The sequence below is a fragment of the Streptomyces sp. NPDC008079 genome (assembly GCF_042957385.1).
Taxonomy (GTDB): Bacteria; Actinomycetota; Actinomycetes; order Streptomycetales; family Streptomycetaceae; genus Actinacidiphila.
On the sequence record NZ_JBIBIC010000007.1, the window covers coordinates 57,672 to 288,357 of the forward strand.

Genomic DNA, 230,686 nt, shown 5'->3' on the forward strand with positions numbered 1-230,686 from the left:
GAGGCGGAGGCGAGGGCGGGCAACCGGCCGCGCAGGGAGTCCAGTACGCCGACGGCGGTGCGCTGGGCGGCGTGCTGGCGGGCGGCCGGGTCCTGGGCGCAGTGCGCGAGCCATTCCCGCAGCGCGGCCACCGCGGTCTGCGGCAACAGGCCGCCGCCGCCCGCGGATTCGGGCAGTTCGGGAACGGTGAAGCGGGGTACGTCGCCCAGGCCCGCCTTGCCGAGCAGCGCCGCGTAGTGCCTGCCGACGTCGTCCGCGATCTGGTGCGGGACGCGGTCGAGGACGGTGGCGAGCGTGACGTCGTACTCCTTGGCGGTGCGCAGCAGATGCCAGGGCAGGGCGTCGGCGTAGCGGGAGGCGGTGGTGACCAGGACCCAGATGTCGGCGGCGCAGATCAGCTCGGCGGCCAGTTCCCTGTTGCGGGTGACGAGGGAGTCGATGTCGGGGGCGTCCAGGAGCGCGAGGCCGCGGGGCAGACTGTCGTCGGTCTCCAGGCGCAGTTCGGCGCGTCCGGATTCGCCGCGGTCGGTGCGGTCGCCCCGGCCGCGCCGGTCGTCGTTCCGGTCGCCGTTCCGGTCGCCGCTGTCGCCCCGGCCCGGCCTGCCGCCCCCGGCCGCGCCGCCCGGACCCACCCGTTGGCGTACCGCCCAGGCCCTGTTGAGGCCCGGCAGGACGCGCGGGTCCGCGAACCAGGCGCGGTCCTCGGGGTGGCAGACCAGCACCGGGGTGCGGGTGGTCGGCCGGAGAACCCCGGATTCGCTGACGCGGCGGCCGACAAGGGAGTTGACGAGGGTCGACTTGCCCGCGCCCGTCGAACCGCCCACGACGGCCAGCAGAGGGGCCTCGGGCGCCTTCAGCCGGGGCACCAGGTAGTCGTCGAGCTGGGCGAGCAACTCCTGTCGGGTACGCCGGGCGCGGGCGGCTCCGCGCAGTGGGAAGGGGAAGCGTGCGGCGTCGACGCGGTCGCGCAGCGCGGACAGCGCGTCGAGCAGCTCGGGCCGTACGTCCAAGATCGCCACACCCGCAGAATGCCCCATATTGGAGCATTTTTGAAGCGTATTTCGGGTAAATCACCCCATTCGGCCCGCACTACATGAAATGGGGCGGCCCATGGTGTCGATGGGGCAGAATGAGCCATCGGCATAACGAGTGCACAACAGCAGCGATCCGAGGCGTCAAAAGCGATGCACGTTCTGCACATGCCTGCGATTATCGGACCACTTCACCGAACCTCCACAACGTGTCACGCGGGTGAAGCAACCGGCGGCAGGCATGTAGCGCCCTATCCTTGACCTCGGTACAAGGTCACGGAACCACCCAGGGGCGGAGACAGCCGCGGCCACTGTCCGGCCCCCGTAGCTCAGTGGATAGAGCAGGCGCCTTCTAAGCGCTTGGCCGCAGGTTCGAGTCCTGCCGGGGGCACTCCTATCCGAACGGACCCTTCGGCTCGTCCCAGGATATTTCCGCAGGTCGGCCCTTTCAGCGCTTCCGTCGAACCGGTGACGCGGCAGGCGGTGTGCCACCGCCCTCATGTCCGGGAAGTCCGGTTGATGCTGGCTGGATCCGGCCATCTACGGCCGGCCGTCCCGCATGCTTGCCCGCCTCGCCCTCGAACTCGCCCACCACGCCACGCGGCCGCCGACCGGCGAGGACACCGGGCTCAACTCCTCGTCCGAATCAGCGGGTCTGATCGGTCGGTCGGATCAGGATCTCGTTGACCGCGACGTGGTCGGGCTGGGTGAGCGCGTACAGGACGGCGTCGGCGATGTCCTCGGCGTTGAGCGTCCGCATCGATTCGGCATAGGTCTTGGCGTAGTCCCGCAGGGCGGGGTCGGTGATGTGGGTGAGCAGTTCGGTCGCGACCATTCCGGGTTCGACGACGATCACCCGTACGCCCTGGGCGGTGACTTCCTGCCGCAACGACTCGGCGAAGGCGGTGACGCCGAACTTGGTGGCGGCGTACACACCGCCGCCCGCCGACGCGGTGCGCCCGGAGGTCGAGGAGATCTGGACCACGGCGCCCCTGCTTTCCAGCAGGTGGGGCAGGGCGGCATGGGCGGTGTACATCGATCCGAGCAGGTTGGTGTCGACCATGCGGCGCCACTCGGCGGTGTCCGCGTTCAGGATCGGTCCGTTGAGCATGACGCCCGCGTTGTTCACGAGGGCGTCGAGGGCGCCGAAGCGGTCGACGGTGGCCGCGACCGCGTCCTGTACGGACTGACGGTCGGTGACGTCGAGCTCCAGGACCAGGAGTTCACCCGGCGCCTCCTGCGCGAGCGACGTCAGACGGTCCGCCCGGCGCGCTCCGACAGCCACCCGGGCGCCCGCCTTCGACAGGGCGAGCGCGGTGGCCCGGCCGATGCCCGAGGAGGCGCCGGTGACCAGTGCGGTCCTGCCGTCAAGGGTGCTGTTCATGTCTTCCTCCGGTGGTGCGCCGCGAAGACGGCGCGTGATGAAGCGGCGGTGATCCGCGAGGCGTCATGGCGACGGCGCGGCCAGCCCGACAGAAGGTGACCGCCGGGTCATATTGACCGTATACCTAAGCTGACCCGGCGGTCACCTTGCTGGTAGGCTGGACCTCCTGACCAGGGAGTACGCATGAGCGAGACGACAGAGACCGCAGGTCGGCGGGCGGACATGGTCCGCAACCGGCGTCTGCTGCTCCAGGCCGCGACGGAGGCGTTCGCCGAGCGGGGCACGGATGTGTCGATGGGCGAGATCGCCCAGCGTGCCGGCCTCGCCAAAGGCACCGTGTTCCGGCACTTCGCCTCGAAGGAGGACCTGCTCGCGGCCATCATGCTGCGACTTCTCGACCGGCTGACCGGCACGGCGGAGCGCCTCGCCGACGCGGACGACGCGGCGCGGGCACTGGCGGAGTTCATGGCCGACGGCGTCGGGGCGCTGGCCGCCGACCGCGCCTTCTGTGAAGTGATCGGACGGCCCTCGCTGGATCACGCCGGGGTGCGGGACGGGATCGGCCGCCTTCGCGACGCGGCCGACGTGCTCACGGCCAGGGCGCAGGAGCAGGGCACCGTCCGCGGGGACGTCACGGGAACGGACATCGTGCTGCTCCTCGCGGGCATCCATCAGACGGCGGCGCCCCTGCTGGCCGCACAGCCCCAGGCGTGGCGCCGCTACCTCGAACTCGCCCTCGACGGGCTCCGTACCACCGGCGCCCGTACGCTGCCGCATCGCCCGGACCACCTGGACCTCGGCGAGAACGCCGCCGCGCGGTCCTAGCTCGCGGACCCTGGCTTTCTGTCGCCCGGCCGGACGCCTACCCGGAGATCACCGAAGACGAGGTCGTCAAGGGTCTGGTCACCGTCCGTGGCTCCACACCGCGGGCCTACGCGCGCTCTGCCCCTTGACTGCCCGACTTGCCTCTGACACTGATGTCAGGTTTTAGCCTGGTCGATGTCAAGGCACACCAAGCCGTCGGGACGAACAAGGCAGGACATCATGCGCGCAGCCCGGTACCACGAGTACGGCGGTACGGAGACCCTCACGGTCGAGAAGGTCCAGGACCCGCTGCCGGGTCCCGGAGAGATCCGCGTCGCCGTCGTGGCGGCCAGCGTCAACCCCGTCGACTGGAAAGTGCGCAGCGGGGAGGTGCGCGACGTACTCCCAGTGGACCTGCCCGCGATACCTGGCCGCGACGCCGTGGGCCTGGTGGACATGATCGGGGAGGGCGTCACCGGAGTGAGCGTGGGCGACCGCGTCTTCGGGCTGGGCGGAGTCACGGGGGCGACGGCGGAGCTGGCCGTGCTCTCGGCGTGGGCGCCCGCGCCCGCCGCCTGGACCGACGAGCAGGCGGCCGGGGCGGGTCTGGTGTCCGTGACGGCGCTGAGCGGGCTCAAGGCGCTCGGCCCGCTCGCGGGGCGCACCCTGCTCGTCGAGGGCGCCGCCGGAGGCGTCGGCGGCGCGGCGGTCGAGATCGCGGTCGCCCTCGGAGCCACCGTGATTGGAACCGCCAGTGAGCGCAACCACGCCTTCCTCACCTCACTCGGAGCCCTTCCCACCACCTACGGTGCCGGCCTGTCGGAACGTCTCGCCGACCTGGCCCCGAACGGGGTCGACCTCGTGCTCGACGCCGCCGCCTCCGGCTCCCTCCCCGACCTCATCGAGATCGCCGGCGACCCCGCCCGCGTGCTGACGGTCGCCGACTACGCGAACGCGGAACGTCTGGGGGTCCGTATGGCCAACGCGGTGAACGATTCCACGCTTCTCGCCGAAGCGGCCGCGCTCGGCGAGCAGGGCCGGTACGCACCGCGCGTCGAACGGACCTTCCCGCTGGAGGAGATCGCGCGGGCCCATGCCCTCTCCGAGCGCGGACATGTGCGGGGAAAGATCGTGATCCTCATCTGACGTCGGCCGTACGCGGTCCGAGGGGGCGCGGCTCCCCGGCGCCGTCGACGGTCTCGAATCCCGCCGCCCCCTCGCGGGAAACCTCCGGACACCGACCGGACACCGCCGGTACGGGCGGACGGCTCAGCTCAGTCCCGGCCCGAGACGGTGTCGGCGCGCCGGACGAGCTCCCGGAACCGCTCGCCCAGCTCATCGGTGTCCCGCAGGGGTGCGTCCGGCCCCGCCGCGTCCTCCCACCACCGCGCTGACGCCAGGTCATCGAGGTCCGTGGCCACGGCCGCGGCCACGCCCGCCAGGCGCGCCCGGTACTCGTCCTGTTGGGGGCCCAGCTCGCTGGCGACGGCGAGCATCGAGGCCGCGTCGGTCAGGCGCCCTTCGCCGCGGGCCGCCTGCGCGCACTCCGCGAGGACCGCGGCCACCGAGAACTCGCTGCCCAGCTCCCGCGCCGTGGCCGCGGCGGCGCGCCAGTGCCGCGCCGCCGCGGACCGGTCACCGCGCAGCAGCGCGCCGTCCCCGCGGCCGATGAGCACGTGCACAGCCGCCCACACGTCGCGTTCGACGTCGAGGCGCGCTTTGACGTGGGCCTCCGCCCTGGCCAGCAAAGACACCGAAGCGTCGAAGTCCTCCAGACGCAGCGCCGCCGCCGCCGCGAAGATCGCCGCTTCGGCGGCCAGCGAGGTGTCGTCGATCCGCTCGGCCAGCCGCATCGCCCGCTCCGCGGTGGCGAACAGGTCCGCGGCGACGCGGTGGAACCCGGCACGCGCCACCAGCCAGCGGGCCCGGCCCCGCTCGCTCAGGTCGTGCTCACGCAAGCGGTCGGCCCAGTCGAGCCCCTCGTGGGTGTGCCCGGTCATCCACAGCGGCAGCCACACCGACCACAGCAGTTCGGCGGCGTCGTCGTGCCGACGGGAATCGACGAGGTGATCGAAGCCGAGCCGCAGCACATGGCGATCCGCCTCAACCTCTACGACGGCCGTCAAGTCGCCGCGGCCACGGATTCGCGCACCCTGTTCGCGCGCTGCCCGCAAGGCCCATTGGGCCACGCTCCGACGGATGTGGTAGCGGTCGTTCGGCCCGAGTGCCTCGAACACGTACCGGCGGACCGGTTCCAGCAGCCGGAACCGCGCGACCGGTCCCGCGTCGGCGCCGCGGGTGACCAGGGAGTGCTCGACCAACTCGGCGAGCGCGCCCACCGCGTCCGACGCATCCGGCGCGGCGACCGCCTCGACGATGTCGAGGGAGAAGCTGCCCGGGACCATGGCGAGCCGGGGAAGCAGTCGCCGGGCCGCGGGTCCGAGCATCCGGCAGCTCCACTCGACGGTGGCCGCCATGGTGCGTTGCCGCGCCGGCAGGTCCCGCGGGCCGGCCACGGGCAGATCCGCCAGCTGATCGACCCGCTTGAGCAGTTCCCGTGGTCCGAGTCGGGCGGCGGCGGCAGCCAGGAGCTCGATGGCCAGCGGCAGCCCGTCGGCCCGTCGGCACAGCAGCGCGACGGCGCCGTCGTCCCCGCTCCCGGTCGGCGGCGCGCCGGCGGCGGTGAGCCGCTCGCCGAAGAGCCGGACGGCTGCGGCCGGGCCGAGGGGAGCGATGCGCACCTCACGTTCCCGGCGTACCCGCAGCGGGACGCGGCTGGTGGCCAGGATCACCGCGTCGTGGGATGCCGTCAGCAGCTCGGCCAGCTGCGGGCCGCAGGCCGTGACGCGCTCCAGGTTGTCGAGGACGAGCAGAGCCGACGTGCCGGTGAGGTGCGCGGCGAGGCCGGTCACCGTGTCGCTGTGGGAGCCCGCGGAGCGGGACACGGCGGCGATGGCGTCGTCCGGGTCGGTGACGTCGGTCAGGTCCGCGAAGTACACGGCCCCCGGATGGTCCGCGGCCACCGCGTCCGCGGCCGCCAGCGCGACGGTGGTCTTGCCCACCCCGCCGGGGCCGGTGAGCGTCACCAGCCGGCCCGGCGCGGTGCGCAGGGCGGCGACGATCTCGGCGACCTCGCCGTCCCGCCCGATCACCGGGACGGCCGGGGGTGACGGCGGGCGGGGTGTCAACGTGCGGGCCGGCATTTCGGACGTCCCGTCCCCGGCCCGGCCCAGGATGGACAGCAGCGCCATGCGGTCCGCTTCGCGGAGCTGGAGCGCCGAGGCCAGCGACCGCACCGTGTGCGGCTGGGGCCGGGTCCGCCGCCCCCGTTCCAACGCGCTGACCGCCTCGACGGAGAGTCCCGCGGCGGAGGCCAGCTCCTGCTGGGTCAGCGACCGGGCTTCCCGCAGGCCGCGCAGCATGGCCGCGAAGCTGGTCGTCTTCGGCCCCGGCCAGTCGTTCATGACTTCGATTATGCCTGTCAGGGCCGGGACGCCGTCCGGGCAGTGTCCGGGCGGTGTCAGGTCGCCCGGCGGCACCCCGGACCTCCATGCTCGACGGTGACAGAGCGAACCAGAACTAGGAGATCGCCGCATGCTCCCCCAGGCCCTCCACGCACTACGCGAAGCGATCAACTCCCACGTGCCGGAGCGGATCGCCGACTGCTTCACCGACGACTACGTGGCCGAACGACCGCTGCGACCGGCCGAGGGGTTCGTCGGCTCCGACCAGGTCGCCGCGAACTGGACGAAGATCCTGGCCGGCTTGCCCGACATACGGGCCGAGGTCCTGCGCCATGCGCAGAACGGCGACGAATCGTGGTCGGAATGGGAGATGCGGGGCACCGCCCCGACCGGGGCGACGGTCGTACTGCGCGGCCCGGTAATCCTCACCGTCCGCGACGGACGGATCGCATGGGCCCGGTTCTACCCGGACCCGGTCACCACGGACGGCGGTCCGACCCACACCACCGTCTCCCGAGTGCTGCACGCCCCGGCCGAACAGATCTTCGCGGTGCTGCGCGACCCCCGGCGCCACGTCGAATTCGACGCCACCGGCCGCCTCAGGCACGCCGAAACCTCCCGCCCGCTGGACGCCGTCGGTGACACTTTCGTCATGGCCATGCACAGCGAGCTCGGTGACTACCGGACCGAGAACCACGTCGTGGCCTTCACCGAGGACCGTGTCATCGCCTGGGCGCCCGGCCACCCGGGGCAGCGCCCGCAAGGTCACCGCTTCACCTGGAAGCTCGCCCCGACCGGCGAGGGCCACACCGAGGTGACCCAGACCTACGACTGGGCAGCGGTCACCGACCCGGCAGTGGTGCCCCGCCTGCCGATGGTCTCCGCCGACGAGCTCGAGGGGTCGTTGACCCGCCTGGCCGCGGTCGTCCCACCCGCGCGCGACGTCGCGTCGTAGCCGTAATCCGAGACCCGCGACTCAGTCTCGACGGCGACGTCGTCACAGCGGACATCGGACCCGCGGATCACCCCGCCGACCTGCCGTTCCTCGGTGGTTCGTGATCCGCGGGGTCCGATGGCCAGGCGGCGGGATCTCACGTGCCCGAGAAGGCGCGATCGCCAGTCTCAGGACGGAAAGCGAAGGCCAAACATGACATCTCATCGGTTGGCCCTGCCGGTCTTGCTGACCGGAACCTTCATGGGATTCCTGGACTCTTTCATCGTGATCGTCGGTGTTCCGTCGATCGCCGAGGACCTGAAAGCCTCGACTGCCGACACGCAGCTCGTTCTCTCGATCTACGTCGTGACCTACGGAGCGGCGCTGGTGATCGGCGGGCGGCTGGGAGACCGGTTCGGCCGGCGCCTGATGTTCGGCATCGGGATGGCGGCCTTCACGCTCTTCTCCCTGGGCTGCGCACTCGCTCCCAGCCTCCTGGTGCTCGTCGCCATGCGCGCGTTTCAAGGCTTCGCGGCCGCGGTGATGCTGGCCCAGGTGCTCGCCACGATCCAGGCGGTGTACGAGGGCGAGCCGCGTCGCCGTGCGGTGCTGGCCTATACGACGGTGCTCGGCGCTGCCGCGACGCTCGGTCAGCTGATCGGCGGCGGGCTGCTGGCCGTCGACATCGCCGGCGTGGGCTGGCGTGCGCTCTTCGCGATCAATGTGCCGATCGGCCTTGCCGCGCTGCTTCTCGTCACCAGGGCGATCCCGGAGACGCGCGCGCCCGAGCCGGTGCCGGTCGACGTGCTCGGCGGCGGCGTACTGGCCGGCGCATTGATCCCGTTGCTGCTGGGCCTCGGCCTCGGGCCCGACCACGGCTGGCCCTGGATCGCGTGGGTGCTGCTCGGCGCGGGTGCCGTGATCGCGACGGCGATGCCCGGAGTTGAGCGCCGGGCCGCCGCTCCGCTGCTGTCGAGGCAGCTCCTGCGACAGAGGTCGATCCGGCTCGGGCTCGTCGCCACCGTGGCGTTCTACGTGGGCAACAGCGCGACTTTGCTGGGAATGACCTTGTACCTGCAGGAGGGGCTCGGGATCGGCGCGCTCGGAGCGGGGCTGGCGTACCTTCCGCTCGGCGTGGCGTACATGGCGACGACTCTCGCGGCCCGTCGGCCCGGTGCCCCCACCGGTCCCCCGGCGATGCTGTGGGGCTCACTGGTCATGTTCGCCAGCCTCGTCGCCGCGATCTGCGCCGCGCTTGCCGGAGCGGGAGCGGTCGTCATCGCGCTGATGACGGCGGGCTTCGGCGCGGGGATGGGCTTCGCCTACCCGGCGATCATCGCCTCCGTACTCGCCCGTGTACGGGAAGGGGACGAGGGCGCCGCGTCGGGTGTCCTGCTCACCACCACGCAGGTGGCCAACGCGGTGGGTTTCGCGCTCGTCAGCGCCGCCTGGAAGGCCACCGGCTCCCTGGCCGCGTCCCTGTCCATCGCTGCCGTTCTCCTGACCGGTGTCGCCGCGGTCGGGCTCCGGCTGCGCTCCGGGGACACCGGCAAGCAGCCTTCGTCCCGCCTTGAGCCGAGCGAGACGTCGTGACCCCGCGAGGAACCGCAACATCCATCAGAGAAGGAGCAACGATGCTTTTCCCTTCGAACGAGACGAACCTCCTTCACCACACGTTCGCCCACCTGATCGGCGGCGAGCTGGTGCCCGGAGCCGCCGCCTCGCAGATCATCGACCCCGGGAACGGGGAGGTGATCGCCACCGCCGCGGCCGCCGACGAGGACCAGCTCGAGCTCGCGGTCAAGGCCGCGAAGACCGCCTTCCCGGCCTGGCGCGCGACGCCGTTCGCCGAACGCGCCGAGGTCGTACGGAGGATCGCCGACGCGGTCGAGGAGCACTACGACGAATTCTTGCGCATCCTGGCGCTCGAACTGGGCAAGCCCCTGCCGATGCTGCGTGAGCTGGATCTGGACTGGACGCTCAGGTGGGTCCGTCACTTCGCCGAACTCGACCTCTCGCCCGACGTGGTGCACTCGGACGCGCAATGGAGGGTGGAGCGCCACTACCAGCCGATCGGTGTCGTCGCCGCGATCGTCCCGTGGAACATGCCGCTCTTCCAGAGCCTGTACAAGGTCGTGCCGGCCATCCTCGCGGGCAACACGGCCGTCCTCAAGACCGCGCCGACCTCGCCTCTGCACGCCCTGTACCTGGGCGAGTTGCTGCGGGAGATCGTGCCTGCGGGTGTCGTGAACATCCTCGGCGACAACAGCCCCGACAAGAGCGTCGGCCCCGCGCTGGCCAACCACCCGGACGTCGGCATGGTGTCGTTCACGGGCTCGACAGCGGCCGGGCGCAAGGTCCTGGAAGCCTCGGCCACGACGATCAAACGAGTGGTGCTGGAGCTCGGCGGAAACGACTCGGCGATCATCATGCCCGACTCCGACGTGGAGAAGGTGGCACCCGAGATCTTCACCTGGACGTTCTCCTACGCCGGGCAACTGTGCGTGGGCATCAAGCGGATCTTCGTCCCCGACGCGATGTACGAGCGGTTCGCCGAGATCTTCGCGGAGCTCGCGACGTCCAAGGAGCTGCGTCACAGCCTCGACCCCGAGGCCGATCCCGCGTTCGGTCCCGTGCAGAACGCCGCCCAGTTCGAGCGGGTCAAGGAATATCTCGAACTGGCCCACAAGGACGGCACGGTCATCGCCGGCGGGGCGGTGGACCCGCGTCCCGGCTACTTCGTCCCGCCGACCGTGGTCCGCGACATCAGCGATGACAGTCCCCTGGTGCGGGACGAGACCTTCGGCCCGGTGCGCGCGCTTCTGCGCTACGCCGATCTCGACGAGGCGGTGGCCCGGGCCAACGACACCGGCTACGGGCTCGGCAACTCCGTCTGGGGACCGGACATCGAGGCCGCGGCCGAGGTCGCCGCGAGGCTCGACAGCGGCACCGTGTGGATCAACACCCACGTCGGGGGCTTTCCCGACGTGCCCTTCGGCGGGATCAAGGAATCCGGTATCGGTGCGGAGTTCGGGATCGAGGGGCTGAAGGAGTTCGTCGAGAACAAGGTCGTCTACGTCCCCGTGTCGTGACGCGTGGGTCCGCCCAGCTGCCCCCGCGGCTGGGCGGACCGGCGTCGGCACGCCCGGCGACTGCGGCTGTTCGGTCGCGCACGTCACCCGCGACCGCGTCAGGCCCGTCGGGACGGCGGCGAACATCCGGTCCGGGACGCGTGTGACGACGAGGGCGGCGCGGTCGGTCAGCCGAAGCGGCCGTTGACGTAGTCGGCGGTGCGGGTGTCCTGGGGGTTGGCGAACATCGCCTCGGTGGGGCCGTGTTCGACGATGCCGCCGGGAGTGCCCTGTTCGGCGAGGAAGAAGGCGGTGTTCTGGGAGACGCGGGCGGCCTGCTGCATGTTGTGGGTGACGATGACGACGGTGACCTCGTCGGCCAGTTCCCTGATGGTCTCCTCGACGCGGCGCGTGGACGTCGGGTCGAGGGCGGAGCAGGGCTCGTCCATCAGGAGCACGCGGGGGCGGATCGCCAGCGAGCGGGCGATGCACAGCCGTTGCTGCTGGCCGCCGGACAGGGCGCCGCCGGGCTGCCGCAGCCGGTCCCTGACCTCCTTCCACAGGCCCGCGCGCGACAGGCACTCCTCGACCAGCAGGTCCTTGGTCTGCCGCGAGGCGCGGGTGCCGGTCAGCCGCAGTCCGGCCAGCACGTTGTCGTAGATGCTCATGGCGGGGAACGGGTTCGGCTTCTGGAAGACCATGCCGATGTGCCGCCGGGCCTCGGTGAGCGGGCGGCCCGCCGCGTAGATGTCGTCGCCGTCGAGCAGGACCTCGCCGCCCATGGCGGCGCCGGGGATCATCTCGTGCATCCGGTTCAGGGTCCGCAGGAAGGTGGACTTTCCGCAGCCGGACGGGCCGATCAGGGCGGTCACGCGGCCGGCGGGCATGGTCAGCGAGACCCGGTCGAGGACCTTGTGCGTGCCGAACCAGGCGGAGATGCCCCGCGCGTCCAGGGTGGCGGCGCCCGGTCCGCGCGGCACGGCGGTCTCGGGCGGGATGGTCGCGGGCAGGGCGACGGTGGTCTCTTCGGGGGTGGCGATGTCGGTCACGGCGGGCACCTCGGGCAGTACGGGGCGGACGGTGGGCGGGTCAGAGGAGGTTGGGGAGCAGGCCGGTGACCTGGTCGGCGACCTGGAAGCCGACGACGGCGGTCAGCGGCAGGAAGACGATCCACGTCTGGTGGCGGCCCCAGCGGTGCCAGGCCCACACGGCCGCGACGGACGCCGCGAGCAGCGCCTGGAGCCACATCACGAGCTTCCACAACTCGCTGGTGGAGGTGCCCATCGGCTGCTCGTCGGCCGGGACGGAGCCGGGCCGGATGACGGCGTCGGGGGTGTCGGCGGTCTTCGACACCAGGTCGGCGTCCACGCGCAGCGCGCCGCTGGGCAGATACGCGGGGCCGTCGGCGGTGACCAGCACCAGCCGGCCGCCTCCCGCGGCGGGCTGCGCCGGGGCCGGGTCGCCCGCGCGGCGGGCGTCGAGCACCCGGAACCGGTGGCGGCCCTGTCCTGTGGTGACGGTGAAGGTGTCGCCCGGCCGCAGCCGGTCGAGCGCGCCGAACGGTCCGCCGTACGCCGCCGCCCTGCCCATCAGCACGCTGCTGCCGGACTGGCCGGGCAGCGGGGTGTCGCGGCGGTGGCCGACGCCGCCGGTGAGCACGTCGGCCGAGGTTCCCTCCGCCACCACCTCGCGCAGGTGCAGCCGGGGGATCTCCAGCAGCGCGAGCGGTGTGCCGGGCGCGAGCAGCCGGCCCCGCTCGTCGGTCTGGCCGACCGGCACGGTGCCTTCGGCGAGGCTGGCGCGCAGCGCGTCGAACCGGTCCTGCTGCGCGGACCTGTGCTGCAACCCGCTGAGTACGACGAGGTTGGCGGCCAGGCCGAGCAGCAGCACGGCGAGCGCGAGCAGCGCGCCTGCGGCGAGCTGACGGGCGGCGGGCCGCCGGGGCCGGGGGGCCGGGGCGGCGACCGCGGCGGGCTCCTCGGCGGGCGCGCCGCCGGGCGTCTCGGCCCGCGTCACCTCCTCGGGCTGCTCGGCCGGTGCCTCGGCGGAACGCGCCGCCCGCGGCGGAGTCTGGTCGGTGACCGTCACGGCGGCCTGCCTCCTCGGGATGTCCAGGGCTGGATGGGGGTGTACGGGGCTGGATGGGGGCGTGCGCAGCGGATGGGAGCGTGCGGGGCTGGACGGTGGTGTGCGGGGCGAAAGGTCCATGGGGTCACGGCGGTTCACGCGACAGGGCGCACCCGGCGATACCGGAAGCGGGCGGCGGCCACCCGTGCGCGCGGCACCCGTGCGCGGGTCTCCCGCCCCGGCGGACGGGTGCCGTCCGCCGGGGCGGGAGCCGGGGTCACTTCGCGGTGACGGCGAACGACTTGCTGCCGGTGTTCACGGTGGCCGAACCCGAGTACCGCAGCGTCAGGACGTGCTTGCCCTTCTTGGTGAGCTTGGCCAGCGTGACGACGGCCTTGCCGTTCTTCAGGGTGGCGGTGCCGACGACCTTCTTGCCGTCGTAGATCCGGACGAAGCCGGTGGGGGTGACGCCGTTGGCGGTGACGGCGACGGTCACCTTGCCGCGGGCCGAGGTCTTGACGCCGGCCGGGGCCTTCGTCGCGATGCGCGGCGCGGCCTTGACGACCGTGACCTTGTAGGTGGCGGCGGCGGTGTTAAGCCTGCTGTCACCGCCGTAGGACAGGGACAGGGTGTGCGTGCCGACCTTCAGCGTCCTGGGCAGCGTCAGCCACGCGCGGCCGGTCTTGTCCAGGCCGACCGTGCCGAGCGTGGTCTTGCCGTCCTTGACGGTGACCTTGCCGGTGGCGGTGGCCGGGCCGGTCACGGCGACGGAGAGCCGGCCGGAGGTGCCGTAGGCCGGCTTCGCCGGGGAGACGCCGACGGCGACGCGGGCGGCGGCCTTGGTCACGGTGACCTTGGCGGTGGCGGCGGAGGCGTTGAGCCTGCTGTCACCGGCGTAGGACAGGGACAGGGTGTGGGCGCCGACCGCGAGGGTCTTGGGGAGCGTCAGCGACGCCTTCCCCGCCGCGTCCAGGGTCAGCGTGCCGAGGGTGGCCGCGCCGTCCTTGACGGTGACCTTGCCGGTGGCGGCGGACGGGCCGCTGACGGCGACGGCGAGCTTGGCGGCGGTGCCGTACGGGACGCTCGCCGGGGAGACGGCGGGGGTGATCTTCGAGGCACCCTTCGGGACCTCGCTGACCGTACCGGCCACCGTCACGCTCGGGCCGTCGCCGACCAGGTTGGAGGCGTAGACCTCGGCGGTGTACGCGCCGGGGGCCAGGGGCGCGGTCACCGAGGTGGCCGGGGCCTTGAGGTCGGTGCTGAAGGCGACGTCGCCCGCGCTGTCGGTGATCCGCACGCGGTAGTCGGTGACCGGCAGCGCCGGGTCGGCGGGCGCGGTCCAGCTCAGCGTGAGCTGGCGCGGGGCCGGGGCGGTGGCGGCCAGCGCGCCGACCGCGGCGGGCTTGATCAGCGAGGAGCTGTTGGTCTCCAGGCCGCCCGCCTTGGCGTGGCCGCGGACGGAGGTGTCGATGCTGCCGTTGTAGGGCTCGTTCTGGAAGCCGAACGCGGCGATGGTCTTCTCGGCCACGTCGGACGCGATGGCCGCCTTGTGCGCGCCGGCGCTCACAAAGGTGTCGTACAGGCCCTTGTCGAAGAAGGCGCTGGAGGTGTCGATGGCGCGGGTGGGCACCACGTTGTAGACGTCGCGGCCGAAGGTCGGGTCGTCGTAGTAGCCGCCGAACGGGGACAGCTTGTCGTCCGCGCCCTTGACCACGGGGCTGACCGGGGTGCCCGCGCCGAGGTCGAGGGCGCCGATGAAGGCGCCGTTCTGCGCGGCGGCGGTGCTGCGGTCGGGGGCGGTGTGGTTGTTCTGCGCGATCCAGCTCGCGGCGGAGAAGGGGACGAGGTCGCCGTCCTTGAGGATGACGCCGTTGGCCTGGTTCTCCTCGACCGTCTTGCCGTTGTCGTCGGTGCCCTTGACGTTGCTGCCGAGGTTGACGACGCCGATGGCGCTCAGGAAGAACTTCCGCGTGCCGGAGCTCGACTGCGGGATGAACGGCCGCACGGGGTGGCCCGCGACCGTGGTGACCGTGCCGGAGTAGATCTCGTTGAGCTGGGTGCGCGTCAGGTTCTTCAGGAAGTCGCCCTTGGCGACGTAACCGACCGCGTCCCGGCCGAACGGGATGTACGTGAGGGTGGTGCCCGCGGTGGAGGGGGCGCCGGAGGAGCGCGCGAAGTCCACCTGGCCCGCGATGTTCACGGTGCCGCCCGGGTCGGTGTCCCCGATCAGCGAGGCGCTGAGCGCCTTCTGTCCCGCGCCCGAGCCGTTCGGACGGGTGAAGGTCACGCCGTTCGCACGGGTCTTGATGGTGGCCGAGCCCGTGGCGTCGTACGACGCGACGTCCGGCAGCGCCGTGCTGGCCAGCGCGTTCAGCACGTCCTGCGTCGTGTCGGAGCCGACGCCCACGTACGTGCCGAAGGTGCCGGGCGCGGGGTCGGCGAAGGCCGGTGCGGCGACCGTGAGGGTACCGGCCGCGATGGCCGCGGTCATGACCGCCGCGATCGTGGCGATGGGGCGCTTGGTGCGCATATCTCTGTCTCCTGATCGGGGACTCGTACTGCGTGACGGGTGGGGACCCGCCGGAGCCGGATGGCCGGTCTGGCAGGGTGGAGCCCGTCGTTCGCCCCGACTGAGACTCGGGGCGAACGACGTGTCTGGTGGGTGGCCCGGCGCGCGGGCCGGATCAGCCGCCCGGTCGCCGACGTGGCGGGCGCGGGCCGGTTCAGCCGCCCGGTCGCCGACGTGGCGGGCGCAAGCCGCGCAGCCGGGCGGGGACGGTCGGCCGCGGGATGGTGAGGGAGCGTCCGCCGGGCAGGCTCAGGCGCAGCGGCAGCCGGGTACCGGCGGCGAAGGGCGCTCCCAGCGCGGCAAGCAGCCCGAGGCCGGCCCCGATCGGCACCGCGAAGCGCAGCGCGGAACCGGGGTCGGAGGGCGTGATGCCGCCCGCGACCGGCACGGTCGCCGGGGAACCGGTCGCGGCGGTGGGACTGGGCGACGCGCCGGGCTTGCCGCCGGGGGCGGTGTGGCCGCCGGTGCCGCCGTCCGCGCTCCCGCTCCCGCCGTCGGAGCCGCCGGCCGTACCGCTGCCGCCGCCGTCACCGCCCGTGCCGCCGCCGGAGCCGGTGCCGCCGTCCGCGGCGCCCGGTTCGGTCTGCGGGGCGCCGGAGCCGCCGGGGCCGGGGGCCGGCTTCCAGGTCTCCAGGGCGGTCGCGGCCGTGGCCGCCTCGGCCCGCAGCGCGGACGGCAGCGGCGCGTAGCCGACCGGCAGCGTGCCGGGGGCGGTGCCGGGCACCTGGCCGCCGCCCGAGGCGTACCGCAGCAGGTCCGCGTACTGCTTGCGGGCGGTGGGCGCCAGTTCGGCCGGGCGGGCTGCGCCGTAGACCAGCATGCTCAGCGGGTAGACGCCCTTGGCGTTCGCGGTCGGGTCGATCCGCCGTACGCCGTCGGCGGCCTTCGCCTTGTCGGCGGCGGCCACCAGGGCGGCCCTGGTCGGTGCGGTGAACTCGCCCGCGGGGTTGCGCAGCCGGGCGGTCTGGAGGCCGAAGCGGGCGGCGGAGGCCGCGTCGGTGATGGTCAGCATGAAGCGCTGCCCGGCGACCTGCGGGCCCGGCGTCTTCCAGACCGGCGGGGTGGCCAGCGGGTCCCAGTTGGACTTCCAGAGCTGGTCGCCGCGGCGGGTGCGCAGCGCGCCGGTGTAGAGGTCGTCCACGTACGGGTGGAAGTCCGTCATCTTCTGCTTCTGGCTGTCCGGGGCGCCGCTGCCGGGCGGGACGGTCTCCCAGTTGTCGTTCTTGGGGAAGTCGTCGCGGTCGGCGGAGAAGGCGTAACCGGTGGGGTTGAGGTCGCCGTTGGAGCTGAAGAAGGGGTTGACGCGCATCCCCCAGTCGTCCGGCACTCCCGCGAGGAACTGCCGGGCCTGCCGGTCGGCCAGCACCCACGTCCACACCTGCCTGGCCAGGTCGCTGTGGCCGAAGGCGGTGATCAGGTCGGTGTCGGTGCTCGGGTTGGAGGCGACCGACAGGTCCGCGAACTCCTTGTTGTACGCGAGGAATTCGGGGTCGGTGAGCAGTCCGCCCGGATTGTGCAGCGCCCAGTCGTAGCCCTTGGCCGCGGTCAGCCGGGGTCCGCCGTCGTCGTATGTCGTACGGACCGCGCCCCAGGGCGAGTTGCGGTACGACTCGGTGAGCAGTTTGGCGACCAGCCGCGGGGTGAGGTCGAGTGAGCCGACCCGGGTGCCCGCGCGTTTCCTGACGTCGGCGGGCGCGTCGGAGCGGGGCTGGCGCTCGATGCTGAAGCCGATCACGGCGGCGGACAGCGCGACCGGCGCGTAGGTGATGGTGTCGGCGGGCCGGGTCTCGCCGGTGACCGGCAGGGTGGTGAAGACCAGGCTGTCGCCGGAGTCGGTGAGCTGGCCGCGCGCCTCGGAGTCGCCGACGGTGGTGTAGCCGAAGACCGTGCCGGTGCCGCAGAGCTTGGCCTGCCAGCTCCCCATCGCGTCGGAGACCAACTCGCTGCCGGTGGTGTCGACTTCCCGCGCGCCCATCGCGCAGGTCGCGCCGACCGGCTGGAAGTCGAGCCGGACCGCGATGCGGTTGCGCCAGTTCGTGGAGGACACCGGGGAGCCCGCGTTGACCTGGGTGCGGTCCTGGTAGGGCTTGCCGTCCAGGTCCAGGTGGCCCTGCGGGACGATCACCAGCCAGCAGGACCGGCCGGTGACGCTGCCGTCGGGGTGCTTGACCGGGGCGCCGCAGCCCAGGTGCGGGGCCTCCTCCTTGGTCTGCGCCTCGACGTACTCCTGCCCGGTGCCGTCGGCCCCGGTGCGGCCGAAGTCGATCTCGTTGGTGGTGTTGTAGCTGTAGAAGCGGTTGTTCTGGGTGTCGCTGGTGACGACGGTGCCGTCGATGGACTTGAACGGCACCTCGCCGCGGCCGAACGGGCGGCCCGCGCCGTACTTGTCGTCCTCGCCGTAGCTGCCGGGGTCCGCGCTGTACGAGACCTGCCGGGTGTCGTCCGCCTGGTTGCCGGGCCAGGTGTTACGGCCGGTGGTGGGCGACGCGCCGAACTGGCACTGGGTGCGCGGCGGTCCGGGGTTGCCGGGGACGGCGCCGTCGTCCTCGCCCCAGCACTGCATGATCTGGACGAAGTCGGTGTTGAACTGGGTGCCGGCGAAGGTGGTGGGCACCCCGCCGGTCCAGGACACGCTGATCGCCTGGTTGGCGAGGTCGCGGGTCTGGCTGACGCGGAAGCGCATGTCGGCGAATTCGCCGCGGCCGGAGACGGTCACGGCGGACGACTGGGCGGAAGGGCTCGACTGGGCCGCCCGCACCGACGCGGCCGACTGCGCGGCGACCGGCCGCAGGTCGGTCAGCAGGGCGGGGGCCGCCTGGGCCGCCGCCGCGCCGAGGACGGCGCCGAGCAGGGCGCCGGTGAGCAGGCGCCGGACGAGCCGGCGGCCGAGGGACTGTCGCGGGGTCGTCACGGCGTGTCCTCCTTGCGGTCGGTCGAGGCGGTGCGGTCGGCCGGGGCCTTGCGGCCGTTCAGGGCGCGGGAGGTGGCTGCCGGTGCCAGGACCAGCCCGACGACGAGCAGCGCCGCGAGGAGCATCAGGGTCTGGGTGCCGCCCCAGCCGTTGTGGCCGCCGACGGCGACCGGCTGCGCGAGCACGACCTGATTGCCGTTGCCGCCGCCGTTCGCACCGCCGTCGCCTGAGCCGCCGCCGGACGAACCGCCGTCCGGGGAGCCGCCGTTGGACGCGTCGACGGGCAGGCCGGTGTCCGGGTCGACGGCGCCCGAGCTGTTGCCGCCGCCCCCACTGCCCGAGCCGCCGGTGCCGCCGTTCCCCGTACCGCCGGAGCCGCCGCCCGAACCGCCGCCGCCCGTACCGCCGTTGCCCGAACCGCCCGTGCCGCTGCCCGAACCGCCGCTCGTACCGCCGCCGTTGGAGCCGCCGGACGATCCGCCGGAGCCGCCGGTGGACGCGCCGCCGCTGCCGGTGGTGCAGGGCGCGGCGCCCTGCTTGTCGCAGTCCTGCGGGAAGGGCGCCGACTTGGCCAGGGTGTTGGTGCCGTCGGTGCTGAAGGTCGGGTTGTGGCAGCCCTTGACGTTGATCGTCTGGGTCTGCGCGCCCGGGATGCGGCGGATCTGGTCGAAGCCCGCCTGCACCAGGTTGATCGGCAGCGGCGAGTAGCCGAGCTTGGGCGCGTACTGCTGGCCCTGGCACATGAAGTAGTACGAGAAGGCCGCCAGCGTGGTGCCCTTGGCCTGGGTGAACTGCCCCTGCACCTTGAGCGGCAGGATCATGTACGAGTAGCTGGACAGCGGATAGTTGCGCTTGTCGGTGTCGGTGTAGACGCCGCTGAGGTCCTGGGTGAGGTAGTCGGGCGAGTTCTTCTCGGTGTTGATCCGCGCCTTGACCAGCGAGACCGCGACGTTGGCGGGCGTCGGCTCGGTGTAGTAGCCCGCGTGGTTGAGCACCTTCGCGACGGGGAAGTGCGCGTTCTTGGCGTAGGAGTAGTTGACGTAGCCGATCGCGCCGTCGCCGTAGTCCTGGGCGACGTAGCCCGCCACGCCGAGGTCGCCCGCCTGGGAGATCATGCCGGGCACCGGCGGGTAGTAGGACGTCGAGCCGCAGGCGCCCGCGCGGCCCACCTTGGCGCAGTAGGTGTTCCACAGCGCGGTGTGCTGCTTGGCCATCCACAGCGTGAACTGGGCGCTGGAGCCCGAGCCGTCGGAGCGGACCACCGGCACGATCTTCTTGGCGGGCAGTCGCAGGCCGGGGTTGTCGGCGGCGATGGCCGGGTCGGACCAGTTGGTGATGGCGCCGGTGAAGATCTTGGTGACGTTCTCGCCGGACAGCCGCAGATTGGTCAGCCGCTTCCCGTTGACCTTGAGGTTGTACATGAACACCGTGCCGCCGGCCACGATCGGCATGTACGCGTAACTGCCGTTGGTCGGGTGCTCGGGCGCGGAGCCGTCGGTGGGGTTGGTCTGGAAGGGGATGTCGGAGACCGCGAAGTCCACCGTCCCGTTGAGGAACTGGTGCCGGCCGTCGGAGGAGCCGGTCTGCGCGTACTGGATCTCCATGCCGTACTGCTTGACGTTGCGCCGCCACTGGTCGACGGCGTTGAACGCCCAGGTCGATCCGGCGCCGGACAGCGGGACGTAGCTGTCGGCCGCGGCGGCGCGCTGGACGCCGGGGCCGAACACCGAGGTGACCAGCAGGGCGAGCAGGGCCATGAGCAGGGCGGCCGGGGCTGAGGTGCGGCGGGGCATCAGGAGTTCTCTCCGGGAAGCGGGGATCCGGCCGGGTCTGCGGCGGGAGCGAACAGCGAGGGGCGGGGGGCGCGCAGGTCGTCGAAGCGCTCGACGTCGCGGCGGGAGGCGCGGGCGGCGCGGCGGCCCTGGCGCTTGGAGAGCTGGCCGGGGCCGCGCCCGCCGATCAGCCGGGCGATGGTGAAGAGCACCAGGACCAGCAGCATCAGCACGGCCGCCGCGCCGAATCCGCGGGCCACCATGGCCGGTTCCGGGGATTTGACGAAGGTGAACACGGCCAGCGGCAGCGACAGCATCGGGCCGTTGGTGGGGTCGGCGTTGACCGCGGTGGCGTATCCGGCGGTGAGCAGGACGGGCGAGGTCTCGCCGATGCCGCGCGCGGTGCCGAGGATGACGGCGGTGGCGAGCCCGGAGCGCGCGGTGGGCAGCACCACGTGCCAGACGGTGCGCCAGCGGGGGGCGCCGAGCGCTTCCGCGGCCTCGGTGAGATTGCCGGGGACCAGGCGCAGGACGACGTCCGAGGCCCGGATGATGATCGGCAGCATCATCACGCTGATCGCGAGTCCGGCCGCGAGACCGGACTTGGGGAAGTGCAGGATCAGGATCCAGGTGGCGTAGATGAACAGCCCGGCCACGATGGAGGGCAGGGCGGTCATCGCCTCGACGATGGTCCGCACGAAGCGCGCGAACCGGCCGCGGGTCTGGTTGAGGTAGACCGCGCAGGCGATGCCCAGCGGGATGGTGACGGCCAGGGCGATGGCGATCATGATCAGGCTGCCGAGCATCGCGTGGGTGATGCCGCCGACCGTGATCGGGTCGAGCGGGCCCGCGAGCTGCATGTCCTGCGTGAAGAAGTTGCCGTGCGGCAGCGCCTCGCGCCCCCGCCACAGCGTGAAGCCGACGACGAGGACCAGGGCCGAGAACAGCAGTCCCGCGGCGGACCAGAGCACGACGGTCATGAGCCGGTCGCGGACCGCGGGTCCGTCGTGCTCCAGCGAGCACAGCAGGGCGTACGCGGCGAGGAAGACCAGGTAGGTGACGGCCGCGAAGCCCAGCGGGCCGGAGAGCGGGGCCAGTCGGCCGAAGAGGAGGAGGGCGGTGCACAGGCCGGTGGCGGCGGCGCCGAGGACGTTGAGCACCGCGCCGCGGGCGACGCCGCCCAGGGCGCGCCGCCGCTGCGCGGCGTCCGGGGCGTCGGCCGGCTGCCGTACGACGACGGTGGTGGCGGGCGCGGCGGCGGCCGTTGTGGCGGCGGCTGCGGCGGCGTGCGTGGCGGCGGTGGCGGGCTCGGCCAGAAGGTCCGTCATGTCGTCACCCCTCGCTCAGCGAGCCGGAGCGGGACCGCGCGACGATCGTGGACGCGGTGAAGTTGACGACCAGGGTGAGCAGGAAGAGGGCCAGGCCCGCGGCCATCAGCGCCGACATGCCGAAGTCCGAGGAGTCGCCGTAGTGCAGGGCGATCAGCGAGGAGACGGAGTTCGAGCCGGTCTGGAGGATGTGGGGCTGGATCTGGAAGACCGGGGAGATGATCAGGTAGACCGCGATGGTCTCGCCCAGCGCCCGGCCGAGCCCCAGCATCGTGCCGCCGATCACGCCGCCCAGGCCGTACGGCAGCACCACCGAGCGGATCATGCCCCAGCGGGTGGAGCCGAGCGCGTAGGCGCCCTCCCGCTCACCGGCCGGGGCCTGCGCGAAGACCTCGCGCATGACCGAGCACATGATGGGGGCCACCATCATCGCGACGACGATTCCGGCGATGAAGGTGGAGGCGGTGTACACGCTGGCGGAGGAGAGGGGTTCGCCCGGCTCGACGCCGTCCACGCGCAGGAAGGGCACCCAGTGGAACCAGGTGGACAGCCAGCGGGACAGGCCGATCACATGGCCCTGGAAGAAGAACAGGCCCCACAGGCCGTAGACGACGGACGGCACGGCGGCCATCAGGTCGACCATCGCGACCAGGGTGCGGCGCACCCGGCGCGGCGCGATCTCCGAGATGAACAGCGCGGTGCCGACCGCGAGCGGCAGCGCGAAGCAGACGGCCACGGCGGCGATCAGCACGGTCCCGGTGAGGACGGCGGCGATGCCGAAGTTGTGGACGTCGGGCTGCCACTGCGCGGTGGTCAGGAACGCGAAGCCGCGTACCCGCAGCGCCTGGCTCGCCCGTAGCAGCAGGAACAGGCCGACCGCCGCCATGATCGCCAGTACGGCGACACCGGCGGCCGTGAGCTGCCCGCGGAATATCCGGTCCCCGATCCCCTTGGCCGCCCGCAGCCGCCGGGGGGCGTCGTCGCCCCCGACCGACTCGGGCGTGCGGGACACCACTTGTGTGGATGTCACGTGTCGTTCTCCCCCCAGCGCTCCCGCGCGCCGAATGGCGTCGCGTTGCGAGGAGTGAACGGGGCCTCCATGGCCGAATGACACTGTTCACCTGAGGAGAAAATGAACAACAGATAGTGAGAAGTTGTGAGTGGCCTGTGGAGGTTGTCCAATGTCCGACAAAACTACCCATCTCCCGCTCGGTTGCCTTATGCACCTAGCAACTTGCCTGCCCAGAAGGGGTGTTGAGAGGGCGCTCGGCGCGCGATACGGGCGGGACCGGTGGTGTTGGCGGGCGATGTGAGCACGGAGGGTGACGAGCGACAGGGGGCTCGATCCGGCCACATTGGGGCACGAGCCCACGGTTGCCGGGAGGCGCACGCCTGCTACCGGCAACGGGCACCGCGCGAGGCGCGGAGGATTCGGGGAGAGCCCTACGAGTTTGTAAAGGACCTGTGAGAGGGTGTCCGCCTGAACCCCGCCGATATTCGCCGCCCGACCGGGGCCGAAGGCTCCAGCGGTCGACCAGCGGACCGAATCGGGGGTTGGGGTAGTTTCATATCTCCGCGTGCTATCGATGCGAGGAACGTTGCGTATGGATTCCACACTGCCCGGAGCCGCGTCGACAATACGGCGGCGGAGGCGACTGAACACGAGGATCAAGGACGCGCTGCGCGATCTCTCCGTCCAAATGGCGTTGCTGAACCATCGGGTCGGCACTCATCTCGGCCTGCGCGACGCCGACTTGGAGTGCCTGGACCTGGTCAGCCGCTTCGGGCCGATCGGACCGACCGCGCTGTCGAAGCACGCGGGCCTGCACCCGGCCACGCTGACCGGCGTGCTCGACCGGCTGGAGCGCGGCGGCTGGGTGGTCCGTACGCCCAACCCCAGCGACCGGCGGGCGGTCCTCGTCCAGGTCATCAAGGAGCGCGAGACCGAGACGGCCGAGATGTTCGCCGGGCTCAACAAGTCGATGGACGTGATCTGCGCGGACTACGACGACGCCGAACTGGTGCTGATCGCCGACTTCCTGTCCCGCGCGGCGCGGGCGGGACGTGAGGCGACCGACGAACTCGCCGACCGCTGACGGGCCGACGGCCGGCCGCCGGTCGTCCTCACCTCACCCGACCTCACAGGCCGCCGGCCGTCCTCACCTCACCTGCCGCCGGCCGCGCGGCGCTCCGGGTGCCAGCGCGGCGCCGCGTCCAGGCAGCCGTCGTACGGGTCGCCGGGACCCGGCAGGTCCTGGCTGCCGCGCAGCGCCCGCAGCTTGCGCAGCACGCCGGGATCGTCGAGGCCGCCGGGCCTGCGACGGGCCGCCGCGGCGACCGCGCGCGGGCCTGAGCCCTCGGTGGGCGCCGCGCCCTCCCACCAGTGCTCGCCGCGCCCGCGCCACCACTCGGACGACGAGACGCCGACGGTCGTCGAGCCCAGCGAGATCAGGGCGCGCAGCAGCCGGTCCCCGCAGAACCGGGCGGCGGCCCGGCCGAAGGCGCGCCAATTCGGTGCGGGCATGCGCGATCACTCCTCCTCACGCGTCTTCACCGATCGTGCTCAGACGCGCTCGGCCGTGACCCCGGTCCCGGTCTGCGCCGTGGTCTCGACGATCTTCAGCGAGATGAACTCGTCGATGCGCAGCCGCTGGAGCGCCCAGCGCAGCACGGCGGGGATGTCGGGGTTGTCGTCGATGTACACCTGCGGCGCGACCACCGGGACGCGCTTGCCGCGGGTCTTGATCTCACAACCGCCCGCGGCCACCACGTTCTTGACCCAGTCGGACTCCGCGCCGTACGGGAGGGACAGGATGAAGTGGCCGTTCTTCTTGAAGACCTTGACCGGCGTGCGGTACTCCCGGCCGGACTTGCGGCCCTTGTGGTAGACCGCGCCGAACCCCGGCATGGCGGGGAGGATCCGGCCGACGATCCGATTGCCGAAATACTTGTTCACGCGCGCCAGCCGCCGCTTAACGGACATGACTGTGCTCCTTCTTTGAGGGACTCGCACGGGGAAAAAGAACGGAGAAAAGAGAGAAGAAAAACGACAGCGGTCGGTAATAGCGCAACATCTTTACCGGCCGATGTCACACTCGGACGGGGGCCCTTCATCTCAGGTGACAGGAGCGCGCGTCACACTGGGAGGCCCACCATGTCCGACAACCCGGCGGAGCTGCCCGACGACACCGCCACACGGGTGTTCGTGGGTCATCGGGAGTTACTGTTCTCGGTGGTCTACAACCTGCTCGGCAGCGTCTCGGACACCGAGGACGTCCTTCAGGAGACCTGGCTGGCCTGGGCGCGGAGAGTCCGCCAGCCGCACGCCGAGGAGATCGACAACCCGCGCGCGTACCTGGTGCGGATCGCGGTCAACCAGGCGCTCGCCCGGCAGGCCACGATCAGCCGCCGCCGCGAGACGTACATCGGGCCCTGGCTGCCCGAGCCGTTGATCACGCAGATTCCGGAAGCGCGGAACACCCCGCAGGCGGCGCAGGCGACGGACGCCGCGGAATCCGCGCTGCGCAACGAATCCGTGTCCATGGCACTGTTGGTCATTCTGGAGACGCTGACTCCGCTGGAACGCGCGGTGTTCGTGTTGCACGAGGTGTTCGGTTACGCGCATACCGAGATCTCCGAAATTCTCGGCCGCAGCCCGTCCGCGATTCGCCAACTCGCGCACCGGGCCCGCGAACACGTCCAGGCCAGGCGGCCCCGCTACCAGGCCGACCCGCACCTCCAGCAGCAGGTCACCGAGCGCTTCGTGGCCGCCGCGCTCGGCGGCGACATCGCCGACCTGATGAGCCTGCTCGCGCCGGACGTGACGATGTGGACCGACGGCGGCGGCAAGGTCCGCTCCGCGCTGCGCCCGGTCACCGGCCGCGACAAGGTCGCCCGGCTGCTGAACGGTTACGCCACCAGCCGGCTGCCGGAAGCCCTCGACATCCGCTACCGGCACGTCAACGGCGACCCGTCCGCCGTGGTCTTCTCCGGCGACTCCCCCTACGCGGTCATGGTCATGGACCTCAATCCGAGCAACGACCAGGTCACCGACATCTATCTGGTCACCAACCCGGACAAGCTCTCCCGCGTACGGCTGGACGGTCTGGACGACGGGGACGAGGACACGGCCGCCGGACAGATCGAGGCCGCCGAGCCGAGGAAGGCGATCGAGCCCGGCGACGACGGCCGCGACGGCCGCGACGAGTCCGGACCGCGGGCGGGCTGAGCCGAGCGGCTGTCCCGGCCCTCCCCACGTGGGGCATGTCACGTGGGGTGGACCGGGACGCCGCGTTCCTGGGTGACGGGGGTATCGGCGGCCGGATCGGATTCTCCGGCGTCCGCGAACCCGTCGGTCAGTCCGTCGGTCAGGCCGTCCGCGCGTGCGTCGGCGAGTTCGTCAGGCCGCCCGTCCGTACCCCCCTCGGGCACCCCTTGCAGGGCCAGTACCCGCTGCTCGCGCAGTTCCTCGTCCGCCGTGCTCTCGATCCGCTTCATCGCGACCCGCAGGATCGGCGGAGCCATCAGGGGGGTGAGGATCGCGATCAGCACGATGATGCTGTACATCGCGGTGGTCAGCAGGCCGAGCCGCACGCCGACCACGGCGATGACCACCTGGATCACCCCGCGCGCGTTGATCCCGGCGCCGAGCGCCAGGGCCTCCCAGCGGGTGAGGCGGCTGAAGGCGCTGCCAATGAAGGCGCCGAGGAATTTCCCGGCGACGGCGATCGCCAGCGCGGCCAGTCCCCACAGCGCGATCTTCGGACGCGTCAGCGACGTCAGGTCGATCCGCAGCCCGGCGAGCGCGAAGAATAGCGGGGACAGGAAGGACAGCACGGTGGCGTTCAGCGGCTCCAACTGCCGTGCCTGCGCGTCCGTGCCGCGCGAGCCGATCAGGATGCCGCACAGGAAGGCGCCGAACACCGCCTCGAAACCGAGCGCCTGGGCGCCCGCACCCGACAGGACGAGCAGGATGACGGTGGCGGAAATGGTCACGCCGCGCGAACCGGAGCGCTCGGCCCAGCGCAGCACCCAGCCGACCAGCCACCGGCCGCCGGTCAGCAGGACGACGATGACGACGGCGAGGTGCCACAGCGGGGTGGCGATCTCGCCCGCGCCGACCCCGGTGGTGGCCATCGCGGTGACGACGGAGACCAGCAGCCAGCCCACGGCGTCGTCGATGGTGCCGACGACCAGGATCATCTGGCCGACATTGCGGTGGATCAGCTTCATGTCGACCAGCACCCGGCCGATCACCGGGATCGAGCTGACGCACATGGCGACGCCGACGAACCAGGCGAAGACCGCCGGATCGGCGTCTCCCGGCCGCAGTTCACCCGGCAGCGCGTAACCGAGCCACACCCCGAGCGCCAGGGGCAGCAGCAGGGCGGCGGCGCTGACGCCCGCCGCCTTGCCGCCCTGTCTGCGGACCACCTTCAGGTCCAGGTGCATGCCGGTGAAGCCGACGAGCAGCAGCACGCCGAGCTGCCCGACGGCGTCCAGCAGGTGCATCTGGGTGGGGTCACGGGGGAAGAGCCAGCCGGACAGGCCCGGCGCCACGTGCAGCAGGAGCGAGGGCCCGAGTAAGACGCCCGAGGCCAGTTCTCCGACGACGGTCGGCATGCCGAGCCTGCTCGCCAGCCGCCCCAGCACGAGTGCCAGGACGAGCAAGGCGCCGATCTGGAGCAGGAACACCAGCAGTGTGTGCTGCGGAAGGGGATCGACGGTTTCCGCGGCGATGCTGATCGCACTCATCGAAGAGCTCCTCACTGATGCGCGGTGGCCGGGTCGGCGGACAGGCCCTAGGCCACGCAGATCCCCTGGACGGCGACCTTCTCCGCGATGAACGGCCGCGCGAGCAGACCGTCGGGGTAGGCGCCGGCCTTCTCCTGGAACTCGGCCGACATGAAGGCCGCGAGCAGCGAGGAGGTCGACTCCCAGATCGCGATGTTGACCAGGGTGTTGCTGCCCGCGGTGCCGCGGTGGAGCTGGGTGGAGATGCAGCCGTCACAGGACTTCATGTAGGCGGCGTCGAGCGCCCAGCTCTCCAGGGTCTTGTCCATCTGCCCCTCGGGCACGACAAGGGTGTTGATGAGTACGACGGTGCCCGAGTCCTCCTGCTGGAGCTGGGTCTCGAAGGAGACCTTCGGGTCGACGGCCTCGAATGCGAACGCCATGGTGTGTCCTCTCGTCGTCATGGGCGGTGCGTGACGTGACGTCACGTGGATGGCTGACGTGCGGGTCCGCTCAGCCGTCGAAGATCGGGTGCGCTCCCCGCGGCTCCTCCTCCAGCGCGCCCAGGGAGCCGCGGAAGAAGATGAGCGGTTCCTGGTACTCGCGGGGCACGCCGAGTTCGACGACGCGGCCGACGAAGATGGTGTGGTCGCCGCCGTCGAACTCCTTGTCCAGGCGGCAGGCCAGGAAGGCCAGTGCCTCGCTGAGCACCGGCATGCCCTCGGCCGAGTGGTGGTGGGGCACGTCCTTGACCGCCGAGGTGTCCTTGCCCGCGAAGGCGCGGGCCAGCGGCTCCTGCGGCCCCGACAGGAAATTCACCACGAAGGAGCCGGCCTCGTCGATGACCGCGCGCAGCCGCGACTCCTTGTGCAGGCAGAACAGCACGAGCGGCGGGTCGAGCGAGACGGAGGTGAACGAGTTGACCGTCGTTCCCTCCGAACGCCCTTCCGCGCCGCTGGTGATGACGGTGACGCCGGTGACGAACAGGCCGCACACATTGCGCAGCAGCCTGCCCTCCACCGGCTCCGGCTGGTGCAGCACCTGATCGGAGGGCGCGCTCACGAGCGCCCCTTCTCGCCCGCGGCCGCGGCCCCGGCGACGGCCCCCGCCTCGGCCTTGCCCGCCGCCTCCGCCTCGCCGACCTCGACGCCCACCGTCGAAGTGGCCATCAGCTCGCTGCTCTTGGGCAGCAGCGGACCTGCGAGCGCGGTCGTGACCAGCGCCATGATCACCATCATGGTGAACATCTGGCTGTCCAGGACGCCGAGTTGGACGGCGGTGTTGAGGATGATCAGCTCGGTCAGCCCTCGGGTGTTCATCAGCAGGCCGAGCGCCCTGGACTCCCGCCAGGACAGGCCGAACAGCCGGGCGGGCACCATCGCGCCGAGCAGCTTGCCCGCGCAGGCGACGACCAGGATCGCGGACAGTTCCAGGTACTGCCGGGCGTGCAGGCCGTTGATGTCGACGCCGAGGCCGGTGACGATGAAGAACACCGGCAGCAGGATCAGGCTGACGTGGTCGAGCGGCTTGCGCAGGTGCTCGGCGAGCTGGAGCGCGGGCTCGCGCGGCATGATGAAGCCGAAGAGGAAGGCGCCGAAGATGCCGTGGATGCCGATCCAGGTCGTCAGGTAGGACGACAGGAAGGTACCGGCCGCCATGACCACCAACAGGGCCCGCCACTGCTGGCGTTCGCTGAAGAACCTGACCACCGCGGCCAGCGCGGGCCGCACGAGGACGAACATGCCGAGCACGTAGGCCGCGCTCAGGCCGAGCACCTGGAAGAGGTCACCGGCGCCGCTGGAGGTGACCAGCGCGGAGACGTACGCCAGCATGCACCAGGCGAGGATGTCGTCCACGGCGGCGCTGGCCAGGGCGAGGGTGCCGACCCGCGAGTGGGTGAGCCGGTTGTCGGTGAGGATCCGGGCGAGTACGGGGAAGGCCGTCACCGACATGGCCGCGCCCATGAACGTGGAGAAGGTGACGAAGGAGATGTGGTGCCCGGCCACCGTGTTGTGGTGCGGGTAGAGCAGCGCGGCCACCGCGACGCCGAGTCCGAAGGCGCAGGCGACCGAGGAGAGCGAGACCGACGCGGCCAGACCGCGGTGCGGACGCAGCATCCGCTTCTCGAACTCCCAGCCCACCATGAACATGAAGAGCATCAGGCCGACGTTGGAGACCGCGGACAGCAGCGGCCGTACGTCGGCGGGGAACAGCTTGTGCGACAGGTCGCCGGGCAGCAGCCCGAGCAGGCTGGGGCCGAGCGCGATGCCGGCGAGGATCTCGCCGATCACCGCGGGCTGGCGGACCCGCTTGGCGAGAGTGCCGAGCAGCACGCCGACCAGCAGGACGAAGGCGATGCCCGCCAGCATGGTGGCGACCTGGAGGTCGTTGTGGGGCGCGAGGCTGTGCAGCGCGATGCTTGTCATCGCAGTCCTCCGGGGACGGGAGCGGCTGGGAGATGCGGACTCGAGCGGTACGCGTCCGGGCGGTGTCCGGACGCACGACAGCGGGGTGGCACGGAAGTCCGTGGCCACCCCGCTGTCGTGAGAGGGATGTCGCTGTGTCGCCGTCAGGCCCCTAGCGAATGCTCTGGGCGAACCTGAAGGCGCCGTGCGGGTCGTAGCGGTGCTTCACGGCGGACAGCCGCGGGTAGTTCTCGGCGTAGTACGCCTGCCGCCAGTCGGGCAGTTCCGGGTCGATGAAGTTCTGGTAGGTCTCACCGGAGGACTGCCGGTCGATGACGCGGAAGCCGCTGTCGACGAACGCCTGACCCGCCGCCCTGCCCGCGGAGTCGGCGGCGTCGGGGGACCCGATGTCGACGAGGAAGTTCACCGTGAACAGCGCGTCGCGGTGGACGAACGCGGTGTCGGTACGGCGTAAATCCCTCACCGCCCCGCCCAGCGGGAGCACTTCCATGAGGTGCGCCTGGCCGGGTACCCGCAGGGTCTCGAAGAGCGCCGCCGCGTTGTCCCACACGCTGCGCGACGGCAGCCGGTTGAAGAACCGGCTGCGCTGGAGGCCGAACGCCGACCGGGGAAGCGTGCCGCCGGGCGTGGTGTCGGCCCGGTGGCAGGCGGTCACATCGGCCGCGCACCGGAAGAAGCCCATCATCAGCGGCTGGTACGGCACGACGCTCGCGGGGGTCTGGCTGGCCGGTGCCCCGGTCAGCGCCACCAACCGGGCGACCTCGCTGGTGAGTTCGGCCGTGGTGCCGGTGGAGGCGACGAAGACCATGACGTTGACCGGCGCGCCCGGCGAGGCGTCGAAGAGCTGGAGGAAGGCGCCGCCGCTGAGCGTGCGGGGCGCGTTCACGGACCAGCGCGCGTACCCGTCCAGGACGTCGGCGGCCTTGTCGAAGGTCCAGTTCAGATTGACCACGGCGAGCTGCGAGACGTTGACGGTGGTGATGTCGTACGAGGTGACGACGCCGAAATTGCCGCCGCCACCGCCGCGTATGCCCCAGTAGAGGTCCCGGTTCTGGGTGGGTGAGGCGGTGACGACGTCGCCGTTGGCGAGCACCACCTTCGCCGAGGCGATCCGGTCGGAGCCGACGCCGTAGGAGCGGGTGAGCACGCCCAGGCCGCCGCCCTGGTAGAAGCCGCCGACGGCGACCGTCGGGCAGTAGCCGCCGATGATGGCCTTGCCGTGCGGCGCGAGCGCGTCGATGGCGTCGACGCCCTGGACGCCGGTGCCGACGGTCACCGTGTTCTGGCCGACGGATATGGAGTTGAGCCCGGAGACGTCGATCACCAGGCCGGTGCTCGTGGAGTACCCGCCGCCGCTGTGCCCTCCGCTGCGCACGGCGAAGGGTATGCAGTTGTCCTGCGCGAACTTCAGGGTCAGCGCCACATCGGCGGCGCTGACGCAGTAGGCGACGGCCTGCGGGTTGATCACGTCGAACTGTTGCAGGTCGAGTTGCTTCGCCGTCGTGTAACCGGAGTCGGTCGGCAGGACGAGCCGGCCCTGGAGGTGCGCGCGCAACTGACTCCAGGGTGCCCCGCTGCCGGCGAATCCGGCGGTGGCCCCAAGTCCTGACAGAGCCACCGCGGTCGCGCCCGCACCGAGGACTTTTCTGCGACTGATCATGGTGCTGTTCAACTTTCGGTCAGATGGAAATTGCCGGGCGGGGTCAGACGAACTTCTGCCCACGCAGACCGGACCGCACAATTCCGCTTACCATGTCGCGACCCAGTTCGCGCATCTCGCCCGGAGCCTTGAAGTTGGCCCAGTACATGAACTTAGCCATCATCGCGGTGGTCGGGTACACGAATTTGATTTCTGGGTCCTCCCATCCGAAAACGGGGTTGAGTTCATCCGAAGCACGGAGACTGTCCATGATCAGCTTGGCCGCCGCGTCGCCGTCGATGTCACCGGCCTCGTACTTCTCGCAGGCCTCCGCCATGATTTCGACGGTTTGCTTGAAATCCGGGCTGTTCGGCCACCAAAGACCCGGATTGGGGGTCTTCTCCAAATCGTCCAGCCATTTCACGTCGCCGCTCTCCTCATACCGCGCCCGCGCCCGGATCAACCGCAGCGCGCCGGGCGTGAGATAGGAGCCCCAGACACGGAACACCGCGTTCCACAGCGGGAAGTGGCTGAAGGAGATGTAGGAGCTGTTCACCAGTTCGTCGTTGAAGTGCAGCAGGCCGCGCTCGACGTCCTCGACGTACTGGAATCGCTCGTTGGCGAAGTCGTCGTCGTCCAGGGCGGGCAGCAGCCGGGAGCACAGGGCGTAGACGACCTCGAAGGTGTTGGACAGACCGCGCGAGAACAGCGGGTCGAGGAAGCCCGCCGCGTGCGACATCAGGCACCAGCGGTAGCCGATCGACTTGCTGGAGCTGTACTGGAGCCGGTCGGTGGAGACCCACTCGCGGACCCGCGTCGCGCCCTCGAACTGCCGCTTCACCGCCGGGTACTGGTCGAGGAAGCCCTGGAACTCCTCCTCGGGGGTGCGGTCCTTCGGCTTGGGATACGTCCGCTCGTCCATGGTGAGCCCGATGCTGGTGATCGGGTTCTTGGAGTCCTTGTGGTTGTTGAACGGGATGATCCAGAACCAGCCGCGCTCGATCATGTGGTGCAGCGTGCCGCCGTGCCAGGGCGCGCTGGCCGGCGGGCGCAGGCTCTCCGGGTGGTGGCTGACCTCGTCGAACGGCTTGATGCCGATGTAGTGGGTGAACATCGACCGGGAGTGGTGCTTGAAGCGCGCGGGCTTCTCGCGCAGGTCGAACTTCTCGGCCAGCAGGGAGCGGAAGCCGCTCGCGTCGATCAGGTAACGGGCCCGGAAGACCTCGCCGTTCTGCCCCGTGACCGTCACTCCGAAGTCGTCGAAGTCAAGGTCGGCGACCCGCCAGTTCTGCCGCGTCGTGGTGCCGTACTTGGCCGCCACGTTGAAGAAGTACATATCGGTGTCCTGCCGGAACAGGTGACCGGCCTCGGTGAGCGCTTTGGGAATGACGAACATCGTGGCGTCGCGCGGGTCGGGCTCCTGGCCCTTCTCGTGCTTGATGAAACCGAAGCTCTGCTTCTTGCCGTGGGTCGGGCCGATGTTCTTGGTGACGGCCTTGACGTCCAGCAGGTGCTTGATCTCCGGTACGTCGAAGCGCACCGCCAGGATGTGCAGCCACTCGATGAGTTGCGGGGTCATCGACTCGCCGATCGCCATCCGGGGATGGGTCGCGGCATCCACCATGACCACGTTCTTGCCCTGCCGGGCGAGGATCGCCGCGCTCACCGAACCCGCGAGGCCCGACCCGATGATCAGGACGTCGCAGTTCTGCGTCTTGGAGGCGCTGTTCACCGGAACGGATTCCTTGGCTTTGCTGGGCACGGAGCGCCCCTCTCTCTCCGGCGCGGACGGCGCGGAGAATCAACGACGGGTGTGTGGCCGAATTCCCAGGGCACACGCGGGCATCTGAAAAAGGGCGTGCAAAACAATCGCCGGGCCGACCCCGATGGGTCGGCCCGGCGATCGAGAAGAGGTGACCAAGATGTGAGACGTGGCGGCGTCGCAGCGGTGGTCCGCCGGCGTCAAACCGCAATTGGGCATACTTCTACTGCCCAATAAAGCGTGACACGCGGCGACACTCGGTGTCAACCCCGGTAATGGTGTACCGGAAGTGACGCGAGTGCCGCCGGTGTTATTGTCCGGACTCTCCCGACCCCTCCCTAAAGGGCAACTCACCCCTCCCTAAAGGGCTACTCGGAGAACCGCGGGAGCTTGCCGATGGAGGGCTTTCCCGAGGGGTGGCCTACCGGTGGGCGGCTCCGGAATCGGCCGCCGAATCCGCCGCGGGAGACCCCGCGCCGTCCGTCTGACCGGGAACGGCCGCACCCGACTCCGGCGTGGCCGACTTCTTCGGCCCGACGATGATCAGGCAGGCGATCACACCGACGAACAGCACGGCCATCGGCACGTACATGGTCGGCTTCATGGCGTCGACGAAGCCGTGCCCGAAGACCGCCGCGGCGGTGTCCTGGATGCGGTGGGCGATGTCGGCGGGCACGTTCGACGGGAACTTCATGGCGCTGCTCGACTGGCCGCCGACCTCGAGGTGCTTGCCCGCGTTGTCGAAGTTCTTCAGGAAACCGGCGCGGTAGTCGGACGGCACGGCGCCCGCGCGCTGCGCCGCCTGGTCCTTGAGGGAGGAGGCGAGCTGGTTCTGGAGCACCGCGCCGATGACGGCGCCCGCCATGACCGAACCGACCTGCCGCAGCGCGTTGTTGACGCCGGACGCGGCGCCGGTGAGCTTGGGCGGCACATTGCGCATGACCTCGGTGGCCATCGGCGTGAAGGTGCAGCCCATACCGGCGCCGACGATCACGACCGGCGCGATCAGCCCGGTCCAGCTCTGGCCGACCTCGACGGTCCGCACGATCCAGAAGACACCGCCGATGTACGCGAGCAGACCGCCCATCAGGATGTACTTGCCGCCGAACTTCTCGGCCAGCACACCGGAGGGCCCGGCGGTGAGCATCGAGCCGACCGCCATCGGCACCAGCACGCCACCGGCCTTCAGCGCGCTGAAGCCGAGCACCGACTGGAGGTAGATGGTCAGCGGCAGCAGCAGGCCGACGACGCCGAACGAGACGGCGATACCGACGAAGTTGACCACCGAGAAGTTACGGTCCTTGAACAGCACGAACGGCACCAGCGGCTCGTTGTCCTGCTGACCGCGCTGGTAGACCAGGAAGATCGCCAGCACCACGACACCGGCCGCGATCGTGCCCCAGATCGCGCCGTTCCAACTGTACTTCTGGCCCTCGATCAGACCGAAGGCGAGCAGGAACAGGGCGATGGTGGTCAGGACGACGCCGGGGATGTCGAAGCGGTGCCGCACCGTACGCGCCGCGGACGGCATGAACATGAACGAGGCGATGATCGCCAGCACACCGATCGGCACGTTGACGTAGAAGATCCAGCGCCAGTTGAGCTTGGTGACCAGCAGGCCGCCCAGGCTCGGTCCCGCGACCGACGCCAGGCCCGCGACCGTGCCCCAGATGCCGAGCGCGACACCGCGCTTCTCGTCGGGGAACACGTCCGCGATCATGGACAGGGTCTGCGGCAGCAGCAGTGCCGCGCCGATGCCCTGGATCGCCCGGAAGATGATGAGCTGGGTCGGGGACTGGGAGAGTCCGCAGGCGAGACTCGCCAGGGTGAACAGCGCCACACCCGCGATGAACAGGTTCTTCTTGCCGACGAGGTCACCGAGCCGGCCGGCGGTGATCAGCAGGACGGCGAGCCCGAGGGTGTACGCGTTGACGACCCACAGGATCTGGTCGAGGGACGCGTCGAGGCTGTCCACCATGTCGGGGATCGCGATGTTCACGATCGTCAGGTCGAGCAGGGTCATGAAGAATCCGAAGGACAGGATCGCCAGAATGACCCACGGATTACCACGCCATTTGTTCACGGTTCCTCCTTGCCGCGCGCGTCGGGCCGCACGGCGTTGCACGACCCACAGCCCCTTGCCCCCCAAGAGGTGAGCGGGGGCCGTGGGTGTGACATCGGTGGGACGGTCGAGACGCAACCGTCACCGAGGAGGTCCGCGAGTCCCGGCCGCGGGGGCCGGTCCGCCGGACGGGCCCTAGAGAGCCGCGGGCGCCAGACGCTCCCGCAGGAAGCTCACGACCCGCTCCCGCGCGGCGTACGCCGGGTGTCCGGGGATCTCGCGCATCTCCTCGGTCAGTACGGGGTGGGCTCCCTTGGGGAAGCCGCCCTCGTTGCCCTTCGAGGAGTCCAGTTCGATCACCTCGAAGGCGTCGCCGAGACTGCGCCGCAGGGTGTCGAACCTGGCCCGCGGGGACGCGCTGTCCCCGCTGAAGCGCATGCCCAGCACGCACAGTCCGCTGTTCTTGGTACGGCTCACCACCGTGTCCAGCTCGCCCCGCGAGAGGCCGGGGTCCGCGGACCGCTTGGCGCTGACCGGGAACGGCACCGCGGGCTGGGCGACGACCGGCGCGAGCACCACGTCCTCCACCGCGGCGGCCAGCGCGAACCCGCCGGTGAAGCACATGCCGACGATGCCGACACCGGGCCCGGGGGTTCGCGCGGCCAGATCCCGTACCAGCGCCCTGAGGTAGTCCGCGACCGGCCGCCGCGCGTCGACGGCGAAGGCCCGGAATTCGGCGGACACGCAGAGCTTGGCGACGGTGGACAGCGTGTAGGGCGTGGAGTTCTTACGGCCGGGCCGTCCGAACAGCGACGGCATCGCCACGGTGAAGCCCTGGTCCACCAGGTGGTCGGCCAGGCCCAGCACCTCGGGCGTCATGCCCGGAATCTCCGGGACGAGCACCACTCCCGGCCCCGCGCCCTTCTCGTACACGTCGTGGGTGAGCCCGGCTCCCGTGAACGGGGCCGCGCGCCAGCCGGTGAGATCAGAGGTCGGTGCGGTACCGGTCACGAGGGGTTCTCCTTCAGACGGTTCTTCGGCCCGGGCGGGCGGACGGGCGGTCAGCCGCCCCCGGACTCCCGTCCCTGCCGCGCCCGGACGGCGAGGACGACGAAGGTGGTGATGCTCGCGATCAGGTCGATGTGGTCGATGGCGTGCGGCGACCCGTTCGCCCTGCGGATCTTCTTGGTGACGGCGAGGAAGTTGGCGGCCAGCGTACCGACCGTGACCGCCGTCCGCAGCGGGCTCGCTCCCCGCGCGGCGGGCGGCCCGGACCGACCCGCCCGCGGCCCGGCGGCGCTCACCGTACGGCGTCCGTCTCGCCGTCCGACGGCGCCACCGCCGCCAGCATGTCCTTCGGGGTGAACTTCACCACCGGGAGCAGGCGGCTGGCCCGGTTCTGGAACTCGTTGATGAACGGCAGGACTTCGGAGTACTTCGCCCAGATCCGGTCCCGCTCGGGGCCCGACAGGGTCTCGGCGAGGGCGACGATCTGCTCGCGGCCGATGTTGATGGTCACCTCGGGCGTGGCCTTCAAGTTGAGGTACCAGGCCGGGTGCAGGCCCTTGGGGCCGCCGGGGATGTCGAAGTGGCCGGGCACGGCGACCGCGTAGAAGAAGCCGCGCTCGTAGATGTAACCGACCGGCACGACACGCTCCTTGCCGGTCTTGCGGCCCAGCGTGTGCAGCAGCAGCGCGTCGAGGTTGCCCATCTTGCCGCCGATGCGGCCGTTGGACCGCTCGTACAGCCAGATGTGCACATTGAGCGCGCCCTTGCTGAGCGACTTCTGCACCTTCTTCGGCGGCTTGGAGTAGATGTAGACGTTGACGCGCATGAAGGCCCGCGTGATCGGGCCCGCGTCCAGACCCTGGTCAGGACGCGTCGTCCTGAAGGACGACAGCGCCTCGGTGTCCTGGATCACCGAGGTGTCACCCATCGGCTCGGCCATCGAGTCCTCCATGGGCTTCGGGGTGGTCTGCATGTGTGGTGCCCTTTCGCGAGATCCGGTGTTCTCAGGACTTCTGTGTCGGAACGCGTCGCTTCGTCGCAAGGCCGTCTGCTCAGAGGACCTTCTTGCCCTTGACACCCGCGCGGACCGTGCCGGACAGCAGGGCGGAGCCGAGGTCCCGCATCTGCGGCGGGGCCTTGCGCACGGCCCAGTACATGAACTTCGCCATCGTCGCCGTGGTCGGGGTGATCAGCCGGGTGTCCTCGGGGTCGCGCCAGCCGAAGGCCGGGTTCAGCAGCTCGCAGCGGCGGAGCCGGTCGAAGATGATGTCCGCGGCGCGGTCGCCGTCGATCTGCCCGGCCTCGTACTTCTCGCAGGTCTCCGCGGTGAGGTCGACGATCTCCCGGACGGCGGGCTCCGGCCACCACAGGCCCGGATACGGCGCGTCCTCCAGCGCGTCCAGGTGCGCGGGGTCGCCGGTGAGCGTGAAGTTGATCCGCGCGCGGGCCAGCCGCATCACGCCGGGAGTGGCGAAGCCGCCCCAGACCCGGAACACCGCGTTCCACAGCCGGAAGTGGCCGAAGGAGATGTACGCGCTGTTCACCAGCTCGTCGTTGTAGTGCAGCAGGCCGCGCTCCAACCGGTCGACGTAACCGAAGCGTTCGACCGCGAAGTCGTCGTCGTCCAGGGCGGGCAGCAGCCGGGTCATGAGCGAGTGGACGACCTCGAAGGTGTTGGACAGGCCGCGCGAGAACAGCGGATCGAGGAAGCCGGCCGCGTGCGACATCAGGCACCAGCGGTAGCCGATCGACTCCTTCGAGCTGTACTGGAGCCGGTCGGTGGAGACCCACTCGCGCACCCGCGTGGCGCCCTCGAACTGCCGCTTCACCGCCGGGTACTGGTCGAGGAAGCGGGTGAACTCCTGCTCGGGGCTGATGTCACGGGGCCGCGGGTAGACCCGCTCGTCCATGGTGAGGCCGACGCTGGTGACCGGATTGGCCGCGCCCTTGTGGTTGTTGAACGGGATGATCCAGAACCAGCCGCGTTCGATCAGGTGGTGGAGCGTACCGCCGCTCCAGGGCGCGTTCTTGGGCGGTCGCAGGCTCTCCGGGTGGTGGCTGACGTCGTCGAACGGCTTAACGCCGATGTAGTGCGTGAACAGCGACCGCGAGTGGTGCTTGAAGCGCGCGGGCTGCTCCCGCAGGCCGAACTTCTCGGCGAGCAGCGACCGGTGGCCGCTGGCGTCGATGAGGTAGCGGGCCCTGAAGACCTCGCCGTTCTGCCCGGTGACGGTGACGCCGTCGTCGTCGAAGTCCAGGTCGGACAGCCGCCAGTGCTGCCGCGTCGTGGCGCCGTACTTGGCCGCGACGTGGAAGTAGTACGCGTCGGTGTCCTGCCGGAACAGGTGGCTGGCCTGGGTGAGCGCCTTGGGGATGACGAACATCGTCGTCTCCCGAGGGTCCGGCTCCTGGCCCTTGTCGTGCTTGACGAAGCCGAAGCTCTGCTTCTTGCCGTGGGTCGGGCCGATGTGCTCGGTGACCGACCGGTGGTCCAGCAGATGCAGCAGTTCGGGCAGGTCGAACCGTACGGCGAGGATGTGCAGCCACTCGATGAGCTGCGGGGTCATCGACTCGCCGATGGCCATCCGCGGATGCGTCTGGGAGTCGACCAGCACGACGCTCTTGCCCTGCCGGGCGAGGATCGCCGCGCTCACCGAACCGGCCAGACCCGCGCCGACGATCAGGACGTCGCAGGTGCGGACGGGCGGCTTCGGTGCGGCCGGTCTCGGTGCGGCCGGTCTCGGTGCGGCTGCCTTTACGGCGCTCGCCTGGGGCGCGGTTGCCTGAGGGGCAGTTGCCTGAGGGGCGGTTGCCTGGGGCGCCGCCGTCTCCGCGACGGCCGTCCGTGGAGCCGCGATCGGCGTGACGGGGACCTGGGGGACGTCCTCGGCGCCGAACCAGCGCCGCAGCGCCGGAGCCGGGTCGGCCGCGCGCGGCGCCGACCAGGCGATGTGTCCGTCGGGCCGCAGCAGTACGGTCTTCTGCCCGTCGAGGAGCGTGCCGGGCACCGGGCGCGCCGACACCACGTCGACCCGGCCCGCCCAGCCCTCGGCGGCCCTGCCCAGCGTGGCCCGGCGCCTGGTGTCGCCCGACAGGTCGAGCAGCACGCCGCGGCCGGGCCGCAGCAGCTCGGTGGTGCCGGTCGGCCCGTCCGCGGTCGTCAGCGCGATGTGGGGCACGCGGCGGCCGGTCAACTCACCGGCCGTGTCGGGGTGAGTGTCGGCGTCGGGATCGCCGTAGCGGATGTCGAGGCCGCTGATCATGCCGGCGAGGTGGCCGCGGACGACCGAGGTGCGGGTGAGGAGTTCGGCGGCGGTGCCGCGGACCGCCCCGGTCTCGGGACCGCCGAAGAGGATGACGGTCTGCGCCTCGATGTTGGCCAGCACCCGTCGCCCGACCGCGTGCCGCTCGGTGTGGTACGTGTCCAGCAGCCCGTCGGGCGCGCGCCCGGTGACCCGCGCGGCCAGCTTCCAGCCGAGGTTGGCCGCGTCCTGGAGCCCGAGGTTGAGCGCCTGGCCGCCGACCGGCATCTGCCGGTGGGCGGCGTCCCCGGCGAGCAGCACCCGGCCCCGGCGGTACGAGGCCGCCTGGCGGCTGGTGTTGCCGAAGGCGTTCAGCCAGGTCGGGGTGCCGTGGGTGATGTCCTCACCGGTGACCCTGGCCCACACGGCCGCGATCTCGGCGTACTCGGGTTCCGCGGTCCTCGGCCGCACCTCGCGGCCGAACTCGTGCACCATGACGCGGGTGACGCCGTCGCGGGTGGCCGCGATGGCCACCCCGTTCGGGAGCCGCTGGAAGCGGCGGTTGGGGATGTCGAGCCCCAGCACGTCGCAGCGCAGCAGCTCCTTGGTGGCGTCGGAGCCGGGGAAGTCGAAGCCCGCCAGTCGCCGTACGGTGCTCTCCTCGCCGTCACAGCCGACCAGATAGCCGGCGGTGAGACGGGTGACACCGTCCGGGGTGGCGACCTCGACCTCCACGCCTTCCGCGCCCACGTCACCTTCGTCGCCGCCGTCGCCCGTGGTCAGGCCGAGCAGTTCGTGCTCGCGCCTGACCTCCGCGCCCAGCCCCGTGGCCCACTCCGCGAGCAGCTCCTCGACCCGGGCCTGCGGGACCTTCCACTGGCCGGGGTAGCGGGTGGTCGGCTCGCTCAGGTCGAGCGGCAGACCGCCGAAGTGGCCCATCGGCTCGTTGGGCGGCGTGCCCAGCGTCTCCAACAGGCCGCGCTGGTCGAGGAGTTCCATGGTGCGGGCGTGCAGGGTCGACGCCCGGGACTCGGTGGTGGGGGCGGCGAGCCGCTCCAGAACCGCCACCCGGGCTCCGCCGAGCCGGAGTTCACCGGCCAGCATCAGGCCGACAGGCCCCGCGCCGACGATGATGACGTCGGTGTCCATCTCAGCGCCGGCCCTCGGCGTAGTCCTTGGCGTGGCCCAGGGTGGCCCGGCTGTTGGTGCTCAGCGCGTTCTGCACGAAGGCGCGCGCCTCGGCGACCCCGGCGTCCGGGCCGAGGATCTTGGTGATGTTCGCGGTGTTGATCACCACGGTGTGCTGGGAGGTGGCGGCGACGCCGTCGCCCTCCTCCTCGAACAGCCAGTAGCCGGTGTGCAGCGTCATCAGCGCGGGCAGGGTGATCTGCTTGTAGACGATCCTGCTGTGCGGGAAGGTCACGCGCACCGACTTGGTGGTGTGCGAGGAGCCGTCCTTGGTGAGGGTGTCCATCTCCAGGATCTGCAGTCCCGGCGTCTCCTCCTCCAGCGAGACCCGCGCCACGTGCGGCAGCCGCTCCTTCCAGAGCTGCGCCTCGTTGATGAAGTCGTAGACGTCCTTGGCCGATCCGTCGATGTGGACGGTGTCGGCGAAGGACAGCAGGAGTTCGTCCGCGGAGCCGACGACCAGTTCGACGTTGGTCTTGAGCGCGGCCAGTTCGGAGCGGCTGTTGCGGTCCACGGCCTCGTCGATCCAGGCGAGATCGTCCGGCTTGTCGTCGATGGCGCGGTAGTCGTGCAGCAGCCGCACCCGCGACTCGGTGTCGGACACGGGCTCGATCACCCAGGTGCCGCCCATCGCCGCGACCGGCGGCGCCGAGACCTCCTGGCGGAATTCGATCCGCAGCGCCCGCGGGTCCAGGACGCGGCGCGACGTCCAGTTCTTGGCCGCGCCGTTGGCGGTGGCCCAGATGCGGATGCGCTCCTCGTTCTCCGAGCGCTCCACATGGTCGACGAAAACGGTCGGCGGGAAGATCCGCGGCCAGTTCTCCACCTCGGCGATCAGCCGGTACACCGCGGCGGCCGGGGCGTTCACCGTGATCTCGTGCTCCACCTCGCGGTGGCCAGTCTGCGTCATTCTCGTTCCCCTCACGCGAGTCGGACGTCGTAGGACGGGGTCGGTGGCGGCGGATCAGAAGTTGCCGAGGCCGCCGCACACGTTGATGGCCTGCGCGGTGATCGACGCCGCGGTGTCGGTGGCCAGGTAGCCGACCAGGCCCGCGACCTCCTCGGGCGTGGAGTAGCGGCCGAGCGGGATCTTGGACTGGAACTTCTGGAGGATCTCGCCCTCGGTGGTCGAGTAGGCCGCCGCGTAGCCCTGCCGGACCCGCGCGGCCATCGGCGTCTCGACGTAGCCGGGGCAGACCGCGTTGACCGTGATCCCGGTCGGGGCCAGCTCGTTGCCCAGGGCCTTGGTGAAGCCGACGACGCCGTGCTTGGAGGCGGAGTACGGGGCGCCGAGCACCACGCCCTGCTTGCCCGCGGTGGAGGCGATGTTGATGATCCGGCCGCGGTCGCGGTACCGCATGCCGCCGGTGTTGAGCACCTCGCGCGTCATCAGGAAGACGCTGTTGAGGTTGGTGTTGACGACGTCGAACCACAGCTCGTCGTCGATGTCGGCGGTGACGCCGCCGCCGCTGCGGCCCGCGTTGTTGACCAGGACGTCGACCGGCCCGTACCGCTCCACGGCGGCGAGCACGAACGCCTTGATGTCGTCGCCCGACTTGACGTCGCAGGCGGTGCCGTCGACGTCCAGGCCCTCGTCCCGTAGTTCCTTGACGGTCACTTCCACGCTCTCGGGCGTCCGCGCGCAGATGAACACCTGGTGTCCCTGTGCGGCCAGCGCCCTGGTGACGGCGAGCCCGATTCCGCTGGTGGCCCCGGTGACGAGAGCGACCCGCTGTCCCTCTGCCGACATGACTGCTCCTCCGACTCGGTACCGCTCGGCTGCGTACATGTGCTGCGTTCACGTGCGCTCTTCAAGTGCTGCGTTCATGTGCGCTGTACGTGTGGTCTGGGCGTGTGGGCTGGACGGGTGCGCTGTACGTGGGGGCTGGGTGTGTGGGCTGGACGGGTGCGCTGTACGTGGGGGCTGGGCGTGTGGGCTGGCCGGTGCCGCCGCCGCGCCTTTGGAGCACGGCGGCGGCACCGGGTGGGGGGAGCGTCAGGCCGCGTGTTCCGCGGCGAGTTGCTCGTTGACGACGGCGAGCAGCGCCCGCGGCGTCTCGACGACGGTGATGGAGGTGTCCTCCAGCTCGATCCCGTGCTCGCGCTCGATCCGGCTGCCGGTCTCCAGCAGCGCCAGCGAGTCGTAGCCGAGGTCCTCGAAGGTCTGGTCGAGGATGTCGCCGTCCAGGTCGATGCCCTCGCTCTCGCCCGCGGCTTCCCGGAGGATGCGCTTGAGGTCTTCGATCGTGAGTTCCGGTCCGGCCATCTCGGTCCCTTCCTGAGGTGTGGCGACGGCGGTGCGCGGGCCCGTCACCGGGCTGCTCCGCGCACGACCATCGCCGAGTTGAAGCCGCCGTAGCCCCTGGCCAGCACCAGCGCGGCGTTCACCGGCGCGGTCCTGGGCCGGTCGACCACCAGGTCGAGGTCGTACTCGGGGGCGGGGGCGACATGGGTGGTGGGCGGGATGACCCCGTCCCTGATCGACAGCAGCGCGGCGGCCGTGTCGAGCGACGCGGCTCCTGAGTAGAGCCGTCCGGTCATCGTCTTGGGCGCGGTGACCGGCACGCCGCGCGGTCCGAAGACCGCGGTGATCGCGTCGGCCTCCGCGCGGTCCAGTTCGGGGACGGCCGCCGCGTCGGCGAAGACGACGTCGATGTCGCCCGCCGTCAGGCCCGCGTCGGCCAGCGCCGCCTCGACGGCCCGCCGCAGACCGGGCTCCCGGCCGCTGCCGGGCCTGGGGTCGAAGGTCGAGGCGTATCCGGCGATCTCCCCGTAGACCTTGGCGCCGCGCTCCCGCGCGGACCCGGCGTCCTCCAGGATCAGCAGCGCGCCGCCCTCGCCGGGCACATAGCCGTCGGCGTCCGCGGCGAAGGGCCGGTACGCCTTGTCCGGGTCGTCGCTGTCGGTGAGCCGTCCCGCGGCGACCTGCGCGATCCAGCCCCAGGGGCAGATCGAGCCGTCGACGCCGCCGGAGACGATCAGCCGGGTGCCCTTGCGGATCTGCCGCCTGGCCTGCGCGAGCGCGTCGAGGCCGCCCGCCTGGTCGGAGACGACGACCCCGCTGGGGCCCTGCATGCCGTTGCGGATGGAGATCTGGCCGGTGTTGACCGCGTAGAACCAGGCGAAGGACTGGTACGCGCTGACGTGCTGGCCGCCCTTGGACCACAGCTTCTGGAGTTCGTTCTGGCCGAATTCGAAACCGCCGGAGGAGCTGGCGGTGATGACGCCCATGTCGAACTGTTTCCACTCGTCGAGCTTCACGCCCGCGTCGGCCAGCGCCCAGTCGGCCGCGACGAGGGCGAGCCTGGTCATGTGGTCGGTCTGCGGGATCAGCCGGCTCGGCAGGTAGTCCGTGGCGACGAAGCCCGGTACCTCACCGGCGAGTTTGGCGGGGTAGCCGGTGGCGTCGAACCGCTGGACGGGTCCGATGCCGCTCTTCCCCGCGAGCGTCGCGGCCCAGAACTCCTCGGTGCCCAGGCCGTTGGGCGCGGTGACGCCGATACCGGTGACGACGACGGAACTGGCGGCGCCAGAGGAGGCGGCCGTGCTTTCGGAAGCGGCCGGGCCCGTGGAAGCGGTCGTGTCCGCGGAAGCGGCCGTGCCTTCGGAAGTGGTCATGCCGCCCTCCGCAGCACCATCGCGCTCTGGAAGCCGCCGAAGCCGCTGCCGACGCTGAGCACGGCGTCGGTGGTCCACTCCCTGGCCTTGAGCGGTACGTAGTCCAGGTCGCACTGCGGGTCCGGCTCGTGCAGATTGGCCGTCGGCGGGACCAGGTTGTTCTCGATGGCCAGCGCGGACGCGGCGATCTCGATCGAGCCGATCGCGCCGAGCGAGTGCCCGACCATCGACTTGATGGAGCTCATCGGCGTCCGGTACGCGTGGTCGCCCAGCGTGCGCTTGACGGCGGCGGTCTCGTGGCGGTCGTTCTGCTTGGTGCCCGAGCCGTGCGCGTTGACGTAGTCGATCTCGTCGGGGTTCATCCGCGCCTCGTCCAGGGCCGTCCTGATGGCCTCGGCCATCTCCAGGCCCTCGGGCCGCAGACCCGTCATGTGGAAGGCGTTGGAGCGGGTGGCGTACCCGGCGATCTCGCAGTAGATGTGCGCGCCGCGCGCCTTGGCGGCCTCGTACTCCTCCAGCACGAACATCGCGGAACCCTCGCCGAGGACGAAGCCGTTGCGGGAGTTGTCGAACGGCCGCGAGGCGTGCTCGGGGTCGTCGTTGCGCGAGGTGGTGGCCTTGATGGCGTCGAAGCAGGCCACGGTGATCGGGGAGATCGGGGCGTCGGTGGCGCCCGCGATCATCACGTCGACGCTGCCCTCGCGGATCAGCTCGGTCGCGTAGCCCACCGAGTCCAGGCCGGAGGTGCAGCCGGTGGAGACCACCGTCGCCGGGCCCTCGGCCCCGGTGGACCAGGCCACTTCGCTCGCGAAGGAGCTGGGCACGAAGAAGTCGTACAGATGCGGTACCGCGTACCGGTGGTCGTTGAGGTCGAGACGCCCGCCGTCACTGGTGACGCGGTACTCCTGGTCCAGGCCCATCGTCGCGCCGACGGCGCTGCCGACGGTCACCCCGGTCCGGTACGGGTCCAGGTCGGACATCTCCAGTCCGCTGCCCGCGAGCGCCTCCGCGGCCGTGACCACCGCGAACTGCGCGGCGCGGTCCATGCGGCGGATCTCCTGCGGGCTCAGTCCCAGTGCCTCCGGGTCGAAATCGACCTCGGCCGCGACGCGGGAACGGAACGGGGCGGGATCGAAAAACGTGATGCCTCTGGTCGCGGTTCGGCCGTCGCTCAGCAGACTCCAGAAGTCCTTCACGCCGACACCCCCCGGCGCCACGACCCCAATGCCGGTTATCACCACTCGCCGTCCCATGTGGACGCCGCTCCCTTCGGAATTTCGTGAATTCTTGAGGACAGGCTTGAGATCAGGTCCGTCACTCGGACTTGGCCCAGTGATAGAAACGCGTGGCCATCGCGTCCTTCGGCGACCGCCAGGTCGCCGGGTTGTAGGCCTCGATGTGCGGCTTCAGGTCGGCGCTGACCTGCACAAAGAGCGGGTGGTCCTTGGTCTGTTCGATGGTCGTGTTACCGGCCTCCGTGTCGAAGTCCTGGAGGTGGAAGTAGAGGCCGTTGTAGGAGAAGAGCTCCCGTCGACGGGTGCCCATCAGGTCGGGCATCCCGGTCTGGTCGAATTCCCCGAAGATCCGGGCCACGTCCTCCGCGGACTGCGGCAGCATGCGCGCGACTATCAACGTGCTGTGCATCGTTCGCTCCTGGTGATGGGAGTGATGGAGGGGTCGTCCGCTGGTCGTCGAAACAGGCCGTCCTAGCGGGATCGTTCGGCAGATCGCTCGGCGCGGCGGCTGAAGCACGCGTGTGCGTCGGCCTCCGAGTAGTAGGTGCGGCCCGAGCCGTGCCTGCGGCGCCAGCTCTGCTCGCTGGCCAGCCGGTAGACCGTGCCGACCGGGGTGCTCCACAGCCGCGAGATGTCGGCGGCGGTGAGCCAGCGCTCGGCGACGGCGGGGGTGACGGCGGCGGGACCGGCGGAGGTGTCGGCCGCTGTGCCCTGGGCCGTGTCCTCGGCGGGCATCAGGCGGCGCAGATGGGTGAGTTGGTGCCCGGCCCAGGTGTGCCCGGCCTGGGCGTCGCACTGCACGGCCGGGTGCGCGGCCGTCGCCCCGACGCGTACGACGGCGGACAGCCGCCCCTCGCAGCCGGGTTCGACGCAGTCGCCGAGCGCGATCCGGCGGATCTGCTCGGGGTGGGCGACGCGGCGGGCCCTGCTGACCAGCCGGGCCACCTCGCGGGTTGCCTCGGCGACGGCCGGGTGCCCGGCCAGCCAGTCGGCGTGCCGCAGCAGGAACACCGACAGGGTGCCGACGGACCGCTCGGGCGGTACGAGCCCGCGCTGCTGGGCGATCAGGCCGCTCCAGGAGCCGAGCACCCCGAGGATCGCGGCGCGTGTCTCGGCCGCCGCCGGGTTGAACGGCATGCCGGGCAGCGGGCCGCCGCTGGTGCGTTCGCGCAGCCCCTTGGCCGCGGCGCCGCCCAGCACCCGCTCGCAGTCCCGGTACAGCTCGGGGAGCATGCCGATGCCGGTGGTCAGCCGACGGTGGCAGGCGGCGCACAGCCGGTTCCCGCCGACCGGACGGCCGGGGTGCCGGCCCCCTTCGCGGGGCTCGGCCTGCCGCGTACCGCATTCGTGTCCTTCGCACCGCACGGCCGCGCGGCTCATGCGGAGGACCCGGACCGTTCGAGCCCCAGACCGAGCCGGAATCCGACACCGCGGACGGTGACGATCCACTCCTTGGCGCCCAGCTTCGTCCGGAGGCTGCTGACATGGGTGTCGACGGTCCGCCGGGACCACGAGTCACCCCACACCTGCTGCATGAGCCGCTTCCGGGTGATGACGATGTCCGGGTGCGAGGCCAGCAGGTAGAGCACGTCGAATTCCTTACGGGTCACATCTATATGCCGTCCGCCGAGCCGCACTTCGCGCGATCCGGCGTCGATCCGCAGCGGTCCGCAGGAGATGACCCGCGCGGAGGCGGGTTCCGGGCGGGCGCGGCGCATGACCGCGTCCATCCGGGCCATCAACTCGCGGAAGCCGTACGGCTTGACGAGGTAGTCGTCGGCGCCTGCCTGGAGGCCGAGCACCCGGTCGAGTTCGGTGCCGCGCGCGGTGACGGCGATGACCGCCACGTCGCAGACCGACCGGATGCTCCGGCAGACCTCGAGTCCGTCCAGGTCGGGCAGGTCGAGGTCGAGCAGGACCAGGTCCGCGTCCTCGTACGTCTGGAGTGCCGCGCCGCCCGTGCCGACCGACGCGACCTCGTGTCCGTGCCGCCGTAACCCCCTGACCAGGGATTCGGCGTCGTCTGCATGAGGTTCCACCACAAGTACCCGCCAGCTCACGGACGGCCCCGGCACTCCCCGTACCGGCGATGCGGTACGTATCTCGGTGCGATTGACGTTTGCGGACGCACGTGGGGCTGGTATATGAGGCTTCAGAAGGTCTATCCGGCTCATGGGTCCGCCCTTTGTGACGCTCAGGTCCGACTGCGACCTGGGCCTGATCGGTTCCTTGGACTGCTTGCGAGTCTCCGGTCAACCTCCGGCCGCGAATGCGAGCGCATCGAGAGTCGAGGCACACTGCCGTGAATCGAATGTCGCGAACACCCGTGCTGCCGGGGCGATCCGGCGGCACAGGCCGCCGAGTACCTTTCCGGGTCCGATCTCGATGAAGCGGTCCACGCCCGCGTCCGACATTCCGGCCACGGTTTCGGTCCAGCGGACCCGGCCGGTGAGCTGGCGTTTGAGCGCGGTACGCGCCTCGGCGGCGGTGGTGACCGGCGCCGCGGTGACGGACGAGATCGTCTCGACCACCGGATCGCGGAATTCCACCGCGTCCAGGGCCGCCGCGAATTCGTCCTCGATCTCGCTCATGAGACTGCAATGGAAAGGCGCGCCGACTTCGAGGGGGACCGCCCGGCGCGCGCCGGCGTCCTTGGCGGCGGCCATCACCCATTGGACGGCTTCGGCCTGGCCCGAGACGACCGCCTGCGCCGGTTCGTTGTCGTTGGCGATCTCGACGATCTGGCCGGTGCCGGTGGCGGCCTGTGCGCAGATGGCCTCGACGTCCTCGAGCGGCAGGCCGAGTACGGCCGCCATGGCGCCGGGCACGCGTGCGTTGACCGCGGCCATCAACTGGCCGCGCAGCCGTACGAGTCGGAGGGCGTCGGTCCATTCGAGGACGCCCGCGGCGACCAGCGCGGTGTATTCGCCGAGGCTGTGGCCCGCGACGATGTCGGGGGCGAGACCGCGCGGACGCAGGCTCTGCCAGGTGCACAGGCTGGTCAGGAAGATCGCGGGCTGGGTGATCGAGGTGTCCCGGAGGACCTCGGCGGGTCCCTCCCAGCACAGCCGGGACAGTGGAAGGCCGAGAATCTCGTCCGCGGTGCGGTAGTAGGGGCCGACCAGATCCGGATGCTCTCCGGCGAGGTCGAGCCCCATTCCCACCTTCTGCGAACCCTGGCCGGGGAAGACAAAACCGATCCTGTCCATGCGCCGCAGGCTCCTTTCCGCCTTTCGCGGTGCCGGTGGCGGGCGGTCGGTGACGGCGTGGCCGCCCATGACGAAGCCCCGCGGCTGCACAGCGCACGCGGGGCTCGGTGATCTGAGTGTGATTGCGGCGTCCGGGGTCTCACTGCTGCCCGGATCCGGGCATACCTCGGCCGCCGGAAGTATCGTGACAGTCTCTTGCCGCCGATGTCAACTTCACTTGGTCAGCGGGCTGTTTGCGCAGTTCATCGACGGGTCGGGACTATGCGGTCGGGAAAGATGGTTGCAGTGCCCCTCGAATTTGCGTGACACCGATGAAGTCCGATGATCCTCATAGCATCGCCTCAACATCGAGCATTTCGGAACACTCCGGACCCGAATGACCATGGAGCCTGACGCGCTGTCAGATGGTGATTGTTCGCGGGTTCACGACGGCGTCACGCTAGCGTGTAGTCACATTTTACGAGGCGGCATTCTCGTCAATGAGCCGCCGGTCAGGGCCGCGTGGAGCGTGATCGTCGCAGGTAGATCAGGTGTGGACGGCTCCTGCGTTTGCCTGTATCGTCGCCTGCCAAACGCGAACATCCGTATGCTGTAAGCCGTACATGACTCGGGAGCGGGGGTTCCGGATCGTTATGAACACGGATTTAACGCGACAGGCCCAACTGGACTCATCACGGCCACCACGGCGTTTCCGATCGCCGGTAACCTCGGTCTCGTGCCGGGGTGCTTCAGGCACGGTGGATGAGCCGGTCACCTCATGGCGCCACGGGAGCGTTTCTCCAGGTCACCCTCGGGCGACCGGCGGGGATCCAGCTTTACGAACGGTCCCGGGCGCGGCCCAGGGCACCGTCATCCGTCTCCGCCCGAGCCACTGCTCGGACGCGGAGGCCGGCCAGGTCCGCGCACGCTCCGGCGACTCGACGGTCGATTCGGCCGTTGATTCGGCGGCGCGGCGGGCCCCGTCCCGCGTGGCACGGACGATGACGTCCCGCTTAGGCGACGCCACGGCACACGCGCGCCCCACATCATCCCGTACCGGTGCGATCCACTCACGACGCACACCTCCATGATCCGGCGTGCCCCATGGGCCCCACTGGTCTGTGGAGCCCGCGAGCACCGCTGCTCGCGGTATATCCGGTCGGCCCGGCCCTCGCCGACCGTTCTGCACTGCGTTCAGCACTGCGTTGAGATGGTCCAGGCGTTCCACTGAGTAGTTCCCTCGCGCCTGGAGTACGTCGACAGGTTCCGGATCCAGCGGTCGCCGCTGACGGTGCGCCATTCCGTCGGAGGCAGCCGATGCACGGCCATGTTCCGACGGGACGTCGCTCACCTGCACCGACGACGACTTTCGGCATGTCCTGAACAGGGCGCACTCCCCTCGGTCATCGAGTCGATCGACGAGTTCGCACTGCGACAGCCACCTTCCGACATCATGACCAACGGGTGACCAAATGAATTCATCTCCATGTGTGGGCCAAAAATGCGGCAACGTGCCGCACGGGTCGCGACCGCGCCGCACAGCGGCCCCGGGGCTGCGTCTGTGCACCTCGTGCTACCACGATCTCAAGGCGAATCTGATGGAGCTGCCGGAGATCTACGACGACTGCGAGTCGGTGCTCCATCCGCGCCGCAACCCGACTCTCCAACGGGTCAGCGGCAGCAGGCAGTCGACCGGAATACGGCTGGACGAGGCGGCGATCACCGCCCGGTCCGGCATCGTCGGGTTCCTGGCCTCGTGGGCGGCGATGGTCGCCGAGGAGCGCGCCGTCCGCAAGCCGGTCCGCAGGCAGCCGGAGGAGATGGCCGACTTCCTCGTCGTCCACCTCAACTGGCTGCTCGCGCACCCGACCGCCGCGGACTTCGCGGAGGAGATCTCCGAGATAACGCACCGCGCGCGCCGGTCCGCCTACACGCAGCCCGCGTTGCGCATGGATCTCGGCCAATGCATCCATTCCGGTTGCAGCGCGGCGATGACCACGGCGCCGTCGTCGCCCGACGGCCGGCGCACCCGAGAAGTGAGCTGTACCGCAGGACACAGTTGGCAGCCCCACCAATGGCTTCTGCTATCCCGGCAGATTCAGCAGACGCGGCAGTTCGCGCGCGGCACTGCGGGAGCGGCAGCACAATCCCAGCGCCCGGAGGACGCCGCATGAATCCGCCACCGCGCAATAGAAGTCGGCTTGTTCCGACTCAACTCGCCGCACTCGCCGCCGGAGTCTCCGAGGCGACGATCAGGAAATGGGCCAGCCGCGGCAAGATCACCCGCTACGGCAGTCCCGGACGCGCGCAATACGATCTCGACGAGCTACTCGAACGTGTGGCCGCGAAAACGGAAGCGGCGGCTCTGAAGGAATCCACGTGAGCGCTTCGGGCCTCGCGTAAAGCAATTGACAGAGGACGAAGAGCCCTGCCTGTCGTGCGGAGCTTTCTCTCGGGCAGGGTTTCCTCCTCGTTCTTCTCGTTCTCACCGTTCGGCCTTCGTCAAGTCCGGCCGCCGTTCACGCCCTCGTACCAGAGAGCCGGACCGCGCGACGGGATGTGACATCCGGTGCGGGAAGTGTGACGCGCGCCTCATTCGGCCGCCGGACAGGGGGCGCGCCGCCCGCGTGCGCCCTTAGCGCAGTCCGGGACCTTCCGCCAGCCCTCTCCTCTGTGTACATTTATGCTCGATAGCTGCTCGTTTCGAGCAGGATCGCGCATCCGCACCGCGCGTCGCATCTCGCACGCCGTATCTCGCACACCGCACGAGGAGCCCCGATGTCCGCGTCCCTCACCACCACCGAGACCGCCTCCCAGCCCGAGTGCTGGCAGCGGGCGGCCGATCTCGCTCCCGCCGAGGCCGGAAAGCTGCCGCGCGACGGCGAGCGGGTGGCGGTGATCGGCTGCGGCACCTCCTGGTTCATGGCCCAGTCCTACGCGGCGCTGCGCGAACAGGGCGGCCACGGCGAGACCGACGCCTTCGCGGCCTCGGAGTTCCCGTTCGGCCGCGGCTACGACCGTGTAGTGACGATCACCCGCTCCGGCACCACCACCGAGGTGCTGCGGGCGAGCGAGCGACTGCGTACGGCGGGCGTCGCGGTCACGGCGATCACCGCCGACCCGCACACCCCGGTGATGGAGGCCGCCGACGAGGTCGTGGTGCTGGACTTCGCCGACGAACAGTCGGTGGTGCAGACCCGGTTCGCCACCACCGCGCTCGCGCTGCTGCGCGCCCACCTCGGCCACGACCTGACGGCGGCCGTCGCCGACGCGCGGCTGGCGCTCGCCCAGGAACTGCCCACCACCGTCACGGCCGCCGAGCAGTTCACCTTCCTCGGCACCGGCTGGACCTACGGCCTGGCGCAGGAGGCCGCGCTGAAGATGCGCGAGGCCGCGGGCGCCTGGACCGAGAGCTACCCGGCGATGGAGTACCGGCACGGCCCGATCAGCATCACCGGCCCCGGCCGCGTGGTGTGGGCCTTCGGCGCCCTGCCCGAGGGCCTGGCGGACAACGTCGCGGGCGTGGGCGGCCTTCTCGAGGCCGGTTCCGCCGCGCCCGCCGACGGCGGTACGAGCGCGGTCGGCGGTACGGGCGCGCCCGTGCTCGACCCGCTGGCCGACCTGGTGCGGGTCCAGCGGCTCGCGGTGGCCATCGCGGAGAACAAGGGGTACGACCCGGACCGGCCGCGCAACCTGACGCGTTCCGTCGTCCTGGCCTGACGCCAACCCCCGCGCGGCGCTCCGCTGTTCGGCGGACCGCCGCCCGTACCCCCGCCCGCACCCGTGAAACCGGCACCGCCGTACGTACCCCGAGGAATCCCATGCCTGCCGTCTCCACCGCAGAACTCGTCACCGCAGCCCGGGCCGCGGGCCACGGGGTCGCCGCGTTCAATGTGATCACGCTGGAGCACGCGGAGGCGATCACCTCCGCCGCGCAGGCCGCCGGGCTGCCGGTGATCCTCCAGATCAGCGAGAACGCGGTGGCCTTCCACGGCGGCCGGGTCGAGCCGGTGCTGGCGGGGGCGGCGGCGGTCGCGCGGGGCGCGGCGGTGCCGGTCGCCCTGCACCTGGACCACGTGGAGAGCGAGGAGTTGCTGCGGGCGGGCGTGGCGGCCGGGGCGTCCTCGGTGATGTTCGACGCGTCGAAGCTGCCGTACGAGGAGAATCTGCGGGCCACCGCGCGGATGGTGGAGTGGGCGCACGGCCAGGGCGCCTGGGTCGAGGCCGAGCTGGGCGAGGTCGGGGGCAAGGACGGCGCGCACGCGCCCGGCGTGCGGACCGACCCCGCCGAGGCCGCCGCCTTCACCGCCGCGACCGGGGTGGACGCGCTCGCCGTCGCGGTCGGCAGCTCGCACGCGATGACCGACCGCTCCGCGCGCCTCGACCACGAACTCATAGCCGCGCTGCGCACGGCCGTACCCGTACCGCTGGTGCTGCACGGCTCGTCCGGTGTGCCGGACGACGAGCTGCGGCGGGCCGTCGCCGCCGGGATGGTGAAGGTCAACATCGGTACGGCGCTGAACATCGCCTTCACCGGGGCGGTACGGGAGCACCTGGCGGCGGACCCGGCCGTCGTCGACCCGCGGCGCTATCTGCGGCCGGCCCGCGACGCGATGTCCGCCGTGGCGGAACACCTGCTGCGCGTCGTCGCGGGCCGTCCGGAGTGATCCGTAACGCCTGGTCCCCAACGGCTACTTGGGCATCAGCACCGTGTCGATGATCTGCACGGTGGCGTTGGCGGTGGTGACGTTGCCGCAGACCACGTTCGCGGTGTCGTTGACCTTGTACGCCTCGCCGGAGCCCGAGGTCGTCAGGGTGCCCTTCTCCAGCGTGGTGTAGGTGCCCTTGGACAGGCCCTCGGGCGCCTTCACCGGCTCGCCGACCACGTGGTAGGTGAGGATCTTGGTGAGCATCGCCTTGTCGGCGAGGACCTTGTCGAGGTCGGCCTTCGGGATCTTCGCGAAGGCGTCGTTGGTCGGCGCGAAGACGGTGATGTTCTGGGCGTTGTTCAGGGTGTCGACGAGACCGGCCTTCTGGACGGCGGCGACCAGCGTCGACAGCGCCGGGTTGTGCGAGGCGGCGGTCGCCACCGGGTCCTTGGACATGCCGTCGAAGCTGCCCGCGCCGTTCTTGGGCACGGTGGCGCAGCCGGGGCCGAAGGGCGCGTCCTTCGTCGAGGCGTCACTCGGCGCGTCGCTGGTGGGCGCCATCGCCGGATCGCTCGCCGAGGTGGACGGGCTCGCCGCCGCCGAGTCGTCCTTCTTGTTGTCGTCGCTCGAACAGGCGCTGAGGGCCAGCGGCAGGACGGCGGCGGCCGTCACGGCGACGGCGATGCGGCGGGCGCGGAGGTTGAACATGGTTTTTCTCCTCTATATGTGCGGTCTATGCGACATGTGCGTGCGGAAAAGTCGTCTGTGGCGGGGAGTTGGGGAGGCGGATGGTCAGGGGGGCGGATAGCCCGGGGGGGCGGATAGCCCGGGGGGGGGCGGCGGGCCGCTCGAAGGCGAACAGGTCGTCGGATGGTCGGCGCGCCGACGGGTCAGTCGACGCTGACCACCACCGAGTGCCAGCCGGTCGCGCCGTTCGGGACGGTGCCGACGCGGTGGTCGGTCTGCGTGTAGCCGTCACGGTCCGTCGCGCGGACCTCCAGCGTGTGACTGCCGGGCGTGGCGTCCCACTCCCACAGCCACTGCCGCCAGGTGTCGGTGCTGTCCTCGTCCGCGAGCCGGGCGGTCTGCCACCGGCCGCCGTCGACCCGTACCTGCACCCGGTCGATGCCCCGGTGCTGCGCCCACGCCACCCCGGCCACCGGCACCCGGCCCGCCTTGGGACTGGCGAACGGCTTCGGGGTGTCGATCCGCGACTCGGTCTTGATCGGCGCCTCGCGCGACCAGCTGCGTTTGACCCAGTAGGCGTCGTAGGAGTCGAAGGTGGTCAGTTCGAGTTCGCGCAGCCACTTGCAGGCCGACACATAGCCGTACAGGCCGGGCACCAGCATGCGGACGGGGAAACCGTGCGCGAAGGGCAGCGGCTCGCCGTTCATGCCGAGCGCGAGCATCGCGTCACGGCCGTCGAGCACGGTCTCCACCGGTGAGCCAATGGCCATGCCGTCCACCGAGTGCGCCACCAGCTGGTCCGCCCTGCCACCGCGCGACGGGGGCCGTACCCCCGCCTCGCGCAGCAGATCGGCCAGCCGGACGCCGATCCAGCGGGCGTTGCCGACGTACGGGCCGCCGACCTGGTTGGACACGCAGGTCAGCGTGATGTCCCGCTCGATCAGGTCACGGCGCAGCAGGTCGTCGTAGGAGAGCGTCAACTCCTTGCCCACGCCCATGCCGTGGATGCGCAGCCGCCAGGTGGTGGCGTCGATCTTCGGCACGACCAGGGCGGTGTCGACGCGGTAGAACTTCGCGTTCGGCGTGGTGAACGCGCTCAGGCCGGGGATTCCCAGGTCCGCCCCGCGCGGGACGGCCGCGGCGCGGGAGGCGGGGGCGGGCAGCGCGATGGCCTTCCGTGAGGCCACCGCGACGGCGCCGCGGCGGTTGTTGAGGGTACGGCCCAGGGCTCCCGCACCCGCGGACGCGGCAGCCGTGGCGGCAGCGGCCAGCACGAAGCCACGGCGGTCGAACGCGGGGCGGGAGGTGGGCCCGGCCTCCGGGGCGGGCGTTTCCGTCCGTGGCAGAGGGATCTCGGCGGTGTCCTCGTCGTCCTCCGCGGCGCGCTCCACGGCGGACGGAGCGGTCGGTGTCTCCGGCGCGGCGGCCTGTTCCGGCACGCGCGCGGCCGGTGCGGCGCGGAGCGTGAGCCGCCGCGTCAGCAGCCACAGCGCCGCCGCTCCGAGCAGCGCGCCGACGATCGACGGCAGCGCGTCCAGCCGGTGGTAGTCGGGTCGGCTCCAGGCGGCGACCGCCCCGATGACGCCGAAGGCCAGCACGCCCGCGCAGCCCGTGCGCCGGAAACGCAGCGCGAACACGCCGAGCACGAAGGCGAAGAGGGCCAGGATCGCGACGATGCCCAGTTGCAGCACCAGCTTGTCGTTGGTGCCGAAGTTCCGTACCGCGTAGTCCTTCAGGGACACCGGTGTGCGGTCGATGACCGCGCCGCCGACCGCCGTCACCGGACTGGCCTCGGGACGGGCGGCCACGGCGACGAGTTCGGCGAAACCGAGCGACGCGGCAGCGGCCAACAGGCCGCTCAGCGCGCCGAGTACGACCCTCAGCAGCCGGCCGGCGGCGCTCGGGCCATGTGGCTGATGAGGCTCCAGCGCACTGCCGGGGCTGATGGTCTCCTGGTCGGTCACATCCCGCATTCGTGGCCACTCGCCCGGCGGATTGGTACGGGATTCCGCGTCCCCCGGACCGACGGGTTCCGCCGCAGGTGGGGACCGTGAAGATCACCGCCGGAACGTTCCGCTCCCGCACCAATCCGCGGCGGCGGCGGCCACGAATGATCAGTGAGGGCGCACCGGTGCCGGTCGCCGTTCCGGCCGCGCCGGACACCGACCGGGCACGGGGCGCCACCGGGCACCACGGGGTGTCACCGGACATCGAGCACTGACCGAGGGGATCGCATGACGGCCGAACGACGTCGGATCGCGGTGATAGGCAGCGGAGTGGCGGGCCTTACCGCCGCCCATGTGCTGCACCGCGCGAGTGACGTGTCCCTGTACGAGGCGGACGACCGGCTCGGCGGGCACGCGGACACCCACGACGTGGCCGACCCCGACGGCCGGTCCCTGAGCGTCGACACCGGCTTCATCGTGCACAACGCCCGCACCTATCCGCATCTGCTGCGGCTGCTGCGCGAGCTGGACGTCGCCACGCAGGAGTCCGAGATGAGCATGTCGGTGCGGTGCGAGGGCTGCGGCCTGGAGTACGCCGGGGCCCGCGGGCCGCGCGGGCTCTTCGCGCAGCCGCGCAACGCGCTGCGGGGCCGCTATCTGCGGATGCTGACCGAGGTCACGGCCTTCCACCGCGGGGCGCGGCGGCTGCTCGCGGAGAGCGGTGAAGCGGGTTCGGGTTCTTCCGCGGATACGGGCTCGGATACGGACACGGGTGCGCGCGCTGCCGCCACCGACCGCACGCTGCGGGAATTCCTCGCCGACGGCCGCTACTCCCCCTACTTCGTCCAGCACTTCATGACCCCGCTGGTCTCCGCCGTCTGGTCCTGCTCCCCCGCGACCGCGCTGGACTTCCCGGCCCGCTACCTCTTCCGCTTCCTCGACCACCACGGCCTGCTCAGCGTCGGCGACTCCCCCACCTGGCGCACGATCACCGGCGGCTCCCGTACGTACGTCGAGCGGGTGGGCAAGGAGGTGTCCGCCGTGCACACCTCCAGCCCGGTGACCGCGCTGCGCCGCGTCCCCGGCGGCGCCGAGGTCACCGTCGAGGACGGCACCACCGAGCGCTACGACGCGGTGGTCGTCGCCGTCCACCCGCACCAGGCGCTGAGCCTGCTCGCCGAGCCCACCGCGGCCGAGCGCGAGGTGCTGGGCGCGATCCCGTACACCGTCAATCCCGCGCTGCTGCACACCGACACCGGCGTGCTGCCGCGCGCGTCCGGCGCCCGCGCGTCGTGGAACTACCTGATGCCGTCCTGCGCCTCGGACGCCGGCGCCGTCCTGGTCAGCTACGACATGAACCGGCTCCAGCGGCTGGACGGCGCCGACACATATGTGGTGACGCTCAACGGCGCCGACCGGGTCGACCCCTCCGCCGTACGGGACCGGATGGCGTACGAACACCCGCAGTACACGCCGGAGTCGGTGGCCGCGCAGCGACGGCTGCCCGAACTGAACGGGCCGGTGGTCGCCTACGCGGGCGCCTACCACGGCTGGGGTTTCCACGAGGACGGCTGCGCCTCCGGGGTGGCGGCGGCGCGCGCGCTGGGGGTGGAGTGGTCATGACGGCTCCGGTGGTGGCGGAGGCGGAGGTGGTGACGGTGGCGCCTTCGCTGTACGACTGTCGGATCGCCCACGCCCGTAACCGCCCCGTGCGGCACTCCTTCCGTATGCGCACCTATATGTGGCTGGTCGACGTGGACCGCATGCCCCGACTGCCGCTGCCGCTGCGCCCGCTGGCCGGTTTCCGGGCGCGGGACCACTTCGGCGGTACGGCGCCCACGGTCAGGGCGGGGCTCGACCGGTTCCTCGCCGCGCAGGGGGCGGTCCCCGCGGACGGCCGCGTGCTGATGCTCACGCACGCCCGTGTCCTCGGCCATGTCTTCAACCCGCTGACCCTGTACTGGTGCCACGCGCGTGACGGCACGCCCCGCCATGTGGTCGCGGAGGTCCACAACACCTATGGCGAGCGGCACTGCTATCTGCTGGCGCCTGACGCCGAGGGCCGTGCCTCGACCGCCAAGGAGCTGTACGTCTCCCCGTTCTTCCCGGTGGAGGGCGACTACCGCATGCGGGTGCCGGAGCCGGGAAACCGCCTTTCCGTGACGGTCCATCTGGAACTGGACGGAAAACGCCCCTTCACCGCGACCGTGAGCGGCGACCGCCGCCCGGCCACCGCGGCCGGACTGCTCCGGGCCGCTGTACGCCATCCGTGGTCGACGCTCCTCGTCTCCGCGGGGATCAGATTCCACGGTGTTCTGCTGTATCTGCGCGGCCTGCCCGTACGGCCGCGGCCAAGCCATCACGTTCAGGAGGGAATGCGGTGACCGTGTCATCCACTCCGGCCGCCCCGGTGACTGCCGGGGCCGCCGTCTCGCCCGTGTCGACGTCCAGGGTGCGCGCGGCGGTCGACGCCGAGCGCTGGCCGGACGTCGCGGCGGCGCCCCGCTGTTCGGCCGCGCGCGCGGCCGTCGCGGCCTTCCTCGTCCGCAGGGCGCTGGAACGGCTGCCGCTGCGGGTGCGGCTGGCGGGCCCGGACGGCGACGACGCGGGCGAGGGCGCCCGCACGCTGGGGCTCGGCGGCCCGCTGATGCGGGTGCACGACCCGCGGTCCTTCTTCCGCCGGATCGGCGCCGAGGGCCTGATCGGCTTCGGCGAGTCGTACATGGCCGGGGAGTGGGACGCGGACGACCTGACCGGTGTGCTCACGGTCTTCGCCGACAACGTCGCCACCCTCGTACCGCCGTCCCTGCAACGGCTGCGCGGCGCGTGGGCCAGGCGGCGGCCGGAGGCGCAGCGCAACACCCGCGAGGGCGCGCGCGACAACATCCACCGGCACTACGACCTGTCCAACGACCTCTTCTCGCTCTTCCTCGACGAGACGATGACGTACTCCTCCGCGGTCTTCCGCGGCTTCCCTGCCGACGAGCACCTGCTGCCCGCCGCCCAGCACCGCAAGATCGACCTGCTGCTGGACGCGGCCGGGGTCGGCCCCGGCACCCGGCTGCTGGAGATCGGCACCGGCTGGGGCGAGCTGGCGGTGCGCGCGGCATCGCGCGGCGCCCGCGTGGTGAGCGTGACGCTCTCGCGCGAGCAGCGTGAACTGGCGCTGGAACGGGTCCGCGCCGCCGGGCTCCAGGACCGTGTCGAGGTGCTGCTGCGCGACTACCGCGAGGTCGAGGGCGAGTACGACGCGGTGGTCAGCGTCGAGATGATCGAGGCGGTCGGCCACGAGTTCTGGCCGGAGTATTTCCGCACCCTGGAACGGCGGCTCGCGCCCGGCGGCCGGATCGCGCTCCAGGCGATCACCATGCCGCACGACCGGATGCTGGTGAGCCTTCCCACCTTCACCTGGATCCACAAGTACGTCTTCCCCGGCGGCATGATCCCCTCCGCCGAGGCCATCTCCGAGGTGAGCGGCGAGGCCACCGGGCTGCGGATCGTCAGCGCCGAGGCGTTCGGACCGCACTACGCGGAGACGCTGCGGCTGTGGCGCGAGCGGTTCGCGCGGTGCGCGGACGAGGTGGCGGCGCTCGGCTTCGACGCGGTCTTCCGGCGGCTGTGGACGTTCTATCTGGCCTACTCGGAGGCCGGTTTCCGGTCCGGGTACCTGGATGTGCGGCAGTTCGTGCTGGAGGGGGCGGCGGGGGCCACCGGGGAATCGGGGCCGACTGGTGCCGTGCACGCGGAAGACTCGGCGGCAGGCCGGTGAACGGCTTTCCGTGGGGCGCATTCTGCGTGAATCTCGCGGCGGCGGCGGGCGCGGCGCTCGCCGTGATGCTGGTGACCTTCGCGGTCGCGGTGGCCAAGGGCATGCACCGGGTGGTCGACGTGGCGTGGGGCGCCGCCTTCGCGGCGGTCGCCGTCGTGTCGTACGGGATGTCGTCGGGGCACGGTGACGACGGGCGGCGGCTGCTGGTCCTCGTCCTGACCGTGGTGTGGGGGCTGCGGCTGGCCGGACACATCGCCTGGCGCGGCCGTGGCCACGGCGAGGATCCGCGCTACGAGAAGATGCTGTCCAAGGTCCCGGCCGACCGCCGCAACGGGTACGCCTTCCGGATCGTCTACCTCCTCCAGGGTCTGCTGGTGTGCGTGGTGTCGCTGCCGGTGCAGGTCGCCTGCTATCTGCCGGGGTCCGTCGGCCCGGCGGCGGCGGTCGGCGCGGCGCTGTGCCTGGTCGGGCTGGTCTTCGAGGCGGTCGGCGACCACCAGCTCGCCCGCTTCAAGGCCGATCCCGCGCACCGCGGTCAGGTGATGGACCGCGGCCTGTGGGGCTGGACCCGGCACCCCAACTACTTCGGCGACTTCTGCGTCTGGTGGGGGCTGTACGTGCTGGCGTGCGACGGCGCCCGCTGGTCGTCGGCGGCGGGCGCCGTCGTGCTGGCCGTGCTCGGCCCGCTGACCATCAGCTTCCTGCTCCTGCGGGGCAGCGGGAAGCCGCTGCTGGAACGGCACATGGCACAGCGGCCCGGCTACGCCGAATACGTCGCCCGGACGAGTGGTTTCTTCCCGTGGCCGCCGCGAAAGGGCGGTGTTGACGGGCGGGCGTAGTCGGCGGCAGCCGGGCCGCTGGGGGCACCGGTCGTGGTGAGTGGGTCGGCTCCGCTCGGTCGGCGGTTTCGGTGGGTTCGGTCGGTTCGCGGGTTCGCGGTCAGTCGTCCAGGCCGCGGGCCCGCGAGAAGCGGGCGTGCCCCTCACTCAGGGCCACGATCGGATCCGGGTAGTCGAACCGCTCCCGTTCCGGACCCGACAGCTTCCACGGCTGGTGCACCGCCGCCCCCTCCAACTCGGCCAGTTCCGGAACCCAGCGCCGCACATAGTCGCCGTCCGGGTCGAAACGGGCCGCCTGGAGCAGCGGGTTGAGCACCCGGTTGGGCCGGGTGTCGGTGCCGGTGCCCGCCGACCACTGCCAGTTGAGCTGGTTGTTGGGGATGTCGCCGTCGACCAGCAGGTCCAGGAAGTGCCGGGCGCCGATCCGCCAGTCCACGTACAGCGTCTTGGTCAGGAAGCTCGCCACGAGCAGCCTGCCCCTGTTGTGCATCCAGCCCTGGTGCAGCAGTTGGCGCATCGCGGCGTCCACGATGGGGTAGCCGGTGCGGCCCTCGCGCCAGGCGGTGACCTCCTCGGGGGCGGTGCGCCAACGGTCGTGCCGGGAACGGTAGTCGCGGTGCGCCGCGTCCGGCCGCGCGGCGAGCACCTGATGGTGGAAGTCGCGCCAGGCGAGCTGCCGGATGAACGCCTCCGCGCCCCGGCCGCTCACCGACCGCGCCCGGTGGACGAGTTCGGTCGCGGACACGCACCCGAAGTGCAGATACGGCGAGAGCCGGGAGGTCGCGTCACCCGCCAGGTCGTCGTGCTGGTCCGCGTAACCCTCCAGGCCCGAACGCCACCAACTGCCCGCCAGCTTGCGACCCGCCGTCTCCCCGCCGGGCGGCAGGCCCGGCGACGGCTGCCCGCCGCCCGGCCCGGTCAGCTCGGCGGCGGAGGGCAGCGCGGCGGACTTCACGTCCTCGGGCACGGTGACCTTGCGCGGCGCGTCCAGCACGCGGCGCTGGGGCTCGGCGCCCCAGCGCCGGAAGTACGGTGTGAAGACGGCGAAGTGGTCGCGGCCCACGGGGGTGACGGCGCCGGGCGGGGCCGCGGTGACCACGGCCTCGTGCACCACCACCTCGCAGCCCGCCTCCGCCAGGGCCTTGCGCAGCCGGTCCTCACGGCGCAGGGCGTAACCGCTCACCCCGGCCGCGATGTGCACCTGCCGCGCCCCGCTGTCGCCGGCGGCCCGGACGACCTCCTCGACGACGTCGCCGCGCCGCACGACCAGCCGCCCGCCGCGGGCCCGCAGGCCCGCGTCCAGGTCGGCCAGGCAGTCGGCGAGGAACGCCGCCCTGTTCGGCACCGCGAATCCGGCTCGCGCGATGCCCTCGTCCACCACGAACAGCGGGACCACGCTCCCGGCCGCCGCCACCGCCGCGGCCAGCACGGGGTTGTCGTGCAACCGCAGGTCCGCGGTGAACAGCGCGATGGACGACCCGGTCCGCGACGTCTCAGGCACGGGCCGCCGCCGGGAACGTCACCAGCGCCAGCGGGGCACTCGTCGGCTGCTGCGAGCCGCCGGCCGGTTCGACCGTCACGCCCACCCCGGAGGCGTTGTCGATCCGCCCCTCCAGCACCACGGCCTGGTCGGTGGCTGACGGGTCCATCAGACCCGCCGGCCGCATCTTCCCGCCGTCGTCGAACCACAGCTCGTACGTCTTCCCGGCCGCCGGCGTCGGCATACCGGCGGCCAGGAAAGCGGCCTTGCCCAGGCTCCGGGAGACCACCACGGTCGCGGTCGTGCCGGTGCTGAGCTTCCGTGTGGTGCTCGCCGCGTCGGGCGCCGAGAGCACCTGGGAGAGCTCGCCCGCCCGCTGCTCGGCCTGATTCGCCCGCTGCCTCGCGTCGTCGGCGGCCTGGTGCTGCCAGACGGCCACCCCGCCGAGCCCTACCACTCCCGCCATGCACGCGGCCAGCGCGTAACGCGGCAGCCGCCGCGCCCCGGCCACCCATCCGGCGAGACCGCGCCGCTCCTGCCGCGTGACGACCGGCGGCTCCTGCCGCACGGCGGCGACCCGGCGCAGCACCTGCTCACGCATGTGCGGCGGCGGCACGACCGAGGCGGCCAGCGCCAGCCGGGTGGCCGTCGCGGACAGCTCGCGGACCTCCTGCGCACAGGCCGAGCAGTCGGCGATGTGCCGTTCGAATTCCTCCCGCTCACCGTCGGGCAGCGCGTGCACCGCGTACGCACCGGTGAGGGTATGCAGATCGGCGGTCGTCATGCGCTCACTCCCAAGCAGTCGCGCAGGCGGATGAGTCCGTCCCGCAGTCGGGTCTTGACGGTCCCCAGCGGAGCCGCGAGCAACTCGGCGACCTCCCGGTAGGTGAATCCCTGGTAGTAGGCGAGCGTCACCGACTGGCGCTGCAATTCGGTGAGCGTCCGCATACAGCGTCGCACCTGCTCGCGCTCCAGCCGTGACTCGACCTGTTCCGCGACCTCGTCGAAGGCGGGGGTGTGCTCAAGCAGCGCGGCCTTGTGCTCCCGGTCGGAGGACGCCTGCGCGGAACGCACCCGGTCCACCGCACGACGGTGGGCCAGCGTCATCACCCAGGTCATGGCGCTGCCACGGGATGCCTGGAAGCGGGTCGCGGTCTGCCAGACCTCGACCAGCACCTCCTGGGCGACCTCCTCCGACTGCGCGGGGTCGCGCAGCACCGAGCGCACCAGCCCCAGCACGGGCCCGGCCACCGCGTCGTAGACCCTGGCGAACGCCGCCTCGTCGCCGCGGGCGACCGCGACCAGCAGCTCCTGGAGGTCGGGGCCGGCGCCTGCGACGCCGTCCAGCCGTACGGCTTCCCTCATCTGCGATCCATCCCGTCCCGACTCACCCGCGCAAGTCTCCGACCGGTATTCGGAGCCGAGGGGTGGGCGGATTGCCCGCTCGCGGATTTCCTCCGGTCTCAGCCCGCCATCGTGCCCCCTTTCACCGCCACGGTCCGGACGACCTGCGCGGTCGTTACCCGTTCGCCACATTTGTCACCGTTACGCGGGTTCCGTGTCACAGAAGATCAACAAGCCCATGCGGTGACGCTCACCTGTCGTTGGCCGGACGAAGGTGCTGATCAACAGCAGCCCCGCCGTACGGAGGTACCTGGGATGACCGACCGGACCCTGTGGTCGTACGCCGAGATCGCCGCGCACATCCGCGTACAGGTCGACACCGTCCGCTCCTACCGGAAGCACGGGCATCTCCCGCCGCCCGATGTCGTCGAGGGCGGCAAGCCCTTCTGGTACGCCGATACCGTCAGGGCCTGGAGTGCCCGGCGGCCGGGAAACCGCGGCCGCCGGGATCCGGACTGAGCCTCAGTTCCGCGTGGCCGGCTCGGGGTCCCGCCGCTCCCGCGAGGAGCGCGGGGCCTTCGTGCCCTCCGGCGCCTCCTGGCCGCCGCCCTCCGATATGCCGAACCGGTCGTGGAAGCGGCGCAGCACCGGCGGCGCCCACCAGGTGGCCCGCCCGGTCAGCCGCATCACCGCGGGCACCAGCAGGGTGCGGACCACCATCGCGTCCATGAGCACCGCGAGCGCGATGCCGAGCCCCAGCATCTTGGTGTTGGCCACCCGCGAGGTGCCGATCGCGACCATCACCACGGCCAGGATCACCGCCGCCGCCGTGATCAGTCCGCCGGTCCGCTTGAGCCCGAACTCAATGGACGCCTGGTGGTCGCCACTGCGGTCGTACTCCTCCTTGATCCGTGAGAGCAGGAACACCCCGTAGTCCATGGAGAGTCCGAAGGCCACGCAGAACATCAGCACCGGCAGGGTCGTCTCGATGCTGCCGGTGGCTGTGAAGCCCAGCAGTCCGGACAGATGACCGTCCTGGAAGACCCACACCACCGCGCCGAACATCGCGGTGAGGCTCAGCGCGTTGAGCAGCACCGCCTGGAGCGGGATGATCACGCTGCCGGTGAGCAGGAAGACCAGCAGCAAGGTGACCAGGGCGATGATCCCGGCCGCCCATGGCAGCCGTTGGCCGATGGTGTCCTTGGTGTCCACCAGGACGGCGGCCTGGCCGGTCACCGAGGCTTTGAAGTCCGTGGGCACGGCGCGGATCGCGCCGACCAGGTGCTGGGTGCCGGCGTCCACAGCCTCGCTCGTGGACAGCACCGTCATATAGGCGGCGCCTGAGTCCTGGGCGACGACCGGCCCCTCAACCCGGACCACGCCGGGCAGGGCGGCCACCCGCTTCTCGTATCCGGCCAGTTGGGACCGGTCGGCGCCTTCGGCCAGCACCGTGATGGCGCCGTCGGGACTGCCGGGGAACTCCTGGCGGATGTGCTGCTGCACCACATGGGACTCGGCCGCCGAGGGCAACTGCCGGTCGTCCGCGGCGCCGAAGCGCACCTGGAGGAAGGGCAGTCCGAGCAGCAGCAGGCCCGCGACCGCGCCGATCGCGAAGAGCGGCGCCCTGCGCATCACCAGCCGGGCGAAGGCGGCGTATCCCGCACCGGGGTCGCTCGCGGGCCTGCGGCGCAGTACCTTGCGCAGATCCAGCGCGTTGACCCGGTCTCCGAGCAGGACCAGGCAGGCGGGCAGCGCGATCAGCGCCGCGGCGGCGGCCAGCAGCACCACGGCGATCCCCGCGTAGGCGAAGGAGCGCAGGAAGTACTGCGGGAAGACGAGCATCGCGGCGAGCGAGGCGGCGACGGTCAGGGCCGAGAAGAGGACGGTGCGGCCCGCGGTGCGCAGGGTCACTCCGACCGCCGCGCGCGGGGTGAGTCCGGTCGCCAGCTCTTCGCGGAATCTGCGGACGATGAACAGGGCGTAGTCGATCGCGAGGCCGAGGCCGAGCGCGGTGGTGAGATTCTGCGCGAAGACCGAGACGTCGGTGAACGAGGTGATGGCGCGCAGCACCGCGTTGGTGCCGAGGATCGCGATGATGCCGACGCCCAGGGGCAGCAGTGCGGCGATGGCGCTGCCGAAGACCATGACGAGCAGTATCAGGGTGACGGGCAGGGCGATCATCTCGGCCTTGACCAGGTCGTCCTGGATGGTGCTCTGCAATTCGTGCCGGACGGCGGCAGAGCCGCCGACGCTCACGTCGACCGGTCCGTGCTCCCCGCGGTAGGCGGGGGCGATCCGTTTGACGGCGGTGGCCACCGCGTCGTCGTCGCCCTTGAGCCGGGCGGTGATCATCGCCGAGCCGTCGTCCTTGGCGCGCAGCACCGGCGCGTGGGTGCCCCAGTAGGAGGTGACGCCGGTGACGGCCGGATCGGCGGCGAGCTTGCGGGCCAGCTCCTGCCCCTGCGCGGCAACGGAGGGGCTGTCGACTCCCGCGCCCTTGGCGTCGACCAGCAGGACCAGATTGGGCTGGGAGGCGGGGAAGTGGTCGGCGAGCGCCGCGGTCGCGTACGAGGACTCGGAGTCGGGCGCTTCCCAGCCGCCGCTGGCCAGCCGGTCGGCCACGCCTCGCCCGGCGACGACCGCGAGCGCGGTGAAGAGGAGGGCGAGCAGCAGCGTCAGCCTGGGCCGGGCCGTGACGGCCCGCGTCCAGCCCCCGACCTCGGAGTCGTGGTTGACATCAGCCATGACAAAAGGTGTCCTCTCCCCGTAGTGCGACGTAGAATCGCAAATGCGAACTGTCGCTCGCGTTTCAAGAATGCGAGTGACCGCTCGTGTTTGTCAATACCCCTGGGGAGTCACCGTGTCCGAGGCGGAAGAGCGGCAGCCGCGCCGTCGGCAGGCCCGCGGCGAGCGGCGTGTCACACAGCTCCTCCAGGCCGCCGCCAGCGTGTTCTGCGCGCTGGGCTACACGGCGTCCAGCACCAACGCGATCGCCCGCGAGGCAGGGGTGTCGCCGGGCACGCTCTACCAGTTCTTCCCGAACAAGGAGGCCATCGCCGTCGAGCTGGGCAGCCAGCTCGCCAAGGAGATGGAAGCCACCCACGGCCGGGTCTTCACCGTCGAGAACGCCCTGCTGCCGCTGGACGAGATGATCGACGCCGTCGCCGGCCCCTTCATCGAGTTCAACTGCGCCAACCCGGCCTTCCTCGCCCTGATCAAGGGCCCGGACACTCCCGGCAAGGTCGCCGAGGGCCACGACGAGCTGCACGCGTCACTGCTCGCGCGCCTCACCGAACTGCTCGGCGTCCGTCAGCCGTCGCTGTCCACAGCGGAACGCACGCTTGTGGCGCAGATGTCCTTCGCGATGTTCAAGGCAGGACTCGACCTCGTCGTCCAGCACGAGGGCGAGGAACGGGACGCGTACGCGCGGGAGATGAAGGGGATGCTCTACCGCTATCTGGCGCCCTACCTGGGCACCGGGGCGGTCACCGCCCCGGACACGGCCGCCGCCCCCGCCGCAGCCGCCGCCCCGGACAAGGGCGCCGCCCCGGACAGGAGCCCAGAAGACAGCACGGACACCGCCGCCGCGCGCTGACTCCGGGTCCGGGGACGCGGCCGACGGCTACTTGCCGCGGCCGGCCGAGAAACAGGGAAATCCGCCCCGGTCCTTGCCCGGTGGCGGACTTGTGCGCGCGACAGTGGCGCCTGTGACGGATGTCGACGTGGTGGTGGCCGCTGCCCCTGGTCCCGCGGGCAGGCCACCGGCCGGTCCCGTACCACCACCGCCGGAGGGTCCCGGTACGGCCACCGCGTCACCCGCGAAGGACGCCCGTACCACCATCGAGGGAGGCCGGGGCGCCTCGCGCTCCCCCACCATGCGTGGATCGCGGCGCTCACGCGCCCGCGAGACCCACTGCACCAATGTGCCGATACCGGCGACGAGCATCGATATACCGAGCCCCAGGCAGAGGGCGAAGAAGGAGTTGGAAGCGGCTTTGCCGCTGAAATAACCGGCTCCGACGGAATAGCTGGCCCAGACGGCCTCCGCGACACCCGCGCCCACCGCGTAACGCCGGGCGGGATAGCGCACGACACCCGCCGCGAGACCGCCTATCACTCGGCCGCTGGGCAGAAAGCGCACGCCGATCACAAAGGGCACACCGTGCCGCTGTATCCGCAGGGCGGCCCATCTGAGCAGCGCCGCCCGGCGTTCGTTGCGCTCCATGCGGGCCAGGACACGGCCGCTGAGCGCCCGGCCGGTGCGGTGGATCAGCATGTCGCCGAGGACCGCGCTGCCCGCCACCACCAGCAGCACGAGGGCGATGTCCAGCCGTCCCTCGGCCGCCATCACTCCGCCGGTCACGAGCAGCACGGAGTTGGGCACGAGCGGCGGGGCCGTGGTGAGGGCCAGTACCGCGTATGCCCAGAAGACGTGTCCACCTCGCAGGTACTCAGCGAGACCTGAGGTGAAGTCCAGTGACGACACGTTCAGTGCAACGTCCATTCCACCGCCCCTCTTCCCGCCCCCGGGCTTCAAAACTGACAGCGGCCGGTGGGACGGGGCAAGGGGGTTTCCCCTGGATCAGGGGATTCCTCGGGGGCTCCCAGGAGAATTCATCCTGAGGGTCCAGTCGGGCTACTCCTCAGGGAGTACGGGCGCGCCTGTCACGGAACGCGGAATGCTCCCGGCGCACTGGACCTCCGGAGCACAGGGCCTCCGGAGCGCAGGACCTCCGGGTCACCGGGTCACCGGGTCACCGGCCGAGCAGTTCGCCGCCGTTGCACTGAAGGATCTCGCCGGTGATGAAGCCGGCCTCGGGGGACGCGAGGAAGAGCACGGCCGCCGCCACGTCGGCGGGGTGGCCGACGCGGCCCACGAGCGTGCGCCCGGCCCGCCGGGTCAGCTCGGCGTCGTTGAGCCGCGAGCCGAAGAATTCGGTGCCCGCCACGGTGCCGGGCGCCACGATGTTGCACGTGACGCCCTGCGGGCCGAGCTGGGCGGCCAGCGAGTGGTTCCAGGCGTGCAGGGCGGCTTTGGAGGCCCCGTAGGAGCCGCCGCCGCGCAGCGCGGCCACCGAGGTGACCGTGACCACCCGGCCGCTGTCGGTGAAGCGGTCCCGCAGCGATTCGGTCAGCAGCACCGCGGTCAGCACATTGCGCTCGAAGTCGCCGCGCCAGCGGGCGAGCACCCCGTGCGGGCCCGCGCCGATCGCCAGCTCCCGGCTGCCCGCGTTGTTCACCAGGACGTCGACCTGCTCGGGCAGGTGCCGGAGCGCCGCCTCGACGTCGTCGGGGTCGGCCAGGTCGCAGGCGACCGGGGTGACGTCCAGCCCGCGTTCCCGGCGCAGCTCCTCCGCGGTGGCATGCAGGACCTCACGGCGACGGCCGACGATCGTGACGTGGTGGCCCTCCTCGGCGAAGCGGATCGAGATCGCCCGACCGATGCCCGTACCCCCGCCGGTCACGACGACGCTGCGGCCCGCTGTCCCATTCTGTGCCATGTACTCCGCCCCTCATGAGGAGACAGCACGCTACGGGATCGCCCCATACCGCCCGCGAGCGGGGTAGCCTGCGAAAACGCCCCCATTCGAAGAGACGTAGATCACAGGGCTTGGAACGTAACCATTACGGTGGTTCGTGGGTCTTATGTCTTGAGCACCGCGCTCCCGGCGGAGCCGGTGGGGGGCTGCGGAACGGGCTGTCTTGGGGGACGGCCCGGGAATGCGTCGCCGGGGCGATGTCCGGGGAGCTTTGAGCGGCCCTCCCGGGCCGCAGTCGTCCCGGCACGGCGCAGCCGCCGAAAGACGCCCGGTCGGACCCGTGGGGGGATCCGTTCCGGGAACGGGAGCGCCCCGTGCCGGACCCGTGGGGGGATCCAGCGCGGGGCGCTTCTTCATGCGTGGTGGGGCCAGGCTCAGCCCGTGGTTCAGCGGCCCTCGACGGGCACGTAGTCGCGGATCTCGACGCCCGTGTAGATCTGCCGCGGACGGCCGATGCGGGAGCCGGGCTCCTTGATCATCTCGTGCCACTGGGCGATCCAGCCGGGCAGCCGCCCGATGGCGAACAGCACGGTGAACATGCTGGTCGGGAAGCCCATGGCCCGGTAGATCAGGCCGGTGTAGAAGTCCACGTTCGGGTACAGCTTGCGCGAGACGAAGTAGTCGTCGCCGAGCGCGTGCTCTTCGAGCTTGAGCGCGATGTCCAGAAGCTCGTCGGACTTGCCGAGCGCCGACAGGACGTCGTGCGCGGCCGACTTGATGATCTTCGCCCGGGGGTCGAAGTTCTTGTAGACGCGGTGTCCGAAGCCCATGAGCTTCACACCGTCTTCCTTGTTCTTCACCTTGCGGATGAAGGCGTCCACGTCGCCGCCGTCGGCCTGGATGCCTTCCAGCATCTCCAGCACCGACTGGTTGGCGCCACCGTGCAGGGGGCCCCACAGCGCGCTGATACCGGCCGAGATCGAGGCGAACTGGTTCGCCTGCGAGGAGCCGACCAGCCGGACCGTCGACGTCGAACAGTTCTGCTCGTGGTCGGCGTGCAGGATGAAGAGCTTGTCGAGGGCGCTGACCACGACCGGGTCGAGCTCGTACTCCTCGGCCGGCACGGAGAACGTCATGCGCAGGAAGTTCTCGACATAGCCGAGGTCGTTGCGCGGGTAGACCACCGGCTGACCGACGGACTTCTTGTACGCGTACGCCGCGATGGTCGGCAGCTTGGCGAGCAGCCGGATCGTGGAGAGGTGGCGCTGCTCGGGATCGAACGGGTTGTGGCTGTCCTGGTAGAAGGTCGACAGCGCGCTCACCACGGACGACAGCATCGCCATCGGGTGGGCGTCACGGGGGAAGCCGTCGTAGAACCGTTTGACGTCCTCGTGCAAAAGGGTGTGCTGGGTGATCTCGCCCTTGAACTCGGCCAGCTCGTCGACCGTCGGCAGTTCGCCGTTGATCAGCAGGTAGGCGGTCTCCAGGAAGCTTCCGCGCTCGGCGAGCTGCTCGATCGGGTAACCGCGGTAGCGCAGGATGCCTTCCTCACCATCGAGGAAGGTGATCGCGGACTTGTAGGCCGCAGTGTTGCCGTAACCGCTGTCCAGGGTGACCAGCCCGGTGTCGGCGCGCAGCTTGCCGATGTCGAAGCCGTTGTCACCGACGGTGCTGTCAACCACCGGGTAGCTGTACTCGCCGTCCCCATACCGCAGTACTACAGACTTGTCGCTCACGTCATTCCCTCACCGACGGTGTTGCCTCTTCTTCGAGGTGCCCTGACGAGGTCCACTGTCCCCCATTTGGCACTGGCGTGTGCACTCGGGGTCGGCCATCGGGCCGAAAGGTGGCACTCAGTGCCTATTTTGCGCCCCTGGACAGCCGGTGGTCGAGAGCCGTGAAGCGCTTTCCCGCCGACACCGTCCGCACCGCCTGACCGATGGCGCGACGCGATCCGACCAGCACGACGAGCCGCTTCGCCCTGGTCACAGCGGTGTAGAGCAGATTGCGCTGCAGCATCATCCAGGCACTGGTGGTGACAGGGATCACCACCGCCGGATACTCGCTGCCCTGCGAGCGGTGGATCGTCACCGCATACGCGTGGGCCAGCTCGTCCAGCTCGTCGAAGTCGTACGGGATCTCCTCGTCCTCGTCGGTGTGCACGGTGAGGCGCTGCTCGACGGTGTCCAGCCCGGTGACCACACCGACCGTGCCGTTGAAGACGCCGTTCGCGCCCTTGTCGTAGTTGTTCCTGATCTGCGTGACCTTGTCGCCGACCCGGAAGGTCCGGCCGCCGAACCGGCGCTCGGGCAGGTCGGGCCGCGCCGGGGTGACGGCCTGCTGGAGCAGTCCGTTGAGCACGCCCGCGCCCGCGGGACCCCGGTGCATCGGCGCGAGCACCTGGACGTCCCGGCGCGGGTCGAGCCCGAACCGGGCCGGGATGCGGCGGGCCACCACGTCCACGGTCAGCCTGGCCACCTCCTCCGAGTCCTCCTCGGCGAAGAGGAAGAAGTCGGGCAGGCCCTGAGTGAGCGGCGGGACACCGGAGTTGATCCGGTGCGCGTTGGTCACCACCCCGGACTGCTGGGCCTGCCGGAAGATACGTGTGAGCCGCACGGCGGGCACGGGGCCGTCCGCCGCGAGCAGGTCACGCAGCACCTCACCCGCGCCGACGCTCGGCAACTGGTCCACATCGCCGACGAACAGCAGGTGCGCGCCCGGCGGCACCGCCTTCACCAGCTTGTTCGCCAACAGCAGGTCGAGCATCGACGCCTCGTCGACCACCACCAGATCCGCGTCCAGCGGCCGGTCCTTGTCGTACGCCGCGTCGCCGCCCGGCTTCAGCTCCAGCAGTCGGTGCACGGTCGAGGCCTCGGCGCCGGTCAGCTCGGCCAGCCGCTTGGCGGCGCGGCCGGTCGGGGCGGCCAGCACCACCTTGGCCTTCTTCGCGCGCGCCAGCTCCACCACCGAGCGCACGGTGAACGACTTGCCGCAGCCGGGGCCGCCGGTGAGCACGGCGACCTTCTCGGTCAGCGCCAGCCGTACCGCCTCCTGCTGTTCCGGTGCGAGATCGGCCCCCGTCCTGGTCGCCAGCCAGGCCAGCGCCTTGTCCCACTCCACGTCCCGGAAGGCGGGCAGCCGGTCCTCCGGTCCGCGCAGCAGCCGCAGCAACTGGGCGGCGAGCGATATCTCGGCCCGGTGGAAGGGGACCAGGTAGACGGCCTTCACCTGTTCCTCGTGCCCGTCCGGCGAGGGCACGCTCTCCCGGACGACGCCCTCCTCCTCGGCCAGCTCGCCCAGGCAGTCGATCACCAGCCCCGTGTCGACCTGGAGCAGCTTCACCGAGTCCGCGATCAGCCGTTCCTCGGGCAGATAGCAGTTGCCGCCGTCAGTGGCCTGCGACAGGGCGTACTGCAATCCCGCCTTGACCCGCTCCGGGCTGTCGTGGGGTATCCCGACCGCCTGCGCGATCCGGTCCGCGGTCAGGAAGCCGATCCCCCAGACCTCGGCGGCCAGCCGGTACGGCTGGTTCTTCACCACGGAGATCGACGCGTCCCCGTAGCCCTTGTAGATCCGCACGGCGATGGAAGTGGACACCCCCACTCCCTGGAGGAAGACCATCACCTCCTTGATCGCCTTCTGCTCCTCCCACGCGGCGGCGATCAGCTTGGTGCGCTTGGGGCCAAGCCCCGGCACCTCGATCAGCCGCTTCGGCTCGCCCTCGATGATCTCCAGCGTGCCGGTGCCGAAGTGGTCGACGATCCGCTCCGCGATCCTCGGCCCGATGCCCTTGATCAGCCCCGATCCCAGGTAGCGGCGTATCCCCTGGATCGTGGCCGGCAGCACCGTCGTGTAGTTCTCGACGCTGAACTGCTTGCCGTACTGCGGATGCGAGCCCCAGCGGCCGTGCATCCGCAGCGACTCCCCCGGCTGCGCCCCCAGCAGCGCGCCGACGACCGTCAGCAGATCCCCCGAGCCACGGCCGGTGTCCACCCGCGCGACCGTGTACCCGGTGTCCTCGTTGGCGTACGTGATCCGTTCCAGGACGCCGTCCAGCACGGCCAGCCCCGACTCGCCCATGCCCGGCCTCCTTTCCCGGCCCTCCCGTTGGTGATCTGTTCCGAAGGTACCGGTTGGCTCGGACACCCCGTTGCCGCCCTGTGGATAACTCTCCGGCGGCAACTCCCCCTGTGGACAACGCCGCTCGGGCCACCCGGCTGCGGCCCTTCACGCGTTCGGCCGAACTCCGGGGGCCGCCGCTCGCGCGCCCGCGTAGCGTCCGGCACATGAGCGACCGACCGCTGCAGGACGAAGTGCTGACCGAGCTGGGTGACGAGCGGCTTCAGGAACTGGCCGATCGGCTCGGCACGGACACGGACGCGGCTCGGCAGGTCGTGGGCGCCTCGGTCGGTTCGCTGACCGGTGTGGTCACGGACGAGGCGGTGACACCGGGCGGGACCGCGGAGTTGAGCCAGGCGCTGGAGCAGGCCGCCTCGGAACCGGAGCCGCTCACCGGGGTCGCCGGTTTCGCGGGGCTCGGCACGGGCGTGGGCGGCGGTCTGCTCACCACGGTGCTGCGCAAGGCGACCGCGCCGACGGCCCGCGCGGTGTCGAAGCGGACGGGTCTTCCGGTGGCGGCGGTCACGATGGCGCTGGAGACGCTCATTCCCGTGGTGGCGACGGTGCTGGCCAAGCGGGCCCGCCGGGCGAAGTGAGGCGGACGCGGCGAGCCGCCCCGGCGGTCACAGCGTCCGCACAGAGATACGAAAGAGGTCCGGCACAAGGCCGGACCTCTTTCGTTTCCCCCCTGCTACCCCCGAAGCCCCCCTCGGGCGCATTTCCCTCTCGGCTCCGTGAAACCCCTCCCAGGAGCCTTGATGCCCAGTAAGACCACCGACCCCCCGGAAGGGTTGTACGACGGATGCGTAATCTCTCAAGTTTTTTTCAGAGAACGTGCCGGAGGTACCGATCGGCGATCTCGGCGACCAGTTCAGCGCCGTCCCTGGCCCACAGCGCGGGGTTGAAGATCTCCACCTCGACCGGCCCGCGAAAGCCCGTCGCGTCCACCTGCTCACGCAGTCCCCGCAGGTCGACGCAGCCGTCACCGAGCTGTCCCCGCCCCAGCAGCACCCCCTCCGGCAGCGGCGTCACCCAGTCGGCGACCTGGAAGGAGGCGATCCTGCCGCCCGCTCCGGCCCGGACGATCTGCGTAGGCACCATGTCGTCCCACCACAGGTGATAGGTGTCGACCACGACACCCACCTGGTCCGCGGGGAAGCGCTCGGCGATGTCCAGCGCCTGGCCGAGCGTGGAGACCACACACCGGTCGGAGGCGTACATCGGGTGCAGGGGCTCGATCGCGAGCCGTACCCCGCGCTCCCCCGCGTAGGGCGCCAGCTCGCCGATCGCGTCGGCGACCCGCTCCCTGGCGGCGGCGATGTCGCGGTCGCCCGCGGGCAGGCCGCCGGAAACCAGCACCAAGGTGGCCGTTCCCAGCGTCGCCGCCTCGTCGATCGCCGCGCGGTTGTCGTCCAGCGCGGTCGCCCGCTCCGCCGGGTCGGTCGCGGTGAAGAATCCGCCGCGGCACAGCGATGTCACGGTGAGCCCGCTGTCCCGCATCAGGTCCGCTGCACGCTCGACGCCGTACTCCCGCACCGGCGCCCGCCACAGCCCCACCGAGCCGATCCCGGCCGCCACGCACCCCTTGGCCAGCTCGGGCAGCGACCACTGCTTGACGGTCTCCTGGTTGATGCTCAGCCGCGAGAGGTCGCAGGTCACGTCGCTGTGCACGTCGTCGTGAGAGGCGGATGCGGAGGACTCGGGGTCGGGCGACGTCGGTACGGTCATGCGTCCACTCCGTATACGGCGAGCAGGCCGCGCATCCGAGCCTCGGCGAGTCCGGGGTCGGGGAACAGGCCGATCCGGTCGGCCAGTTCGTAGGCGCGGGCGAGATGCGGCAGGGAACGGGCCGACTGGAGACCGCCGACCATGCTGAAGTGCGACTGGTGCCCGGCCAGCCAGGCGAGCAGGACGACACCGGTCTTGTAGAAGCGTGTCGGTGTCTGGAACAGGTGCCGGGACAACTCGACGGTGGGGTCGAGAACGCGGCGGAAACCGGCGGCGTCCCCGGTGTCGAGGGCGCTGACGGCAGCCGACGCCAGGGCCGCGAGCGGGTCGAAGATGCCGAGCAGCGCGTGGCTGAAGCCCTGTTCGTCGCCCTCGATCAGCTCGGGGTAGTTGAAGTCGTCGCCGGTGTAGCAGCGCACGCCCTGCGGCAGGCGGCGGCGCAGTTCGACCTCGCGCCGCGCGTCGAGCAGCGAGATCTTCACGCCGTCGATCTTGTCCGGGTGGGCCTTGATGACGTCGAGGAAGGTGTCGGTCGCCGCGTCCAGATCGTCGCTGCCCCAGTACCCGGCGAGCGCCGAGTCGAACATCGGGCCGAGCCAGTGCAGGATCACCGGGTCGCCGGCCTGACGCAGCAGCCGCCCGTACACCTCCAGATAGCCCTCAGGGCCCTTCGCGACCGCGGCGAGGGCGCGGGACGCCATGAGGACGGCCTGCGAACCGGTCGCCTCGACGAGCGCCAACTGCTCCTCGTAGGCGGCGGCGACCTCGTCCAGTGTGGCGGCGGGACCGGTGAGCTGGTCGGTGCCGACACCGCAGGCGATCCGGCCGCCGACGGCGCGCGCCTCGGCCGCCGACCTGCGGATCAGCTCCGCCGCGCCCGCCCAGTCGAGCCCCATGCCGCGCTGCGCGGTGTCCATGGCCTCGGCCACGCCCAGCCCGTGCGACCACAGATGGCGGCGGAAGGCGAGAGTGGCGTCCCAGTCGACGGCCGCGGGCTCGTCCGCCGCCGTCCGCAGCGGGTCGGCCACGACATGGGCGGCGGAGTACACGACACGGCTGCGCAGCGGAAGATCCGCGCTATAGGTGACGGATTCCGAACGCGGCACATAGGTGCGCGTTTCACCGGCCGCGTCCGGCAGCAGGATGCTCACAGCGCGAGCTCCGGAACCTCGAAGCGGCGACCCTGCGCGGAGGAGGCCAGGCCGAGTTCGGCGAGCTGGACGCCCCGGGCACCGGCCAACAGGTCCCACTGCCAGGGCTCGTCGAGCGCGACGTGCCGCAGGAACAGCTCCCACTGGACCTTGAATCCGTTGTCGAAGTCGCCGTTGTCCGGGACCTCCTGCCACTGGTCCCTGAAGGACTCGGTGGCGGGCAGGTCCGGATTCCACACCGGCTTCGGCGTGGCGGAACGGTGCTGGACGCGGCAGTTGCGCAGCCCGGCGACCGCGGAGCCGTGCGTGCCGTCGACCTGGAACTCCACCAATTCATCGCGGTTGACGCGCACCGCCCAGGAGGAGTTGATCTGTGCGACGGCGCCGCCCTCGAGTTCGAAGACACCGTAGGCGGCGTCGTCCGCGGTGGCGTCGTACGGCTTGTCCTTCTCGTCCCAGCGCTGCGGGATGTGGGTGGTGGCCAGCGCCTGGACGGTACGGACCCGGCCGAACAGCTCGTGCAGCAGGTACTCCCAGTGCGGGAACATGTCGGCCACGATGCCGCCGCCGTCCTCCGAGCGGTAGTTCCAGGAGGGGCGTTGGGCGCTCTGCCAGTCGCCTTCGAAGACCCAGTAGCCGAATTCGCCGCGGATGGACAGAATCCGGCCGAAGAAGCCGCCGTCGATGAGCCGCTTGAGCTTCAGCAGGCCCGGCAGGAAGAGCTTGTCCTGCACGACGCCGTGCTTGACGCCCGCGGATGTGGCGAGCCGGGCGAGTTCCAGCGCTCCGTCGAGTGAGGTGGCGGTGGGTTTCTCGCAGTAGATGTGCTTGCCCGCGGCGATGGCCGCCTTCAGCGCGGTCTCGCGTGCCGCGGTCACCTGCGAGTCGAAGTAGATGTCGACGGAGGGGTCGGCGAGGACGGCGTCGAGGTCGGTCGACCAGTGCTCGATGCCATGCCGCTCGGCCATGGCCCGCAGCGCGTGCTCGCGCCGGCCCAGCAGGATCGGCTCGGGCCACAGCGTGGTGCCGTCGCCGAGGTCGAGTCCGCCCTGCTCACGCAGGCTCAGGATGGAGCGGACCAGGTGCTGCCGGTATCCCATCCGCCCGGTGACGCCGTTCATGGCGATCCGCACTGTCCTGCGTGTCACGTGACAAGTCCTCTCATCGCTGCCGGATGCAGGGAACGCGCCCACGGTCACCAGCAAGGCGATAGCAAGCGCTTTCTTCTAGTTCACGCTAGCCGCCACGGCCTGCGTTCGACAAGAGTCCCCTAGCGGTGAATGGAAGCGCTTTCTCTCACACGCGCCACCACTCCCCCTCGCGTCCACGAAGTGAGACCATGTGCCCCTGCGAGCGGGAACGCGCACCTCACGGCACCCCTCTCGCCCACCGCCCCCTGCAGAAGGACCGGACCGAGATGGCAGTGACTCTGGCCGATGTGGCGGCGCGCGCCGGAGTGTCGTCGGCGACCGTGTCCCGTGTTCTGAACGGCAACTACCCGGTCGCGGGAAGCACTCGGGAGCGGGTCAGGCGCGCCGTCGCCGAACTGGACTATGTCGTCAACGGCCAGGCGCGGGCCCTCGCCGCCGCCACCTCCGACCTGGTCGGCGTCCTCGTCAACGATGTCGCCGACCCCTTCTTCGGGCTCATCGCGAGCGCCGTCCAGGCCGAGATCAGCGCGGGCGCGGCGCCGGGCGGCGGCAAGCTCGCCGTCGTGTGCAACACCGGTGGATCCCCCGAGGCCGAACTCACCTATCTCACGCTGCTCGAACGCCAGCGCGCGGCGGGCGTGGTCCTCACCGGGGGCGCCGTGGAGAGCGCGGAGCACACGGCGGCGGTCACCGCACGGCTCACCCGGCTCGCCGCGTCCGGCGCCAATGTCGTGCTGTGCGGCCGTCCCCCGCTGACCCTGCCGGACAGCGGGCTCGTCGCGGCCACCGTCGCCTTCGACAACCGCGGCGGCGCGCGGCGGCTGACCGAGCACCTGCTGTCCCTGGGGCACCGCCGAATCGGTTACGTGACGGGGCCGGTCGAGCGCAGCACCTCCCGGCACCGGCTGGAGGGCCACCGTGCGGCCCTGGCCGCGAGCGGCACCCGGATCACCTCGGATCCGGACGCGTACGCGGAGCGGCTGACGGTGCACGGGACGTACGACCGGGCGTCGGGCTACGACGCCGCGCTCGAACTGCTGCGGCGGGACGCGGGTCTGACCGCGATCGTGGCCGCGAACGACACGGTCGCGCTCGGCGTGTGCGCGGCGCTGCGGGACCAGGGGCTGAGCATTCCCGGTGACGTGTCGGTCGCCGGATTCGACGATCTGCCGTTCAGCGCCGATGTCTCCCCGGCCCTGACGACGGTCCGCATTCCCTTGCAGGAGGCGGGCGCGCGAGCCGGGCGGTTGGTGATGGGGCGGCTGTCCCCGCCGCCGGGCGGGGTCGCCACGATCCGTACGGAACTCATGGTCCGCGGGTCGACCGCGCCGCCGTCGGGCCGGTCCGACTGAAGTTATCCACAGGTTTCGGAGGGGTCTTCCGCCCGGCCCCGCATCCGCCTACTTTTGACTCAGGCAAAGGAAATGGGGGATTGATCATGGCCGTCCGGGAGATCCGCGAATTCAACCGCTTCTACACCAACCTGATCGGCGCGCTCGACTACAGCCGCCACCTGCACACACCGTTCACCCTCACCGAGGCGCGCGTGCTGTACGAGCTGGCGCACGCCCCGCGGACCGACGCGGCCGACCTGCGGGTGGAGTTGTCGCTGGACGCGGGCCATCTCAGCCGGATGCTGGCCAAATTCGAGGAGCGGCAACTGGTCACCCGCGGCCCGTCAGAACAGGACGCCAGGCGGCAGCGGATAGAGCTGACCACGCACGGGAGGCAGGCCGCGTCGCTGCTGGAGGAGCGGTCGGAGGAAGCCGTCGGCTCGCTGGTGGACCGCATACGTCCGCAGGACCGGCCGCGGCTGTCCGAGGCGATGCGGACGGTTCGGGAAATACTGCGCGACAACACCGTCAGCGGCGACAGCGGTGGCGACGGCCGTGCCCCGGCCACCGGCGGCGAGCCGTCCGCGTCGCGGGTCGTGCTGCGCGGCGCGCGCCCCGGCGATCTGGGGTGGTCCATCGAGCGCAACGCGGAGGTCTACGCGACGGAGTTCGGGTGGAACGAGGAGTACGAGGCGCTGGTCGCCCAGATCGTCGCGGACTTCGCCGCCCATCGCGATCCGGAGCGCGACGCGGTGTGGATCGCCGAACTCGACGGACGGCGGGCGGGCTGCGTCTTCTGTGTACGCGACAAGGAGCCGGGCACCGCGCGGCTACGGCTGCTGCTGGTCGATCCGGCCGCCCGGGGGCACGGCATAGGCAAGTTGTTGGTGGACGAATGCATCGCCTTCGCCCGCTCCGCCGGCTACACCGATCTGGTCCTGTGGACCAATGGCATACTGGCCGGCGCCCGAACGATCTATCAGCGCGCGGGATTCGAACTCGTCGCGGAGCAGCGGCATCACAGCTTCGGCCGCGAACTCATGGGGCAGGACTGGCACTTGGCGCTGTAGGGGACAGCGCCGCAGGGCCGACACGACATCGCAGACACGGTACAGGGGGATTCCATGGCGATTTCGATGCAGAAGGTGGAGCAGACCGCGCCCGGTCTGGTCAGCCTCTACAAGCAGGCGGCCGTCAGCCTGGACAAGCACCGGCTGTCGGGCGAAAGCGCCGCGGTCTATCTGGTGCTCGACCGCTCGGGCAGCATGCGGGAGTTCTACAACGACGGCACCGTCCAGCATCTCGCCGAGCAGACACTCGGCCTGGCCGCGCATTTCGACGACGACGGCATCGTCCCCGTCGTGTTCTTCTCCACCGAGGTCGACGGTGTGGACGAGGTGTCGCTGACGCGGTACGGCGGCCGGATCAACAAGCTCAATGAGGCGTACGGCCATATGGGTCGCACCAATTACGCGGCTGCCATGGAAGCGGTCATCGAGCACTATCAGCGGTCGGGGTCGACGGCGCCCGCGTTCGTGGTGTTCCAGACCGACGGCGGGCCGATCAACAAGGGCGCGACCATCGAGGTGCTGTGCAAGGCGGCGAAGCTGCCGATCTTCTGGCAGTTCGTGGGATTCGGGGGCGACGAATTCCGCTTCCTGCGGCGGCTGGACGAACTGCCGGTACCCGCCAAACGGGTGGTGGACAACGCGGGGTTCTTCCCCGCGGGCAAGGACCCGCGATCGATATCGGACGCGGTGCTGTACGACCACCTCATGGCGGAGTTCCCCGACTGGCTGGCGGCGGCCCGCGCGCAGGGCATCGTTCGCGGCTGAACAGGTGCCGAGCAGGGGCTGAACACGGGTCGGGCGGGGCCGAACGCGGTTGACCCGGCAGGAAGCGGTGCCTAGTGTCCGGCGAATGAAACTCGCCTTCTCCACTCTCGGCGTCCCGGCCCTGCCCATCGAGCAGGTGGTGCGGCTCGCGACGGAAAACGGCTTCCACGGCGTCGAATTGCGTGCCAACGACGAGGAACCGGTCCACCCCGGTCTCTCGGCCGGTGAACGCGCCGACGTGGTCGAGCAGTTCGGCAAGGCCGGGGTCGAGATCCTCACCGTGGCCGCCTACGCCAAGGTGGCCGCGCCCGGGGACGACCAGCCGGTGCTCGACGAGATCGGCGCGGCGATGACCCTCGCGGCCGATCTGGGGGCCTCCTACGTGCGGGTGTTCCCCGGCGGAGGCGACACCGAGTCGCAGGAGGCGGACGCGGTCGCCGCGCGCCGGCTCGCAGCGGTGGCGCCGGTCGCCGCCGACCTCGGGGTGCGGGTGCTGCTGGAGACCCATGACTCGCACCGCGGCGGCGCCGATGTCGCGCGGATCCTGGGCCTGGTCGGACATCAGGGGGTCGGCACGATCTGGGACGTGATGCACACCTGGCTGGCGGGAGAGCAGCCGTCCACGACCTATCCGGCACTGGCCCCGTACCTGGGCTATGTCCAGGTCAAGGACATCGCTTCGGCGGCGGACACCACGCCGCTGGCGCTGGGGGCCGGGGTGCTGCCGCTGGCGGAGACCGTCGAGGTGCTGAGCCGGGCGGACTGGGACGGCTGGCTGTGCTGGGAGTACGAGAAGCGCTGGTATCCGCAGGTGCCGGAGTTGGCGGGGCTGCTCGGCCCGGCGCGCGAGCACCTGTCCCGGTTGCTGGCCGACTCGGCCTGAACGGCATGCTCGATCTGGCGCGGCTGAGGGCGCTGCACGCGGTGCACGTCCACGGGTCGGTGGGCGCGGCGGCCGAAGCGCTCGGCTACACGCCGTCGGCGGTCTCGCAGCAGATCTCCAAGCTGGAGCGGGAGACCAGGTCCGTGCTGCTGGAGCGGCACGGGCGCGGGGTGGCGCTCACGGACGCGGCGCATCTGCTGGTGGAGACCGCGCAACGGCTGATGTCGATCGTGGAGGCGGCCGAGGTCACGCTGGAGGAGCAGCGCGGACGGCCCACGGGACGACTGACGCTGGCGGCGTTCCCGACGGCGGCCTGCGGGCTGCTGCCCGGAGTGCTGGCGGAACTGACCGCGGCGCACCCCGCGTTGGAGCTCCGGCTGCTGGAGGTGGACGCGCATCTGTCGGTGGACCTGGTGGCGCGCGGGGCGGTGGACCTGGCCGTGGCGCACGACTGGGACATCGCGCCGCTGCCCGCGCCGCCTGGCTTGGAGCGGGCGGTCATCGGGGACGACCGGTGCGACGTGCTGGTCCCTGCCGGGCACCGGTTGGCCGAGCGGGCGTCGCTGACGCGGGCGGATGTGGCGCACGAGCGGTGGATCTGCCAGCCGCCGGGGTCGGTGTGCCACGACTGGCTGGTGCGGACGTTGCGGGAGGCCGGGACGGAGCCGGACATGGCCTTCCAGGTCGGCGAGTACGGGACGCAGTTGGCGCTGGTGGGGGCGGGGCTCGGTATCGCGTTGGTGCCGAGGCTGGGGCGGGGACCGGTGCCCGAGGGCGTCGCGGTCGTACCGCTGGAGCCCGCTCCGGTGCGGCGGCTGTACGCGCTGTGGCGGACGGGGGCCGCGCGCAGGCCCTCGATCGTCGCGGCGGTCGACACGTTGAGGTCGCATTGGGCGGCTGGGCCCGGATCGGCCGCCGAGGACGGATGATCGGGGCATGCGCCCACGATTTCCGCACCGTCCGCCGCGCCCGCAGCCGGGCGGTGACCATGCCCCTGAGACCATCGCGGAACCGGGCGGGGTCGGGGACCGTCACACCGGCATGCTGACCGTGAAGGTGAATCAGCGCGGAGCGGCCTGGGCCGTGGCACTGGCCGTTTCGCTGACCTTGGGTGCCGTCGCCTGCGGGAGCGGCACCTCGGACGCGGCGGACGGCGCGCCGTCCAGCACTACCGGGCCCGTGACGCCGAGCGGCGACACGACCACCGCCCCGCCGACGACCACCGAGCCGACGACCGCGACGCCGACGACCGGTGGCCCCACCACGGGCAGGGCGACGCCGGGGACGGGGTCGATCGCCAGTCGCGTCGTGTACTTCTCGTCGTCGGTGCGGGCCGTCGCGGGGACGCACGAGGTGCTGCGCGACCGGGGCGAGTTGGACCGTTTCGCCACCACCGTGGCGCACAACGACGGGAAGACGGCGGCGGAGATCTCGGCGGGCGGGGCGGCGACGGACTTCGGGCGGTACGTGCTGGTCGGCTGGACCGAGTCGACCGGGTGCAGCGCGGCCACGTCGGCGACGCTCGGCGTGGCGGGCAACTCGCTGAAGCTGCGCGTCGAGCAGCCGACGCCGACGGCGGAGTGCCTGACGGACTTCCGCGTGACGGTGGTGTTCGAGGTGCCGAAGGACCGGATCCCGGCGCGACCCGCCTTCGGCTGACCGAAGGCGGGACGCCAGGAGCCCAGAAGGCCAGAAGGGCAGAAGGGCGGCAGGCCAGGAAGGCGGGACCCGCCGGTTCCGTCGCACGGGCGACGGGTCCTCCCGTCACGCCACCGCGCGCACCTCGCCCGTGAAGGTGCGCCACAGCTCGGCGTAGCGGCCGTCGCGGGCCAGCAGCGCCGCGTGGGTGCCGTCCTCGATGACCCGCCCGTGGTCGAGGACGACGACCCGGTCCGCACGGGCCGCCGTGCTCAGCCGGTGCGCGACGACCAGCGTCGTACGCCGGGTGGCGAGCCGGTCGGCGGCCTGGTTGACGAGGGCTTCGGTGGCCAGGTCGAGGGCCGCGGTCGCCTCGTCGAGAAGCAGGACGGCGGGGTCGACCAGTTCGGCGCGGGCCAGGGCGATCAACTGCCGCTGTCCGGCCGACAGATTGCGGCCCCGCTCGGCGACCTGGTGGAGATAGCCGCCCTCCAGCGTCGCGATCATCGCGTGCGCGCCGACGGCCCGCGCCGCCGCCTCGACCTCCGCGTCGGTCGCGCCCATCCGCCCGTACGCGATGGCGTCGCGCACCGTGCCCGCGAAGAGGTACGGCTCCTGGGGGACGACGCCGAGGCGCTGCCGGTAGGCGGTGAGGTCGAGTTCGCGGATGTCGGTGCCGTCGACCAGCACCGCGCCGTCGGTCGGGTCGTAGAACCGCGCGACCATCTTGACCAGGGTGGACTTGCCCGCGCCGGTCTCGCCGACGAAGGCGACGGTCTGTCCGGCGGGGATGCGCAGATTCACGCCGCTGAGCGCCTCCGCGCCCTCGGCCCCCTCGCCGCCGTACCTGAAGTGCAGGTCGCGGAAGGCGATCTCGCCGCGCAGCCTTCCGACCTCACGCGGCCGGGCGGCGGCCGGGGTGGCGGTCGGCTCGTGCAGCAGCTCACGGATCCGGCCGAGCGACACCGACGCCTGCTGGTAGCCGTCGAAGACCTGCGAGAGCTGCTGCACGGGCGAGAAGAACAGGTCGATGTAGAGCAGATACGCCACCAGCGCGCCCGCCGTGAGCGTCCCCGCGCTGATCCGGTGCGCGCCCACGATCAGGACGAGCGCCGCCGCCACGCTGGACAGCAGCTGAACGAAGGGGAAGTAGACGGAGATCAGGAACTGGCCGCGCACCCGCGCCGTCCGGTAGTCGTCACCGCGTTCGGCGAATCGTTCCGCCCCGCGCCGCTCCCCCCGGAACGCCTGCACGATCCGCAGACCCGCGACGTGCTCTTGGAGGTCGGCGTTGACGACGGCGATCCGCTCGCGCGCCAGCTCGTACGCCTTCACCGACTTACGGCGGAAGACCCAGGTGGCGACGATCAGGATCGGCAGCGTGGCGAAGACCATCAGGGCGAGCTGGACGTCGATGGCGAGCAGCGCCACCAGGATGCCGAGGAAGGTGAGGACGCTGACCAGCGCCGTGACCAGCCCGGTCTGGAGGAACGTCGACAGCGCGTCCACGTCCGTGGTCATCCGCGTCATGATGCGGCCGGTCAGCTCGCGCTCGTAGTAGTCGAGGCCGAGCCGGTGCAGGTGCGCGAAGATCTTCACGCGCAGGGTGTAGAGGACGCGTTCGCCGGTGCGGCCGGTCAGCCGGGTCGAGCCCCACTCCGCCGCCCACTGCGCGATCACCAGGACCAGGCCGAGCAGCGACGCGACCCAGACCGCGCCGAGCGCCGCCTGCCGGACTCCCGCGTCGATGCCGTGCCGGATCAGCACCGGCAGCAGCAGTCCCGCGATGGCGTCCACGGCCACCAGCGCCAGGCTGAGCAGCAGCGGGGTGCGGAACCCGCGCAGCAGGCTGCCGAGGCCGAACTTCTCCTCGGCGGTCCGCGCCCGGTCCTCGTCGACCTCCGGGGTGTCCAGGGCGGGCGGCAGCGCGGCGACCTTGGCGAGCAGGTCGGGAGTGGCGGGCATGCCCGCCAGCGCGCCCGCCATGCCGCCCTGGGCGGGGGCGACCCGCGGCGGCCCGGAGGCGCCCGCGCCGGCGCTCCGCCGGTCGTCGTCCTCGGCCGCGGCGCGCCGGTCGGCAGGCCACAGCTCCGGAGTCACCGCCCCCGGAGCCACAGCCTCGGGACAAGCGCCGTCGCCCCGCGCCGGGCCGTCCTCGTCGAGCGGCCACTCGAAACCGTCGAGGCCGTCCGTACAGCCCTCGGTCCGCGCACCCGCCAGTTCGGCCTGCGCCGCGGCCATGTCCGTCTGCGCCGCCTCCCACTCGATCCGCCCCGCCGGGTCGAGGTCGACCACGTCGGCGCCGAGCGCGTCCGGGTCGGTGAGCAGCGCGCGGTAGAGCGGGCAGCGCTCCTGCAACTCCTCGTGCGTGCCGACGTCCGCCAGGCGTCCCGCGTCCAGTACGGCGATCCGGTCGGCGAGCGCCAGCGTGGAGCGGCGGTGGGCGATCAGCAGCGTCGTACGGCCGCGCATCACCTCGCGCAGCGCGTCGAAGATCTCCGCCTCCACCCGGGCGTCGACCGCCGAGGTGGCGTCGTCGAGCAGCAGCAGCCGGGGGTCGGTGAGGATCGCGCGGGCCAGGGCGACGCGCTGGCGCTGGCCGCCGGACAGGGTCAGGCCCTGCTCGCCGACGACCGTGTCGTAGCCGTCGGGCAGGTCGGAGATGAAGCCGTCCGCCTGCGCGGCGCGGGTGGCGGCGAGCATCTCCTCCTCGGTGGCGTCCGGGTGGCCGTAGAGGATGTTCGCCCGCACGCTGTCGGAGAACAGGAAGCTGTCCTCGGGCACCATGCCGATCGCGGACCGCAGCGATTCGAAGGTCAGCTCCCGTACGTCCACGCCGCCGACGCGTACGGCGCCGCCGGTCACGTCGTACAGCCGCGGCAGCAGCAGCGAGACCGTGGACTTGCCGGAGCCCGAGGAGCCGACGACGGCGACGGTCTCGCCGGGCTCGACGCGCAGGTCGAAGCCGTCGAGGACGGGCCGGTCCTCGGTGTAGCCGAAGGTGACGTGGTCGAAGTCGACGGTGGCGGGGGCGTCCGCGGGCAGCGTCCTGGTGCCGTCGGTCAGCGTGGGCTCGGTGTCGATCAGTTCGTAGACCCGCTCGACCCCGGCCCGCGCCTGCTGGCCGACGGTGAGCATCATCGTCAGCATCCGGACCGGGCCGGTGAGCTGCGCCAGGTAGGTGGAGAAGGCCACGAAGGTGCCGAGGGTGATCTGGCCGCGAGTCGCCATCCAGCCGCCGAGCGCCAGCATGCCGATCTGGCCGAGGGAGGGCACCGCCTGGAGCGCGGGGCTGTAGCGGGCGGTGAGACGGATGGTACGGAGGCGGCCGGCGAACAGCTTGCGGCTGACCGTCTCCAGCTTGTCCATCTCCTGCTGCTCCTGGCCGAAGCCCTTCACCACGCGCACACCGGTGACCGAGCCGTCGACGATGCCCGCGACGGCCGCCGCCTGACCTTGCGCGTACCAGGTCGCGGGAAACAGCCGCTTACGCGACCGGTCGGCGATAAACCACAGGGCAGGGGCGACCGCGAGCGCGACCAGGGTGAGCAGCGGCGACAGCGTGAGCATCACCACGAGCGAGAGCACGAACAGCAGCAGATTGCCGATCATCATCGGCAGCATGAAGAGCAGACCCTGGATGAGCTGGAGGTCGCTGGTGGCGCGGCCGACGACCTGGCCGGTGCTCAACTCGTCCTGGCGGCGGCCGTCCAGGCGCATGATCGAGCGGAACATCTCATTGCGCAGGTCGTACTGGACGTCCAGGGCGAGCCGTCCGCCGTAGTAGCGCCGCACATAGGTGAGCACATAGACGACGACGGCCGCCGCGATCAAGGTGAACGCCCAGGGCGCGAGCGGCTTGTCGTGTTTGACGATCACGTCGTCGATGATCAGCTTCGGCACCAGCGGGACCAGCGCGGTCACCGCCATGCCGCCGAGTGACGCGCCCATCGCGAGCAGCACATTGCGGCGGTAGCGCCAGCAGTACGTGGTCAGCCGCCACAGCCAGCCCCGCTCCTTCGGCGTCCGCGCCGCCGCCCCCTCACCGGGGACAGGACCTTCCTTCGTCGTCCTCGCCCTGGTCAACGACCTTGCCACCCGCGTCCTCCAGCCCGTCCGTCCACCCGTTGCCGCCGGAGGCTGCAACGCTCCGGCGTGCGCGTTTCATCCTCCCGCAACAATTGGGAGACCAAGGTCGTGGGGCGGTGCGACCTTGGTCGTAGTCCCCGGGGCGACGCCGGCCAGGCCGCCGAGGGGCCGCGGACAGGCCCGCGGGGCGGCCCTGGAGGGGCCGTCAGCGGGCCGCGGCGACCTGCCGGGACATGATCGTCGTCAGCTCGTAGGCGGTGTGCGAGGCCCCGACCGAGGTGATCTCGGCGTGGTCGTAGGCCGGGGCGACCTCGACGACATCGGCCGACACCAGGTGGCAGTCGGCCAGGCCCCGCAGGATCTCCAGCAGCTCGCGGGAGGTGAGCCCGCCGGCCTCCGGGGTGCCGGTGCCGGGCGCGTGCGCCGGGTCGAGCACGTCGATGTCGACCGAGATGTACAGCGGACGGTTCCCGACACGCTCTCTGAGCTGCTGCGCGACCTCGTCGACACCGCGCCGCATGACGTCGGCGGACGTCACGATCCCGAAGCCCATCTTCTCGTCGTCGTCCAGGTCCTTCCTGCCGTACAGCGGGCCGCGCGTGCCGACGTGCGACAGCGCCGACGTGTCGAGAATGCCCTCCTCGACCGCGCGCCGGAAGGGCGTGCCGTGGGTGTACTCGGCGCCGAAGTAGGTGTCCCAGGTGTCCAGGTGCGCGTCGAAGTGCAGCAGCGCCACCGGGCCGTGCTTGCGCGCGACGGCGCGCAGCAGGGGCAGCGCGATGGTGTGGTCGCCGCCGAGCGTCATCAGCCGGGCACCGGTGTCCAGCAGGTCGTCCGCCGCGGCCTGGACGGTCTCCACGGCCTCGTTGATGTCGAACGGGTTGGCGGCGATGTCGCCCGCGTCCGCGACCTGGGCGAGCGCGAAGGGCGACGCGTCCTGCGCCGGGTTGTACGGGCGCAGCAGCCGTGACGCCTCGCGGATCGCGTTGCCGCCGAACCTCGCGCCGGGCCGGTAGGAGACGCCGGAGTCGAAGGGCACGCCGACGACCGCGACGTCGGCGGCGCCGACCTCGTCCAGGCGCGGCAGGCGCGCGAAGGTGGCCGGTCCCGCGTAGCGCGGGATACGCGAGGAATCGACGGGGCCGCGCGGCGCTGCGCTGCTCATGGGTGGCTGCCTCTTTCGTTGGGGATCGCCCGCCTGAGGGGCGAGGCCGACCCTACGTGGCCGCCGGAAGCCACCGGAATGTACGTTTCCTCCAATCGGGGGTCCCGATTACGCCTCGGCGTCGATCCCCGGCCGGACGCACGTCCGAGCGGCGGAGCGGGACAATGTGCGCATGCCCATGGATCCAGCTGCCGCAGCACCCACCCGCCAGGCCCTCGTCGCCCATCTGACCAGCACCCGGATAGCCGGCGACGTGGCGACCAGCCGCGAGAACAACCTCGACCACTTCCGGGCGCTGGCCGAGGGAAATCGCTACTACTGGTTCGGCCTGGAGCTGGGTGACCGCTGGGACGACCAGGCGGCGGTGCTGGAGCTGATGGCCGAGCGGTGCGGTGTCGTCGCCGATCCCGGGCACCGGCACGGGCAGGACACCATCGATCCCGAGCTGACGATCGACGCGCTCGACCGGATGGCCGATGTGCTGCACAAGGCGGCGGAAAACGGCTCCAGGGTGCTGGTGGCGACCGGTCACCCGGCGGGTCTGTTCGCCGTCCACTGGGAGCTGGCCGCCGCGCTGCGCGAGGCGGGCTGCACGCTGATCACCCCGTCGGAGCGCCTGTACGCGGACGGCGGTGAGATCCGGCACCTGGCGTCCGTTTCCATGGTCCACCGGGCGGGCGGTCTGGTGCACACCCACTCGCCCGACCCGATGCGGGAGATCCTGGACGCGCTGGAGCGCGACGGCGAGCCGCTGCCTGATCTGGTGATCGCCGACCACGGCTGGGCGGGATACGCGGGCGAGCGCGGCATCGACACGGTCGGCTTCGCGGACTGCAACGACCCGGCGCTTTTCGTCGGCGAGGCGGAGGGCAGCCTGCTGGTGACCGTCCCGCTGGACGACAACGTGCCGCCGCAGCACTACGCGCCGCTGACCGCGTATCTGCTGGCGACCGCCGATCTGACCGCCGCAGGTCAGGCCGCGCGGAACTGACGCGGTCCCGGTCCGTCGCTACGCTCGCTACCATCGTTGGGGGAACAAAAGGAACATCAGGGTCAAGAGGGGGCGAGGAAGGCAGGCGCAGTGGTCCAGGTCGTGATCGTCGATGACGAAGCACTGGTCAGGGCCGCCCTGCGAAGCATCCTCGAATCCTCCGGCGACATCCGGGTGGTCGCGGACTGCGACGGGCACGACGCCGTCGGGACGGTGACCGCGACGCGTCCCGGCCTCGTCCTGCTGGACGCGGTGATGCCGCCGCCCGACGACGGACTGACCGTCCTGCGCGCCCTGCGGGCACTGCCCTCGCCGCCCGCCGTCGCCATGCTGACCGCCTTCGACACCAGCGCCCATCTGCGCGCGGCGATGGCGGCGGGCGCCACCGGTTTCCTGCTCAAGGACACCGCGGTCGGCACCCTGATCGACGCGGTACGCGTCATGGCGCGCGGCGGCACCGTCTTCACCCCCACCGTGGGCCGCGCGGTCGTCGACGGCTTCCTGGGCGGTCCGCCCGGCTCCGACGGCGCGAAGGGGCCCGGTACGCCCGAGGCGTCCGCCCACGCCGCGGCCCTGGCGCCGCTGACCGACCGCGAGACCGAGGTGCTGCGGCTGCTGGCGGCCGGGCTGCCGAACGCCCGGATAGCGGCCGAGCTGGGGATCTCGGTCGGCACCGTCAAGGACCATGTGCGCGCGGTGCTGCGGAAGCTGGCCGCGCCCAACCGGGTGGCCGCCGCCCTCGTCGCGCACCAGGCCGGGCTGGTACGGGTGCCGAAGTGATCGTGAAGCCACGTGTCGCCCTGCCGGACGCCGCGCTGTTCGCCCTCTCCGCGACCGAGGTGTGGGCGACGCGCTCCTTCGGCGGCCCGGTCTCGTTCGCCTTCGCGGCCCTGGGCACGCTGGCGCTGCTGTTCCGGCACCGCTTCCCGCTGATCGCCTTCGCCGCGACCCTGCCCGCGCTCTCGCTCGGCTACATCTGGTTCTCGCCGATGGGCGCGCTCTACGAGATCGCCGCGGGCGGCCCCGACCGTCATCGCGCACAAGGGTGGCCGTTTTCTCCGGCCCGGCCCTCGAAGAGCGCGCCCTCCGGTACGCCGCCCGCCACGTCCTTCGCCTCGGCGGCTCTCCTACCACCCGGGACGACGGCCGCTACCTCATCGGCCACCCTCACCCGTTCGGGTGAGCGCGTGATATCTCGCCGCGCCCTGCTGATCGGTGGCTGCGCGCTGCTCGCGGCGACGGTCTCCTGCGTGCCCTGGCCATTCCGCGCCCCGGCGCCCTGGGGGCTGTCGGACACGATCCTCGCGGTGATGCTGTCCTCGCTGCTGGCCCTGGCGCCGACCGCGCTGGGCCTGTTCGCCGCCTCGCGGCGCGAGCTGGCCGGGCGGCTGGAGGAGCTGGCGGCCAGCAGGGAACGGGAGCGAGAGCTGGCCGCGGAACAGGCGGTGGTACGGGAGCGGGCCCGGCTCGCCCGCGAGATGCACGACACCGTGGCGCACCACATCAGCCTGATCGCCGTGCAGTCCGGCGCCCTGGAGGCGACCGCGCGGGGACCGCAGGCGCGGGCGGCGGCCGGGGCGGTGCGCGAGCTGAGCCGGGACGCACTGGACGAGCTGCGCCGGATGGTGGGGCTGCTGCGGCTGCCGGTGACGTCGGGGCAGCCGCTGGACGCGGGCCCCGGCCTCGCGGGCATCCCCGCGCTGGTCGCCGCCGCGGGACCCGGCACGCACGGCGAACTGCCCGGCGCCATGGCCCCGGCCGACGCCGCCCGCCTGCCCTCGGACGTCCAGCACGCCGCGTACCGCATCGTGCAGGAAGCGCTCACCAACATCCGCAAGCACGCGCCCGGCGCGGAAACCCGCGTCCTGGTGCGGCACAGCGGCGACGTGCTGGTGGTGGAGGTGCGCAACGGACCCGCGTCGGCGGCGCCGGGACCGGCCCTGCCCTCGGGCGGCCACGGTCTCGCCGGGCTGCGCGAGCGGGCGGTGCAGCTCGGCGGCGAATTCATCGCGTCGCCCGCGGCGACCGGGGGCTTTCTCGTACGGGCGACGCTGCCGGTCGGACCGGCGGTCGAGGCGGCGTAGGCGGAGCCGCCCGATCAGAGCCGGGGCGCGCCTCGGGAGCCACCGCGCCGGAATGCCGCGCGTGTCTGGTATCCGGGAGCGGAGATCCGCGCTCACCCGAAAGGGTGAGCGTCAGTCGCGCGGCACCCGCACCAGGCCCTCCTGGATCACCGAGACGGCGAGCTGCCCGTCGCGGGTGTAGATCCGGGCGGTGCCGAGGCCGCGACCGCCGGAGGCGGACGGGCTCTGCTGGTCGTAGAGCAGCCATTCGTCGGCCCGGAAGGGCCGGTGGAACCACATGGCGTGGTCCAGGCTCGCGCCGACCACGTCGCCGACGGTCCAGCCGCCGCGGCCGTGGGCGAGCAGGACCGAGTCGAGCAGCGTCATGTCCGACACATAGGTGGCGAGGCAGACGTGGAGCAGCGGGTCGTCGGCCAGTTTGCCGCGGGCGCGGAACCAGACCTGGGAGCGCGGTTCGCGAATGACACCCGCGGTGAGGAACGGCGGGTCCTCGACGTAACGCAGGTCGACGGCCGCGCGGGTCTCGAGTATCCGGTCGACCACGGTGGGGTCGGGGAACCGCGCGGCGTGTACGGGCAGCATCTCCTCGGCCGTCGGCAGCGTCTCCGGGTCGGGCGCGTGCGGCATCGGCTCCTGGTGTTCCAGGCCCTCCTCGTGGACCTGGAAGGACGCCGAGAGGTGGAAGATCGGCTGGCCGTGCTGGATCGCGACGACCCGCCGGGTGGTGAAGGAGCGGCCGTCGCGGATCCGGTCGACCTGGTAGACGATCGGCGCGCCGGGGTCGCCGGGCCGCAGGAAATAGGCGTGCAGCGAGTGCGCGCCGCGGTCCTCGGGCGCCGTGCGGCCCGCGGCGACCAGGGCCTGTGCGGCGACCTGGCCGCCGAAGACCCGGGGCACCACGGCCGACCGGCTGACACCGCGGAAGATGTCCCGCTCGATCCGCTCCAGGTCGAGCAGATCGAGCAGGGACTGGAGCGGATCCCGGGAGTCGTTCACGGGTCTTTCGGCATTCACGCGTCCGCCGGCTTTCTCACGGATGGGTCTACGGTCACAGGCCCATCGACTTGGCGATGATGGACTTCATGACCTCGCTCGTGCCGCCGTAGATCCGGTTGACGCGGTTGTCGGCGTACAGGCGGGCGATCGGGTACTCGTTCATGTAGCCGTAGCCGCCGTGGAGCTGGAGGCAGCGGTCGATGACGCGGGCGGCGACCTCGGTGCAGAAGAGCTTGGCGGAGGCGGCGTCCGCGGCCGACAGCTCCTTCTTGTCGTGCGCTTCGAGGGCGCGGTCGACGACGGCCTGCGCGGCGTCCACCTCGGCCTTGCAGGCGGCGAGTTCGAACTTGGTGTTCTGGAAGGACGCGACGGTCTGGCCGAAGACGGTCCGGTCCTGGACGTACGCCTGTGCGAAGCGGATCGCGGCGGCGGCCTGGGCGTACGCGCCGACGGCGATGCCCAGCCGCTCCTGCGGGAGATTCTGTCCGAGGTAGGAGAAGCCCTTGCCCTCCTCGCCGAGCAGGTCCTCGAGCGGGACCTTGACGTCGGAGAAGGAGAGTTCCGCGGTGTCGGAGGTGCGCAGGCCGAGCTTGTCGAGCTTGCGGCCGACCGCGTATCCGTCGGCCTTGGTGTCCACGACGAACAGGGAGATGCCCGCGCGGCGGTCCTCGGGCGTGGCGGGGGCGGTGCGGGCGCAGACGATGACGCGGTCGGCGTGGACGCCGCCGGTGATGAAGGTCTTGGCGCCGTTGAGCACGTAATGCGTGCCGTCGGCGGAGAGCTTGGCCGTCGTCTTCATGCCCGCGAGGTCGGAGCCGGTGCCGGGTTCTGTCATGGCGATGGCGAACATCGTCTCGCCGCTGACGAAGCCGGGCAGCCAGCGCTTCTTCTGCTCGTCGGTGGCGTAGGCCATCACGTAGGGCAGGCAGAGGCCGACGTGGACCCCGCTGCCGCCGAAGCTGACGCCCGCGCGGGCGCACTCCTCGCTGATGACGGCCTGGAATTTGAAGCTGTGCTCGCCCGCGCCGCCGAACTCCTCGGGCACCTCGATGCCGAAGACGCCCAGCTCGCCGAGCTTGTAGTAGAAGTCGCGCGGGACCAGGCCAGCCGCCAGCCACTCGTCGTGGACGGGGACGACCTCGGCCTCGATGAAGGCACGTATCGTCTCGCGGAACGCTTCGTGGTCCTCGTTGAACACCGTACGACGCACAGCGCGCCTCCCATCCGCGACCGGGTCCGCTGCCGGGGCGGTCGACAATCGAGCATTAAGCAAGCGCTCAGTAAGTTACCCGCCAGTCGGCCGTGCTGTCCAGACCGTCCAGCGCGTCCAGCGCACCGAGGGCGAGCCGGTGCAGCAGGGCCGCCATCGCGGTCCTGCCGGGCAGTCCGCCGCGCTCGCCGAGGTGCGGAGTGGAGTTGAGCAGACCGAAGACGGCGTGCACGGCCGCGCGCACCTCCAGCTCGGTGGCGCCCGGATGCACCAGCCGCACGACCGCGACCCACTCCTCGACGTACTGCCGCTGGAGCTGGCGGACCAGCTTGCGGTCGGAGTCGCGCAGCCGGTCCAGCTCGCGGTCGTGCAGCGTGATCAGCGGCCGGTCGTCGATCGCGAAGTCGATATGACCGCGGACCAGCGCGTCCAGCGCCTCGACGGGCCCGGTCGCCTCGGCGACCCGCATCTTGCCCGCGGTCAGCAGCCGGCCGCTGATGCCCACCAGCAGCTCGGCGAGCATGGCGTCCTTGCCCGCGAAATGCCGGTAGAGACCCGGGCCGCTGATGCCGACCGCGGCGCCTATCTCGTCGACACCGACCCCGTGGAAGCCGCGCTCGGCGAAGAGCCGGGCGGCCTCTCGGAGAATCTGCTCGCGACGGTTCTCCGCCGTCTTCGTCGGGTTCATGAGATCGAGTCTAGACAACCGAGTTAGCGAGCGTTAACGTGGAGTCATCACGTTAACGCTCGCTAACATCCGGGGGGCCGAACCATGGCAGCACCCGCCCTGTCCAGCGCCGCAGATCCGGCGTCAGAGGCGTATCAGGCCAATGCGCAGGCTCATGCCGCATTGACCGCGGACCTGCGCGACAAGCTGGCCGCCGCGCGGCTCGGCGGCGGCGAGAGAGCCCGCGCCCGCCACACCGCGCGCGGAAAGCTGCTGCCCAGAGACCGGGTGGACGGACTGCTCGACCCCGGCTCGCCCTTCCTGGAGCTGGCGCCGCTGGCCGCGGACGGGATGTACGACGGGCAGGCACCGGCCGCCGGGGTGATCGCCGGGATCGGCCGGGTCGCGGGGCGTGAGGTCGTGGTCGTCGCCAATGACGCCACGGTCAAGGGCGGCACCTATTACCCGATGACGGTCAAGAAGCATCTGCGCGCCCAGGAGATCGCCCTGGACAACCGGCTGCCGTGCGTCTACCTGGTCGACTCCGGCGGCGCCTTCCTCCCCCGGCAGGACGAGGTCTTCCCCGACCGCGACCACTTCGGCCGGATCTTCTACAACCAGGCCACCATGTCCGCGCGCGGCATCCCGCAGATCGCCGCCGTCATGGGCTCGTGCACCGCGGGCGGCGCCTACGTCCCGGCGATGAGCGACGAGGCGGTGATCGTACGGAATCAGGGCACGATCTTCCTCGGCGGTCCGCCGCTGGTGAAGGCGGCCACCGGCGAGGTCGTCACCGCGGAGGAACTGGGCGGCGGCGAGGTGCACTCCCGGGTCTCCGGCGTCACCGACCACCTCGCCGAGGACGACGCCCACGCGCTGGACATCGTCCGCGACATCGTCGCCACCCTGCCCGCGCGCGGCGCCCCGCCGTGGACGGTACGGCCCGCGGAGCCGCCCGCCGTGGACCCGGCCGGGCTGACCGGCGCGGTACCGGTCGACTCCCGCACCCCGTACGACGTCCGCGAGGTCATCGCGCGGCTGGTGGACGGCAGCCACTTCGCCGAGTTCAAGGCGGAGTACGGCACCACGCTGGTCACCGGCTTCGCCCACATCCAGGGCCATCCGGTCGGCATCGTGGCCAACAACGGCATCTTGTTCGCCGAATCCGCCCTCAAGGGCGCGCACTTCATCGAGCTGTGCGACCAGCGCGGCATCCCGCTGCTGTTCCTCCAGAACATCTCCGGCTTCATGGTCGGCCGCCAGTACGAGGCGGGCGGCATCGCCAAGCACGGCGCGAAGATGGTCACGGCGGTCGCCTGCGCGCGCGTGCCCAAGCTGACCGTGGTGATCGGCGGCTCCTACGGCGCGGGCAACTACTCGATGTGCGGCCGGGCCTACAGCCCGCGCTTCCTGTGGATGTGGCCCAACGCCAAGATCTCGGTGATGGGCGGCGAGCAGGCCGCGTCCGTGCTGGCCACCGTCAAGCGCGACCAGCTCGCCGCCGCGGGCGAGAAGTGGAGCGAGGAGGCGGAGGAGGCGTTCAAGGCCCCGGTCCGCGAGCAGTACGAGACGCAGGGCAACGCCTACTACGCCACCGCCAGGCTCTGGGACGACGGTGTGATCGACCCGCTGGAGACCCGTACCGTCCTCGGCCTGGCCCTCACCGCCTGCGCCAACGCCCCCCTTCCGACCGCCGATCCGGGTGCGCCCGGCTACGGCGTCTTCCGGATGTGAGGGGCGTGCCGACCATGAACACCGCAACCGCCGGGAGCGCGAGCCCCATGTTCGACACCGTCCTGGTCGCCAACCGCGGCGAGATCGCCGTCCGCGTGCTGCGGACCCTGCGGGAGCTGGGCGTCCGCTCGGCCGCCGTCTTCACCGACGCCGACGCCGACGCCCGGCACGTACGCGAGGCGGACACCGCGGTACGGATCGAGAACTATCTGTCGGCCGCCGAGCAGGTACGGGCGGCCGTGGAGGCGGGTGCCCAGGCGGTCCACCCCGGCTACGGCTTCCTGGCGGAGAACGCGGCCTTCGCCCGCGCCTGCGCCGAGGCGGGCCTGGTCTTCATCGGACCGCCCGCCGAGGCCATCGAGCTGATGGGCGACAAGATCCGCGCCAAGGAGACGGTCCGGGCCGCGGGCGTCCCGGTCGTGCCCGGCAGCACGGGCAGCGGGCTCACCGACGACCAACTGGCCGACGCGGCACGGGAGATCGGCCTGCCGGTGCTGCTCAAGCCCTCGGCGGGCGGCGGCGGCAAGGGCATGCGGCTGGTGCGCGACGAGGCACTGCTGGCCGAGGAGATCGCGGCGGCCCGGCGCGAGGCGCGCGGCTCCTTCGGCGACGACACGCTGCTGGTGGAGCGGTGGATCGACCGCCCGCGGCACATCGAGATCCAGGTCCTGGCCGACGGCCACGGCTCGGTGGTGCACCTCGGCGAGCGCGAGTGCTCGCTGCAACGACGGCACCAGAAGGTGATCGAGGAGGCCCCCTCGGTCCTGCTCGACGAGGCGACCCGGCAGGCGATGGGCGAGGCCGCGGTGCAGGCCGCCCGCTCCTGCGGCTACACGGGCGCGGGCACGGTGGAGTTCATCGTCCCCGGCGCCGACCCCGGCGCGTACTTCTTCATGGAGATGAACACCCGCCTCCAGGTGGAGCACCCGGTGACGGAGCTGGTCACCGGGCTCGACCTGGTCGAGTGGCAGCTCCGGGTGGCGTGCGGCGAGCGGCTGGGCTTCGGACAGCGGGCCATCGCCATGACCGGCCACGCCATGGAGGCGCGGATCTGCGCGGAGACCGCCAGAGCGGGCGACGGGCGGGTGGACTTCCTGCCGTCCGCGGGCACCGTCGTGGCGCTGGCCGAACCGACCGGCCCCGGAGTGCGCGTCGATTCGGGTCTCGCGGTCGGCACGGAGGTGGGCACGGCCTACGACCCGATGCTGGCCAAGGTGATCGCCTACGGCCCCGACCGGGCCACGGCGCTGCGGCGGCTGCGGGCCGCGCTGGCGGACACCGTCGTGCTGGGCCTGGACACCAACACCGGTTTCCTGCGCAGGCTGCTGGCCCACCCGGCGGTGGTCGCGGGCGAGCTGGACACCGGGCTGATCGACCGGGACGCCGCCGAACTGCTGCCGCCCGGCGTGCCGGACGAGGTGTACGCGGCGGCGGCGCTGCTGCGGCAGGCCGCGCTGGCCCCGGCCCCGGACGCGGGCGGCTGGACCGACCCGTTCTCGGTGCCGAGCGGCTGGCGGCTGGGCGGCGAGCCGGCCTGGACGGCGCACCACCTGCGGGTTCCCGGCCGGGAGCCGGTGACGGTACGGGTCCGCGACGGCCTGGTGCGGATCGGCGAAGGACCGGCCACGGCGGCCCGGTTGACGCTGGACGGACCCCGCGCGCTGCTCCACCGCGAGGGCACGGTGACCGCTTTCCGGCACGCGGGCGAGTGGCTGGGCCGGGACGGCGACGGCTGGTGGGTACGGGCGTACGACCCGGTGGCCGCGGCCCTGCGCGGCGCCGCGGGCGGGGGCGGGGGCGGCGCGCTGACCGCGCCGATGCCCGGCACGGTCACGGTGGTGAAGGTCGGCAAGGGGGACGAGGTCGTGGCGGGCCAGAGCCTGCTGGTGGTGGAGGCCATGAAGATGGAGCACGTGATCACCGCCCCGCACGACGGGACGGTGTCCGAGATCGACGTCACCGCGGGCAGCACCGTGGCGATGGACCAGGTGCTTGCGGTGGTCACCCCGTCGGCCCCGCAGGACCCGGCCGAGGCGGCAACACCCGCGGCAGCCGCCGGAACAGCACCCGAGCCGCCCGCCGGACCGACCGCCGCGCGGACCACCGCATCCGACGCCGCGCGGACCACCGCACCCGCTGCCGGTCAGACCACCGCGCCGGCTGCCGCACCAACTGCCGGGGAGGCGTCATGAGCACCGCCGACCGGAGCCCGGCCGCGTCCGGGACTCCCACCGGCGCCGCCGCGGGTACGATGACGGACGCGACCGGCGGCGCGCTGCCCGCCGGACTGCCGATGGCCGTACCCGCGGCCGGGCTGCCGACGGCCGTGCGGATCCACGAGGTCGGCGCGCGGGACGGATTGCAGAACGAGAAGGCGACCGTGCCGACCGCCGTGAAGGCGGAGTTCGTGCACCGGCTCGCCGCGGCCGGGCTCGGCACGATCGAGGCGACCAGCTTCGTCCACCCCAAGTGGGTGCCCCAACTGGCCGACGCGGCCGAGCTGATGCCGCTGCTCGCGGACCTGGACCCGGCGGTGCGGCTGCCGGTGCTGGTGCCGAACGAGCGGGGTCTGGAGCGGGCGCTGGAGCTGGGCGTCCGGGAGATCGCGGTCTTCGGCAGCGCCACCGAGTCCTTCGCCCGCGCCAACCTCAACCGGACGGTGGAGGAGTCGCTGGCGATGTTCGCCCCGGTGGTGACCAGGGCCAGGGACGCGGGCGCCACCGTCCGCGGCTATCTGTCGATGTGCTTCGGCGACCCCTGGGAGGGCCCGGTCCCGATCGGGCAGGTCGCCGCCGCGGCCCGGCGGCTGTACGAGCTGGGCTGCACCGAGCTGAGCCTCGGCGACACGATCGGAGTGGCGACGCCCGGCCATGTCACGGCGCTGCTGGACGAACTGACCGGCGGCTCCGGCGGCACCGGCGTCCCGGTCGACAAGCTCGCCGTGCACTTCCACGACACCTACGGCCAGGCGCTGTCCAACACGCTGGCCGCGCTCCAGCGGGGCGTCACCGTCGTGGACGCCTCCGCGGGCGGCCTCGGCGGCTGCCCGTACGCCAAGAGCGCCACCGGAAACCTCGCCACCGAAGACCTCGTCTGGATGCTGCACGGCCTCGGCATCCGCACCGGGGTCGATCTGGACCGCCTCAGCGCCACAAGCGTGTGGATGGCGGAGCACCTGGGACGGCCGAGCCCGTCCCGTACCGTCCGCGCCCTGACCCACCAGGAGCAGTAGCCATGTCGATCGACCACCGTCTGTCCGCCGAGTACGAGGAACTGCGCGCCACGGTCGCGGAGTTCGCCAAGGACGTGATCGCGCCGAAGATCGGCGAGTTCTACGAGCAGCAGGAGTTCCCGTACGAGATCGTGCGGGAGATGGGGCGGATGGGCCTGTTCGGGCTGCCGTTCCCCGAGGAGTACGGCGGGATGGGCGGTGACTACTTCGCGCTGTGCATCGCGCTGGAGGAGCTGGCCCGCGTGGACTCCTCGGTGGCGATCACCCTGGAGGCCGGGGTGTCGCTGGGCGCGATGCCGGTGTTCAGGTTCGGCACCGAGGAGCAGAAGCGCACTTGGCTGCCGAAGCTCTGCTCGGGCGAGATGCTGGGCGCGTTCGGGCTGACGGAGCCGGAGTGCGGTTCCGACGCGGGCGGCACCCGTACCACCGCGCGGCTGGACGAGGCGACCGACGAGTGGGTGATCAACGGCACCAAGTGCTTCATCACCAACTCGGGCACCGACATCACCGGGCTGGTCACGGTGACGGCGGTGACCGGCCGCAAGGACGACGGCAGGCCGCGGATCTCCTCGATCATCGTGCCGTCGGGGACGCCCGGCTTCACGGTGTCGAAGAAGTACAGCAAGGTCGGGTGGAACGCGTCGGACACCCGCGAGCTGTCGTTCGCCGACTGCCGGGTGCCCGCGGCGAATCTGCTGGGCGAGGAGGGCCGGGGCTACGCGCAGTTCCTGCGCATCCTGGACGAGGGGCGGATCGCGATCTCGGCCCTGTCCACCGGTCTGGCGCAGGGCTGTGTGGACGAGTCGCTGTCGTACGCCAAGACCCGGCACGCCTTCGGGCGTCCGATCGGTGACAACCAGGCGATCCAGTTCAAGATCGCGGACATGGAGATGCGGGCCCACACGGCGCGGCTGGCGTGGCGGGACGCGGCGTCGCGGCTGGTGCACGGCGACGAGTTCAAGAAGGAGGCGGCGCTGGCCAAGCTCTACTCCTCCGAGATCGCGGTCACCAACGCCCGTGAGGCCACGCAGATCCACGGCGGCTACGGCTTCATGAACGAATATCCGGTGGCCCGTATGTGGCGGGACTCCAAAATCCTGGAGATCGGCGAAGGCACCAGCGAGGTGCAGCGCATGCTGATCGCACGGGAGTTGGGGCTGGTGGGCTAGAACACCCGCCTGCGGGGAAGAGTGATCCCTGAGACAACTGGGGCGCAGGACCGTTGAAGCGGTGAGTTAGGTTAGGCTAACCTAACTCAGCCGCTCAACGAGAGGTCTGCCCATGCGCTCACACCTGCTCAACGACGCCACGACGGAGCACTATCTGCGCTCCGTCTCCCAGGGAGTCGAGCGGGTGGCGGCCACCCTCGCCGCGACCGACCGGCCTTTCACCGGCATCACCCCGGAAGCCCTCGCGCCCCGGATCGACGCGATCGACCTCGCCCAGCCGCTCGGCGACACCGCCGCCGCGCTGGACGAACTCGAAGCGGTCTATCTGCGCGACGCCGTCTACTTCCACCACCCCCGCTACCTCGCGCACCTCAACTGCCCGGTCGTCATACCGGCCGTCGCCGCCGAGGCCGTGCTCAGCGCCGTCAACTCCTCCCTCGACACCTGGGACCAGAGCGCCGGCGCCACCCTCATCGAGCGCCGCATGATCGACTGGACGGCCGAGCGCGCGGGCCTCGGCCCGGCGGCCGACGGCGTCTTCACCAGCGGCGGCACCCAGTCCAACCTCCAGGCGCTGCTGCTCGCCCGCGAGGAAGCCGTCACCCGCGGCGCCGCCTCCTCGCGGCTGCGCATCCTCGCCTCCGAGTGCGGCCACTTCAGCGTCCAGAAGTCCGCGAAGCTGCTCGGCCTCGGCGCCGACGCCGTCATCGCCGTCCCCTGCGACCAGAACAAGCGGATGCAGAGCCTCGCGCTCGCCCGCGAGTTGGACCGCTGCGCCCGCGAGGGCCTGACCCCGATGGCCGTCGTCGCCACCGCGGGCACCACCGACTTCGGCTCCATCGACCCGCTGCCCGCCATCGCCGACCTGTGCGAGCGCCACGGCGTGTGGCTGCACGTGGACGCCGCGTACGGCTGCGGCCTGCTGGTCTCCCCCACCCGCCGCCACCTGCTCGACGGCATCGAGCGCGCCGACTCGGTGACCGTCGACTACCACAAGTCCTTCTTCCAGCCCGTCAGTTCGAGCGCCCTCCTGGTCCGCGACCGCACCACGCTGCGGCACGCCACGTACTACGCGGACTACCTCAACCCGCGCCGCACTACCACCGAGCGCATCCCCAACCAGGTGGACAAGTCGCTCCAGACCACACGGCGGTTCGACGCCCTCAAGCTGTGGATGACGCTGCGCGTGATGGGCGCCGACGGCGTCGGCCAGCTCTTCGACGAGGTCGTGGACCTGGCCGCCGAGGGCTGGAAGCTGCTCGACGCCGACCCGCGCTTCGAAGTGGTCGCCCCGCCGACCCTGTCCACGCTGGTCTTCCGCTGGATCCCGGCCGCCGTCACCAGCCCGGCGCTGATCGACCGCGCCAACCTGCACGCCCGCAAGGCGCTGTTCGCCTCGGGCGAGGCCGTCGTGGCGGGCACGAAGGTACGCGGCAGCCACTACCTGAAGTTCACCCTGCTCAACCCGCGCACCACCCCCGCCGACATCGCCACCGTCCTCGACCTGCTCGCCGAGCACGCGGACCAGTACCTGGGAGACGCACTTGTCCACGCCTCGTGACCCGGACTCGGCATCCGAACCCGCCGCGCCGGAACCGGAGTTCGACTTCATCGCGATCGGCCTCGGCCCGTTCAATCTCGGCCTGGCCTGCCTGACCGAGCCGATCGACGACCTCAACGGCCTCTTCCTGGAGGCCAAACCGGACTTCGACTGGCACTCCGGCATGTTCCTGGAGGGCAGCACCCTCCAGACGCCGTTCATGTCGGACCTGGTGACCCTCGCCGACCCCACCTCGCCCTTCAGCTTCCTCAACTACCTCAAGGAATCGGGGCGGTTGTACTCCTTCTACATACGCGAGAGCTTCTATCCGCTGCGCGAGGAGTACAACGACTACTGCCGCTGGGCCGCGGCCCGCATCCCGTCGATCCGCTTCGGACAGACGGTCACCGAGGTGACCTACGAGGACGGCGCAACGCACGACGGCACGCACGAGGGCACGCACGGCGGGACCTACGTCGTACGGACCGCGAGCGGCGCGGCGCACCGTACGCGCCGACTGGTCCTCGGCACCGGCACACCGCCGTACGTCCCCGCCGCCTGCGAAGGGCTCGGCGGCGACCTCATCCACAACTCCCGCTATCTGGCGGCCAAGAGCGACCTCCAGCGCAAGCGCAGCATCACGATCGTCGGCAGCGGACAGAGCGCCGCCGAGATCTACCACGACCTGCTCCAGGACATCGACGCGCACGGTTACGCGCTGAACTGGGTAACCCGCTCGCCGCGCTTCTTCCCGCTCGAATACACCAAGCTCACGCTGGAAATGACGTCGCCCGAATACGTCGACTACTTCCATTCCCTGCCGTCCCCGGTCCGCGACTCGCTCAACGTCTCGCAGAAGAACCTCTACAAGGGGATCAATTCGGAGCTGATCAATGACATCTTCGACCTGCTCTATCTGAAGAACCGGCGCGGCAAGGTCCCGACCCGGCTGCTCACCAACACCTCGCTCGACAGCGCGCGGTACGACGCCGACAGCGGCACGTACACCCTCGGGCTGTGCCAACGCGAGCAGGGCGGGGAGTTCACGATCGACACCGAGGGCCTGGTCCTCGCCACCGGCTACCGCTACCAGGTGCCGGAATTCCTCGCCCCCGTCCGGGACCGCATCCGCTGGGACGAACAGGGCCGCTACGACGTCACCCGCGACTACGCCATCGACGTCACCGAGCGCGCGATCTACGTGCAGAACGCCGAACTGCACACGCACGGCTTCGTCTCCCCCGACCTCGGCATGGCGGCCTACCGCAACTCCCGCATCATCCGGGAGCTGCTCGGCCGCGAGCACTACCGCGTGGAAAAGGCCATCGCCTTCCAGGAGTTCACCGCATGAGCAGCACGAACAGCATGAGCGGCGCAAGCACCGCGAGGACCGCAACCACCGCGAACAGCGCGGGCAGCACCAGCACAGACCTCGACTTCACCTTCCGCCCGGTCGACCCCCTCGCCGACGCCGACCTGCTGCACACCTGGGTGACGCACCCGAAAGCCGGTTTCTGGCTGATGGGCGACGCGAGCCGTTACGACGTCGAGCGCGCGTACACCGAGATCGCGCAGGCCCCGTACGAGGCGGCGTTCCTCGGCCTCCAGGACGGACGGCCCGTCTTCCTGATGGAACGGTACGACCCCGCGCGGGTCGAACTCGTCGGGCTCTACCCGGCGCAGCCCGGTGACGTCGGCATGCACTTCCTGGTCGCGCCCTGCGACACCCCCGTGCACGGCTTCACCCGCGCGGTGATCAGGGCGGTGATGGCCGAACTCTTCGCCGATCCCGCGACCCGCAGGGTGATCGTGGAGCCCGACGTCCGCAACACGGCGGTGCACGTACTCAACGAGACGGTCGGCTTCGAGATCATCGAGCGGATCAAGAAGCCGGAGAAGGACGCCTTCTTGAGCATCTGCACCCGCGAGCGCTTCGAGGCCACCCGATGACCGACGTCGACCACCTCACCCCGGAGCTGTGGGAGCGGGCCACCCGCCACCTGGTGGCCAAGGCCCTCGCCGAATTCACCCACGAACGGCTGCTCACCCCGGAGCCCTCGAGCCAGGACGGCCAGCACGGCCAGGACCGTCGGCACGCCCAGCACGCCCCGGACGCCCAGGACGCCCCGGACGCCCGGCACGGTCAGAAGGACCACGACAGCTACCTCGTCCGCAGCGACGACGGCGCCACGACGTACCGTTTCGCCGCCCGCCGCCTGGCCCTCGACCACTGGCGGATCGACCCGGCGAGCGTCACCCGCCACCGGCAGGAGGCCGAACTCCCCCTCGACGCGCTCGACTTCATCACCGAGCTGCGCACCACCCTCGCCATCAGCGACAGCGTCCTGCCGGTCTACCTGGAGGAGATCAGCGCGACCCTCTCCGCCGCCGCCTTCAGGCTCGCCGCCCGCGACCGCGCGCCGGTGAGCGCGGCGGAGCTGACCCGCGCCGGATTCCAGGCCATCGAGACCGGGATGACCGAGGGCCACCCCTGCTTCGTCGCCAACAGCGGCCGGCTCGGCTTCGGCGCGGACGACCACCCGCGGTACGCGCCCGAGGCCGCCTCCCCCGTCCGGCTGATCTGGCTGGCCGCGCGCCGCGACCGCACCACCTTCAGCGCGGGCGCGGGCATCGACTACGAGGACTTCCTCACCGCCGAACTGGGCCGGGAACAGCTCCGGCGCTTCGCCGCCGCGCTGACCGGCCGGGGCCTCGACCCGGCCGCGTATCTGCTGATCCCGGTCCACCCCTGGCAGTGGTGGAACAAGCTCTCGGTCACCTTCGCGGGCGAGGTCGCCCGGCAGCACCTGGTCTGCCTCGGCCCCGGCGACGACGCGTATCTGGCGCAGCAGTCGGTCCGTACGTTCTTCAACACCACCGTCCCGACCAGGCACTATGTGAAGACGGCGCTGTCCGTCCTCAACATGGGCTTCATGCGCGGCCTGTCCGCCGCGTACATGGCGGCCACCCCGGCGATCAACGACTGGCTCGCCGAGCTGATCGCCGCCGACCCCACCTTCACCGCCGCCCGCTTCTCGATCATCCGCGAGCGGGCGGCGATCGGTTACCACCACCGGCAGTACGAGGCGGCCACGGCGTACGGCTCCCCGTACCGGAAGATGCTGGCCGCGCTGTGGCGGGAGAGCCCGGTCGCGGACCTGGAGCCGGGCCACCACCTGGCCACGATGGCGTCGCTGCTGCACACCGACGCCGACACGAGCACGGGTACGGACACAGGCACGGGTACGGGTACAGGTACGGACACAGGCACCGGCACCGGCACGGACGCGGGCACCTCCTTCGCGGGCGCCCTCATCGCCCGTTCCGGCCTCCCCGCCGAGACCTGGCTGCGGCGCTACCTGGACGCGTATCTCGTCCCGGTGCTGCACAGCCTCTACGCCTACGGGCTGGCCTTCATGCCGCACGGCGAGAACGTGATCCTGGTGCTGGACGAGACCGGGACGGTGCGGCGGGCGGTGTTCAAGGACATCGCGGAGGAGATCGTGATCATGGACCCGGAGACGCCGCTGCCGCCCGAGGTGGAGCGGATCAGGGCCGAGGTCCCGGAGGACGAGCGGGTGCTCGCCGTCTTCACCGATGTCTTCGACTGCTTCTTCCGCTTCCTCAGCGCGATCCTCCACACCGGGAAGATCCTGGACGAAACGGTGTTCTGGCGGACGGTCGCCGAGTGCGTCGCCGACTACCAGGCCGCCCACCCCGACCTCGCCGACCGGTTCAAGCGGTACGACCTCTTCGCGCCGGAATTCACCCTGTCCTGCCTCAACCGGCTCCAGCTCCGTGACAACCAGCAGATGATCGACCTCGCCGACCCGTCGGCCGCCCTCCAGTTCGCGGGCACCCTCCCCAACCCCCTGGCGGCCCACCGGCCGCACCCGTAACCGGGCCAACCGGGCCGACCGGGCCGACCGGGCCGTCCGCGCCCGCAGCAGTGCCGTCTTCGTCCGTAACGGCCGAATTTTCACCCCCTTGGCCGCTTTCCCTGCCCGAAATCGGGCAGGATTCTTGCAAAGCGCAGATGATCACATCAGTATCGACGGGTGCTCGAACGCCGGACGTCCTACGAGGACCTGATCGACCACCTGGTGCGCTCCACGCCGCTGCACCGCGGCGAGGCGAGCCGGGTGGTGCTGGACGTGCTGGCGTACTTCGACGAGACGACGGAGGAGTTCGTCCGCAGGAGACACCGCGAACTCCAGGCCAAGGGCCTGGTCAACGCGGACATCTTCGAGCGGATCGCCGAGGAGCTGCCGCACCGCGCGGTGGCCCCCTCGGCCCTCTCGCAGCGCCAGCTCCGCCGCATCGTCTACGGCTGAGCGACCGAGCGACCGAGCCGACAATGCGGTCGAGCGGCTGAGCCGACAATGCGGCTGAGCAGCCGAGCGGCCGAGCACCGTCGGCCACCGGGACAGGGCACCCGGGGGCCGAAACGAACAGAACAGAACACGGACAGACACAGGGACGAGGGACGACCATATGTGCGGAATCGTCGGATACATCGGCAGGCGTGACGTGGCACCGCTGCTCCTCGAAGGGTTGCAGCGGCTGGAGTACCGGGGTTACGACTCCGCGGGCGTCGTGATCACCGGAAAGTCCGGCGAGCTGAGGACCGTGAAGGCCAAGGGCCGGGTGCGCGAGCTGGAAGCCCGCATCCCCAAGCGCTTCGCGGGCACCACCGGCATCGCGCACACCCGCTGGGCCACCCACGGCGCCCCGAGCGACCACAACGCGCACCCGCACCTCGACGGGGACAACAAGGTCGCGATCGTCCACAACGGGATCATCGACAACGCGTCCGAGCTGCGCGCCAAGCTCTCCGCCGACGGCGTCACCTTCGCCTCGGAGACCGACACCGAGGTGCTGGCCCACCTGATCGGCCGCGCCCAGGCGGAGACCCTGGAGGAGAAGGTCCGCGAGGCACTGCGCTCGGTCGAGGGCACCTACGGCCTCGCCGTCCTGCACCGCGACTTCGCCGACCGTATCGTCGTGGCCCGCAACGGCTCCCCCGTCGTCCTCGGCATCGGCGAGAAGGAGATGTTCGTCGCCTCCGACGTCGCCGCGCTCGTCGCCCACACCCGCCAGGTCGTCACCTTGCAGGACGGCGAGATGGCCACCCTCAAGGCCGACGACTTCCGCACGTACACCACCGAGGGCTCGCTGACCACGGCGACGCCGACCACCGTGGAGTGGGAGGCCGAGTCGTACGACATGGGCGGCCACGACACGTACATGCACAAGGAGATCTCCGAGCAGGCGGAGGCGGTCGACCGCGTGCTGCGCGGCCGGATCGACGACCGGTTCTCCACCGTGCACCTGGGCGGCCTGAACCTGGAGCCGGGCGAGGCCCGCCGGGTGCGCCGGATCAAGATCCTCGGCTGCGGTACCAGCTACCACGCGGGGCAGATCGGCGCCGGGCTGATCGAGGAGCTGGCCCGTATCCCCGCGGACGCCGAGCCCGCCTCGGAATTCCGCTACCGCAACCCGGTGGTCGACCCCGACACCCTCTATGTCGCGGTCTCCCAGTCCGGCGAGACGTACGACGTGCTGGCCGCCGTCCAGGAGCTCAAGCGCAAGGGCGCGCGGGTGCTGGGCGTGGTCAACGTGGTCGGTTCGGCCATCGCCCGCGAGGCGGACGGCGGCACCTATGTGCACGCCGGGCCCGAGGTCTGCGTGGTGTCCACCAAGTGCTTCACCAACACCGTGGTCGCCTTCGCGCTGCTCGCCCTGCACCTGGGCCGGATCCGCGACCTGTCGGTGGCCGACGGCAAGCGGATCATCGAGGGCCTGCGCCGGCTGCCCGGCCAGATCGACGAGATCCTGAAGACCGAGCCGGAGATCAAGGCGCTGGCCAGGCGGTACGCGGACGCCAAGTCGATGCTGTTCATCGGGCGGGTACGCGGCTACCCGGTGGCCCGCGAGGCGTCGCTGAAGCTCAAGGAGGTCTCGTACATCCACGCGGAGGCGTACCCGGCCTCGGAGCTGAAGCACGGGCCGCTGGCCCTGATCGACCCGTCCATGCCGACGGTCGCGATCGTGCCGGACGACGACCTGCTGGAGAAGAACCGGGCGGCCCTGGAGGAGATCAAGGCCCGCAGCGGGCGCATCCTCGCGGTGGCGCACCAGCCGCAGGAGAAGGCCGACGACACCATCGTCGTACCGAAGAACGAGAACGAGCTGGACCCGATCCTGATGGGCATCCCGCTCCAGCTCTTCGCGTACCATACGGCCCTCGCACTGGGCCGGGACATCGACAAGCCGCGTAACCTGGCGAAGTCCGTGACCGTCGAGTAGCCGAGCGATCGGCTCGTCGCCGGTCGCGCATACGGCGAAGGCCCCCGCCAGCCCGGCGGGGGCCTTCGTAAACGTCCGTACGGGACGATCCCGCACGGAACGTGCGACCGCCCGCCGCGAGCCACCGCGACCCTCCGTGACCCGTCGCGACCCTCCGCGAGCCGCCGCGACCCTCCGCGCCCTACGGAATGACCACCACGGGCCGCTGCGCCCGCCGCGCGAGCCGCCCGGCGACCGAGCCGAAGATCCTGCCGACCAGGCCGTGCGTACCGCCCACCACGATGGCGTCGGCCTCGTACTCCCGGCCGACCTCCTCCAACTCGTGGCAGATGTCGCCGCCGCGCTCCACCAACACCCAGGAGATCTCGGCGAGGTGGTCCGCGCAGGCCAGTTCGAGGCCGAGGACTTCGGTGCGGTGGTCGGGCACGTCCACGAAGACCGGCGGTTCGCAGCCCGCCCACACGGTGGCCGGAAGCCGGTTGGCGACGTGCACGATGATCAGCGCGGAGTGCGTCCTGCGGGCCATGCCGATGGCGTAGGACAGGGCGCGCTCGCTGGAGAGGGAACCGTCGAAGCCCACCACGACCCCGTGCCGGAAGGCAGGATCGCAGGCGTGCCGCAGCGCTGGAGCCTGCTCGGGCAGCGCCGCCGACTCGGCGAGCGGCCTGCCGTCGGCGGGCTCGGGAAACTCATGACCGGCCATGATGCGGATTCTCGGCGAGGGCGGCGCTGACGCGCCGAGCAGCGGACAAGGACGGTGCGCGCGGGGCGGGCCGCCGGAACCAGCCGGTTTCGGCCAGTTCGCCACTTCCCGTCCCACTGACTCCAGAGTACGGCCGCGGAGACCGCCTGCACAGGCTTGCCGGGGCTCCACAGCCCTGTCGTACCCGGCAGGTACCCGGAGTTTCCGGAAGAATGCCGGAGCCGGGCCCAGAGTGCAACGCCATCACGCCAACCGGCGGCACGGTTCAGCGCACCGGCGCACCGTGGGGGCGCATCGGGATCACCCGTCCGTGGCTCTTCCGGAACGCCTCGGAACTCCGCCGGAGGGACCTCGGACCGGTGCGCAGGACACCTCCGGCGCACGTGAACGACGTGTTCGGGCTCCGGCAGGCGCGCGGGCCGGCCGCGCGCCGCGCACCGCTCCCCGCACGCGGCGGGCGCACCACCCGGCGCCCTTTACGCACACCGGCCCGCCGAACGACGTTTTTCGGCCAACTTCTCTTCCCTGCGCGCCGATTGGGCTTCCGGATCATTAACACCCCCACCACCTGCGGTTCTACGATGCCCAAAGACGCGGAGGGGGCGTTTGGTGGCCCGTGTGGCGGGAGGCGTACTTCCCAGCGGGCTCAGCGAGTGAAACGCTTCGTGATCGAATGCTTTACGCCACGTTGTCTTGTCGACTTAGCGTCAGATGGTGAACTAGTCACTAACGCCCCACCTGACACAGTAGATTTGATCATGGGTGGCCTCATGGGGGAAAACATGCAGGACCGAGGGGACGACGCGTCGATTCGAGGGGGGCTTGAGCTCCATGAGCCAGGAGTCCAGTTCCGTTACGGCGGCGGACAGTCCGTCGCAAGCACCATCGGCATCGCCTCGCGCCATTCGTAAACTTTCCGCGCGACGCCGACCGGAAGTCGTCGCCGTGCTGCTCTTCAGCGGCGGACCGATCTTCGAGAGCTCCATACCGCTCTCGGTCTTCGGCATAGACCGGCAGGACGCGGGCGTGCCCCGCTACCGACTGCTGGTCTGCGCCGGGGAGGACGGCCCGCTGCGGACCACCGGCGGACTCGAACTGACCGCGCCCTACGGCCTGGAGGCACTCTCCAGGGCCGGCACGGTCGTCGTGCCCACCTGGCGCTCGATCTCCCAGGCGCCGCCGCCCGAGGCGCTGGACGCGATCCGCCGCGCCCACGAGGAGGGTGCCCGGATCATCGGACTGTGCACCGGCGCCTTCGTGCTGGCCGCCGCCGGGCTGCTGGACGGCCGCCCGGCCACCACACACTGGATGTACGCGCCCACGCTCGCCAAACGGTATCCCTCGGTGCACGTGGACCCCAGGGAACTGTTCGTGGACGACGGCGACGTCCTCACCTCCGCGGGGACCGCCGCCGGGATCGACCTGTGCCTGCACGTGGTGCGCACCGACCACGGCGGCGAGGCCGCGGCGGCGCTGGCCAGACGCCTGGTCGTACCGCCCCGCCGGGCGGACTGGCAGACCGGTCAGCGACACCTCGACCGGTCTTTACCCGAGGAGATCGGCGCCGACCCGCTGGCCGAGGTCGTCGCCTGGGCGCTGGAGCATCTTCACGAGCAGTTCGACGTCGAGGCGCTGGCCGCGCGCGCGTACATGAGCCGTCGGACGTTCGACCGGCGGTTCCGCTCGCTCACCGGCAGCGCGCCGTTGCAGTGGCTGATCACCCAACGGGTGCTCCAGGCGCAGCGGCTGCTGGAGACGTCGGACTACTCGGTCGACGAGGTGGCGGGCCGCTGCGGCTTCCGCTCGCCTGTCGCGCTGCGCGGGCACTTCCGGCGGCAGCTCGGCTCCTCCCCCGCGTCCTACCGGGCGGCCTACCGCGCCCGCAGGCCGCAGGACGAGCCGGACCGCACGCCGCCCGCACCCGACCTGCCGCCGCCCCGGCGCGGCCCGGTCTCCCAGATCCTGGCCGCCCCCGGCAAGACGGACAGTGACGCCTACGTCGCCGCCCGTGTGCCCGAGCAGCCCGGCAGCAGGGCCGAGGCGGCCGAGAGCGCGTCCCGGGGGCGGCTGCGCGCCCCACGCAGCCTGGGCGCCGCACTGCCCGGCTCACGGGATCGCCCCGTAGGGTGAGGCGTATGAACGACCGGATGGTGTGGATCGACTGTGAGATGACCGGGCTGTCGCTGGCCCACGACGCGCTGATCGAGGTGGCCGCGCTCGTCACGGACTCCGAGCTGAATGTGCTCGGGGACGGGGTGGACGTGGTCATCCGGCCGCCCGACGAGGCGCTCGTGACCATGCCGGACATCGTGCGGGAGATGCACACCTCCTCCGGTCTGCTGGAGGAGCTGCCCGGCGGGATCACGCTCGAAGAGGCCGAGAAGATCGTGCTGGGGTACGTGCGCGAGCACGTGGCCGAGCCGCGCAAGGCGCCGCTGTGCGGGAATTCGGTCTCCACCGACCGCGGCTTCCTCGCGCGCGACATGGGGACCCTGGAGCAGCACCTGCACTACCGGATCGTGGACGTCTCCTCGATCAAGGAGCTGGCCCGCCGCTGGTACCCGCGCGCGTACTTCAACAGCCCGGAGAAGAACGGCAACCACCGGGCGCTGGCCGACATCCGCGAGTCGATCGCGGAGCTGCGCTACTACCGCGAGGCGGTCTTCGTCCCCCAGCCGGGGCCGGACACCGACACCGTGCGGGCCATCGCGGCCAAGCACGTCCTGCCGGCGGAGTAGCGCGGCCGGAAGGCCCTGCTGAGCGGCCAGGAAAGGCCGCGGGAAGCGGCCGCGAAAGCTCGCCAAAAGGGATGCGCGAGCACGCCCCCGCACCCTGTACACTTCTTCAGGTCGGCGCCTGAAAGCGCCGGACATGGTGGGTGTAGCTCAGTTGGTAGAGCACCTGGTTGTGGTCCAGGTGGCCGCGGGTTCAAGTCCCGTCACTCACCCCATACGAGAGGCCCGGCCCGCGGAAGCGGACCGGGCCTCTCGCGTGACTCACGTCACATCAGGGGTGGTCGTACGCCGCCTCACTCGTTGAAGAGCAGCGCGTACGAGCCCATCGCCAGCGCGATGTCCGCCTGGGCCCAGAAGCGGTGGTAGGTGAAGGTCGGGGCGGCTCCTCCGCCGAGGTAGGTGGCGATCTTGGACCAGTTGGGGTCGTTCTTGTAGAAGGAACGCAGCTCCAGGAAGGTCGAGCTGGAGTTGATCTTGTCGCCGTTCGGCATGGCGCCGGAGAAGGTGGACGGGACGTAGACCGGGTCGTTGAAGCGGGAGAAGTCCGTACGGGTCTCCGGCACCGCGATGCCCAGGGCGTCCTGGTTGTTGCTCCACATGCCGTCCAGCAGCGCCTTGGCCGTGGTCTTGGCGGCGGCGTTCCCGGACTTGGCGCCGTAGTACGACAGGGTCTTGGCCAGGGCGGCGGCGACACCGAGGTCGTTGCCGTAGGACGTGACCGTGACGTGCAGGTTGGCGTTGGCGCCCGGCGAGGCGGCGTTCCAGGTGTCGGGAGCGCCGGTCCAGGCCAGGTCGGACGGGATCTTGAAGGTGCCGTCGGGGTTGATGGTGGTCTGGGAGATCGCCCAGGTCACCCACTTGTCGAGCACCGCCTTGGCCTTGGCGTCACCGGTCTGCTGGTAGTACTCGGCGACGCGCTCCATCGACCACGCCTGCATGCCGAACCACTGGTTCGACGGCGGGTCGTGGTAGACGGGCTCCCAGTCGTACGCCATCCCGTAGAAGGTCGGCGTGCCGGCCGGGGGCTGGGCGTAGGCGCCGTCCCAGCTATTGGTGGCACCGCCCGCGATGCCGCCCTCCTTGGACTGGAGCCAGGTGTAGAACTCCAACTGCCGGGTGAGGCTGGTCGACCAGTCCTGCTTGCCGGTGGCCGACTTGGGGGCCATCGCCGGGTCGGTGGTCAACGCGTAGGCCGCCAGCGGGTTCTGGTAGCCGAAGTGCGAGGCGCCGTCACCGATCCGCCAGGACCAGCCGCCGCCCGTACCGCTGGAACCGCCCCAGGCGTAGTACCAGGACAGCAGGTAGTGCTCGCTGTCCTTGCCGGTGCCCGCCGGGCAGGACGGACTCGTGCAGTTGCCGATCTTCTTGAAGTACTTGTCGAAGAACGAGTACCGCAGGTAGTCGCCCATCTTTCCGGCCTTGGCGACCGTGGTCGCCACATCGGCGCCCTTGCCCTGCGCCTTGGCCCAGGTGTCCGCCCAGTAGGCGGCCTGGATCGCGCGCGCGTCGGCGTCCGGGGCGTCGGTGTACTTCCACTGCTTGGCGTACGACGAGTCGCCGGTGAACAGGTCCAGATAGCCGTTGGTGCCGCCGTACTTGAAGGCGTCGCAGGTCGGCTGCGGCACCGTCTCCCACACCGACTCCTGCGCGCCGCGCTGGAAGGTGTTGATGTACGAGGGACCGGCCGCCGTCGGGCCCAGCTCGCAGCCGCCGCCGGGCGTGTCACCGAACCCGTAGGTGTTGTCCACGTCCTGGAGCCAGTGCATGCCGTAGATGTCGGACGTGCCGTACGCCGACTTCAGCTCGTTCGCGATCGGGTCCTGACCGACCGGGACGCTCGTGTCGAGCTTGGACGGGTAGTCCGAGGGCAGCGGGTGCTCCGGCGCGTACGTGGCGGGCTTGCTCGGGTCGTAGAAGCTGTTCGTGGGCTGGTCGGCGGAGGTGGGGATCATGTACTTCTCCATCAGCGCCCAGGCCCCGTTGAACTTGCTCCAGTCCTGGGTGATCCGGCCGTACATCGCCTGGAGCCAGATCAGGTACGAGTACGCCTCCGACGTCGTCTCGTGCCCGTAGTCCGGCGCCTCCACGATCAGGGTCTCCACCGAGTGGTAGGGGATGCCCTGCGGGGAGAAGTAGCCGTTGGCCGGGTCGGTGATCTTGCTGTAGAGGTTCAGGAAGCGGGAGTCGTACGTGCCGCTGGTGCCCGTCACCTCCGTCACCGTGACGTCGGCCTTGGCGAAGCCGGTGGCGGTCGCGGAGAAGGTCGCCGCTCCGCTGCCGGTGGCCGCGGCGGCGACGGTGACCGTCTGCGCCGTGCTCCAGTTGGCGGGGGTGAAGGTCAGGCTGGCGCCGGACTTCACGGTCAGCGAGGTGTTCCCCGAGGTGCGCGCGACGGCGACCGTGACATTGGCCGACGGCGCGCCGGACAGCTTGACACCGAAGGTGCCGGTGCCGCCCTGCGTGACCGAGACCTGCGTGGGCGAGGCGACGATCGAGGGCCCGGCGGCCACGTGCACGCCCACCGGGGTCGATTCGCCGGACGCGCCCAGGCTGTCGTACGCCTTGGCGTAGACCGAGTAGTCACCGGCCGCGACCGCGGGCCAGGTGAAGGTGTAGGGCGAGGTGGTGTCGGTGCCCAGCAGCGTGGTGTCGCTCCAGAACTCCACCTTGCTGACGGTCGCCGAGTCCGCCGCGACCGCGGTGGCCGCCAGCGGGATGCTGGCGCCGGCGGTGTACGTGGCCCCGGCCGACGGGCTGGTGAGCACGGTGAGCGGTGGCTGGTGAGCGCCCCCGCATACAGTGCCGTTGACGGCGAAAGCGGTCGGCGCCGCGTTCGTGCCGCTGTAGTTGAAGTTGGCGCTCGTGGTCACACCGGCGTTCGGCGCGATCGTCTTGTTCCAGTCGAGCGATTTGACGGTGACGTTCTTCCCGGTCTGCGACCAGGTGCCGTTCCAGCCGCTCTGGAGCGTCTGGTTGCCGGCGTAGGCGTACGTCAGTGTCCAGCCGTCGATCGCGGCCGAACCGCGGTTGGTGATGGTGGCGTTGGCGGTGAAGCCCGAACCCCAGTCGTTGGCCGAGTAGTCGACGCTGCACTGGAGAGTGGCCGCGTGGGCGACGGTTCCGCCGCCTGCCACGGTCAGGGCGAGCGGCAGGGACAGCGCGACGGCGAAAGCCGTCACCAGCCTGCGGATCCGCTTGCTGAACGGTCTTCCTCTGGGCATGCGAGAAGCCCTCCTCGCGGTTCTGTGGGGGGATGGAAACATCTGAACCAGTGGGAGCGCTCCCACAATCAAGGCGCTGTGAGCGCACTGTCAAGAGGTGAAGCAGAACGGCATGTTCATGCCGCTATCACCGGGGAGTCGCTACAGAAGTCGACACGGTCGTCACCGAACCCCTACCGCCCTCGCCGACTTGCCGCTATGGTCTGCGGCGGACCAGTGGGAGCGCGTCCACTTCTCGATCCCCCCACTTACGAGGAGTCGCACATGCGACGACCCACGCGCACCGCGGCATTCGGGATCGCGGCCGTCACGACGGCCGCGACCGCCGCCGCGCTACTACCCGCCGCGCTCGGCGCGACCGCGTCGGGTGCCGCCCCCGCCTGTTCGGTGGCCTACTCGGTGACCAGCCAGTGGGACGCCGGATTCCAGGGCGACGTGGTGATCACCAACAACGCCGCCGCCACGACCAGTTGGAATCTGAGCTTCGACTTCCCCGGCAGCCAGAAGGTCACCCAGGGCTGGAACGGCACCTGGACCCAGTCCGGCAAGACCGTCAGCGTCGCCTCGATGTCGTACAACGGGACGATCGCCACGGGCGGTTCGGTGAGCGCCGGATTCCTGGCCAACTGGTCGGGCTCCAACCCGGCGCCGACGGTCTTCAAACTCAACGGGACCACGTGCAATGTGAACGGCACGACGCCGCCCACCACGCCCCCGACGACCCCGCCCACGACACCCCCGACCACTCCCCCGACGACACCACCGACAACGCCACCGACAACGCCGCCGACGACTCCGCCCGGTGGTGACACCGCGCCGCCCAAGCTGCACGTCTCCGGCAACCAGCTCGTCGACTCCACCGGCAAGAACGTCGTGCTCCACGGCGTCAACCGCTCCGGCACCGAGTTCATGTGCGCGCAGGGCTACGGCGTCTTCGACGGCCCGGTGGACGACGCGGCGATCGACGCGATCAAGAGCTGGCACGTCACGGCGGTCCGCGTCCCGCTCAACGAGGACTGCTGGCAGGGCCTTTCGTACGTGCCCGCCGCGTACGGCGGCGCCAACTACGTCTCGGCGATCACCGGCTGGGTCAACCGGCTGGTCGCGCACGGCATCACGCCGATCGTGGAACTGCACTGGAGCCACGGCACGTACACCGGCAACTCGGCGGGCTGCTCGGACGTCAACGCGACCTGCCAGAAGCCGATGCCGGACGCGCAGTACGCGATCCCGTTCTGGACCGGCGTGGCCAACGCGTTCAAGAACAACACCTCGGTGGTCTTCGACCTGTTCAACGAGCCCTACCCGGACCGCGCCACCTCCACCACCGAGCAGGCGTGGACCTGCTGGCGGGACGGCGGCACCTGCCCGGGGATCGGCTACCAGGTGGCCGGCATGCAGTCGATGATCAACGCCGTACGCGGCACCGGCGCGCAGAACGTGATCCTGGCGGGCGGTCTGGCGTACTCCAACGACCTGACCGGCTGGCTGGCGCACAAGCCCACGGACCCGACGGGCAATCTGGGCGCCTCGCTCCACGTCTACAACTTCAACACCTGCTCCTCGGCGGCCTGCTGGGACTCGCAGGTCGCGCCGGTCGCGGCGCAGGTCCCGCTGGTGGCCGGTGAGATCGGCGAGAACACCTGCTCGCACGGCTTCATCGACCAGTTCATGAGCTGGCTGGACGCGCACAAGCTGTCGTACCTGGGGTGGACCTGGAACACCTGGGACTGCTCCTCGGGACCGTCGCTGATCTCGGCGTACGACGGGACGCCGACGGCGTACGGGATCGGGCTGCGCGATCACCTGGCGTCGCTGGGGTAGCCCGGTGACGTGACGAGCCGGAGCGGTCCCGCGCATGGATGGCGTGTGCGGGGCCGCTCCTTCACGCCGCGCGGGAGTGCGAGGCGCGAACGACGGCGCGCGGGGTGTGAGCTGCGGGTTCGGCGTCCGCTCGCGTTCGGTTCTCGAAATCGGGCACGGGGCCAACTGACCATTATTGAACAACTCATTGACGCGGCTGTTCGGCGCTTGTAAACATCACCTCGCCGGGAGAGCGCTCTCAATGCACTCCGGCTCCCTCCGGCCTCCATCACGGACCCCCACCCGGTTGAGGAGAACACATGTCAGGCAGCACTACCCTGTCGGTGCGCCAACGGCCATGGCGCGGCGGGCGCCGGCCGGTTCTGATCTTCACCGTCCTCGCGGCCCTGCTGGCGAGCCTGGCGCTCGTCTGGACCCAGTCCCCGGCCCGCGCGGCGGACACCCTGCTCTCCCAGGGCAAGCCGGCCACCGCGTCCTCGACGGAGAACGCGGGCACGCCCGCGTCGGCCGCCGTGGACGGCAACACCGGCACCCGCTGGTCGAGCGCCGCCGCCGATCCGCAGTGGCTCCAGGTCGACCTCGGCTCCTCGCAGACGATCACCTCCGTCGCCCTCAACTGGGAGGCGGCGTACGCGAAATCCTTCAAGATCCAGACGTCGGCCAACGGCACGACCTGGACCGACATCTACTCCACCACGACCGGAACGGGCGGCAACCAGACGCTGACCGTAAACGGTTCCGGGCGCTATGTCCGGGTGTACGGCACGGTCCGCGCCACTCAGTACGGCTACTCCCTGTGGGAGTTCCAGGTGTACGGCAACGGCGGTACGACGCCGCCCGCCGCCTGCGGCACGGCCAACGCCGCGCTGAACCACCCGGCCACCGCGTCCTCCACCGAGAACGCGACCACCCCCGCCTCGGCGGCGGTCGACGGCAACACCGGCACCCGCTGGTCCAGCGCCTTCGGCGACCCGCAGTGGCTCCAGGTCGACCTCGGCTCCTCGCAGACCATCTGCAAGGTCGGCCTCAACTGGGAGGCGGCGTACGCCACCGGCTTCCAGATCCAGGTGTCCGACAGCGGTACCGGCGGCTGGACGAACATCTACTCCACCACCACCGGGACCGGCGGCGTCCAGGCGCTCAACGTCACCGGCACCGGCCGCTACCTGCGGGTCAACGGCACCGCCCGCGCCACCGCGTACGGCTACTCGCTGTGGGAGCTGACCGTCAACACCACCGGCGGCGGCACCACGACTCCCCCCACCACACCGCCCAGTGACAGCTTCTGGGGCACGACGGACGACATTCCGGCCGCGCACAATGTGATGGAACTGAAGATCCTCAACCGGACCAACGGCCAGTACCCGGACAGCCAGGTGTACTGGAGCTTCAACGGCACGGTCCACTCGATCGCCGAGCAGCCGTACTTCGACATGCCGGCGAACTCCTCGGGCCGGATGTACTTCTACCTCGGCTCGCCGAACAGCCAGTACTACGACTTCATCGAGTTCACCATCGGCGCCAACGTCTTCAACGGGAACACCACCCGGGTCGACGCCTGGGGCCTGCCGCTGGCCATCCGGCTGCACACGCACGACGGCCAGGACGTCCAGCTCGGTGACAGCCAGGACCTGTTCAACCAGAGCCGGGAGGCGACCTTCGCGCAGTTCCAGGCCGCCGTACCGCAGCAGTTCAAGGTGCTGGCCCAGACCCAGGCCCCGTACCGGATCATCGCGCCGGGCAGCGACCCGAGCTTCCGCGCGGGCGGCGCGAACGCCAACTACTTCACGGCGTACGCCAATTCGGTCGGTGTCAACGAGCCCACATCCAACATCTTCGGCTGCGCGGGCTCGCTGGCGGGCAACCCCGGCATGTGCGCCGCGCTCAACCGGCACACCGCCAACCTCCCGTCCAGCCAGTGGGAGGACCCGACCAAGTTCTACACGGGCGGCGACCCGGCCAACTGGTACGCCAAGTTCTGGCACGACCACGCGATCAACCACCTCGCCTACGGGTTCCCGTACGACGACGTGGCCGGGCAGGCCGCGTACGCCTCGCTCCAGAACCCGCAGTGGATGGAGATCGCGGTGGGCTGGTAGCACCCGCTGCCGCTCCTTCCTTCTCACCGTTCTTTTCTCCTCCCCCCACAAGCCGGGGGCGGGCGGCGGCCGTTCATGGCCGCCGGCCGCCCCCGGCGGCATGTCCGGGTCCGGCGGCATGTCCGGGTCCGGCGGCATGTCCGAGGCCCGTGGCGGGTCCGGATCCGGACGCGCGTCCGGGTCCGGGTCCGGCGGCGCGCGGGTCCGGCTTCTTTGCGACTCGGATATCTCGCCATGGCGGACGTTTTACCTCCGGATATCCATGGACGAAACGGGTGTTACGCGTGAGGCGGTGTTGACATGTGCTCGACATCGTTTGATGGTGGGGGACGGCCGGTGGTGAGAGCGCTCTCGTGCGGTGGAGGCGCGCTGGACTGCCGGGCGCTGTTCGAGTGTGTTGTCCCCCCACGATTTCTCGCTCGCGAGAAGGTGCAAAGGAGCGCGTCGATGCGACGTATGACTCGTACGGGCTGGTGTCTGTCCGCCGTAGTGGCTTTGGGAGTAGGGGCGTTGGGGCTGGCGCCGGTGACCTCGGCGTCGGCCTCCGAGCCGTTGTCGCCGGGGCTGGTGAGCGCCATGCAGCGGGACCTGGGGCTGACCCAGACGCAGGCGACCGCGCGGCTGAAGGCCGAGGCGACGGCGACCACGCTGGCGCCCACCGCCCGGCGCGCGGCCGGAAAGGCGTTCGGCGGCGAGTGGTTCGACGCCGCCTCCGGCAAGCTGGTGGTGGGGGTGACCGACAGCGCCGCGACCGAGGCCGTACGCGCGACCGGCGCTTCGACGGTGAAGGTCGCGCACACCGCGGCCGCGCTGGACTCGGCCAAGGCCGGGCTCGACACCGCGGCCAAGTCGTCGGCCGGTGCGCCCGCCGCGGTGCGGAGCTGGCGCGTCGACGTCACGACCAACCGCGTCGTCGCCGACGTACAGGCGGGGGCGGAGAACCGCGCGGACGTGGCGGCCTTCCTCGCGCCCGCCCGCGCCGCCGGGCTGCTGACCGTCAAGGCCGACAACTCCCCCGCGCCCCGCACCTTCTCGGCCGGGACCGTCGGCGGTGACCCGTACTACATCAACGGCAACACCCGCTGCTCCATAGGCTTCTCGGTGGTCGGCGGCTTCGTCAGCGCCGGGCACTGCGGCACGCCGGGCAGCTCCGTGGCCGGCTGGGACGGCTCGGCGATGGGCACCTTCGTCGGCTCCACCTTCCCCGGCAACGACTACTCCTACATCTCCATCGGCAACGGCTGGTGGACCGTCCCGGTCGTCCTCGGCTGGGGCACCGTCAGCGACGTCCTGGTGCGCGGCTCCAACGTCGCCCCGGTCGGCTCCTCCATCTGCCGCTCCGGCTCCACCACCCACTGGCACTGCGGCACCGTCCTGTCCCAGGGCGACACCGTCAACTACGCCCAGGGCGCGGTCTACAGCCTGACCGGCACCAACGTCTGCGCCGAACCGGGCGACTCCGGCGGCTCGTTCATCACCGGCGACCAGGCCCAGGGCGTCACCTCCGGCGGCTGGGGCAACTGCGCCAGCGGCGGCCAGACCTGGTTCCAGCCGGTCAACCCGATCCTGAGCCGCTACGGGCTGACCCTGGTCACCGCTTGACCGGATACGGGACCCGTCGCGGTCCCGGTGATGCGTGACAGGTGATGCGTGACAGCTGCGCCTGGTGCGAAGTCGGCGAGGACTTCGGCCGGGTCGGCGGAGTCGGTCGCATGTCGTGTGTCCATGCCTCTAGGGGCGTGTGAGGCGCCGGATTCTTGAAGCCCAGCCCCTTCGGGGGCGGTGGAAAGAATCCGGCGCCTCGCGCGTCCTACTCCATGTCCGGCAACGCGGGGCGACCCGCAGATCGAATGGAGCGGAGGACATGGGACAAGGCTCGGGGGCCATGACGACGAGCGCCGTACCGCCGCCGAAACGGCTGTCGGAGGAGCTGGAAGGGCTCATCGAGGCAGAACTGAAGGAGGTACATCCCCGCCTGCTCAGGGCGGTCAGGCGACTGACCCGGGACGCGGTCCTCGCCGAGGACATCACGCAGGAGGCGTGCATCGCCGTCATCCTGGAGTACCGCAAGGGCACCGTCTTCGAGAAGCCGGTGATCGTCTTCGCGACGGTGGTCGCCCGCAACAAGCTCAAGTCGCACTACAACCGGCTCGGTACGCGCTACGAGGACCCGACCGGGGAACTCCCCGAAGGCGTCCCGTGGCCCGGCGTTCCCGGCCGCCCCGCCGCGGACCATCTCACGGCCTCACTGGAGTTCATCGAACTCCTCGCCGCCGTACGAGCCGCGATCGGCCACGAACGCCCGTACACCATATGGGAATTGACCCATGTATGGGGCCTTAGCGGGGTCGAGATCGCCGCCCACCTGGGCGTCTCGCCCGCGACCGTCAGCAAGGACCTGAAGAAGGCCACCTGTTTGGCCTTAGGCATCGGCCCGGAGGAGGAATGGCGCGCGGAATAGGTCTGCTTCTCGGGACCACGGATCACTTTCACCGTGGTCCCGAGTCGGGATCTAATCCCGACACGAAGAACAGGGGGAGACAGGGAGGATGCACGTGTCGAAACCGAATCGAGGGGATTCACCGCACGAAAGGATGCTGGCATACCTGAACGAGAGTGACCGCACGATGAACGACCCGCCCGAGCCCGAGGGGGGCAAGGGCGTTGGGGGCACGACCGGTTGGCATGAGGTGTACGGGGGACTCATGGCGACCGCGGAGGCAGTCCGGATCGTGGCGGGGGCCACGGCGGACGCGCCGACGACCGGGGAGGACGTCGCCGGCGCACCACGGGAACACCCGGGGGAACACCAGGGGGAATGGGTACCGGTCGGCGGCACGCGGGGGCGCTGATCCGTATCCCGAACGTGCCCGTTGCCCGACGCGAGGGGGTCGTCGGGCAACGGGCACATCGACGGGTGGCAGAGCTCACGTCAGACGTGACGACATGAAGTGTCCGCACGGGCCAAATGTGCTTCAGGCCCGTTGACGGGGAATCCAATGGGCGGCTCCAATCACCGCTGTCCCCACCTATCGGCAACCTCATAGCGACTCACGCCATGTCGAACGGCCAACTCGCCGGCACCGGCCTCCTCGGCCACGCCCCCCGCAACCCCGCCGAGCAGCAGTTCCACGCTACAGATTCCCGTGAGAGTGAAATCCGGTGAGCCGTTCACAGGGAAATTCTATTCAATTGCGCACCGCGCTTGATCCCGAACCCGCACGGACAACACCTCAGAGTTTCCCATCTCACGGAGAATCCCTCGAAAGACGTCTTGATCGAAATCCTCTCGGCGAGACATTTCAATGACCCACGGAGCAGCCAGTTGCATCCAATACGAACGGCCAGACCTCCACGCCGACTCGACCGTCAACTCAATTAGCCTCTCGGGAGTCGATACGCCGCCCCGACTGAGCTGCTCCCACGAGCGGGCATATTCAGCCAAGGATTCGGGCAGATCACGCTCCAGGTAGGGCCACATGGGAACGAAACCGGAGCTCACAAGCGCAGCTCGCCCTTCCGATTCCACCCCGACCCCAATACGGCCGTCAGGCATGATCCCAATCCATGCCCCGTCCCCTCGGTACACCACCGGAGTCCAATTACTCATCTGAACACCGGGAAGCGGGTGCCCGCGTCGGTCGCGGCGTCCTCGGTGAGGGCCGAAGCGGCCTTTCCCTGCGGGGACTTCTCCGCTGTCTGCGAAGGAGGAGCGGCGAACGCCTGCCCGCCCGCACCCAAGGGCGCGAGGCCGCCCGTCACCATTACCGCCGCCACGGCAGCAATCAACGACCTGCGCGCATGTCTGCTCACCACAGAGCTCTCCCCCGCCCCAGCCCCAAAGTCCCCACCCGGAGCCACAGAATTCCCACAAGTTCGCAGATCTTACATGTGATGTACATGCTCAGGTCAAGGGTGCATAAAGGGGTCTTCTGGCGGGTGGGCGGACGATGGAGACCACGGACATATCCGGAGGGAGTCCTTCCATGCGGAGGGGGCGATCGCTCGTGGGCATAATCTGCTTTACTCCACGCCGTGGATGACAGAGGGGCGTCTCAGCCTGGCGGTGGAAGTAGCGGCGGAACGGGCGTGGACGGGGTGCTTGCGCCGCAACAACCGGGCTCGGGAAATGAGTTGCCGGAATATCCCCGTGGGGGGCCTACGGATCAGGCTGTGTACGGGCAGGTGCCGGTGGGCGGGATGCCGCCACTGGCGTCGTGGGGCCGACGGGTAGCGGCGGCACTGATCGACGGCATCATCGTGTACGTGCCCGAACGCATCGTCTGGTACGCGCTGGGCAGCACGCCGGCAGCCGCCCAGTGGGGCGCGCTTCTCGTCCTCCTGATTGCCATCGGCCTGAGCTACGTGGCGGGCACCACCGGGCAGACCCCCGGAAAGAAGGTGGTCGGCATCCACCTCCTACGCGAGGCCGACGGGCAAGTCCTCGGCGTCGGGAGGGCCTTCGGCCGCTGGCTCCTGCACATCCTCGACGCCGTCTGCTGCGGGCTCGGCTATCTGTGGCCGCTGTGGGACGAAAAGCGGCAGACCTTCGCCGACAAGATCGTGCGCTCCGTCGTCATCAAGCCCTGACAGCCGCAGGCGCGACAGCGGGGGCCACGGCGATGCCGCCGTGGGCGCGACGCCGGGCCTGAGTGACGAGCCGGGGCCGGAATCGAGCCGTGGCGACGACCTTGGTCGCGATGACGAGTCTCCGCTTCACGACGCCGAAGGCGGCCTGGGGGCGGGGCGGTTGGTCCGGTAGCGGCCGGGGGTGGTGCCGAGGACGGCGGTGAAGGCGGCGATGAAGCCACTGGGGTTGGCCCATCCGCAGGCGGCGGCGGTGCGGAGGGTGTCGTGGCCGTCGGCGAGGAGTACGAGGGCGTGGTGGATGCGCAGTTGGGTGCGCCACTCGTAGAAGGTCATGGCGAGTTCGTCGTGGAAGAGCCGGCTGAGGGTGCGGGGGCTGGCGCCGATCGTCCTGCCGAGTTCGGCCAGCGTGGAGTTGTCCGCCGGGTTCTCGTAGAGGATCCGGGCGACGGCTCGCAGCCGGTCGTCCGCGGGCTCCGGCAGGTGCAGAGGCTGTTCGTGCGCCTCCTGGAGGTCGTCGACGAGGACGCGCAGGAGGCGGGCGCGCGCGGCGGGGCTGTGCGCGGGCACGTCGGCGTCGTGCGCGCGGGGTCCGGTCAGGGCGAGCAGGACCTCGCGGGCGAGGCCGGAAGCCAGGAACACGGCGGGGTGGCCGGGCAGGAGCCGGGCGAGGGACGGCGTGAGGAAGACGATCCGCATGTCGGTGACGCCGTGGGCGCGGTGGTGGTGCGTGAACCCCGCCGGGGTCCAGGCGACTCGGTCGGCGGGCACGATCGAGGTGCCGCGCTCGGTGTGGACCGCCAGGACGCCGCTGGCCGCGTACACCAGGTGCCCGCGTGGGTGCGACCGCGCCTCGCTCGCCTCGCCGGACGGCCAGAGGTGGCGCCCGCCGGACGGCCACACATGGGACGTCACACCGGCGGCCGGGCGAGGTTGGCGGCGAACGGGCATGACTTGGCATCGTAGCGGTACCACGCCACCGCCTGCCCCCGTGAGACTGGCTCTGTACGCAGTGGTCCCGCGGCGCGCCGAGCGCCTGACCGGGCCGCGTGTCACCCGGAGAAGGAGAAGCACATGACGACGTTCGTCCTCGTACCCGGCGCGTGGAAGGGCTCCTGGTCGTTCGAGGAGGTGGTCCCGCTGCTGGAGCGCGCCGGGCACACCGTGCACGCCCTGACCCTGACCGGTCTGCGGCCGGACGACGACAGCGCGACGGTCGCGACCGCCGGTCTCGACACGCACGCCGACGACGTGCTGCGGTGCCTGGACCGCCACAGCGTCACCGGCGCGACGCTGGTCGGCCACAGCTACGCCGGGATGGTGGTCGCCGCCGCGGCCGACCGCGCGGAGGGCCGGATCTCCCGGCTGGTGCACCTCGACGCCTACGTACCGCGCGACGGTGATTCGTGCTGGTCGTCGACGAACGACCACTTCCGGGAGGTGTTCGCCGCCGGCGCCGCGGCCACCGGCTACTCCGTCCGGCCGCCGGACGGCGGCGATCCCCGCCGCCGCCCCCATCCCCTCGCCGCGTTCCTTCAGACGGTCCGGCTGACCGGCGCGGTCGCCCGCGTCCCCCGCCGCGAGTTCGTCTACTGCTCGGGCTGGGAGAACCGGACACCCTTCGCCGGCCTCCGCGCCCGCCTCCAGGCCGACCCCGCCTGGCGGGTGCACGACCTCCCGACCGGCCACGACGCCATGCACGAGGCCCCGGACGCCGTCGCCGCGATCCTCCTCGCCGACGCAGACGCCGACGCCGACGCCGACGCGCACACCGCCGCCGACACCACTGCCACCGCCCACCCGAGCGCCTGAGCCCGGCGCGTGTCGCATCCCGCAGCCGAGCTCACGGCGTTCATGGCGCGGTATGAGCAGGCCAACAACAGCCACGACATCGCACGCGTGGTGCCGTTGATCGTCCCGGACGCCGTCTACTGGTTCTCCGACGGTTCGTACCGGGGCCTGGAGGAGATCGCGGGGGCGGTCGAGCGGACCTTTGAGGCGATCCGGGACGAGGTGTACGCGATCAGGGATCTTGAGTGGGTCGTGCTGGGCGCCGACCACGCCGTGTGCCGGTACCGCTTCTGCTGGACGGGGGTGGTGGACGGTCAGCCCCGGTCAGGGGAGGGGCGGGGCACGAACGTGATCGTGAAGCGGGACGGGGCGTGGAAGATGCTGCACGAGCACCTGAGTTCCTGACCCGCCGGTGGGCCGGTGGGCCGGTGGGCCGGTGGGGGTCCTTGGGGCCGGGATCCGGCGTCGCCGCCCGGGGCGGAAACCCGGGTGCGGGGGCCGGACGGGCGTGTCTAGGGTGCGGCTCGGACGTCGAGGGATCGGAGAGGTACAGGGTATGAGCAGTGAACTGTTCGCGATCTGCTTCAACGCGACGCGGCCGACGGGGCTGGCGAGGTTCTGGTCCGGGGTGCTGGGCTGGGAGGTGCCCCCCGGTGAGGACGAGGACGCGCAGGGCGGTGTCGCGATCGTGCCGCCCGCCGCGGACGGGGCGACCGGCGGCTTCCGTATCCGCTTCCTGCCGAGCCAGGAGCCCAAGTCCCGCCAGAATCAAGCGCACTTCGACCTGACGAGCGCCTCCGCCGAGGACCAGCGGCAGACGGTGGCCAGGGCGCTGGAACTGGGCGGACAGCACATCGACATCGGCCAACTCCCCGAAGAGGGACATGTCGTGCTCGCCGATCCTGACGGCAACGAATTCTGCATCATCGAGCCCGGCAACACATTCCTCGCCGACACCGGCGCCATCGGCGCCCTGGCCTGCGACGGCACCCGCGAGGTCGGCTACTTCTGGAGCGAGGCCCTGCGGTGGCCCCTGGTCTGGGACCAGGACGAGGAGACCGCGATCCAGTCCCCCGAGGGCGGTACGAAGATCACCTGGGGCGGCCCGCCCGTCGTCCCCAAGACCGGCACCAACCGCCTCTTCTTCGAACTGGCCCTCCCCGCCGGCGCCGACCGCTCCGCCGAGGTCGACCGCCTCCTCGCCCTGGGCGCCACGCGCCCCGAGGCCGCGGAGACCGACGGCGGAGCCCATGTCCTGCTCCTCGACCCCGACGGCAACGAGTTCTCCGTCCGGAGGCCCGGATAGGCCGTCCTGCCCGGATGAAGCCGTCCTGCCCGAGCCTGCCCCGGCCCGGCCCCCGCCCCGCCCCGCCGCGGCTTGCCGCGGTCAGTCCGCCGTGACGCCCCAGTAGCCGATCGAGACCGGCCTGCCGTCGGCGTCGTAGAGGACGGTGCAGTTGCCCGCCGCGCGGTCGGGGTAGAGGTCGCCGCGGTCCGACACCGCGGCGGTCCACTCGGCCTCGGTGGGACGGCCGCCGGGGCACCAGGCGCGGACCTCCGCGTCGGCCAAGGGGCCCGTGAACGGCCCCTCTTCGTCATCGTCCCGAACCCGTGGTCGTCCTCGGAGAGTTCGCGCTCCTGCTCTGCCCGGAACGCCGCCGCCGGATCCGGGCGGTGCGGAACCCCGTGGCCGAGGCGGAGGGGGAGCGTCGGCCACGGGGCGCGGGGGTCAGATTCCGCAGGAGGAGGCGCTCCAGTAGCGGGAGCTCTGGTCGCCTAGGTGGGCGTGGGTGCTGTGGCCCGGGTAGCCGGGGCCGAGGATCTCGTTGAAGCCGTGGTAGCGGGCCTCCTGCACGATGCGGCAGTAGCTCGGCGAGCCGATCAGGTCGACGGCCCGGCCGTACATGTGGTTGCTGTTCGAGGCCCCGCCGACGGCGCTGTTGCACGAGGCTGAGCGGAAGCCGCTGCTCGTGTTGAGCGGCTGGTCGCCCAGCGCGTGGCGCAGCGCCTCCAGCTTCCACATGAGCCGCAGGGCGTTGTCACGGGCGGTGGCCGCACTGACCGCGCCGCCCGCCCAGGTGGTGTTGCAGCGGTTCATCTCGCCGAAGGTGAAGTGGATCGGGGTGCAGTCGGTGTCCTGGAGCGCGCCGATCTTCGCGAAGGTCTGCGGCCCGGCGATGCCGTCCGCCGTGAGGCCGTACGCCTGCTGGAAACGCACGACGGCGGACTTGGTCGCCGGCCCGAACTGGCCGTCGGTCGCCAGCACCGCGCCGTAGCCAGGGTATCCGGCGATCCGGATCTGGAGCTGGCGGACGTCCTCACCGCTCGCGCCCTGGCTGAGGGTGCGGCCCCAGGAGTAGCAGCCGGCCGCATGGGCGCTGCCCGCCGTCACGGCGGTTCCGACGAGGATAGCTGACGCAAACATGACAATAGCGAGTAATGCACGGACGTACCGTCTCAACATCACGCCTCCCATGGGGGGTTCACAGACTCATGAGACTGCCCGACGTTGTCTATGCGCGTCAACCACTCCTTGACCTGGCATATTCGCCTGGCGCACCTCGCCCGCGAACGCCGGCGGGGCCGCGCGGACACGGTGTCCGGGCGGCCCCGCCGAAGCAGGCACAGCCGAAGCAGGCACAGCCGAAGCAGGCACGCGGGCCGAGGGTCAGGACCCCTGGGTGAACGTGTAGCGCGGGGAGTCGTACTGGGGGCCGTTCTTCTCGTACGTGAACCAGTACGTGAGAACGCTGCCGGTGGAGAGGCCGTTGACGGTCTGGGTCCAGGTGCCGGAGGAGTTGGTCATGCGGAAATTCTGCTGACCCGCGCCGTTGACGAGGTAGTGGGCGTCGACGTAGGCGGCCGGGGTGGTCGGGGTGAAGGAGATGCGGGCCTGCGTGGAACTGGTGGACGTGACACCGGCGGTGTAGTCGGGCGTGGTGGTGCTGCCGCCCGTGCTGCCCGCGCTCGAACCGGAGCTGGTGCCGGAACTCGCACCGGAACTCGTACCGGAGCTGGTGCCGGAACTCGTACCGGAACTCGTACCCGTGCTCGTACCGGACGACGTACCGCCGTTGTTCGTGCCGCCGACCGTGCCGCTGCTGCCGCCGGTCGTCTGGTACACGGCGAACCAGTCGACGCTCATGCCCGCGCCGGAGCTGATGTCGGCGGACGGGGAGGTGCAGCCGCAGACCTTGTTGGGGTACGAGCCGCCGATGGCGACGTCGAAGATGGCGAAGAAGCCGTGGTCGACGGCGGCCTGCCAGGTGGCGACGGAGACCTGGTTCTCGTTGACGGTGTAGGTCAGATTGCCGTCGAGGTAGAAGCGGAGCTGCTCGGCTGAGGTGTTGGTGCGGTCGATGACGGCCGAGTACTTGTGGAAGCCGGTCTGGCAACCGGCGCACGGCTGGAGGTCGCTGGTGATGCCGTCGGGGTCGTGGCACTCGCCCGCCCACTGCCCGCAGTGGAAGGTGGTGGAGTGCTTACTGAGGGCGTTGACGTCCTCCATGATGTCGATCTCGCCGATGCTGGGCCAGTTGGTGGCGCTGACCGGGCGGGCGGCGGCGCCCATCGCCCAGAAGGCGGGCCAATAGCCGAGCCCGCTCTGGGGGTTGGGCTGCTGGATCGAGGCGCTGATTTCGAGCTGACCGCCCGCGGGGGCCGCGAAGTCCGTGCGCTGGGTCTCCACGCGGCCCGAAGTCCAGTGCCCCGAGGCGTCCTTGACCGGCTTGATCACCATGTGGCCGGAGCCGTCCTGGTAGACGTTCTGCGTCGAGTCGGTGGAGGTCTCGATCTCGCCGGTGCCCCAGTTGCCCGCGCCGCCGGGGTAGCTCGTGCCGATGTCGTAGAGCCAGTTGGACCGGTTGAGGCCGCTGCCCGCCGCCCCGTTGAAGTCGTCGCTGAACACGGTCGTCCAGCCCGCCGCGGGTCCGGGAACGGCCGCCGACGCCGAACCGCCGGACAGCACAAGGCCGGTGATGCCGGTCACGAGGAGGAGCAGGGCGCTGAGCACGGCCGTGGGACGTCCGCTGACGAAGCGGCGGGCGGCCGATGGAGGGGATGTCGTCATGGGCAGGTGCTGCCTTTCGGTCGTGGGGGGACAGCTGCTGTGGGGGCGGGACGCTGAGCGTGAGCCGTGGTGCGGGTTACGTAGTCCGTGGTCCGTCCTGCTCGTGCGCGACCCGCCGCCCGTGATGCCGTACTCGATATGCGTGATGCGGGCATGACATGTCGGGAATCCTGAGAGCGCTCTCAGAGCTGCGTGCGAATGGAGTGTCGGGCGGAACGGCGGGGGCGTCAAGGCATCGCACACAGATCCGCCGGGTGGGGGGCGGCGGCGGACGGGGCCGGGCACGCGTCACGGCCCCCGCCCGGGAAAGGGCGGAGGCCGTCACAGGCATCGGGGCCGCGGGGCCCGCTCGATCACCTCTGCGAGGCGACCGGCTCGCGGTCCAGGTCGGGACCGGAGGCCGGCTCGCCCTCGCTGAGCCCGAACCGGTCGTGGAATCTGCGCAGGAAGCCCGGCGCGTACCAGGCCGATCCGCCGAGCAGGCGCATCGCGGCGGGGACGAGGACACCGCGGATGGCGACGGCGTCGATGAGGATGGCCAGTCCGCTGCCGAGGCCGAACATCTGCATGAAGCTGAGCTTGGCCGTGCCGAAGGCGAAGAAGCTCACGGCCAGCAGGCAGGCCGCCGCGGTGACGATGCGCCCGGTGTGCCCGAGGCCGTTGACGACGGCCGACTCGGTGTCCTCGCCCTGGTCGTGGAGTTCCTTGATCCGGCTGGTGACGAAGACCTCGTAGTCCATCGAGAGTCCGAAGACGATGCAGAACATCAGCACGGTCATCGACATCTCCATCGGCTGCGCGGTGAAGCCGAGCAGGGAGGAGAGATGGCCGTCCTGGAAGATCCACGTCATGACGCCGAGGGTCGCCACCAGGGTGATCGCGTTGAGCAGCAGGGCGCGCAGCGGCTGCACGACGCTGCCGGTGAACAGGAAGAGCAGGATGAAGGTGGTGAGGACGACCAGGCCGATGGCGAGCGGGAGTTGGCCGCCGATGGAGTGCCTGGTGTCGACCAGTTCGGCGTCGGTGCCGCCGACCAGCGGGTGCGTTCCGGCGGGCGGCGCGAGGTCCCGTACCGCGCCGACCAGGTCTTGGGCCGCGTCCGACCTCGGCGTCAGGGAGCTGGTCACGCTGATCCGCTGCCCGTCGGGGCGGCCGAGGTTGGCGCTGCCCGGCCCGGCTGCGGAAGCCTGCCCGTCGGCGTAGGTCCCGGTGCTGGTCTCGACCCGTACGACGCCCTTGAGCTGCGACAGCCGCTGCGCGTACGACCCCAGGGGGTTCTTGTCCACGGCCTGGCCGAAGACGATCTGGAGGGCGGAGTCGTCGCTGCCGGTGAAGTCGCTCCTGAGCGTCGCGGAGACCTGGCGGCTCTCGGCGTCCTTGGGCAGCACGCGCTCGTCCGGGGTGCCGAAGACGATGCCCAGCAGGGGGCTCGCCGCCGCCAGCAGGACCACGAGCACGGGCAGCGCGGTGAGCGCGGGCCGCCGCATGGAGGTACGGGCCAGCCGCGCCCACACGGAGACGCGGGCGGTGGAGTCGGCGGAATCCGTGGAGCTGGCGGAAGTCGTGGCGCTCGCGGCGCTCGCGGAATTGACGGCCTTCGTGTCGTTCGCGGCGCTCGCGGCCTTCATCCAGGGCATCCGCCCGCTGTTGACCCGGTGGCCCAGGACGACGAGCAGCGGCGGCATGACGAACAGCGCGCTGACGGCCGCGATGGCGACGACCCCGACGCCCGCGAAGCCGAACGAGCGCAGGAAGTACTGCGGGAAGACCAGGAGCGCGGCGAGCGCGGCGGCCACGGTCGCCGCGGAGAACGCGACGGTGCGGCCCGCGGTGTGGACGGTCCGGCGGACGGCGTCGTCCACGCTCGCGCCCGTCGCGAGCTGCTCCCTGAACCGGCTGATCATCAACAGGCCGTAGTCGATGCCCAGTCCGAGGCCGAGGGCCGTGGTGAGATTGGTCGCCGTGTTCGAGACGCTGGTGACGTCCGCGAGCAGGGACAGCTCGGCGAACGAGCCGAGGATGGCGATGACCGCGATGGCCAGCGGCAGCAGGGCGGCCACCGCGCTGCCGAAGACGAACAGCAGCAGGACGAGGGTCAGCGGGATCGCGATCAGCTCGGCCAGTTCGAGGTCCTTGACGACCTGCGTCGCCATGTCGTTGCCGACGGCGGCCACACCGCCGGCCCGGACCGTGAGCGCGTCCTTGTACGTACCGCCGAAGTGGTCGAGAAGCTTCTCGGCGTTCTTCTGCTGCTGCGTCGGGTCGCCCTTGACGTGGGCGAGCACCATGGCCTCGCGGCCGTCCTTGGACCGCAGTTCGGTGCTCCGCGTGTCCCAGTACGAGACGACGTTCGCCAGCGTCTTCTCGCTCTTCAGCTCGGCGACCAGGGCCCGCCCGTTCCGCTCGGCCGCCGGGGCGTCCACGCGGCCGTCGGCGATACGGCCGTCCGCGGTGCGGACGAGCAGGACCAGATTCGTCTCGCCGCCGAATCTCTTGTCGATGAGGTCGCGTGCCCGGGTGGACTGGGAAGCTGGATCGTCGAAGCCGCCGCCCAGTAGCTTGGTGAAAGCGCCAGCACCCACGGCACCCATGACGGCCGTCGCCACGATGGCGACGATGAGTACCAGCCGGGACCGGCGGATCGCCAGTTCGGCTATGCGTTCGAACACGCGAGATCTCCTCTGCGGATTTGCGGGCCTTCTGGACGCGCGTAACGGCGCAGTCGCGGGTGTGCGGGGCCCGCGGAGTCGCGCCGTGCGGCGGATGCGACGGGAGTGACGTCGCCGTGACGAACGTAGACAGCACACAACAGACTTTGGCAGTGCGAGATTTACCTGACAGTGTTCAAATTCCGGATACACGCCAAGGAAGCCGTCGTAGGGTGGGCGCATGCCCGCCGAGGAACACCCGCCAGCGCCACCGGACGTCTCCACGCCGACACCACGGACGACACCGCAGGCACCGCCGGCACCGCCGGCACCGCCGACACCAGCAACGCCGCCGCCACCGCCCTCCGCGCCCTCTCTGCGTGAACGGCGGCGCGCGGCGGCGACGCAGGAGATCCTGGACGCCGCCGAACACCTGATCGGGGAGAACGGCCCCGAGGGCCTGTCGATGCGCGCGATAGCCCGCGGCCTGGGCATGACCGTCCAGGCGCTCTACCACTACTTCCCGAGCCGGGACGCCCTCGTCACCGTGCTCGTCACCAAGGCGTACGACGACCTGACCGCCGCCGTACGTTCCGCGCTCGACCGAGCGGCGGCGGACTGGCCGGATCTGCCGCGCCTGGTGGTCGCGGCCGAGGGCTACCGCCACTGGGCCATCGCCCACCCCGAGCGGTACCAACTCCTCTACGGGACACCGCTGCGGGGGTACGCGGCCCCGCACGACGGCATCACCACCCAGGCCAACCGCCGGATGAGCGTGCTCTTCCAGCGCGAACTGTTCGACGGCTTCAGCACCGCGCAGCTCGCGGCGGCCGACGTCCCCGCGCTCTCGCCCCGGCTCCTGGCGCACCTGGACCGGCTGCCGCCGGAGGGCCCGGGAGAGCTGCCCCCGCCGGCGGTCGCTCTCCTCATGGAGGCGTGGGGCCGCCTGCACGGGCAGGTGGTCCTGGAGGTCTTCGGGCACACCTCGTTCCTCGGCGAGCACCAGGCCGAGGTCTTCCGCATGGCGATGCGGAATCTGCTCGCGGACGTCCGCCGCCGTATCCCGGCGGACGTGATGGTGCCGCAGGCGTAGGACGGACCCGCAGCGAGTGGGCCCGACACCCGCGCGGGCCCGGGGCCCACGCGCGCCCGGCAGGGATCAGGGGGCGGTCTCGGCCCCCAGGATCGCGGCGAGCTGGCACGGCTCGGAGAACATCGGCCAGTGCCCGGTGTTCATCTCCACCAGCCGCCACCGCTTGCCGTCCAGGAGCGCGGCCACGTCGCTGTTCGGCTCCGGGCCGTCCAGAAGGCACTTGATGTACGTCGTCGGGAGGTCGGCGAGCGGGCGGGACAGCGCGGCGGGCTCGGTGAGCGAGGCAGCCGGATGCGGGGTCGCGCCCGCGACGAGCCGGGCGATCTGCTCGTCGGTCAGGCCCTGGCCCTCGAACTCCCCGGCGGCGGGCGGCGGCCAGAAGCCGTCCCCCTCGGCCAGGACCGCCTCGAATCTGGCCTGCCCCTCCCACCAGCCGGACGCGAACGACCCGCCCTCGACCGGCACTTCGGAGTCGACCAGGACCATACGGGCCAGCCGGTCGCCGATCCGCCCGGCGGCCTGGCCGACCGGAATCCCCGAGTAGCTGTGTCCGACCAGGACCACGTCCCGCAAATCGAGCCGCTCCACCTCGGCCACGATGTCCTCGACATGCGTCCGCTGCCCGGCGTCCGGCGCGGCGCCCCGCTTCTCGGCGAGCCCCGACAGCGTCAGCGGATGGACGCCGTGCCCGGCCGCCCGCAGCTCGGGCACCACCTCGTCCCACGCCCACGCGCCGAGCCACGCCCCCGCGACCAGTACGAATTCAGCCATGGCGGCAACGTATCCGAGGGGAACGACAATCCCGCCGAGGCCCGCACGCCGCCGCGCGACATCCGTGCGACAGCCGTGCGACAGCCCCCGGCAGACGGGCGGCACCCGCGCCAATCCGTACGCCGTACCGCGCCGAATACAGGGTGAGAGCCCCGACCGGAACAGCCCGGCACAGCCCGGAACAGCACAGCGGAGCCGCCGCCTCACCGGGCGGCACCGCGGAAAGCGAGCGCGTCCATGCCCTCCGTGACACCCACCGCGGCCGACCGGCTGCGCCCCCACCTGGACCAGGCGCTCGGCGGGGAACCGCCGCTGCGGGTGCGGCTGTGGGACGGGAGCGAGCTGGGCTCGGGCGACGGACCGCTGGTGGTCGTACGGCGGCGGCGGGCGCTGCGGCGGCTGGTCTGGCAGCCCGGCGAGCTGGGCCTCGCGGAGGCGTACGTGGCCGGGGAGATCGACGTCGAGGGCCATGTCGGGGAGGCGCTGCGCACGGTGTGGGCGGCCATCCGGCAGCAGAAGCTGCGGCCCGCCCGGCTGTCGGCGGCCGACCGGGCCCGCGCGCTGGCGGCGGCGGTACGGATCGGCGCGATCGGGCCGCGCCCCGCGCCGCCGGGGGCTCCGGCGCGGCTGAGCGGACGCCTGCACAGCAAGGACCGCGACCGGGCGGCGATCCACCACCACTACGACCTGTCGAACGACTTCTACGCGCTGCTGCTCGACGAGACGATGGCGTACTCCTGCGGTTGGTGGACCAGCGACGCCCCCGACTACACGTCCGCCGACGCGCAGCGCGACAAAATCGACCTGATCTGCACGCGGTTGGGGCTCGGGCCCGAGGCCCGGCTGCTCGACATCGGCTGCGGCTGGGGCTCGTTGACCCTGCACGCCGCCGAGCGGTACGGCGCCCGCGTCACCGCCGTCACCCTCGCGGCCGAGCAAGCGGCGTACGTACGACAGGAGGTGAAGGCGCGCGGGCTCAGCGACCTGGTCGACGTGGAGTGCCGCGACTACCGCGACATCCGGGGCGGCGGCTACGACGCCGTGGCCACCATCGAGATGGGCGAGCACGTCGGCGACGCCGAGTATCCGGCCTTCGCCGCGGCCCTGCACGACCGGCTCAGGCCGGGCGGCCGGGTGATGGTCCAGCAGATGTCACGCGGCCGGAACGCGCCGGGCGGCGGCGCCTTCATCGAGACCTACATCGCCGCCGACATGCACATGCGCCCGCTCGGCGAGACCGTCGGCCTGCTCGAACAGGCCGGTCTCGAAGTGCGGTCCGTCACCGCGATGCGGGAGCACTACGTCCGCACCATCCTGGCCTGGCACCGCACGCTGGAGGACCGCTGGGCCGAATTCGTCGCCCTCGTCGGCGAGGAGACCGCCCGCGTGTGGCGGCTCTACCTCATCGGCAGCGCCCTGTCCTTCGGAGAGAACCGCATGGGCGTCGACCAGATCCTCGCCTGCCGCCCGCCCGCGCCCGAGGACGCGGCCTGAACCGATCCCGGCGAACGCGGTCCCGAAACGTCTCCGGGAGCGTGTTCCTGAACGTATTCGGTGCACGGCGGGCCTCACCCATGCACTGGCGCACGGCCTGCGGACGGGCGAGGCGGACGGCGACCGCGACGGGAGTGCCGGTGTGGCGCCGCCTGTGGCGGCGGTGAACGGCGTCGGCAGCGCGTTCTGAGAGCGCGTACGAGGGCCCGCGTTCAAGAAACGTACGCGCCTCGGCGGCCCGAGGTCGTAGCCTCCGTTCATGGCCGAGATCTGGGATGAACAGGAGCTGATCGGCGAGGGATTCGAGCGGGTCTTTGCCGAATTGGACCGATACGACGCCCCGATTTTCGGCCTCGCCGAGGTCGAAGGGGAGCCGCACTACTTCCGGCTCGTGTACGAGGACACCTACGCCGTGTGGCCCGTCGGCGCCGCCCAACTCGCCCTGGAGCGCGAGCGGTGGGCCCTCTTCGCGGCCTGGCACGCCCGCTACGAGGCCGGTACGGCCGAGCCCGACACCCACCCCGGCACGGGCGGCGTCGACGCCCGTTACGACGAACTCACCGTGCTGCTCCTCCCCCACCGCGACACCCCCGCCGAGCCGCGCGTCCTGACCGCCCAGTGGCGCTCCACCCCCGGCCCCCGCTACCGCCCCGACGGCGTCGACTACCGCGTCAGATGGCGGCCCGCCGACTGAACCGGATACGGCGTCTCCCTGCTCTCCGTCCGCAACGCCCTGTGCCACTCCCCCATCTCCTCGGCCAACTGCCCGTGCCGGGCCAGCACCGGAGCCGGGACCTTCCCCGTATTGCGCTCCAGCCAGCGCACCAAGTGCGTACGGATGTAATCGCGGTCGTACGTGCGGTGCCGCTCGTAGAACTCGGCCTCCGCCGACGACAGTTCGAACCTGGTCGACACCGCCAGGCCGTAATCCGCGAAGTACAGGCGGTGGCCGTCGGTCAGGATATTCTCGAAGTGCGCGTCGAAATGCAGCAGTTCGCGGTCGTTCATGAAATCCGCGCCGTCCAGCAGCTCGCGCTCGATCCACTCGCAGACGCGTTCCGTCGTCGCCTCGTCGGCCTCCGCGAGACGGTTCCGCAGCCAATTCTGCAAATTCTGCGGGATGTACTCCATGAAGACCACCGCGCTCGCCGTCGCGTCCCGCACACCCTCGATGCGGCGCCTCATTCCGGGGCTGCCGCCCCAGTACGCCACCGCCGCCTCCACATCGGCCAGCTCCTTCGGCAGGGGCCTTCTCGTGCTCGGCAGCACCCGCCAGTAATACGTCATGGGGAAGCCGTCGTGCTCTCCCGCCAGGACCCAGTTCGTCGTCATGGCATGGACGGCCAGTTCGCGCCAGGCGCCGAAGCCGGGGGTGGCGATGCCGTAGTGGCAGAACGCCGGGAGGTCGAAGACGTTCGCCGTCGAGTGGGTGTTCTCCGGGCGCCTTTCGAGGTCGGTGAGGCGGATCTCCTTCACGAAGACGGGGGTTCCCGCGAGGAGCACCTTTGAGGTGTGTCCGCCGATGCCTTCTCCGAGGGGTTCACCCCTTTCCACGAGCTCGCGCAGTTCTGCGTCACTTCTCAGCGCCAGCTCTGTCGCCACTTGCCCGTAAACAGCCGTCCGCTTCTTCACGTCCTGTCCTTCCTCCGTCCTGTCTTTCCCACCCGCCCACCCGTGCGGGTGCTTTCTTCGTCTGCGGGTGCCGCTTGTGCCTGGTCGGTCCCGGCCCGGGGCACCTCCTCGGGCGACGAACGTGCACCCACTTCGAAAACGTCCAGCCCCTTTCCGTTCGTCCCCCTGCGGGGGCACCCCGCACCGACCCCTCCTCGCCCGTCGGCGTCCGCCTGTCCGCTGTGGCTGAGGAGGGAAGGGGTGGGAGGGCGTGCGGGACCTGCGCCACCCAACCCTCCGGCGGGGCGGACGAAAGGCGGTAAGTGTGAGCCCGGGACCCGAGTCACCTGACGTCCAGCCGGGGTGGGCGGATGGGGTAGGTGGGGGTGCGGGTGCTGGGGGGGTTGGCAGGGGCTTCGTTGGGCGCCTGGGGAAGGGCCCGGTCTTTCCGGAGCGGCCGGGAGGGGGCACCGGCGCAAGGCGGCCCGCCGAAAGAACCCCCTACCCTCCCCGGCAACCCCCACCAGGCAGGCGGACGCCGACGTACCGGGAGGGGACGGGCCGGGGTGCCCCCGCAGAAATGCGGTGACAAGAAGGGTGCCGAATAAGCAAAGGCCAGGTAGCCGCATTTCGAGGAGGTGCCCCGGACCGGCACCGACCAGGCACAAGCGGCACCCGCAGACGACAAAGCACCCGCACGGGTGGGCGGGCGGGAAAGACAAGACAACGAGCCCTAAACAGAGTCGCGTTGAATGAGCTCAGTGGCCAGAACGACATGGCGTCGCACCGAATCCCGCTCAGCGATCTCCTCAAGAAGCACCCGCGCCATCGTGCGCCCCATCTCCTCCGTCGGCTGCCGAACACTGGTGAGCGCCGGATCCATGTGGCGCGCGATGGCCGAGTCCTCGAAACCGACGAGCGCGACATCGGTCGGCACAATCCGCCCCGACTCGCGCAGCACCTGCCGCGCGCCGGCCGCCATGAGGTCGGAGGCGGCGAAAACGGCGTCGATGTCCGGCCGCCGCGCGAGCAGCTCGCGCATGGCCCGCCGCCCGCCCTCCTCGGTGAAGTCGCCCCGGGCGACGAGCTCCGAGTCCGAGGAGCCCCCCGAGGAACCCCCGGCGGAAACCCCCGCCGCCTCCACGGCCTGCCGATACCCGTCGAGGCGACAGCGGGCCACGTACATGTCCGGCGGCCCGGTGATCGTCGCGACGGCCCGCCGCCCGCGGGCGAAGAGGTGGGCGACGGCGGCACGCGCGCCGCCGACGTTGTCGGCGTCCACGTACGAGACGGATTCCAGGTCACTGCGCCGCCCGTTCAGAACGGCGGGCATGTCGAGCTGTTCGAGAAGGTCGGGCAGCGGATCGTCCTCGTGGACGGAGACCAGCAGGACGCCGTCCACGCGGTGCGCGGCCAGGTACTGGCCGAAACGGGCCCGCTCCTTGGGCGTACGGATCAGCGTGAGCAGGAGCTGCATGTCGGTGTCGGCCAGCTCCGCCCCGATCCCCCGGATGATGTCGGAGAAGTACGGCTCGGCGAAGAGCCGCGTCTCCGGCTCGGGGATGACCAGAGCGATCGCGTCGGTGCGATTTCCGGCCAGCGCGCGGGCCGCGCGGTTGGGCACGTACCCCAGTTCGGCGATGGCGGCCTCGACCGCGGCCTTCGCGCGGTCGCTGACCCGCGGCGACCCGTTGATGACGCGCGAGACCGTGCCGCGTCCCACCCCGGCGCGTACAGCCACCTCTTCCAGGGTGGGCCGTCCGCTGTGCCGCCCGTTCATGGCCACTTCCGCCTCCTGTGCTCCACTGTCGCGCCACCTTAGCGCCCGGCCCGCTCTGGACAGCAGGATCTCTTGAGAGCGCTCCCACGCTGTGTTCACCGTACCCGCCCCGCGGCGTCCGATCCGTTCAAGAAGTGACCATCGGTCCGGTCCGGACACGTTCCGGCAACGAAATCGACTTCACATCTTGACACTGACCCCTCCGAGGCCGGATTGTTCCGGCAAGCTTAGTGGGAGCGCTCCCACACCCTCACTCGCACCACCGCACGCCAGACCCACCCTGACAAGGAGAGTGGAATGCGCACTTCCGGCAGAACCCGCAAGGCCGCAGTCATCGCGGTCGCGGGTCTCGCGACCTGCGCGACCCTGATCACCGGATGCAGCAGCGACAGCAAGAGCAAGGACTCGGGCAACGGGAGCACCGCCTCCTCGACCGAGAAGATCACGCTGCACGTCGGTGACTTCGGATCGTTCGGCTACGACGACAAGACGGGCGCGGCCCTCTTCTCCGAGTACCACAAGCTGCACCCCAACATCACGATCGTCGAGGACAACGTCGCCGACGGGCAGCAGTACTGGGACGCCCTGAAGCTCCACCTCTCCCAGGGCAGCGGCCTCTCCGACATCCAGGCCATCGAGATCGGCTACATCGCCGAGGCCACCGGCCCGACGCTGGCGTCGAAGTTCGTGGACCTGGGCAAGGCCAAGGGCGTCAACGTCGGCGACTGGCTGGACTACAAGGAGAAGCAGGCCACCACCACCGACGGTTCGGTGATCGGCCTGGGCACCGACATCGGCCCGATGGCGGTCTGCTACCGCAAGGACCTCTTCAAGGCCGCGGGTCTGCCCGACAACCGCGAGGCGGTCGCGGCCAAGTGGGCCGGTGACTGGTCGAAGTTCCTGGCCGTCGGCAAGGAGTTCAAGGCGAATGCGCCCTCGGGTGTGGCCTTCACCGACTCCGGCAGCGGCCTGTTCAACGCGGTGGTCTCCAGCCAGACCACGCAGTACTCCGACGCGTCCGGCAAGCTGATCTACGACACCAGCCCCGGTGTGAAGACGGCGTGGGACCTGGCGACCGAGGCCGTCAAGGACGGACTGACCGACAAGCTGCGGCAGTTCGACGCCAACACCTGGAACGCGGCGTTCAAGAACTCCAAGTTCGCGACCGTGGCCTGCCCGAGCTGGATGATCGGCATCATCAAGGACTCGGCCGGCCCCGCCAACCAGGGCAAGTGGGACATCGCCGCGCCGCCGCAGGCCGGTAACTGGGGCGGTTCCTTCCTGTCGGTGCCCAAGGCCGGCAAGCACATAGCGGAGGCGACCGCGCTGGCCGCCTGGCTGACCGCGCCCGCCCAGCAGGCGAAGGTCTTCGCGAAGAACGGCAACATCCCGTCGACCAAGGCGGGTCTCGCCGACCCGGCCGTGCAGAACGCGACGAACCCGTACTTCGGTGACACCCCCGTCGGCAAGATCTACTCGGCCACCGCGGAGAGCATCCAGCCCGCGCCCATCGGCCAGTACGACGGTCAGGTGAAGACCTTCATCACCGACAACGGAATCCTCGACATGGAGCAGCACGGCACCTCGGCCGAAAAGGCGTGGTCGAACGTGAAGGCGCTGGTCAAGGACAAGATCGACCAGTAGCGCGGACGGGGCCGCCCGGCAGTGTCTCCCACCTGCCGGGCGGCCCGCACCTCGTCTCCCCGCACCTCGTACCGCCCCCGCAGCCGCGGCCAGACCACCCCGGACGACCGCGGCCCTCCTCCAGTCACCGCACAACCCTCGCCCGAACCCCTACGGGAAGGACGCCACTCGTGGCCACCTCCGTCAGGGCGACGTCCGACGGCAGTCCTCCGTCGTCCCGGCCCGCCGCCCCCCGCTCGCCCGGCAAGGGCGCCCACCGCCCCCCGGGCTGGCGTTCCAGGCTGTACCGGCTGGACACCAAGGCGTCGCCGTACGCGTACATCGCCCCGTTCTTCATCTGCTTCGCGGCCTTCGGCCTCTTTCCGCTGATCTACACCGGCTACCTTTCCTTCAACCAGGTGCAGCTCGGCGGCGACGCCAGTTGGGTCGGTTTCCGGAACTACACCCGCCTGTGGGACAGCGAGTTCTTCTGGAACGCGCTGCGCAACACCTTCTCGCTCGCGGTGATCTCGACCGTGCCGCAGCTCCTGATGGCGCTCGGCCTCGCGCACCTGCTGAACTTCAAGCTCAGGGCGCGCGGCTTCTTCCGGGTCGCGGTGCTCGCGCCGTACGCCACCTCGATCGCGGCGGCGTCGCTGGTCTTCGTCCAGCTCTTCAATCCCGACTACGGGATGGTCAACCAGATCCTCGCCCACTTCGGGGTGCACAACCTCGACTGGCAGTCGTCCAAGTGGCCCGCGCAGATCGCCATTTCGGCGATCGTCACCTGGCGCTGGACCGGCTACAACGCGCTGATCTACCTGGCCGCGATGCAGGCCGTGCCGTCCGACCTGTACGAGGCGGCGGCGCTCGACGGGGCCTCGCGCTGGCGGCAGTTCATCAGCGTCACGATCCCCTCGATCCGGCCGACGATTCTCTTCACCATCGTGGTCTCGACGATCGGCGCCACACAGCTCTTCGGTGAGCCGCTGATCTACGGCGGCGGAGTCGGCGTCAGCGGCGGCTCCGCGCATCAGTACCAGACGCTGAGCCTCTACATGTACGAGAAGGGCTGGGCGACCGGCGCGCTGGGCCAGGCCTCCGCCGTGGCCTGGGTGATGCTGCTGATCCTGCTGCTCATCGGCGCCGTCCAACTGTTGATCGTGCGGGCCAACCGCCGGAAGCTCGGGGGCTGACCTCATGGCACAGACAACCGAAACGCAAGCGTTCGGGGCCGCGCCGTCGCGGCGGTCGACCGCCGTACCGCCGCCCAAGCCCCCGCGTCGCCGGTTCCTGCGCAGGAGCGGGGCGGGCAAGCAGGAGCACGCGGGCCCGGTCGCGTACGTCATCCTCGTCGTCGCGGCGCTGATCTCGCTGTTCCCGCTGTACTGGACGGTGGTGGCGGCGTCGCGCACGGACGCCGAGATCGTCACGCCGCCGATGCCACTGCTGCCCGGCAGCCATCTGATCGACAACCTGCACATCGTGTGGGACCAGGTCGACATGGGCAAGGCCCTGATCAACTCCACGATCGTGGCGGGCTTCGTGTCGTTCAGCACGGTGATGTTCGCGACGCTCGCCGGATTCGCCTTCGCCAAGCTCCAGTTCCGCGGCCGTAACGCGCTGCTGATGCTGGTGGTCGCGACGATGACGATCCCGCCGCAGCTCAGCGTGATCCCGCTCTACCAGATCATCACCAACCTGGGCTGGGTCGGGCACATCCAGTCCGTCATCCTGCCGTCGCTGGTGGCCGCCTTCGGCGTGTTCTTCATGCGGCAGTTCCTGTCCGAGGCGCTGCCGATCGAACTGGTCGAGGCGGCGCGGGTGGACGGCGCGCACAGCCTGCGGATCATCTGGCACGTGGTGTTCCCGGTGGCGCGGCCCGCGATGGCCGTGCTGGGAATGCTGGTGTTCGTGCAGTCGTGGAACGACTTCTTCTGGCCGTTCATCGCGCTCAACCAGCAGAACCCGACGGTTCAGGTCGCGCTGGCCGGTCTGGGTTCCGGTGACCACACCATCGACCACTCGATCGTGGTGACGGGCGCGCTGGTCGCCACGCTGCCGCTGCTGCTGGTCTTCGCGGTCCTCGGCAAGCACATCGTCGGCGGCATCACGGCAGGTGCCGTCAAGAGCTGAACCCTTCGTGAACTCCCCCGTGCCTCCCCTGAACTCCCCCTGAGCAGCGTCCTGTTGGCCCCCTCCCCCGCTTACCCCTGATTCCCCTGGAGTCCCCCGTTATGACCGCTGTCCGCTCCGAGAGCGCCGAGAGCGCCAATGTCTCGGCCTCGCTCCGCTTTCCCCCCGGCTTCGTCTGGGGGGCGGCCACCGCCGCCTACCAGATCGAGGGCGCCGCGGCCGAGGACGGCCGCACCCCTTCGATCTGGGACACCTTCAGCCACACGCCCGGCCGCGTCCACAACGGGGACACGGGTGACATCGCGGCCGACCACTACCACCGCTTCCGCGACGACGTCGCGCTCATGTCCGACCTGGGCCTGGGCGCGTACCGGTTCTCCGTCTCCTGGTCGCGCGTGCAGCCGACCGGGCGCGGCCCGGCCGTCCAGCGCGGCCTCGACTTCTACCGCTCGCTCACCGACGAGCTGCTCGACCGCGGCATCACTCCGGTGGCCACCCTCTACCACTGGGACCTGCCGCAGGATCTGGAGGACGTCGGCGGCTGGACGGTACGCGACACCGCCGAGCGGTTCGCCGACTACGCGGCGCTGGTGGCCGGCGCGATCGGCGACCGGGTGCCGTACTGGACGACCCTCAACGAGCCCTGGTGCTCGGCCTTCCTCGGCTACGGCTCCGGCGTGCACGCGCCGGGCCGCACCGAGCCGGAGTCGGCGCTGCGGGCCGTCCACCACCTCAACCTCGCGCACGGCAAGGCGATCGGGGCCCTGCGCTCCGCGCTGCCCGCCGCCGCGCAGACCTCGATCACCCTCAATCTGCACCAGATCCGCCCGCTGACCACCTCGCCGGGCGACCTCGACGCGGCCCGCCGGATCGACGCGGTCGGCAACCGGGTCTTCCTCGGCCCGATCCTCGGCGGCGACTACCCGGCCGATCTCCTCGCGGACACCGCCCACTTGGTGGACTGGGAGTCGCTGGTACGGGAGGGCGACCTCGCGGAGATCTCCCGGCCGATCGACCTGCTGGGCATCAACTACTACACGCCGACGCTGGTTTCGGACGGCAAGCAGCGCGCCGACGGACCCGACGTGCCCCGCAACGACGGGCACGGCGCCAGCGACCACTCGCCGTGGCCCGGCTCCGAGCACGTCGCCTTCCACCTGCCGCCCGGCGAGACCACCGCGATGCGCTGGGCGGTGGACGCCACCGGTCTGTACGACCTGATCCACCGGGTGGCGCGCGAGCACCCGGGGCTGCCGATGATGGTCACCGAGAACGGCGCCGCCTACGACGACTACATCTCGCCCGAGGGCACGGTCAACGACCCGGAGCGGATCGCGTATCTGCGCAGCCACCTGGCGGCGATCCACCGCACGATCGCCGACGGCGTGGACGTACGCGGCTACTTCCTGTGGTCGCTGATGGACAACTTCGAGTGGGCGTACGGCTACAGCAAGCGTTTCGGCGCGGTCTACGTCGACTTCGGCACACAGCGCCGCATCCCCAAGCAGAGCGCCCACTGGTACGCGGCCGTCGCCCGCGAGAACGTCCTTCAGGGAGTCGCGGAGGAGGACGGGGCTTCCTGAGGGAACGGAAAAGGAGCGGTACGGACAGCTCGAGGGTGCTGTCCGTACCGCTCCGCGCTCCTCTCCCGTGGGGGTGGGAGAGGCACGGTTCAGGGGGCGTTCACAGGTGACGTGCCGTCAGCCGGTGTACGCGGCGAACGCCTTGGAGAAGGCGCCCGCGCTCTGCACGATCGAGCTGCACGAGGCGTCGGCCCAGCTCTGCGCGCCGCCCGCGCACTGCTTGTCGCGGGTCGCGGACCACATCGACAGCCACGCCAGGCCCTTGGACTTGGCGAAGGTCACCAACTGCGTGGTGTCCTCGACGGTGAAGATCTCGGTGGCGACGTCGTTGACGCCGATCATCGGCGTCACCGCGATCTTCTTCCACGCGGCGGCGTCGGAGATCCCGAGCACGCTCTTGACCTGCGCCTGCGTGGCGGTCGCGCCGTCGATCGCGTACTGGCCCATGTCGCCGCTGAACGAGGAACCGTAGTCCATCGCCATGATGTTGACGGCGTGGATGTCCACCCCGTTGCTCTTGGCGTTGCTCAGCAGATTGATGCCGTCCTGCGTGAGCCCGGTCGGCATCGCGGGCAGCGTGTACGAGACCTCAAGTCCGCTGTGGCTCTTCTGGAGTTGGGCGATGGCCTGCGCGCGGCGGGTGTTGGCCGCGGTGTCCGGCAGCGCGCCGCCCTCCACGTCGAAGTCGACCTTCGTGAGCTTGAACTGGTCGATGGCCTTGCCGTACGCCGCCGCCAGGTCCGACGCCGAGGAGCACGCCGAGGCCAGCTCCGTACCGTTGGCGCCGCCGAACGATACGCGGACGTCGCCGCCGGCCGCCCGCAGCGCGCCGATCTGCGCGGCCACCGCGTCACCGCCCAGGTCGGTGACGCCGCCCCACTTGGGGACGCAGCCGCCGCCGGACACGAGGAAGGCGAGGTTGAACTCCTTGACGCCGTTGGCCTTCGACGCGGCGACGAGGTCGTACGCCGGGTAGAGGGAGGTGTCGACGTAGGGGGCGAAGCCGCTGGACGCGGTGGTGCCGCCGCCGCCCGAGGTCGGGGTCGGGGTGGCGGTGGGCGTCGGGCTCTGGGTGGGGGTCTGCGTGGGCTTCTGCGTCGGGGTCGCCGTGGGGGTCGCGGTCTGCGTCGGGTGGCCCGTCGGGGTCTGCGTGGGGCCGTCGGAGACCGAGCACTTCGCGTTGTTGATCAGGCAGTTGACGGGGTCGCCCGCCGCGCCGGACGCGCTCGTCACGAAGCCGACGTCGACTTTGCCGCCGGGGGCGATCGTGCCGTTCCAGCTCTCCGCGGTGACGGTGACCGTCTGGCCCGACACCTGGTAACTGCCGTTCCACAGCGAGCTGATCTTCGTTCCCGCAGGCAGGTCGAACTTCAGCGTCCAGCCGGTGAGGGCGCTGCTCGCGGAGTTCGTGATCTCGTACTGGCCGGTGTAACCGCCGTCCCACCCGCTGGTCTTGGAGTACACCGCCCCGACCGACGCGGCACTCGCCGATCCCGCCAGTGCGAAGGCGCCTCCGGCTACGGCGGCGACGGCGGTGAGGCCGCCTATCAGTTGGACCTTCCGGCTGGGGCGACGGCGGTGCGTTGTTGCCATGTTCGAGCCTGCCTCTTGGGGGTTGGGGGGAGGGGGACGCGTTGGCACGCTAGCGCGCGGAGAGGGGACAAATTGGCTGGTCCGGGCTGCGGACGGGGTTCTTATGGCGCGCTTAAGGCGGCGCAAGGGAGCCGTTAAAGGTGGGGCCTCATCGCCGGCGGGGCTCGTCGCCCCCAGCCAGCGCGGGGAGGTGCCCCCACAGACGCCGGACGGGCTGAATCCTGGCTTCCGGCACACGCGCCGGGCGCGCTGCGCGCTCAGCGGTGGCGGTTGAGGGGGGTGCGGCGGTGGGTGGGGTGGGGGGTGGAGGTGTGGGGGGAGAGGGCGAGCCAGAGGCGGATCTCGGCGCCGCCGAGGACGCTGCGGCCGACGGCGAGGTCGCCGCCGGTGGATTCGGCGACGCGGCGGACGATGTCGAGACCGAGGCCGGTGGAACCCTGGCCGCCCGCGCCGTGGCCGCGGCGCAGGGCGGCGGCCGGGTCGGCGACGCCGGGTCCGGCGTCGGAGACGAGGACGATGACGGCGTCGTCGCCGCGGTGGACGTCGACGGCGAAGGCGGTGCCCTCCGGGGTGTGGCGGAAGACGTTGCCGAGCATGGCGTCGAGGGCGGCGGCCAGTTCGGCGCGGGCGACGGGGACCCGTACCGGCCGCTCGGCCCCCGCGGAGCGGACCTCGCGGCCCTCGTCCTCGGCGAGCGCGGACCAGAAGGCCATCCGTTCGCGGATGACCTCGGCGGCGTCGCACCCGGCGGCGCCGGTCGCGGTGTGGGCGCCGCGCTGTTCGCGGGCGGCGCGGATGATCTGGTCGACCTCGCGTTCGAGCTGGGCGACGGCCGCGCGGGTCTGGTCGGCGGCCGGACCCTCGCCGAGGGACGCGGTGTTGAGCCGCAGCACGGTGAGCGGGGTGCGCAGCCGGTGCGACAGGTCGGCCGCCAACTCCCTCTCGCTGGCCAGGAGTTCGACCACCTGGTCGGCCATGGCGTTGAACGCGGCGGCGGCGGACCGCAGTTCGCTGGGACCGGCCTCGGGAACCCGTACCGCCAGGTCGCCTTCGCCGAGGCGCTGCGCGGCGCCCGCGAGCCGGGCGGCGGGGCGGACCATGCGGGTGCCGAGCCGGTCGGCGATGGCGACCGAGCCGACGATCAGGCCGATTCCGACGGCGGCCAGCACCAGCCAGGCGGTGGGGACACCGCGGTTGATGTCGTCGTCGGGCACGAACACCTCAACGACCGCGACCGTCCCCGAGCTGACGGCGGTCGGCTGGAGCAGCGCGTATCCGCCGGGGACGCGTACGGTCGCGGCCTCGCCGTACGCCGAGGCGGTGTGCAGCGCGGCGTCGGTGGCGTGCGGGGTGCCGATGCCGACGGCCGGGGACTGCGCGGTGGCCGGTATGCGCAGCGCGATCCGGGACTCGGCGCCCGCCTGGGTGCTGGCGATGGCGCGTTCCAGCTCACCCCGGTCGGTGGTGATGGCCAGGGCGGGGCCGATCGCGGCGGCCTGGCGTTCGGCGTTGGTGAGCGCGCGGTCGCGGGCCAGTTCCTTGACGACCAGGCCGAGCGGTACGGCGAAGGCGATGACGACCATCGCCGTCACCGCCAGGCTCACCTTGATCAGCGCCCATCTCATGACGGCGGCACCGCGGGGGCGGCCGGTATCGCGGTGGGCGGCAGGGCGGCGGGCGGTTCGAGTTTGACGCCGACGCCGCGCAGGGTGTGCAGATAGCGCGGACTGGCCGCGGTCTCGCCGAGCTTGCGGCGCAGCCACGACAGGTGGACGTCGATGGTCTGGTCGTCGCCGTACGACTGCTGCCAGACCTCGGCGAGCAGTTCGCGGCGGGCGACGACGACGCCGGGCCGGGCGGCGAGGAAGGCCAGCAGGTCGAATTCGCGGCGGGTCAGGTCGAGGACGGCGCCGTCCAGGACCGCTTGGCGGCGGCGTACGTCGATGTGCAGGCCGCCGACGTGGATCAGGGCGTCCGCGGTGGGCGCGGCGGACCGGCTGCGGGCGCGCCGCAGGACGGCGGAGAGCCGCGCCGACAGGTGCTCGACGGAGAACGGCTTGATCAGGTAGTCGTCGGCCCCGGCGTTGAGCAGCCGTACGACCTCGGCCTCGTCGTCCCGCGCGGTCGCGATGATCACCGGTACGTCGCTGAGGCCGCGCAGCATCTTCAGCGCCTCGGACCCGTCGAGGTCGGGCAGGCCGAGGTCGAGGATGACCACGTCGAAGCCGACCTGCGCGACCTCCCGCAACGCCTCAAGAGCCGTCCCCACGCTGCGTACCGTGTGGGACGCCTCGGTGAGGTGCCGAATGAGGGCGGACCGCACGAACTGGTCGTCCTCGACCACGAGCACACTTGCCATGCGCCGCAACCTAGCCCATCCGGGGGACCGGGCACCGGCCCGCCCGACGATCCGAGGTGCGTACGGGGCGCGGACGGGGGTGCGTAAAGGGGCGCATCGGACGCGCGGCGGGGCGGGCGGTCTCGCGGACGGCGGCGCTTCGGCCAGCCGCTGGGCACGGTGCCGAATCCGGTGTTGAGCCGGGCGTTGAGCCGGACGCTGAGCCGGGCGTTCCGGTACGTGTTCCGGGCGGCGGGCGGGTGCGGCAGTATGGCGCGCGTGCACAGAGGACTGTTCCATGTCGGCGCCTGGGCGCTGGCGACCGCGGCGGCCGTGACCTTGTCGTGGTTCGGCGTGCACTCGGTGCTGCGTACGGCGTACGACCCGCCGCGCGCCCTGCCGATCTCGGACGGGGACCCGCCGGTCGTGTCCTCCACGCACCGCCCGAAGCCGACGCCGCCCGCGACGCCGACCGCCACGCACACCAGGGCGACGGCCCCGCCCCCGGTCACCGGCAAGGCCAAGGTGCCGCCGAAGACGCCGCCGGGCACGCCGAAGGCGACCGCCACGGCGAGCGGCGACACCGGCCATGTGCACAGCTACACCGTGGAGGGCGGCCGGGTCGCCCTCGACCTGGGCCCCGACTCGGCGTCGCTGGTCTCCGCGACGCCCAATCCGGGCTGGCAGATGCAGGTCTGGACGCAGGACGGCTGGCTGCGGGTGACCTTCACCGAGACCTCCGGCAGCGGCTCGTCCTCCGTCTTCTGCACCTGGAACGGCCACGCGCCGACGGTCCAGGCCTTCGAGGACTGATGCCCGGCCCGCCGCTACGGGGCAGGCCGCGGGCTTACGTGAAGACGCCGGGCGGTGGCGCCGGGGAGTCGGCGGCCGTGGCGTCCGTGACGACGGGCGCGCCGCCCGCGAAGTCCGCCAGCTCGCGGCCGTGTTCGACCCGGCCGGGGTGCGGGTCGGTGGCAACCCTGCGGGTCAGTTCGGCGACCGGCAGCGGGTGGTCGGCGGCGTAGAGGATGAGATTGCCGAATCTCTTGCCGCGCAGCACGGCGGGGTCCGCGGCCAGGCAGACCTCGGCGAAGGCGGCCCGTACGGTGGCGATCTGCGCGCGCAGGAAGTCCAGCCGCCCGCCGTCTGCGAGGTTGGCGGCGTAGTGCCCGTCGGGGCGCAGCACCCGGCGGACCTCGGTGAGGAATTCGGCGCTGGTGAGGTGGGCGGGGGTGCGGGCGCCGCCGAAGACGTCGGCGATGACCAGGTCGGCCCAGCCGTCGGGCAGTTTGGCCAGGCCCGCGCGGGCGTCGCCGCCGCGTACCTTGATCCGCCAGCCGCGGTCCCAGGGCAGTTCGGCCCGGACCAACTCGACCAGCGCGGTGTCCAGTTCCACGACCTGCTGGGTGGAGCGCGGGCGGGTGTGCGCGGTGTAGCGGGCCAGCGTCAGGGCACCCCCGCCCAGGTGCAGGACCTGCAACGGGCGGCCGGGCGGCGCGGCCAGGTCGATCAGGTGGCCGAGCCTGCGCTGGTAGGAGAAGTCCAGGTGCGCGGGGTCCGCGAGGTCCACATGCGACTGCGGGGCGCCGTCGATCAGCAGCGTCCAGCCGCCGAGGCGCGCCCGGTCGGGCACGAGCGCGGCGAGTCCGCCGCCCACCTGCGCCTCGACCGTGTCCGGGGTACGCGCCCTGCCGCCGCTCTGCCGCTTGCCTGCCATCCCCCGATTATCGGGGACGGCCGGCGGCCGGGCGGGTCAGGGGCGGGGAGGCCGGAGGGGCCGTGCGTGATCCGCTGGACAGGCCCTAGCGGTACCCCGGGGTCGCGTCCGCGGTCCGCAGGGCCGACTCGGCCGGGCGGTGGTAATCCGCGGAGGGGCAGAAGCCGTCGGCCAGCTCGATGGTGCGGGCCGCCATGCCGAGGGCCGCGCGCAGTACGGCCGGGTCGGTGACGACCGTGTCGGTGTGCGGCGGCACCAGCCAGCCGGTGTCCTCGACGGGCGGCTCGTCACCGATGACCAGACCGCGGCCGTCGGTGCTGGTACACGAGCTGCCGGGGACGTCCCAGCAGTCCGCGGTGCCGGGCGGGACGAGGAAGCCGAGGCTGTGCCCGGAGTTGTCGTGCAGTACGGGACCGACTCCGCTGCTCAGCCGCAGGATGTCGACCGCTTCCAGACCCTGCCTGGTCGGCACGGTGACCAGGTCGCACGGCGGCGGCAGTTGGCTGCTCTCCGTGCTCGGACCCGACGTGTGTGACCCGCTGGTGTCCAACAAGGCAACTCTCCTCACGCTCACGATGGGATCGGCACCACACCCGTATCAACGCGCCCCGGCGTCAACGGCTACGCGTGAATGACGCCGTAAGGGGTGGCGTTTCATGGCGGATAGCGCGTGAGATATCCGTTTTGTAGGCAAATTGAGTATTTCGCGGGCCCGATTCCCCGGTACGGTCGTCCCCGCCGCCGAGCGGCACCGTCCGTCCGGGAGTCCGTCATGACGTCGTTCCCCCTGCCCCCTCTCCCACGCACCACCGGGTCGTCCGCCGCCGCGTCCGCTTCCCCGTACACGCCCAACACCGCCTTCCGTCAGTTGCGCGGCGACCGGTCGCCGGGCGAATTCGCGGCGGCGGTACGGCGCGCCGCCCGCGAGATCGGCGAGCACGTGAGCTGCGACGCGCGGTACATCGGGCGGCTGGAGAGCGGGGAGATCCGCTGCCCCAACTACGCCTACCAGCGGGTCTTCCGCCATCTGTTCCCCGGCCTGACCTCGGCGGACATGGGCTTCGCACCCCGCCGGGCGGTACGGGGCCGCGCCCGCCGCTCCCCCGAGTCCGGCGCCGCCGCCGGTCCGCCCGCCCTCTCCGTCCTGCCCTCCCCCACCGGCCCTTCCGGCCCTTCCGGCCCTGCCGGCCCTTCCGGCCCCACGGCTTCCGCCGGCCTTCCCGATCCGACGTACGAGGAGAGCGACGTGCTGCGTCGCGCATTCATGACCGGCGGCTCCGCCGCCCTCGCCAGCACGCTGGTGCCCGCGCAGGGCGGCCGGGACCGAGGCCGTACGACCGGCCGCGCCGGTTCCTCCGAGGTACGCGCCGTCCACGAGTCCGTCCGGCAGATCCGGCTGCACGACGACCGGCACGGCGCCGACGGCCTCTACGACGACGCCGGGGACGCCCTGCGCACGGCCTACCGGCTCCTGGACGAGAGCAGCCACGGGCCCGCCGTCGCCGCCGGGCTCGCCTCCGGCGCCGGTGAACTGGCCATCTCCGTCGGCTGGTTGGCCCACGACTCCGGGCGGCTCACCGAGGCCCGCTCGTACTACGCCGAGGCGCTGGCCACCGCCCGGATGGCTGGGGACTCCGCCCTGGAGGCCCACGCCTTCTGCAACACCGCCTTCCTCGCCCGCGACGCCGGGCGCCCCCGCGAGGCCGTCCGCGCCGCCCAGGCCGCCCAGCTCCTCGCCCGCTTCTTCGGCTCCCCCCGGCTGCTCTCCCTGCTCGCCCTGCGCGAGGCCGGGGGGCGCGCCGGGCTCGGCGACCGGCGCGGCTGCGAACTCGCCCTCTCCCGCGCCCACTCCCTCTTCGCCTCCGGCCCGCGCGACGCCGACCCCGCCTGGATGACGTTCTTCGGCGAAGCCGAACTCTCCGGCCTCGCCGCCCAGGCATGGTCCGCCCTCGGCGCCCACTCCCGCGCCGCTGCCGCCGCCCGCGAGGCCGTGCGCCTCCAGGACCCGCACTTCACCCGGAACATCGCCCTGTACGAGGCCGAACTCGCCCTCAATCTGGCCGCGTCCGGCCAACCCGAGGAGGCCCAGGCGGCGCGCTCGCGCGCGCTGCGCCTCCTCGGACAGGTCCGCTCCTCCCGCATCCGCGCGATGCTGGTGGCGTAGCACGCGGCACCTCAGCGGACCCGGTCGTAGACGAGGGACAGCGTCCCGTGCTCGCCTGCCGCCCGCCTGGCCGCTAGCCCTCTTGCCCTTTGTCTTTGCCCGCCCGCCCACCCGTGCGGGTGCTTTGTCGTCTGCGGGTGCCGCTTGTGCCTGGTCGGTGCCGGTCCGGGGCACCTCCTCGAAATGCGGCTACCTGGTCTCCTGTATCCGGTGCCCTTCTTGTCACCGCATTTCTGCGGGGGCACCCCGGCCCGTCCCCTCCCGGTACGTCGGCGTCCGACGGTCCGGTGGGGGTTTCCGGGGAGGGGGATTCTCTCGGCGGGCCGCCCTGCGCCGGTGCCCCCTCCCAGCAAGCCGCAAGACCTCGGCCCTCCCCCAAGCACCCAACACCACCCCTGCCCACCCCGCCAGACCGTCGCCTCCCCCAGGCCCCGCCCCCCTCGCCCACCCCGCCGGACAGTCGGGCGCGCAGGACCCGGGCTCCCACCCACCCCCCTTCGCCCACCCCGCCGGAAGGTCGGGGCGCGCAGGGGCCGGGCTCCCACCCACCCCCTCCACCACCACCACAGCGGACCGTCAGCCGCCGACGTACCGGGAGGGGACGGGCCGGGGTGCCCCCGCAGAAATACGTTGACGGCCGGGTGCCGGATTCGCGAAGGCCAGGTGATACGGATTTCGAGGAGGTACCCCGGACCGGCACCGACCAGGCACAAGCGGCACCCGCAGACGAAGAAAACACCCGCACGGGTGGGCGGGCGGGAAAAGGAAGCAAGACACGAAGGGCGGAGGCGGGTTCGTTAGGGTGCGGGGAGGGGGTGAGGGGCGGTGGACGGTGGAACCGTCGCAGGAGTCGCCGCGTCAACCGCGGCGCTGCTGACGCTGCACCTGCTCGCCAGCCACCGCACCGCCGGCCTCGCCGCCGCCGCCGCGGCCGGCGCCGTCGCGATGGCCACCGCCACCGCCGCCGCGGCCGGCCTGAGGCCGTGGAACGTCGCGGGCACCGCCCTCGTGGCGGCGGGCGCCGCGGCCGTCGCGTGGGCCCTGGGCCGCTCGCGGAAACGCAGGCGCGCCGAGCGCTCGGCCCTGGCCGCGTACCGTACCGGCGCACCCCAGATCCCCCGCTTCGCGGCCCTCGCGGAACGCGACCGGCTCGCGGTCGAGTTGCACGACGTCGCCGCCCAGCGCCTGACGGCGATCGTGGTCTCCGCCGCGGCGGCGCAGCGCCTCGCCGACCCCGAGCGCACGGCGGCCGCGCTGCGCCACGCGGGCACCGCCGCCCGCCTGGCGATCGCGGAACTCGACGTCCTCACCGACCACGAGGACGAAAGAACGGCGGACCTCGACGCCGTCGCGGCCCTCGCCGCCGAGGCCGGCGCCCATTACGAGTGCACCGCCGCGGCGGTCCCCGCGCCGACCGCCGCCCTCGCGTACCGCGTCGTGCGCGAGGCCCTGACCAACGCGGCGCGCTACGCCCGCGGTTCGGCGATCCGTATCGCCGTCGAGGCCGCCCCCGGCGTGGTCACGGTCACGGTCGGCGACAGCGGCGGCACGGCGCTCGAACCCCGCCTCGGCACGGGCCACGGCCTGGCCGGTCTGCGGACGACCGTGGCCGCCGCCGGGGGCACGCTCCGTTACGGCCCGGACGGCCCCGGCTGGAGGGTGCGGGCCGAACTCCCGGTCGCACAAGCCGCGTCCGGCCGGACACCCGGCGGGACACCCGACCGCCGCCGCCCCCTGTGGCGGGGACCCACCGCGCTCGACTGGGCGCTGGTCGTCCTGGCCGTCGCGCTGTCGCTCGGCGCGAGCCTGCTCTCGGACGACGTGCCCGACTCGTTTCGCGGGCTGCTGCCGAGCGTGTCGGTGGTGGTCCTGTCCGGGCTGCACGCGGTGCCGTTGGGGTGGCGGTCGCGGGCGCCGGGGGCGGGGCTGGTGGCGGTGCTGTCGGCGCTGGTGCTGTGGTGGGGGTGCGACAGGGCCGGGTGGACCCGGCCGCCGGTCAGTGACATTTTCCTGGTCTATTGGTGGGTCGAGCTGACGTTCGTCTTCAGCGCGGGCGCGTATCTGGCGGTGCGGCGCGGGCTGATGGCGCCGGTGGCGGTGGCCGTGACCGGCGGTCTCGCGCTGGCCAGCGCGGACGGCATCACCGGCAGCAGGACGGCGGCCTGGGCGGCGCTGACCGGGCTGCTGGCGGTGCCGTCGTTCGCGCTGTGGTGGCTGGGTCTGGCCACCGCCAGGCGGCGGGAGCGGCGCGGGGCGGTGGCGGCGCGGGGGCGGGAACGGCTCGAACGGGACGCCGACGCCGCCGTACGCGACCAGCGCCGCCTGATCGCGGCGGGCCTGCTGCGTACCGCCCGGCAATACGCGGCGAATGTGGCGGACGCGGCCGACGCGGGACGGCTCGACACCGTTCTCGACGAGGCGCGCGCGGCCCTGGGCGCGCTCCGCGAACTCCTGCGTGACCTGCGCGGCCGGGACGGCGTGAGCACTCCGCCGCCCACGGTGGCGGGGATCGCCGCGCTGGCGGGCCGGTACGGCGCGACCGTCCGCTACCGGGGGCCGCACCGGGCGGTGACCGTCGTCGTGGGGGTGGCCGCGTACCGGGTCGCGGCGCTGCTGCTCGCCGAGGGCGTCACCCTCACCGTGCTGCGCCTGGACGCGGGTGTCGAACTCACCGCGCCGCCGCCCGGCGGCCCCGGCGCCCTGCGCCGGGTACGGGCGGTGGCCGACGCGGTGGGCGGTACGCTCACCAGGACCGACGACGACGCGGTGCGCGTGTGGCTGCCGGAGGTGTTCCCATCACGATCAGGGTGACGGTCGCCGACGACCAGGCGGTCGTACGCGCGGGCATCGCGGCGATCGTCGACGCGGAGCCCGGCCTGTCGGTCGTCGGCCAGGCCGACGACGGGGAGTCGGCGGTGGCGCTCGCCCTCGAACTGCGCCCGGACGTCGCGCTGATGGACATCAGGATGCCCGGCACCGGCGGTCTGGCCGCCACGGCCCGGATCGTCGCGGGCGCCCCCGCCACCCGTGTCATCGTGCTCACCAGCTTCGACCTCGACGAGTACGTGTTCGCCGCGCTGCGCGCCGGGGCTGTGGGCTTCCTGCTCAAGGACGCCGAGCCGGAACGGGTCGTGGACGCCGTACGGGTGGTGGCCGGCGGGGCCGCCCTGCTCGACCCCGCGGTGACCGGACGGCTGATCGAGCGGTACGCCGCCGGGCCCGTCCCCGCCGACCCGGCGCGGCTGGCGCGCCTCACCCCGCGCGAGACCGAGGTCCTGCGGCACGTGGCGCGCGGCCTGGCCAACGCCGAGATCGCCGCCGTCCTGGGCATCAGCCCGGCCACCGTCAAGGACCATGTCGCCGTGGTCCTCGGCAAGCTGGGCGTACGCGACCGGGTCCAGGCGACGATCGCCGCGTACGAGACGGGTCTGGTCCGCCCCGGAGCCGGCTGAGCCCGCAGCCCCCGTACGAGACAGGTCTGATCCGCCCAGCAGCCGGCTGAATCCGCCGCCCCGACCCCGTACGAGACAGATCTGACCCGCCCCGGAGCCGGCTGAATCCGCCGCCCCGACCCCGTACGAGACAGATCTGAGCCGCCGCGGCCGGTCGGGCCCCCCGCCGCGCGGCGGGGGTCGGGACCCCGCCGACCAGCGGATTTCGCCGGACGCCGGTCGTCCGGGCGCACGACGACCGGGTGACCCGCGCGTACCTAGCCTCGGCGGCATGGCACTGAGACTTCCCCCGCTTCCCCCGCTCGCCCGCCGCATATTCGGCGGCGTCCTCCTCGTCGTCACCGTGGCGCTGACGCCCGTCACCGCGACGGCCGGTTTCTTCGCGGCGGCGTTCGCGACCGCGAACGTCCCGCTGCTCGCCCTGTGCGGCCTGGTGGTCGCCGCGGGGACGGCCGCGGCGCTCGGCCGAGGGGCGTTCGCCCTGCTCGGCAAGGGCGGCCTGCGGGTGACCTGCGTCCTCACTGGCGTCCTGCTCCTCGGCGTCTGCGCGCTCGCCGCCGGTACGGTCTTCCGCCCGATGCCGACCTCCGCCTCGGCCCCGGTCCCGGCGGACGTCAGATTCTGGAATCTGCCGACCGGCTCACGGATCGCCTATGTGCACGCACCCGCCGTCGGCACTCCGAGGCCGACCCCGGTCGTGTTCCTGCACGGCGGCCCCGGCACCCCGTCGGAGGGCATCCCCACCGGCGGCCGGGAGTTGGCCGCGGACGGCTTCGATGTCTACGCGTACGACCAGGTGGGCGCCGGACGCTCCACCCGGCTCTCCGACGTCACCGGGTACACGGTGGCGCGCCAGGTCGCGGACCTCGACGCGATCCGCCGCACGATCGGGGCGGACCGGATCATCGTCGTCGGCCAGTCGTGGGGCGGTTCGCTGGCCGCCCAGTACCTGCTGGCGCACGGCACGCACGTCGCCAAGGCCGTGTTCACCTCGCCCGGCGCGCTGTGGGGCCACGAATTCCCCGGCTCCGCGGCGGGAGACCCCTGGGACCACCTGACACCGGCCCAGCGGGCGGCCCGTGACCGGCTGGACAGCAAGCCGCGGCTGATCGCCGCCAGTGTGCTGCTCCAGATCAACGCGCGCGCCGCGCACGCCCTGGTGGGCGACGGCGAACTCGACCACTGGATGCACGAGGTGGCCCTGCTCGGCAAGGACACCACCTCCTGCGCGGACGCCGCGGCCTCGGAGGCGCACGCCAACCCCCAGGGCTTCTACAGCAACCAGATGACCGTCAAGGACTTCGAGCAGCTCCCCGACCCGCGCCCGAGGCTGCGCGCGATCCACGTTCCGTCCCTGGTCATGCGGGGAAGCTGCGACTTCATCAAGCCCGCCGTGACCGAGGAGTACCGGCAGACCCTCCCGGACTCCCGCCTCGTGCGCGTCAAGGACGCGGGCCACGCCATCTCCCACGACCAGCCCGCCCTCTACACCGCCCTCCTGCGGTCCTTCCTCCTGGACCGCCCCCTGCCGACGCCCGCCTCCTGAGCCGAGGACGCGGAGGGGACGGTGCGGGGACGGCGCGGGGACGGTGCGGGGCGCGGTCAGGGCGCGGTCAGGGCCTCACGCCAAGTGACCGGTGTCGTTCCAGCGTTCGATCGCCGGGGCGCCGTAGGCCCACCCGAGGATGGACAGGGAGGCGGGGTCGAGGCGGAGGGCGCCGGCGAAGGACGGGGCGAGGTCGAGCCAGCGGGCCCCGAGGACGCGCAGGAAGTGCCCGTGGGCGAAGACGAGGACGTCGCGCTCGGCGGACCGCGCCCAGGAGACGACCTGGTCGGCGCGCGCGGCGACCTCGGCCAGCGCCTCGCCGCCCGGCACGCCGTCGCGCCAGATGGTGAAGCCGGGCCGCAGGTCCTGGAGCTGGGCGGGCGTCAGGCCCTCGTAGTCGCCGTAGTCCCACTCGACCAGCGCGTCCCACTCCTTGGCGGCGCCGCCGAAACCGGTGAGGTCACAGGTCTCGGCGGCCCGCAGCAGCGGACTCGTGCGGACCTCGACGTCGGGAAGTCCGTTCCAGGGCCCGCGCGCGAGCCGCTCCCCGAGGATCCGGGCGGTGCGCCGCCCCTCCTCGGTGAGGGGGATGTCGGTACGGCCGGTGTGCCGCCCGGACAGGGACCATTCCGTCTGGCCGTGTCTGACCAGAAGAATGCGCGGAGCCATGCGGCGGTGCCTTTCCTAGGAAACGGGCCCCCATCATCGCTCACGGCCCCGCCGTCCCCGCCCCCACGGCCCCGCCGTCGCCGCCCTCAGAGCCCCTGGCCGCCGCCGAGCAGACCCTCCAGCAGCCCTTCGAGGCCGAATTCGTACTGCGCGGACCCCTGGTCCTGGGCGCAGAGGAGTTCGGGCGCGAGGCTGACGAGGGCGGGGTAGACGTCGGGCGGCAGGGCGTCGATCTTGGCGCGGACCCGGTCGCGTACCCCGTCCTCGCACAGGGCGCGGGCCCGCCGGGTGTTCCACAGGGCGGAGCCGACGGTGTACTGCATCAGGGCCACGTGCGCGTGGGCCGCGTCGGCGCGGCCGAGCCCGGCGCGCCTGAGCAGGTCGAGCATGCGGTCGATGACGGCTATGGCGTCGTCGCCGCGCAGCGGCCTGATGGTGAGGAGCTGGAGCGCGGAGGGGTGCTCGGTGAAGAGCCCGTAGACGCCGCGGCAGACCTCCCGCAGCTCACCTCGCGGATCGCCCGTGCCGGTGGGCGGAAGCTCTATCGTGTCCATCAGACGCTGTGCCACGGCGTCGCTGATCTCGTCCTTGCCCCGGAAGTGGGAGTAGACCGCCATGGTGCCGACGCCGAGTTCCTGGGCGAGCGCGCGCATGGTGAACGCCTCGGCGCCCTCGCGGTCGAGGAGGGTGATCGCGGCGTCGAGGATACGGTCGGGGTTGAGCGAGTTGCGGGGAGCGCGGCGCCGTGGGGAGCGGACCGGCTGGGTGACGGACATCCGATTCTCTTGTTTCTCGTACTCAGTCGTACTTCAGTCGTACAACAGTCACGCTGGGGTGCCTCGTGCGACGGGGTACGCCGAGGCCGGAACGTCGCCAACACGTCGAGGAATACGCCGAGGAAGGCAACCCGGAGAGCGGACCGGGCGTCCTCGACTGCACATACCCCTGCTACGGAACGTTGAACACCGTACGATGTCGGAGTTTCTTCCGTAGTTCTGGGCCGGTGTACGTGGCGTTTAGCGTACGTCGTACGGTAGAGGGTACGCGCCAAGACCATGACCGCCCGCCCGCGGCCTTCGGAGAACCTGGAGAGACGCCCGCATGACGATCACCGCCACCGCGCCGCGCGCCGCCGCCTACCGGGGGAAGCTGCGCTGGTGGACCGAGCTGCCGCTCATCGCGGTGATTTACGCGCTCTACTCCGGCGCCCGCCTGCTGGTCAGGGGGGATGTGGACGACGCCGTCGAACACGGCGCGGACATCCTGCACTTCGAGCAGCTCCTGCACATCGATCCGGAGCGCTGGTTCAACAAGCTCTTCACGCAGCACGCCTTCCTGGGCGTGCCCGCGGACTTCGCGTACGCGTCGCTGCACTATGTGGTGACGCCGAGCATCCTGATCTGGTTGTGGCGCCGCCGCCCGACGCACTACCGGGTGGCGCGCACGTGGCTGATGATCTCGACGCTGATCGGTCTGGTCGGCTTCACCGTGGCGCCCACCGCGCCGCCGCGGCTGATCGGCGGCGGGCACGGCTTCATCGACACGATGGCGCAGTACGGCTCCTACGGCTGGTGGGGCACCGACGCGAGCGCGCCGCGCGGTATGGGACATCTCACCAACCAGTACGCGGCGATGCCCAGCCTCCACGTGGGCTGGTCGCTGTGGTGCGGGATCATCCTGTGGCGCTACGGGCGGAACAGGGTGGTGCGCACCCTGGGCGTGCTCTACCCGGTGACGACGGCGTGTGTCGTGATGGGCACCGCCAACCACTATCTGCTGGACGCGGTGGCCGGTGTCGCCGTGATGGGCCTGGGCTATCTGCTGGCGAAGCCCGCGCTGCGGGTCGCCGACCGGCTGCTGGCGCGCGTGAAGGAAGCCCTGGGCAGGCAGACGGCCGAGGAGACGGAGCCGGTGTCCGGTGCGTCGTCCGCGGTGGTCACCGCGCACGTCGCCAATACGGCGCAGGTCTCCAATACCGCGCAGGTCTCCAACGGCACGCAGGTGTCCAACGGCACGCACGTGTCCAACGGCACGCATGCCACGGGTGTCAGCGGTGTCGCCGCGAGCATTCCGGCGCCCGGTGGCGGCGCCTCCGTACCGAAGCCGCGGACCGTGTCCGTACCGCCCGGCGCGGACGGGCCGGACGACGCCGACGACCCGCGTGCGGCGGGCGAACACGCCGGACAGAGCCGGATGTCGTAGCCGAGTGCCACACTTTCGCGGGTGAGCACTACGCACCACCACCACTCGCTGCGGGAACGGCTGGCCGCGCTGCGCGGCCCCGACACCGCGCCACGGCCGCTCGACGCACGGGCGCTGGCCGCGCTGGCCGCCAACCCCGGCTGCCGCCGCCGCGCGCTGCTGGACGCCGCCGGGGTCGACAAGGGCGCGGTCGCCGAAGTGCTGGGCGCGCCCGCCCGGTTCGGCCAGTCCCGCTTCGCCTTCTCGCGCGGCCATGCCTTCGAGGCCCGCGTCAAACGGGACGGCTGCGCCGAGTTGCTGCGGCTGCTGGGCGCGGCGGAGACGGCCGCGGGGATTCCGGAGTCCGCCGAGGTCCCCGATCTGTCGGCGGCGGGGCCCGAGGGCCGGGCGGCCCGTACGCGGCTGGCGCTCGCCGAGGCACCGGCCGGTTCCTGGACGCTGCTCGACCATCCGCTGCTGGCCCTCGAGGTCGCGGGGTCGCTGGCGTATCTGGAGCCGGACGCGGTGGCGGTGCGGCCCGACGGGTCCTGGACGGTGGTGGAGATCAAGTCCTTCCCGATCCTGGACGGCGGCGCGGACGCGCTGAAGGTCGGCGCGGCGGCCCGGCAGTCCGCGGTGTACGTGCTCGCGCTCGACGAGGTGGCGGCCGGCCGGACCCGGCCCGACGTCCTGCTGGTCTGCCCGAAGGACTTCTCGAATCTGCCGACCGCCGAGTGGGTCGACGTCCGCAAGCAGCTCTCGGTCACCCGGCGGCAGTTGGCCCGGCTGACCCGGATCGAGGAGATCGCGGCGGCCCTCCCCGAGGGCACCACCTTCGACCTGCGGTACGGCGCGGACGGCAGTACGCCGACCCGGCCGCGGATCGACCTGACCGCCGCCGTGGACGCGGTGCCCGCCGCGTACGCGCCCGAGTGCCTGTCGACCTGCGAGCTGGCGTACCACTGCCGTGACCGGTCGCGGGCGGACGGCTGCGTGGAGTCGCTCGGCCGCAGTCTGCGCGGCGAGCTGGGCACCCTGACGACGGTGGAGGCGGTGCTGTCGGCCGCGCACGGTGAGGCCGGTGACCCGGCCGACCCGGCGGTGGCGGCGCTGCGCAGGGCGGCGGCCCTGCGGGCCGAGTCGCTGTCCGCCCGGGAAGAGGCACCCGCGCTGCCGGCCCAGGCGGCCGTACGGGACCGGGCACCGGACGACGCCGGCGTACGGGACGGTGCCGCATGTCGTTGATGAACACGCTCGCGCGGGCCGAGGCCGTCGCGACGGGCCGGGCCGTGCCCGCGGCGACCGTACGCCACCGGCACCTGGCCGAACGGCCGCTGGTGCTGGTGCCGTTGACGACGGCCGGTGAGGCGGGCGCGCCGCTGGGCGCGATGGTGGGCACGGACCGGGCGGCGCCCGAGCTGCTGGTGGTGCCGCAGCCGCTGGACCGGGAGCTGCGCTTCGGCTTCTTCGCCGGACTCGCGGGCGCCGTACTGCCGTTGATGGACGCGTACGCGGACGACGTCGAGGTGGAGCCCGCGACCCGCAACCACGTGGGGGCACCTCCCAGCCGCCGGGCTGGGGGAGAGTCGGAGGTCTGCGCGGACGCGCCGCAGATCGTGGTGCCGAACAGCGCGGCGCTGGAGTACGTCCGCCTGCTCGGCCGGTCCACGCGCTTCCTGCGGACGGTCGAGGACCCGGACGCGCCGCACCCCGTCCCGGTGCCGGTGCCGCTGCTCGGCCGCTGGCTGACGCATTACGGGGAGCGGGCGCGTACGCCGGGCAGCGCGCTGCTGGTGGCCATGACGGAGCTGCTGACCCGGCACTGGGCGACCGGGCAGAGCTCGATGGAGGACCAGCACCTGGGCGGCCTGCTCGGCTGGATCGACCCGCCGGACGGGCTGGACGGGGCGGTCGCCGCCGAGCGCGCGCAGACCGACCGCGCCGCCGACGGGCTGCTGCTGAGCCCGCCCGCGGGTCCCGCGACCGACCCGGTCTTCGACAACCGTGTGCTGGCCCCCGCGATGGCCCGCTACGACGCGGCGCGTACGGCGGCGGAGGCGGACCCGGCCGGGGCCGCCGCGGAGCTGGCCGCGGCCGAGGCGGAGGTACGGCGGCTGGTCGGCTCCCAGCTCCGGCCGACCTGGGACGACGTGTGGCGCGGCCTCGACCTGCTGCGGGCGCTGCCCGAGGGCGCGCATGTGGCCGACCGGTGGAAGCGCGACCGCTGGTCGTTCACCGGGCACCGCGACCGGCTGCGCGCGGGTGAGCCGCCGCAGCCCAAGCGGGACGGCGCCATCGCCGCCGCGCAGAAGCTCGCGGGCCGCGAGACGGCCCAGGCGCGGGTCTCCGCGCAGGAGGCGCTGGACGACCCCCTGACGATGGCGGCCAGGCGGCTGGCGGGCGAGGCGTTCGCGGGCGAGGTGATCGGCGTCGAGATGACGTACTCCGAGGGCAAGCGGCCCATGCCCCGCCCCCTCCTGACCATCCGCACCCACGACCTCCCCCAGGCCGAGCCCGGCACCAAGGCGTACCGCTCCGTGCCGGGCGCCAAGTCCGCGCAGAGCGCCGAAGTGGTCTCGGTGGCCCCGGACGGCAGCGGCGCCACCGCGCCGGACGGCGGTCCTGCGACCGGGCCGGAAGGCCGGTTCGTGGTGGTGGTGCGGCTCACCGGGGGGATGGGGAGCGGGCGGACGCCGAAGGAGGGGTCGGTGCCGGGGGCCGGTGACCGGGTGGACTTCACCTTCTTCGAGCACGATCCGCGCGGCGGCCCCGGGCTGCCGGAGCCGGAGCAGACACCGTGGACGCACGGCGGCCCGCCCGACGCCGGGACGCCGCCCGGCACACCGCCGACCGCTGACCCGCCCGACCCCGTGACCGCGGAGGACTACCTGTGACGCAGCCCGTGCGAGCCGACGGCCCGGACACGGACGGACACGTACCGGAGAGGTGGGACAGAAAGGACGGGTTCGACGCGGGCAGGGCCGCCGCCGAGGCGACGGCCGCGATCCTGGAGAGCACGCTGCACGGCACCGCCCGCGGGGTCGTGGTCGACTCGCCGCCCGGCGCGGGCAAGTCGACGCTCGTGGTGCGCGCGGCACGCGAACTGGCGGCGGCGGGCGAGTCGTTGATGATCGTCGCGCAGACCAACGCGCAGGTCGACGACCTCGCGGACCGGCTCGCCACCGCCGAGCCCGACCTGCCGGTGGGCCGGTTGCACGGCGCCGAGTCGCCGCCCGACAAGGCGCTCGACCGGCACCCGGCGCTGATGAAGTCCAGTTCGGTGGCGGATCTGCGGGCCTGCGAGGTGGTGATCGCGACCGCGGCGAAGTGGGCGTACGTGAAGGACACCGAGCCGTGGCGGCACGCCATCGTGGACGAGGCGTACCAGATGCGGTCGGACGCGCTGCTGCAAGTGGCGGGGCTCTTCGAGCGGGCGCTGTTCGTGGGCGACCCGGGGCAGTTGGACCCGTTCAGCGTGGTCGGCGCGGAGCAGTGGGCGGGGCTGAGTTACGACCCGTCGGCGAGCGCGGTGGTGACGCTGCTCGCGCACAATCCGGGGCTGCCGCAGCACCGGCTGCCGGTGTCCTGGCGGCTGCCCGCGTCGGCGGCGCCCCTGGTGTCGCGCGCCTTCTACCCGTACACCCCGTTCAGGAGCGGTACGGACCACGGCGACCGGCGGCTGGTGTTCGGGGTGCCGGGCGACGGCGGCGGGCCCGACCGCGTCCTGGACGAGGCGGCGGCCAGCGGCTGGGGGCTGCTGGAGCTGCCCGCCCGGCACACCCCGCGCACCGACCCTGAGGCGGTACGCGCGGTGGCCGCGGTGGTGCGGCGGCTGCTGGACCGCGGGGGTCTGACGTACTCCGCGCCCGATCCCGGCCCGGCGGCGCTGACCGCGGACCGGATCGCGGTCGGCACCGCGCACCGGGACCAGGCGGCGGCGGTGCGCGCCGCCCTGGCCGACGTCGGCGTCGCCGGGGTCACGGTGGACACCGCGAACCGTCTCCAGGGCCGCGAGTTCGACGTGACCGTGGTGCTGCACCCGCTGTCCGGCCGCCCCGACGCCACGGCGTTCCACCTGGAGACCGGGCGGCTGTGCGTGCTGGCCTCCCGGCACCGGCACGCGTGCATCGTGGTGTGCCGCGCGGGCGTGGCCGAACTCCTCGACGAGCACCCGTCCTCCGAACCGGTCCAGCTCGGTGTCACGGTCAAGTTCCCCGACGGCTGGGAGGCCAACCACGCGGTCCTGGCGCACCTCGCGGAACACCGGGTGAGCTGGCGGCCGTGAGCGCGGTCGCTCACCCGAATGGAGGGGGTCTTGCGTGGGCGCGGGACAATGGTGTGCGTGATCGATTCCGGAGGTAGCCGTATGTCAGAGCCGCAGTCGGCTCAGAACGCGCAGGGCGGTGGGTCGCGGGAGGCGGCGCCGCGGCCCAGGCGGCCCGCGTCGCTGAGCTTCGAGCCTGCCGCGACGGTGGAGGATCCGGAGCACTTCTTCGACCTGGAGTCGATGGACGATCCGGGGCGGATGCTGGCGCGGGCGACGGAGCTGGCGACGGCTTTCCGTACGGCCGCCGACCGGGCCACGGACTTCCAGGCGATAGCCGCCGCGCAGCTCACCGATCCGCGCCGCTTCGACCGGCTGACGTACGCGGGCCTGGCCGAGCGCGCGGGGTGGACCGAGGACTACGCGAAGCGGATGGTCGAGTACGGCGAGGGCCTGATCGCGGGCGGCGGCGCCCCCTAGCGCCTGATCGCGGGCGGCGGCGCCCCCTAGGACGTGTCCGCGGGCGCTTCCGGCTCCCCTGGCGGCTGCCGTGACTGTCACGCCGCCGGGGGCCGCCGCAACCGTGCCCCGCATATGCGTCGCGGCAAGGTACCCCCTCTCCCACCCTCCTGTCCCGAATTCGTCCGATTGCGCCGACCGCGCCGGAAGCGGCCGGTACCTGTAGATGCCATGGACGAATGGCAAGGGACCGGAAGCATCGCGGCCGTGACGCATGCCGTCACCGAGGTCGTCACCGAAGCCCAGCGGCGTCGGCACACGTCGTACGTCACCCCGGAGGGCGCCGAGTGGCTGGCCTCGGCCAGCGCCTTCCCGCGCAGCGTGCGGGCGCTGTGGTCGGCCCGTCCGACGGCGCCGAGCGTGCTGCCGTGCGGTACGGCGTTCGACGTGGTGAACCTGTCGGCGCTGTTCGGCCGCAGACTCCTGGAGCAGTTATGGGCGTCGGGCCCCGGCAGCGGCCCGGTGGCCGTGCACCGCGGCCGGCTGCTGCTGCTCGTCGCGCCCGGTACGGCGCAGCGGCTCCCGTACCTGCTGGACTGGGAGGAGTGGGGCCAGGCGGTGCCGCCGATGCTCTGTCACGGCAGCGGCGACGCGGTGACCGTACCGCCGCTGTACGCGCCGCAGGACGGCGCCGAGGCCGGCCAGGACTCCGGTTGCGATCCGGGGGCAGGGCTGTCCCGCTGGCTGGTGGCGCCCGACACCCGGCACCCCTGGCTGCCGGGCGCGGACGTGGTCCTCTGGGCGTGCGTGCGGGCGGCCAGGTCGGCGCCCGCGAAGACCGTTCCCGCCCTGGTCAGCACCCCTGGAACGGCCTGAGTCATATCGATTTCCGCTCCCCGTGGCCGGATGCTAAGGTCTACGACGTCAGCAGGCGCCGCTAGCTCAGTTGGTTAGAGCAGCTGACTCTTAATCAGCGGGTCCGGGGTTCGAGTCCCTGGCGGCGCACAGACGGTCGAAGGCCCCTCGCGGAAGCGGGGGGCCTTCTTCGTATGAACGTCCAGGCATGCGGACGCGCCGTCCGGGTGGCCGACGGCCCGCACCACGACGACCCTGGAGCCATGGTGGACTGGCTGGCCGACGCGTACCGGACGCGGATCGCGGACACCGGCCGTGAGCCGCTCTTCCTGCTGCTGGTCGGACTGATCGGCTCCTTCCTGTTCATCCGGTTCAGCGTGCGGATGATCCGGCGCGGGGTGAAGTGGTGGCCGGGCAATGTGCAGCCCGGCGGCCTGCACATCCACCATGTGGTGTTCGGCCAGGCGATGATGCTGATCGGCGGCATCGGGTCGTTCGCCGTACGCGGCGGCCCGGCGGTGCACGACGTGCTCGCGCTGGTCTTCGGGATCGGCTGCGGCCTGGTGCTGGACGAGTTCGCGCTGGTGCTGCACCTGAAGGACGTCTACTGGAGCGAGCAGGGCCGCCAGTCGGTCGACGCGGTGATCCTCGCGGTGTCGGTGATCGGGCTGCTGCTGATCGGCCAGGCCCCGCTGGGCGGATTCGCCGTCGGGGAGTCGTACCAGCAGTATCTGAGCGCCGGGGTGCTGATCGGCTTCGTGGTGGTGTGCCTGTCCAAGGGCAAGGTCTGGACGGGGCTGCTCGGGGTGATGGTGCCGGTGCTGGCGATCGTCGGCGCGCTGCGGCTGGCCCGCCCGGCCAGTCCGTGGGCGCGCTGGCGGTACACCTCCCGGCCGCGCCGGATGGCCAGGGCCGAGCGGCGCGAGGACCGGATCCACCGGCGGATGGTCGCGATGAAGACGGCCATGATGGACGCGGTGGCGGGCGCGCCGCTGCCGTCGACGACGCCCGCGCGCAAGCCCGCGCGGCGGCCGACGATCGTGGAGCTGCCGCCGTCCAGGATCGAGACGCTGCTGGCCCGCGTGCTGCGGCCGTTGCGGCAGCCGGGTGCGGCCTTCACCGTCTGGTATCTGCGGGTGGTGTGCGCGGTCAACGCGGTGACCGGGGTGATCGCGCCGTTCCGCGACCGGGTGCGGGCCGCCTCGAACGGCGAGTTCTTCACCGCCTTCCTGGTCAGCCCCGGTTTCACCGGCGCGGTGCTCGCGCTGGTGCTGTCGGTGAGCCTGCGCCGCCGCAAGCGGGCCGCCTGGATCGTCACGACCGTGCTGACCGGCGGATACACACTGCTGTGCCTGGCGGGTGTGGCGGCGCTGCCGGTGACGCGCGGGCATCCGTTCAACTGGGTGTCGCTGGGGGTGACCGGGCTGGTGCTGTTCGCGCTGCTGGTGTCCAGGACGGTGTTCAACGTGCGCGGCGAGCGGGGCAATGTGGCGCTGGGGCTGACGACCTTCGTCGTCGGCGGCGCGGTGGCGATCGGCCTCGGCACACTGCTGGTGCACGCGACGGACGAGCTGCCGCCGCGCCAGTGGGGGGCCAGTACGCGGTACACGCTGGTGCGGGTGCTGACGGTGTCCGGTCTCTTCGACCTGCCCGAGATCCGGGTGCCCGGCTGGACGGACCTGGCGATCAACGTCCTGAGCGTCGCGCTGATGCTGCTCATCCTGCTCGCCTTCTTCCGCTCGCCGCGCGGCCGGGACCGGCTGCTGCCCGCAGACGAGCGGCGGCTGCGGGCGCTGCTGCGGGTGTACGGGCGGCGCGACTCGCTCGGCTACTTCGCGCTGCGCCGCGACAAGGCGGTGTCCTGGACCCCGGAGCGGGACGCGGCCGTCCTCTACCGCGTGGTGAACGGGGTCGCGCTCGCCTCCGGTGACCTCGTCGGCGACCGGGCGGCCTGGCCGCGGGCCGTCGACCACTGGCTGGACACGGCGCGGCGGCACGCCTGGGTCCCGGCCGTCACCAGCGCGGGGCCCGCGGCGGCCGTGGTGTACGAGGCGGCCGGTTTCCGCGCGCTGCCGTCCGGTGACGAGGCGGTGGTGGAGGCGGCCTCCTTCGCCGCCGTCTTCGCCGATACGGGCTCCGCCGAGCTGAGCGCGCTGCGGCAGGCGCACGGGGTGCTCGGCGGCGCGGGCTACTCGGTGGTGCTGCGCAGGCACCGGGAGATCGCCCCGGACGAACTGCGGCGGCTGGCGCATCTGGCCGACAGGTGGCGGCGGCACCCCGCCGAGCGCGGCTTCTCCGTGGCGCTCGGGCGGCTCGGTGACGCGGCCGACGGGGACTGTCTCCTGGCGGAGTGCCTCGATCCGCACGGGCGGACCTGCGCGATGGTCACGTTCGTGCCCTGGGGGCCCGACGGGCTCACCCTCGACCTCATCCGGCGCGACCGGGAGTCCGGGCGGGCCCCGGTGGATTTCCTCCTCACCGAGGTGCTGCTGCGCGCCGCCGCCGGTAGGGCTCCGCTGGGCGCGGTCACCCGCGTGTCCCTCAACTTCACCGCCTTCCGCGGCGCCCTGTCCTCGCGGCTGCGCCGCGCCCCGCTGCGGCTTCTCGCCCGCCTCGGGCAGGTCGCCGCCCGCGAGCGGGGCTACGCGGCGTTCGCGCCGCGCTGGCAGGCCCGCTATGTGCTCTTCGAGCGGAGAGCCGACCTTCCGCGGGTGGCTGCCGCCAATGCCATCGCCGAGGGGTTCCTGACCGGACCCCGTCTCCGCCACCGCGGCACCCTCCTCACCCCTGAGGACGGTGCTCCCTAGCCCGGAGCCGTACGCCTGGGGAGGCGCGTCACGCCGGGTTGGGGAAAGCTGAAGGCGCCAGGTGCGTGGGAGGAGAGGCGGAGCCGATGCCCGGGAAGGTGGCGTGGGGGCGGGTGGCGCCCAGAATTCCGGGCTGGTTCGGAGAATTCTTCGGGATTCTGGCCCTGTTCTGCGCCACCCTGGCCGTCGTCTCCCCGTTGCGGCCCCTGCTGGACCCGGTGCGCCGGTGGGTGGAGATCCTGACGGTGCCGGCGTCGCCGAATCTGGCGTACGCGGCGTTCCTGGTGCTGCTGGGCGGCGCGATGGCGGCCCGCAAACGGGTGGCGTACTGGATCGTGGCGGTCTTCCTCGGTCTGACCGTGGTGGCGAATCTGGTGCTGATCGCGGTGCGCGACTGGAGCGCGATCCCGGCGCTGCTGATCACGGGCACGGTGCTGGGCGCGGTGATCGCCGCGCGGGGCGAGTTCTCGGCGCGGGTGCGCAAGGGGGCGTTCTGGCGGGCGCTGCTGGTGCTGGTGTGCGGGCTGGCGATCGGGGTGCTGCTGGGGTGGGGGCTGCTGACGCTGTTCCCGGGGACGCTGGAGGGCGGGAACCGGCTGCGGTGGGCGGTCAACAAGGTGGTCGGCGGGGTGAACGACCTGCCGGACATCGGCAGGCCGCCGTACTGGACGAATTTCTGGCTCGGCCTGTTCGGCGCGGCGGCCCTGCTGTGCGCGGCGGCGGCGCTGTTCAGGTCGCAGCGGATGGAGGCGGCGCTGCGGGGGGACGACGAGGACCGTATCCGCGCGCTGCTGGCGCGGTACGGGGACAAGGACTCGTTGGGCTACTTCGCGACGCGGCGCGACAAGTCGGTGGTGTTCTCGCCGAGCGGCAAGTCCGCGGTGACGTTCCGGGTGGAGGTGGGGGTCTGTCTGGCCAGCGGTGACCCGCTGGGCGACCCGGAGGCGTGGGGTCCGGCGATCGACGCGTGGCTGGCGCACGCGGGGGCGTACGGCTGGGTGCCGGCGGTGATGGGCGCGGGCGAGGAGGGCGCGAAGGCGTACGCGCGGGCGGGGCTCGGCGCGCTGGAGCTGGGCGACGAGGCGATTCTCGACGTGACGGACTTCGACCTGGCGGGCCGCGAGATGCGCGGTATCCGGCAGGCGGTGCACCGGGTGCGGCGGACCGGGGCGACCACCCGCATCCGGCGGCACCACGACCTGTCGCCCGAGGAGCTGCGGGAGGTCGAACGGCTGGCGGACGCCTGGCGGGACACCGACACCGAGCGCGGCTTCTCGATGGCGCTGGGGCGGCTCGGCGACCCGGCGGACGGCGAGTGCCTGCTGGTGGAGGCGCTGGACGACAAGGGGCGGGTGACCGCGCTGCTGTCGTTCGTGCCGTGGGGGCACGACGGGGTGTCGCTCGACGTGATGCGGCGGGACCGTACGGCGCCCAACGGGATCATGGAGTTCATGGTCACCGAGCTGGCCGCGGGCGCGGGCGCGCTGGGTGTCCGGCGGGTCTCGCTGAACTTCGCGGTGTTCAGGTCCGCTTTCGAGGAGGGCGCCCGGATCGGCGCGGGGCCCGTCCTGCGGATGTGGCGGCGGCTGTTGCTGTTCTTCTCCCGCTGGTGGCAGCTTGAGGCGATGTACCGCTCGAACGTGAAGTACCAGCCGCACTGGTACCCGCGGTACCTGTGTTACGCCGACGGCAAGGACATGGCCAGGATCGGCCTGGCCTCGGGCATCGCCGAGGGTTTCGTGGAACTCCCGAGCCTGCGCTTCCGGCGCCGCCGCCGGTCCGCGGCGGGCGGTACGGGAGCGGGGGCGGTGGGCGGTACGGCGGTGGCCGGTGCGACGGCGGCCGTGGTGGGCGGTACGGCGGCGGGGATGACGACGGCGAGCGTGACGGCCGCCGCGGCCGAGCGCGGCCGTCACGCCCCCGCGGACCCGCACGGCCCCGCCGAGCAGGTCCGTGTGCGCCTGGCCAAGGTCGAGGGAATGCGGCGCGACGGCGTCGACCCGTATCCGGTGAGCGCGGGGCCGACGCACACGCTGGCGGTGGCGCGTACGGCGGGGGCGGGCAGCGCGGTGGCGCTCGCGGGCCGGGTGCTGCGGGTGCGCGACCACGGCGGGGTCGTCTTCGTGACGCTGCGGGACTGGTCGGGCGACCTCCAGATCATGCTGACCAGGGATCGTCTCGGACGGGACGGTCTGCGGGAGTTCGAGTCGGGCGTGGACCTCGGCGACCTGCTCCGGGTCGAGGGGGCGATGACGGTCAGCCGCGGCGGTGAGCCGACCGCGGAGGCGTACTCCTGGACGCTGACCGGCAAGTGCCTGCACCCGCTGCCGGACAAGCGGCGCGGCCTGACCGACCCGGAGGCGCGGGTGCGGCAGCGCTATCTGGCGCTGGTGGTCTCCCCCGAGGCGCGTTCCCTGCTCACCGCCCGCAGCGCGGCCGTCGGCGCGGTCCGTACGACGCTGGCCGACCGCGGCTTCCTGGAGGTCGAGACGCCGATGCTCCAGCCGGTGCACGGCGGCGCGAACGCCCGCCCGTTCACCACGCACATCAACGCCTACGACCTCGACCTGTATCTGCGGATCGCGCCCGAGCTGTATCTGAAGCGGCTGTGCGTCGGCGGGGTGGAGCGGGTCTTCGAGCTGGGCAGGACCTTCCGCAACGAGGGTGTGTCGTACAAGCACAACCCCGAGTTCACGATGCTGGAGGCGTATCAGGCGTTCGCGGACTACGACGTGATGCTCGATCTGGCGCGGGAGCTGATCCAGGCGGCGGCCGTCGCGGCGAACGGCGGGCAGACGGCCCGGCGGCCGGACGGCGCGGAGGTCGACCTGTCGGGGCGGTGGCCGGTGCGGACGGTGTTCGGGGCGATCTCGCTGGCGCTGGGCGAGGAGGTCGACGCGGGGACGCCGCTGGCGCGGCTGCGCGCGCTGTGCGACCGGGCGGGGGTGCCGTACGGCCCGGAGGACGGCCCGGCCGACGTGGCGCTGGAGATGTACGAGCGGCTGGTGGAGGAGCGCACCACCACGCCGTGCTTCTACAAGGACTTCCCGGCCGAGGTCTCGCCGCTGACCAGGCAGCACCGCACCGATCCGCGGCTGGCCGAACGCTGGGACCTGGTGGCGTACGGCACGGAGCTGGGCACGGCGTACACCGAGCTGACCGATCCGGTGGAGCAGCGGGCCCGGCTGACCCGGCAGTCGCTGCTGGCGGCGGGCGGCGACCCGGAGGCGATGGAGCTGGACGAGGACTTCCTGACGGCGCTGGAGTACGCGATGCCGCCGACCGGCGGGCTGGGGATCGGGGTGGACCGGCTGGTGATGTTCCTCACGGGCCGGACGATCCGTGAGACGCTGCCTTTCCCGTTGGTACGTCGCCGCTGACCGTGCCGCGCGGCGGGTCGCGGGGGGTGCGCGGCCGGATTCGCGGGGGCGCGGGGCGGGTTCCCCGGGGCCGGGCGCGGGGCGGGGGGCCTTGCATCACCCGTTCGGAGCATGTTTACGGTGGTCCGCATGACGTACAAAACCGGACGATCTGGGATGTTGAGCCGCACGGCCGTACGGCGGACCGCCGCCGCGGTGGCCACCGCGGCGCTCGCCGGGACCGCGCTCGCGGCGTGCGGCACACAGCACGGCGGGGCCGCGGCGAGCGGGGCGGACGACGCGCGGGCCTCCTCGCGCGCGCCGTCCTCGACCGCGTCGGGTGAGGCGTCCGGCCCGGCCGCGGGCATCCCGTCCCAGCGGACCTCTCCGCCGGGCGATCCGTCCGGCTCGCAGCCGTCCGGACCGGGTCCCGCGCAGAACGGTCCCGCACCGACCGATCCGTCGCGGACGGGTCCCGTGCCCACCGATCCGTCCGGGACCGTCCCGTCGCAGACGGTCCCCGGGCAGCCGACCGGGCCCCTGGAGCCCTCGGCCGGTCCCGCCGACCCCTCGGGGAGCCCCGCCACCGGCGCCCCGGCCGGCGAGTCGATCCAGCACTCCACCGAGGACGGCGGCAGGTCCGTCGCGCTGACCTTCGACGACGGCCCCGACCCGCGCTGGACCCCGCAGGTCCTGGCTCTGCTGGCCGCGCACCACGCGAAGGCGACCTTCTGCGAGATCGGCCCCAACGCCGCCGCCCACCCCGACCTGGTCCGGCAGATCACCACGGCGGGCCACCGGCTGTGCGACCACTCCGTGCACCACAACGAGCGGCAGAGCAGCAGGTCCGCGGCGTACAACACGCACGAGATAGTCGACGCGCAGCGCGAGATAACCAAAGCCGCGGGCGCCGGCGCGAAGCTCTGGTACTACCGGGCGCCCGGCGGCGACTTCACCCCGACGATCCGTCACATCGCCGCCGGCCACGGGCTGCGCCCGCTGGGCTGGACGGTGGACTCCCGCGACTGGGAGCGGCCCGGCACCGCCAAGGTGCTGGCGAACATCGACCGTCAACTGCGCCCCGGCTCCATCGTGCTGATGCACGACGGCGGCGGCGACCGCGCCCAGACGGTGCGGGCGCTGTCGCGGCTGCTGGACAGGCTCGACGCGCAGGGCTGGACATACAGCTTCCCCGCGCGCTGATCGTGGCGCGCGCGAGGTAGCGTTCAGGAGGCGTTCCCGCCATCCGTCGGTACCTCTTGGAGGCTTCACCATGGCAACCACCCGCACCGCGACGACCCAGTGGAAGGGCCCGCTGATGGGCGGCGCCGGGACCGTCTCGCTCGACACCTCGGGCGTCGGCTCGTACGACGTGACGTGGGCCTCCCGCGCGGAGGAGGCGAACGGCAAGACCAGCCCCGAGGAGCTGATCGCCGCGGCCCACTCCTCCTGCTTCTCGATGGCGCTCTCGCACGGTCTGGCGGGCGCGGGCACCCCGCCCGAGTCGGTGCAGACGCAGGCCGACGTGACCTTCCAGCCGGGTGAGGGCATCACCGGCATCGTCTTGACGGTGAAGGCGCGTGTCCCCGGCATCTCCGCCGGTGACTTCGAGGCGGCGGCGCAGGGCGCCAAGGAGAACTGCCCGGTCAGCAAGGCGCTCGCGGGCACGACGATCACGCTCAACGCCGAACTGCTGGACTGAGCACGGTCTCTGACGCCTGATCAGCGGCGGGTGACGTGGATCTTCCACGCGCCCGCCGCTGTCCTTCCCAGCACCTTGAAGGTCAGCCCGGACGCCTTGTCGGTGGAGCCCTCGCCGACGCTGAAGGGCGCGTCGTTCAGGGAGTTGAAGGCGCCGCTGCTGAAGTCGCAGGCGGAGGTGCGGGGATGGGCGTCCACGACGGTCACCGGGCCCTTGCCCGAGTCGACGTCGGTGCGGACCCGGTAGGCGAGCACACCCGCGCGGCACGCGTCCTTGTCGTTGCCGAGCTGCTGCCTGGCCTCCAGGACGAAGACCCCGGTGCGGCTGTACGGGATCACGACGGCTTTGCGTCCGCCGGGGATCTCGACGGCGCCGAGTTCGTAGGTCGTGTCGGTGCGGCCGGTGACGCAGGCGATCTGGCTGTCGTCGAGCCAGCCGAGCTTCCACTTGTGCCAGGCGAACAGGTCGCCCTGCAGTCCCCAGTCGAGGGACATGCTGTCCCACTGCCCGGCGAGTGTGTCGGTGCGCGGGAAGTCGTCGGCGGCGTAGAGGTCGGGCAGGCCGAGCGCGTGGCCGTTCTCGTGGCTGAGGACGCGCGGGCCCGACTGGTCGTGGCCGTAGATGAGGGAGACCTTGTCGAGGTGGGCGCCGTCGTCGGTGGTCGCGGCGGACGCGCCGGTCCAGGTGACCGAGAGCACCGCCTCGTCGGCGGGCGGCCCCGCGTTGGGGGTGACGAGGATGTTGACCAGGTCGTAGCCGCGGAAGTCGATGGAGTGGTCGGCGACCTTGAGCAGGTCGCGCATCATCTCGGTGTGGGCGTCCCAGCCGTAGCCGCGGCCGATCCCGTACGCGCTGAAGGGCCGCGGCATCCGTATGTAGCGCAGCACCGGCGTGGACTCGTAGTCGAGGCGGCCGTACGAGCTGACGGCGTACCACTTCTTGACCGCGGGGAAGAACTCGCCGTAGCGGTCGGCGGCGCTGTACTGGGCGGGCGCGTCGGGGAAGTCGATCAGCAGGGTCAGGGCGTGCAGGGTGCCGGTGGAGGGGGCGAATTCGGCGTTGGGGCCGCGGCTGGAGCTGTCGGGGAAGCCCTCGGACATGGCGACGCCGGGGACGGCCCGCAGGGCGCAGGGCCGGGCGGCGGGCGGCGGCGAGGCGTTGAGCGCGGGGGTGCGCGGGCCCGCGGAGACGGTGCTGCCGACGGCGAGCAGCCCGAGCGCGAAGAGCGCGGTGCAGCGCAGTCCGGTCCGGGTCAGCCGGCGCGGCCCCGACCCCGTCGTGGCCGGGCGGCGCGGTCCAGACCCCTTGGTGGAGGCCATGGCGTTAGCTCCTGTGGCCGGTGTCGTCGCCGACGGGCGACCCCTCGACGATCTTGACCGTCCAGGTGCCGTCCGAATTGTGGGCGGAGACCGTCACGCGGGTGGAGCCGTCGGGTACGGCGTAGGACTCCCCCACGCCCAGCGGCGCGTCGGCCAGCGGCGGGTAGACGGAGGTGGCCCGGCACGCGGAGGTGTGGGGGTGGCCGTCGATCACCGCGATGGGTCCGTCGCCCGACTCGATGTCGGAGCGCACCTTGTAGAGCAGGATGCCCTGGCGGCAGGCGGCGTGGTCGTTGCCGGTGGCGGTGCGCGCCTCGATGGCGAGGGCGGTGTCGGGCCCGGTGCGTACGACGATCAGCTTGGTGCCGCCGGGGGTCTCGTCGGGGCTGAGGTCCTGGTAGGTGGTGCCCGCGCGGGTGACGCAGCCGACCTGGTCGGAGGTGATCCAGCCGAGCTTCCACTTGTGCCAGGCGAAGGGGTCGGGCGCGAGGCCGAACTGGCTGCCCATCAGGTCCCAGTCGCCGACGTGGGTGTCCCAGTCGGCGTTGCTGCCCGCGGGCGGCCGGTAGTACAGGTCGGGCAGGTCGAAGACGTGGCCGGTCTCGTGGGCGAGCACGTTGCGGTCCGGCGGGTGCCGTTCGAAGACGGTGACGAGCCGGCGCAGCGGGGTGCCGTCGACGGTGATCGGGGTGGAGAGGTTGACGACCTTGGTGGCGTCGGAGTCGACGCCGGGCGCGTCGGGGTCGGCGACGAGGTAGACGACGTCGTAGCCGTGGAAGTCGACCACCGGGTCGGCGGCGGCGATGGCGTCGCGCAGGTAGGCGGTGCGGTCGGCGGCGTTCCAGTCGCGGCTGATCGCGTAGTCGGTGGCCGGGCGCGGCATGCGCAGCCAGCGGGTGACGGGGTGGACGCCGAGGTCGAAGCGGCCGTACGAGGCGCGGTCGAAGAAGCGGGTGGTGGCCGGGAAGTGGTCGGCGGCGACCTGCTGGGTGGTGAGGTCGGGCGCGGTGCCGGGGAAGTCGAGGAAGACCATGAGGGCCTTCATGTGGCCGGTCGGCCGGGTGTAGCCGCTCTCCCAGGTGTCGACGCCCTCGGAGTGGTGGGCGCCGGTGCGCGGCAGGAGGCAGGCGCTGCCGACGGCGGCGGACGCGGCGGGGCCGGTCGTCAGCGTCCAGGCGACCACGGCGCTGAAGACGCTGAGCGCCGCCGCGGCGGAGCGCAGGACACGCCGCCGCGCGCGGGGCGGTACGCCTATCGAGACGCCTGAGGAGCCTGACGAGCTGGCTGACCGCCGCACATGGACCTCCGGGGAGGATTCGTGAACCCGTTCGGGACACCTCCCCCACATTGCTATGGAATGTGACGATATGTCCTGTCCGACTGCTCCAGCCGGGCGGTGTGCGGGAGGCGTACGGGCGTCGCACAGCGGTCACTACGGTGCGTAATGTCCCCAGGGATGCGATCACATGAGCGATCCGTTCGGACACGTTCGGTCGATCCGTCAGCACACGTGCGGAGAATCACCACCAGGGCGCTGGAACACCAACTCCGCCAGCCCATATGATCGCGATCGAGACGAGCGCGAAGCGGGGAGCGGGCCATGGGCGGACCCTCGGGCGGCCCAGGTGTCGAGCCCGAAAGCACAGCACAAGTCATCACGCACAGTCACACCTCTGCCCCACACTCCGGCGGCGGCGGGGAACCGCAGCCGGCCGGACGGACGGCGGGGCAGGGAAGTACGGCCGCGCGGCCGGGCGACGCCGACCTGCGCGACTACCGGGCCGCCTTCGCCATCGCCCAGACCGCGATGGCGCTGCTCGCCCCCGACGGCACGGTCCTGGAGGCCAACGGCGCGCTCGGCGCGCTGCTGGGCGCCTCGCCCGAGCGGATGAGCGCCACGGGCGCCGCCGCGCTCCTCGGCCTGAGCGGCGACCGGCACGCCCGCGCCGCCTTCCACGACGTGCTCACCGGCCGCCGCGAACGGCTGCGCTGCACGCGCGGCATCACCCGGCCGGACGGCAGCACCGTGCACGCCGAGATCACGCTCTCGCGCACCGGCGCGCGCCCGCTGCTGCTGTCCGTCGAGGACGTCGGCGAGCGGGACACCCTGCGCGAGGAGCTGCGGCACCTGCGCATGCACGACCCGGTCAGCAGACTGCCCAACCGCGCGCTGTTCTTCGAGCGGCTGTCGGCCGCCGTCGGCGACCACGGCAGCCGGACCGGCCGGATCGGCCTGTGCTATCTGGACCTGGACGGCTTCAAGGCGGTCAACGACACGCTCGGCCACCGCGTCGGCGACGAACTGCTGGCCGCCGTGGGCCGTCGCCTGCTGGCCTGCGCCGAGCCCGGCGGGCACCTGGTGGCGCGGCTCGGCGGCGACGAATTCGCCCTGCTGGTACGGGACTCCACCGGTACAGGGCAGGCGACGGATCTGGCCGAGGCCGTACTGGCCGCGCTCCAGCCGCCGTTCGACGTGGGCGGCCACCGGCTCGCGGTCTCCGCCAGCATCGGCGTGGTCGAACGGGAGGCGGCGGGCACGTCGGCCACCGGTCTGATGCAGGCCGCCGACACCACGCTGTACTGGGCCAAGGCCGACGGCAAGGCGCGCTGGACGCTCTTCGACCCGGAGCGCAACGAGCACCGGATGACCCGTCAGGCCCTGTCCCGTACGCTGCGGCAGGCCGTCGAGCGCGGCGAATTCGTCCTGGACTACCAGCCGTTGGTCGCCCTCGACTCGGGCGAGCTGCGCGGTGTCGAGGCGCTGGTGCGCTGGGAGCACCCGCACTTCGGGCGGCTGGCGCCCAACCGCTTCATCGGTCTCGCCGAGGAGGACGGCTCCATCGTCCAGCTCGGCCGCTGGGTGCTCGCCGAGTCCTGCCGCCAGGCCCGCGCCTGGCAACTGGCCCACCCCGAGGCGCCGTTGGTGGTCAGTGTCAACGTGGCCGTACGCCAGGTCTGGGACTCCGACCTGGTCGCCGACGTCGCCGCGATCCTCGCCGACACCGGTCTGCCGCCGCGGCTGCTCCAGTTGGAACTCACCGAGTCCGCCGTGATGGGCTCCGCCGGCCGCCCCCTCCAGGCGCTGCACGCCCTGGACGAGATGGGCGTACGGATCGCCATCGACGACTTCGGCACCGGTTACTCCAACCTCGCCTACATGAGCCGCCTCCCGGTCTCGGCCCTGAAGCTGGACGGCTCCTTCGTGCAGGGCTTCCGCTCCGCGGAACACCCCAACCCGGCCGACGAGACGATCGTCGAGGCGCTGGTCGAACTGGCCCACCGGCTCGGTCTGACGGTGACGGCGGAGTGCGTGGAGAACGCGGAGCAGGCGGAGCGCCTGCGGCGGATCGGCTGCGACACGGGCCAGGGCTGGCACTACTCGCGCCCCGTGGCGGCGGCGGCGATCTCCGCGCTGCTGGACTGAGGCGGCACGCGCCGCGGGACCGGGGCGGTACGCGCCGCGGGACGGCGGCACGCGGAAGGGGCCCGCGTCCTTGGGGGGAGAAAGGACGCGGGCCCCGGGTCATGCGGTCAGGAGGTGAGCCGCGTCAGCAGGCCCCGAGGTCCTGCCACACGCCCCATTCCCCGGTCGTACCGGGCTCCTCATTGGTGGTCCACCACTTGGCGTTCCACTTGTGGCCCTTCCAGGAGACCTGGTTGCCACCGACGTAGACCGCGGAGGCGGACCAGGACGGCAGGGTGCAGGTGCCGCCCGGCGGGGTGGTCGGAGGCGTGGTGGGCGGGGTCGTCGGCGGCGTCGTGGGGGGCGTCGTCGGCGGGGTGGTGGGAGGCGTGGTCGGCGGGGTGGTCGGCGGCGTGGTGGTCGTGCCGCAGCCGGACGCGGACCCGTTGGTCGCCGTCACGATCTTGTTGAAGAGGGTGGCGGCGGGATCGAGGTCGAGCAGCGAGTACATCATCGAGCCGGCCAGGTTGTGGCAGTGCGCGTAGTCCGCCTTGGCCTGGATCGCCTGGGCGCCGAGGCCGGTCCAGAACTCGGTCCCGTTGTAGAACCAGTTGGCCTGGGTGCTCGGGTCGTAGAACGTCGTGGAGGCGTTGTCCACGAGCCCGGTGAGCTCCTTGTAGTACGCGGTGCCCGCGACCTGGCTGATGCCGCGCGCCGGGGCGGGGCCCGAAGCGGACTGGTACAGGCCGTGGTTGCTGCCCGCGGGTACGCCGGTCCAGCCGCGGTAGTACAGCGGGTAGCCCATGGTGATCTTCGTGGACGGGAAGCCGCCCGCGATGCCGTAGGCCGAATTACCGTTGATCCACGCGTTGATGGCGTGATCGGTGCTGTACTTCTCGGTGCCCGGCGGGATCGCCGTGGACGGGTCGGTCGGCGACTGGTACAGCGGGTCCTGGAGGTTGGTCGGACCGGTCGCGTCCCAGGCTCCGTGCATGTCGTACGTCATGATGTTCGCGTAGTCGAGGTACTGCCCGACCTTGTTGGTCTCGATCTGCGCGATCTTGTCCTGGCCGGCCGGGAGCGCGGCGGTCAGCAGCATCTTCTTGTTGCCGTTGGCCGTGCCGTACGCGTTCAGCTCGGTGCGGAACTCCGCGAGCAGCGCGGTGAAGTTGGCCTTGTCGTTGGGGCTGTAGTGGTTGCCCACGTGGCCGTTGGGCGAGCCGGGGTACTCCCAGTCGATGTCGAAGCCGTCGAAGATCCCGGCACCGCTGCCGGGGCCGCCGTAGCCGCCCTGCACGGGCAGATTGCCCTTGATGAACATGTCGATGCAGGAGCTGACGAACTTCTTCCGGCTGGCGTCCGTGGCCGCCACGTCGGAGAAGTACTTGGAGTAGGTCCAGCCGCCGATCGAGGCGACGATCTTCAGGTTGGGGTGCTTCGCCTTCAGCTTCTTGAGCTGGTTGAAGTTGCCGACGATCGGCTGGTTCCAGGTGTCGGCGACACCGTCCACGCTGATGTCCGCGCCGAACGACTTCTGGTAGTCGGCGAAGGAGTCGCCCGCGCCGTCACCGGCGTTGGGGTTGGACTCGTTCGTGGAGTCCGACGCCTTGGTGGCCTCGAAACAGGTCAGGTTCGAGGGGTCGATGTTCTCGAACGAGTAGTTGAGGATGTCGAGTTTGCCCGCCACCCCCGACGTGTCGAGGTTCTTCGGGTAGTAGGCGTTGCCGTACACGCTCCACTGGTCGTAATAGGCGATCTTCACGCCGCCGCTGCTCGCGGCGGCGGCCGCGGGCTTGGCGGCGGCGGTGGTGTCCGCCTGGGCTGTGCCCACTCCGGCGACGAGCGCGGTGAGCGCTCCGGCGGTGAGGGCGGCGGTCGTGACGGCTGCCACGATCGCTCTCTTCCTGGACTGCACGAGTACCTCCGGGGGGAGAGGGAGGAACAACAGGGGGCTGGTGAATGGATAACCCCTCGTCAAGTGCACGTCAATGGTCTGAACCAGACTTGGACTAGACCAATCCTGCGGAAGGCGACCGGCCGGTAGCGTTCCGCGACAACGGCAAAGCCGCTCGTCAACCGGGTGACAAGCGGCTTTAACGCTGACTTAAGGCTGGTCAGGGGCCGTCGCGCGACGTTGGACCACGCACCGGCCGGAAATGAGTCTTTAACCGGCGGCGACCTCGGAGGAGACACCCGACGGGGCCTCGGCGGAGGCCGTCGCGATGTCCTTCGGGAAGCCGTACGCGTCCGCGATGAGGTCGTAGGAACGCAGCCGGACCGACGGCGTGTGCGCGTTGGCGGTGATCACCAACTCGTCGGCGCCGGTACGGTCCACGAGCTGGTCGAGTCCGGTACGCACCGTGTCCGGGTCGCCGTGGATGATGTTCACCAGCCACGAGTCCACGAAGTCCCGTTCCGCCGGGCTGAATTCGTACGCCTCGGCCTCCTGGGGCGTCGGCACCAGGCCGGGGCGTCCGGTACGCAGCCGCAGCATGCTCAGCGCGCCGGAGAGCACCTGGCGGCGCGCCTCGGCCGGGTCGTCGGCGGCCAGCGCGGCGACGCCGATCGAGGCGTAGGGGCGGTCCAGGATCTCCGAGGGCCGGAAGGACTCGCGGTAAAGGGCCAGCGCGGGAACGGTGTTGGCGGCCGAGAAGTGGTGCGCGAAGGAGAACGGCAGGCCGAGCGTGCCCGCCAGTCGCGCGCTGAAGCCGGAGGAGCCCAGCAGCCACACGCTCGGGCGGCCCGCCGACTGGACGCCGCCGGGCGCCGTGCCCTGCACCGGGCCGGGAATGGCGTGAATGCGCGCGTAGCGGTGCCCGTCGGGGAAGTCGTCGTCCAGGAACCGGGTCAACTCCGCGAGCTGCTGCGGGAATTCGTCCGCGCCCTCGTGCAGCCGGTCGGTGCGGCGCAGCGCGGCGGCCGTCGCGCCGTCGGTGCCGGGCGCGCGGCCGAGACCGAGGTCGATCCGGCCGGGGGCCAGCGCCTCCAGGGTGCCGAACTGCTCGGCGATCACCAGCGGCGCGTGGTTGGGCAGCATCACCCCGCCGGAGCCGAGCCGCAGCGTGCGGGTGTGGGCGGCGAGGTGGGCGAGGATCACCGCGGGCGAGGAGCTGGCGACGCCCGGCATCGAGTGGTGCTCGGCCACCCACATCCGGTGGTAGCCGCGGGTCTCCGCGGTCCTGGCGATCTCGACGCTGGTGCGCAGCGCGTCGGTGGCGGTGAAGCCGCTGCCGACGGTGGCCAGATCCAGTACGGACAGCGGTACGGGGGCGGTGCCGCGGACCGGGCCGCGGATGCCCCGGCCGCGGAGCGTACCGGTGTCGCCGTCCCGGCCGTCCGTACGGGACCGGCCGTCCGTAGCGGACCGCCCGTCCGTTCGTTCGCCCTGCTGTTCGCCCTGTCGTTCGTCACCCACGGCGGGCGCCTCCTCGATCGTCTCCGTGCCCATGTCTGCCCCACCCCTGCCCGACCGACAACCGGAGCCCGCGTCCGGTTATTCCCGGGCGCGGATTGTACGGTTCCCCCGCCGTTTCCTTTTCGGGTAATGACGTCGGCATATGCCAGGGTGGCCCCTTCCTGCATATACGCTTGAAGAGCCCCGGATAACCGGCCAACCGCCTCTACCTGAAACGGGATTGGGGCTATCGTGGAGACCGGCCCAGCCGCCGGGTCCGGTCGTCTCGGATACCCGTCCGTGACCGGCGGCGACAGCCAGGACGCAAACGGTCATACCTGCAGGGGGCTACCGTGGCGCTTGAACACCGACAGATCGAGCCGGTGTACGCGGTCCAGTACGCGCTGCGCGTGCTCGAATCCGTCGACACCCATCGGCACGGCGTCACCGCCGAACAGTTGGCTCGCGAAATCGGTGTGCCGCTGGACTATCTCTCCCATCTGCTGGCAATGCTGCGCCGCGAGCGTTATCTCGGATTTCTGCCCGGCGGCGGATATGTCATCGGCGAGTCCATGGTGCTCCTCGGCGCCGCCAACCGCGACCACGCCCTCGCGGAGAAGCTCCAGACGGTTCTGGCCGAACTGCGCGACGAGGTGGGCGCGGCCGTCTACTTCAGCCGGTACGACGACGGCGAGGTGCACGTCATCGACTTCGCCGACGGCCCCAACGCGCCGAAGGTCAACGAGTGGGTGGACTTCCGCTCCTCCGCCCACGCCAGCGCGGTCGGCAAGTGCCTGCTCTCGCAGCTCGACCACGACGGCCGGATGGAACACCTCTCGCGGCACCGCCCGGCCCGGCTGACCTCGCGCACCGTCGTGGACGACCGCGTCCTGCTGACCAAGCTCGAACGCCAGCCGACCTCGGTGCCCACGCTCGACCTCCAGGAATACGCGGTCGGCACCGTCTGCGCCGCGATCCCGGTCACCATCGGCAAGACGGTCGCCTGCCTCGCGCTGTCGATGCCGTACGCCCAGGCCCACCGCCTCAAGCCCGCCGTGGACACCCTCCACACCCGCGCGGCCCCGGTCCTGCTCTCCTTCAGCATCTGATCCGCCACGGCACGGGCTCGGCACGACGAGAACCCGGCACGGCGAAGACCCGGCACGGCGAAGACCCGGCACGGCGAGCGTTCGGTACGACAAAGGTTCGGTACGACAAAGGCCCCCCGCGTGTACGGAGGGCCTTCGTGGGCATGTGCGCCGCCAGGGACTCGAACCCCGGACCCGCTGATTAAGAGTCAGCTGCTCTAACCAACTGAGCTAGCGGCGCCTGCTGACGTGGGAGATCGTACCCGATGGTCGGGGCCGGGCTCAAAGCGGCGGCGGATTGCCGCCAGGCGGAATCGCGCCACCGCCGATCCGTGCGGTGGCGGGCGCACGGCCGGTAGATCATGTGCATGACTTCGACTCGACGCCGGATCACCGTACCGGCGGGCACCACCGTGCTCGCCCTCGGTACCGCACTCCTGCTGCCCACGGGCCCCGCCGCCGCGGCGACCCCCGCGGCGGCCCCGCGGTCCGCGCCCTCGTCAGCCAACTCCACCCCCTCCGCCACCTCGACCACCGTCACCCTGCTCACCGGCGATGTCGTGCACATCGCCGACGGCCCCGGCAAGCAGGACACCGTCACCGTCGACCGCGCGCCCGGAGCGCGGGGGATCGTACGGATCCAGCAGTACGGCGGTGACACGTACGTCATTCCCGACGAGGCGGAGCCGCTGCTGGCCGCGGGGAAGCTGGACCGGCGGCTGTTCGACGTGTCCGCCCTGACCGCGATGGGCTACGACGACGCGCACAGCGCCGGACTGCCGCTGATCGCCACCTGGACCGACGCCGCCCGCACGGCACGGTCGCAGCCCGCGGCTCCGGCCGGCGCGAGCACCGTACGGACGCTGCCGAGCATCGGCGGCGCGGCCCTGAAGGCCGACAAGAAGCGGTCCCGCGCCTTCTGGACCGGCCTGGCGGGCCCGGCGGGCAACGCCCGTTCGCTCAACGGCGCCACCGGCATCGACAAGCTGTGGCTCGACGGCCGGGTGACGGCCGACCTCAAGGACTCGGTGCCGCAGATCAACGCGCCGCAGGCGTGGGCCGAGGGCTACGACGGCGCGGGCGAGAAGGTCGCCGTCCTGGACACCGGCGTGGACGACACCCACCCCGACCTGAAGGACCGGATCGCCACCGAGCAGAGCTTCGTGCCCGGCCAGGCCGTCACCGACGGCAACGGCCACGGCACGCACGTCGCCTCCACCATCGCGGGCAGCGGCGCGGCCTCCGACGGCAGTTACAAGGGCGTCGCGCCGGGCGCGAAGCTGCTGGTCGGCAAGGTGCTCTCGAACGAGGGCGAGGGCCAGGACTCCTGGATCATCGCGGGCATGGAGTGGGCCAAGGCCCAGGGCGCCGACGTGGTGAGCATGAGCCTCGGCTCCCCGATACCCGACGACGGCACCGACCCGATGGCCCAGGCCGTCAACTCCCTGTCGGCGAACGGCGGTCCGCTGTACGTGATCGCCGCGGGCAACTCCTACGGCGCGGGCACCATCGGCGCCCCCGGCTCGGCGCGCGACGCGCTGACCGTGGCCGCCGTCGACAAGTCAGACCAGCGCGCCGACTTCTCCAGCATGGGCCCGCTGAGCGGCGGTTACGGACTCAAGCCGGACCTGTCGGCGCCCGGCGTCGACATCACCGCGGCGATGCCCGGCGGCGGCTACCAGACGATGTCCGGCACGTCGATGGCCACCCCGCACGTGGCGGGCGCCGCCGCGATCCTCAAGCAGCGGCACCCCGACTGGACCGCGGCGCGGCTCAAGGACGCGCTGATGAGCACGTCCAAGGTGCTCGCCGACTACACGCCGTTCGAGCAGGGCACCGGCCGGGTCGACGTACTGGCCGCGGTCGACTCACCGGTCCAGGCCACCGGTTCGGTCGACACGGCCGTTTACTCCTGGCCGCACGACGGCGCGGCCCCGGCCACCCGCGTGATCACGTACCGCAACAGCGGCAAGGCCCCGGTCACGCTGGATCTGGCGACGGACACCAAGGACCCGGCGTACACGCTGTCGGCGCCGTCCGTCACCGTCGCCGCGGGCGGCAGCGCGGACGTCACACTGACGCTCGACCCGGCCGGGGTGCCGTCGGCGACCACCTTCTCCGGCCAGGTACTGGCGACCGACGCGGCGACCGGACACATCGTCGCGCACACCGGCTTCGCGCTGGAGAAGGAACAGGAGCTGTACGACTACACAGTCAAGCTGCGCGGCCGGGACGGAAAGCCCGCCGCGGGCACCGTCGTGCTGGCGCAGGAGGGCAACCCCAACCCGTCGCCGGTCGCGGTCGACGGCGAGCGCACGCTGCGGCTGGCGCCCGGCACGTACATGGCGTACGCGGAGATCGACGTGGCAGGCGACGCCCCGGACTCGCTGGGCCTGGCCGTGCTGATCAACCCGGAGACGGTGCTCAGCAAGGACACCACCGTCACGCTCGACGCGAGCAAGGCGCGCAAGGTCAGCGCGGCCGTGCCGGGTCAGCGGACCCAGACGCGGCAGCTCCACGTGGACATCGCCCGCACCTTCGCCGACGGCGAGGTCGTCCGTGACGCGGCGGTCCTGCCGCTGACGTACGACACGCTGTACGCGTCGCCGACGGCCAAGGTCGGCAACGGCACCTTCGACTTCCTGACCCGCTGGCGGCTCGGCGAGCGGCAGGTCGCCGTCACCGGGCGCGGGCAGGACCTGGACACCACCCCGCAGCCCGGCGCCACCGTCACCGACGGCAAGGGCACGCTCCGCGCGGTCTACGCCGGGCAGGGCGGCGCGGCCGGCTACCGGGGTCTGGACGCCAGGGGCAAGGTCGTGGTGGTCGAGCGCTCCGACGCCGTCACGCCGGTCCAGCGGGCCGCGGCGGCGACCGCCGCGGGCGCGAAGCTGCTGATCGTCGTCAACGACGGCCGCGGCAGGCTGCTGGAGTCCTACGCCGACCCCGACAACGGCTACCAGGACACGCCGCTGACCGTGGTCTCCGTCCAGCAGGGCGCGGGCGCGAAGCTCGTCGCCGACGCCAAGGGCGGCAAGCTCTCGCTGAGCGTCGAACAGCGCGAGTACACCCGGGTCGTCTACGACCTGCTCGACCAGCACGACGGCACCATCCCTGACCGCTCCCTGGCCTACACCCCCGACCCCAGGCGCGACCTGGCCAAGGTCACCGCCACCTACAACGGCGACCGCGCCCGCGCGGGCGCCGGCTTCCGCTACGACATCCCCGCCTGGGGCTACGGCATCGGTTTCGCCGAGCAGGAGTCCTACCCGGGCACCCGTACCGAGTACGTCTCGCCCGAGCACGGCGCCGGATTCTGGTACGAGGACCACTCCGTCTACGACGCGGACTACAGCAACCAACTCCTGGAGGAGCGCGGCGGCAACGACTCGTTCACACCGGGCCGTTCGTACGCGGTCTCCTGGTTCGGCGGGATCTTCCGGCCGCGCCTCGGCTCCGCCTTCTGGGGGCCGAACCGCTCGTCGTACAACGACATCCAGTTCAACATCACGCCGTGGACGGACGGCGGCGCGGGCCACTCGGGCGACATGCCCGCCGACGAGTACGACGGCCGCACCACCTACGCCGCCTACCAGGGCGACACCCTCGTCGCCCAGGGAGTCGGCCGGGCGGGCGGCATCTGGGACCAGCCCGCGAAGAAGCTGCCCTACCGGCTGGTGCTCGACTCGGCGCGGGACGCCAAGGAGTGGCGGACCTCGATCCGTACGCACACCGAGTGGAACTTCGTCTCGGGGCCGCTGCCCGAGGGCGTCGGCCAGGACGACGTCAAGCTGCTCCAGCTCGACTACGACGTGCCCACCGACACCGCGGGCGATGTGCCCGGCGGCCGGCTGATCCCGGTCGGTCTGGGGTCCACCACGCAGGAGTGGCTGGTCGGCGCGACGAAGGCGGCCTCGGCGAAGCTGTCGGTCTCCTACGACGACGGCAGGACCTGGCTGCCGACGCTGCTGATCAAGGACCGCAAGGGCCACTGGACGACGCTGATCCGGACTCCGCGCGACCCCGGCGGCTCCGTGTCGCTGAAGGCGAGCGCGTCCGACGGCGCGGGCGGCTCGGTGAGCCAGGAGATCATCAGGGCCTTCGGCCTGAGGTGACCGGCTGACCCACCGGGCGGAGGGGATGGTCGGAGGGGGTGGTCGAGACCACCCCCTCCGACCACGTATGATGGTCCCCGCAAGCGCCGCTAGCTCAGTTGGTTAGAGCAGCTGACTCTTAATCAGCGGGTCCGGGGTTCGAGTCCCTGGCGGCGCACTTGCCCAGAAGGCCCTCCGCGCGAGCGGGGGGCCTTCTCCGTGTGCCCGCCGGTGTGCTCCGCACGGGTGGTCCTGGGCGGCGGCGGGCGCGGCAGGCGTACGGGGCGGGGCGGGCGGAGGAAGGTCGGCCCGTGCTGGGGCTGATCGTGGGTCATTTCGTGCTGGCGGGTTTCGCGGGGGTGTTCACGCGGTGGTGGGGCCGCCGGGCCTTCCTCGTGCTCGCCGCCGCGCCCGCCGCGACCGCCGTCTGGGCGGCCCTCCAGTGGAACGCGGTCGCGGACGGCCGGGTCCGGGAACAGACCTGGCACTGGGCGCCCGCCCTCGACCTGGAGATCGCGCTGCGCCTCGACGCGCTGAGCCTGCTGCTCGCCGTCCTCGCGGGCGGCGTCGGCGCCCTCGTCCTGGTCTACTGCGCCGGGTACTTCCGCGACGACGAGCCGGGACTCGGCGGCTTCGCGGGCACCCTGACCGCCTTCGCGGGCGCCATGCTCGGCCTCGTCCTGGCCGACGACCTGATGCTCCTGTACGTCTTCTGGGAGCTGACCACCGTCCTGTCCTTCCTGCTGATCGGCCACAGCGCCGAGAAGAAGGCCAACCGGCGCTCCGCCCTCCAGGCCCTGGTGGTCACCACCGCGGGCGGCCTCGCCATGCTCGTCGGGCTGCTGCTGCTCGGCCACCTCGCGGGCACCTACCGGCTGTCCGCGCTGATCGCCCACCCGCCCGCCACCGGTCCCGCCGTACGCGTCGCCCTCGTCCTGGTCCTCGCGGGCGCCCTGTCCAAGTCCGCCGTGTGGCCCTTCAGCCTGTGGCTGCCCGGCGCGATGGCCGCGCCCACCCCCGTCAGCGCCTACCTGCACGCGGCGGCCATGGTGAAGGCCGGTGTCTATCTCGTCGCCCGCCTCTCCCCCGCCTTCGCCCCCGTCGGCCCCTGGCGCGCCCTCACCGTCGGCCTCGGCCTGGCCACCATGCTCCTCGGCGGATGGCGCGCCCTGCGCGAATTCGACCTCAAACGGATCCTCGCCTACGGCACCGTCAGCCAACTCGGCTTCCTCACCGCCCTGGTCGGCACCGGCTCCCACAACGCCGCTCTCGCCGGAGTCACCCTCCTGTTCGCCCACGCCCTCTTCAAGGCCGCCCTCTTCCTCGTCGTCGGCGCCGTCGACCAGACCACCGGCACCCGCGACATCCGCCGCCTGTCGGGCCTGGCCCGCACCTCCCCCCTCCTGTGCGCCGCCGCCACCCTCGCCGCCGCCTCCATGACCGGCCTCCCCCCCTTCCTCGGCTTCCCCGCCAAAGAAGCCGCCTTCGACGCCCTGACCCCCCTCCCCCTCTCCCTGTCCGTCCTCGGCTCCGCCCTGACCGTCGCATACACCCTGCGCTTCCTGTGGGGCGCCTTCGGACCGAGCGAGGCGGTCCGCGAGGCACCGTCAAGCGGGAGCGAGCCCCCTGCCGCCCCTCCCCCCGCAGCCGCCGACGTACCGGAGGGGACGGGCCGGGATGCCCCCGCAGATTTGCGTGCCGACAGGGCGGCGACGGATGCGCAGGAGCAGGCAGCACGCAGCTCGAGGAGGTACCCCGGCCCGGGACCGACCCGCCCACGCACGGCCAGCCCACACCTGAAGGGCTGGGAAAAGGCGGTGCCCGTAGGAACGCTGGCACTCGCCGGGACGGTCCTCGGCCCCTACGTCACCCACCTCGAACCGCTGCTCGGGCAGTACGCCCACTCCGTACCGGAAGCGGACGGCGCCACGCCGTACCACCTGGCGCTGTGGCACGGCTGGGGCACCCCCCTGGCCCTGTCCCTGGTCGCCTGGGCCCTGGGCGCAGCCCTCTTCGCGGCGAACACCCCCCTGATCCGGCTCGCCCGGAAAACGGCCCTCCCCACCGCCGAAGCGGCCTTCGCCCGCATGATCCGCGGCACCGAATGGTTCGCCCTCCAGCTCACCGGCACGGTGCAACGCGGCTCCCTCGCGGTCTACTTGACCACCGCCCTCCTCGTGTTCACCGGCACCGAGTCGTACGCCCTGGTCCACGACGCCCCCTGGCACACTCCCGGCGGCGGCCCCCGCCTGGCGGACGACGCGGCGCAGGCCGCCGTGGCGGTCGCGGTGATGGCGGCGGCGGTGCTGTGCGTGACGGCCCGGCTGCGGATGAAGGCGGTGGTGCTGGCGGGCACCACGGGCTACGGCACGGCGGTGCTGTTCGTGCTCCAGGGCGCCCCCGACCTGGCCCTGACGCAGTTCACCGTGGAGACGGCCAGCATCGTGGTGTTCGTGCTGGTGCTGCGCCGCCTACCGGCGCGCTTCCCGCGCACCGCCCCGCGCCGCCGCGCGGCGAACTACGCGGTGGGCGCCGCCGCGGGCGCCCTCGTCGCGGGCCTGACGTATCTGACGGCGGCGGCCCGCCGGGCGAGCGACGCCCGCGCCGCGCTGATCGAGGCGACCGAGCACGACGGCGTGAAGAACGTGGTGGCGACGATCCTGGTGGATCTGCGCGCCTGGGACACGATGGGCGAGTCCGCGGTGCTGGCGGTCGCCGCGGTCGGCGTGACGAGTCTGCTGTTCCTGCGCCGCCGCGCGGGCTCGCTGCCACGGGCAGCGGACGGCGAGGAGCCGGGCACCGTATGGCGGGCGGGGCCGCGCGAGGCGCCGGGCCCGGCGTCACTGGCCCCCGAGCGGACCTGGCTGTCGGCGAGCGGCACCCTCGCGCAGGAGCGCCGCTCGGTGGTCTTCGAGGTGGTGGCCCGGCTGACCTTCCACCCGATCCTGGTGCTCTCCCTCTACCTGCTGTTCAGCGCGGAGAATCTGCCCGGCGGCGGCTTCACGGCCGGGCTCGTGGCGGGCCTGGCGCTGGTGGTGCGCTATCTGGCGGGCGGGCGGTACGAGTTGGCCGCCGCGGCCCCGGTGGACGCCGGTTTCCTGCTGGGCGCGGGCCTGGTCGTGTCGGTCGGTACGGGCCTGGGCGGGCTGGTGTTCGGGCGCGCGGTGCTCGACGCGGGCACGTACCACGCGCGGCTGCCGCTGTTCGGCTCGGTCCATCTGGCCAGCCCGGTGCTCTTCGACTTCGGGGTGTACCTGCTGGTGCTCGGCGTCGTCCTGGACGTGCTGCGCGGCCTGGGCGCCGAGATCGACCTCCAGATCGAACGGGACGGCCGCGAGGAGAGGGAGGTCACGTGAAGGCGACGATCGCGCTCATCGCGGTGGGCGGTGTGCTGTTCGGCTGCGGCACCGCGCTGCTGATGTCCAGACCGCTGACCCGGATCCTGCTGGGCGCGGTGCTGCTCGGCAACGGGGCGAATCTGCTGGTGCTCGCCACGTCGGGCAAGGCGGGGAAGCCCCCGCTGCTGTATCCGGGCACCGACCCGAAGGACGTCACCGACCCGCTGCCGCAGGCGATGGCGCTCACCGCGATCGTCATCACGCTGGCGCTGACGGCGTTCCTGCTGGCGATGGCGTACCGGAGCTGGCAGTTGTCGGGGAACGACGACGTGCAGGACGACGTCGAGGACATCCGGATCGCGCTGCGCGCCGAACACGAGGGCACGCGGGCGGAGTTGCGGGCCGTGCTGCGGGCGGACCGGGTGCGGCAGGCCCGCGCGGAGGAGACCGAGGACCTCGACGACGAGGTCTGGGACCACGTACTGGGGGCCGACCGGTGACCGCGTCCGACCTGCTGCCGCTGCCGGTGGCGCTGCCGCTGCTCGCGGCCGGGGTGAAGCTGGCGATCGGCCAACGGCTGCCGCGTACGCAGCGGTTCATCAGCGCGGGCGTGCTGTGCGCGGTGCTCGGCGCGTCGCTCGCCCTGCTGGTGGCCGCCGACCGGGACGGGCCGCAGGTCATGCACACCGGCACCTGGCCCGCGTCGGTCGGCATCACGCTGGTCGCCGACCGGCTGTCCGGGCTGATGCTGGTGGTGTCGGCCGCGGTCACGCTGTGCGTGCTGATCTACTCGATCGGCCAGGGCATGGCCGACCAGGACGCGGCGACACCGCTGTCCGTCTTCCACCCGGCGTATCTGATCCTGGTCGCCGGGGTCTGCGACACCTTCCTCGCGGGCGACCTGTTCAACCTCTACGTCGGCTTCGAGATCATGCTGACCAGCAGCTATGTGCTGTTGACGCTCGGCGGTACGGCGGCCCGCATGCGGGCGGGCGCCACGTACGTGGTGGTGTCGCTGCTGTCGTCGGTGCTGTTCCTCGTCGCGATCGGGATGGTCTACGCGGCGGCCGGGACGGTGAATCTGGCGCTGCTCGCCGGGCGGCTGGCCGAACTGCCCTCCGGCGTACGGCTGCTGCTGCAACTGGCGCTGCTGACCGTCTTCGGCATCAAGGCCGCCGTCTTCCCGCTGGCGGCGTGGCTGCCGGACTCGTACCCGACCGCGCCCGCCCCGGTCACCGCCGTCTTCGCCGGTCTGCTCACCAAGGTCGGCGTCTACTCGATACTGCGGACCCAGACGCTGCTGTTCCCCGGCGGGCGGCTCGCCGACCCGCTGATGCTGGTCGCCCTGCTGTCGATGGTGATCGGCATCCTGGGCGCGGTCGCCCAGACCGACCTCAAGCGGCTGCTGTCCTTCACGCTGGTCAGCCACATCGGGTACATGGTCTTCGGTATCGCGCTCGCCTCACGCGGCGGCATCGCGGGCTCCGTCTTCTACGTGGCCCACCACATCACCGTGCAGACCACGCTCTTCCTCGTCGCGGGGCTGATCGAACGGCGCGGCGGCACGACGGATCTGCTGCGGCTGGGCGGTCTGGCCCGGATCTCGCCGCTGCTCGCCGTCGTCTTCTTCGTCCCCGCCATGAACCTCGCCGGTATTCCGCCGCTGTCCGGTTTCCTCGGCAAACTCGGCCTGCTGCGCGCCGGCATCGCCAACGGGGGCGGCTGGGCGTACGTCCTGGTCGCGGGCGGCATCGTCACCAGCCTGCTGACGCTGTACGCGTTGGCCAAGGTCTGGAACCTGGCCTTTTGGCGTGCCGCCCCGCCCGATCTGTGCGAGGACGGCACCGTCCTGGAATCCGACGAGGACTCCGCCGACGCGGAGGAGGGCGGCTCGGGGCCGGCACCCGCGCCGCCGTCGCCCCCGTCGCCCCCGTCGCCCGGGGAGGACTCCGGGGCGACCGCCGTGCCCCTGCCCGCCGGGGCCGCCCACGCCGCGTCCCTCAGCGGGCGGCCCATCACCACCACGGCGGCCCTCCCCGCGCCGATGCTTCTCGCCACCTGCGCCATGGTCGCGCTCGGTCTGTCGTTCACCGTCCTGGCCGGGCCCCTCACCGGCCTCGCCGATCGCTCCGCGAGCGAACTGCTGTCCCGAACCCCGTACGTCTCGGCGGTCCTCCGCCACTGACGGTCCCCACCGGCCGGTGGTCCGGAGACAACCGGACTGCCCCGCCGGGGCGGGTGGTGACCTGCGGGCACGCGGTAGTTGAGCGCGCGGTTCCCCATGCCCCCGACGGGGCGCGTCCTGCCCCGGGCGTCAGGTCCAGTGGGAGGGGCGGGGCGGGGCACCTGGCGAAAGGACGGTGGTGGAGTCGCCACGGGCGGCGGTGAGTTGGGGCGGGGTGAGGAAGAGGGCCCCGCGCAGATCCGCCCCGCGCAGATCGGCGTCGCGGAGATCGGCACCGATGAGATCGGCGAGGCGCAGGTCGGCCCGCCGCAGGTCGGCGGCGATCAGATAGGCCCCGCGGAAGTCGGTGCCGCGCAGGTCCGCCCCGCGGAACCCGCGGCCGATGAGGTCGGCGCCGCGCCGGTCGCGGCCGGGGGTGCCGGCGCGGGCCAGGGCGCTGGCGCGGAGCAGGATCTCGTTGACGGGCGCGCGCTCGGCGGCGACGTCGAGGGCGAGCAGGGCGTCGGGGGTGCCGAGGGTGAGCCCGGAGATCCGGGCGACGGCCGCCTCTGCGGCGGCGTGCACGGGCCGGGCGGAAGGCAGCGCCAGTGTCTCGCCGAGGTAGCGGAGGAGTTCGTGGAGCTGCCGGACGACCGGCAGCAGCGCGAACATCGACCGCCCCCCGTCGGCGGCGTCGCGCCAGTCCTGCCCGCCGAAGGTGATCCGGGAGAGCTTCTGGCCCGCGCCGAAGCAGTCGTAGACGGTGCAGCCCCGGTAGCCGCGGCCCCGCAGTTCGCGGTGGATGCCGCAGCGGTGGTCGCCGCCGAGGTGCCCGCAGGGCTCCCCGGCGGCCTTGTCCGCGGCGAAGTCCGCGGAGCGGGTGAAGGCGAGGGCCACGCAGCACAGCCCGAAGCAGTTGCCGCAGTCGGCCCGCAGCTCACTCGTCTCACCCGTCGGCGTGTCCACCGGTCAATGGTGCCTCACGGCGCCGAGGGGAAGACCGCGGGCTTGGCGGGGGTGTAGAGCCAGGTCTGGAAGAAGGTGCCGAGGCGCTGCCCGGAGATCCGCTCCGCGAGCCGCTGGAAGTCGGCGATGGTGGCGTTGCCGTAGCGGTGCAGGGCGGGCCACGCCTTGAGCAGGGTACGGAAGTCGCGGTCGCCGATGGTGTCGCGGAGCGCCTGGATGGCGACGGCGCCGCGGTCGTAGACGGCGTCGTCGAACTGGTTGTCGGGGCCGGGGTCGCCCGGCTTGACCGTCCAGAACGGGTCGTCGGCGGGGTGCGCGTCGTAGATGTCCCGGGCGAGCTGCTGCGGGGTGCCGGTGCCCTCGTGCTCGGCCCACAGGAACTGGGCGTAGCTGGCGAAGCCCTCGTTGAGCCAGATGTCGGACCAGCGTTCCAGCGAGACGTCGTCGCCCCACCACTGGTGGGCCAGTTCGTGCGAGACGACGTTGGTGTTGGCCTTGGTGGCGAAGGAACTGGGGCTGTAGAAGACGCGGGTCTGCGCTTCGAGCGCGAAGTGCGACGTCACGTTGGGCACGTAGCCGCCGGCCGCGTCGAAGGGGTAGGGGCCGAACCAGCCGCTGAGGAAGTCGACGATCTCGGCGGTCCGCTCCACGCTGGCGCGGGCGTTGGCGGCGGTGGCCGCGGGGAGGTCGGCGCTGTACGCGTTGATGACCGGGACGCCGGTGCGGGTGCGGCTGTGCGTGATGTCGAAGTGGCCGACGGCCAACGTGGTGAGGTACGTGGCCTGCGGCTTGGTCTCGCGCCAGTGGTAGCTGGTCCGGCCGTCCTCGGACTTCCGCGAGACCAGCAGCCCGTTGCTGATCGCCTGGTCGCCGTCGGGGACCTTGACGCGCACGTCGTAGGTGGCCTTGTCGGCCGGGTGGTCGTTGCTGGGGAACCACCACCACGCGGATTCGGGTTCGTTGGCGGCGACTGCGCCGTCCGGGGTGCGCTGCCACGACGTGAAGCCGTAGCGCTTCACGGTGGAGGGGACGCCCGAGTACGTGACGGCGACGGTGATCCGGTGGCCCTTGGCGATCGGCCTGGCGGGGGTGATGACCAGTTCCTGCTCGCCGCTGGTGGCGAAGGCGGCGGGCTTCCCGTCGACGGTGACGCGGCTGACGGTCAGCGCGAAGTCCAGGTCGAAGCTGGTCAGTCCCTGGGTGGCGGTCGCCGTGATGACGGCGGTGCCCGACAGCAGGTCGGTGCTGGGCTGGTAGTCGAGGTTCAGGTCGTAGTGGGAGACGTCGTAGCCGCCGTTCCCGTAGGTCGGGTAGTACGGGTCGCCGATGCCGGGCGCGCCCGGCCCCGTGTCGGCAGCGGCCGCCGGGATCGCCAGCAGCAGGCCGAGGGCGGCGGCAGTGGACGCGATGACTCTCTTACGCACAGGGGTCCTCCAGCACGGTGAACGACAAGCGGCAGGTGCCAAGTGGCCGCCGCCGCGAGGCGGGTGGCGGCGGCCGAGTGGCAGGTACACGGCGACCCTAAGGAGCCCCAACCGTCCCAGCCACCCCTGTACTCACTGCTGTCGCAGAACGTTCACCCGGCGCAACACAACGGCCGGAACGTGACACCCGTGTCGTAGGCGCGTCACACGTGTCCGGTCTGCGAGCATTCGGCGGGTGCGTACCCTGCGGAGAATCCAGTGGCCGCTGGTGCTCTGGCTGGCCGTGGTCTGGGTGCTGCTGTGGGGAAAGGTCACCGCGGGCAATGTGCTGACCGGCCTGGCCGTCGGCGTCGTGCTCTGCCTGGCCTTCCCCCTCCCGCCGCTCGAACTCGAACTGCGGCTGCACCCGGTGGGCCTGGTCCGCTTCGCCGCCTACTTCCTGGCCGATCTGACGGTGGCCGGGCTGCGTACGGTCTGGCAGATCCTCACCCCGTCGCCGCTGCCCTGCACGGTGCTCGCCGTACCGCTGCGCTCCCGCAGCGACTTGATGCTGACCGCGACGGCCGTGGCGGTCTGCGCGGTGCCGGGCAGCGCCGTACTGGAGATCCAGCGCTCCACCGGCACCCTCTTCGTCCACGTCATGGGCTCCGACAGCGCGGGCACGGACCAGGCCCGCGCCGAGGTCAGACGCCTGGAGCAGCTGGTGGTACGGGCGTTCGGCACCCGCGCGGAGATCGCGGACCTGACGGCCCCCGAGCCGGGTACGGGTGCGCCGTGAACTGGGTGACGGGGGTGGTGCTCGCCCTGCTGGTCGCCTCCGGCGTGATGGTCTTCGTCCGGCTGGCGCGCGGCCCCTCGATGCTGGACCGGGCGGTGGCGGTGGACGCGCTCCTGGCGGTCGTGGTGGCCGGACTCGGCGCGCGGGCCGCCGAGGCGCGCACCCCGTACACCCTGCCGGTGCTGCTGGTCCTGGCCTTCCTCGGCTTCACCGGCTCGGTGGCCAGCGCCCGCTTCATCGCGGTGCGCGGCGCGGAGCCCCCGGAGCGGCCGGGCGGGCAGGAGCCGGCGGGGTCAGGGGAGCCAGAAGGGCCGGGGCGGCCGGTGGAGCCGGTGGAGCCGGTGGAGCCCGAGGGGGCCGAGCGGCCTGAGCGGCCTGAGCGGACCGAGCGGCCGAAAAGGGATGACGGCCGGGAGGGCACGGCCGCTGACGGTGAGGAGACGGGCGGATGAGCTGGACCGCGGTGGGCGACTGGGCCGCGGCGGTGTGCCTGCTGCTCGGCGCGGGGCTGAGCTTCGTGGCCGGGGTCGGGCTGCTGAAGCTGCCCGACACCCTCACCCGTATGCACGCGGCGACCAAGCCGCAGGTGCTCGGGCTGTTGTTGGTGCTGCTCGGGGTCGCCCTGCGGTTGCGTTCCTGGGTGGATCTGGGAACGCTGGTACTGATTGGCACGTTTCAGCTGATGACTGTGCCGGTCGCGGCTCATATCGTGGGCCGCGCGGCGTACCGCACGGGCCAGGTGGACGGCGACCGGCTGGTCCTTGACGAGTTGGACGAGCGGCTGACCCGGCCGGAAAGGCCAGATAGGTTCACCGTGTGAAGAATGTCCGCGTGGTCAGGGCGCTACAGCATGTGGAGGACGAATACCTGTCACGTATGGGTATGTCGCTCCCCCTGCTGGTCATCGCGCTGGTCGTGATCGCCGATCTCGCGGCGGGCCGGGACCACTTCATCACGCCGGGCATCGTGGCCGCGCCGCCGCTGGCCGCGATCACCGTCAACTGGCGGCGGACCCTGTTCATCGGCGTGCTGGGCCTGATCGTCCAGGCGGCGCTCGCGCCCTACGACGGCATCGCCGAGATCCCCGATCACGACGTGTTCTTCGGCCAGGTCTTCGCGTACGGCTCGGTGACCCTCTTCAGCATCTACATCGCCTGGCGCCGCGAGACCGGCGCGAAGGCGTTCAGCGCCATCACCTCCGTCGCCGAGGCCGCCCAGCACGCCCTCATGCGCCCGCCCGCCCCGCGCGTGGGCGGTATCCAACTGGCCGTGCGGTACGTGTCGGCGGCCGACGCGGCGCAGATCGGCGGCGACCTGTACGCGGTGCTCGACACCCCGTACGGCGTGCGGGCGCTGATCGGCGACGTGCGCGGCAAGGGCCTGGGCGCGGTGCAGACCTCGGCGGTGGTGCTCGGCGCCTTCCGCGAGGCCGCGTTCGACGAGGGCGGACTCGACCGGGTGGCGCGCCGGGTGGACATCAGCGTCGGCCGGCATGTGACCGGCGGGGACTTCATCACGGCGCTGTTCGCGCAGTTCGACAAGCCGGACAGCGTGGAACTGCTGCACTACGGCCATGTGCCGCCGCTGCGGGTCTCGCGGGACGGCGAGGTGGAGACGCTGTACCCGAACGAGCCGTGGCTGCCGCTGGGCCTGGCCGACATGGTGGCCGAGGGGCCCACCCCGTGGCGGGTGCCGCTCATGCCGGGCGATGTGCTGGTGCTGTGCACCGACGGGGTGATCGAGGCGCGCAGCCCGCGGGACAACTCCTTCTACCCGCTGGCCGAGCGGGTCGGCCGCCTGGTCGCCGGTGCCTCGTACGACCTGGACGACGCCGTGGAGCGGGTCTACAGCGATCTGCTGGAGCACGCGGGCGGCTCGCTCACCGACGACGTGGTCCTGCTGCTGCTCGCGCCCCAGCAACGGCCCCTGCCGGCCCACCCGCAGGACCCGCCGCTCAATCCGGTGTGACCGCTGTCGTCGTGTCCCGGGCGTCCGGCGCGGGCGCCGCGTGGGTGACCGGCAGGCCGCGTGTCGCGCGGTCCAGCGCGATCAGCACCGACTCGTACGCCTCGCCCGTGGCGTGTTCCATGCCCAGCTCGCACATCCGGTTCGCCGACAGATACGCGTCGTAGCCGCGCGCCGCGACCTCCTCGGCCTCGGGGCGCGTCGCGGCCTCGGTCAGCTCCTCGTGCAGCATCCCGCGGTCGCCCGCGAAGGCGCAGCAGCCCGCGTCGTCGGGCACGACGACCTCGCGGGCGCAGGCCCGCGCGACGGTCTCCAGCGCGCCGGTGTCGCCGAGGTGCCGCATCGAGCAGGTCGGGTGCAGGACGGCGGACGCGACGGTGTCGGTGACCGTCAGCCGCGGCAGCAGGTGCTCGGCGGCCCAGACGACGGAGTCGATGACGGTCAGCTCGCCGTGCAGTTCACGGTTGGCGTCGGAGAGGTACGGCACGACGTCGCGGGCCAGGCCGAGCGTGCAGGAGCTGGCGTCGACCACGATCGGCAGCCGTCCGCCGCCGGTCCACAGCCAGGCGGCCTCCACGATCCGGTTGGCCATCACCGCGTTGCCCGCCAGGTAGCCCTTGGAGTGCCAGATGGTGGCGCAGCAGGTGCCCGTGACGTCGTCCGGGATCCACACCGGGCGGCCGGCCCGCGCGGAGACGCTGACGACGGCCTGCGGCAGCGACCCGTACCGGGTGGCCGGGACGCCGAAGACGCGGTTGACGCACGCCGGGTAGTACACGGCGGTCGCGCCGTCCTTCTCGGTGCGGGGCAGCCGGGGGGCGGCGCCGGGGATCTCGGGGAGCCATTCGGGTATCAGGTCCGGGCGTACGGCTCTGCGGGCCAGGCCGGTGCCCGCGGTCAGCGGGCGGTCGCCGACCCGGTCTCGTACCGCGTCGGCGGCGGCCACCGCGGCGCGGGCGGCGCGTTCCGCGGCCTTCCAGTGGGTGGCGACGGAGGCGGCGACCCGCTCCTCGGTACGGGAGTGCCCTGCGTGCCGGAAGTCCCGCATCATCGCGCCGGTGTCGATGCCGACCGGGCAGGCCAGCGCGCAGGTGGAGTCGCCCGCGCAGGTGTCGACGGCGTCGTATCCGTACGCGTCCAGGAGCGCCTGGAGGACCGGGGAGCCGGGCGGCTGGCGGAGCATCTCGCGGCGCAGCACGATCCGCTGTCGGGGAGTGGTGGTGAGGTCGCGGCTGGGGCAGGTGGGCTCGCAGAAGCCGCACTCGATGCAGGCGTCGGCGACGGCCTCGATGGCCGGGATCGTCTTGAGGCCGCGCAGGTGGCCGCGCGGGTCCAGGTCGAGGACGACGCCGGGGGCGAGGACGCCGTCCGGGTCGAGCAGCCGCTTGACCCGCCACATCAGGGCGGTGGCCTTCGCGCCCCACTCCAGTTCGAGGAAGGGCGCGATGTTGCGGCCGGTGCCGTGCTCGGCCTTCAGCGAGCCGTCGAAGCGCTCGACGACGGTGTGGCAGAAGTCGTCCATGAAGGCGGCGTAGCGCTCCACGTCGGCGGGGTCGGCCGCGTCGAAGGTCAGCAGGAAGTGCAGATTGCCGTGCGCGGCGTGGCCCGCGACAGCGGCGTCGAAGCCGTGCCGCTCCTGGAGTTCCAGCAGCTCGGCGCAGGCGTCGGCGAGCAGCTCCGGCGGTACGGCGAAGTCCTCGGTGATCAGTGTGGTGCCCGACGGGCGGGCGCTCCCGACGGCCGCGACGAAGGCGTTGCGGATACGCCACAGGCCGGCGATCCGCGCCGGGTCGCGGGTGAAGGCGTTGTCCGCGGACGGTACGGGCGTGACCAGGCCGAGGTCGTCGCAGACCCGGACGGCGGCCCGCTCGTACGCGGCCAGCTCCGTGTCGTCGGCGGCCCGGAACTCCACCAGCAGCGCGGTCGTCTCGCGCGGCAGCGCGGCCCACTCCCCGGGCACCTCGGGCACGCCCACGGCGGCCCGCAGGGTGTTGCCGTCCATCAGCTCGACGGCCTCGGCCCCCGCCTGGTTGAACAGCGGCACGGCCGCGGCGGCGGCGGGCAGCGTCGGGAAGAACAGCAGGGCGGCGGTGGCCGCCGCGCGTATCGGCAGCGTCTCGAAGACGGCCTCGGCGACGAAGCCGAGGGTGCCCTGCGAGCCGACCATCAGACCGCGCAGGATCTGCGCGGGCGTCTCGGCGTCGAGGAAGGCGTCGAGCCGGTAGCCGTTGGTGTTCTTGATCGCGTGCTTCGCGCGAATCCTGGCGGTCAGCTCCTCGTCGGCCTCGATCTCGTCCCGCAGGTCGAGCAGGCCCTGGCACAGCTCGGGCTCGGCGGCGGCCAGCGCCGCGTCGGCGTCGGGGTCGCCGGTGTCCACGAGGGTGCCCGACGGCAGGACGACGGTCATCGAGGTGACGGTGCGGTACGAGGTGCGGCTGGTGCCCGCGGCCATCCCGGACGCGTTGTTGGCGACGACTCCGCCGACCGTGCACGCGACGGCGCTGGCCGGGTCGGGGCCGAGCACCCGGCCGTGCCGGGCCAGGGTGGCGTTGGCCCGCGCGAGTACGGTGCCGGGCAGGATACGGGCCCGCGCGCCGTCGGCCTCGACCTCGACGCCGCTGAAGTGGCGGCGCACGTCCACCAGGATGTCCTCGCCCTGCGCCTGGCCGTTCAGGCTGGTGCCCGCGGCTCTGAAGACCAGGTGGCGGCGCTCGCGGCGGGCGTAGGCCAGCAGCCTGACGACGTCCTGCGCGCTCTCGGGCAGGACGACGGCCTGCGGCACGAAGCGGTACGGGCTGGCGTCGGAGGCGTAGCGCACGAGGTCGGAGACGCCGGTGAGGACCTTGTCGGCGCCCAGCAGCTCGGTCAGCGCGGCCTTGAGGCCCTGCGGTGTGCCGGTGGCCCGCGACTCCTCCACCCGGTCGGGCGCGGCGCTCGCGGGCGGCACAGGGCGCAGTGCCTCGCCCTTCGGATCGGGCACGGGCATCCGGACCTCCTCGGGCGGACCGTGGGACGTGGTGGTTTCCGGTTCTCGGTCGTGGGCGCTGGGCTCGCGGCGGTTCTCGGGTCGGCGGCTCCGGGTGCTCGGTGCTCGGCTCTCGGTGCTCGGGAGGAGCCCACCGATTGCCAAGGTATGACGGACTCCGCGTTCCCGCTCGCCCCGCGGGCCCCGCGCTGCTCCGCCGTCTCCGACCTACGGCGGAGGCGCCGCGCCGACCCGACGGCGGATACTCGGCTGCGAGTCCGGCAACGGGGGCCGGGCACGAACGGGGAGCAGCGAGAATGAGCTACAGCGCGCCAGGTGATCCTTCCGGCCCTCCCACGAAGGGTCCCGCCACGAGCGGCCCCGCCTCGAACCGTCCCGCCTCGAACGGTCCGGCCACGAGCGGCCCTTCCGGTGTCCGGCCCGGCGCTCCCGCCGACTCCCCGGCGCCCGAGCCGTACGCCGCCGCGCTCGGGGCGGCCTTCGTGGCCGTGGCCGACACGCTCGACGGGGGCGGCGCGGTCGGGGACGTGCTGGTCGGGCGGTGTGTCGGGGTGCTCGGGGCGGCGGCGGCCGGGCTGCTGCTGGTGGCGGAATCGCGCGGGAGCGCGGAGCCCGAGGTGGTCGCGGTCACGGACGAGGCCGTACGGGCGCTGGTCGCCGCCGAGGGCCCGGGCCGGGAGTGCCACCGCGCGGGCGCGCCGGTGCGCGCCGACGTGCTGGGCGCGGCGGCGGGCCGCTGGCCCGATTTCACCGGGGCCGCGCTGGCCGCGGGCTACGGCGCCGTCCTGGCCGTCCCCATGCGCTGGCGCGAGGAGACCATCGGCGCCCTGACGCTGTTCCGTACGGCGCCCGGCCCGCTCCCCGACGGCTACGCCGAGCTGGCCCAGGCGCTCGCCGACGTCACCACCATCGGAGTGCTCCAGCGCCGGGTCAGACGGCAGCGCGAACAGCTCGCCGACCAGCTCCAGTCCGCGTTGGAGAGCCGGGTCCTGGTCGAGCAGGCCAAGGGGCTGCTCGCCGAGCGCTGGCAGGTGAGCGTGGACGCCGCCTTCGCCGCGCTGCGCAGCCACGCCAGGACGCGCCGCATCCGGCTGTCCGACCTGGCGCAGGGCCTGCTCGACAGCACGGTGGACGCGGCGGAGCTGCGCGGGGGCCCCGGCCGGTGACGCCGCCCATGCCGCGGCCGGTGACGTCGCATTGCGTAGAGAACGTGTAACCAACCGTCATATTCCCTCTGGTGCGCGGGAGTTCGGTGTTCTAGGGTGTGGGGCACTTCGCGGCCCGCGACCCCGGTCGCGGCGCTCAGACCCGTACTCTCCCGTCCGCTCAGGCACGGCCCGACGACGCCAGGACTTGGTTTGCCCATGGTCAAGCTCGCGGCATCCGCGTACCTCCCCCCACGCGAAGCCGACCGCCCGGTGCTCGACGTGTCCTGGACCTTCTCCGTCGGCCGCCTGCCCGGCAGCGACGAACTGGCGGCCCGTATGACCCGCGCCGCCCTCGACACGCTCGGCGGCCCGTACGGCGGGATCGGCGCCCTGATCACCGACGCCACCTCACTGGCCTGCGCCTACCTGGTCGCCCACAGCCTGGCCCGGCGCTACCGCGTCACCCTGGGCGTGGACGGCGGGCACTGCGCGGTCGCGGTCACCGACTACGGCTACGACCACGGGCTGCCCGGCGACGGCGCGGAGCCGGTGCCGGAACCGGCCCGCGACGAGGCCAGGGACCTGTGCAGGCGGCTCGCCGAGGCCGCGGCCCACCCGGTGACGATCGACGGGGTCCAGGTGCACCACGCCGTGGACGGCGCCGTGCTCATCCGCTTCAGGACCCAACTGCCCCACGCCCCCACGGTTCCCCCCACTCCCCCGGCCGCGCCGGACGCCTCCCGCAGTCCAGGCGCCCGAGGGTGAGGAGCGCCCGGCCGGGCGGCTTCGCGGGGGAGGCGAGCCACCGGCCGGGCGCGGTACGCACCCCGGGAGGGATGCGGGTCTCGACACGGCCGTACTGCGTGCGTCAGGTCGTACTGCGTGCGTCAGGTCGTGCGGTTGCCGGTCAGCGCCGCGAAGACCACGACGTTCGCCGAGTACGCCTGCTTCTCCTTGTCGAAGGAGCCGCCGCAGGTGATCAGCCGCAGTTCCGGGCGCCCGGAGGACCCGTACACCCGGTTGGCGTCGAAGTGGTCCTTCTCCACCACCTCGACGCCCTCGACGGAGAATTCGGCGACCGTGCCGTCCGCGCGGGTCACCTCCACCAGCGCGCCCGGCTCGACGGTGCTCAGCCCGTAGAAGACGGCCGCGCGGGTCTCGGTGTCGACGTGGCCGACGATCAGCGCCGCGCCCGCCGTTCCCGGCGACGGTCCGTCGCGGTACCAGCCCGCGACGTCCGGGGTGGCGTACGGCGGCGGGTCGACCGCGCCGTCCTTCAGGCCGCGGCCGACGAGCTTGGCGTGCAGCCCGATCGAGGCGATGTCGATGCGCAGCGGCGTGGAGGCGGGCATCGGCAGGTGGGGGGCGTAGACCTCGCGCGGGCGGTCGGCAGCGGCGGCGGCCAGCGCCCGGCCGCCGGGGGTGGCCTCCGTACCGCTGCCGCCGCCGTCGTGTCCGAACAGCCAGGCCGCGAGCAGCACGAGGGCGACGGCCGCGGTCGTCCAGGTCCTGTTGTCGGGCCGTGGACCGTCCTCGCCGCCGCCCGCGGCCTCCGCCCCTTCCGCCATCCCGGTCAGCCGCGGTCGGAGCTGCGGCGCCGGTGGATCACGAGGCCCGCCAGGCCGATGGCCGCGAAGCCGCCGGTGACCAGCAGCGCGCTGGTGTCGGAACCGGCCGTGCCGGGCCCGGCCGCGAGCTGCGCGGTGCCGCCGCCGCCCGCGGGGACGGGCGCGATCGGCAGCGAGGTGCTGGCGCCGGTGACCGTCACGGACGCGGACGCGGAGCTGGAGGAGCCGTTGCACTCGACGGAGATCTCGTACGAGCCGTCGACCGCGTCGGACTTGATGAACGCGGTGCCTTCGAGCGAGTGGGAGCCGTCGCTCGCCGGGGCGAGGGTGACGGTGTCCACGAAGACCTCGGCGCTGGCGCGGGCCTTGCCGCCGGACTTGCAGGAGGTCTCCAGGTGCAGGCTCACGACACCACCCGGCGCCACGCTGGCGGGCGACACGTCCATCGAGTCCGAGGAGCTGGACGACGAGGACGAGGACGACGAGGAGGAAGAGGACGACGATCCCCCTCCGCCCGAGTCGGCGATCGCCTGGCTGGGCAGCCCCGAGGCGCCACCGAGCGCGAACACTCCGACGGCACCGGCTGCGGCGATGACGGGCAGTTTCAGACCGAACATGGAGACCTCCGCTCGTCCGGGAGCGGGGACTCGCGCCCGGTGCTTACGAACATCCCTGCGACGGCCGCCGCCCGCACCCCGAGGGGCGTCTCAATCGTCCATCAGGGTGAGGGACACTCTACGGAGAGTGACGGATCGGTGTGTCGGCTCGGCTTTCCCGGGCCCGGGGCTCCGGGGGCTGCGCGCCGGCTCGGGGGCCGGCGCTGGGGGCTGCGGGCCGGGGCTCAGATCTCCGACACGAGGTCCGCGATCGAGTTCACGACGCGCGAGGGGCGGAAGGGGTGGCGGTCGATGTCGGCGGGCGCGGTGAGGCCGGTCAGCACCAGGAACGTGGTCATGCCGGACTCCAGGCCGGCCAGCACGTCGGTGTCCATCCGGTCGCCGATCATCGCGCTGGTCTCGCTGTGCGCGCCGATCGCGTTGAGCCCGGCGCGCATCATCAGCGGGTTGGGCTTGCCCACGAAGTAGGGGTCCTTGCCGGTGGCCTTGGTGATCAGCGCGGCCACGGAGCCGGTCGCGGGCAGCACGCCCTCGGGGGACGGCCCGGTCTCGTCGGGGTTGGTGCCGATGAAGCGGGCGCCGTTGTTGATCAGCCGGATCGCCTTGGTGAGCGCCTCGAAGCTGTAGGTGCGGGTCTCGCCGAGGACGACGTAGTCCGGGTCGGTGTCGGTGAGGATGTAGCCGACGTCGTGCAGGGCGGTGGTCAGCCCCGCCTCGCCGATCACGTACGCGGTGCCGCCGGGGCGCTGGTCGTCCAGGAACTTGGCGGTGGCCAGCGCGGACGTCCAGATGTTCTCGACCGGTACGTCGAGGCCCATGCGGGTCAGCCGGGCGTGCAGGTCGCGCGGGGTGTAGATGGAGTTGTTGGTGAGCACCAGGAAGGGCTTGCCGGACTCCTTCAGCCCCTTGATGAAGGCGTCGGCGCCCGGGATGGGCGTGCCCTCATGGATCAGCACCCCGTCCATGTCGGTGAGCCACGACTCGATGGGCCTGCGTGTCGACACGGGTTCCGCTCTCCTGTTCCTCGCACAGCTCGCGCCCGGGGCATCCGCGCGCGGCATCCGCGCGCCGCTTCCGCGCACGGCCTCAGCACGCCGGCTTCAGCCCACGGCCTCAGCACGCCGGCTTCTGCCCACGGCTTCACTCACCAGCGTAGCCGGGGCGGATGGCACCCGCCCCGGCCGTCTCGCGTGCTGGTCGGCCGCCGCGTCACGGCGGTCCTCCGGTCAGCCAACGGCCGGCTGACCGGTGACCTGCCGCTCGGCCAGGAGTCAGCTTCCGGTGGCGGTCTTCCACGCGTCCACGTAGTCGGTCAGGTGGGCGTCGATGTCGGACCAGTCGGGGGTGAAGACGTCCACGCCCGACATGATCTGCTTGAGCTTGGCGGCGTTGGCGTCGGTCGCGGTCACGTCGGTGCGGGCCGCGAAGCCGCCGCCGATCGAGGAGACCTCCTGCTGGACCTCGGTGGTCAGGAAGTAGTCGAGCAGCTTCTTGGCCGCGTCCTCGTGCGGCGCGTTCTTCACCAGCCCGGCCGCGTACGGCAGCGCGAAGGTGGTCGGCTTGCCCGAGGCGTCGGCGGCCGGGAAGAAGATGCCCTGGTGCGGCATCGTCGCCTGGTCCGCGTAGTTCATCTGCACATCGCCGTTGGCGACCAGCAGTTCGCCCTTGTCGACCTTGGAGGCGAGCTGGCCGGTGGAGGCGGACGGGCCGACGTTGTTGGCCTGGAGCTTCTTCAGGTACTCCATCGCCGGGGCCTGGCCGCCGAAGTCGTGCATGGCCTTGATGACGACGGCGGTGCCGTCGCCCGCGACACCGGGGGTGGAGTACTGGAGCTTGTTCTTGAACTTGCCGTCCAGCAGGTCGTTCCAGGTCTTGGGCGGGGTCGGCAGTTCCTTGGTGTTGTAGATGAAGCACAGGTAGTTGTTGACGATCGAGGTCCAGTCGCCGTCCGCGCCCTTGTCGGCGGCGTCGACCTTGTCGGAACCGGCGGGCTTGTACGTGGTCAGCAGCCCCTTGGCGTCGGCCTGCTGGATGAAGGGCGGCAGCGTGACGATCAGGTCGGCCTTGGTGTTGGACTTCTCGCGGATCACGCGCTGCACGACCTCGCCCGAGCCGCCCTCGACGTAGTTGACCTTGATGCCGGTCTTCGCCGTGAAGTCCTTGAACACCTTGTCGTAGAAGCCGTCCCCGGCCTCGTTGTGCAGGCCGTCGGCGCTGTAGACGGTGACCTCGGCGGACGCCTTGCCGTCCGAGGAACCGGAGCCGGAGTCGGAGGAGCCGCCGCAGGCGGCGAGGGCGAGACCGAGCGTGAGGGTGCCGGCGACGGCGGTGAGCGGGGTGATGGGGCTGCGCTTGCGCATGGCAGGTCGAACTCCTTGCTGGGTGTGGTCAATCGGGAAGGAGAAAGGGGAAAGGGAAAGATGGGGAAAAGGGGAAACGGACCGGGGAGAAGGGGAAACGGCGGGGCTCAGCGGTAGGAGGCCCGGGTGCGGACGCGGGACATCCCGAGCAGGACGAGCAGGGTCGTCACCATGAGGACGACGGCCAGGGCGGCGCCCGAGTAGAGCGAACCGCGGTTCGTCGCGCCGTAGATCTGGACCGGCAGCGGCAGCCAGTCGGGCGGGTAGAGCATCATCGTGGCGCTCAACTCGCCCATGGACAGGGCGAAGCAGAGTCCGGCGGCGGCGGTGAGCGAGGGCAGCAGCCGCGGCAGCCTGATCCGCCACAGCACGTACGCGGGCCGCGCGCCCAGGCTCGCGGCGCTCTGCTCGTACGCCGGGTCGAGGCGGACGAGCGCGGCGCTCACGGACTGGTAGGCGAAGGCGGTGACCAGGACGGTGTGGGCCAGGATCACGATCTCGCGGGTGCCGTTGAGCAGCAGCGGCGGCTTGGAGAAGGCGACCAGCAGGGACAGGCCGACCACGACGGACGGCACGGCGACGGGCAGCATGAACAGGGTGTCGAGCAGGCGCCGTTGCCAGCCGCGCAGGCGTTCGGCGGCGAGCGCCGCCCAGCCGCCGACGAGCAGGGCCAGCACGCTGGCGGCCAGCGCCGTCCACAGGCTGGTGGTCAGGGCGTGCGCCGAGTCGCCCTTGGTGATGTCCTGATAGTGCGTCAGCGTCGGGTGGGACGGGAAGGCGCCGCTCCAGTTGGTGGCGAAGGACGCCATCAGCACGACGAGGAAGGGCAGCGCGAAGACCGGCAGGAACAGGACGAAGAAGACGGCCCAGGCCGTCCAGCGACCGCTGCGGCTATGCACCAGCACGGCGGGCACCTCCGGTGAAGCCTCCTGCGAGGGTGGTGGTACGGGCCACGGCGGCCCGGTAGAGGCCGTAGAGCGTCACCGACAGCACGACGGCGACGACCGCGACGACGCACGCCCCCGGGTAGTCGCCGTCGAGGATCGCCTTGCTGTAGACGAGCATCGGCAGGGTGGTGACGCCCTTGGCGCCGGTGAAGAGCACGATGCCGAACTCGTTGAGGCACATGACCAGGACGAGGCTGCCGCCCGCCGCGAGCGACGGCAGCGCCTCGGGGAGGATCACCTGCCGTACGATCCGCGGCGCCCGCGCGCCCAGCGACGAGGCGACCTCCAACTGGGCGGTCTCCACCTGGGAGAAGGCCGCGAGCAGCGGGCGCATCACGAAGGGCGTGAAGTACGTGATCTCCGCCAGGAGTACGCCCCACGGTGTGCGCAGGAAGTCGATCGGGCCGCTGCCGCTCGCGCCGCCCGTCACGTCCGTCCACAGGCCGTTGGCCATGCCGACGGTGCCGTAGAGGAACAGCAGAGCGAGGGTGATCAGGAAGGAGGGGAAGGCCAGGAAGATGTCGATGAAGCGGCTGAGCGCCTTGCCGCCGGGGAACGGCACGAAGGCGATCACCAGGGCCAGGACGAAGCCGAGGACCAGACAGCCCGCGGTCGAACCGACCGCGATCCACACGGTGTTCCACAGCGCCTTGCGGAACGACTCCTCCGTGAACACGTCGGTGTACGCGGACACGGAGTGGCCGCCGCTGTCCGGTGAGAGGGACTGCTTGCCGACGAGGAAGAGCGGATAGAGGAAGAAGAAGCCGATCGCGGCCAGGGGCGGCAGGGCCCAGAGCGGGCCGGGCACGGTCAGCCGCCGCGAACCGCCCTTGTCCGCGGCGGACGTGGCGGTGCGCGCGGCCGGTGTGGCGTCCGGTGTGGCGTCCGGCTTCGCGTCCGGTGGGGCGCCCGGTGTGGCGTCCGGCTTCGCCTCCGGTACGAGCGGCGCCTGCGTCGTCCTAGCCAACGCCGACACCTCCCGCGCCGAGCCCCGCGGGCAGCAGCACCGCGTCCTCGGCCGCGAAGGTCAGCCCGACCTCGTCGCCCGCCCGCGGCGGCTGCCGCAAGTCCCCGACGTCGGCGCGCAGTTCGTGCCCGTACGCCGCGACGAGCAGCCGGTGCGTGTGGCCGCGCCACTGCACGGCGGTGACGGTGCCGCGCAGGACGTTGCCGCCGCCTTCCCCGGATGCGGCGGCCAGCCGCAGCGCGTGCGGGCGGACGCACAGCGTCGCCTCGGCACCAGGCGCCGGGCCGTCCGTACCGCTCGCGGCCACCTGGAGGGTGGTGTCCGCCAGCCGTACGGCGCCGTCCTCCCCCGCGCTGACGTTCAGCAGATTGGCGTTGCCCACGAAGGAGGCCGTGAAGGCCGTGCGCGGGTGCCGGTAGAGGTCGCGCGGGGTGCCGCAGTCCCGGAGCCTGGCCTTGTCCAGGACGGCGATACGGTCGGCGAGCGTCAGCGCCTCGATCTGGTCGTGGGTGACGTACAGGATCGAGACCTCGGGCAACTCGCGGTGCAGCCGGGCCAGTTCGGTGAGCATCCCGGAGCGGAGCTGCGCGTCGAGCGCCGACAGCGGCTCGTCGAGCAGCAGCACCCCCGGCCTGATCGCCAGCGCGCGGGCGATGGCCACGCGCTGCTGCTGCCCGCCGGACAGCTCCCGCGGATAGCGCCGGGCGTACGCGGCCATGCCGGTCATCTCCAGCGCGTCCGCCACCCGCCCGGGCACCTCGCCGCGCGGCACCTTCTGCGCCTTGAGCCCGAACGCCACATTCTGGTCCACCCGCAGATGCGGGAAGAGCGCGTACTGCTGCACCACCATCCCGATGCCCCGCCGGTACGGCGGCAGGTCCGTCACGTCCCGTCCCCCGATCGCCACCCGCCCGCTGACCGGCCGCACGAACCCCGCCACCGCCCGCAGCGCCGTCGTCTTCCCCGACCCCGACGGGCCGAGCAGCGCCATGACCTCCCCGCGCTCGACGGTCAGGTCGAGCGAGTCCAGCACCGTCTGGCCGTGGTAGGCGACGGTCACCTGCGCGAACCGGATGCCCGCGGGGCCGGTCGTGCCCGCGCGCGGGGGCGCGGGCGTCGGCTCCGCCGCCGGGTGGTCGGCGGCGGTCATCGCGGGGTCTCCCGGCGGGCGACGGCGGCGGGGAGTTCGGCGATCGAGGCCAGGACGTGGGTGGCGCCCGCGGCGATGAGCTGAGCCTCGGTGTGAGCGCCGGTCAGGACGCCCGCGACCAGCGGGGCGCCCGCGCGGACGCCGCTGAGCATGTCGTAGGCGGTGTCGCCGGCCACCGCGACCTGGCGGACGGAGTCGGTGCCGGTGCGCAGCAGCGCGGTGAGCACCATGTCGGGGTAGGGGCGGCCACGGCCCGCGTCGGCCGGGCACAAGGTGAGGTCGGCGACGTCGCGCCAGCCGAGCGCGTCGAGGATCGCGTCCTGCGTGACGCGGGAGAAGCCGGTGGTCAGGACGACCTTGCGGCCCGCCTCGCGCAGCGCGTCGATCGTCTCGCGCGCGCCGGGCAGCGGCGCGCACCGGCCGCCCTCGACGAGTGCGGCGTACGCGGTCTCGAACGCCGCGTTGCCGCGCCGTGCCGCCCGCTCGTCACCGAACAGGGCGCGGAAGACGGTGATCTTGGACTCGCCCATCGTGGCGCGTACGTAGTCGAGTTTGGCGCTGTGGTCCGCGCTGCCGGGCTCGACCCCCAGCTCCTCGGCCGCCCGCGAGAAGGCCAGTTCGACCAGGCCGTCGTCGGCGACGGTGGTCCCGGCCATGTCGAGGACGACAAGCCGCAGGTCGGACGTATCGCCTGGGGCGGAGGCGGAGGCGGCGGGTCCCGGCTCCGTGGGTGCGGGGGCGGCGGCAGCCGCCGTGGTCTCGGTCATGTCGTTCACCAGCCGATCTCGTTCGCGGTGTCCTCGCCGATCGCCGGGGAGCAGGTCATGCCGCGACCGCCGGGGCCGGTGACCAGCCACACGCCGTCGCGTACCTGCTCGCGGTGGACGACCCGGGTGGTGTCGGCGCACTGCGCGTACACCCCGGCCCAGCGGCGGCGGATCTTGGGCAGGGGGCGGCCGAGGAGTTCGGCGGCCCGTTCCAGCAGGTGGTCGTACGGGTCCTCGATCACGTCGAAGGCGAAGGCTTCGTCGTATTCGTGGGTGTCGCCGATGGTGAGGCCGCCGTCGAGGCGCTGGACCATGAGCAGTTGCATGCGGTGCTCGGCGGCGACCGGCGGCTGCGGCTGGCCCGCGCGCAGGGCGTCGAGCGCGGCGCCGTCGTAGGCGGGGTAGTAGCGGAAGCTGTCGGCGTCGGCGACGGAGGTCGTCAGCGGTTCGCCGAGCGGGTCGGTCTGCGCCATCTGGAGCCGGACCCTGCGTACCGGCAGGCTCGGCGCGAGTTCCTTGACGAGACCGGTCAGCCAGGCGCCGGTGGCGACGACGACGCTGTCGGAGGCGTACGACGTGCCGTGATCGTCGCGGACCAGGCCGGTGTCGACGTCGCGGACCTCGCGGCCGGCCACGAAGGTGTAGCGGCCGGTCGCTTCGAGGTGGGCGCGCAGGGCGGGCAGGGCGACGCGCGACTCGACGGCGGCGTCGCGCTCGCAGAGCAGGGCGCCGAGGAGTTCGCCGCGCAGGGCCGGGTTGTGGGCGGCGACCTCGGTGGGCGACAGCCACTTGTAGCCGCGCTCGGCGGCGTCGGGGCGGCCCAGGACGTCCTCGGCGACGGCCCGCTCGGCCGGGGTGCGGACCACGGTGAGCGAGCCGTTGGCGCGGAAGCCGACGCCGGGCACGCGAGCCCCGATCCCCTCCCACAGCTCGCGGGCGCGCAGCGCGGTCTCCAGTTCGGCACCGGCCGCCCGGCCGCCGACCCACACGAGGCCGAAGTTGCGCACGGACGCGCCGCGGGCCTCCCGCTCGCGCTCCAGGTGGACGACCTCGTGGCCGCGGTTGACTGCGTGCCAGGCATGCATCGTGCCCAGCGCTCCGGCTCCTACGACAGTGACTCTCACGCCGTCGAGATTCGCGGCGGAGGGTGGCCGTCTCGCGTCCGGCTACCGACGTCCGGGTGAACAGGTCTCCAAGCTTGGACTAGACCCGTTATCATTTCGTGACTAAAAAGGGGACGTCGGCCACCGGGGACCTCAGCCCCGCCGGTCGCTCTTCTCCATGTGGACGGTGAAGCTGAAGCGGTCGCCGCGGTAGAGCGACCGCACCCGCTCCAGCGGCTCGCCCGCCTCGTCCCGGCTCGACCGGTGCAGCAGCAGCATCGGCAGCGCGGGCGGCGTACCGATCAGCAGCGCCTCGCGCGGTGTGGCCAGCACCGTCTCGATCCGCTCGTCCACCGAGACCGGCTCGACGCCGATCCGCTCGCGCAGAAAGGCGTAGAAGGAGGTGTCGGGTGCGAAGTCCCTTTCCAGGTGCGGCAGTCGGGCCACCGCGAGATACGTGCTCTCCAGGCCGACCCGCTCCTCGTCGGCGAGCAGCACGCGCTCCATGTGCCACACCGGGTCGCCGGGCGCGAGCCGCAGTTCGGCGGCGAGACCGGGGTCGGCGGGCAGCCGCTCCAGCGCGATCAGATTACGGCCGGGGACGCGGCCCTGCCGCCGTACGCCCTCGGTGTAGCTGTCGGTGGACAGCGGCTGTTCCAGCTTGGGCCCGGCCACGACGGTGCCGCGGCCCCTGCGGCGCACCCGGCCCTGGATCAGCAGTTCGCGCAGCGCCTGCCGTACGGTCTCCCGCGCCACCTCGAAGCGGGCCGCCAACTCCCGCTCCGTGGGCAGCAGTCCGCCCTCGCCCAACTCGTCGAGCACGACTTCGAGGCGGGTCTTGACGGCGAAGTACTTCGGCACCCGCCCGTGCTCCGGGATGCCCGCCCGGATCGGGCTCTGCGGATCTGCGTCGGCCATTGCCCGATCCTCGCAGACCGGACGGGGTGCCCGGTCCCGGAGCCCTGCTCACGGGCGGGCGGGGACGCGTCAGGCGTGGGTGAGGACATTGCCGAAGAGCGGGGCCAGGACGAGCAGGGCGGCGCCCTCGGCCACCGCGCGGGGGCCCGCCGCGGCGAATCCCACGGGCACGCTCCGGCCGCGTTCGGCCAGCACGGCCGCGACCTGCTCCGCGAAGACGGCGGGCGCGGCCAGTACGGTCCTGCCGCCCAGCACCACCCGGTCGATGTCGAGCAGCGCGACCAGATTCGCCGCCCCGACGCCCAGCAGCCGGGCCGCGCCCACGGTGTCGCCGCGCCCGGCCGCCGCCAGGCACAGCGCCTCCAGGCAGCCCCGGTTGCCGCACTCGCACAGCACCCCGCCCAGCTCCACCACCTGGTGCCCGAACTCCCCCGCCCCGGTCCGCCCGCCCCGGTACACCTCCCCGCCCAGCACCAGCCCGGCGCCGAGCCCGGCCCCGAGGTGCAGATACGCGAAGGCCGGGGGGCCGCCTGCGGCGGGGCGGGGACGGGCGGCTGCGGACTCCGCCGTCGTCGGCGGTTCGCCGCCAGGGGCGGGGTCGGACTCCGTCCCGCGACCACCGGCTTCGGACGCGGGACGACCGGCTCCGGGGGCCGGGGCGGTGACGGGGGCCGGGGCTGTGACGGGGGCCGGGGCGGACTCCGTCGGTGCGGACCACTCGCCGGGGGCGGCGGCCGGGGGCGGTGAGCCCTCCCCGGTCCCGGCCAGAACGACCCCGGTCGGGACGCTTCCCGCCGGGACGGCCTCGGCCAGGATCGACAGGGCCGCCGCGTTGGTGTTCTTGTCGAGGGCGACCGGGAGGCCGAGCGCGGCGGCCAGGCGGGCGCGGAGCGGGACGCCCTGCCAGTGCGGGAAGCCGGTGACGCGGTGGAGGGTGCCGGTGCGGTGGTCGAGGGGGCCGCGCATGCCGACGCCGACGCCGAGGACGGCGCCGGGGGCGCGGGCGGCGATGAGCCGTACTTCGTGGACGATCGCGGCGAGCGCGGACTCCACGGGCAGGCCGAGGTCCAGCGGCGCCTCGCGTTCGGCGACGGTACGGCCGGTGAGGTCGGTGAGGACGGCGGTGAGCCGTTCCCCGTCGAGGTGGACGCCGACTGCGTGCCGGGCGCCGCTGACGAGCCGCAGTTCGGTGCGCGGCTTGCCGCCGGTCGAGGCGCGCCGCCCGGCCTCCTCGACCAGCCCCTCGGCCCGCAGCCGGGCGGTGATCTTGCTGACCGCCTGGGGGGTGAGGCCGGTCCGCTCGGCCAGCTCCAGGCGGCTGATGCCCCGCGCGCGGCCGTCCGTACCGCCGCTGCCCGTACCGCCGCTGCCCGTTCCGCCGCCGCCCGTTCCGCCGCCGCTCGTACCCCCACTGTCCGTGCCTCCGCCGCTCGTACCCCGGCTGTCCGTACCGCCGCTGTCCGTGCCGGCGTCGGCGGGCGACAGCGTGGCCGTACGGAGCAGGCCGAGGACGAGCGCGGCGTTGTGGCTGCGGAGGGCGGGGAGGTTGGCGCCGGGCGCGGACGGGTTCACCCCGCCATTGTCCCGCACGCTTGCACTTTGGCAACACTGTTGCCAAAGTGGAGGGCATGAGCACCCCCGGCACTCCCCTTCGCGTCGGCCTCGTCGGCTACGGCCCGGCCGGCTCCTTCTTCCACGCCCCGCTGATCGCCGCCACCGAGGGCCTGGTCCTCGACACGATCGTCACCGGCAGCCCCGAGCGCCGCGCCCAGGCGCTGGCCGAGCACCCGGACGTACGCTTCGCCGCCGCGGCCGACGAGCTGTGGGCGCGCGCGTCCGAGCTGGACCTGGTCGTCCTGGCCTCCCCCAACCGCACCCATGTGCCGCTGGCCACCGCCGCGTTGGACGCCGGGCTGCCGGTCGTGGTGGACAAGCCGCTCGCGGGCACCGCGGCCGAGGCGCGCGAACTGGCCGCCTTCGCCGAGCGCCGCGGCCTGCTGCTCTCCGTCTTCCAGAACCGGCGCTGGGACAGCGACTTCCTCACCCTCCAAGGGCTGCTGGACAAGGGCGAGTTGGGCGAGGTGCAGCGCTTCGAGTCACGGTTCGAGCGGTGGCGCCCGCAGCCCAAGGGCGGCTGGCGCGAGTCCGGCGACCCGGCCGAGATCGGCGGCCTGCTGTACGACCTCGGCAGCCACCTCGTCGACCAGGCGCTCGCGCTGTTCGGCCCGGCCGCCCTGGTGTACGCCGAGTCCGACGTCCAGCGACCCGGTGCCGCCGCGGACGACGACACCTTCATCGCCGTCACCCACGCCAACGGCGTCCACTCCCACCTGTGGATGAGCGCCACCACCGCCCGCCTCGGGCCGCGTTTCCGCGTCCTCGGCAGCCTCGGCGGCTACGTCACCTACGGTCTTGACCCCCAGGAGGCCGCGCTGCGCGAGGGCCTGCGCCCCGGCGAGGGCACGGCGTGGGGCGCGGAGCCGGAGTCCTCGTGGGGCACCGTCGGCACCGACGACAACTCGCGCCGGGTGCCGTCCGTGCCCGGCGACTACCCCGCCTTCTACGCCGGTGTCCTGGCCTCCCTGCGCGACGGCACCCCGCCGCCGGTCACGGCGCTGGAGGCCGCCGCCGCCCTGGACGTCCTGGAGGCCGCGAAGCTCTCGGCCGCGCAGGGCCGGACGGTGGCGCTGTGACCGCGCCCGGTGGCGAGCGCGTCGCCGAACTCGTGGCGCAGGAAGCGGAGTTGGTGTTCTCCCGGTTCACCCACGACGACGCCTGGCGGCTCGGCTCCCTGCTGGTCGAGATGGCCCGCGAGGGCGGCGCCGCCGTCACCGTCGACATCCGGCGCGGCGGTCAGCAGCTCTTCCACCACGCCCTGGACGGCACCACCCCCGACAACGACGCCTGGCTGGCCCGTAAAGCGCGGGTCGTCGAGCGCTACCACGCCTCGTCACTGCTGGTCGGCGAGCGGTTCCGGGCCAAGGGCGGCAGCTTCGAGGAGTCCTCGCGGCTCGACCCCGACCTGTACGCGGCGCACGGCGGCGCGTTCCCCCTGCGGGTGGCGGGAGTCGGCGTGGTCGGGGTCGTCGCCGTCTCCGGCCTCCCGCAGGTCGAGGACCACGCGCTGGTCGTGGCGGCGCTCACCCGCTATCTGGCGGAGGCGGGCGCCTGACGGCGAGCGGGGTGGGTGGCCGTGATCGCCGTGAGCTTGACGGTCGGTCGCCGTGAGCTTGACGGTCGCCGTGAGCTTCATGGTCGCCGTGATCGCTCAGTCGGCGTGATCGCTCAGTCGGCGGGGGCCCCGAACCACTTCGGCATCAGGGCGCGCAGGTCCGCCTGGTCCTCGCCGACCCACACGACATGGCCGTCCGGGCGCAACAGGACGGCGGGGACGTCCAGTTCCTCGCTGACGTCGACCACGTGGTCGACCCGGTCCGCCCACCCGTCGACCGAGAGCGCGCCGGTCCGGTCGAGCAGCAGACCGCGCCCCTGGTGCATCAGCCCGTAGAGGTGGCCGCGCTTCAACTCCACGTCGCGCAGCCGCCGGCCGAGCAGTTCGTGCCCCTCGCCGACGTCGTAACGGATGGCGATCGCGGTGATCTTCTCGATCAGGTACGTGTTGACGTTCTCGAACTCGGCCAGTTCCGACAGCAGTCGGCGCACCGCCATGGCTCCCGGCTCGGTGGACATCAGCTCCATCTGGGCGCGGGTGTTGTCCAGTACGGCGGCGGCCACCGGGCGGCGCTCGGTCTCGTAGGTGTCCAACAGCCCTTCCGGGGCCCAGCCGTTGACGGCGGCGGCCAGCTTCCAGCCGAGGTTGAACGCGTCCTGCACGCCGAGGTTGAGGCCCTGGCCGCCGGTCGGCGGGTGGATGTGCGCCGCGTCCCCCGCCAGCAGCGCCCGGCCCACGCGGTAGCTGTCCGCCAGGCGGGTCGTGTCGCCGAACCGCGACAGCGAGCGCGGTGAGTGCACGCCGAAGTCGGTGCCGCCGAACGCCGTCAGCCGCTCCTTGAAGTCCTCCAGCGTCGGCGGGACCGCCCGGTCCTCGCTGACGCCCTTCGCGGGCACGACCACCCGGTACGTCCCGTCCCCGAGCGGCATCGCCCCGAAGCGCTTCTCGGTCTTGCGCACCTCGGCCGTCACGGCCGCCAACGTCTCCTGGTCGACGTCCAGTTCCATCTCGCCGATCAGCGTCTCCACCCTGCTCGGCTCCCCCGGGAATCCGATGCCGAGCAGCTTGCGCACCGTGCTCCGGCCGCCGTCGCACCCCACGAGGTACCGCGACCGCAGCCGCGACCCGTCCGCCAGCTCCGCCGTCACCCCCTCGTCGTCCTGGCTCAGCCCCACGACCTCGCAGCCGCGCCTGAACTCCACGCCCAGCTCCCGCGCGTGCTCGGTCAGCAGCCGTTCGGTGACCGTCTGGAAGATCCCCAGCACGTATCCGTGCGCCGTATCCAGCCGCCGCGGCCACTCCCTGCCGAGCCCCCCGAAGAATCCCCCGACCCGGTGCTGCGTCCCCAGCGCCAGGAACCGCTCGAGCAGCCCGCGCTGGTCCATGATCTCGATGCTCCGCGCGTGCAGCCCCAGCGCCCGCACCAACGACGTCGGCTCCGCCTCCCGGTCCAGCACCACGACGTCCACGCCCTGCAACCGCAGCTCGCTCGCCAGCATCAACCCCGTCGGCCCACTGCCGACGACGGTCACGTCCACCATCAGATGTCCCCGTCCACAAAGCCGTGCATTCCGCCAGATTCACCGCACCTCTGGCCTCCGGCCGCCCATTGTGCGACCCCAGCACCCCCTTGCCGCAAGGCCCCCCTTGCGCTATACCTTAAGAAGGGCAAGGAGTACCCACTCTCCTTGCCCATTCGCATGCCCGGCCTCCGCACCCCGGAATTCAGCCCGGCCCACCCCCGTACGCTGGCAGCCCGGACCGGGTCGACGTCATGGCCCGCGCGAGACAGCGACAGACGGCGGGGGCTGAGCATGGGTGGAGTGACGCGGTTCTGGACGGGCGAGCGGGTGCGCCTGCGGGGCCTGGAGCCCGAGGACTGGGAGCAACTGGCCGCGTTCGAGTCCGAGGCGGAGACGCAACGGGACGGTGAGCGGCTGATGCTGCCGATTTCCGCGGCCGCGGCTCGCAAGCGCCTTCAAGAGCAGAGCGAGAAAGGGCCGAGCCGTACGGAGGACGAGTACCTGCTCGTCATCGAGGCGCTGGACAGCGGGAAGCCGGTGGGTGCTGTCGTGCTGAACGACTGCGACCGGCTGAACGGCAACTTCCATTACGGCATTCATCTCGGTGCCGCGTACCAGCGCCGCGGCTACGCGTCGGAGGCCATGCGGCTGGTCCTGTCGTTCATGTTCGGGGAACGGCGGTATCACCGCTGTTGTGCCGAGGTCTACGGAGGCAACGAGGGGTCGTTGGCGCTCCAGCGCAAACTCGGTTTCACCGCGGAGGGCGTGCAGCGTGAGCACGTGTTCCAGGGCGGCGCCTATCGGGACGTGCATCACTTCGGGCTGCTCGCGGTCGAATTCGAGGCCAACGAGCGGGCGGCAGGGCGTGAGCCCTACTTCGTCACGGCGTGACGGGCTTCGGGGCGGGCCCGCCCGGGGGGCGGGCCCGCTGTGCGCATGCCGGTCAACGGCCGCGCGGTGGGGTCAGGCGGACGTGAACTGCTGGCGCTGCGTGCCGAGTCCGTCGATGCTCAGCTCGACGACGTCGCCGGGCCGGAGGTACGGCTTGGGTTCGGGCTGGCCCATCGCCACACCGGCGGGGGTGCCGGTGTTGATGACGTCGCCGGGGTAGAGCGTCATGAAGTGGCTGAGGTAGCGCACGACTTCGGCGACGGGGAAGATCTGGCTCGCGGTGGAGCCGTCCTGCTTCAGCTCGCCGTTGACCCAGAGCCGGAGGCGCAGGGCCTGCGGGTCGGGGACCTCGTCGGCGGTGACGAGCCAGGGGCCGAGGGGGTTGAAGGTCTCGCAGTTCTTGCCCTTGTCCCACTGGCCGCCGCGCTCGATCTGGAACGCGCGCTCGGAGACGTCGTGCGCGATGGTGTACCCCGCGACGGCGGCCAGCGCCTCCTCGTGCGAGGCGGCGTAGCGCAGTTCGCGGCCGATGACGACGGCCAACTCCACTTCCCAGTCGGTCTTTTCGCTGCCGCGCGGCACCAGCACCGTGTCGTCGGGGCCGACGACCGTGTCCGGGGCCTTCATGAACACGACGGGCTCGCCCGGCGCCTGGGCGCCGGTCTCGGCCGCGTGGTCGTGGTAGTTGAGCCCGATGCAGACGATCTTGCCTATCCGGGACAGCGGCGGGCCGACCCGCAGCGACGGGTCGAGCGACGGGAGCGAGCCGTCGGCCGCGGCCTCGGCCACCGCGGTGAGCGCCGCCGAATCGGCGAGGAGCTTCCCGTCGATGTCGGTCACCAGACCGCTCAGGTCACGCAGGACACCGTCTCCGTCGAGCAGGGCCGGGCGCTCCGCCCCGGCGGGGCCGACTCGCAGCAGCTTCACGTGGGTACTCCCATTTTTTTCCGGTCGCCTCTGGGCGACCTGCCCCGGTCCGGGGCTCGGTCATCGGTCGGCACCCGGTGGGAACGGTCATCGGATGTCTTGTCCGATCCTCCAACTCCGCCCCCGGCCCGCGCAACCCCCGGCCCACCCCGTGGGACAGCCGCTCTGGCAGAAGGTCCGCACGGGCCCGGGCCCCGGACAGGCCCTAGCGGGAGGCGGTGGATTGGAGGGTGCCCCAGAGGACGAGGCGGTAGCGGGAGGTGAATTCGGGAGTGCAGGTGGTGAGCGTGATGTAGTGCGCGACCCCGCGCATACGGGCGGAGGAGTGGACGGAGCTGTAGGGAATGGGCGCGATGACGGTGCCGTCGGAGGCATACGTCTGGGGAAGGACTTCACGGATCACGTACGTGTAGCGGTAGGCGGCCGTCTCGACCTCGACGGTGTCGCCGACGCGGAGCCGGTTGATGTAGCGGAACGGCTCGCCGTGGGTGTTGCGGTGCCCGGCGAGGGCGAAGTTGCCGGTGGCGCCGGGCCCCGCGGTGCCGGGGTAGTGGCCGACGTAACCGTGGTTGAGGATCGCGGACTTGCTGATGCCCTCGGCGATCGGCGCGGTGATCCCGATCCGGGGAATGTGGATGACGGCGAAGCCCGGATCGCGGGTGCCGCCCTTCGAGGAGGGCGGCGGCGCGGCGGCGGACGGGGCCGGGCCGCTCGGCGTGACGGCCGGATCGTCACTCGGCGCGCCGGCCCCCGGCGAGGGCGCCGCGGGAGAGGGCGACGACGTGCCCCAACTCCGTTCCAGCGCGGCGACTTCGCGCCGGGCCGCCGCGTGCGCCTGCACATTGGTCCACCACAACTGGTGGACGACGAGCAGGAGTACGAGCACCCCCGCGGTCATGGCCAGTTCGGCCGCCGCCCACAGCAGCCGCCCGGTCAGCGAGCGCCGAGGACGGGGCCCGCGGCCGTAACCGGGGCCGTACGCCTGCCCGTAGCGGCGGCCGTAGCCGTGCCCGTAGGCGACGACGCGCCGCCGCCGGGGCGGGCCCGACCCCCGCCTGGACGTCGCACCCCGCCGGCCGTGCCGTATCTGACGAACCGTCACATCGGCAACGATACGGCGGTACGGCGCCGCCCGTCAGCCCCCCGCGAGGCGGGAGATGGCGAAGATGGCCAGGCCCGCGAGGGCGCCGACGACGGTGCCGTTGATCCGGATGAACTGGAGGTCGCGGCCGACGTGGTTCTCGATCTTGCGGGACGTCTGGTCGGCGTCCCAGCCCGCGACGGTCTCGGAGATCAGCGAGGTGATCTCGTCGCGGTAGGTGGTCACGAGATACGTGGCGGCGTCCTCCAGCCAGACGTCGACCTTCTCCTGGAGCCGCGGGTCGGTGGCCAGCTTGCGGCCGAGCGACAGCAGGGAGGCGCGGGCGCGCATCCGCAGCTCGCTGCGCTCGTCCTCGGCGGCGGCGACCATCATCGTGCGCACCGCGCCCCACACGGACGCGATGAGGTCCTGCACCTCGCCGCGCGCCAGCAGGTCCCTCTTCAGCCGCTCGACGCGGGCGCGGGTGTCCGGGTCGGACTGGAGCTCGACGGCGAAGTCGCCGAGGAAGCGGTCGACGGCGCCGCGCGCCGGGTGGCCGGGGGAATCGCGCATCTCGGTGACGAAGCGCAGCAGCTCCTTGTAGACCCGCTCGCCGACCTTGCGGTCCACGAAGCGCGGGGTCCAGCCGGGGGCGCCGCCCTGCACCGCGTCCATGACCGAGTCGCCGTGCTCGACCAGCCAGTCGTGGGCGCGGACGCAGACCAGATCGACCATGCGGCGGTGGCCGCCGTCGGCGACGATCCGCTCCAGCATCTTGCCGAGCCCCGGCGCGACCTCCTGGGCCTCCGCGCGCCGGGTGATCGCCTCGCTGACCACGGCCTGCACGTCGGAGTCGCGCAGCACCGTGAACATGCCGCGCAGCGCGGCGGCGGCCTGCTCGGTGACCTTGTCGGCGTTGGCGGGCTCCGACAGCCAGCCGCCGAGCCGGGTGCCGACGCCGACCGCCCGCAGCCGGGTGCGGACGACCTCGGCCGACAGGAAGTTCTCGCCGACGAAGTCGCCGAGGCTGGCGCCGAGGGCGTCCTTCTTGGTCGGGATGATCGCGGTGTGCGGGATGGGCAGGCCCAGCGGGCGGCGGAAGAGCGCGGTGACCGCGAACCAGTCGGCGAGCGCGCCGACCATGCCCGCCTCCGCGGCGGCGGCCACGTAACCGGCCCAGCCGCCCGCGCCCCGCGAGTCCGCCCACTTCGCGAGCGCGTAGACGACGGTCGCGACCAGCAGGAAGCCGGTCGCGATCAGCTTCATCCGGCGCAGGCCCCTGCGGCGCTCCTCCTCGGCCGCGGCGCCGCCGGGCGCGTCGGCCAGTCCGCCGCGCGGTGAGGGCCGCCCGCGCGGGGCGGAACCGGGCCCGGAGCCGGAGCCCGAGCCGCCGGAACCCCCGGAGCCGCCGTGGCCCCCGCCGCCTGAGCCGTTCCGGGACGCGCCGCCGGGGCCCGAGCCGTCGGCCGTCGGCGCAGCGTCCCCGGCCTCGGGCCCGAGCGCGATCCGTCCGCCTGATTCCGGCCGTGCGCCGTTGGCCGCGGGGCCATGGGCCACCGGGGCCGCACTGCCCGCACCCGCCGCCCCGCCCGTACCGGTCCCGCCGCTCGTGCTCGCCGTTTCCATCCGCTCCCGCTCCGCCCGCGTGTCCACCCGGGTATTGTCGCCGCCCGCGGCCGTCACGGCCCGGTGATCCTTGTCGTACGCGCGCACGTACGCCAGCCCGTACGCGCTCCGGTACGCCAGCCCGTACGCGCCCACGTACGCCTGCCCCCTACCCGCTCCCGCTTCCCGCTCCCGTGCGCCTCCTCGTCCGCGCGCCCGTACCCGTCGTGCCGGCGCTTTCCCCCCGCGCCGACAATGGGGGAACGAACGGCGGGTTCCCGGTGCCTCCCGGCACCGGGAACGGCCCACGACGCACGCATACCCCCGCACGGCACCGCCACGTACGAGCGACAGACAGCGACAGGGAGCACACCGCGATGACAGCGCCGCACGCCACCGGAGGGCTGCCCGGTTACGCCGAGCACTTCGAGGAGCCGGAGGGCTATCTCGACTTCGCCCGTTACGGTCCGCCCTCGCGGGACGTGCTGGCCGCGACGGCCGAGGCGCTGGAGAGGTCGGCCCACGCCGACCAGGACACGGTGAACGACCTGATGCGCGCCGAGCCCAGGGCGCGGGAGGCCGCCGCCCGGCTGGCGGGCACCGACGCGGCGCACACGGTGCTGCTGCCGAACACCTCGACCGGCCTGTTCCACGCGGCCTTCGGCCTCCCGGCGGGCACGGTGCTGGTGCCCGCGGGCGAGTTCCCCGCCAACCACTATCCGTGGCGGCGCAGCGCGGAGCTGGGCCGCGCCGTACCGCGCGTGCTGGAGCCGGACGCGCGGGGGCGGATCACCGCCGACGCCGTACGGGCGGCGCTGACCGACGACGTCGTGGCCGTGTCGGTCAGCGCCGTGGACTTCCGGACCGGCTACCGGGCGGATCTGGCGGCGCTGCGCGAGGTGATCGGCCCGGACCGGCTGCTGGTGGTGGACGCCATCCAGGGCTTCGGGGTGGCGGATCTGCCGTGGGCGGCGGCGGACGTGGTGGTCGCGGGCGGCCAGAAGTGGCTGCGGGCGAGCTGGGCGACCGGCTTCGGAATCCTCTCCGACCTCGCGCTCGACCGTCTGGAGCCGACGCTCGGCGGCTGGACCGGCGTCGAGGACGCGGGCGTCTTCGACGACGTCGAGCACCCGCCCGCGCCCGGCGCCCAGCGCTGGAGCACCACCAATCTGAGCCCGGTCACGGCCGCCGCGCTGGCCACGGCGCTGGAGCTGGTGGAGGGCGTCGGCGTACCGGCCGTCGAGGCGCACATCCGCGCGCGGGTCGGCCAGTTCATCGACGCCGTCCGGTCCTGCGGCGGCGATGTCCTGTCCCCCACCGATCCGGCCGAGCGGGCCGGGATCGTCTCCTTCCGGCTGCCCGGCACCGACCCGCGGCACGTGGCGAAGGCCCTGCACGCGCACGGGGTCACGCCGTCGGTCCGTACGGACTCGGTACGGCTGTCCGCGCACGCCTCCACCCGGCTCGCGGCCGTCGACCGCGTCCGCGCGGCCCTGACGTCGCTGCGCTGATCCGGCGGCGGGCGGCCCCGCGCACGCGTGCCGCCCACAGCGGCTGTCCCCCCGACGTCCCCCGCGTCCCCCGCGTCCCCCGTGCCGCCCCTGACGCGGAGGGCGTCGCGCCCACTCCCCGTGTGCTACACAGGGAGTAACCAAAGGGGCATTTTGCAGCAGCTCAAGCAGCACAGGCAGAACCCGCAGCAGCCGCACCTCACGCTCGGAATCATGGCGCAGACGCGCAAGGAGAACGAGCACCGTCTGCCCATCCATCCGGCCCACTTCGAACGCATCGACGCCGACCTGCTCGGCAGCATCTATCTCCAGACCGGTTACGGCGAGCACTTCGGTGTGCCGGACGAACAGCTCGCGCCGCTCGTCGCCGGTTTCCGGCGGCGCGAGGAGCTGATCGCCGAGTGCGATGTCGTCCTGCTGGCCAAGCCGCTCCACGAGGACCTGGCGGAACTGCGCGAGGGCCAGGTCCTGTGGGGCTGGCCGCACTGCGTGCAGGACGAGAAGGTCACCCAGGCCGCGATCGACCGGCGGCTGACCCTGATCGCCTTCGAGGCGATGAACCACTGGCACCGCAACGGCTCGTTCAACCTGCACGTCTTCCACAAGAACAACGAGCTGGCCGGATACTCCTCGGTGCTGCACGCCATGCAGCTCACCGGGGTCACCGGTGACTACGGGCGGCGGCAGCGCGCGGTCGTGATCGGCTTCGGCGCGACCGCCCGCGGCGCGGTCACCGCGCTCAGCGCGCTGGGCGTGCACGATGTGGACGTGCTCACCGCCCGCGGTGTGACGGCCGTCAGCTCGCCCATCCACTCCGCGCGGATCGTGCACTTCGACCACGACGAGGCCGACGACACCCTCGACCCGCGGCGCAGCGTCGTCCTGACCGAGGACGGCCCGCAGCCGCTGGCCGAATTCCTCGCCGGGCACGACATCATCGTCAACTGCGTGCTCCAGGACACCGACGCGCCGCTGATGTTCCTGATAGAGGACGACCTGCCCAGCCTCGCGCCCGGCACGCTGATCATCGACGTGTCCTGCGACGAGGGCATGGGCTTCGCGTGGGCCAGGCCCACCACCTTCACCGACCCGATGTTCACCGTCGGCGACCACGTCCAGTACTACGGCGTCGACCACAGCCCGTCGTACCTGTGGAACTCGGCCACCTGGGAGATCAGCGAGGCGCTGCTGCCGTATCTGCGGCGCGTCCTGGAGGGCCCGGCGGGCTGGGACGCGGACGACACCCTGCGGCGGGCGATCGAGATCCGCGGCGGGACCGTGCAGAACCCCAAGGTGCTGGCCTTCCAGCACCGCGCCGAGGAGTATCCGCACGACCACGTCCCGGCACGGCCGTAGCCGTATCGCCGGCCGGGGCGCGTACGGCCTCGCGGTCGTCCGCGCCCCGGCCGGTCGGGGGCGGTCCGTTCAGGTGCGCCCGTCAGGTGCGGTCCGCGCCGTACATCCGGGCGATGACGTCCTCGATGGCCGGTTCGCGGACCGACAGGTCCACCAGCGGGTAGTCGGCGGCGACCGCGGCGACCAGCGGGGCGGCGCTGGCCTGCGCGGGGAAGGCCAGCCACTGGCGGGGGCCCTCGACCTTGACGCAGCGGGCGCCCTCGACCTGGACCGGGGGCAGCTCGCGGGCGAAGTCCGCCACCAGGGTCCGCTCGCTCTCCCCGACCGCGTGCAGCCCGCCGAGGTCCCCGTCGTACATCAGGCGGCCGTGGTCGATCACCATCACCCGGCGGCACAACTGCTCGATGTCGGTGAGGTCGTGCGTGGTGAGCAGCACCGTCGTGCCGCGTTCGGCGTTCACCGTGCGCAGGAAGTCGCGCACCTTGGACTTGCTGATCACATCGAGCCCGATCGTCGGCTCGTCCAGGTACAGCACCTCGGGATCGTGCAGCAGCGCCGCCGCGATGTCGCCGCGCATCCGCTGCCCCAGCGAGAGTTGGCGCACGGGCACGTCCAACAGCGGCCCCAGGTCGAGGAGTTCGACGCAGGCCGCGAGATTGCGGGTGTAACGGGCGTCGTCGATCCGGTACATGCGGCGGACCAGTTGGTACGAGTCGCGCAGCGGCAGGTCCCACCAGAGCGTGGTGCGCTGGCCGAAGACGACACCGATCCTGCGGGCCAGCCGGGTACGGTCGCGCGTCGGGTCCAGGCCGCAGATCCTGATCCGGCCGCTGCTGGGGTTGAGGATGCCGGTGAGCATCTTGATCGTCGTGGACTTCCCCGCGCCGTTGGGCCCGATGTAGCCGACGATCTCGCCGCGCGGCACAGTGAAGGAGATCCCGTCCACCGCCCGCACCTGGCTGCGCACCCTGCGCAGCGCGCCCGCTTTACGGCGTACGTCGAAGACCTTCTCGACGCCGTCCAGCGCGATCACGGTGTCTGTGCCGGGTCCCGGCCCGCCCCCGGCACCTGTGGCGCCTGCTCCGGTGGCTCCCGTTCCCGCGGCTCCCGTTCCTCCGGTTGCTCCCGTTCCTCCGGTTGCTCCTGTGCGTTGCTCGATCACGGCCGTCTCAACTCCCTGTGCTGCGGTACGTACGAAGGGCCGCGCGCCAGGCGAGCCCGGCCAGGCCGCAGCAGAGGGCGGCGACCAGCGGGGAGGCGAAGTCGACCCAGCCGGGCAGGCCGAGCGGGTCGGGTTCGCCGAGGATGCGCAGGGCGGGCAGCCAGTTGACGAAGGCGAGCGGCACCACGAAGGTGACGCCGCGCACGAGGTCGCGGGCGAAGATGCCCGGCGGGTACTGGAGCATCGTGTTGCCGCCGTAGGTCACCGAATTCTGCACCTCGGAGGCGTCGCCCGCCCAGAACTGGAAGGCGCCGCCCGCCACGTACACCGCGCAGAAGATGACCGCGCCCGACAGCACCGTCACGGGCAGCAGCAGGACGGTGACCGGCGACCAGTCGATGTCCGCGTGCGCGACCGCCCAGCCGAGCACGATCAGACCCTGGGTGATCCGGCCCAGCCTGCGCAGCGCGAACCGGTCGGCGGCGACCTGCGCGAGCACCGGCACCGGGCGCAGCAGCAGCGTGTCGAGCGTGCCGTCCCTGATCCGGCGGCCGAGCCGGTCCATGGAGCCCAGCACCAGATCGGCGACGCCGAAGGACGTGCTCGTGGTGCCGTACAGGAACGCCACCTCGGCGAGGGTGAAGCCGCCGAGCACGGTGATGTGCGAGAACATCAGCAGGATCGTCACGAAGTCCAGGCCGGTGGCGGCGAAGTTGCCGAACGCGGTGAGGACGAAGGACGTCCGGTACGCCATCGTGGATCGCACCCACATGCCGACGATCAGCCGGTAGGTCCGCCACGTCTCACGGACGGTGAACCACGCGCCGCCTGCGGTGTCGTACGGGGCGAAGGCCCCGACCGATTCGACGGAGCCGAAGCCCCCGACGCCCCGGGAGCCGTCGAAGCCACGGGAGCCCCCGAGGCTCCGGCCGTCCTCGGCGCGCCCGGCGCCGTCGCGGACCGTGGATTCCTCAGCCACCCTGCACCACCACCCTGCGCGCCGCGACGGCCTGCAACGCGCGGCCGGTCAGCAGCAGCGCCGCCGCCCAGCCCGCCTGGAAGGCCAGCGCGAGCAGCGCGTCCGTCCCCCGGTGCCGCTCCAGCAGCACATCGGCGGGCACCTGGAGCATCGCCGCCCACGGCATCGACCGCGCGAGCGTGCCGAGCCAGCCCGGGAAGACGGTCAGCGGCAGCAGCATCCCGGAGAAGAACAGCCCGGCCAGGAAGGCGACCTGGCTGACGCCCGCCCCGTCCAGCAGCCAGAAAGCGCTCAGCGCCACCAGGAACCGCACCGCGAAGCTCACCACCACCCCCAGCGCCACCGACACCAGGAACAGCAGCCAGGTCACCGGCCGCGTCGGCAGCGCCAGATCGAACGCCAGCGCCCCGCACACCATCGGCATCACGCCGCGCCCCATCAGCTGGAAAGAGGCCCGGCCCAGATCCGCCGCCAGCCACCACCCCTGGAGGTCGGCCGGGCGGTACAGGTCCACCGCGATGTCACCCGACCTGATCCGCTCCATCAGCTCGTCCTCGAAGCCGCCGCCCATCAACGCCATCGTCTGGAGCAGCGCCTGCCCGATCCAGACATACGTCAGCGCCTGCGCCTCGGTGTAACCGCCGAGGTGCGGGCGCTGACCCCACAGCGCCACATAGCTGTAGGCGACAATGAAACCGAAGACCGTATTGGTGAAGACACCCGCCGCGGTCGCCGTCCGGTAGGTGGCGTAACGCCGGAAACCGCGCACCACCACGGCCCCGTAGAAGCCGCCCATCACTCACTCACCCCCGAAAAAGACGCAAGTCGGCGAGCCTAGTACGCGGCGAACCCCACCCACCACCGGTTTTCTCCGCGGCGTTCCGCACCCCGGCGACCCACCCCAACGGGTGACACGCGTGCGCCGTCCGGCCTGTCACAGCCCTGTCACGGATGCGCGGCGTTGAACCCCGGCGGGCTAATGGTGCGACAGTGTTTGGCGGCGGCCTACGTAAGCGTACGTAACGATTGGTCCATCATGTTCCGCCGCGGACCAACCCCGGCAGCGGCGGAGGAGTCCCAACAGATATGAGCCACGAGCCGAAACCGACGACGGGCGAGCGGGCATGACCGGCGGGCAGGGCTGGGGACCGCGCCCGACGCTCACCGACCGCAGGGGACGGCCGCGCCGTACCGGCCTGCGCCGGCTGCTGCCGACCTGGCGCATGGTCACCGGCGGCGTACTCGCCGTCCTGATCGTCCTCATCGGCGGCTTCTTCCTCGGCTACGCGCTGGTCTCCATCCCCGACCCGAACGCCGCCGCCACCGCGCAGAGCAATGTGTACGTGTACGCCGACGGCACGACGGAGATCGCCCGCGACGGCGCGATCAACCGTGAGAACGTCACCCTCAGCGGCGTCGCCAAGACCGCGCAGCACGCCGTGCTCTCCGCGGAGGACCGGAATTTCTACCACGAGTCCGCCGTCAGCCCCAAGGCCATGCTCCGCGCCGCCTGGAACACCGCCACCGGCAAGGGCAGGCAATCCGGCTCCACCATCACCCAGCAGTACGTGAAGAACTACTACCTGAACCAGTCGCAGACCGCGGTCCGCAAGGTCAAGGAATTCTTCATCGCCATCAAGCTGGACCGCAACGAGACCAAGGACCAGATCCTCGAGGGCTATCTCAACACCAGCTACTACGGGCGCAACGCGTACGGCATCCAGGCCGCCTCCCAGGCGTACTTCGGCGTCAACGCCAGCGAATTGACGACCGCTCAAGGCGCCTATCTGGCAACGCTGTTGAACGCGCCCAGTGAATACGATCTGGTCGCCCACCCGGAGAACGCCCCGGCGGCGAAAGGCCGTTGGAACTACGTACTGGACGGCATGGTCAAGGAGGGCTGGCTCAGCCAGTCCGAGCGCAACGCGACGGTCTTCCCCGGCATCGACAAGCCCAAGCCCGTCGCCAGCAAGGCGGGACAGCGCGGCTACATCATCGAAGCCGTCAACCGCTATCTCTCCGACAACCACATCGTCGACGCCGACACCCTGCGCCTGGGCGGCTACCGCATCGTCACCACGATCCAGAAGCCCAAGGAAGACGCCTTCGTCGCCGCCGCCCAGAGGAACATCTACGACCGGCTCGGCCACAGGACCGTCGACAAGTACGTCCGCGCGGGCGGCGCGTCCATCGACCCGGCCACCGGCAACGTCGTCGCCCTCTACGGCGGCATCGACTACACCAAGCAGTACGTCAGCAGCGCCACCAACGCCACGTATCCGCCCGGCTCGACCTTCAAGCCGGTGATCTTCGCCTCCGCCGTCCAGCACGAGTCCTCGACGCAGGACAAGGAGCCGATCACTCCCAAGACGGTCTACGACGGCACCAACAAGCGCGAGGTGATCGGCCCGGACGGGCCCACCGGCTACAAGCCGGAGAACGAGGACCAGGGGTCCTACCCCGACATCACCGTCACCCGCGCCATGGACAAGTCCGTCAACGCCGTCTTCGCGCAGATGGCGCAGGACGTCGGCACCCGCAAGGTGATCGACACCGCGCACGACCTGGGCATGCCGGACGACGTCAAGATCCCCGAGACACCCGCGATGGCGCTCGGCGCCTTCGGGGCCAGCCCGCTGGACATGGCGCAGATGTACGCCACGCTCGCCAACCACGGCAAGGAGATCCCGTACTCGCTCGTCCTGAAGATCACCAAGGACGGCAACGACGTGAGCCTGCCCAAGCGCGACGCCGTCCAGTCCGTGCCCCGCCAGGCCGCCGACACCACGACGTCCATCCTGCGCAGCGTCGTCGACAGCCCCGGCGCGACCGCGACCGTCGCCCAGGACTCCGGCTGGCCGTCGGCCGCCAAGACCGGCACGGCGGACGACGACATCGCCGCCTGGTTCGCCGGCTACACGCCCAAACTCGCCACCGTGGTCGCCGTGTTGGGCATGAACCCGGACAACGGCAAACAGGAGAAGCTGTACGGCGCGATGAATCTGCCGCGGATCAACGGCGGCGGGCCGCCCGGCTCGGTGTGGGCCGACTACACGGCGGCGGCGCTCAAGGGCGTGCCCAAGCAGAGCTTCTCGCTGGACGTGCAGAGCGGCCTGCCCACGCAGCCGCCGGCGACCACCGCGAGCCCGACCGACACCCCGACGTCGACGCCGCCCACGTCCGAGCCGCCGACCACCCCTCCCCCGACGACCACCGTGCCGCCCACCACGCAGCCGCCGACCACGGAACCGCCCACGACGCAGCCCCCGACCACCGAGCCGACCCCGTCCGACACGTTCAACCCGATCGGCGGGGTGACGGGCGGGACGAGTCCGGGCGGCGGGAGCAGTGGCGGCGGGGGCGGTGACGGGAGCGGTACGGCGGGGCCGGACGGGAACAGTTCACCGGGCGGGTGAGGAGGCCGGGCGCGGGGGCCCGGCATGGGCGGGGCCGGGCCGCGGGCAGGGGCCTCAGCGGCCCGGCTCCGGGGAACCACCGGCCTCAGGGATTCCCGTCATCCACCGGTCTCAGGGAGTCCGTCATGCACCGGCCTCAGAGCGTCCGTCATCCACCGGGCTCAGAGATACAGCCCGGTGGAATCCTCCGAGCCCTGGAGCCGCTCGGCGGCGACCGCGTGCAGATCGCGCTCCCGCATCAGGACGTACGCGACCCCGCGCACCTCGACCTCGGCCCGGTCCTCCGGGTCGTACAGCACCCGGTCGCCGACCTCGACGGTCCGCACATTCTGCCCGACGGCCACGACCTCGGCCCACGCCAGGCGCTTGCCGACGGCCGCGGTCGCCGGAATCAGAATCCCGCCGCCACTGCGGCGTTCACCCTCACCGCTGTCCTGGCGCACCAGAACGCGGTCGTGCAGCATGCGGATGGGCAGCTTGTCGTGCTGCTCGCTCTTCGAACTCTTCGAACTCACGGCCACGACGTTACCGGCGGCGCCGCCACACCGTGAGACCGGCCACCGCGGCGACCAGCGCCACCCCGGCGACCGCCGCCGGAATGACCCGCTCGGGGCGGGGCGCGCCCTTCTCGTCGACGAAGTGCGCACGCGTCCTGCCGACCGCGCGGTTCGCCGCCACGAACGCCTGCCCGACACTGCGGTCCACCGCGGAAACGGCCTTGGCCTTGGTGTCCCGGACAATCGTCACCGGGTGCACCCGTACCGCGATCTCGTCCAGCGTCGACGCCAGATCCTGCCGCCTGCGGGTGATCTCCGCCTCGATCTGGGCGGCCGTCCTGACTTCCGACCCTTCCGACACCGCGTTCCTCCATCGCCTGATTCGGTAGCGTTCGGACAGTCTGTCAGTACGACGCGGCCCGCGCCCCGTCGGCACCCCCGAATGCGCCCCATTGCCCAAGGAGTTTCCCTCATGTCCGAGCGCCTGGCCCCCGGCGACACCGCCCCCGACTTCACCCTTCCGGACGCCGACGGCAAGCCCGTGTCCCTCGCCGACCACCGCGGCCGCAAGGTCATCGTCTACTTCTACCCGGCCGCCCTCACCCCCGGCTGCACCAAGCAGGCGTGCGACTTCACCGACAATCTCGACGTCCTCGCCTCCGCCGGGTACGACGTCATCGGCGTCTCCCCCGACAAGCCGGAAAAGCTCGCCAAATTCCGCGAGAAGGAATCCCTCAAGGTCACCCTGGTGGCGGACCCCGACAAGGCCGTCCTCACCTCCTACGGCGCCTTCGGCGAGAAGAAGCTCTACGGCAAGACCGTCACCGGCGTCATCCGCTCCACCGTCGTCGTCGACGAATCCGGCAAAGTCGCCCACGCCTTCTACAACGTCAAGGCCACCGGCCACGTCGCCAAACTCCTCAAGGACCTCGCCGTCTGACGTGACCACGTATCCACGGACGCGGGGGCGGGCGCGACCACGTACCGCAGACCACACCGGGTCGATATCATGGTGAGGTTGCACGCGGCCGTGTCGTAACAGGCAGCCGAGCTGGGTTTAGATCCCAGTGGGAGAAATCCCGTGTGGGTTCGAATCCCACCGGCCGCACCATGTATGGCCTGCGATTCAAAGGTCGAATCGCAGGCCATTGTCATGCGCGGGGTCAGGCCAGGAGCTCCGCGACCAGGGGGGTCAGGGCGCGGAAGGCTTGGCCGCGGTGGCTGATGGCGTTCTTCTCCGCGGGGGTGAGTTCGGCGCAGGTGAGGGTGGAGCCGTCGGGCTGGAGGATGGGGTCGTAGCCGAAGCCGTTGGTGCCGGCGGGGGCGGTGCGCAGGGTGCCGCGGAGGCGGCCTTCGACGACGCGGGTGGTGCCGTCGGGGAGGGCGAGGGCGGCGGCGCAGGTGAAGTGGGCGGCGCGGTGGGGGGTGTCGATGTCGCCGAGCTGGGCGAGGAGCAGGTCGAGGTTGGCCGCGTCGTCGCCGTGCTTGCCCGCCCAGCGGGCGGAGAAGATGCCGGGGGCGCCGCCGAGTACGTCGACGCAGAGCCCTGAGTCGTCGGCGACGGCCGGCAGCC

The 230,686-nt window shown here is 71.8% G+C and carries 185 protein-coding genes and 6 tRNA genes (2 of these 191 only partly in view); 94 read left to right on the plus strand and 97 right to left on the minus strand.

Going from position 1 to position 230,686, the window contains the following annotated elements:
* Positions 1 to 1,010: the 5' portion of a dynamin family protein gene (locus ACFZAM_RS17025; RefSeq protein WP_355337244.1), read on the minus strand. It extends 688 nt beyond the left edge of the window; the window shows 1,010 of its 1,698 coding nt (coding positions 1-1,010); it begins with the start codon at positions 1,008 to 1,010; its stop codon lies beyond the left edge, outside the window.
* 339 nt (positions 1,011 to 1,349) lie between these two features.
* Here ACFZAM_RS17025 and ACFZAM_RS17030 point away from each other — a divergent pair.
* A tRNA-Arg gene (locus ACFZAM_RS17030) sits at positions 1,350 to 1,422 on the plus strand.
* 255 nt (positions 1,423 to 1,677) lie between these two features.
* Here ACFZAM_RS17030 and ACFZAM_RS17035 read toward each other — a convergent pair.
* Positions 1,678 to 2,415 (minus strand): SDR family NAD(P)-dependent oxidoreductase, encoded by a 738-nt coding sequence (locus ACFZAM_RS17035; RefSeq protein WP_391046795.1) that lies wholly within the window; start codon positions 2,413 to 2,415, stop codon positions 1,678 to 1,680.
* A 183-nt stretch (positions 2,416 to 2,598) separates the two neighbouring features.
* Here ACFZAM_RS17035 and ACFZAM_RS17040 point away from each other — a divergent pair, with 183 nt between their 5' ends.
* The gene (locus tag ACFZAM_RS17040) at positions 2,599 to 3,240 is read left to right on the plus strand and encodes a helix-turn-helix domain-containing protein (protein WP_355337127.1); all 642 of its coding nucleotides are present in this window, start codon (positions 2,599 to 2,601) and stop codon (positions 3,238 to 3,240) included.
* Positions 3,241 to 3,459: 219 nt separating this feature from the next.
* Positions 3,460 to 4,365 carry an NADP-dependent oxidoreductase gene (locus ACFZAM_RS17045; RefSeq protein ID WP_355337125.1) on the plus strand — a complete coding sequence of 302 codons (906 nt, stop codon included), beginning with the start codon at positions 3,460 to 3,462 and terminating at the stop codon, positions 4,363 to 4,365.
* 128 nt (positions 4,366 to 4,493) lie between these two features.
* On the opposite strand, the gene ACFZAM_RS17050 is transcribed toward ACFZAM_RS17045, so the two are convergent.
* Positions 4,494 to 6,683, minus strand: a complete 2,190-nt coding sequence (locus tag ACFZAM_RS17050) for a helix-turn-helix domain-containing protein (protein WP_391046798.1) — start codon at positions 6,681 to 6,683, stop codon at positions 4,494 to 4,496.
* A gap of 130 nt (positions 6,684 to 6,813) precedes the next feature.
* Between ACFZAM_RS17050 and ACFZAM_RS17055 the strand changes: the two genes are divergently transcribed.
* From ACFZAM_RS17055 to ACFZAM_RS17065, 3 genes are all read left to right on the plus strand, one after another.
* A complete protein-coding gene (locus tag ACFZAM_RS17055) occupies positions 6,814 to 7,638 on the plus strand; it encodes a nuclear transport factor 2 family protein (RefSeq protein WP_391046800.1) in 825 nt (274 codons plus the stop codon).
* 222 nt (positions 7,639 to 7,860) lie between these two features.
* A complete protein-coding gene (locus tag ACFZAM_RS17060; RefSeq protein WP_391046802.1) occupies positions 7,861 to 9,210 on the plus strand; it encodes an MFS transporter in 1,350 nt (449 codons plus the stop codon).
* Between the two features lie 41 nt (positions 9,211 to 9,251).
* Positions 9,252 to 10,709 carry an aldehyde dehydrogenase family protein gene (locus ACFZAM_RS17065; RefSeq protein WP_391046804.1) on the plus strand — a complete coding sequence of 486 codons (1,458 nt, stop codon included), beginning with the start codon at positions 9,252 to 9,254 and terminating at the stop codon, positions 10,707 to 10,709.
* Positions 10,710 to 10,876: 167 nt separating this feature from the next.
* On the opposite strand, the gene ACFZAM_RS17070 is transcribed toward ACFZAM_RS17065, so the two are convergent.
* The 7 genes from ACFZAM_RS17070 to pstC all read right to left on the minus strand — a co-directional run bounded on the left by ACFZAM_RS17070 (position 10,877) and on the right by pstC (position 22,365).
* Entirely contained in the window at positions 10,877 to 11,668 is a 792-nt protein-coding gene (locus tag ACFZAM_RS17070) for an ATP-binding cassette domain-containing protein (RefSeq protein WP_391047183.1), read from the minus strand.
* Between the two features lie 109 nt (positions 11,669 to 11,777).
* A complete protein-coding gene (locus ACFZAM_RS17075; protein WP_391046806.1) occupies positions 11,778 to 12,776 on the minus strand; it encodes a sortase domain-bontaining protein in 999 nt (332 codons plus the stop codon).
* A 256-nt stretch (positions 12,777 to 13,032) separates the two neighbouring features.
* Positions 13,033 to 15,285: an Ig-like domain repeat protein gene (locus tag ACFZAM_RS17080; RefSeq protein ID WP_391046808.1), complete on the minus strand. Its 2,253-nt coding sequence runs from the start codon at positions 15,283 to 15,285 to the stop codon at positions 13,033 to 13,035.
* A 193-nt stretch (positions 15,286 to 15,478) separates the two neighbouring features.
* Positions 15,479 to 18,235, minus strand: coding sequence for a hypothetical protein (locus ACFZAM_RS17085; RefSeq protein WP_391046810.1), 2,757 nt, complete (start codon positions 18,233 to 18,235; stop codon positions 15,479 to 15,481).
* Positions 18,232 to 20,028 carry a substrate-binding domain-containing protein gene (locus ACFZAM_RS17090; RefSeq protein ID WP_391046813.1) on the minus strand — a complete coding sequence of 599 codons (1,797 nt, stop codon included), beginning with the start codon at positions 20,026 to 20,028 and terminating at the stop codon, positions 18,232 to 18,234. Before ACFZAM_RS17090 ends, ACFZAM_RS17085 begins: the two co-directional genes overlap by 4 nt.
* The gene (gene pstA, locus ACFZAM_RS17095; RefSeq protein ID WP_391046816.1) at positions 20,028 to 21,335 is read right to left on the minus strand and encodes a phosphate ABC transporter permease PstA; all 1,308 of its coding nucleotides are present in this window, start codon (positions 21,333 to 21,335) and stop codon (positions 20,028 to 20,030) included. The genes ACFZAM_RS17090 and pstA overlap by 1 nt, the downstream gene beginning before the upstream one ends.
* Before the next feature lie 4 nt (positions 21,336 to 21,339).
* Positions 21,340 to 22,365 (minus strand): phosphate ABC transporter permease subunit PstC, encoded by a 1,026-nt coding sequence (pstC, locus tag ACFZAM_RS17100; protein WP_355337106.1) that lies wholly within the window; start codon positions 22,363 to 22,365, stop codon positions 21,340 to 21,342.
* A gap of 574 nt (positions 22,366 to 22,939) precedes the next feature.
* On the opposite strand from pstC, the gene ACFZAM_RS17105 reads away from it, so the two are divergent.
* Positions 22,940 to 23,431, plus strand: coding sequence for a MarR family transcriptional regulator (locus ACFZAM_RS17105; RefSeq protein WP_355337104.1), 492 nt, complete (start codon positions 22,940 to 22,942; stop codon positions 23,429 to 23,431).
* Positions 23,432 to 23,499: 68 nt separating this feature from the next.
* Here the strand turns inward: ACFZAM_RS17105 and ACFZAM_RS17110 are convergent, their stop codons facing one another.
* Together ACFZAM_RS17110 and ACFZAM_RS17115 are read right to left on the minus strand one after the other, a co-directional pair.
* Positions 23,500 to 23,859: a hypothetical protein gene (locus tag ACFZAM_RS17110; RefSeq protein ID WP_391046820.1), complete on the minus strand. Its 360-nt coding sequence runs from the start codon at positions 23,857 to 23,859 to the stop codon at positions 23,500 to 23,502.
* A 39-nt stretch (positions 23,860 to 23,898) separates the two neighbouring features.
* The gene (locus tag ACFZAM_RS17115; RefSeq protein WP_355337100.1) at positions 23,899 to 24,318 is read right to left on the minus strand and encodes a nitroreductase family deazaflavin-dependent oxidoreductase; all 420 of its coding nucleotides are present in this window, start codon (positions 24,316 to 24,318) and stop codon (positions 23,899 to 23,901) included.
* A 171-nt stretch (positions 24,319 to 24,489) separates the two neighbouring features.
* Between ACFZAM_RS17115 and sigJ the strand changes: the two genes are divergently transcribed.
* Complete coding sequence (gene sigJ / locus ACFZAM_RS17120) at positions 24,490 to 25,563, plus strand: RNA polymerase sigma factor SigJ (RefSeq protein ID WP_355337098.1); 1,074 nt, start codon at positions 24,490 to 24,492, stop codon at positions 25,561 to 25,563.
* Positions 25,564 to 25,601: 38 nt separating this feature from the next.
* Here the strand turns inward: sigJ and ACFZAM_RS17125 are convergent, their stop codons facing one another.
* From ACFZAM_RS17125 to fabD, 20 genes are all read right to left on the minus strand, one after another.
* Positions 25,602 to 27,089: a cation:proton antiporter gene (locus tag ACFZAM_RS17125; protein ID WP_391046824.1), complete on the minus strand. Its 1,488-nt coding sequence runs from the start codon at positions 27,087 to 27,089 to the stop codon at positions 25,602 to 25,604.
* 47 nt (positions 27,090 to 27,136) lie between these two features.
* A complete protein-coding gene (locus tag ACFZAM_RS17130) occupies positions 27,137 to 27,511 on the minus strand; it encodes an antibiotic biosynthesis monooxygenase family protein (RefSeq protein WP_355337094.1) in 375 nt (124 codons plus the stop codon).
* 70 nt (positions 27,512 to 27,581) lie between these two features.
* Complete coding sequence (locus ACFZAM_RS17135; protein WP_391046827.1) at positions 27,582 to 28,130, minus strand: flavin reductase; 549 nt, start codon at positions 28,128 to 28,130, stop codon at positions 27,582 to 27,584.
* The gene (locus ACFZAM_RS17140; RefSeq protein WP_391046830.1) at positions 28,127 to 29,494 is read right to left on the minus strand and encodes a cation:proton antiporter; all 1,368 of its coding nucleotides are present in this window, start codon (positions 29,492 to 29,494) and stop codon (positions 28,127 to 28,129) included. The genes ACFZAM_RS17135 and ACFZAM_RS17140 overlap by 4 nt, the downstream gene beginning before the upstream one ends.
* Positions 29,495 to 29,645: 151 nt before the next feature.
* Positions 29,646 to 31,154 carry an FAD-binding protein gene (locus tag ACFZAM_RS17145; protein ID WP_355337088.1) on the minus strand — a complete coding sequence of 503 codons (1,509 nt, stop codon included), beginning with the start codon at positions 31,152 to 31,154 and terminating at the stop codon, positions 29,646 to 29,648.
* 43 nt (positions 31,155 to 31,197) lie between these two features.
* Positions 31,198 to 32,895: a tryptophan 7-halogenase gene (locus tag ACFZAM_RS17150; protein ID WP_391046834.1), complete on the minus strand. Its 1,698-nt coding sequence runs from the start codon at positions 32,893 to 32,895 to the stop codon at positions 31,198 to 31,200.
* Positions 32,896 to 33,316: 421 nt separating this feature from the next.
* A complete protein-coding gene (locus tag ACFZAM_RS17155; RefSeq protein WP_391046837.1) occupies positions 33,317 to 34,978 on the minus strand; it encodes a DHA2 family efflux MFS transporter permease subunit in 1,662 nt (553 codons plus the stop codon).
* Between the two features lie 174 nt (positions 34,979 to 35,152).
* Positions 35,153 to 35,968, minus strand: a complete 816-nt coding sequence (locus ACFZAM_RS17160; protein ID WP_355337082.1) for a dienelactone hydrolase family protein — start codon at positions 35,966 to 35,968, stop codon at positions 35,153 to 35,155.
* Positions 35,969 to 36,018: 50 nt separating this feature from the next.
* Positions 36,019 to 36,261, minus strand: coding sequence for a hypothetical protein (locus ACFZAM_RS17165; RefSeq protein ID WP_355337080.1), 243 nt, complete (start codon positions 36,259 to 36,261; stop codon positions 36,019 to 36,021).
* The gene (locus ACFZAM_RS17170; protein WP_355337078.1) at positions 36,258 to 36,938 is read right to left on the minus strand and encodes a nitroreductase/quinone reductase family protein; all 681 of its coding nucleotides are present in this window, start codon (positions 36,936 to 36,938) and stop codon (positions 36,258 to 36,260) included. The genes ACFZAM_RS17165 and ACFZAM_RS17170 overlap by 4 nt, the downstream gene beginning before the upstream one ends.
* A 79-nt stretch (positions 36,939 to 37,017) precedes the next feature.
* On the minus strand, positions 37,018 to 40,356 hold the full coding sequence (locus tag ACFZAM_RS17175; protein ID WP_391046843.1) for an FAD-dependent monooxygenase: 3,339 nt from the start codon (positions 40,354 to 40,356) through the stop codon (positions 37,018 to 37,020).
* A 1-nt stretch (position 40,357) separates the two neighbouring features.
* Positions 40,358 to 41,305, minus strand: coding sequence for an aromatase/cyclase (locus ACFZAM_RS17180; protein WP_355337074.1), 948 nt, complete (start codon positions 41,303 to 41,305; stop codon positions 40,358 to 40,360).
* A gap of 54 nt (positions 41,306 to 41,359) precedes the next feature.
* On the minus strand, positions 41,360 to 42,145 hold the full coding sequence (gene fabG, locus ACFZAM_RS17185) for a 3-oxoacyl-ACP reductase FabG (protein WP_188280345.1): 786 nt from the start codon (positions 42,143 to 42,145) through the stop codon (positions 41,360 to 41,362).
* Between the two features lie 246 nt (positions 42,146 to 42,391).
* The gene (locus ACFZAM_RS17190; protein WP_355337071.1) at positions 42,392 to 42,661 is read right to left on the minus strand and encodes an acyl carrier protein; all 270 of its coding nucleotides are present in this window, start codon (positions 42,659 to 42,661) and stop codon (positions 42,392 to 42,394) included.
* 44 nt (positions 42,662 to 42,705) lie between these two features.
* Positions 42,706 to 44,013 carry a beta-ketoacyl synthase N-terminal-like domain-containing protein gene (locus ACFZAM_RS17195; protein WP_391046846.1) on the minus strand — a complete coding sequence of 436 codons (1,308 nt, stop codon included), beginning with the start codon at positions 44,011 to 44,013 and terminating at the stop codon, positions 42,706 to 42,708.
* The gene (locus ACFZAM_RS17200) at positions 44,010 to 45,266 is read right to left on the minus strand and encodes a beta-ketoacyl synthase (RefSeq protein ID WP_188280342.1); all 1,257 of its coding nucleotides are present in this window, start codon (positions 45,264 to 45,266) and stop codon (positions 44,010 to 44,012) included. Before ACFZAM_RS17200 ends, ACFZAM_RS17195 begins: the two co-directional genes overlap by 4 nt.
* Before the next feature lie 61 nt (positions 45,267 to 45,327).
* Positions 45,328 to 45,657 (minus strand): TcmI family type II polyketide cyclase, encoded by a 330-nt coding sequence (locus tag ACFZAM_RS17205; protein ID WP_355337067.1) that lies wholly within the window; start codon positions 45,655 to 45,657, stop codon positions 45,328 to 45,330.
* 62 nt (positions 45,658 to 45,719) lie between these two features.
* Positions 45,720 to 46,628: a hypothetical protein gene (locus ACFZAM_RS17210; RefSeq protein WP_391046850.1), complete on the minus strand. Its 909-nt coding sequence runs from the start codon at positions 46,626 to 46,628 to the stop codon at positions 45,720 to 45,722.
* On the minus strand, positions 46,625 to 47,422 hold the full coding sequence (locus ACFZAM_RS17215) for a response regulator transcription factor (RefSeq protein ID WP_355337063.1): 798 nt from the start codon (positions 47,420 to 47,422) through the stop codon (positions 46,625 to 46,627). Before ACFZAM_RS17215 ends, ACFZAM_RS17210 begins: the two co-directional genes overlap by 4 nt.
* Before the next feature lie 78 nt (positions 47,423 to 47,500).
* Positions 47,501 to 48,457: an ACP S-malonyltransferase gene (gene fabD / locus ACFZAM_RS17220; protein WP_391046853.1), complete on the minus strand. Its 957-nt coding sequence runs from the start codon at positions 48,455 to 48,457 to the stop codon at positions 47,501 to 47,503.
* 1,577 nt (positions 48,458 to 50,034) lie between these two features.
* Here fabD and ACFZAM_RS17225 point away from each other — a divergent pair.
* From ACFZAM_RS17225 to ACFZAM_RS17240, 4 genes are all read left to right on the plus strand, one after another.
* Positions 50,035 to 50,610, plus strand: a complete 576-nt coding sequence (locus ACFZAM_RS17225; protein ID WP_355337059.1) for a hypothetical protein — start codon at positions 50,035 to 50,037, stop codon at positions 50,608 to 50,610.
* A complete protein-coding gene (locus ACFZAM_RS17230; protein WP_188280336.1) occupies positions 50,607 to 50,819 on the plus strand; it encodes a MerR family transcriptional regulator in 213 nt (70 codons plus the stop codon). The genes ACFZAM_RS17225 and ACFZAM_RS17230 overlap by 4 nt, the downstream gene beginning before the upstream one ends.
* A gap of 395 nt (positions 50,820 to 51,214) precedes the next feature.
* Positions 51,215 to 52,156: an SIS domain-containing protein gene (locus tag ACFZAM_RS17235; protein ID WP_391046856.1), complete on the plus strand. Its 942-nt coding sequence runs from the start codon at positions 51,215 to 51,217 to the stop codon at positions 52,154 to 52,156.
* A gap of 101 nt (positions 52,157 to 52,257) precedes the next feature.
* A complete protein-coding gene (locus ACFZAM_RS17240; RefSeq protein ID WP_391046859.1) occupies positions 52,258 to 53,103 on the plus strand; it encodes a ketose-bisphosphate aldolase in 846 nt (281 codons plus the stop codon).
* A 24-nt stretch (positions 53,104 to 53,127) separates the two neighbouring features.
* On the opposite strand, the gene ACFZAM_RS17245 is transcribed toward ACFZAM_RS17240, so the two are convergent.
* Positions 53,128 to 53,793 carry a fasciclin domain-containing protein gene (locus ACFZAM_RS17245; protein ID WP_391046862.1) on the minus strand — a complete coding sequence of 222 codons (666 nt, stop codon included), beginning with the start codon at positions 53,791 to 53,793 and terminating at the stop codon, positions 53,128 to 53,130.
* Positions 53,794 to 53,975: 182 nt separating this feature from the next.
* On the minus strand, positions 53,976 to 55,745 hold the full coding sequence (locus tag ACFZAM_RS17250; protein WP_391046864.1) for a molybdopterin-dependent oxidoreductase: 1,770 nt from the start codon (positions 55,743 to 55,745) through the stop codon (positions 53,976 to 53,978).
* 77 nt (positions 55,746 to 55,822) lie between these two features.
* Here ACFZAM_RS17250 and ACFZAM_RS17255 point away from each other — a divergent pair, with 77 nt between their 5' ends.
* The 5 genes from ACFZAM_RS17255 to ACFZAM_RS17275 are packed head-to-tail and all read left to right on the plus strand — an operon-like array spanning position 55,823 to position 60,326.
* Positions 55,823 to 55,993 carry a hypothetical protein gene (locus ACFZAM_RS17255; RefSeq protein ID WP_355337051.1) on the plus strand — a complete coding sequence of 57 codons (171 nt, stop codon included), beginning with the start codon at positions 55,823 to 55,825 and terminating at the stop codon, positions 55,991 to 55,993.
* A 13-nt stretch (positions 55,994 to 56,006) separates the two neighbouring features.
* Positions 56,007 to 57,341 (plus strand): FAD-dependent oxidoreductase, encoded by a 1,335-nt coding sequence (locus tag ACFZAM_RS17260; protein WP_391046867.1) that lies wholly within the window; start codon positions 56,007 to 56,009, stop codon positions 57,339 to 57,341.
* Entirely contained in the window at positions 57,338 to 58,102 is a 765-nt protein-coding gene (locus ACFZAM_RS17265) for a DUF1365 family protein (protein WP_391046869.1), read from the plus strand. The genes ACFZAM_RS17260 and ACFZAM_RS17265 overlap by 4 nt, the downstream gene beginning before the upstream one ends.
* A gap of 53 nt (positions 58,103 to 58,155) precedes the next feature.
* On the plus strand, positions 58,156 to 59,487 hold the full coding sequence (locus ACFZAM_RS17270) for a cyclopropane-fatty-acyl-phospholipid synthase family protein (protein ID WP_355337234.1): 1,332 nt from the start codon (positions 58,156 to 58,158) through the stop codon (positions 59,485 to 59,487).
* Positions 59,484 to 60,326 (plus strand): DUF1295 domain-containing protein, encoded by an 843-nt coding sequence (locus tag ACFZAM_RS17275; RefSeq protein ID WP_391046871.1) that lies wholly within the window; start codon positions 59,484 to 59,486, stop codon positions 60,324 to 60,326. The genes ACFZAM_RS17270 and ACFZAM_RS17275 overlap by 4 nt, the downstream gene beginning before the upstream one ends.
* Before the next feature lie 100 nt (positions 60,327 to 60,426).
* On the opposite strand, the gene ACFZAM_RS17280 is transcribed toward ACFZAM_RS17275, so the two are convergent.
* Genes ACFZAM_RS17280 through ACFZAM_RS17290 form a run of 3 tightly spaced genes read right to left on the minus strand, consistent with a single transcriptional unit; the run spans position 60,427 to position 63,171 of the window.
* A complete protein-coding gene (locus tag ACFZAM_RS17280) occupies positions 60,427 to 61,827 on the minus strand; it encodes an FAD-binding domain-containing protein (protein ID WP_391046874.1) in 1,401 nt (466 codons plus the stop codon).
* Positions 61,820 to 62,590, minus strand: a complete 771-nt coding sequence (locus ACFZAM_RS17285; protein ID WP_355337043.1) for an anti-sigma factor — start codon at positions 62,588 to 62,590, stop codon at positions 61,820 to 61,822. The genes ACFZAM_RS17280 and ACFZAM_RS17285 overlap by 8 nt, the downstream gene beginning before the upstream one ends.
* Positions 62,587 to 63,171 (minus strand): sigma-70 family RNA polymerase sigma factor, encoded by a 585-nt coding sequence (locus ACFZAM_RS17290; RefSeq protein WP_188280325.1) that lies wholly within the window; start codon positions 63,169 to 63,171, stop codon positions 62,587 to 62,589. Before ACFZAM_RS17290 ends, ACFZAM_RS17285 begins: the two co-directional genes overlap by 4 nt.
* A gap of 294 nt (positions 63,172 to 63,465) precedes the next feature.
* Here ACFZAM_RS17290 and ACFZAM_RS17295 point away from each other — a divergent pair, with 294 nt between their 5' ends.
* Positions 63,466 to 63,669 (plus strand): AlpA family transcriptional regulator, encoded by a 204-nt coding sequence (locus tag ACFZAM_RS17295; RefSeq protein WP_188280324.1) that lies wholly within the window; start codon positions 63,466 to 63,468, stop codon positions 63,667 to 63,669.
* A gap of 3 nt (positions 63,670 to 63,672) precedes the next feature.
* Here the strand turns inward: ACFZAM_RS17295 and ACFZAM_RS17300 are convergent, their stop codons facing one another.
* Positions 63,673 to 65,895 (minus strand): MMPL family transporter, encoded by a 2,223-nt coding sequence (locus tag ACFZAM_RS17300; protein WP_391046877.1) that lies wholly within the window; start codon positions 65,893 to 65,895, stop codon positions 63,673 to 63,675.
* Between the two features lie 70 nt (positions 65,896 to 65,965).
* On the opposite strand from ACFZAM_RS17300, the gene ACFZAM_RS17305 reads away from it, so the two are divergent.
* Positions 65,966 to 66,745, plus strand: coding sequence for a TetR family transcriptional regulator (locus ACFZAM_RS17305; protein ID WP_391046879.1), 780 nt, complete (start codon positions 65,966 to 65,968; stop codon positions 66,743 to 66,745).
* 27 nt (positions 66,746 to 66,772) lie between these two features.
* On the opposite strand, the gene ACFZAM_RS17310 is transcribed toward ACFZAM_RS17305, so the two are convergent.
* The 4 genes from ACFZAM_RS17310 to ACFZAM_RS17325 form a co-directional block, all read right to left on the minus strand.
* On the minus strand, positions 66,773 to 67,654 hold the full coding sequence (locus ACFZAM_RS17310; protein WP_391046881.1) for a VTT domain-containing protein: 882 nt from the start codon (positions 67,652 to 67,654) through the stop codon (positions 66,773 to 66,775).
* Positions 67,655 to 67,904: 250 nt separating this feature from the next.
* Positions 67,905 to 68,651, minus strand: a complete 747-nt coding sequence (locus tag ACFZAM_RS17315) for an SDR family oxidoreductase (protein WP_355337035.1) — start codon at positions 68,649 to 68,651, stop codon at positions 67,905 to 67,907.
* A gap of 425 nt (positions 68,652 to 69,076) precedes the next feature.
* On the minus strand, positions 69,077 to 70,366 hold the full coding sequence (locus tag ACFZAM_RS17320) for a citrate synthase (RefSeq protein WP_188280320.1): 1,290 nt from the start codon (positions 70,364 to 70,366) through the stop codon (positions 69,077 to 69,079).
* 124 nt (positions 70,367 to 70,490) lie between these two features.
* The gene (locus ACFZAM_RS17325; RefSeq protein ID WP_391046883.1) at positions 70,491 to 72,710 is read right to left on the minus strand and encodes an ATP-dependent RecD-like DNA helicase; all 2,220 of its coding nucleotides are present in this window, start codon (positions 72,708 to 72,710) and stop codon (positions 70,491 to 70,493) included.
* A gap of 206 nt (positions 72,711 to 72,916) precedes the next feature.
* Here ACFZAM_RS17325 and ACFZAM_RS17330 point away from each other — a divergent pair, with 206 nt between their 5' ends.
* Entirely contained in the window at positions 72,917 to 73,345 is a 429-nt protein-coding gene (locus ACFZAM_RS17330; RefSeq protein WP_391046885.1) for a DUF937 domain-containing protein, read from the plus strand.
* A 229-nt stretch (positions 73,346 to 73,574) separates the two neighbouring features.
* Here the strand turns inward: ACFZAM_RS17330 and ACFZAM_RS17335 are convergent, their stop codons facing one another.
* The 3 genes from ACFZAM_RS17335 to ACFZAM_RS17345 form a co-directional block, all read right to left on the minus strand.
* Entirely contained in the window at positions 73,575 to 74,408 is an 834-nt protein-coding gene (locus ACFZAM_RS17335; protein ID WP_391047188.1) for a TIM barrel protein, read from the minus strand.
* 65 nt (positions 74,409 to 74,473) lie between these two features.
* Complete coding sequence (locus ACFZAM_RS17340) at positions 74,474 to 75,628, minus strand: DUF993 family protein (RefSeq protein ID WP_391046887.1); 1,155 nt, start codon at positions 75,626 to 75,628, stop codon at positions 74,474 to 74,476.
* Positions 75,625 to 76,776, minus strand: a complete 1,152-nt coding sequence (locus ACFZAM_RS17345; protein WP_355337026.1) for a Gfo/Idh/MocA family oxidoreductase — start codon at positions 76,774 to 76,776, stop codon at positions 75,625 to 75,627. The genes ACFZAM_RS17340 and ACFZAM_RS17345 overlap by 4 nt, the downstream gene beginning before the upstream one ends.
* 269 nt (positions 76,777 to 77,045) lie before the next feature.
* Between ACFZAM_RS17345 and ACFZAM_RS17350 the strand changes: the two genes are divergently transcribed.
* The 6 genes from ACFZAM_RS17350 to ACFZAM_RS17375 all read left to right on the plus strand — a co-directional run bounded on the left by ACFZAM_RS17350 (position 77,046) and on the right by ACFZAM_RS17375 (position 82,490).
* On the plus strand, positions 77,046 to 78,131 hold the full coding sequence (locus tag ACFZAM_RS17350; RefSeq protein WP_391046891.1) for a substrate-binding domain-containing protein: 1,086 nt from the start codon (positions 77,046 to 77,048) through the stop codon (positions 78,129 to 78,131).
* A gap of 86 nt (positions 78,132 to 78,217) precedes the next feature.
* A complete protein-coding gene (locus ACFZAM_RS17355; protein ID WP_391046894.1) occupies positions 78,218 to 79,183 on the plus strand; it encodes a GNAT family N-acetyltransferase in 966 nt (321 codons plus the stop codon).
* A 54-nt stretch (positions 79,184 to 79,237) separates the two neighbouring features.
* Positions 79,238 to 79,948, plus strand: a complete 711-nt coding sequence (locus ACFZAM_RS17360; RefSeq protein WP_391046896.1) for a VWA domain-containing protein — start codon at positions 79,238 to 79,240, stop codon at positions 79,946 to 79,948.
* 85 nt (positions 79,949 to 80,033) lie between these two features.
* On the plus strand, positions 80,034 to 80,831 hold the full coding sequence (locus ACFZAM_RS17365; protein WP_391046898.1) for a TIM barrel protein: 798 nt from the start codon (positions 80,034 to 80,036) through the stop codon (positions 80,829 to 80,831).
* A 5-nt stretch (positions 80,832 to 80,836) separates the two neighbouring features.
* Positions 80,837 to 81,760 (plus strand): LysR family transcriptional regulator, encoded by a 924-nt coding sequence (locus tag ACFZAM_RS17370; RefSeq protein ID WP_355337016.1) that lies wholly within the window; start codon positions 80,837 to 80,839, stop codon positions 81,758 to 81,760.
* Positions 81,761 to 81,767: 7 nt separating this feature from the next.
* On the plus strand, positions 81,768 to 82,490 hold the full coding sequence (locus tag ACFZAM_RS17375) for a hypothetical protein (RefSeq protein ID WP_391046902.1): 723 nt from the start codon (positions 81,768 to 81,770) through the stop codon (positions 82,488 to 82,490).
* A 105-nt stretch (positions 82,491 to 82,595) separates the two neighbouring features.
* Here the strand turns inward: ACFZAM_RS17375 and ACFZAM_RS17380 are convergent, their stop codons facing one another.
* Together ACFZAM_RS17380 and speB are read right to left on the minus strand one after the other, a co-directional pair.
* Positions 82,596 to 86,474: an ABC transporter transmembrane domain-containing protein gene (locus ACFZAM_RS17380; protein ID WP_391047190.1), complete on the minus strand. Its 3,879-nt coding sequence runs from the start codon at positions 86,472 to 86,474 to the stop codon at positions 82,596 to 82,598.
* 289 nt (positions 86,475 to 86,763) lie between these two features.
* Positions 86,764 to 87,723 (minus strand): agmatinase, encoded by a 960-nt coding sequence (gene speB, locus ACFZAM_RS17385; RefSeq protein WP_391046904.1) that lies wholly within the window; start codon positions 87,721 to 87,723, stop codon positions 86,764 to 86,766.
* Positions 87,724 to 87,895: 172 nt separating this feature from the next.
* Here speB and ACFZAM_RS17390 point away from each other — a divergent pair, with 172 nt between their 5' ends.
* The 3 genes from ACFZAM_RS17390 (at position 87,896) to ACFZAM_RS17400 (ending at position 90,798) form a co-directional block, all read left to right on the plus strand.
* Positions 87,896 to 88,714: a phosphatase gene (locus ACFZAM_RS17390; protein ID WP_355337010.1), complete on the plus strand. Its 819-nt coding sequence runs from the start codon at positions 87,896 to 87,898 to the stop codon at positions 88,712 to 88,714.
* Between the two features lie 90 nt (positions 88,715 to 88,804).
* Entirely contained in the window at positions 88,805 to 89,494 is a 690-nt protein-coding gene (locus tag ACFZAM_RS17395) for a response regulator (protein WP_391046907.1), read from the plus strand.
* A gap of 2 nt (positions 89,495 to 89,496) precedes the next feature.
* A complete protein-coding gene (locus tag ACFZAM_RS17400; RefSeq protein ID WP_391046909.1) occupies positions 89,497 to 90,798 on the plus strand; it encodes a histidine kinase in 1,302 nt (433 codons plus the stop codon).
* Between the two features lie 111 nt (positions 90,799 to 90,909).
* Here ACFZAM_RS17400 and ACFZAM_RS17405 read toward each other — a convergent pair whose 3' ends face one another.
* From ACFZAM_RS17405 to ACFZAM_RS17415, 3 genes are all read right to left on the minus strand, one after another.
* Positions 90,910 to 91,794 carry an acyl-CoA thioesterase domain-containing protein gene (locus ACFZAM_RS17405; protein ID WP_391046912.1) on the minus strand — a complete coding sequence of 295 codons (885 nt, stop codon included), beginning with the start codon at positions 91,792 to 91,794 and terminating at the stop codon, positions 90,910 to 90,912.
* Positions 91,795 to 91,846: 52 nt separating this feature from the next.
* Entirely contained in the window at positions 91,847 to 93,004 is a 1,158-nt protein-coding gene (locus ACFZAM_RS17410; RefSeq protein WP_355337002.1) for an acyl-CoA dehydrogenase family protein, read from the minus strand.
* Between the two features lie 67 nt (positions 93,005 to 93,071).
* Positions 93,072 to 93,692: a TetR/AcrR family transcriptional regulator gene (locus ACFZAM_RS17415; protein WP_355337000.1), complete on the minus strand. Its 621-nt coding sequence runs from the start codon at positions 93,690 to 93,692 to the stop codon at positions 93,072 to 93,074.
* A gap of 84 nt (positions 93,693 to 93,776) precedes the next feature.
* On the opposite strand from ACFZAM_RS17415, the gene ACFZAM_RS17420 reads away from it, so the two are divergent.
* The 10 genes from ACFZAM_RS17420 (at position 93,777) to glmS (ending at position 107,655) form a co-directional block, all read left to right on the plus strand.
* Positions 93,777 to 95,405 carry a carboxyl transferase domain-containing protein gene (locus tag ACFZAM_RS17420; RefSeq protein ID WP_391046916.1) on the plus strand — a complete coding sequence of 543 codons (1,629 nt, stop codon included), beginning with the start codon at positions 93,777 to 93,779 and terminating at the stop codon, positions 95,403 to 95,405.
* 47 nt (positions 95,406 to 95,452) lie between these two features.
* Entirely contained in the window at positions 95,453 to 97,597 is a 2,145-nt protein-coding gene (locus ACFZAM_RS17425; RefSeq protein WP_391047192.1) for a biotin carboxylase N-terminal domain-containing protein, read from the plus strand.
* Between the two features lie 59 nt (positions 97,598 to 97,656).
* Positions 97,657 to 98,637 carry a hydroxymethylglutaryl-CoA lyase gene (locus ACFZAM_RS17430; RefSeq protein WP_391047194.1) on the plus strand — a complete coding sequence of 327 codons (981 nt, stop codon included), beginning with the start codon at positions 97,657 to 97,659 and terminating at the stop codon, positions 98,635 to 98,637.
* A 2-nt stretch (positions 98,638 to 98,639) separates the two neighbouring features.
* The gene (locus ACFZAM_RS17435; RefSeq protein WP_355336996.1) at positions 98,640 to 99,806 is read left to right on the plus strand and encodes an acyl-CoA dehydrogenase family protein; all 1,167 of its coding nucleotides are present in this window, start codon (positions 98,640 to 98,642) and stop codon (positions 99,804 to 99,806) included.
* 112 nt (positions 99,807 to 99,918) lie between these two features.
* Positions 99,919 to 101,367, plus strand: a complete 1,449-nt coding sequence (locus ACFZAM_RS17440) for an aspartate aminotransferase family protein (RefSeq protein WP_355336994.1) — start codon at positions 99,919 to 99,921, stop codon at positions 101,365 to 101,367.
* Positions 101,351 to 102,697, plus strand: a complete 1,347-nt coding sequence (locus ACFZAM_RS17445; RefSeq protein ID WP_391046919.1) for a SidA/IucD/PvdA family monooxygenase — start codon at positions 101,351 to 101,353, stop codon at positions 102,695 to 102,697. Before ACFZAM_RS17440 ends, ACFZAM_RS17445 begins: the two co-directional genes overlap by 17 nt.
* Positions 102,694 to 103,296, plus strand: coding sequence for a GNAT family N-acetyltransferase (locus ACFZAM_RS17450; protein ID WP_391046921.1), 603 nt, complete (start codon positions 102,694 to 102,696; stop codon positions 103,294 to 103,296). Before ACFZAM_RS17445 ends, ACFZAM_RS17450 begins: the two co-directional genes overlap by 4 nt.
* The gene (locus ACFZAM_RS17455) at positions 103,293 to 105,245 is read left to right on the plus strand and encodes an IucA/IucC family protein (protein WP_391046924.1); all 1,953 of its coding nucleotides are present in this window, start codon (positions 103,293 to 103,295) and stop codon (positions 105,243 to 105,245) included. Before ACFZAM_RS17450 ends, ACFZAM_RS17455 begins: the two co-directional genes overlap by 4 nt.
* A 159-nt stretch (positions 105,246 to 105,404) precedes the next feature.
* Positions 105,405 to 105,680, plus strand: coding sequence for a hypothetical protein (locus ACFZAM_RS17460; RefSeq protein ID WP_188280294.1), 276 nt, complete (start codon positions 105,405 to 105,407; stop codon positions 105,678 to 105,680).
* 160 nt (positions 105,681 to 105,840) lie between these two features.
* Complete coding sequence (glmS, locus tag ACFZAM_RS17465) at positions 105,841 to 107,655, plus strand: glutamine--fructose-6-phosphate transaminase (isomerizing) (protein WP_391046926.1); 1,815 nt, start codon at positions 105,841 to 105,843, stop codon at positions 107,653 to 107,655.
* Positions 107,656 to 107,836: 181 nt separating this feature from the next.
* On the opposite strand, the gene ACFZAM_RS17470 is transcribed toward glmS, so the two are convergent.
* Positions 107,837 to 108,358 (minus strand): universal stress protein, encoded by a 522-nt coding sequence (locus ACFZAM_RS17470; protein ID WP_355336983.1) that lies wholly within the window; start codon positions 108,356 to 108,358, stop codon positions 107,837 to 107,839.
* A gap of 831 nt (positions 108,359 to 109,189) precedes the next feature.
* Here ACFZAM_RS17470 and ACFZAM_RS17475 point away from each other — a divergent pair.
* The 3 genes from ACFZAM_RS17475 to ACFZAM_RS17485 all read left to right on the plus strand — a co-directional run bounded on the left by ACFZAM_RS17475 (position 109,190) and on the right by ACFZAM_RS17485 (position 111,308).
* On the plus strand, positions 109,190 to 110,488 hold the full coding sequence (locus tag ACFZAM_RS17475; protein WP_355336981.1) for a helix-turn-helix domain-containing protein: 1,299 nt from the start codon (positions 109,190 to 109,192) through the stop codon (positions 110,486 to 110,488).
* A 5-nt stretch (positions 110,489 to 110,493) separates the two neighbouring features.
* The gene (orn, locus tag ACFZAM_RS17480) at positions 110,494 to 111,096 is read left to right on the plus strand and encodes an oligoribonuclease (protein WP_355336979.1); all 603 of its coding nucleotides are present in this window, start codon (positions 110,494 to 110,496) and stop codon (positions 111,094 to 111,096) included.
* 136 nt (positions 111,097 to 111,232) lie between these two features.
* A tRNA-His gene (locus ACFZAM_RS17485) sits at positions 111,233 to 111,308 on the plus strand.
* 78 nt (positions 111,309 to 111,386) lie between these two features.
* Here the strand turns inward: ACFZAM_RS17485 and ACFZAM_RS17490 are convergent.
* Positions 111,387 to 114,314 (minus strand): glycoside hydrolase family 48 protein, encoded by a 2,928-nt coding sequence (locus tag ACFZAM_RS17490; RefSeq protein ID WP_391046931.1) that lies wholly within the window; start codon positions 114,312 to 114,314, stop codon positions 111,387 to 111,389.
* Positions 114,315 to 114,578: 264 nt separating this feature from the next.
* Here ACFZAM_RS17490 and ACFZAM_RS17495 point away from each other — a divergent pair, with 264 nt between their 5' ends.
* The 4 genes from ACFZAM_RS17495 (at position 114,579) to ACFZAM_RS17510 (ending at position 120,698) form a co-directional block, all read left to right on the plus strand.
* A complete protein-coding gene (locus ACFZAM_RS17495) occupies positions 114,579 to 116,138 on the plus strand; it encodes a cellulose binding domain-containing protein (protein ID WP_391046934.1) in 1,560 nt (519 codons plus the stop codon).
* Positions 116,139 to 116,437: 299 nt separating this feature from the next.
* Positions 116,438 to 118,237 (plus strand): discoidin domain-containing protein, encoded by a 1,800-nt coding sequence (locus tag ACFZAM_RS17500; RefSeq protein WP_391046937.1) that lies wholly within the window; start codon positions 116,438 to 116,440, stop codon positions 118,235 to 118,237.
* A gap of 447 nt (positions 118,238 to 118,684) precedes the next feature.
* The gene (locus ACFZAM_RS17505) at positions 118,685 to 119,839 is read left to right on the plus strand and encodes an alpha-lytic protease prodomain-containing protein (RefSeq protein ID WP_391046940.1); all 1,155 of its coding nucleotides are present in this window, start codon (positions 118,685 to 118,687) and stop codon (positions 119,837 to 119,839) included.
* Between the two features lie 262 nt (positions 119,840 to 120,101).
* On the plus strand, positions 120,102 to 120,698 hold the full coding sequence (locus tag ACFZAM_RS17510) for a sigma-70 family RNA polymerase sigma factor (RefSeq protein ID WP_391046943.1): 597 nt from the start codon (positions 120,102 to 120,104) through the stop codon (positions 120,696 to 120,698).
* A gap of 1,145 nt (positions 120,699 to 121,843) precedes the next feature.
* On the opposite strand, the gene ACFZAM_RS17515 is transcribed toward ACFZAM_RS17510, so the two are convergent.
* A complete protein-coding gene (locus tag ACFZAM_RS17515) occupies positions 121,844 to 122,050 on the minus strand; it encodes a hypothetical protein (protein WP_391046945.1) in 207 nt (68 codons plus the stop codon).
* Positions 122,051 to 122,437: 387 nt separating this feature from the next.
* Here ACFZAM_RS17515 and ACFZAM_RS17520 point away from each other — a divergent pair, with 387 nt between their 5' ends.
* A complete protein-coding gene (locus ACFZAM_RS17520; RefSeq protein ID WP_391046948.1) occupies positions 122,438 to 122,827 on the plus strand; it encodes an RDD family protein in 390 nt (129 codons plus the stop codon).
* Between the two features lie 126 nt (positions 122,828 to 122,953).
* On the opposite strand, the gene ACFZAM_RS17525 is transcribed toward ACFZAM_RS17520, so the two are convergent.
* On the minus strand, positions 122,954 to 123,775 hold the full coding sequence (locus ACFZAM_RS17525) for a helix-turn-helix domain-containing protein (protein WP_391046951.1): 822 nt from the start codon (positions 123,773 to 123,775) through the stop codon (positions 122,954 to 122,956).
* 123 nt (positions 123,776 to 123,898) lie between these two features.
* Between ACFZAM_RS17525 and ACFZAM_RS17530 the strand changes: the two genes are divergently transcribed.
* From ACFZAM_RS17530 to ACFZAM_RS17540, 3 genes are all read left to right on the plus strand, one after another.
* Positions 123,899 to 124,636, plus strand: a complete 738-nt coding sequence (locus ACFZAM_RS17530; RefSeq protein WP_391046953.1) for an alpha/beta fold hydrolase — start codon at positions 123,899 to 123,901, stop codon at positions 124,634 to 124,636.
* Between the two features lie 9 nt (positions 124,637 to 124,645).
* A complete protein-coding gene (locus ACFZAM_RS17535) occupies positions 124,646 to 125,020 on the plus strand; it encodes a DUF4440 domain-containing protein (RefSeq protein WP_391046955.1) in 375 nt (124 codons plus the stop codon).
* Between the two features lie 151 nt (positions 125,021 to 125,171).
* Positions 125,172 to 125,921, plus strand: a complete 750-nt coding sequence (locus ACFZAM_RS17540; protein ID WP_391046957.1) for a VOC family protein — start codon at positions 125,172 to 125,174, stop codon at positions 125,919 to 125,921.
* Positions 125,922 to 126,002: 81 nt separating this feature from the next.
* Here ACFZAM_RS17540 and ACFZAM_RS17545 read toward each other — a convergent pair whose 3' ends face one another.
* The 4 genes from ACFZAM_RS17545 to ACFZAM_RS17560 form a co-directional block, all read right to left on the minus strand.
* Positions 126,003 to 126,185: a hypothetical protein gene (locus tag ACFZAM_RS17545; RefSeq protein ID WP_391046960.1), complete on the minus strand. Its 183-nt coding sequence runs from the start codon at positions 126,183 to 126,185 to the stop codon at positions 126,003 to 126,005.
* Positions 126,186 to 126,344: 159 nt separating this feature from the next.
* Positions 126,345 to 127,079 carry a D-Ala-D-Ala carboxypeptidase family metallohydrolase gene (locus ACFZAM_RS17550; protein ID WP_355336958.1) on the minus strand — a complete coding sequence of 245 codons (735 nt, stop codon included), beginning with the start codon at positions 127,077 to 127,079 and terminating at the stop codon, positions 126,345 to 126,347.
* Between the two features lie 204 nt (positions 127,080 to 127,283).
* Positions 127,284 to 128,684, minus strand: a complete 1,401-nt coding sequence (locus ACFZAM_RS17555) for a glycoside hydrolase family 16 protein (protein ID WP_391046964.1) — start codon at positions 128,682 to 128,684, stop codon at positions 127,284 to 127,286.
* 353 nt (positions 128,685 to 129,037) lie between these two features.
* Positions 129,038 to 131,353, minus strand: coding sequence for an MMPL family transporter (locus ACFZAM_RS17560; protein ID WP_391046966.1), 2,316 nt, complete (start codon positions 131,351 to 131,353; stop codon positions 129,038 to 129,040).
* 220 nt (positions 131,354 to 131,573) lie between these two features.
* Here ACFZAM_RS17560 and ACFZAM_RS17565 point away from each other — a divergent pair, with 220 nt between their 5' ends.
* Positions 131,574 to 132,425, plus strand: coding sequence for a WHG domain-containing protein (locus ACFZAM_RS17565; RefSeq protein WP_391046968.1), 852 nt, complete (start codon positions 131,574 to 131,576; stop codon positions 132,423 to 132,425).
* Positions 132,426 to 132,491: 66 nt separating this feature from the next.
* Here the strand turns inward: ACFZAM_RS17565 and ACFZAM_RS17570 are convergent, their stop codons facing one another.
* Positions 132,492 to 133,196: an alpha/beta fold hydrolase gene (locus ACFZAM_RS17570; RefSeq protein ID WP_391046972.1), complete on the minus strand. Its 705-nt coding sequence runs from the start codon at positions 133,194 to 133,196 to the stop codon at positions 132,492 to 132,494.
* A gap of 237 nt (positions 133,197 to 133,433) precedes the next feature.
* Between ACFZAM_RS17570 and ACFZAM_RS17575 the strand changes: the two genes are divergently transcribed.
* Both ACFZAM_RS17575 and ACFZAM_RS17580 read left to right on the plus strand, forming a co-directional pair.
* The gene (locus ACFZAM_RS17575) at positions 133,434 to 134,690 is read left to right on the plus strand and encodes a class I SAM-dependent methyltransferase (protein WP_391046975.1); all 1,257 of its coding nucleotides are present in this window, start codon (positions 133,434 to 133,436) and stop codon (positions 134,688 to 134,690) included.
* Positions 134,691 to 134,949: 259 nt separating this feature from the next.
* The gene (locus ACFZAM_RS17580; protein WP_391046978.1) at positions 134,950 to 135,384 is read left to right on the plus strand and encodes a hypothetical protein; all 435 of its coding nucleotides are present in this window, start codon (positions 134,950 to 134,952) and stop codon (positions 135,382 to 135,384) included.
* Here ACFZAM_RS17580 and ACFZAM_RS17585 read toward each other — a convergent pair.
* Together ACFZAM_RS17585 and ACFZAM_RS17590 are read right to left on the minus strand one after the other, a co-directional pair.
* Entirely contained in the window at positions 135,354 to 136,193 is an 840-nt protein-coding gene (locus ACFZAM_RS17585) for a protein kinase family protein (protein ID WP_391046980.1), read from the minus strand. The genes ACFZAM_RS17580 and ACFZAM_RS17585 overlap by 31 nt on opposite strands.
* 841 nt (positions 136,194 to 137,034) lie before the next feature.
* On the minus strand, positions 137,035 to 138,081 hold the full coding sequence (locus ACFZAM_RS17590; RefSeq protein WP_391047196.1) for a substrate-binding domain-containing protein: 1,047 nt from the start codon (positions 138,079 to 138,081) through the stop codon (positions 137,035 to 137,037).
* 297 nt (positions 138,082 to 138,378) lie between these two features.
* Here ACFZAM_RS17590 and ACFZAM_RS17595 point away from each other — a divergent pair, with 297 nt between their 5' ends.
* The 4 genes from ACFZAM_RS17595 (at position 138,379) to ACFZAM_RS17610 (ending at position 143,423) form a co-directional block, all read left to right on the plus strand.
* Positions 138,379 to 139,725: an extracellular solute-binding protein gene (locus ACFZAM_RS17595; protein ID WP_391046983.1), complete on the plus strand. Its 1,347-nt coding sequence runs from the start codon at positions 138,379 to 138,381 to the stop codon at positions 139,723 to 139,725.
* A gap of 170 nt (positions 139,726 to 139,895) precedes the next feature.
* Positions 139,896 to 140,900 (plus strand): sugar ABC transporter permease, encoded by a 1,005-nt coding sequence (locus ACFZAM_RS17600; protein ID WP_355336942.1) that lies wholly within the window; start codon positions 139,896 to 139,898, stop codon positions 140,898 to 140,900.
* 4 nt (positions 140,901 to 140,904) lie between these two features.
* Positions 140,905 to 141,840: a carbohydrate ABC transporter permease gene (locus ACFZAM_RS17605; protein WP_188280271.1), complete on the plus strand. Its 936-nt coding sequence runs from the start codon at positions 140,905 to 140,907 to the stop codon at positions 141,838 to 141,840.
* A 101-nt stretch (positions 141,841 to 141,941) separates the two neighbouring features.
* On the plus strand, positions 141,942 to 143,423 hold the full coding sequence (locus ACFZAM_RS17610) for a beta-glucosidase (RefSeq protein WP_355336938.1): 1,482 nt from the start codon (positions 141,942 to 141,944) through the stop codon (positions 143,421 to 143,423).
* Positions 143,424 to 143,540: 117 nt separating this feature from the next.
* Here the strand turns inward: ACFZAM_RS17610 and ACFZAM_RS17615 are convergent, their stop codons facing one another.
* The 3 genes from ACFZAM_RS17615 to ACFZAM_RS17625 all read right to left on the minus strand — a co-directional run bounded on the left by ACFZAM_RS17615 (position 143,541) and on the right by ACFZAM_RS17625 (position 147,375).
* The gene (locus ACFZAM_RS17615; RefSeq protein ID WP_391046989.1) at positions 143,541 to 145,016 is read right to left on the minus strand and encodes a cellulose binding domain-containing protein; all 1,476 of its coding nucleotides are present in this window, start codon (positions 145,014 to 145,016) and stop codon (positions 143,541 to 143,543) included.
* A gap of 257 nt (positions 145,017 to 145,273) precedes the next feature.
* Positions 145,274 to 146,641, minus strand: coding sequence for a HAMP domain-containing protein (locus ACFZAM_RS17620; RefSeq protein WP_391046991.1), 1,368 nt, complete (start codon positions 146,639 to 146,641; stop codon positions 145,274 to 145,276).
* Entirely contained in the window at positions 146,638 to 147,375 is a 738-nt protein-coding gene (locus tag ACFZAM_RS17625; protein ID WP_391046994.1) for a response regulator, read from the minus strand. The genes ACFZAM_RS17620 and ACFZAM_RS17625 overlap by 4 nt, the downstream gene beginning before the upstream one ends.
* Before the next feature lie 249 nt (positions 147,376 to 147,624).
* On the opposite strand from ACFZAM_RS17625, the gene ACFZAM_RS17630 reads away from it, so the two are divergent.
* Positions 147,625 to 148,167 carry a hypothetical protein gene (locus ACFZAM_RS17630; RefSeq protein ID WP_355336930.1) on the plus strand — a complete coding sequence of 181 codons (543 nt, stop codon included), beginning with the start codon at positions 147,625 to 147,627 and terminating at the stop codon, positions 148,165 to 148,167.
* 34 nt (positions 148,168 to 148,201) lie between these two features.
* Here the strand turns inward: ACFZAM_RS17630 and ACFZAM_RS17635 are convergent, their stop codons facing one another.
* The gene (locus ACFZAM_RS17635) at positions 148,202 to 149,071 is read right to left on the minus strand and encodes a fused MFS/spermidine synthase (RefSeq protein ID WP_391046998.1); all 870 of its coding nucleotides are present in this window, start codon (positions 149,069 to 149,071) and stop codon (positions 148,202 to 148,204) included.
* 85 nt (positions 149,072 to 149,156) lie between these two features.
* Positions 149,157 to 149,624 (minus strand): hypothetical protein, encoded by a 468-nt coding sequence (locus tag ACFZAM_RS17640; protein ID WP_391047000.1) that lies wholly within the window; start codon positions 149,622 to 149,624, stop codon positions 149,157 to 149,159.
* Positions 149,625 to 149,843: 219 nt separating this feature from the next.
* Here ACFZAM_RS17640 and ACFZAM_RS17645 point away from each other — a divergent pair, with 219 nt between their 5' ends.
* The 4 genes from ACFZAM_RS17645 to ACFZAM_RS17660 all read left to right on the plus strand — a co-directional run bounded on the left by ACFZAM_RS17645 (position 149,844) and on the right by ACFZAM_RS17660 (position 156,233).
* On the plus strand, positions 149,844 to 151,235 hold the full coding sequence (locus tag ACFZAM_RS17645) for a tetratricopeptide repeat protein (RefSeq protein ID WP_391047002.1): 1,392 nt from the start codon (positions 149,844 to 149,846) through the stop codon (positions 151,233 to 151,235).
* An 825-nt stretch (positions 151,236 to 152,060) separates the two neighbouring features.
* Positions 152,061 to 154,046, plus strand: a complete 1,986-nt coding sequence (locus ACFZAM_RS17650) for an ATP-binding protein (RefSeq protein WP_391047004.1) — start codon at positions 152,061 to 152,063, stop codon at positions 154,044 to 154,046.
* The gene (locus tag ACFZAM_RS17655) at positions 154,043 to 154,687 is read left to right on the plus strand and encodes a response regulator (RefSeq protein WP_391047006.1); all 645 of its coding nucleotides are present in this window, start codon (positions 154,043 to 154,045) and stop codon (positions 154,685 to 154,687) included. The genes ACFZAM_RS17650 and ACFZAM_RS17655 overlap by 4 nt, the downstream gene beginning before the upstream one ends.
* 271 nt (positions 154,688 to 154,958) lie before the next feature.
* On the plus strand, positions 154,959 to 156,233 hold the full coding sequence (locus ACFZAM_RS17660; RefSeq protein ID WP_391047008.1) for an alpha/beta fold hydrolase: 1,275 nt from the start codon (positions 154,959 to 154,961) through the stop codon (positions 156,231 to 156,233).
* Between the two features lie 75 nt (positions 156,234 to 156,308).
* On the opposite strand, the gene ACFZAM_RS17665 is transcribed toward ACFZAM_RS17660, so the two are convergent.
* A complete protein-coding gene (locus ACFZAM_RS17665) occupies positions 156,309 to 156,902 on the minus strand; it encodes a histidine phosphatase family protein (RefSeq protein ID WP_391047011.1) in 594 nt (197 codons plus the stop codon).
* 86 nt (positions 156,903 to 156,988) lie between these two features.
* Positions 156,989 to 157,678, minus strand: a complete 690-nt coding sequence (locus tag ACFZAM_RS17670) for a TetR/AcrR family transcriptional regulator (protein WP_355343253.1) — start codon at positions 157,676 to 157,678, stop codon at positions 156,989 to 156,991.
* A gap of 325 nt (positions 157,679 to 158,003) precedes the next feature.
* Between ACFZAM_RS17670 and ACFZAM_RS17675 the strand changes: the two genes are divergently transcribed.
* The 11 genes from ACFZAM_RS17675 (at position 158,004) to ACFZAM_RS17725 (ending at position 172,529) form a co-directional block, all read left to right on the plus strand.
* Entirely contained in the window at positions 158,004 to 159,104 is a 1,101-nt protein-coding gene (locus ACFZAM_RS17675) for a phosphatase PAP2 family protein (RefSeq protein WP_391047014.1), read from the plus strand.
* Positions 159,105 to 159,125: 21 nt separating this feature from the next.
* Entirely contained in the window at positions 159,126 to 160,328 is a 1,203-nt protein-coding gene (locus ACFZAM_RS17680; RefSeq protein ID WP_391047016.1) for a hypothetical protein, read from the plus strand.
* Positions 160,319 to 161,977, plus strand: coding sequence for a hypothetical protein (locus ACFZAM_RS17685; protein ID WP_391047019.1), 1,659 nt, complete (start codon positions 160,319 to 160,321; stop codon positions 161,975 to 161,977). Before ACFZAM_RS17680 ends, ACFZAM_RS17685 begins: the two co-directional genes overlap by 10 nt.
* A gap of 110 nt (positions 161,978 to 162,087) precedes the next feature.
* Entirely contained in the window at positions 162,088 to 163,368 is a 1,281-nt protein-coding gene (locus tag ACFZAM_RS17690) for an AAA domain-containing protein (protein ID WP_355343301.1), read from the plus strand.
* A gap of 81 nt (positions 163,369 to 163,449) precedes the next feature.
* The gene (locus tag ACFZAM_RS17695) at positions 163,450 to 163,827 is read left to right on the plus strand and encodes a hypothetical protein (protein ID WP_355343241.1); all 378 of its coding nucleotides are present in this window, start codon (positions 163,450 to 163,452) and stop codon (positions 163,825 to 163,827) included.
* Positions 163,828 to 164,073: 246 nt separating this feature from the next.
* Positions 164,074 to 164,682: a bifunctional DNA primase/polymerase gene (locus tag ACFZAM_RS17700; protein WP_391047021.1), complete on the plus strand. Its 609-nt coding sequence runs from the start codon at positions 164,074 to 164,076 to the stop codon at positions 164,680 to 164,682.
* Positions 164,683 to 164,737: 55 nt separating this feature from the next.
* Positions 164,738 to 164,811, plus strand: a tRNA-Lys gene (locus ACFZAM_RS17705).
* A 44-nt stretch (positions 164,812 to 164,855) separates the two neighbouring features.
* Complete coding sequence (locus ACFZAM_RS17710) at positions 164,856 to 167,468, plus strand: phosphatidylglycerol lysyltransferase domain-containing protein (protein WP_391047024.1); 2,613 nt, start codon at positions 164,856 to 164,858, stop codon at positions 167,466 to 167,468.
* An 86-nt stretch (positions 167,469 to 167,554) separates the two neighbouring features.
* Positions 167,555 to 170,848, plus strand: coding sequence for a bifunctional lysylphosphatidylglycerol synthetase/lysine--tRNA ligase LysX (lysX, locus tag ACFZAM_RS17715; protein ID WP_391047027.1), 3,294 nt, complete (start codon positions 167,555 to 167,557; stop codon positions 170,846 to 170,848).
* Positions 170,849 to 170,977: 129 nt separating this feature from the next.
* Positions 170,978 to 172,030, plus strand: a complete 1,053-nt coding sequence (locus ACFZAM_RS17720; protein WP_391047029.1) for a polysaccharide deacetylase family protein — start codon at positions 170,978 to 170,980, stop codon at positions 172,028 to 172,030.
* Between the two features lie 70 nt (positions 172,031 to 172,100).
* On the plus strand, positions 172,101 to 172,529 hold the full coding sequence (locus ACFZAM_RS17725) for an OsmC family protein (protein WP_355343227.1): 429 nt from the start codon (positions 172,101 to 172,103) through the stop codon (positions 172,527 to 172,529).
* Positions 172,530 to 172,549: 20 nt separating this feature from the next.
* On the opposite strand, the gene ACFZAM_RS17730 is transcribed toward ACFZAM_RS17725, so the two are convergent.
* A complete protein-coding gene (locus ACFZAM_RS17730) occupies positions 172,550 to 173,848 on the minus strand; it encodes a M6 family metalloprotease domain-containing protein (protein ID WP_355343224.1) in 1,299 nt (432 codons plus the stop codon).
* Positions 173,849 to 173,852: 4 nt separating this feature from the next.
* Positions 173,853 to 175,196 carry a M6 family metalloprotease domain-containing protein gene (locus ACFZAM_RS17735; RefSeq protein ID WP_391047032.1) on the minus strand — a complete coding sequence of 448 codons (1,344 nt, stop codon included), beginning with the start codon at positions 175,194 to 175,196 and terminating at the stop codon, positions 173,853 to 173,855.
* 252 nt (positions 175,197 to 175,448) lie between these two features.
* Between ACFZAM_RS17735 and ACFZAM_RS17740 the strand changes: the two genes are divergently transcribed.
* Positions 175,449 to 177,272, plus strand: coding sequence for an EAL domain-containing protein (locus ACFZAM_RS17740; protein WP_391047035.1), 1,824 nt, complete (start codon positions 175,449 to 175,451; stop codon positions 177,270 to 177,272).
* 124 nt (positions 177,273 to 177,396) lie between these two features.
* Here the strand turns inward: ACFZAM_RS17740 and ACFZAM_RS17745 are convergent, their stop codons facing one another.
* Together ACFZAM_RS17745 and ACFZAM_RS17750 are read right to left on the minus strand one after the other, a co-directional pair.
* Entirely contained in the window at positions 177,397 to 179,145 is a 1,749-nt protein-coding gene (locus ACFZAM_RS17745; protein ID WP_355343298.1) for a glycosyl hydrolase family 18 protein, read from the minus strand.
* Between the two features lie 270 nt (positions 179,146 to 179,415).
* Complete coding sequence (locus ACFZAM_RS17750) at positions 179,416 to 180,699, minus strand: LLM class flavin-dependent oxidoreductase (RefSeq protein ID WP_355343215.1); 1,284 nt, start codon at positions 180,697 to 180,699, stop codon at positions 179,416 to 179,418.
* A gap of 299 nt (positions 180,700 to 180,998) precedes the next feature.
* Here ACFZAM_RS17750 and ACFZAM_RS17755 point away from each other — a divergent pair, with 299 nt between their 5' ends.
* The gene (locus tag ACFZAM_RS17755; RefSeq protein WP_355343212.1) at positions 180,999 to 181,754 is read left to right on the plus strand and encodes an IclR family transcriptional regulator C-terminal domain-containing protein; all 756 of its coding nucleotides are present in this window, start codon (positions 180,999 to 181,001) and stop codon (positions 181,752 to 181,754) included.
* A 146-nt stretch (positions 181,755 to 181,900) separates the two neighbouring features.
* Here ACFZAM_RS17755 and ACFZAM_RS17760 read toward each other — a convergent pair.
* Positions 181,901 to 181,974: transfer RNA gene (locus ACFZAM_RS17760), tRNA-Lys, on the minus strand.
* Between the two features lie 127 nt (positions 181,975 to 182,101).
* On the opposite strand from ACFZAM_RS17760, the gene ACFZAM_RS17765 reads away from it, so the two are divergent.
* The 5 genes from ACFZAM_RS17765 (at position 182,102) to ACFZAM_RS17785 (ending at position 191,350) form a co-directional block, all read left to right on the plus strand.
* The gene (locus tag ACFZAM_RS17765) at positions 182,102 to 185,848 is read left to right on the plus strand and encodes a S8 family serine peptidase (RefSeq protein WP_391047039.1); all 3,747 of its coding nucleotides are present in this window, start codon (positions 182,102 to 182,104) and stop codon (positions 185,846 to 185,848) included.
* Positions 185,849 to 185,931: 83 nt separating this feature from the next.
* Positions 185,932 to 186,005: transfer RNA gene (locus ACFZAM_RS17770), tRNA-Lys, on the plus strand.
* Positions 186,006 to 186,138: 133 nt separating this feature from the next.
* Complete coding sequence (locus ACFZAM_RS17775) at positions 186,139 to 189,183, plus strand: Na+/H+ antiporter subunit A (protein WP_391047042.1); 3,045 nt, start codon at positions 186,139 to 186,141, stop codon at positions 189,181 to 189,183.
* Positions 189,180 to 189,665: a Na(+)/H(+) antiporter subunit C gene (locus ACFZAM_RS17780; protein WP_355343203.1), complete on the plus strand. Its 486-nt coding sequence runs from the start codon at positions 189,180 to 189,182 to the stop codon at positions 189,663 to 189,665. Before ACFZAM_RS17775 ends, ACFZAM_RS17780 begins: the two co-directional genes overlap by 4 nt.
* A complete protein-coding gene (locus ACFZAM_RS17785; protein WP_355343200.1) occupies positions 189,662 to 191,350 on the plus strand; it encodes a Na+/H+ antiporter subunit D in 1,689 nt (562 codons plus the stop codon). The genes ACFZAM_RS17780 and ACFZAM_RS17785 overlap by 4 nt, the downstream gene beginning before the upstream one ends.
* Positions 191,351 to 191,479: 129 nt before the next feature.
* Here the strand turns inward: ACFZAM_RS17785 and ACFZAM_RS17790 are convergent, their stop codons facing one another.
* Positions 191,480 to 192,295: a pentapeptide repeat-containing protein gene (locus ACFZAM_RS17790; RefSeq protein WP_391047046.1), complete on the minus strand. Its 816-nt coding sequence runs from the start codon at positions 192,293 to 192,295 to the stop codon at positions 191,480 to 191,482.
* A gap of 14 nt (positions 192,296 to 192,309) precedes the next feature.
* Positions 192,310 to 193,719: a M1 family aminopeptidase gene (locus ACFZAM_RS17795; protein ID WP_391047049.1), complete on the minus strand. Its 1,410-nt coding sequence runs from the start codon at positions 193,717 to 193,719 to the stop codon at positions 192,310 to 192,312.
* Between the two features lie 235 nt (positions 193,720 to 193,954).
* Between ACFZAM_RS17795 and ACFZAM_RS17800 the strand changes: the two genes are divergently transcribed.
* The 4 genes from ACFZAM_RS17800 to ACFZAM_RS17815 are packed head-to-tail and all read left to right on the plus strand — an operon-like array spanning position 193,955 to position 196,465.
* Complete coding sequence (locus tag ACFZAM_RS17800; RefSeq protein ID WP_391047052.1) at positions 193,955 to 194,497, plus strand: Na+/H+ antiporter subunit E; 543 nt, start codon at positions 193,955 to 193,957, stop codon at positions 194,495 to 194,497.
* Positions 194,494 to 194,949, plus strand: a complete 456-nt coding sequence (locus tag ACFZAM_RS17805) for a monovalent cation/H+ antiporter complex subunit F (RefSeq protein ID WP_391047055.1) — start codon at positions 194,494 to 194,496, stop codon at positions 194,947 to 194,949. Before ACFZAM_RS17800 ends, ACFZAM_RS17805 begins: the two co-directional genes overlap by 4 nt.
* Positions 194,946 to 195,317 carry a monovalent cation/H(+) antiporter subunit G gene (mnhG, locus tag ACFZAM_RS17810; RefSeq protein ID WP_355343185.1) on the plus strand — a complete coding sequence of 124 codons (372 nt, stop codon included), beginning with the start codon at positions 194,946 to 194,948 and terminating at the stop codon, positions 195,315 to 195,317. Before ACFZAM_RS17805 ends, mnhG begins: the two co-directional genes overlap by 4 nt.
* Complete coding sequence (locus ACFZAM_RS17815; protein ID WP_355343183.1) at positions 195,314 to 196,465, plus strand: PP2C family protein-serine/threonine phosphatase; 1,152 nt, start codon at positions 195,314 to 195,316, stop codon at positions 196,463 to 196,465. Before mnhG ends, ACFZAM_RS17815 begins: the two co-directional genes overlap by 4 nt.
* On the opposite strand, the gene ACFZAM_RS17820 is transcribed toward ACFZAM_RS17815, so the two are convergent.
* Positions 196,452 to 199,448: an FAD-linked oxidase C-terminal domain-containing protein gene (locus tag ACFZAM_RS17820; protein ID WP_391047058.1), complete on the minus strand. Its 2,997-nt coding sequence runs from the start codon at positions 199,446 to 199,448 to the stop codon at positions 196,452 to 196,454. The genes ACFZAM_RS17815 and ACFZAM_RS17820 overlap by 14 nt on opposite strands.
* Positions 199,449 to 199,744: 296 nt before the next feature.
* On the opposite strand from ACFZAM_RS17820, the gene ACFZAM_RS17825 reads away from it, so the two are divergent.
* Both ACFZAM_RS17825 and ACFZAM_RS17830 read left to right on the plus strand, forming a co-directional pair.
* A complete protein-coding gene (locus ACFZAM_RS17825) occupies positions 199,745 to 200,614 on the plus strand; it encodes an ANTAR domain-containing protein (RefSeq protein WP_391047061.1) in 870 nt (289 codons plus the stop codon).
* A 198-nt stretch (positions 200,615 to 200,812) separates the two neighbouring features.
* A complete protein-coding gene (locus ACFZAM_RS17830; RefSeq protein ID WP_355343174.1) occupies positions 200,813 to 201,361 on the plus strand; it encodes a hypothetical protein in 549 nt (182 codons plus the stop codon).
* Between the two features lie 122 nt (positions 201,362 to 201,483).
* On the opposite strand, the gene ACFZAM_RS17835 is transcribed toward ACFZAM_RS17830, so the two are convergent.
* The 11 genes from ACFZAM_RS17835 to ACFZAM_RS17885 all read right to left on the minus strand — a co-directional run bounded on the left by ACFZAM_RS17835 (position 201,484) and on the right by ACFZAM_RS17885 (position 212,316).
* Positions 201,484 to 202,164 carry a class F sortase gene (locus tag ACFZAM_RS17835; RefSeq protein ID WP_188283612.1) on the minus strand — a complete coding sequence of 227 codons (681 nt, stop codon included), beginning with the start codon at positions 202,162 to 202,164 and terminating at the stop codon, positions 201,484 to 201,486.
* Positions 202,165 to 202,169: 5 nt separating this feature from the next.
* A complete protein-coding gene (locus tag ACFZAM_RS17840; RefSeq protein ID WP_391047065.1) occupies positions 202,170 to 202,781 on the minus strand; it encodes a hypothetical protein in 612 nt (203 codons plus the stop codon).
* Positions 202,782 to 203,005: 224 nt separating this feature from the next.
* Positions 203,006 to 203,785: an HAD-IIA family hydrolase gene (locus tag ACFZAM_RS17845; protein ID WP_355343169.1), complete on the minus strand. Its 780-nt coding sequence runs from the start codon at positions 203,783 to 203,785 to the stop codon at positions 203,006 to 203,008.
* A 267-nt stretch (positions 203,786 to 204,052) separates the two neighbouring features.
* On the minus strand, positions 204,053 to 205,141 hold the full coding sequence (locus ACFZAM_RS17850; RefSeq protein ID WP_391047068.1) for a 2-aminoethylphosphonate ABC transporter substrate-binding protein: 1,089 nt from the start codon (positions 205,139 to 205,141) through the stop codon (positions 204,053 to 204,055).
* A 107-nt stretch (positions 205,142 to 205,248) separates the two neighbouring features.
* A complete protein-coding gene (locus ACFZAM_RS17855; protein ID WP_391047071.1) occupies positions 205,249 to 206,046 on the minus strand; it encodes an ABC transporter permease subunit in 798 nt (265 codons plus the stop codon).
* Positions 206,033 to 207,055 carry a 2-aminoethylphosphonate ABC transporter permease subunit gene (locus tag ACFZAM_RS17860; RefSeq protein WP_391047073.1) on the minus strand — a complete coding sequence of 341 codons (1,023 nt, stop codon included), beginning with the start codon at positions 207,053 to 207,055 and terminating at the stop codon, positions 206,033 to 206,035. The genes ACFZAM_RS17855 and ACFZAM_RS17860 overlap by 14 nt, the downstream gene beginning before the upstream one ends.
* Complete coding sequence (locus tag ACFZAM_RS17865) at positions 207,048 to 208,205, minus strand: ATP-binding cassette domain-containing protein (RefSeq protein ID WP_391047074.1); 1,158 nt, start codon at positions 208,203 to 208,205, stop codon at positions 207,048 to 207,050. Before ACFZAM_RS17865 ends, ACFZAM_RS17860 begins: the two co-directional genes overlap by 8 nt.
* Positions 208,202 to 208,972: a phosphonatase-like hydrolase gene (locus ACFZAM_RS17870; protein ID WP_391047076.1), complete on the minus strand. Its 771-nt coding sequence runs from the start codon at positions 208,970 to 208,972 to the stop codon at positions 208,202 to 208,204. The genes ACFZAM_RS17865 and ACFZAM_RS17870 overlap by 4 nt, the downstream gene beginning before the upstream one ends.
* A gap of 5 nt (positions 208,973 to 208,977) precedes the next feature.
* Positions 208,978 to 210,096, minus strand: coding sequence for a TIGR03364 family FAD-dependent oxidoreductase (locus ACFZAM_RS17875; RefSeq protein WP_391047079.1), 1,119 nt, complete (start codon positions 210,094 to 210,096; stop codon positions 208,978 to 208,980).
* A 132-nt stretch (positions 210,097 to 210,228) separates the two neighbouring features.
* Positions 210,229 to 210,993, minus strand: coding sequence for a GntR family transcriptional regulator (locus tag ACFZAM_RS17880; protein WP_355343149.1), 765 nt, complete (start codon positions 210,991 to 210,993; stop codon positions 210,229 to 210,231).
* 69 nt (positions 210,994 to 211,062) lie between these two features.
* Positions 211,063 to 212,316 (minus strand): ROK family protein, encoded by a 1,254-nt coding sequence (locus ACFZAM_RS17885; RefSeq protein WP_391047199.1) that lies wholly within the window; start codon positions 212,314 to 212,316, stop codon positions 211,063 to 211,065.
* A 305-nt stretch (positions 212,317 to 212,621) separates the two neighbouring features.
* Here ACFZAM_RS17885 and ACFZAM_RS17890 point away from each other — a divergent pair, with 305 nt between their 5' ends.
* Both ACFZAM_RS17890 and ACFZAM_RS17895 read left to right on the plus strand, forming a co-directional pair.
* Positions 212,622 to 213,686 (plus strand): Gfo/Idh/MocA family oxidoreductase, encoded by a 1,065-nt coding sequence (locus ACFZAM_RS17890; protein ID WP_355343143.1) that lies wholly within the window; start codon positions 212,622 to 212,624, stop codon positions 213,684 to 213,686.
* Positions 213,683 to 214,165, plus strand: a complete 483-nt coding sequence (locus ACFZAM_RS17895; protein WP_391047083.1) for a heme-degrading domain-containing protein — start codon at positions 213,683 to 213,685, stop codon at positions 214,163 to 214,165. Before ACFZAM_RS17890 ends, ACFZAM_RS17895 begins: the two co-directional genes overlap by 4 nt.
* A 113-nt stretch (positions 214,166 to 214,278) precedes the next feature.
* On the opposite strand, the gene rox is transcribed toward ACFZAM_RS17895, so the two are convergent.
* Complete coding sequence (rox, locus tag ACFZAM_RS17900) at positions 214,279 to 215,706, minus strand: rifampin monooxygenase (protein ID WP_391047084.1); 1,428 nt, start codon at positions 215,704 to 215,706, stop codon at positions 214,279 to 214,281.
* 282 nt (positions 215,707 to 215,988) lie between these two features.
* Here rox and ACFZAM_RS17905 point away from each other — a divergent pair, with 282 nt between their 5' ends.
* Positions 215,989 to 216,579 carry a GNAT family N-acetyltransferase gene (locus ACFZAM_RS17905; RefSeq protein WP_391047087.1) on the plus strand — a complete coding sequence of 197 codons (591 nt, stop codon included), beginning with the start codon at positions 215,989 to 215,991 and terminating at the stop codon, positions 216,577 to 216,579.
* Positions 216,580 to 216,651: 72 nt separating this feature from the next.
* Here the strand turns inward: ACFZAM_RS17905 and ACFZAM_RS17910 are convergent, their stop codons facing one another.
* The 3 genes from ACFZAM_RS17910 to ACFZAM_RS17920 all read right to left on the minus strand — a co-directional run bounded on the left by ACFZAM_RS17910 (position 216,652) and on the right by ACFZAM_RS17920 (position 220,213).
* On the minus strand, positions 216,652 to 217,506 hold the full coding sequence (locus ACFZAM_RS17910; RefSeq protein WP_355343134.1) for a fumarylacetoacetate hydrolase family protein: 855 nt from the start codon (positions 217,504 to 217,506) through the stop codon (positions 216,652 to 216,654).
* A 205-nt stretch (positions 217,507 to 217,711) separates the two neighbouring features.
* Positions 217,712 to 218,608, minus strand: coding sequence for a class E sortase (locus tag ACFZAM_RS17915; RefSeq protein ID WP_391047091.1), 897 nt, complete (start codon positions 218,606 to 218,608; stop codon positions 217,712 to 217,714).
* 33 nt (positions 218,609 to 218,641) lie between these two features.
* Positions 218,642 to 220,213 (minus strand): DUF445 family protein, encoded by a 1,572-nt coding sequence (locus ACFZAM_RS17920; RefSeq protein WP_391047201.1) that lies wholly within the window; start codon positions 220,211 to 220,213, stop codon positions 218,642 to 218,644.
* Between the two features lie 356 nt (positions 220,214 to 220,569).
* Between ACFZAM_RS17920 and ACFZAM_RS17925 the strand changes: the two genes are divergently transcribed.
* Both ACFZAM_RS17925 and ACFZAM_RS17930 read left to right on the plus strand, forming a co-directional pair.
* A complete protein-coding gene (locus ACFZAM_RS17925; protein ID WP_391047094.1) occupies positions 220,570 to 221,703 on the plus strand; it encodes an aminotransferase class V-fold PLP-dependent enzyme in 1,134 nt (377 codons plus the stop codon).
* 213 nt (positions 221,704 to 221,916) lie between these two features.
* The gene (locus tag ACFZAM_RS17930; protein WP_355343125.1) at positions 221,917 to 223,059 is read left to right on the plus strand and encodes a N(5)-(carboxyethyl)ornithine synthase; all 1,143 of its coding nucleotides are present in this window, start codon (positions 221,917 to 221,919) and stop codon (positions 223,057 to 223,059) included.
* Positions 223,060 to 223,141: 82 nt separating this feature from the next.
* On the opposite strand, the gene ACFZAM_RS17935 is transcribed toward ACFZAM_RS17930, so the two are convergent.
* From ACFZAM_RS17935 to ACFZAM_RS17945, 3 genes are all read right to left on the minus strand, one after another.
* Entirely contained in the window at positions 223,142 to 224,092 is a 951-nt protein-coding gene (locus tag ACFZAM_RS17935) for an ATP-binding cassette domain-containing protein (RefSeq protein WP_391047098.1), read from the minus strand.
* Between the two features lie 136 nt (positions 224,093 to 224,228).
* Positions 224,229 to 224,993, minus strand: a complete 765-nt coding sequence (locus ACFZAM_RS17940; protein WP_355343292.1) for an ABC transporter permease — start codon at positions 224,991 to 224,993, stop codon at positions 224,229 to 224,231.
* Between the two features lie 199 nt (positions 224,994 to 225,192).
* The gene (locus ACFZAM_RS17945) at positions 225,193 to 225,996 is read right to left on the minus strand and encodes an ABC-2 family transporter protein (RefSeq protein WP_355343119.1); all 804 of its coding nucleotides are present in this window, start codon (positions 225,994 to 225,996) and stop codon (positions 225,193 to 225,195) included.
* Between the two features lie 328 nt (positions 225,997 to 226,324).
* Here ACFZAM_RS17945 and ACFZAM_RS17950 point away from each other — a divergent pair, with 328 nt between their 5' ends.
* Positions 226,325 to 228,616, plus strand: a complete 2,292-nt coding sequence (locus ACFZAM_RS17950; protein ID WP_391047102.1) for a transglycosylase domain-containing protein — start codon at positions 226,325 to 226,327, stop codon at positions 228,614 to 228,616.
* 161 nt (positions 228,617 to 228,777) lie between these two features.
* Here ACFZAM_RS17950 and ACFZAM_RS17955 read toward each other — a convergent pair whose 3' ends face one another.
* Positions 228,778 to 229,080 carry a co-chaperone GroES gene (locus tag ACFZAM_RS17955; protein ID WP_188282170.1) on the minus strand — a complete coding sequence of 101 codons (303 nt, stop codon included), beginning with the start codon at positions 229,078 to 229,080 and terminating at the stop codon, positions 228,778 to 228,780.
* Between the two features lie 61 nt (positions 229,081 to 229,141).
* Entirely contained in the window at positions 229,142 to 229,474 is a 333-nt protein-coding gene (locus tag ACFZAM_RS17960; protein WP_355343113.1) for a DUF3618 domain-containing protein, read from the minus strand.
* A 111-nt stretch (positions 229,475 to 229,585) separates the two neighbouring features.
* On the opposite strand from ACFZAM_RS17960, the gene bcp reads away from it, so the two are divergent.
* The gene (bcp, locus tag ACFZAM_RS17965) at positions 229,586 to 230,053 is read left to right on the plus strand and encodes a thioredoxin-dependent thiol peroxidase (RefSeq protein ID WP_355343110.1); all 468 of its coding nucleotides are present in this window, start codon (positions 229,586 to 229,588) and stop codon (positions 230,051 to 230,053) included.
* Between the two features lie 84 nt (positions 230,054 to 230,137).
* Positions 230,138 to 230,224: transfer RNA gene (locus ACFZAM_RS17970), tRNA-Leu, on the plus strand.
* Between the two features lie 52 nt (positions 230,225 to 230,276).
* Here ACFZAM_RS17970 and rdgB read toward each other — a convergent pair.
* Positions 230,277 to 230,686, minus strand: the 3' portion of a protein-coding gene (rdgB, locus tag ACFZAM_RS17975; protein ID WP_355343107.1) for an RdgB/HAM1 family non-canonical purine NTP pyrophosphatase. The gene runs 196 nt beyond the window's last position; only the last 410 of its 606 coding nucleotides appear in the window; its start codon lies off the right edge, out of view — the gene reads right to left on this strand; its stop codon occupies positions 230,277 to 230,279.

Bases quoted from the DNA above. Each gene is read 5' to 3' on its own strand.
- ACFZAM_RS17035 (WP_391046795.1), bottom strand. From the start codon at position 2,415: ATGAACAGCACCCTTGACGGCAGGACCGCACTGGTCACCGGCGCCTCC.
- ACFZAM_RS17040 (WP_355337127.1), top strand. From the start codon at position 2,599: ATGAGCGAGACGACAGAGACCGCAGGTCGGCGGGCGGACATGGTCCGC.
- ACFZAM_RS17045 (WP_355337125.1), top strand. From the start codon at position 3,460: ATGCGCGCAGCCCGGTACCACGAGTACGGCGGTACGGAGACCCTCACG.
- ACFZAM_RS17050 (WP_391046798.1), bottom strand. From the start codon at position 6,683: ATGAACGACTGGCCGGGGCCGAAGACGACCAGCTTCGCGGCCATGCTG.
- ACFZAM_RS17055 (WP_391046800.1), top strand. From the start codon at position 6,814: ATGCTCCCCCAGGCCCTCCACGCACTACGCGAAGCGATCAACTCCCAC.
- ACFZAM_RS17065 (WP_391046804.1), top strand. From the start codon at position 9,252: ATGCTTTTCCCTTCGAACGAGACGAACCTCCTTCACCACACGTTCGCC.
- ACFZAM_RS17080 (WP_391046808.1), bottom strand. From the start codon at position 15,285: ATGCGCACCAAGCGCCCCATCGCCACGATCGCGGCGGTCATGACCGCG.
- ACFZAM_RS17090 (WP_391046813.1), bottom strand. From the start codon at position 20,028: ATGCCCCGCCGCACCTCAGCCCCGGCCGCCCTGCTCATGGCCCTGCTC.
- pstA (WP_391046816.1), bottom strand. From the start codon at position 21,335: ATGACGGACCTTCTGGCCGAGCCCGCCACCGCCGCCACGCACGCCGCC.
- ACFZAM_RS17105 (WP_355337104.1), top strand. From the start codon at position 22,940: ATGGATTCCACACTGCCCGGAGCCGCGTCGACAATACGGCGGCGGAGG.
- ACFZAM_RS17110 (WP_391046820.1), bottom strand. From the start codon at position 23,859: ATGCCCGCACCGAATTGGCGCGCCTTCGGCCGGGCCGCCGCCCGGTTC.
- ACFZAM_RS17115 (WP_355337100.1), bottom strand. From the start codon at position 24,318: ATGTCCGTTAAGCGGCGGCTGGCGCGCGTGAACAAGTATTTCGGCAAT.
- sigJ (WP_355337098.1), top strand. From the start codon at position 24,490: ATGTCCGACAACCCGGCGGAGCTGCCCGACGACACCGCCACACGGGTG.
- ACFZAM_RS17125 (WP_391046824.1), bottom strand. From the start codon at position 27,089: ATGAGTGCGATCAGCATCGCCGCGGAAACCGTCGATCCCCTTCCGCAG.
- ACFZAM_RS17130 (WP_355337094.1), bottom strand. From the start codon at position 27,511: ATGGCGTTCGCATTCGAGGCCGTCGACCCGAAGGTCTCCTTCGAGACC.
- ACFZAM_RS17140 (WP_391046830.1), bottom strand. From the start codon at position 29,494: ATGACAAGCATCGCGCTGCACAGCCTCGCGCCCCACAACGACCTCCAG.
- ACFZAM_RS17145 (WP_355337088.1), bottom strand. From the start codon at position 31,154: ATGATCAGTCGCAGAAAAGTCCTCGGTGCGGGCGCGACCGCGGTGGCT.
- ACFZAM_RS17170 (WP_355337078.1), bottom strand. From the start codon at position 36,938: ATGCAGACCACCCCGAAGCCCATGGAGGACTCGATGGCCGAGCCGATG.
- ACFZAM_RS17175 (WP_391046843.1), bottom strand. From the start codon at position 40,356: ATGGACACCGACGTCATCATCGTCGGCGCGGGGCCTGTCGGCCTGATG.
- ACFZAM_RS17180 (WP_355337074.1), bottom strand. From the start codon at position 41,305: ATGACGCAGACTGGCCACCGCGAGGTGGAGCACGAGATCACGGTGAAC.
- fabG (WP_188280345.1), bottom strand. From the start codon at position 42,145: ATGTCGGCAGAGGGACAGCGGGTCGCTCTCGTCACCGGGGCCACCAGC.
- ACFZAM_RS17190 (WP_355337071.1), bottom strand. From the start codon at position 42,661: ATGGCCGGACCGGAACTCACGATCGAAGACCTCAAGCGCATCCTCCGG.
- ACFZAM_RS17195 (WP_391046846.1), bottom strand. From the start codon at position 44,013: ATGACCACTTCCGAAGGCACGGCCGCTTCCGCGGACACGACCGCTTCC.
- ACFZAM_RS17200 (WP_188280342.1), bottom strand. From the start codon at position 45,266: ATGGGACGGCGAGTGGTGATAACCGGCATTGGGGTCGTGGCGCCGGGG.
- ACFZAM_RS17205 (WP_355337067.1), bottom strand. From the start codon at position 45,657: ATGCACAGCACGTTGATAGTCGCGCGCATGCTGCCGCAGTCCGCGGAG.
- ACFZAM_RS17210 (WP_391046850.1), bottom strand. From the start codon at position 46,628: ATGAGCCGCGCGGCCGTGCGGTGCGAAGGACACGAATGCGGTACGCGG.
- ACFZAM_RS17215 (WP_355337063.1), bottom strand. From the start codon at position 47,422: ATGAGCCGGATAGACCTTCTGAAGCCTCATATACCAGCCCCACGTGCG.
- fabD (WP_391046853.1), bottom strand. From the start codon at position 48,457: ATGGACAGGATCGGTTTTGTCTTCCCCGGCCAGGGTTCGCAGAAGGTG.
- ACFZAM_RS17225 (WP_355337059.1), top strand. From the start codon at position 50,035: ATGGAGCTGCCGGAGATCTACGACGACTGCGAGTCGGTGCTCCATCCG.
- ACFZAM_RS17230 (WP_188280336.1), top strand. From the start codon at position 50,607: ATGAATCCGCCACCGCGCAATAGAAGTCGGCTTGTTCCGACTCAACTC.
- ACFZAM_RS17235 (WP_391046856.1), top strand. From the start codon at position 51,215: ATGTCCGCGTCCCTCACCACCACCGAGACCGCCTCCCAGCCCGAGTGC.
- ACFZAM_RS17240 (WP_391046859.1), top strand. From the start codon at position 52,258: ATGCCTGCCGTCTCCACCGCAGAACTCGTCACCGCAGCCCGGGCCGCG.
- ACFZAM_RS17245 (WP_391046862.1), bottom strand. From the start codon at position 53,793: ATGTTCAACCTCCGCGCCCGCCGCATCGCCGTCGCCGTGACGGCCGCC.
- ACFZAM_RS17250 (WP_391046864.1), bottom strand. From the start codon at position 55,745: ATGCGGGATGTGACCGACCAGGAGACCATCAGCCCCGGCAGTGCGCTG.
- ACFZAM_RS17260 (WP_391046867.1), top strand. From the start codon at position 56,007: ATGACGGCCGAACGACGTCGGATCGCGGTGATAGGCAGCGGAGTGGCG.
- ACFZAM_RS17265 (WP_391046869.1), top strand. From the start codon at position 57,338: ATGACGGCTCCGGTGGTGGCGGAGGCGGAGGTGGTGACGGTGGCGCCT.
- ACFZAM_RS17285 (WP_355337043.1), bottom strand. From the start codon at position 62,590: ATGACGACCGCCGATCTGCATACCCTCACCGGTGCGTACGCGGTGCAC.
- ACFZAM_RS17290 (WP_188280325.1), bottom strand. From the start codon at position 63,171: ATGAGGGAAGCCGTACGGCTGGACGGCGTCGCAGGCGCCGGCCCCGAC.
- ACFZAM_RS17295 (WP_188280324.1), top strand. From the start codon at position 63,466: ATGACCGACCGGACCCTGTGGTCGTACGCCGAGATCGCCGCGCACATC.
- ACFZAM_RS17300 (WP_391046877.1), bottom strand. From the start codon at position 65,895: ATGGCTGATGTCAACCACGACTCCGAGGTCGGGGGCTGGACGCGGGCC.
- ACFZAM_RS17305 (WP_391046879.1), top strand. From the start codon at position 65,966: ATGCGAGTGACCGCTCGTGTTTGTCAATACCCCTGGGGAGTCACCGTG.
- ACFZAM_RS17310 (WP_391046881.1), bottom strand. From the start codon at position 67,654: ATGGACGTTGCACTGAACGTGTCGTCACTGGACTTCACCTCAGGTCTC.
- ACFZAM_RS17315 (WP_355337035.1), bottom strand. From the start codon at position 68,651: ATGGCACAGAATGGGACAGCGGGCCGCAGCGTCGTCGTGACCGGCGGG.
- ACFZAM_RS17325 (WP_391046883.1), bottom strand. From the start codon at position 72,710: ATGGGCGAGTCGGGGCTGGCCGTGCTGGACGGCGTCCTGGAACGGATC.
- ACFZAM_RS17330 (WP_391046885.1), top strand. From the start codon at position 72,917: ATGAGCGACCGACCGCTGCAGGACGAAGTGCTGACCGAGCTGGGTGAC.
- ACFZAM_RS17350 (WP_391046891.1), top strand. From the start codon at position 77,046: ATGGCAGTGACTCTGGCCGATGTGGCGGCGCGCGCCGGAGTGTCGTCG.
- ACFZAM_RS17355 (WP_391046894.1), top strand. From the start codon at position 78,218: ATGGCCGTCCGGGAGATCCGCGAATTCAACCGCTTCTACACCAACCTG.
- ACFZAM_RS17360 (WP_391046896.1), top strand. From the start codon at position 79,238: ATGGCGATTTCGATGCAGAAGGTGGAGCAGACCGCGCCCGGTCTGGTC.
- ACFZAM_RS17365 (WP_391046898.1), top strand. From the start codon at position 80,034: ATGAAACTCGCCTTCTCCACTCTCGGCGTCCCGGCCCTGCCCATCGAG.
- ACFZAM_RS17370 (WP_355337016.1), top strand. From the start codon at position 80,837: ATGCTCGATCTGGCGCGGCTGAGGGCGCTGCACGCGGTGCACGTCCAC.
- ACFZAM_RS17375 (WP_391046902.1), top strand. From the start codon at position 81,768: ATGCGCCCACGATTTCCGCACCGTCCGCCGCGCCCGCAGCCGGGCGGT.
- speB (WP_391046904.1), bottom strand. From the start codon at position 87,723: ATGAGCAGCGCAGCGCCGCGCGGCCCCGTCGATTCCTCGCGTATCCCG.
- ACFZAM_RS17390 (WP_355337010.1), top strand. From the start codon at position 87,896: ATGCCCATGGATCCAGCTGCCGCAGCACCCACCCGCCAGGCCCTCGTC.
- ACFZAM_RS17415 (WP_355337000.1), bottom strand. From the start codon at position 93,692: ATGAACCCGACGAAGACGGCGGAGAACCGTCGCGAGCAGATTCTCCGA.
- ACFZAM_RS17420 (WP_391046916.1), top strand. From the start codon at position 93,777: ATGGCAGCACCCGCCCTGTCCAGCGCCGCAGATCCGGCGTCAGAGGCG.
- ACFZAM_RS17425 (WP_391047192.1), top strand. From the start codon at position 95,453: ATGTTCGACACCGTCCTGGTCGCCAACCGCGGCGAGATCGCCGTCCGC.
- ACFZAM_RS17430 (WP_391047194.1), top strand. From the start codon at position 97,657: ATGACGGACGCGACCGGCGGCGCGCTGCCCGCCGGACTGCCGATGGCC.
- ACFZAM_RS17435 (WP_355336996.1), top strand. From the start codon at position 98,640: ATGTCGATCGACCACCGTCTGTCCGCCGAGTACGAGGAACTGCGCGCC.
- ACFZAM_RS17440 (WP_355336994.1), top strand. From the start codon at position 99,919: ATGCGCTCACACCTGCTCAACGACGCCACGACGGAGCACTATCTGCGC.
- ACFZAM_RS17450 (WP_391046921.1), top strand. From the start codon at position 102,694: ATGAGCAGCACGAACAGCATGAGCGGCGCAAGCACCGCGAGGACCGCA.
- ACFZAM_RS17455 (WP_391046924.1), top strand. From the start codon at position 103,293: ATGACCGACGTCGACCACCTCACCCCGGAGCTGTGGGAGCGGGCCACC.
- glmS (WP_391046926.1), top strand. From the start codon at position 105,841: ATGTGCGGAATCGTCGGATACATCGGCAGGCGTGACGTGGCACCGCTG.
- ACFZAM_RS17470 (WP_355336983.1), bottom strand. From the start codon at position 108,358: ATGGCCGGTCATGAGTTTCCCGAGCCCGCCGACGGCAGGCCGCTCGCC.
- ACFZAM_RS17475 (WP_355336981.1), top strand. From the start codon at position 109,190: ATGAGCCAGGAGTCCAGTTCCGTTACGGCGGCGGACAGTCCGTCGCAA.
- orn (WP_355336979.1), top strand. From the start codon at position 110,494: ATGAACGACCGGATGGTGTGGATCGACTGTGAGATGACCGGGCTGTCG.
- ACFZAM_RS17490 (WP_391046931.1), bottom strand. From the start codon at position 114,314: ATGCCCAGAGGAAGACCGTTCAGCAAGCGGATCCGCAGGCTGGTGACG.
- ACFZAM_RS17495 (WP_391046934.1), top strand. From the start codon at position 114,579: ATGCGACGACCCACGCGCACCGCGGCATTCGGGATCGCGGCCGTCACG.
- ACFZAM_RS17500 (WP_391046937.1), top strand. From the start codon at position 116,438: ATGTCAGGCAGCACTACCCTGTCGGTGCGCCAACGGCCATGGCGCGGC.
- ACFZAM_RS17505 (WP_391046940.1), top strand. From the start codon at position 118,685: ATGCGACGTATGACTCGTACGGGCTGGTGTCTGTCCGCCGTAGTGGCT.
- ACFZAM_RS17510 (WP_391046943.1), top strand. From the start codon at position 120,102: ATGGGACAAGGCTCGGGGGCCATGACGACGAGCGCCGTACCGCCGCCG.
- ACFZAM_RS17520 (WP_391046948.1), top strand. From the start codon at position 122,438: ATGCCGCCACTGGCGTCGTGGGGCCGACGGGTAGCGGCGGCACTGATC.
- ACFZAM_RS17525 (WP_391046951.1), bottom strand. From the start codon at position 123,775: ATGCCCGTTCGCCGCCAACCTCGCCCGGCCGCCGGTGTGACGTCCCAT.
- ACFZAM_RS17530 (WP_391046953.1), top strand. From the start codon at position 123,899: ATGACGACGTTCGTCCTCGTACCCGGCGCGTGGAAGGGCTCCTGGTCG.
- ACFZAM_RS17540 (WP_391046957.1), top strand. From the start codon at position 125,172: ATGAGCAGTGAACTGTTCGCGATCTGCTTCAACGCGACGCGGCCGACG.
- ACFZAM_RS17550 (WP_355336958.1), bottom strand. From the start codon at position 127,079: ATGTTGAGACGGTACGTCCGTGCATTACTCGCTATTGTCATGTTTGCG.
- ACFZAM_RS17555 (WP_391046964.1), bottom strand. From the start codon at position 128,684: ATGACGACATCCCCTCCATCGGCCGCCCGCCGCTTCGTCAGCGGACGT.
- ACFZAM_RS17565 (WP_391046968.1), top strand. From the start codon at position 131,574: ATGCCCGCCGAGGAACACCCGCCAGCGCCACCGGACGTCTCCACGCCG.
- ACFZAM_RS17570 (WP_391046972.1), bottom strand. From the start codon at position 133,196: ATGGCTGAATTCGTACTGGTCGCGGGGGCGTGGCTCGGCGCGTGGGCG.
- ACFZAM_RS17575 (WP_391046975.1), top strand. From the start codon at position 133,434: ATGCCCTCCGTGACACCCACCGCGGCCGACCGGCTGCGCCCCCACCTG.
- ACFZAM_RS17580 (WP_391046978.1), top strand. From the start codon at position 134,950: ATGGCCGAGATCTGGGATGAACAGGAGCTGATCGGCGAGGGATTCGAG.
- ACFZAM_RS17590 (WP_391047196.1), bottom strand. From the start codon at position 138,081: ATGAACGGGCGGCACAGCGGACGGCCCACCCTGGAAGAGGTGGCTGTA.
- ACFZAM_RS17595 (WP_391046983.1), top strand. From the start codon at position 138,379: ATGCGCACTTCCGGCAGAACCCGCAAGGCCGCAGTCATCGCGGTCGCG.
- ACFZAM_RS17605 (WP_188280271.1), top strand. From the start codon at position 140,905: ATGGCACAGACAACCGAAACGCAAGCGTTCGGGGCCGCGCCGTCGCGG.
- ACFZAM_RS17610 (WP_355336938.1), top strand. From the start codon at position 141,942: ATGACCGCTGTCCGCTCCGAGAGCGCCGAGAGCGCCAATGTCTCGGCC.
- ACFZAM_RS17615 (WP_391046989.1), bottom strand. From the start codon at position 145,016: ATGGCAACAACGCACCGCCGTCGCCCCAGCCGGAAGGTCCAACTGATA.
- ACFZAM_RS17620 (WP_391046991.1), bottom strand. From the start codon at position 146,641: ATGAGATGGGCGCTGATCAAGGTGAGCCTGGCGGTGACGGCGATGGTC.
- ACFZAM_RS17625 (WP_391046994.1), bottom strand. From the start codon at position 147,375: ATGGCAAGTGTGCTCGTGGTCGAGGACGACCAGTTCGTGCGGTCCGCC.
- ACFZAM_RS17630 (WP_355336930.1), top strand. From the start codon at position 147,625: ATGGCGCGCGTGCACAGAGGACTGTTCCATGTCGGCGCCTGGGCGCTG.
- ACFZAM_RS17635 (WP_391046998.1), bottom strand. From the start codon at position 149,071: ATGGCAGGCAAGCGGCAGAGCGGCGGCAGGGCGCGTACCCCGGACACG.
- ACFZAM_RS17645 (WP_391047002.1), top strand. From the start codon at position 149,844: ATGACGTCGTTCCCCCTGCCCCCTCTCCCACGCACCACCGGGTCGTCC.
- ACFZAM_RS17660 (WP_391047008.1), top strand. From the start codon at position 154,959: ATGGCACTGAGACTTCCCCCGCTTCCCCCGCTCGCCCGCCGCATATTC.
- ACFZAM_RS17665 (WP_391047011.1), bottom strand. From the start codon at position 156,902: ATGGCTCCGCGCATTCTTCTGGTCAGACACGGCCAGACGGAATGGTCC.
- ACFZAM_RS17670 (WP_355343253.1), bottom strand. From the start codon at position 157,678: ATGTCCGTCACCCAGCCGGTCCGCTCCCCACGGCGCCGCGCTCCCCGC.
- ACFZAM_RS17675 (WP_391047014.1), top strand. From the start codon at position 158,004: ATGACGATCACCGCCACCGCGCCGCGCGCCGCCGCCTACCGGGGGAAG.
- ACFZAM_RS17685 (WP_391047019.1), top strand. From the start codon at position 160,319: ATGTCGTTGATGAACACGCTCGCGCGGGCCGAGGCCGTCGCGACGGGC.
- ACFZAM_RS17695 (WP_355343241.1), top strand. From the start codon at position 163,450: ATGTCAGAGCCGCAGTCGGCTCAGAACGCGCAGGGCGGTGGGTCGCGG.
- ACFZAM_RS17710 (WP_391047024.1), top strand. From the start codon at position 164,856: ATGAACGTCCAGGCATGCGGACGCGCCGTCCGGGTGGCCGACGGCCCG.
- lysX (WP_391047027.1), top strand. From the start codon at position 167,555: ATGCCCGGGAAGGTGGCGTGGGGGCGGGTGGCGCCCAGAATTCCGGGC.
- ACFZAM_RS17720 (WP_391047029.1), top strand. From the start codon at position 170,978: ATGACGTACAAAACCGGACGATCTGGGATGTTGAGCCGCACGGCCGTA.
- ACFZAM_RS17725 (WP_355343227.1), top strand. From the start codon at position 172,101: ATGGCAACCACCCGCACCGCGACGACCCAGTGGAAGGGCCCGCTGATG.
- ACFZAM_RS17730 (WP_355343224.1), bottom strand. From the start codon at position 173,848: ATGGCCTCCACCAAGGGGTCTGGACCGCGCCGCCCGGCCACGACGGGG.
- ACFZAM_RS17735 (WP_391047032.1), bottom strand. From the start codon at position 175,196: ATGTGGGGGAGGTGTCCCGAACGGGTTCACGAATCCTCCCCGGAGGTC.
- ACFZAM_RS17740 (WP_391047035.1), top strand. From the start codon at position 175,449: ATGGGCGGACCCTCGGGCGGCCCAGGTGTCGAGCCCGAAAGCACAGCA.
- ACFZAM_RS17750 (WP_355343215.1), bottom strand. From the start codon at position 180,699: ATGGGCACGGAGACGATCGAGGAGGCGCCCGCCGTGGGTGACGAACGA.
- ACFZAM_RS17765 (WP_391047039.1), top strand. From the start codon at position 182,102: ATGACTTCGACTCGACGCCGGATCACCGTACCGGCGGGCACCACCGTG.
- mnhG (WP_355343185.1), top strand. From the start codon at position 194,946: ATGAGCTGGACCGCGGTGGGCGACTGGGCCGCGGCGGTGTGCCTGCTG.
- ACFZAM_RS17820 (WP_391047058.1), bottom strand. From the start codon at position 199,448: ATGCCCGTGCCCGATCCGAAGGGCGAGGCACTGCGCCCTGTGCCGCCC.
- ACFZAM_RS17825 (WP_391047061.1), top strand. From the start codon at position 199,745: ATGAGCTACAGCGCGCCAGGTGATCCTTCCGGCCCTCCCACGAAGGGT.
- ACFZAM_RS17830 (WP_355343174.1), top strand. From the start codon at position 200,813: ATGGTCAAGCTCGCGGCATCCGCGTACCTCCCCCCACGCGAAGCCGAC.
- ACFZAM_RS17835 (WP_188283612.1), bottom strand. From the start codon at position 202,164: ATGGCGGAAGGGGCGGAGGCCGCGGGCGGCGGCGAGGACGGTCCACGG.
- ACFZAM_RS17840 (WP_391047065.1), bottom strand. From the start codon at position 202,781: ATGTTCGGTCTGAAACTGCCCGTCATCGCCGCAGCCGGTGCCGTCGGA.
- ACFZAM_RS17850 (WP_391047068.1), bottom strand. From the start codon at position 205,141: ATGCGCAAGCGCAGCCCCATCACCCCGCTCACCGCCGTCGCCGGCACC.
- ACFZAM_RS17865 (WP_391047074.1), bottom strand. From the start codon at position 208,205: ATGACCGCCGCCGACCACCCGGCGGCGGAGCCGACGCCCGCGCCCCCG.
- ACFZAM_RS17870 (WP_391047076.1), bottom strand. From the start codon at position 208,972: ATGACCGAGACCACGGCGGCTGCCGCCGCCCCCGCACCCACGGAGCCG.
- ACFZAM_RS17880 (WP_355343149.1), bottom strand. From the start codon at position 210,993: ATGGCCGACGCAGATCCGCAGAGCCCGATCCGGGCGGGCATCCCGGAG.
- ACFZAM_RS17890 (WP_355343143.1), top strand. From the start codon at position 212,622: ATGAGCACCCCCGGCACTCCCCTTCGCGTCGGCCTCGTCGGCTACGGC.
- rox (WP_391047084.1), bottom strand. From the start codon at position 215,706: ATGGTGGACGTGACCGTCGTCGGCAGTGGGCCGACGGGGTTGATGCTG.
- ACFZAM_RS17920 (WP_391047201.1), bottom strand. From the start codon at position 220,213: ATGGAAACGGCGAGCACGAGCGGCGGGACCGGTACGGGCGGGGCGGCG.
- ACFZAM_RS17925 (WP_391047094.1), top strand. From the start codon at position 220,570: ATGACAGCGCCGCACGCCACCGGAGGGCTGCCCGGTTACGCCGAGCAC.
- ACFZAM_RS17930 (WP_355343125.1), top strand. From the start codon at position 221,917: ATGGCGCAGACGCGCAAGGAGAACGAGCACCGTCTGCCCATCCATCCG.
- ACFZAM_RS17940 (WP_355343292.1), bottom strand. From the start codon at position 224,993: ATGTGGGTGCGATCCACGATGGCGTACCGGACGTCCTTCGTCCTCACC.
- ACFZAM_RS17945 (WP_355343119.1), bottom strand. From the start codon at position 225,996: ATGGGCGGCTTCTACGGGGCCGTGGTGGTGCGCGGTTTCCGGCGTTAC.
- ACFZAM_RS17950 (WP_391047102.1), top strand. From the start codon at position 226,325: ATGACCGGCGGGCAGGGCTGGGGACCGCGCCCGACGCTCACCGACCGC.
- ACFZAM_RS17955 (WP_188282170.1), bottom strand. From the start codon at position 229,080: ATGCTGCACGACCGCGTTCTGGTGCGCCAGGACAGCGGTGAGGGTGAA.
- bcp (WP_355343110.1), top strand. From the start codon at position 229,586: ATGTCCGAGCGCCTGGCCCCCGGCGACACCGCCCCCGACTTCACCCTT.